Source organism: Curtobacterium sp. 18060 (assembly GCF_902706105.1).
Classification (GTDB): Bacteria; Actinomycetota; Actinomycetes; order Actinomycetales; family Microbacteriaceae; genus Curtobacterium.
In genome coordinates this window covers 1-191521 of the sequence record NZ_CACSJV010000003.1, presented here as the reverse complement: position 1 = coordinate 191521, position 191521 = coordinate 1, and the positions used below count along the sequence as shown (strand labels likewise).

Annotated in this window: 164 protein-coding genes, 2 tRNA genes and 1 pseudogene; 36 read left to right on the top strand and 131 right to left on the bottom strand. The window is 70.9% G+C overall.

The window, feature by feature from the left end:
* Positions 1 to 13 precede the first annotated feature (13 nt).
* Together GVL05_RS03365 and GVL05_RS03360 are read right to left on the bottom strand one after the other, a co-directional pair.
* Positions 14 to 1087: a glycosyltransferase gene (locus GVL05_RS03365; protein WP_159571301.1), complete on the bottom strand. Its 1074-nt coding sequence runs from the start codon at positions 1085 to 1087 to the stop codon at positions 14 to 16.
* 5 nt (positions 1088 to 1092) lie between these two features.
* Positions 1093 to 2100, bottom strand: coding sequence for an alpha/beta fold hydrolase (locus GVL05_RS03360; protein WP_235035821.1), 1008 nt, complete (start codon positions 2098 to 2100; stop codon positions 1093 to 1095).
* Positions 2101 to 2213: 113 nt separating this feature from the next.
* On the opposite strand from GVL05_RS03360, the gene treS reads away from it, so the two are divergent.
* Together treS and GVL05_RS03350 are read left to right on the top strand one after the other, a co-directional pair.
* Positions 2214 to 3923, top strand: a complete 1710-nt coding sequence (gene treS / locus GVL05_RS03355) for a maltose alpha-D-glucosyltransferase (protein WP_159571253.1) — start codon at positions 2214 to 2216, stop codon at positions 3921 to 3923.
* A 37-nt stretch (positions 3924 to 3960) separates the two neighbouring features.
* Entirely contained in the window at positions 3961 to 4725 is a 765-nt protein-coding gene (locus GVL05_RS03350; RefSeq protein WP_235035820.1) for a 3'-5' exonuclease, read from the top strand.
* Positions 4726 to 4801: 76 nt separating this feature from the next.
* Here GVL05_RS03350 and GVL05_RS03345 read toward each other — a convergent pair whose 3' ends face one another.
* The 3 genes from GVL05_RS03345 to glgA all read right to left on the bottom strand — a co-directional run bounded on the left by GVL05_RS03345 (position 4802) and on the right by glgA (position 7150).
* Entirely contained in the window at positions 4802 to 5050 is a 249-nt protein-coding gene (locus tag GVL05_RS03345; protein ID WP_017887280.1) for a type B 50S ribosomal protein L31, read from the bottom strand.
* Between the two features lie 108 nt (positions 5051 to 5158).
* The gene (locus tag GVL05_RS03340) at positions 5159 to 5941 is read right to left on the bottom strand and encodes an ABC transporter ATP-binding protein (RefSeq protein WP_111083979.1); all 783 of its coding nucleotides are present in this window, start codon (positions 5939 to 5941) and stop codon (positions 5159 to 5161) included.
* A 9-nt stretch (positions 5942 to 5950) separates the two neighbouring features.
* Positions 5951 to 7150, bottom strand: a complete 1200-nt coding sequence (glgA, locus tag GVL05_RS03335; protein ID WP_123339671.1) for a glycogen synthase — start codon at positions 7148 to 7150, stop codon at positions 5951 to 5953.
* A gap of 47 nt (positions 7151 to 7197) precedes the next feature.
* Here glgA and glgC point away from each other — a divergent pair, with 47 nt between their 5' ends.
* Both glgC and serB read left to right on the top strand, forming a co-directional pair.
* A complete protein-coding gene (gene glgC / locus GVL05_RS03330; protein WP_123294454.1) occupies positions 7198 to 8439 on the top strand; it encodes a glucose-1-phosphate adenylyltransferase in 1242 nt (413 codons plus the stop codon).
* 99 nt (positions 8440 to 8538) lie between these two features.
* Positions 8539 to 9177, top strand: a complete 639-nt coding sequence (gene serB, locus GVL05_RS03325; protein ID WP_111083977.1) for a phosphoserine phosphatase SerB — start codon at positions 8539 to 8541, stop codon at positions 9175 to 9177.
* A 127-nt stretch (positions 9178 to 9304) separates the two neighbouring features.
* Here the strand turns inward: serB and fabG are convergent, their stop codons facing one another.
* Positions 9305 to 10018, bottom strand: a complete 714-nt coding sequence (gene fabG / locus GVL05_RS03320) for a 3-oxoacyl-ACP reductase FabG (protein ID WP_159571250.1) — start codon at positions 10016 to 10018, stop codon at positions 9305 to 9307.
* Between the two features lie 165 nt (positions 10019 to 10183).
* Here fabG and GVL05_RS03315 point away from each other — a divergent pair, with 165 nt between their 5' ends.
* The 3 genes and pseudogenes from GVL05_RS03315 (at position 10184) to GVL05_RS03305 (ending at position 11891) form a co-directional block, all read left to right on the top strand.
* Positions 10184 to 10606 carry a DUF3099 domain-containing protein gene (locus GVL05_RS03315; RefSeq protein ID WP_123294380.1) on the top strand — a complete coding sequence of 141 codons (423 nt, stop codon included), beginning with the start codon at positions 10184 to 10186 and terminating at the stop codon, positions 10604 to 10606.
* A pseudogene (locus tag GVL05_RS03310) lies at positions 10606 to 10812 on the top strand (hypothetical protein); the annotation flags it as partial. The gene GVL05_RS03315 and the pseudogene GVL05_RS03310, both read left to right, overlap by 1 nt.
* A gap of 98 nt (positions 10813 to 10910) precedes the next feature.
* Positions 10911 to 11891: an SURF1 family protein gene (locus tag GVL05_RS03305; protein WP_131880192.1), complete on the top strand. Its 981-nt coding sequence runs from the start codon at positions 10911 to 10913 to the stop codon at positions 11889 to 11891.
* A 635-nt stretch (positions 11892 to 12526) separates the two neighbouring features.
* Here the strand turns inward: GVL05_RS03305 and GVL05_RS03300 are convergent.
* Positions 12527 to 14125, bottom strand: a complete 1599-nt coding sequence (locus GVL05_RS03300) for an ABC-F family ATP-binding cassette domain-containing protein (RefSeq protein WP_159571247.1) — start codon at positions 14123 to 14125, stop codon at positions 12527 to 12529.
* Between the two features lie 115 nt (positions 14126 to 14240).
* Between GVL05_RS03300 and GVL05_RS03295 the strand changes: the two genes are divergently transcribed.
* Positions 14241 to 14840 carry a biotin transporter BioY gene (locus GVL05_RS03295; protein ID WP_159571244.1) on the top strand — a complete coding sequence of 200 codons (600 nt, stop codon included), beginning with the start codon at positions 14241 to 14243 and terminating at the stop codon, positions 14838 to 14840.
* 271 nt (positions 14841 to 15111) lie between these two features.
* On the opposite strand, the gene GVL05_RS03290 is transcribed toward GVL05_RS03295, so the two are convergent.
* The 5 genes from GVL05_RS03290 to sufB form a co-directional block, all read right to left on the bottom strand.
* On the bottom strand, positions 15112 to 15441 hold the full coding sequence (locus GVL05_RS03290; protein ID WP_111083972.1) for a metal-sulfur cluster assembly factor: 330 nt from the start codon (positions 15439 to 15441) through the stop codon (positions 15112 to 15114).
* Positions 15441 to 16223, bottom strand: coding sequence for a Fe-S cluster assembly ATPase SufC (gene sufC, locus GVL05_RS03285; RefSeq protein WP_111083971.1), 783 nt, complete (start codon positions 16221 to 16223; stop codon positions 15441 to 15443). Before sufC ends, GVL05_RS03290 begins: the two co-directional genes overlap by 1 nt.
* Positions 16224 to 16294: 71 nt before the next feature.
* Positions 16295 to 16621, bottom strand: coding sequence for a non-heme iron oxygenase ferredoxin subunit (locus GVL05_RS03280; RefSeq protein ID WP_111083970.1), 327 nt, complete (start codon positions 16619 to 16621; stop codon positions 16295 to 16297).
* Positions 16621 to 17886, bottom strand: coding sequence for a Fe-S cluster assembly protein SufD (gene sufD / locus GVL05_RS03275; RefSeq protein ID WP_159571241.1), 1266 nt, complete (start codon positions 17884 to 17886; stop codon positions 16621 to 16623). The genes GVL05_RS03280 and sufD overlap by 1 nt, the downstream gene beginning before the upstream one ends.
* Positions 17887 to 19305 (bottom strand): Fe-S cluster assembly protein SufB, encoded by a 1419-nt coding sequence (gene sufB / locus GVL05_RS03270; RefSeq protein ID WP_111083968.1) that lies wholly within the window; start codon positions 19303 to 19305, stop codon positions 17887 to 17889.
* 252 nt (positions 19306 to 19557) lie between these two features.
* On the opposite strand from sufB, the gene GVL05_RS03265 reads away from it, so the two are divergent.
* A complete protein-coding gene (locus tag GVL05_RS03265; protein WP_159571238.1) occupies positions 19558 to 20535 on the top strand; it encodes a heme A synthase in 978 nt (325 codons plus the stop codon).
* Positions 20536 to 20946: 411 nt separating this feature from the next.
* Here the strand turns inward: GVL05_RS03265 and GVL05_RS03260 are convergent, their stop codons facing one another.
* Positions 20947 to 21873: a heme o synthase gene (locus tag GVL05_RS03260; protein ID WP_111083966.1), complete on the bottom strand. Its 927-nt coding sequence runs from the start codon at positions 21871 to 21873 to the stop codon at positions 20947 to 20949.
* A gap of 445 nt (positions 21874 to 22318) precedes the next feature.
* On the opposite strand from GVL05_RS03260, the gene tkt reads away from it, so the two are divergent.
* The 6 genes from tkt (at position 22319) to pgl (ending at position 30621) form a co-directional block, all read left to right on the top strand.
* Positions 22319 to 24412 carry a transketolase gene (tkt, locus tag GVL05_RS03255; protein WP_123671736.1) on the top strand — a complete coding sequence of 698 codons (2094 nt, stop codon included), beginning with the start codon at positions 22319 to 22321 and terminating at the stop codon, positions 24410 to 24412.
* 127 nt (positions 24413 to 24539) lie between these two features.
* Positions 24540 to 25652, top strand: coding sequence for a transaldolase (tal, locus tag GVL05_RS03250; protein ID WP_132100325.1), 1113 nt, complete (start codon positions 24540 to 24542; stop codon positions 25650 to 25652).
* Positions 25652 to 27250 (top strand): glucose-6-phosphate isomerase, encoded by a 1599-nt coding sequence (locus GVL05_RS03245; RefSeq protein ID WP_159571235.1) that lies wholly within the window; start codon positions 25652 to 25654, stop codon positions 27248 to 27250. The genes tal and GVL05_RS03245 overlap by 1 nt, the downstream gene beginning before the upstream one ends.
* Before the next feature lie 22 nt (positions 27251 to 27272).
* The gene (zwf, locus tag GVL05_RS03240; protein ID WP_132100323.1) at positions 27273 to 28811 is read left to right on the top strand and encodes a glucose-6-phosphate dehydrogenase; all 1539 of its coding nucleotides are present in this window, start codon (positions 27273 to 27275) and stop codon (positions 28809 to 28811) included.
* Complete coding sequence (locus GVL05_RS03235) at positions 28808 to 29752, top strand: glucose-6-phosphate dehydrogenase assembly protein OpcA (RefSeq protein ID WP_111083961.1); 945 nt, start codon at positions 28808 to 28810, stop codon at positions 29750 to 29752. Before zwf ends, GVL05_RS03235 begins: the two co-directional genes overlap by 4 nt.
* A gap of 98 nt (positions 29753 to 29850) precedes the next feature.
* Positions 29851 to 30621: a 6-phosphogluconolactonase gene (gene pgl / locus GVL05_RS03230; RefSeq protein ID WP_111083960.1), complete on the top strand. Its 771-nt coding sequence runs from the start codon at positions 29851 to 29853 to the stop codon at positions 30619 to 30621.
* 453 nt (positions 30622 to 31074) lie between these two features.
* Here the strand turns inward: pgl and GVL05_RS03225 are convergent, their stop codons facing one another.
* The 11 genes from GVL05_RS03225 to uvrB all read right to left on the bottom strand — a co-directional run bounded on the left by GVL05_RS03225 (position 31075) and on the right by uvrB (position 45317).
* Entirely contained in the window at positions 31075 to 31443 is a 369-nt protein-coding gene (locus GVL05_RS03225; protein WP_027465686.1) for an RNA polymerase-binding protein RbpA, read from the bottom strand.
* 3 nt (positions 31444 to 31446) lie between these two features.
* Complete coding sequence (secG, locus tag GVL05_RS03220) at positions 31447 to 31698, bottom strand: preprotein translocase subunit SecG (protein ID WP_017887256.1); 252 nt, start codon at positions 31696 to 31698, stop codon at positions 31447 to 31449.
* A gap of 108 nt (positions 31699 to 31806) precedes the next feature.
* The gene (gene tpiA / locus GVL05_RS03215; protein WP_111084168.1) at positions 31807 to 32586 is read right to left on the bottom strand and encodes a triose-phosphate isomerase; all 780 of its coding nucleotides are present in this window, start codon (positions 32584 to 32586) and stop codon (positions 31807 to 31809) included.
* Entirely contained in the window at positions 32583 to 33800 is a 1218-nt protein-coding gene (gene pgk / locus GVL05_RS03210) for a phosphoglycerate kinase (protein ID WP_131920119.1), read from the bottom strand. Before pgk ends, tpiA begins: the two co-directional genes overlap by 4 nt.
* Positions 33801 to 33803: 3 nt before the next feature.
* Positions 33804 to 34808, bottom strand: a complete 1005-nt coding sequence (gene gap, locus GVL05_RS03205; protein WP_111083958.1) for a type I glyceraldehyde-3-phosphate dehydrogenase — start codon at positions 34806 to 34808, stop codon at positions 33804 to 33806.
* 291 nt (positions 34809 to 35099) lie between these two features.
* Entirely contained in the window at positions 35100 to 36080 is a 981-nt protein-coding gene (gene whiA, locus GVL05_RS03200) for a DNA-binding protein WhiA (RefSeq protein ID WP_111083957.1), read from the bottom strand.
* Between the two features lie 75 nt (positions 36081 to 36155).
* Positions 36156 to 37055: an RNase adapter RapZ gene (gene rapZ, locus GVL05_RS03195; protein WP_111083956.1), complete on the bottom strand. Its 900-nt coding sequence runs from the start codon at positions 37053 to 37055 to the stop codon at positions 36156 to 36158.
* 103 nt (positions 37056 to 37158) lie between these two features.
* Positions 37159 to 39261 (bottom strand): excinuclease ABC subunit UvrC, encoded by a 2103-nt coding sequence (uvrC, locus tag GVL05_RS03190; RefSeq protein WP_159571232.1) that lies wholly within the window; start codon positions 39259 to 39261, stop codon positions 37159 to 37161.
* Positions 39262 to 42288 (bottom strand): excinuclease ABC subunit UvrA, encoded by a 3027-nt coding sequence (gene uvrA, locus GVL05_RS03185; RefSeq protein ID WP_235035819.1) that lies wholly within the window; start codon positions 42286 to 42288, stop codon positions 39262 to 39264.
* A gap of 49 nt (positions 42289 to 42337) precedes the next feature.
* Positions 42338 to 43255 carry an SDR family NAD(P)-dependent oxidoreductase gene (locus GVL05_RS03180; protein ID WP_134193795.1) on the bottom strand — a complete coding sequence of 306 codons (918 nt, stop codon included), beginning with the start codon at positions 43253 to 43255 and terminating at the stop codon, positions 42338 to 42340.
* The gene (uvrB, locus tag GVL05_RS03175; RefSeq protein ID WP_111084166.1) at positions 43245 to 45317 is read right to left on the bottom strand and encodes an excinuclease ABC subunit UvrB; all 2073 of its coding nucleotides are present in this window, start codon (positions 45315 to 45317) and stop codon (positions 43245 to 43247) included. The genes GVL05_RS03180 and uvrB overlap by 11 nt, the downstream gene beginning before the upstream one ends.
* A 193-nt stretch (positions 45318 to 45510) precedes the next feature.
* On the opposite strand from uvrB, the gene GVL05_RS03170 reads away from it, so the two are divergent.
* Complete coding sequence (locus tag GVL05_RS03170) at positions 45511 to 46839, top strand: MFS transporter (protein ID WP_159571229.1); 1329 nt, start codon at positions 45511 to 45513, stop codon at positions 46837 to 46839.
* A gap of 290 nt (positions 46840 to 47129) precedes the next feature.
* On the opposite strand, the gene GVL05_RS03165 is transcribed toward GVL05_RS03170, so the two are convergent.
* The 6 genes from GVL05_RS03165 to GVL05_RS03140 form a co-directional block, all read right to left on the bottom strand.
* Positions 47130 to 48341, bottom strand: coding sequence for an acyltransferase (locus GVL05_RS03165; RefSeq protein WP_159571226.1), 1212 nt, complete (start codon positions 48339 to 48341; stop codon positions 47130 to 47132).
* The gene (locus GVL05_RS03160) at positions 48338 to 49849 is read right to left on the bottom strand and encodes a class I adenylate-forming enzyme family protein (protein WP_159571223.1); all 1512 of its coding nucleotides are present in this window, start codon (positions 49847 to 49849) and stop codon (positions 48338 to 48340) included. The genes GVL05_RS03165 and GVL05_RS03160 overlap by 4 nt, the downstream gene beginning before the upstream one ends.
* 22 nt (positions 49850 to 49871) lie before the next feature.
* Positions 49872 to 50915, bottom strand: a complete 1044-nt coding sequence (locus GVL05_RS03155; protein WP_159571220.1) for a hypothetical protein — start codon at positions 50913 to 50915, stop codon at positions 49872 to 49874.
* Positions 50912 to 51514, bottom strand: a complete 603-nt coding sequence (coaE, locus tag GVL05_RS03150) for a dephospho-CoA kinase (protein WP_159571217.1) — start codon at positions 51512 to 51514, stop codon at positions 50912 to 50914. Before coaE ends, GVL05_RS03155 begins: the two co-directional genes overlap by 4 nt.
* A gap of 91 nt (positions 51515 to 51605) precedes the next feature.
* Positions 51606 to 53084, bottom strand: a complete 1479-nt coding sequence (gene rpsA, locus GVL05_RS03145) for a 30S ribosomal protein S1 (protein ID WP_111083948.1) — start codon at positions 53082 to 53084, stop codon at positions 51606 to 51608.
* Between the two features lie 160 nt (positions 53085 to 53244).
* Positions 53245 to 54924 (bottom strand): DUF885 domain-containing protein, encoded by a 1680-nt coding sequence (locus tag GVL05_RS03140; protein WP_159571214.1) that lies wholly within the window; start codon positions 54922 to 54924, stop codon positions 53245 to 53247.
* 89 nt (positions 54925 to 55013) lie between these two features.
* Between GVL05_RS03140 and GVL05_RS03135 the strand changes: the two genes are divergently transcribed.
* A complete protein-coding gene (locus tag GVL05_RS03135; RefSeq protein WP_159571211.1) occupies positions 55014 to 55799 on the top strand; it encodes a VOC family protein in 786 nt (261 codons plus the stop codon).
* An 85-nt stretch (positions 55800 to 55884) separates the two neighbouring features.
* Here GVL05_RS03135 and polA read toward each other — a convergent pair whose 3' ends face one another.
* The gene (gene polA / locus GVL05_RS03130) at positions 55885 to 58527 is read right to left on the bottom strand and encodes a DNA polymerase I (RefSeq protein WP_235035818.1); all 2643 of its coding nucleotides are present in this window, start codon (positions 58525 to 58527) and stop codon (positions 55885 to 55887) included.
* A gap of 127 nt (positions 58528 to 58654) precedes the next feature.
* Between polA and GVL05_RS03125 the strand changes: the two genes are divergently transcribed.
* Both GVL05_RS03125 and GVL05_RS03120 read left to right on the top strand, forming a co-directional pair.
* Positions 58655 to 59023: a PaaI family thioesterase gene (locus GVL05_RS03125; RefSeq protein WP_159571289.1), complete on the top strand. Its 369-nt coding sequence runs from the start codon at positions 58655 to 58657 to the stop codon at positions 59021 to 59023.
* 46 nt (positions 59024 to 59069) lie between these two features.
* A complete protein-coding gene (locus GVL05_RS03120; RefSeq protein ID WP_159571206.1) occupies positions 59070 to 59444 on the top strand; it encodes a VOC family protein in 375 nt (124 codons plus the stop codon).
* Between the two features lie 12 nt (positions 59445 to 59456).
* On the opposite strand, the gene GVL05_RS03115 is transcribed toward GVL05_RS03120, so the two are convergent.
* The 6 genes from GVL05_RS03115 to GVL05_RS03090 form a co-directional block, all read right to left on the bottom strand.
* Positions 59457 to 59927 (bottom strand): GNAT family N-acetyltransferase, encoded by a 471-nt coding sequence (locus tag GVL05_RS03115; RefSeq protein ID WP_159571203.1) that lies wholly within the window; start codon positions 59925 to 59927, stop codon positions 59457 to 59459.
* Positions 59928 to 60132: 205 nt separating this feature from the next.
* On the bottom strand, positions 60133 to 60738 hold the full coding sequence (locus GVL05_RS03110; RefSeq protein WP_071291723.1) for an ANTAR domain-containing response regulator: 606 nt from the start codon (positions 60736 to 60738) through the stop codon (positions 60133 to 60135).
* A gap of 35 nt (positions 60739 to 60773) precedes the next feature.
* Positions 60774 to 60855, bottom strand: a tRNA-Leu gene (locus GVL05_RS03105).
* A gap of 53 nt (positions 60856 to 60908) precedes the next feature.
* Positions 60909 to 62087, bottom strand: coding sequence for a GAF domain-containing protein (locus tag GVL05_RS03100; RefSeq protein ID WP_159571200.1), 1179 nt, complete (start codon positions 62085 to 62087; stop codon positions 60909 to 60911).
* Between the two features lie 52 nt (positions 62088 to 62139).
* Positions 62140 to 62538, bottom strand: coding sequence for a DUF779 domain-containing protein (locus tag GVL05_RS03095; protein ID WP_131920090.1), 399 nt, complete (start codon positions 62536 to 62538; stop codon positions 62140 to 62142).
* Positions 62538 to 64079, bottom strand: coding sequence for an aldehyde dehydrogenase family protein (locus GVL05_RS03090; RefSeq protein WP_159571197.1), 1542 nt, complete (start codon positions 64077 to 64079; stop codon positions 62538 to 62540). Before GVL05_RS03090 ends, GVL05_RS03095 begins: the two co-directional genes overlap by 1 nt.
* A gap of 170 nt (positions 64080 to 64249) precedes the next feature.
* On the opposite strand from GVL05_RS03090, the gene GVL05_RS03085 reads away from it, so the two are divergent.
* Positions 64250 to 64789: an HdeD family acid-resistance protein gene (locus tag GVL05_RS03085; protein ID WP_159571194.1), complete on the top strand. Its 540-nt coding sequence runs from the start codon at positions 64250 to 64252 to the stop codon at positions 64787 to 64789.
* 18 nt (positions 64790 to 64807) lie between these two features.
* On the opposite strand, the gene GVL05_RS03080 is transcribed toward GVL05_RS03085, so the two are convergent.
* From GVL05_RS03080 to GVL05_RS03000, 17 genes are all read right to left on the bottom strand, one after another.
* Positions 64808 to 65902: a VIT1/CCC1 transporter family protein gene (locus tag GVL05_RS03080; protein WP_159571191.1), complete on the bottom strand. Its 1095-nt coding sequence runs from the start codon at positions 65900 to 65902 to the stop codon at positions 64808 to 64810.
* Positions 65903 to 66377: 475 nt separating this feature from the next.
* Positions 66378 to 67823 carry a pyruvate kinase gene (pyk, locus tag GVL05_RS03075; protein ID WP_123294333.1) on the bottom strand — a complete coding sequence of 482 codons (1446 nt, stop codon included), beginning with the start codon at positions 67821 to 67823 and terminating at the stop codon, positions 66378 to 66380.
* Positions 67824 to 67980: 157 nt separating this feature from the next.
* Positions 67981 to 69438, bottom strand: coding sequence for a glutamate synthase subunit beta (locus tag GVL05_RS03070; protein ID WP_131846522.1), 1458 nt, complete (start codon positions 69436 to 69438; stop codon positions 67981 to 67983).
* A 53-nt stretch (positions 69439 to 69491) separates the two neighbouring features.
* Positions 69492 to 74009, bottom strand: coding sequence for a glutamate synthase large subunit (gltB, locus tag GVL05_RS03065; RefSeq protein ID WP_159571286.1), 4518 nt, complete (start codon positions 74007 to 74009; stop codon positions 69492 to 69494).
* Positions 74010 to 74211: 202 nt separating this feature from the next.
* The gene (gene lgt / locus GVL05_RS03060; protein ID WP_123294331.1) at positions 74212 to 75210 is read right to left on the bottom strand and encodes a prolipoprotein diacylglyceryl transferase; all 999 of its coding nucleotides are present in this window, start codon (positions 75208 to 75210) and stop codon (positions 74212 to 74214) included.
* A 98-nt stretch (positions 75211 to 75308) separates the two neighbouring features.
* Positions 75309 to 76103, bottom strand: coding sequence for a tryptophan synthase subunit alpha (gene trpA / locus GVL05_RS03055; RefSeq protein ID WP_123294330.1), 795 nt, complete (start codon positions 76101 to 76103; stop codon positions 75309 to 75311).
* A complete protein-coding gene (gene trpB / locus GVL05_RS03050; RefSeq protein WP_123294329.1) occupies positions 76100 to 77314 on the bottom strand; it encodes a tryptophan synthase subunit beta in 1215 nt (404 codons plus the stop codon). Before trpB ends, trpA begins: the two co-directional genes overlap by 4 nt.
* Positions 77315 to 77378: 64 nt before the next feature.
* Entirely contained in the window at positions 77379 to 78164 is a 786-nt protein-coding gene (gene trpC / locus GVL05_RS03045; protein WP_123294446.1) for an indole-3-glycerol phosphate synthase TrpC, read from the bottom strand.
* Between the two features lie 16 nt (positions 78165 to 78180).
* Positions 78181 to 78420, bottom strand: coding sequence for an HGxxPAAW family protein (locus tag GVL05_RS03040; RefSeq protein WP_159571188.1), 240 nt, complete (start codon positions 78418 to 78420; stop codon positions 78181 to 78183).
* Entirely contained in the window at positions 78417 to 79082 is a 666-nt protein-coding gene (locus GVL05_RS03035; protein ID WP_123339700.1) for a Trp biosynthesis-associated membrane protein, read from the bottom strand. Before GVL05_RS03035 ends, GVL05_RS03040 begins: the two co-directional genes overlap by 4 nt.
* On the bottom strand, positions 79079 to 80623 hold the full coding sequence (locus tag GVL05_RS03030) for an anthranilate synthase component I (RefSeq protein WP_123294327.1): 1545 nt from the start codon (positions 80621 to 80623) through the stop codon (positions 79079 to 79081). The genes GVL05_RS03035 and GVL05_RS03030 overlap by 4 nt, the downstream gene beginning before the upstream one ends.
* Positions 80620 to 81018: a phosphoribosyl-AMP cyclohydrolase gene (gene hisI, locus GVL05_RS03025; protein ID WP_134193827.1), complete on the bottom strand. Its 399-nt coding sequence runs from the start codon at positions 81016 to 81018 to the stop codon at positions 80620 to 80622. The genes GVL05_RS03030 and hisI overlap by 4 nt, the downstream gene beginning before the upstream one ends.
* A gap of 43 nt (positions 81019 to 81061) precedes the next feature.
* Complete coding sequence (gene hisF / locus GVL05_RS03020) at positions 81062 to 81847, bottom strand: imidazole glycerol phosphate synthase subunit HisF (protein WP_235035817.1); 786 nt, start codon at positions 81845 to 81847, stop codon at positions 81062 to 81064.
* On the bottom strand, positions 81844 to 82683 hold the full coding sequence (gene hisG / locus GVL05_RS03015) for an ATP phosphoribosyltransferase (RefSeq protein ID WP_111083926.1): 840 nt from the start codon (positions 82681 to 82683) through the stop codon (positions 81844 to 81846). Before hisG ends, hisF begins: the two co-directional genes overlap by 4 nt.
* Before the next feature lie 69 nt (positions 82684 to 82752).
* Positions 82753 to 83016, bottom strand: coding sequence for a phosphoribosyl-ATP diphosphatase (locus tag GVL05_RS03010; protein WP_111084162.1), 264 nt, complete (start codon positions 83014 to 83016; stop codon positions 82753 to 82755).
* Between the two features lie 59 nt (positions 83017 to 83075).
* Positions 83076 to 83735: a ribulose-phosphate 3-epimerase gene (gene rpe, locus GVL05_RS03005; RefSeq protein ID WP_159571172.1), complete on the bottom strand. Its 660-nt coding sequence runs from the start codon at positions 83733 to 83735 to the stop codon at positions 83076 to 83078.
* Between the two features lie 47 nt (positions 83736 to 83782).
* The gene (locus GVL05_RS03000; protein WP_159571169.1) at positions 83783 to 84385 is read right to left on the bottom strand and encodes a TetR/AcrR family transcriptional regulator; all 603 of its coding nucleotides are present in this window, start codon (positions 84383 to 84385) and stop codon (positions 83783 to 83785) included.
* Between the two features lie 62 nt (positions 84386 to 84447).
* Between GVL05_RS03000 and GVL05_RS02995 the strand changes: the two genes are divergently transcribed.
* The gene (locus GVL05_RS02995; RefSeq protein WP_131846512.1) at positions 84448 to 85101 is read left to right on the top strand and encodes an NAD(P)-dependent oxidoreductase; all 654 of its coding nucleotides are present in this window, start codon (positions 84448 to 84450) and stop codon (positions 85099 to 85101) included.
* A 16-nt stretch (positions 85102 to 85117) separates the two neighbouring features.
* Here GVL05_RS02995 and GVL05_RS02990 read toward each other — a convergent pair whose 3' ends face one another.
* Entirely contained in the window at positions 85118 to 86710 is a 1593-nt protein-coding gene (locus GVL05_RS02990; RefSeq protein ID WP_235035816.1) for an RsmB/NOP family class I SAM-dependent RNA methyltransferase, read from the bottom strand.
* The gene (locus GVL05_RS02985) at positions 86707 to 87642 is read right to left on the bottom strand and encodes a methionyl-tRNA formyltransferase (protein ID WP_159571166.1); all 936 of its coding nucleotides are present in this window, start codon (positions 87640 to 87642) and stop codon (positions 86707 to 86709) included. Before GVL05_RS02985 ends, GVL05_RS02990 begins: the two co-directional genes overlap by 4 nt.
* A 96-nt stretch (positions 87643 to 87738) precedes the next feature.
* Between GVL05_RS02985 and GVL05_RS02980 the strand changes: the two genes are divergently transcribed.
* Positions 87739 to 88194, top strand: a complete 456-nt coding sequence (locus GVL05_RS02980) for a DUF4383 domain-containing protein (RefSeq protein WP_159571163.1) — start codon at positions 87739 to 87741, stop codon at positions 88192 to 88194.
* 209 nt (positions 88195 to 88403) lie between these two features.
* Here GVL05_RS02980 and GVL05_RS02975 read toward each other — a convergent pair whose 3' ends face one another.
* The 14 genes from GVL05_RS02975 to GVL05_RS02910 form a co-directional block, all read right to left on the bottom strand.
* Positions 88404 to 90410 (bottom strand): primosomal protein N', encoded by a 2007-nt coding sequence (locus tag GVL05_RS02975; protein WP_159571160.1) that lies wholly within the window; start codon positions 90408 to 90410, stop codon positions 88404 to 88406.
* An 8-nt stretch (positions 90411 to 90418) separates the two neighbouring features.
* Positions 90419 to 91630, bottom strand: a complete 1212-nt coding sequence (metK, locus tag GVL05_RS02970) for a methionine adenosyltransferase (RefSeq protein WP_159571157.1) — start codon at positions 91628 to 91630, stop codon at positions 90419 to 90421.
* A 5-nt stretch (positions 91631 to 91635) separates the two neighbouring features.
* Positions 91636 to 91899, bottom strand: a complete 264-nt coding sequence (gene rpoZ / locus GVL05_RS02965; RefSeq protein WP_114849971.1) for a DNA-directed RNA polymerase subunit omega — start codon at positions 91897 to 91899, stop codon at positions 91636 to 91638.
* A 27-nt stretch (positions 91900 to 91926) separates the two neighbouring features.
* Positions 91927 to 92829 carry a guanylate kinase gene (gene gmk, locus GVL05_RS02960; protein ID WP_111084160.1) on the bottom strand — a complete coding sequence of 301 codons (903 nt, stop codon included), beginning with the start codon at positions 92827 to 92829 and terminating at the stop codon, positions 91927 to 91929.
* Between the two features lie 77 nt (positions 92830 to 92906).
* Positions 92907 to 93791 (bottom strand): orotidine-5'-phosphate decarboxylase, encoded by an 885-nt coding sequence (gene pyrF, locus GVL05_RS02955; RefSeq protein WP_327785629.1) that lies wholly within the window; start codon positions 93789 to 93791, stop codon positions 92907 to 92909.
* Positions 93788 to 97081 (bottom strand): carbamoyl-phosphate synthase large subunit, encoded by a 3294-nt coding sequence (gene carB / locus GVL05_RS02950; protein ID WP_159571154.1) that lies wholly within the window; start codon positions 97079 to 97081, stop codon positions 93788 to 93790. The genes pyrF and carB overlap by 4 nt, the downstream gene beginning before the upstream one ends.
* Positions 97081 to 98280 (bottom strand): glutamine-hydrolyzing carbamoyl-phosphate synthase small subunit, encoded by a 1200-nt coding sequence (gene carA, locus GVL05_RS02945; protein WP_123671707.1) that lies wholly within the window; start codon positions 98278 to 98280, stop codon positions 97081 to 97083. The genes carB and carA overlap by 1 nt, the downstream gene beginning before the upstream one ends.
* A complete protein-coding gene (locus tag GVL05_RS02940) occupies positions 98277 to 98840 on the bottom strand; it encodes a hypothetical protein (RefSeq protein WP_123294318.1) in 564 nt (187 codons plus the stop codon). The genes carA and GVL05_RS02940 overlap by 4 nt, the downstream gene beginning before the upstream one ends.
* Positions 98837 to 100195, bottom strand: coding sequence for a dihydroorotase (locus GVL05_RS02935; protein ID WP_159571151.1), 1359 nt, complete (start codon positions 100193 to 100195; stop codon positions 98837 to 98839). Before GVL05_RS02935 ends, GVL05_RS02940 begins: the two co-directional genes overlap by 4 nt.
* The gene (locus GVL05_RS02930; protein WP_111083912.1) at positions 100192 to 101151 is read right to left on the bottom strand and encodes an aspartate carbamoyltransferase catalytic subunit; all 960 of its coding nucleotides are present in this window, start codon (positions 101149 to 101151) and stop codon (positions 100192 to 100194) included. The genes GVL05_RS02935 and GVL05_RS02930 overlap by 4 nt, the downstream gene beginning before the upstream one ends.
* Positions 101151 to 101750: a bifunctional pyr operon transcriptional regulator/uracil phosphoribosyltransferase PyrR gene (gene pyrR, locus GVL05_RS02925; protein ID WP_111083911.1), complete on the bottom strand. Its 600-nt coding sequence runs from the start codon at positions 101748 to 101750 to the stop codon at positions 101151 to 101153. The genes GVL05_RS02930 and pyrR overlap by 1 nt, the downstream gene beginning before the upstream one ends.
* A 24-nt stretch (positions 101751 to 101774) precedes the next feature.
* Positions 101775 to 102227, bottom strand: coding sequence for a transcription antitermination factor NusB (nusB, locus tag GVL05_RS02920; protein ID WP_123294314.1), 453 nt, complete (start codon positions 102225 to 102227; stop codon positions 101775 to 101777).
* Between the two features lie 11 nt (positions 102228 to 102238).
* A complete protein-coding gene (efp, locus tag GVL05_RS02915) occupies positions 102239 to 102802 on the bottom strand; it encodes an elongation factor P (protein WP_111083909.1) in 564 nt (187 codons plus the stop codon).
* Positions 102803 to 102892: 90 nt separating this feature from the next.
* Positions 102893 to 104584 carry an AarF/ABC1/UbiB kinase family protein gene (locus tag GVL05_RS02910; protein ID WP_159571148.1) on the bottom strand — a complete coding sequence of 564 codons (1692 nt, stop codon included), beginning with the start codon at positions 104582 to 104584 and terminating at the stop codon, positions 102893 to 102895.
* Between the two features lie 135 nt (positions 104585 to 104719).
* Between GVL05_RS02910 and GVL05_RS02905 the strand changes: the two genes are divergently transcribed.
* The gene (locus tag GVL05_RS02905; protein WP_131846504.1) at positions 104720 to 105022 is read left to right on the top strand and encodes a hypothetical protein; all 303 of its coding nucleotides are present in this window, start codon (positions 104720 to 104722) and stop codon (positions 105020 to 105022) included.
* On the top strand, positions 105022 to 105201 hold the full coding sequence (locus tag GVL05_RS02900; protein ID WP_123937793.1) for a hypothetical protein: 180 nt from the start codon (positions 105022 to 105024) through the stop codon (positions 105199 to 105201). The genes GVL05_RS02905 and GVL05_RS02900 overlap by 1 nt, the downstream gene beginning before the upstream one ends.
* A 7-nt stretch (positions 105202 to 105208) precedes the next feature.
* Here the strand turns inward: GVL05_RS02900 and GVL05_RS02895 are convergent, their stop codons facing one another.
* Positions 105209 to 105823 carry a deaminase gene (locus GVL05_RS02895; RefSeq protein ID WP_131920070.1) on the bottom strand — a complete coding sequence of 205 codons (615 nt, stop codon included), beginning with the start codon at positions 105821 to 105823 and terminating at the stop codon, positions 105209 to 105211.
* A gap of 403 nt (positions 105824 to 106226) precedes the next feature.
* Between GVL05_RS02895 and GVL05_RS02890 the strand changes: the two genes are divergently transcribed.
* The gene (locus GVL05_RS02890) at positions 106227 to 107540 is read left to right on the top strand and encodes an LLM class flavin-dependent oxidoreductase (protein ID WP_200849142.1); all 1314 of its coding nucleotides are present in this window, start codon (positions 106227 to 106229) and stop codon (positions 107538 to 107540) included.
* Here GVL05_RS02890 and aroB read toward each other — a convergent pair.
* From aroB to GVL05_RS02845, 9 genes are all read right to left on the bottom strand, one after another.
* Entirely contained in the window at positions 107537 to 108634 is a 1098-nt protein-coding gene (aroB, locus tag GVL05_RS02885) for a 3-dehydroquinate synthase (RefSeq protein WP_200849141.1), read from the bottom strand. The two genes, GVL05_RS02890 and aroB, sit on opposite strands and share 4 nt — an antisense overlap.
* Positions 108631 to 109158, bottom strand: a complete 528-nt coding sequence (locus GVL05_RS02880; protein ID WP_327785630.1) for a shikimate kinase — start codon at positions 109156 to 109158, stop codon at positions 108631 to 108633. Before GVL05_RS02880 ends, aroB begins: the two co-directional genes overlap by 4 nt.
* 59 nt (positions 109159 to 109217) lie before the next feature.
* Entirely contained in the window at positions 109218 to 110438 is a 1221-nt protein-coding gene (gene aroC, locus GVL05_RS02875; RefSeq protein ID WP_123294309.1) for a chorismate synthase, read from the bottom strand.
* 43 nt (positions 110439 to 110481) lie between these two features.
* Entirely contained in the window at positions 110482 to 112056 is a 1575-nt protein-coding gene (gene mltG / locus GVL05_RS02870) for an endolytic transglycosylase MltG (protein WP_235035814.1), read from the bottom strand.
* A gap of 89 nt (positions 112057 to 112145) precedes the next feature.
* Positions 112146 to 112589: a Holliday junction resolvase RuvX gene (ruvX, locus tag GVL05_RS02865; RefSeq protein ID WP_173168791.1), complete on the bottom strand. Its 444-nt coding sequence runs from the start codon at positions 112587 to 112589 to the stop codon at positions 112146 to 112148.
* 8 nt (positions 112590 to 112597) lie between these two features.
* Positions 112598 to 115255 (bottom strand): alanine--tRNA ligase, encoded by a 2658-nt coding sequence (alaS, locus tag GVL05_RS02860; RefSeq protein ID WP_159571144.1) that lies wholly within the window; start codon positions 115253 to 115255, stop codon positions 112598 to 112600.
* A gap of 80 nt (positions 115256 to 115335) precedes the next feature.
* Positions 115336 to 115518, bottom strand: coding sequence for a hypothetical protein (locus GVL05_RS02855; protein WP_111083901.1), 183 nt, complete (start codon positions 115516 to 115518; stop codon positions 115336 to 115338).
* Between the two features lie 132 nt (positions 115519 to 115650).
* Positions 115651 to 116280, bottom strand: a complete 630-nt coding sequence (gene rpsD / locus GVL05_RS02850; RefSeq protein ID WP_111083900.1) for a 30S ribosomal protein S4 — start codon at positions 116278 to 116280, stop codon at positions 115651 to 115653.
* A gap of 223 nt (positions 116281 to 116503) precedes the next feature.
* Complete coding sequence (locus tag GVL05_RS02845; RefSeq protein ID WP_111084157.1) at positions 116504 to 117856, bottom strand: replication-associated recombination protein A; 1353 nt, start codon at positions 117854 to 117856, stop codon at positions 116504 to 116506.
* A 129-nt stretch (positions 117857 to 117985) separates the two neighbouring features.
* Between GVL05_RS02845 and GVL05_RS02840 the strand changes: the two genes are divergently transcribed.
* On the top strand, positions 117986 to 118798 hold the full coding sequence (locus GVL05_RS02840) for a peptidylprolyl isomerase (protein WP_133937021.1): 813 nt from the start codon (positions 117986 to 117988) through the stop codon (positions 118796 to 118798).
* A gap of 113 nt (positions 118799 to 118911) precedes the next feature.
* Positions 118912 to 120144, top strand: a complete 1233-nt coding sequence (locus GVL05_RS02835) for a DUF349 domain-containing protein (RefSeq protein ID WP_173168634.1) — start codon at positions 118912 to 118914, stop codon at positions 120142 to 120144.
* Between the two features lie 99 nt (positions 120145 to 120243).
* Here GVL05_RS02835 and GVL05_RS02830 read toward each other — a convergent pair whose 3' ends face one another.
* The 5 genes from GVL05_RS02830 to GVL05_RS02810 are packed head-to-tail and all read right to left on the bottom strand — an operon-like array spanning position 120244 to position 123497.
* Positions 120244 to 121206, bottom strand: coding sequence for a bifunctional riboflavin kinase/FAD synthetase (locus tag GVL05_RS02830; RefSeq protein ID WP_123937788.1), 963 nt, complete (start codon positions 121204 to 121206; stop codon positions 120244 to 120246).
* Between the two features lie 8 nt (positions 121207 to 121214).
* Positions 121215 to 121661 (bottom strand): hypothetical protein, encoded by a 447-nt coding sequence (locus GVL05_RS02825; protein ID WP_123339724.1) that lies wholly within the window; start codon positions 121659 to 121661, stop codon positions 121215 to 121217.
* Between the two features lie 45 nt (positions 121662 to 121706).
* On the bottom strand, positions 121707 to 122072 hold the full coding sequence (locus tag GVL05_RS02820; protein ID WP_123937787.1) for a hypothetical protein: 366 nt from the start codon (positions 122070 to 122072) through the stop codon (positions 121707 to 121709).
* Positions 122069 to 123028 carry a tRNA pseudouridine(55) synthase TruB gene (gene truB, locus GVL05_RS02815; RefSeq protein WP_131920066.1) on the bottom strand — a complete coding sequence of 320 codons (960 nt, stop codon included), beginning with the start codon at positions 123026 to 123028 and terminating at the stop codon, positions 122069 to 122071. The genes GVL05_RS02820 and truB overlap by 4 nt, the downstream gene beginning before the upstream one ends.
* Positions 123029 to 123050: 22 nt before the next feature.
* Complete coding sequence (locus GVL05_RS02810; protein WP_159571142.1) at positions 123051 to 123497, bottom strand: hypothetical protein; 447 nt, start codon at positions 123495 to 123497, stop codon at positions 123051 to 123053.
* Between the two features lie 88 nt (positions 123498 to 123585).
* On the opposite strand from GVL05_RS02810, the gene GVL05_RS02805 reads away from it, so the two are divergent.
* A complete protein-coding gene (locus GVL05_RS02805; protein ID WP_194672624.1) occupies positions 123586 to 124440 on the top strand; it encodes an A/G-specific adenine glycosylase in 855 nt (284 codons plus the stop codon).
* A gap of 72 nt (positions 124441 to 124512) precedes the next feature.
* Here the strand turns inward: GVL05_RS02805 and rbfA are convergent, their stop codons facing one another.
* The 12 genes from rbfA to GVL05_RS02745 form a co-directional block, all read right to left on the bottom strand.
* Positions 124513 to 124977 carry a 30S ribosome-binding factor RbfA gene (rbfA, locus tag GVL05_RS02800; RefSeq protein WP_123294301.1) on the bottom strand — a complete coding sequence of 155 codons (465 nt, stop codon included), beginning with the start codon at positions 124975 to 124977 and terminating at the stop codon, positions 124513 to 124515.
* A gap of 111 nt (positions 124978 to 125088) precedes the next feature.
* Positions 125089 to 127941 carry a translation initiation factor IF-2 gene (gene infB, locus GVL05_RS02795; RefSeq protein ID WP_159571140.1) on the bottom strand — a complete coding sequence of 951 codons (2853 nt, stop codon included), beginning with the start codon at positions 127939 to 127941 and terminating at the stop codon, positions 125089 to 125091.
* A 73-nt stretch (positions 127942 to 128014) separates the two neighbouring features.
* A complete protein-coding gene (locus GVL05_RS02790) occupies positions 128015 to 128326 on the bottom strand; it encodes a YlxR family protein (protein ID WP_111083891.1) in 312 nt (103 codons plus the stop codon).
* Between the two features lie 66 nt (positions 128327 to 128392).
* The gene (gene nusA, locus GVL05_RS02785) at positions 128393 to 129388 is read right to left on the bottom strand and encodes a transcription termination factor NusA (RefSeq protein WP_159571138.1); all 996 of its coding nucleotides are present in this window, start codon (positions 129386 to 129388) and stop codon (positions 128393 to 128395) included.
* Positions 129389 to 129547: 159 nt separating this feature from the next.
* On the bottom strand, positions 129548 to 131299 hold the full coding sequence (locus tag GVL05_RS02780) for a proline--tRNA ligase (RefSeq protein ID WP_123937785.1): 1752 nt from the start codon (positions 131297 to 131299) through the stop codon (positions 129548 to 129550).
* 393 nt (positions 131300 to 131692) lie between these two features.
* Positions 131693 to 132826 carry a flavodoxin-dependent (E)-4-hydroxy-3-methylbut-2-enyl-diphosphate synthase gene (gene ispG / locus GVL05_RS02775; protein WP_123938104.1) on the bottom strand — a complete coding sequence of 378 codons (1134 nt, stop codon included), beginning with the start codon at positions 132824 to 132826 and terminating at the stop codon, positions 131693 to 131695.
* 74 nt (positions 132827 to 132900) lie between these two features.
* The gene (locus GVL05_RS02770; RefSeq protein WP_159571136.1) at positions 132901 to 133461 is read right to left on the bottom strand and encodes a cysteine hydrolase family protein; all 561 of its coding nucleotides are present in this window, start codon (positions 133459 to 133461) and stop codon (positions 132901 to 132903) included.
* Complete coding sequence (locus tag GVL05_RS02765) at positions 133458 to 134930, bottom strand: cytosine permease (protein WP_123339730.1); 1473 nt, start codon at positions 134928 to 134930, stop codon at positions 133458 to 133460. Before GVL05_RS02765 ends, GVL05_RS02770 begins: the two co-directional genes overlap by 4 nt.
* Positions 134931 to 134954: 24 nt before the next feature.
* Positions 134955 to 136289 (bottom strand): RIP metalloprotease, encoded by a 1335-nt coding sequence (locus GVL05_RS02760; protein ID WP_200849140.1) that lies wholly within the window; start codon positions 136287 to 136289, stop codon positions 134955 to 134957.
* A 174-nt stretch (positions 136290 to 136463) separates the two neighbouring features.
* Positions 136464 to 137546 (bottom strand): 1-deoxy-D-xylulose-5-phosphate reductoisomerase, encoded by a 1083-nt coding sequence (dxr, locus tag GVL05_RS02755; RefSeq protein ID WP_159571132.1) that lies wholly within the window; start codon positions 137544 to 137546, stop codon positions 136464 to 136466.
* A gap of 2 nt (positions 137547 to 137548) precedes the next feature.
* Entirely contained in the window at positions 137549 to 138520 is a 972-nt protein-coding gene (locus tag GVL05_RS02750) for an FKBP-type peptidyl-prolyl cis-trans isomerase (RefSeq protein ID WP_159571130.1), read from the bottom strand.
* A gap of 6 nt (positions 138521 to 138526) precedes the next feature.
* Positions 138527 to 139036 carry an OsmC family protein gene (locus GVL05_RS02745; protein ID WP_159571128.1) on the bottom strand — a complete coding sequence of 170 codons (510 nt, stop codon included), beginning with the start codon at positions 139034 to 139036 and terminating at the stop codon, positions 138527 to 138529.
* 58 nt (positions 139037 to 139094) lie between these two features.
* Between GVL05_RS02745 and GVL05_RS02740 the strand changes: the two genes are divergently transcribed.
* Complete coding sequence (locus tag GVL05_RS02740; protein ID WP_159571126.1) at positions 139095 to 140087, top strand: asparaginase; 993 nt, start codon at positions 139095 to 139097, stop codon at positions 140085 to 140087.
* Positions 140088 to 140092: 5 nt separating this feature from the next.
* Here GVL05_RS02740 and GVL05_RS02735 read toward each other — a convergent pair whose 3' ends face one another.
* The 22 genes from GVL05_RS02735 to GVL05_RS02635 all read right to left on the bottom strand — a co-directional run bounded on the left by GVL05_RS02735 (position 140093) and on the right by GVL05_RS02635 (position 167415).
* Positions 140093 to 140770 carry a hypothetical protein gene (locus tag GVL05_RS02735; RefSeq protein WP_159571123.1) on the bottom strand — a complete coding sequence of 226 codons (678 nt, stop codon included), beginning with the start codon at positions 140768 to 140770 and terminating at the stop codon, positions 140093 to 140095.
* A gap of 71 nt (positions 140771 to 140841) precedes the next feature.
* Positions 140842 to 142533: an FHA domain-containing protein gene (locus tag GVL05_RS02730; RefSeq protein WP_159571120.1), complete on the bottom strand. Its 1692-nt coding sequence runs from the start codon at positions 142531 to 142533 to the stop codon at positions 140842 to 140844.
* 188 nt (positions 142534 to 142721) lie between these two features.
* On the bottom strand, positions 142722 to 145187 hold the full coding sequence (locus GVL05_RS02725) for a DUF3488 domain-containing protein (RefSeq protein WP_159571117.1): 2466 nt from the start codon (positions 145185 to 145187) through the stop codon (positions 142722 to 142724).
* Positions 145184 to 146596: a DUF58 domain-containing protein gene (locus GVL05_RS02720; RefSeq protein ID WP_123339739.1), complete on the bottom strand. Its 1413-nt coding sequence runs from the start codon at positions 146594 to 146596 to the stop codon at positions 145184 to 145186. The genes GVL05_RS02725 and GVL05_RS02720 overlap by 4 nt, the downstream gene beginning before the upstream one ends.
* Complete coding sequence (locus tag GVL05_RS02715) at positions 146593 to 147564, bottom strand: MoxR family ATPase (protein ID WP_123294288.1); 972 nt, start codon at positions 147562 to 147564, stop codon at positions 146593 to 146595. The genes GVL05_RS02720 and GVL05_RS02715 overlap by 4 nt, the downstream gene beginning before the upstream one ends.
* A gap of 28 nt (positions 147565 to 147592) precedes the next feature.
* Positions 147593 to 153394 (bottom strand): Ig-like domain-containing protein, encoded by a 5802-nt coding sequence (locus tag GVL05_RS02710; RefSeq protein ID WP_159571114.1) that lies wholly within the window; start codon positions 153392 to 153394, stop codon positions 147593 to 147595.
* A complete protein-coding gene (locus GVL05_RS02705) occupies positions 153391 to 154803 on the bottom strand; it encodes a serine/threonine-protein kinase (protein WP_159571111.1) in 1413 nt (470 codons plus the stop codon). Before GVL05_RS02705 ends, GVL05_RS02710 begins: the two co-directional genes overlap by 4 nt.
* A gap of 140 nt (positions 154804 to 154943) precedes the next feature.
* On the bottom strand, positions 154944 to 155765 hold the full coding sequence (locus tag GVL05_RS02700; protein ID WP_123294286.1) for a PP2C family serine/threonine-protein phosphatase: 822 nt from the start codon (positions 155763 to 155765) through the stop codon (positions 154944 to 154946).
* Between the two features lie 3 nt (positions 155766 to 155768).
* Positions 155769 to 156494: an FHA domain-containing protein gene (locus GVL05_RS20080; protein WP_235035813.1), complete on the bottom strand. Its 726-nt coding sequence runs from the start codon at positions 156492 to 156494 to the stop codon at positions 155769 to 155771.
* A 52-nt stretch (positions 156495 to 156546) separates the two neighbouring features.
* Entirely contained in the window at positions 156547 to 157125 is a 579-nt protein-coding gene (locus GVL05_RS20075) for a hypothetical protein (protein WP_228505237.1), read from the bottom strand.
* A gap of 104 nt (positions 157126 to 157229) precedes the next feature.
* Positions 157230 to 157991, bottom strand: a complete 762-nt coding sequence (locus GVL05_RS02690) for a YaaA family protein (RefSeq protein WP_159571259.1) — start codon at positions 157989 to 157991, stop codon at positions 157230 to 157232.
* Between the two features lie 5 nt (positions 157992 to 157996).
* On the bottom strand, positions 157997 to 158260 hold the full coding sequence (locus GVL05_RS02685) for a F0F1 ATP synthase subunit epsilon (protein WP_027465776.1): 264 nt from the start codon (positions 158258 to 158260) through the stop codon (positions 157997 to 157999).
* 1 nt (position 158261) lies between these two features.
* Positions 158262 to 159716: a F0F1 ATP synthase subunit beta gene (gene atpD / locus GVL05_RS02680; RefSeq protein ID WP_065959250.1), complete on the bottom strand. Its 1455-nt coding sequence runs from the start codon at positions 159714 to 159716 to the stop codon at positions 158262 to 158264.
* A gap of 47 nt (positions 159717 to 159763) precedes the next feature.
* On the bottom strand, positions 159764 to 160666 hold the full coding sequence (locus GVL05_RS02675) for a F0F1 ATP synthase subunit gamma (RefSeq protein WP_123339744.1): 903 nt from the start codon (positions 160664 to 160666) through the stop codon (positions 159764 to 159766).
* Positions 160667 to 162295 (bottom strand): F0F1 ATP synthase subunit alpha, encoded by a 1629-nt coding sequence (gene atpA / locus GVL05_RS02670; RefSeq protein WP_123294282.1) that lies wholly within the window; start codon positions 162293 to 162295, stop codon positions 160667 to 160669.
* Positions 162296 to 162402: 107 nt separating this feature from the next.
* The gene (locus GVL05_RS02665) at positions 162403 to 163197 is read right to left on the bottom strand and encodes a F0F1 ATP synthase subunit delta (RefSeq protein WP_123937769.1); all 795 of its coding nucleotides are present in this window, start codon (positions 163195 to 163197) and stop codon (positions 162403 to 162405) included.
* 2 nt (positions 163198 to 163199) lie between these two features.
* Positions 163200 to 163754 carry a F0F1 ATP synthase subunit B gene (locus tag GVL05_RS02660; protein WP_123937768.1) on the bottom strand — a complete coding sequence of 185 codons (555 nt, stop codon included), beginning with the start codon at positions 163752 to 163754 and terminating at the stop codon, positions 163200 to 163202.
* A 9-nt stretch (positions 163755 to 163763) separates the two neighbouring features.
* The gene (gene atpE, locus GVL05_RS02655) at positions 163764 to 164000 is read right to left on the bottom strand and encodes an ATP synthase F0 subunit C (RefSeq protein ID WP_027465781.1); all 237 of its coding nucleotides are present in this window, start codon (positions 163998 to 164000) and stop codon (positions 163764 to 163766) included.
* Between the two features lie 61 nt (positions 164001 to 164061).
* Entirely contained in the window at positions 164062 to 164874 is an 813-nt protein-coding gene (atpB, locus tag GVL05_RS02650) for a F0F1 ATP synthase subunit A (protein ID WP_111084153.1), read from the bottom strand.
* Between the two features lie 155 nt (positions 164875 to 165029).
* Positions 165030 to 165521, bottom strand: a complete 492-nt coding sequence (locus tag GVL05_RS02645) for a hypothetical protein (protein ID WP_123294279.1) — start codon at positions 165519 to 165521, stop codon at positions 165030 to 165032.
* Positions 165518 to 166744 carry an MraY family glycosyltransferase gene (locus GVL05_RS02640; RefSeq protein WP_111083866.1) on the bottom strand — a complete coding sequence of 409 codons (1227 nt, stop codon included), beginning with the start codon at positions 166742 to 166744 and terminating at the stop codon, positions 165518 to 165520. Before GVL05_RS02640 ends, GVL05_RS02645 begins: the two co-directional genes overlap by 4 nt.
* Entirely contained in the window at positions 166741 to 167415 is a 675-nt protein-coding gene (locus GVL05_RS02635) for an L-threonylcarbamoyladenylate synthase (protein WP_123294277.1), read from the bottom strand. The genes GVL05_RS02640 and GVL05_RS02635 overlap by 4 nt, the downstream gene beginning before the upstream one ends.
* Positions 167416 to 167452: 37 nt before the next feature.
* On the opposite strand from GVL05_RS02635, the gene GVL05_RS02630 reads away from it, so the two are divergent.
* Positions 167453 to 168103, top strand: a complete 651-nt coding sequence (locus GVL05_RS02630) for an HAD family phosphatase (RefSeq protein WP_159571108.1) — start codon at positions 167453 to 167455, stop codon at positions 168101 to 168103.
* A gap of 170 nt (positions 168104 to 168273) precedes the next feature.
* Here the strand turns inward: GVL05_RS02630 and prmC are convergent, their stop codons facing one another.
* From prmC to argS, 9 genes are all read right to left on the bottom strand, one after another.
* The gene (gene prmC, locus GVL05_RS02625) at positions 168274 to 169110 is read right to left on the bottom strand and encodes a peptide chain release factor N(5)-glutamine methyltransferase (protein ID WP_194672626.1); all 837 of its coding nucleotides are present in this window, start codon (positions 169108 to 169110) and stop codon (positions 168274 to 168276) included.
* A 64-nt stretch (positions 169111 to 169174) separates the two neighbouring features.
* A complete protein-coding gene (prfA, locus tag GVL05_RS02620; protein WP_123294274.1) occupies positions 169175 to 170257 on the bottom strand; it encodes a peptide chain release factor 1 in 1083 nt (360 codons plus the stop codon).
* Between the two features lie 3 nt (positions 170258 to 170260).
* Entirely contained in the window at positions 170261 to 172558 is a 2298-nt protein-coding gene (rho, locus tag GVL05_RS02615) for a transcription termination factor Rho (protein ID WP_159571105.1), read from the bottom strand.
* A 182-nt stretch (positions 172559 to 172740) separates the two neighbouring features.
* Positions 172741 to 173682: a homoserine kinase gene (thrB, locus tag GVL05_RS02610; RefSeq protein ID WP_123294435.1), complete on the bottom strand. Its 942-nt coding sequence runs from the start codon at positions 173680 to 173682 to the stop codon at positions 172741 to 172743.
* Between the two features lie 101 nt (positions 173683 to 173783).
* Complete coding sequence (thrC, locus tag GVL05_RS02605; RefSeq protein WP_111083860.1) at positions 173784 to 174863, bottom strand: threonine synthase; 1080 nt, start codon at positions 174861 to 174863, stop codon at positions 173784 to 173786.
* Between the two features lie 70 nt (positions 174864 to 174933).
* Entirely contained in the window at positions 174934 to 176241 is a 1308-nt protein-coding gene (locus GVL05_RS02600; protein WP_123339754.1) for a homoserine dehydrogenase, read from the bottom strand.
* A 25-nt stretch (positions 176242 to 176266) separates the two neighbouring features.
* Positions 176267 to 177694, bottom strand: coding sequence for a diaminopimelate decarboxylase (gene lysA, locus GVL05_RS02595; RefSeq protein ID WP_159571102.1), 1428 nt, complete (start codon positions 177692 to 177694; stop codon positions 176267 to 176269).
* A gap of 58 nt (positions 177695 to 177752) precedes the next feature.
* Positions 177753 to 178508 carry a DUF2993 domain-containing protein gene (locus GVL05_RS02590; protein ID WP_123294269.1) on the bottom strand — a complete coding sequence of 252 codons (756 nt, stop codon included), beginning with the start codon at positions 178506 to 178508 and terminating at the stop codon, positions 177753 to 177755.
* Positions 178509 to 178683: 175 nt separating this feature from the next.
* On the bottom strand, positions 178684 to 180354 hold the full coding sequence (gene argS, locus GVL05_RS02585; RefSeq protein WP_159571099.1) for an arginine--tRNA ligase: 1671 nt from the start codon (positions 180352 to 180354) through the stop codon (positions 178684 to 178686).
* A 59-nt stretch (positions 180355 to 180413) separates the two neighbouring features.
* Here argS and GVL05_RS02580 point away from each other — a divergent pair, with 59 nt between their 5' ends.
* From GVL05_RS02580 to GVL05_RS02565, 4 genes are all read left to right on the top strand, one after another.
* A complete protein-coding gene (locus GVL05_RS02580) occupies positions 180414 to 180983 on the top strand; it encodes a hypothetical protein (protein WP_159571096.1) in 570 nt (189 codons plus the stop codon).
* Positions 180984 to 181896: 913 nt separating this feature from the next.
* Positions 181897 to 181968 (top strand) — tRNA-Arg (locus GVL05_RS02575).
* Positions 181969 to 182278: 310 nt separating this feature from the next.
* A complete protein-coding gene (locus GVL05_RS02570) occupies positions 182279 to 186163 on the top strand; it encodes a Pls/PosA family non-ribosomal peptide synthetase (RefSeq protein WP_159571093.1) in 3885 nt (1294 codons plus the stop codon).
* 26 nt (positions 186164 to 186189) lie between these two features.
* Entirely contained in the window at positions 186190 to 187518 is a 1329-nt protein-coding gene (locus GVL05_RS02565; protein ID WP_235035812.1) for a M1 family metallopeptidase, read from the top strand.
* Here the strand turns inward: GVL05_RS02565 and GVL05_RS02560 are convergent.
* The gene (locus tag GVL05_RS02560) at positions 187515 to 187784 is read right to left on the bottom strand and encodes a helix-turn-helix domain-containing protein (protein WP_132100267.1); all 270 of its coding nucleotides are present in this window, start codon (positions 187782 to 187784) and stop codon (positions 187515 to 187517) included. The two genes, GVL05_RS02565 and GVL05_RS02560, sit on opposite strands and share 4 nt — an antisense overlap.
* A 32-nt stretch (positions 187785 to 187816) precedes the next feature.
* On the opposite strand from GVL05_RS02560, the gene map reads away from it, so the two are divergent.
* Positions 187817 to 188584, top strand: coding sequence for a type I methionyl aminopeptidase (gene map, locus GVL05_RS02555; RefSeq protein ID WP_132100266.1), 768 nt, complete (start codon positions 187817 to 187819; stop codon positions 188582 to 188584).
* On the opposite strand, the gene GVL05_RS02550 is transcribed toward map, so the two are convergent.
* Positions 188568 to 189152 carry a 4'-phosphopantetheinyl transferase superfamily protein gene (locus GVL05_RS02550; protein WP_159571090.1) on the bottom strand — a complete coding sequence of 195 codons (585 nt, stop codon included), beginning with the start codon at positions 189150 to 189152 and terminating at the stop codon, positions 188568 to 188570. The two genes, map and GVL05_RS02550, sit on opposite strands and share 17 nt — an antisense overlap.
* A 46-nt stretch (positions 189153 to 189198) precedes the next feature.
* Positions 189199 to 189402, bottom strand: a complete 204-nt coding sequence (locus GVL05_RS02545; RefSeq protein ID WP_071255966.1) for a hypothetical protein — start codon at positions 189400 to 189402, stop codon at positions 189199 to 189201.
* 302 nt (positions 189403 to 189704) lie between these two features.
* Between GVL05_RS02545 and GVL05_RS02540 the strand changes: the two genes are divergently transcribed.
* The coding region (locus tag GVL05_RS02540; protein ID WP_235035822.1) for a YgcG family protein at positions 189705 to 191521 on the top strand (1817 nt) is incomplete at its 3' end.

Below are 191521 nucleotides of genomic sequence, written 5' to 3'. Positions count from 1 at the left end.
CGCCCCGCCCCCGCTACCGCGCGCGCCGGTCGGCCACGGCCCGCTCGACCGCCCGCACGACCTGCTCCGCCGAGTCCTGCCACCGGAACCGCGCGGCCCGCTCGACCGACTGCGCCGAGGCCTCGTCCCACCGCTCCTCGACCCGCCGCACCGCAGCCGCCACCGCCGACGGCGACGCCGGGTCGAAGTACTCGGCCGCATCGCCCCCGATCTCGCGGAAGATCGGGATGTCGCTCACGACGACCGGGGTCCCGACGCCCATCGCCTCGACCAGCGGGATGCCGAAGCCCTCGTCGTACGACGCCGTCGCCAGGGCCGTGGCGGATCGGAGCACCGACAGGTACTCCTCGTCGGTCGCACCGTCGTGGAACACGATCGAGCCGGTCGGCGCGAGCCCCTCGATCCGTGCGCGGTCGGCGTCGGACACCCGCGACATGCAGTGCAGGGTCCAGTCCGCTCCGAGCAGCGGCAGCGCGGCCGCCAGCGTCTCGACGTTCTTGTACGGCATGAACGACCCCATGTAGACGAGCGAGCGCTCCCGCGGCGCACCCGCCGCACGCGGAGCCGCCGGGTCGGCAGCGTTGTACGCCACCGTCACCGGACGCTTCGTCAGCCGGTGCTCGGCGATGAGCCCCGCGGTGGTCTCGGACACCGTGACCACCCCGTCGGCGCCGTTCAGCAGGACGCGCTGCGGCACCCACGACAGGTGGAACGCGCGCCACCCGAGCCGGAGCGGCCACGAGAACTCGCGCGGAGGCGTCCGGTTCCGGTAGTAGATCAGGTCGTGCAGGGTGAGCACGAGTGCGTAGTCGCGCCCCCGCGAACCCATCGTCTGCATCGGCGAGAACACGGCGTCGAGGCCGAGCCGGTTCACCCGTCGTGCGACGAGCGGCTCCCCCGCGTCGGTGGGTGCCGGCAGCAGCTCCCACGGCAGGTCGCGCGGCAGTGACTCGAGCTGGCGCTCGTCGTGGACGAGCAGCACGACGTCGTGCCGGTCGGGCAGGTTCCAGGCCACTCCGGCGGTGAAGCGGCTGATGCCGTCGTGCCGGCCGATCCGCACGTACCGGCAGTCGATGCCGATCCGCAGGCGCGTCACGCGTCGGACTCCTTCGCGTCGCTCGCCGTCGCCTTCGTCGCGGTCGTCCGGGAGGCCCGTCCCGCGCCCGACGGTCGGCCTGCCTTGGTGCCGCGGCCCCGTCCAGGGCGCGCGGCCGTGTCCGCCATCCGGCGCAGCACCGCGGCGGCGGCCGGAGCCGGTGTCTCGTAGTGCACCAGGTGGCCGACCCCGGGGATGACCACGAGTTCGGCATCGCGCAGGCGGGCGGCCAGGGCACGCTGCTCGGGGACGGCCGTGATGTCGTCGTGCTCGGCAGCGATCATCAGCACCGGCACGTCGATGCGGTCCGCGTACTCGGACACGTCGTGGGTGACCGAGGTGCGGAACACCTCGAGCACGCTCGTGCGGTTCGCGAAGGCCGAGAAGTACCGGTCGTGCTGGTCGTGCACCCAGCGGCGCATCCCGCCATCGTGCGACTTGAGCATCGCGATGCTCATCACCCGCACGATGGCGGCGTTCCGCAGGATCCCGAGCCCGATCGGCTTCGGCAGCACCGCGCCGGCCTTGTAGTAGCCGATCGCGATCCCGGTGCCCACCGCGCGGGGCCCCTGCAGCGCCGGGGCGGCGATCGGGTTCACGAGGACGAGCAGCCGGGTGTCGAGCCCGGCGGCGACGGTGGCGGACACCACGATCGACCCGAACGAGTGGCCGAGGACGACGGCGTCGCGGCCGAGCCCGAGCGCCTCGTGGAACGCGCGCAACCAGCCGACGTACGACTCGATGTCCGACACCGGCAACGGGTCGGACACGCCGAAGCCGGGCAGGTCGGGCACGATCACGCGGACGTCCTGCAGGTGCGCGGCGATCGTCTCGAGGCCGTGGTGGTCGCCGCGGAACCCGTGCACCGCCAGGACGGTCTGCGTCGCGTCGGACGGCCCGTACTCCCAGTAGTGCGTGGTTCGGCCGTCGACCTGCACGGACCGGTGGACCACCGGAGTGGCGGCCATGAGCGACTGGTACGGGGAGAGCACGGGCGGTTGCATCGGTGCCAGTCTACGAAGACAACCGCACGAAACCCCGGACACCCGCAGCATCGCGCGCCTATCGTGTCCGGGGCGGGCCGTCGACGGGCCCGTCGATGACGACGAGGAGCACGGTGACCTTCACAGCCCCGATCCAGCTGCCCGGCCTGACGCTCGACCCGCAGTGGTACAAGCGCTCGGTCTTCTACGAGTGCATGATCCGCTCGTTCGTCGATTCGAACGGCGACGGGATCGGTGACCTGCAGGGCGTGATCGGCAAGCTCGACTACCTGCAGTGGCTCGGCGTCGACGCCCTGTGGCTGCCGCCGTTCTTCCAGTCGCCGATGCGCGACGGCGGGTACGACATCGCCGACTACAAGGCGATCCTGCCGGAGTTCGGCACGCTCGACGACTTCCGCGAGCTCGTCACGAAGTCGCACGAGCGCAACATGCGCATCGTCATCGACATGGTGATCAACCACACCAGCGACCAGCACGAGTGGTTCCAGCAGTCCCGCGAGGACCCCGACGGCCCCTTCGGTGACTTCTACGTCTGGCGGGACACCGACGAGGAGTACCCGAACATCCGGGTGATCTTCGTCGACACCGAGGAGTCGAACTGGACGTTCGACCCGGTCCGGCGGCAGTTCTTCTTCCACCGGTTCTTCTCGCACCAGCCCGACCTGAACTTCGAGAACCCCGCCGTGGTCGAGGCCGTGTACGACGTCGTGCGGCACTGGCTCGACCTCGGTGTCGACGGTCTGCGGCTCGACGCGATCCCGTACCTGTTCGAGTCCGAAGAGGGCAACGGCGAGGGCGAACCGGAGACCCATGAGTTCATCAAGAAGATGCGCGCGATGGTGGACGACGAGTACCCCGGCCGTGTCCTGCTCGCCGAGGCGAACCAGTGGCCGCGCGAGACCGCCGCCTTCTTCGGCACCGACGAGGAGCCCGAGTGCCACATGGCGTTCGACTTCCCGGTGATGCCCCGCATCTTCTACTCGCTCCGTGCCCAGCACGCCAAGGAGCTGTCGGCGATCCTGTCGGAGACGCTCGACGTGCCGTCCGCTGCGGCCTGGGGCGTGTTCCTCCGCAACCACGACGAGCTCACGCTCGAGATGGTCAGCGAGGAGTACCGGCAGGCCATGTACGGCTGGTACGGCTACGACCCCCGGATGCGCTCGAACATCGGCATCCGGCGCCGGCTCGCTCCCCTGCTCGACAACTCGCGTGCCGAACTCGAACTCATCCACGCGCTGCTGTTCTCGCTGCCGGGCTCGCCGTTCCTGTACTACGGCGACGAGATCGGGATGGGCGACAACATCTGGCTGCCCGACCGCGACTCGTCCCGCACGCCGATGCAGTGGACCCCCGACCGCAACGCCGGGTTCTCCACGGCAGATCCGGGCAAGCTCTACCTGCCCGTGGTGCAGTCGCTCGTGTACAACTACGCGCAGGTCAACGTCGAGGCGCAGCTCGCCCAGTCCCGCTCCCTGCTGCACTGGGTGCGCAACGTCATCCACGTGCGGAAGGCCCACCCGGTGTTCGGGCTCGGGGCCCTGCACGTGCAGGAGACCTCGAACGAGTCGGTGCTCGCGTTCGTGCGCTCGTGGGAGGGATCCGGCCAGCAGTTCGGGCCGTCGGCGGAGGACGTGCTGTGCGTGTTCTCGTTCGCCACGAACCCGACGTCGGTCACCGTGTCGGCTCCCGAGTTCGCCGGTCGGCCGCTCTACGACCTGTTCGGCGGCGGTTCGTTCCCCGCGTTCGACGAGGACGGCACCGTCACGCTGACCCTCGGGACGCAGTCGTTCTACTGGCTGCACGTCGGCGCGCCGGTCGGGTAGCACCGGTCGTGTCGGTGCGTCCCGTTAGCCTGACCGCGTGACGTTCCCCACAGCACAGCTGGATCCGACAGCACAGCTCGACACGCCCGCCCCGGCGCAGGACCTCTCCGGACGCCCCTGGTGGCACGCCCTCGGCGTCTTCGACCTCGAGACCACCGGTGTCGACGTCGAGACGGCGCGGATCGTCACGGCGCACGTCGGCCTCATCGACATGACGGGTGCCTCCATCGCCGAGGGTGCGTGGATCGCCGACCCGGGCATCGCGATCCCCGAGGGCGCCGCGGCCGTGCACGGCTACACCACCGAGCGTGCCCAGGCCGAAGGGCGTCCCGCGGCCGAGGTCGTCGCCGAGATCATCGCCGCGATCGAGGCGGTGTTCGCCCGCGGCATCCCGCTGGTGATCTACAACGCCCCGTACGACCTGACGGTCCTCGACCGCGAGGCAAAGCGGCACGGGTTCGCCTCCCCCGTCATCGGCAACGTCGTCGATCCGCTCGTGATCGACAAGGCCCTCGACACCTTCCGGAAGGGCAAGCGCACGCTCGAGGCGGCGTCCGAGCTGTACGGCGTCACCCTCGACGACGCACACGACGCCGGCGCCGACGCCATCGCCGCAGGTCGGGTCGCCCAGGCCATCGCCGCCAAGTACCAGGACGAGCTCGGCATCTCGGCAGAGGAACTCCACCGCAAGCAGGTCGGGTGGTGCGCCGAGCAGGCGACCTCGTTCCAGGAGTACATGCGCAAGAAGCGCGACCCGTCCTTCACCGCCGACGGTCGCTGGCCGCACCGCAACGGCGCCTGACCCGTGCACCGGCCGCACGACGCAGAACGGGCGGTCCTCCCGAAGGAGGACCGCCCGTTCTGCTGTTGCCGAAGGACTACTTGGAGAAGCCCTTGAAGCGCTGGTTGAACTTCTCGACGCGACCGGCCGAGTCGAGGATGCGCTGCTTGCCCGTGTAGAACGGGTGCGAAGCGGACGAGATCTCGACGTCGATCACCGGGTAGGTGGCACCGTCGAGCTCGATCGTCTTGTCGCTGTTCGCGGTCGAACGCGTCAGGAAGGTCTCACCGGAGGCCAGGTCACGGAAGACGATGGCGCGGTACTCGGGGTGGGTGTCGGTCTTCATGGAGTTTCCTCGATAGCGGTAGCGGTGGTGGGATTGCGCGAGATGCGCGGGAAGTCATCGGCTTGCGCCAGCCGTCAACGTTACCAGACGGACGGCGCGATCGCAGCGCTAGGACGCGCGCGCCGTGTACCGACCGGCGTCCTTCGTGACGGACAGCGCGATGCCGAACGCTTCGGTCAGGGTCTGGTCGGTCAGGACCTCGTCGATGGGCCCGGCGGCCTGCACGTGGCCGTCGGCGAGCACCAGCGCGTGGGTGAACCCGGCGGGGATCTCCTCGACGTGGTGGGTGACGATCACGATGGCCGGCGAGTCGGCGCTCTGGGCGTAGCCGCCGAGGGTGCGGACGAGGCTCTCACGGGCACCGAGGTCGAGCGAGGCGGCCGGTTCGTCCAGGAACAGGATCTCCGGGTCGGTCATGACGGCACGGGCGATCTGGACGCGCTTCTGCTCGCCGTCGCTCAGCTCGCCGAAGGTGCGGTCGGTGAACGACCCCAGGCCCCACTCCTCGAGCACGCGCTGGGCACGGCGGACGTCGAGCTCCTCGTACTCCTCGTTCCAGCGACCCGTGACCGAGTACGCGGCCGTCAGCACGACGTCGATGACCTTCTCGGTCACCGGGATGCGACGGGCCAGGGCGGTCGACGCGAAGCCGATGCGCGGGCGGAGCTCGAACAGGTCGGCGCCGCCCAGCTCGGTGCCGAGCACCTCGACGTCACCCGAGGTCGGGAACGTCTGGGCACCGGCGACCTGCAGCAGCGTGGTCTTGCCGGCGCCGTTCGCACCGAGCACGACCCAGCGTTCGTCGTCCTGCACCCCCCACGAGATCGAGTCGAGGATGGTGGCCCCGTTGCGGACCACGGAGACGTCTGACAAGCGCACGACCGAGGGCATGCGACCAGCCTACGGGTTCCGGCCGAGCACCTCGTCGTAGACCTGCCGTGTCCTCGTGGCGATCGCGTCCCAGGTGAACTCGGACTCGACGCGCAGGCGTCCGGCGCGGCCCATGAGCTTCGCGAGCCCCTCGTCGGCGAGTACCTCGTTGAGGGTCGCGGCCAGGTCCGCCACGTACTTGTCGGGGTCGGTCGGGGTGCCCGTGCCGTCCTGCGCCTGGTCGATCGGCACGATGCGACCGGTGAAGCCGTCCGCGACGACCTCGGGGATGCCCCCGGTGCCGGTGCCGACGACGGGGATGCCGCACGCCATGGCCTCGAGGTTCACGATGCCGAGCGGTTCGTAGATCGACGGGCACACGAACACGGTGCCCGAGGACAGCACGTTCACGATCTCCTCGTGCGCGAGCATCCGGTCGATCCAGACGACGCCCTCGCGCTGCTCGCGCAGGCCCTCGACCAGCCCGGTGACCTCGGCGAGGATCTCCGGGGTGTCCGGGGCACCGGCGCACAGCACGATCTGGACGTCCTCGGGGAGCGACGCCACGGCACGGAGCAGGTAGGGCAGGCCCTTCTGCCGGGTGATGCGACCGACGAAGACGACGCTGGGGCGCGACGGGTCGATGCCGAGGGCGCGGACGGCGTCCTCGTCGACCTGCGGCTTCCAGGCGTCGATGTCGATGCCGTTGTAGACGACGTGCACCTTCGCCGGGTCGATCGACGGGTACGAGCGCAGGATGTCGGCGCGCATGGCCTTCGACACCGCGATGACGCCGTCGGCGTTCTCGAACGCCTCGCGCTCCATCCAGCTCGACAGGCGGTAGCCGCCGCCGAGCTGCTCGGCCTTCCACGGGCGGAGCGGCTCGAGGCTGTGCGCCGTGACGACGTGGGGGATCCCGTAGGTCAACTGCGCGATCCGGCCCGCCGAGTTCGCGTACCAGGTGTGCGAGTGCACGAGGTCGGCGCCCTCGACGTCGGCGGCGATGGCCACGTCGGTACCGAGCGCCTGCAGCGCGCCGTTCGCCTGCTCGAGGCCGGCCGGCGTGCGGTACCCCCAGACGTCGGCTTCGTCGCGGAAGGCCCCGAACGCCCGGACACGGACGTCGGTGTCCGTCCCCGACCGCAGCGCAGCGGTGAGTTCGGACACGTGGACACCCGCACCGCCGTAGACCTCCGGCGGATACTCCCTGGTCAGCAGATCGACTCGCACTGGATCAACGTAACCGGTTCCCAGTGCTGACGCCTACTGTGAGCGGCATGGCACCAAAGAAGGTCTTCGGCATCGTGCTCGCTGGCGGCGAGGGGAAACGGCTCATGCCACTCACGGCCGACCGGGCGAAGCCCGCAGTCCCGTTCGGCGGGAACTTCCGTCTCATCGACTTCGCGCTGTCGAACCTGGTGAACTCCGGTCTGCAGAAGATCGTCGTCCTCACCCAGTACAAGTCGCACAGTCTCGACCGGCACGTCGCCGAGACCTGGCGCATGGAGGGCCTGCTCGGGTCCTACGTGGCGTCGGTCCCCGCGCAGCAGCGACTCGGCAAGCGCTGGTTCGCCGGTTCGGCCGACGCGATCCTGCAGTCGCTCAACCTGCTCCGCGACGAGCGTCCCGACATCGTCGTCGTGGTCGGCGCCGATCACGTGTACCGGATGGACTTCCACCAGATGGTCGAGGCGCACATCGCCTCGGGTCGCAGCGCCACCGTCGCGGCGATCCGTCAGCCCATCGAGCTCGCCGACCAGTTCGGCGTCATCCAGGTGGACGCCGACGACCCGACGAAGATCGACGCCTTCCTCGAGAAGCCGAAGAACCCGGTCGGGCTCGCTGACTCCCCCGGCGAGGTCCTCGCCTCGATGGGCAACTACGTGTTCAACGCGGACGCCCTCGTCGACGCGGTGCTCCGCGACGGCCAGGTCGAGTCGTCCGCGCACGACATGGGCGGCGACATCGTCCCCGACTTCGTGGACCGCGGCGACGCCGGGGTCTACGACCTGCAGCGCAACGAGGTCCCCGGGTCCACCGACCGTGACAAGTACTACTGGCGCGACGTGGGGACGATCGACTCGTTCTTCGACGCGCACATGGACCTCATCGCCCCGGTACCGGTCTTCAACCTGTACAACCAGGACTGGCCGATCTTCAACCAGCAGACGAACCTGCCGCCGGCGAAGTTCGTGCGGGACGCCAACGGCAACACCGGTTCGACGGTCGACTCGCTCGTGTCGCTCGGCTGCCTGGTGTCGGGCGCACAGGTCGAACGCAGCATGATCGGCCCGTGGTGCGGGATCGACTCCGGCGCGAAGGTCCTCGACTCGATCGTCTTCGAGCGGGCGACGATCGGCGCCGGTTCGGTCGTGAACCGGGCGATCCTGGACAAGGACGTCGTCATCGCGCCAGGAGCGCAGGTCGGCATCGACCGTGAGGCCGACGAGGCCCGCGGCTTCACCGTGACCGAGTCGGGCATCACCGTGGTCGGCAAGGGCGTCCGCGTCGACGCGTAGCGTCGGCCGGTCGCGTCGACACCGACGAACGGACGGACAGGAGGCACGGCTCGCGTCACGGCCGCGGGCCGTGCCTCCGTCTGTCGGTACCGTTGGTCCGTGCCCCGCTTCCTCGTCGTCCTCGATGCCGATTCCACCCTCCTCGAGGACGAGGTGATCGAACTCCTCGCTGACACCGCCGGGACCCGGCCACAGGTCGCGGCGATCACGGAGCGCGCCATGCGCGGGGAGATCGACTTCGCCGAGAGCCTCCGGGAGCGTGTCGCGACCCTTGCGGGCCTCCCGGTCGACGTCTTCCGACGCGCACAGCAGGCGGTCCGCGTGACGCGGGGTGCCGACCAACTCGTCCGCGGCGTGCACGCCGCCGGTGGGACCGTCGGTGTCGTGTCCGGCGGCTTCCACGAGGTCCTCGACCCGTTCGCCGAGCAGCTCGGTCTCGACCACTGCCGGGCGAACCGACTCGAGGTGGCCGACGGCGTGCTGACCGGACGTGTGCTCGGCGACGTCGTGGACGCGCACGCCAAGGCCGTCGCCCTGCGCGAGTGGGCCGAGGCCGACGGCGTGGACGCGGTCCGCACCGTCGCGATCGGCGACGGGGCGAACGACCTCGAGATGATGCGCGTCGCCGCCCTGTCGGTGGCGTTCGACGCGAAGCCGCGCGTGCGGGAGCAGGCGGACGTCGCCGTCGTGGACCGCGACCTGTCCGCCGTGCTCGCGACGCTCGGCCTGCGCGGCTGACGCTCCGCCGCTCCTCGCAGCCGAGCCTCGCGCACGGCGACACTGCTCGGCCCGCGCGGCCCGAGCAGTGTCGCTCAGCCCGAGACTCGGGCCTGGCAGGCCGAGCCGGGCGCGCCGGGCGGGCTGGCTAGTGGCCCATGCCGAGGCCGCCGTCGACCGGGATGATCGCGCCGGAGACGTAGCCGGCCCCGTCGCTCGCCAGGAACAGCGTGGCGTCGGCGACGTCGTCGACCGTGCCGTACCGGGCCGCCGGGATCGCGTTCTTGAACTCGGCCTGCAGCTCGTCGGACAGCGCGGCCGTCATGTCGGTCTGGATGAACCCGGGCGCGACGACGTTGGCGGTGATGCCACGCGAGCCGAGCTCACGGGTGATCGACCGGGCCATGCCGACCAGGGCGGCCTTCGACGACGCGTAGTTGACCTGGCCGATCTGGCCGTAGGCGCCGACAACGCTCGACATGAGCACGATGCGACCGAACTTCGCCTTCATCATGCCCTTGGTCGCGCGCTTCACGACCCGGAACGTGCCGGTCAGGTTGGTGTCGACGACGCTCGTGAAGTCGTCCTCGGACATGCGGAGCAGCAGCTGGTCGTTCGTGATGCCGGCGTTGGCCACGAGCACCTCGATCGGTCCGAGCTCGGCCTCGACCTGCGTGAAGGCGGCGTCCACCGAGGCCGTGTCGGTGATGTCGGCCTGCACGGTGAGGGCCCCTTCGGGTCCGCCCTGTCCGCTGCGCGACGTGACCGCGACGCGGTGCCCGGCGGCGACGAAACGCTCGGCGAGGGCGTGGCCGATGCCGCGGTTGCCGCCGGTGATCAGGACGGTACGGGGGGTGCTCATGGTCGCTCCGTTCGGTGGTGGTGTGCGGTCGTGTCGTGCCGACGGGTCGGCGGACACGCCCGGACGAGCGTAGCGGAGCCAGCACCGCAGCCCGTTCGCGCGCGGCGCACCCACGATCGGCCCCGGAGGCTTAGGCTGGACCACGGGTAGACGGAGACCATCTGTATGAAGAGCACGCACACCAGCATCACCACGCTCCCGGATTCGCCGGAGCTGGACCGGGCGCACCGCCTGTCCCGCTACGTGTGGCAGATGGCCATCCGCGTCGTCCTCTTCGTCGTGGCCGTGCTCGTCTACTCCATCTGGCACTCCTGGATCGCCGTCGTGCCGATCGTCCTCGCCGCCGTGATCCCCTGGGTCGCCGTGATCGTCGCGAACGCCGGCAGCCGGACCGAGAGCGACATGATCTCGCCCGCGGGTGCGATGCAGCTCTACGACGCGGTCGATCCGGGCCTCCGCGAGCAGCAGGAAGAGGACCGGGCCCAGGCCTACCGCGACGAGCAGGACCGCCTCCGGCAGCAGGCCCAGCACGCGCAGGACGAGTGGCAGCGCAACGGCGACCGCTCGAAGATGTGGGGACCCCGCTGATGGGCGCGACCTTCGACCTGCACACCGAGCCGGGTTCGACCCCCGTCTGCTCCCGAGCCGGCTGCTCCAACACAGCAGCGTGGCGGGTGAACTGGCGCAACCCCCGGATCCACTCCGCCGACCGCGTGAAGATCTGGGCCGCGTGCGAGGAGCACCGCGACTTCCTCGCCGACTACCTGCGGTCCCGCACCTTCCCGGTGCGCGTCACCGGCATGCACGAGGACGTCGACCGGCTCGACGACGAACGCGACCCGGCCGCGTCGCCGAAGAACGACGTCGGGGTGCGCTCCACCGGCACCGGTCGATGACCGACGACTTCGACCCGCACTCCCGGTACGGCCGGAAGCACGCTGCCAAGCTGCAACGCGCCGCCGACCACGCCCGTCGCTCAGTGCCGGACGACGAACGCCCCACCCAGGACCCGGACGAGCCCTTCGTCGGCTGGCACTTCGTCCGCAGTCGCCGCTGGCTCGGGTACTTCGCGATCGCCGTCGCCTTCGCGATCGTCTGCGCCCTGTTCGGCATGTGGCAGTGGGACCGCCGCAACGAAGCGGTGCGCCAGAACGAGCAGGTCGCCCAGAACTACGACCACACGCCGGTCCCCCTCGACCAGGCGCTGCCGACGGCGTCGAGCTGGCAGGACGAGCAGGAGTGGCTCCGCGTCTCCGTGACCGGCCGCTACGACATCGACGCGCAGCTGCTCGTCCGCAACCGCGTGCACAACGGCCAGCCTGGCTTCGAGGTCCTGACCCCCCTGGTCACCGACGACGGCCGCGCGTTCATCGTCGACCGCGGCTGGGTCCCCACCGGCAACGCGCAGGACGCCCCCGACCACGTTCCCGCTCCACCGTCGGGCGAGGTCACGGCGATCGTCCGGCTACAGCAGAGCGAGCCCCGGATCCCCGGCCGTACCGACCCCGCGCACACGGACCAGGTGCAGTCGGTGACCCTGGCCGACGTCGCGAAGAAGGTCGACACCCCGATCTGGACGGGTGCGTACGGCGAGCTCGCCTCCGAGTCCCCCGCACCGACCGAGGCGCGCCCACTCGGCTGGGAGCGTCCCACCGCCGACACCGGCCTGCACCTGAGCTACTTCATCCAGTGGTTCCTGTTCGCGGCCGGCGGCTTCGGGTTCCTGGCGTACGTGATGGTGCAGGAGTACCGGAACCTCAACCAGGACGACCCGGAGGAACGCGAGCGCGCCCAGGAGCGGCAGCGCCGCAAGGACGCCAAGCCGAAGACCGACGCCGAGATCGAGGACGACCTGATCGCGTCCCGCCGCTGACGCGCGCGCTTGTGTGCGCGCGTCGGCGCACCGTGCGCACCTCGCAACCCCGTGCGCGCTTCCGCGCACCGTGCCCCACTGCAAGCGCGCACCCAGCCCACAACGCCGCACCGGACGGCGAACCCGGCACCGTGCGGACGGGAGGCACGGTGCACGACCGGCACCGCGCCTCCAGGCCGCACCGTGCGCACCTCGCAACCCCGTGCGCGCTTCCGCGCACCGTGCCCCACTGCAAGCGCGCACCCAGCCCACAACGCCGCACCGGACGGCGAACCCGGCACCGTGCGGACGGGAGGCCCGGCGCACGACCGGCACCGCGCCTCCAGGCCGCACCGTGCGCACCTCGTGACCCCGTGCGCGCTTCCGCGCACCGTGCCCCACTGCAAGCGCGCACCCAGCGCGCAACGCCGCACCGGATGGCGAACCCGGCACCGTGCGGACGGGAGGCCCGGCGCACGACCGGCACCGCGCCTCCAGGCCGCACCGTGCGCACCTCGCAGCCCCGTGAGCGCTTCCCCGCACCGTGCCCCACTGGAAGCGCGCACCCAGCCCACAACGCCGCACCGGACGACGAACCCGGCACCGTGCGGACAGGCTCCGCCTGGCCGCCCGGCTGCCCTGCCGGCCGACCGGCGTCAGGCGAGCTCGATGAGCTCCGCGTAGTCCTTGTTCCAGTGGTCCTCGGTGCCGTCCGGCAGGAGCAGCACGCGCTCGGGGTTGAGCGCCTCGACGGCACCGGCGTCGTGCGACACCAGGACGACGGCGCCCTCGAACCCAGCGAGGGCGTTGAGGATCTCCTCACGCGACGCCGGGTCGAGGTTGTTCGTCGGTTCGTCGAGCAGCAGCACGTTCGCGCCCGAGACGACGATCATCGCGAGCGACAGTCGGGTCTTCTCGCCACCGGACAGGACCCCGGCCTTCTTGTAGCCGTCGTCCCCGGTGAACAGGAACGACCCGAGCACGCGACGGGCCTCGGTCTCGTTGAGGTCGGTCGACGCCGACACCATGTTCTCGATCACGGTGCGGTTGATGTCGATGTTCTCGTGCTCCTGCGCGTAGTACCCGATGCGCAGGCCGTGGCCGGGCTGGATCTCACCGGTGTCGGGCAGGTCGGCACCCGCGAGGATGCGGAGCAGCGTCGTCTTGCCAGCACCGTTGAACCCGAGGATGACGACGCGCGAACCGCGGTCGATCGCCAGGTCGACGCCCGCGAAGATCTCGAGCGACCCGTAGGACTTCGACAGCCCCTCGGCCATGAGCGGCGTGCGGCCGCACGGGGCCGGCGTGGGGAAGCGGATCTTGGCGACCCGGTCGGCGACGCGCTCGTCCTCGAGACCCGCGAGCAGCTTGTCGGCACGCGCGACCATCTGGTGAGCCGCGGCGGCCTTCGAGGCCTTCGCACCGAACCGAGCGGCCTGGTCCTTCAACGTCGCGGCCTTCTTCTCGGCGCCGGCGCGCTCCTTGCGGCGACGCTCCTCGTCGGCGACGCGCTGCCGCTGGTAGAGCTTCCAGCCCATGTTGTAGATGTCGATCGTCTGGCGGTTGGCGTCGAGGTAGAACACGCGGTTGACGACCTCTTCCACGAGTTCGACGTCGTGGGAGATGATGATGACGCCACCGGGGTAGGTCTTCAGGTGCTCGCGCAGCCACACGACCGAGTCGGCGTCGAGGTGGTTCGTGGGCTCGTCGAGGATCATCGTCTCGGCATCCGAGAACAGGATGCGCGCGAGCTCGATGCGACGACGCTGACCACCGGACAGGGTCTTGAGCTGCTGGTCGAGGATGCGGTCCGGCAGCTTGAGGTTCGATGCGATCGACGCCGCCTCGGCCTCGGCCGCGTAGCCGCCGAGCGCGTTGAACTGGTCGTCGAGCCGGCTGTACCGGCGCATCGCCTTCTCGGCGACGGCGGTGTCCTCGCTCGCCATGTCGAGCGTGGCGAGGCGGATGCCCTCCACGAGCTCACCGAGCCCGCGGGCGTCGAGGATGCGCTTGCGCGCGGTCTCCTCCGGGTCGCCGGAGCGCGGGTCCTGCGGCAGGTAGCCGATCTCACCACCGCGATCGATCGTGCCGCCATTTGGCTGCGTCTCGCCCGCGAGGGCCTTGGTCATCGTCGTCTTCCCCGCGCCGTTGCGGCCGACGAGTCCGATCTTGTCACCCTTCTCGACACGGAAGGACACGTCTTCCATGAGGAGACGAGCTCCGACGCGGATCTCGAGTTCGTGCACGGCAAGCACAGTGGACGTCCAATCAGTTGGTGGGTTTGCACAACGACGTGTGCGTGAGGTGCACCGCTACGCTGACGGGACCGATGGTTCCGAACGGGACCAGCAGTCCATTCTAGGAGAATCCATGACGAACGCCACCGGGTTCGCTCCCCGCGCAGTCCTCGCCGACCGTCTGCGGACGCACGGGCTGGCCACGAACGCCGCCCTCGTCGCCGGCGGAGCCCTGTTCACCGCTGCAATGGCACAGCTCGAGGTCCCGATGTGGCCGGTCCCGATCACCGGGCAGACGCTCGCCGTCGTGCTCGTCGGCGCGACCCTGGGTGCCCGACGCGGCATGCTCTCGCTGCTCGTCTACGCCGTCGCCGGCCTGGCGGGCGCACCGTTCTTCGCCGACATGACCGGCGGCCTGCAGGCCCTGGCCGTGCCGAGCTTCGGCTACGTCATCGGGTTCATCCCCGCCGCGGGCGTCGTCGGTTGGCTGGCCCGCCGCAACTGGGACCGTCACTTCGGGCGCGCAGCCGTCGCGATGCTGCTCGCGAGCGCCATCCCGTTCGTGACCGGACTGCCGTACCTGGCGGTCGTGCTCGGGCAGCTCGGCGCACCGGACGACCTGCAGTCGGTGCTCGCCGCCGGCCTGTACCCGTTCATCGTCGGTGGGATCGCGAAGGCGCTCATCGCCGCGGGCATCGTGCCGCTCGCGTGGAAGGCGCTCGGCCGCCGCTGACGCTGCGCACGACAACGGCCCCGCACCGATCGGTGCGGGGCCGTTGTGCGTCCGCTGCGTGCGGGGCGGCGGGCCGTGGGTCGGTCACGACTCCCCGCCAGCCGGACGCCGAGTGGTCACCTTCCGTCGCCCGGAGCGCGGTCGGCCGACAGAACGTGACCACTCGGCGAACGTGAGCGGCGTGTCGCGCCCCGCGCGTGTCGCGACCACGGACAGACGGGAGGCCCGGTGCCAGCTGGCACCGGGCCTCCCGTCTGCGGTGTGGTCGCGACTAGATCGCGAACCCGAGCGCGCGCATCATCTCGCGCCCGTCGTCGGTGATCCGCTCCGGACCCCACGGCGGCATCCAGACCCAGTTGATGCGGAAGGCGTCCACGATGCCGTCGAGGGCGTTCGCGGTGTCACCCTCGATGACGTCGGTCAGCGGGCAGCCGGCACTCGTCAGCGTCATGCTGATCACGAGCGCCGAGGCCTCGTCGTCCCAGGCCAGGTCGTAGATCAGGCCGAGGTCGACGATGTTGACGCCGAGCTCCGGGTCCTGGACCTCCTTCAGGCCCTCGACGACCTCGTCGAACTTCTCCGGGGCGAGTGCCGCGATCATCAGGCCTGCGCCTCTGCGGCGGACGCCGCCGCGGCCTGCACGTAGCGGTCGTAGCCCTCGTTCTCGAGGCGGTCGGCGAGCTCCGGGCCACCCTGCTCGGCGACCTTGCCCGCGACGAACACGTGGACGAAGTCCGGCTTGATGTAGCGGAGGATGCGCGTGTAGTGCGTGATGAGCAGCACGCCCAGGCCGGTCGCGGCCTTGGCGCGGTTCACGCCCTCGGACACGATCTTCAGCGCGTCGACGTCGAGGCCGGAGTCGGTCTCGTCGAGCACGGCGAAGCGGGGCTTGAGGAGCTCGAGCTGCATGATCTCGTGGCGCTTCTTCTCGCCACCGGAGAAGCCCTCGTTGACGTTGCGCTCGGCGAACGACGAGTCCATCTTGAGGTCGGCCATCGACTGGCGGAGTTCCTTGATCCAGCCGCGCAGGGCCGGGGCCTCGCCGTCGATCGCCGTCTTGGCGGTGCGGAGGAAGTTCGACACCGTCACGCCGGGGATCTCGACCGGGTACTGCATCGCCAGGAACATGCCGGCACGGGCGCGCTCGTCGACGCTCATCGCGAGGACGTCCTCGCCATCGAGGGTGATCGAGCCACCGACGACGTTGTACCGGGGGTGCCCGGCGATCGTGTACGCCAGCGTGGACTTGCCGGAGCCGTTCGGCCCCATGATCGCGTGGATCTCGCCCTCGTTGATCGTGAGGTCGACACCCTTGAGGATCTCCTTGGTGCCCTGATCGGTGTCGATCGAGACCTGGAGGTCGCGGATTTCCAGAGTGGACATTGCTTGGGTTCCTTCGGTTTTCTGTCGTGTCGCGGACGGGCCGCGGAAAGTGTGGGGGCCGGGAGGCGGTGTCAGTCGACGGGCACGGGGTCGTGCACGTCGACGTAGACGTCGCCCTCGCGCACCTCGACCCGGAACACCGGGACGGGCTCGTACGCCGGGAAGTTCTGCGGCTTCCCCGTGGCGAGCGAGAAGCGGGAGCCGTGGGCCCAGCACTCGAGCGTGTCGCCCTCGATGAACCCCTCGGCCAGCGAGATGTCCCCGTGGGTGCACGTGTCGCCGATGGCGTGCACGGTGCCGGACGAGTCCTTCACGATGGCCACCGCGGTGCCGTCGACGACGGCGCGCATGGGGCTGTCCACCGCGATCTCGGACTCCGCGCAGACCTTCGTGGGCATCAGGCGTCGGCCTCCGCCGGCGCGACGACCGCCGAGCGACCGTCGGCGAGCTCCTGCTCGACCGCGGCGATGAGTCGTTCCTCGAGCTCGGGCGCACCGATCTTCTGGATGACCTCGACCAGGAAGCCGAGCACGACGAGACGACGCGCTTCTTCCTCGGGGATGCCGCGGGCCTGCAGGTAGAACAGCTGCTCGTCGTCGAAGCGACCGGTCGCACTCGCGTGGCCGGCGCCCTCGATGTTGCCCGTCTCGATCTCGAGGTTCGGGATGCTGTCGGCACGGGTGCCGTCGGTCAGCACGAGGTTGCGGTTCTGCTCGTACGAGTCGGTGCCGTCACCGGCGCTACCGATGAGCACGTCACCGATCCACACGGTGTGCGCGCCCTTGCCCTGCAGCGCGCCCTTGTAGTTGACCCGACCGCGCGTGTTCGGCGCATCGTGGTTCACGTAGACCTGCTGCTCGATGTACTGACCGGCGTCGGCGAAGTACACGCCGTACATCTCGGTGTCGGCGCCCTGCGCACCGAGGTGCGTCGAGGGGTTGACCCGGATGACGTCGCCGCCGAGGGAGACCACGACGTGCTTCAGGAAGGCGTCGCGGCCGACCTCGGCGAAGTGCGTCGAGACGTGCACCGCGTCGTCGTCCCAGTCCTGCAGGCTGACGACGGTCAGGCGTGCGCCGTCCTGCACGACGATCTCGATGTTCTCGCTGAGCAGTGCGCTGCCGCGGTTGTCGAGCACGACGATGCCCTGGGCGTGCGGCTCGGCCGTGATGACCGTGTGCGCCGCTCGGGGCTGCGTGCCGAAGTCGGAACGCGTGATGGTGATGAACTCGTGCGCCTCGGTTGCCTTGACGGTGACGGCGAGGACGGCGTCGCGCGCGGTCCACGCAGCGGCCGCTGCACGGTCCTCGGGCAGACCGGCGGTCCCGACGCGGGGGTCGTCGCTGCGACCCCACTCGACGTCGGCACCGTCGGACTGGCGGGCGAGGAACCGGTAGGCGGATCCGTCGAGACCACCGTCGAGGAGCGGCTGGAGCTTCGCCAGGGGCGCGAACTTCCAGTTCACCTCGCGGCCGGTGACGGTCGGGAACGCCTCGAGGTCGCCGGACTGGAACCGCTCGGAGCGGGTCTGGACCGGGATCTTCTTGTCCGGGGCGTCCCAGCCGCCGTCGGAGTGGGCTCCGGCGCCGTGCTGTTCGGCACCCTGGGCGGGTGCCGCGGGCTCGATCGGCTGGTCGATGTGGGGAGGGGTGGTGCTGGACATCTAGCCGACGGATCCTTCCATGCTCATCTCGATGAGCTTGTTGAGTTCGAGCGCGTACTCCATCGGGAGCTCGCGGGCGATCGGCTCGATGAAGCCACGGACGATCATCGCCATCGCTTCGTCCTCGGCCATGCCGCGGGACATCAGGTAGAAGAGCTGCTCCTCGCTCACGCGCGAGACCGTGGCCTCGTGCCCGAGCTGGACGTCGTCGACGCGGATGTCGATCGCCGGGTACGTGTCGCTCCGGCTGATCGTGTCGACGAGCAGCGCGTCACACCGCACGGTGTTCGCCGCGTGGTGCGCCGCCGGGTCCACCCGGACCTCGCCGCGGTACCCCGCGCGACCGCCGCCACGGGCGATCGACTTCGAGACGATCGACGACGTCGTGTACGGCGCCATGTGGATCATCTTCGCGCCGGCGTCCTGGTGCTGGCCGGGGCCGGCGAACGCGACGGACAGGGTCTCGCCCTTGGCGTGCTCACCGGCGAGGTAGATCGACGGGTACTTCATCGTCACCTTGGAGCCGATGTTGCCGTCGATCCACTCCATCGTGGCGCCCTCGTGCGCGATCGCACGCTTGGTCACGAGGTTGTAGACGTTGTTCGACCAGTTCTGGATCGTCGTGTACCGAACGCGGGCGTTCTTCTTCACGATGATCTCGACGACGGCCGAGTGCAGCGAGTCCGACTTGTAGATCGGGGCGGTGCAGCCCTCGATGTAGTGGACGTAGGAGTCCTCGTCCGCGATGATCAGCGTCCGCTCGAACTGGCCCATGTTCTCGGTGTTGATCCGGAAGTAGGCCTGGAGCGGGATCTCGACGTGGACGCCCTTGGGGACGTAGACGAACGAGCCGCCGGACCACACGGCCGTGTTCAGCGCGGCGAACTTGTTGTCGCCGGCCGGGATCACGGTGCCGAAGTACTCCTGGAAGAGCTCGGGGTGCTCGCGGAGCGCGGTGTCGGTGTCCATGAAGATGACACCCTGCTGCTCCAGGTCCTCGCGGATCTGGTGGTACACGACCTCGGACTCGTACTGCGCGGCGACACCGGCGACGAGGCGCTGGCGCTCGGCCTCGGGGATGCCGAGCTTCTCGTAGGTCGCGCGGATGTCCTCGGGGAGGTCCTCCCACGACTGCGCCTGCTTCTCGGTGGAGCGCACGAAGTACTTGATGTTGTCGAAGTCGATGCCCGTCAGGTCGGCACCCCACGTCGGCATCGGCTTGCGGCCGAAGAGCTGCAGGCCCTTGAGCCGGTTCTTGAGCATCCACTCGGGCTCGTGCTTGAGGTTCGAGATGTCGGTGACGACCTCGTCCGAGACCCCACGGCGGGCCGAGGCCCCGGCCGAGTCGGAGTCGGACCAGCCGAACTCGTATTGCCCGAGCCCTTCGAGCTCGGGACGGTCGATGAGCACGTCGGACATGGTCTCCTCGTTTCCTTCTCGCGGGGCAGCGTCTTCAGGTGTCAACCCGTGGCGTCTGGACGCCATTCCACCGCAGACCGCCGACAGGCGGACACGGTGCTGCTCCCTCGCAACGACAATGGTTCCACGCAGTCCCTGGATCGATCGGCGATCTCGGCCCATTCGGAGCCGGCGCCTGCCTAGACTTGACTGCTGCTGAACCCTCGAATCCTACAGGTTCACTGCACGGAACAACAGGAAGGCACCACCCTCGTGACTCGCGTCGGACCCCCCGTCGACCAGGATCTCCGGACCGCACGGTGGTGGTCGCTCCCCCGGGTCGTCGACCGCCGGGTCATCGCGCTGGCGTGGGCCTCGTTCGTGGTCGAGGTCGTGTTGATCGGCACCGGCGGCCTCGTCCGCCTGACCGCGTCGGGCCTCGGATGCCCCACCTGGCCCAAGTGCACGGCCGATTCGCTCGTCTCAACGCCCGAGATGGGCATCCACGGGATCATCGAGTTCGGCAACCGACTGCTCACCTTCGTGCTCGTCATCGTGGCGATCGCGATGTTCTTGGCGGTCGTCCGGATGCTCCGCACGCGCCCCGAACTGTTCTGGCTCGCGTTCGCTCAGGGCGTCGCGATCCCGGTCCAGGCCGTCATCGGCGGGCTCAGCGTGCTCACGAACCTCAACCCGTTCGTCGTCGGGCTGCACTTCGTGGTGTCCGCCGCCCTGACCTCGGTCACCGCGGCCCTGGTCTACCGGACGATGCACGGCCCCCGCACCAGCCACCGCCTCGTTCCCGGCTGGTACACCGGCGTCGTCCGCGGCACGGTCGCCGCCGTCGTGGTCACCGTGCTCGTCGGCATCCTGACGACCGGCAGCGGCCCCCACGCCGGTGCCGACGAGGCCGTCGACGGCGGAATGCTGCACCGCACGGGCTTCGACCCCGCGGTCATGGAGCACGTGCACGCCTGGCCCGCGTACGCCCTGTTCGCGCTGACCCTCGTGCTCGTCGTCGGCGCCGTCCGGCTCCGGATCTCGAGCAAGTGGGCGCTGTTGCTGCTCGTCGTCGAGTTCCTGCAGATCGCCGTCGGTCTGACCCAGGCCCGCACCGGCCTGCCCGTCGGGCTGGTGGGCACGCACATGGTGCTCGCCGGGCTGCTCGTCGGAGCCACCACGGCGGTCGTGCTCGCCACGCGCGCCAGCGCCGGTCGCGAGACCGTGCGCGAACCACTCGACGCCGCCTGACGCCCGGGCGCGTCGCACGCGCCACACCCGATCTGCGACACCCCACGAGTCGATCGACTCGTGGGGTGTCGTTCGTTGCACACGCATCGGGTACGTGCGCATGGTCCGTCAGTCCACGCGACGATCGACCGGTGGATCGTCGCAGAACGCGTGCGCCCCGCGCCCACGTACGCACGGGGCGGCCGGGAGGCCCGTGGCGGCCCCGCCCCGCGCCTCCCGGCTGCCCTGTGGGCACGTCCACGGCCGCGCCAGGTCCCGTACTGACCCGCAACGACGTCCTCGACGTCGTACGACGTCGAGGACGTCGCATCCCCGCGCGCGCAACCGTCGCGCACGCGCACCAACGACGAAGGCGACGCCGTACGACATCGAGTTCGTCGTACGACGTCGCCCAGTGGCGGCCCGCAGTGACTAGAAGGTGAAGACCTGCGGCAGCAGCGGGTCGATGCCCACGGCGATGAAGAGCAGCGTCAGGTACGTGATCGAGCTGTGGAACACACGCATCGGCTGCACGTGCTCGACGTGCTGGATCGCCCGCGAGTACAGCCGGTGCGACTCGACGACGAACCAGATGCCACCGGCCAGTGCGACCACGGTGTACAGCGGCCCCATGTGCGCAACGGGGATGAGCAGGAGCGAGCAGACGAGCGTCGCCCAGGCGTACAGCACGACCTGCAGGCCGACGACGGTGCGACCGCGGACCACGGCGAGCATCGGGACGTCGGCGGCGTCGTAGTCGTCCCGGTACTTCATCGACAGCGGCCAGTAGTGCGGCGGCGTCCAGAGGAAGATGACCATGAAGAGGATGACCGGGGCCCAGGTGAGGGAGCCGGTGACGCCCGCCCACCCGATGAGCACGGGCATGCAGCCGGCCGAGCCGCCCCACACGATGTTCTGCGGGGTGCGGCGCTTGAGCCACAGCGTGTAGACGAACACGTAGATGAGGATCGCGATGACGCTCAGGGCCGCGGCGAGCCAGTTCACCAGGAACCCGAGCACCGCCGTCGACAGGACGCCGAGGATCCACGAGAACACGAGGGCTTCGCGGTCCGAGAGCTCACCGGTCACCAGCGGGCGGGTGCTCGTCCGCTTCATCAGGCGGTCGATGTCACGGTCGATGTAGCAGTTGAAGGCCGACGCCGAACCGGCGGACATCGCCCCGCCGAGCATCGTCCAGAACACGAGCCAGAGGTCCGGCACGCCACGCTCGGCCAGGAACATGGTCGGCGCGGTGGTCACGAGCAGCAGCTCCATGACCCGCGGCTTGGTCAACGAGACGTACGCACGGACCTTGCGGGACAGCGTCGATCGGGGTCGATCGGTGTCGGGCCTGGTCACGGTGGCAGTCGGCAAGGGAACCTCAGTCTGTTCGCATCAGCTCGCACACTCGGTGGACGACTGCGGCGGCGTCCGGGCATGCGCTGACCCGGAATGTCCACGGGTCGTCGACAGTTTACGTGATGGAAGCGCCGCGATGACGCCCCGCTCCCCCATCCCGTGCAGACATCCCGTGCAGAACGACGGGCCGCGGAGCACGACACGCCCGGCGGACGAGGGCCCGGGTGACCCGACTCGTGAACATCGGGCGTCACCTGAACCCCTTCTGAGTGGCTGGTCACTATGCTGGACCTGCCCTCCCGCAGTGCGCGCCCCGATGACGTCGGCCGCGATGAGCCGGTCGGCCGCCGCTAGACGGCGACACGACTCGGCCCCGGGATGGCCACATGTCCGTGCGATGGCACGAGCCCTCGCACATGTCGCATCAAGAAGGGTCAACATCCAAGTGGCTGAATTCACCTGGGACGCCATCGACCGGAAGGCCGTCGACACGGCCCGCGTTCTCGCCGCCGACTCGGTCGAGGCCGCCGGCAACGGTCACCCCGGCACCGCGATGAGCCTCGCGCCGCTCGCACACCTGCTCTTCCAGAAGGTGATGCGTCGCGACCCGAGCGACTCCACCTGGATCGGCCGCGACCGCTTCATCCTCTCCGCCGGTCACGCCTCGATCCTGCAGTACGTGCAGTTCTACCTGCACGGCTACGGCCTCGAGCTCGACGACCTGCAGCACCTGCGCAAGTGGGGCTCGAAGACCCCGGGTCACCCGGAGTACGGCCACACCGACGGTGTCGAGATCACCACCGGCCCGCTCGGCCAGGGCCTCGCGTCCTCGGTCGGCTTCGCCTACGCCCAGCGCTTCGAGCGCGGCCTGTTCGACCCGGAGACCCCGGCCGGCCAGTCGCCGTTCGACCACTTCACCTACGTGATCGCCGGTGACGGCGACATGCAGGAGGGCGTGACGAACGAGGCGGGCTCGCTCGCCGGCCGTCAGCAGCTCGGCAACCTGATCGCGTTCTACGACTCGAACCAGATCTCGATCGAGGACAACACCGACATCGCGTTCTCGGAGAGCGTCCCCGAGCGCTACGAGGCGCTCGGCTGGCACGTCCAGATCGTCGACTGGAAGAAGACCGGCGAGTACTCCGAGGACGCCGTGGAGCTCCACGCCGCGATCGAGGCCGCCCAGCAGGTCACCGACAAGCCGTCGCTCATCGTCCTCAAGACGATCATCGGCTGGCCGTCGCCGACCAAGCAGAACTCCGGCAAGATCCACGGTTCGGCGCTCGGTGCCGACGAGATCAAGGGCCTCAAGGAGGTCCTCGGCTTCGACACCGCGAAGACCTTCGAGGTCGCCCCCGAGGTCCTCGAGTACACCCGCGGCGCCGTCGCCAAGGGCCAGGCGCAGCACGCCGAGTGGCAGAAGACCTTCGACGCGTGGGCTGCTGCCAACGCCGACAAGAAGGCGCTGTTCGACCGCGTCAACGCCAAGGAACTCCCCGCGGACCTCGAGGCAGCACTGCCGGTCTTCCCGACCGACAAGGCCGTCTCGACCCGTGCCGCCTCCGGCAAGGTCATCAACGCCATCGCGCCGCTGATGCCCGAGTTCTGGGGTGGCTCGGCCGACCTCGCCGAGTCGAACCTCACCACGATCGAGGGCGCCAAGTCCTTCGGTCCGGCCGAGGCCTCGACGTCGACGTGGAGCACCGACCCGTACGGCCGCGTGCTGCACTTCGGCATCCGCGAGCACGCCATGGGCTCGATCCTCAACGGCATCGTCCTGCACGGGAACACCCGCCCCTTCGGCGGCACGTTCCTGATCTTCAGCGACTACATGCGTCCGGCGGTCCGTCTCGCCGCGCTCATGGGCGCGCCGGCGATCTACGTCTGGACCCACGACTCCGTCGCCCTCGGCGAGGACGGCCCGACGCACCAGCCGATCGAGCAGGTCTCGTCGCTCCGTGCGATCCCGGGTCTCGACGTGGTCCGCCCCGCCGACGCCAACGAGGTCGCGTACGCCTGGCTCGAGATGCTCAAGCACACCGACCGCCCGGCCGGCATCGCGCTGAGCCGTCAGAACCTGCCGGTGTTCGAGCGTGGCGAGGGCGACGCCTCCGGTGAGGTCTTCGCTTCGGCGAAGAACGTCGCCAAGGGTGCGTACATCCTGGCCGAGGCGCCGAACGGCACCCCGGACGTGATCCTCATCGCGACCGGGTCCGAGGTCCAGATCGCCGTCGAGGCCCGTGAGCAGCTCAAGGGCGAGGGCATCAACGCCCGCGTCGTGAGCGCACCGTCCATCGAGTGGTTCCGCGCCCAGTCCGAGAACTACCAGGACCAGGTGCTCCCGAAGGACGTCACCGCTCGCGTGTCGGTCGAGGCCGGCATCGCCATGAGCTGGCGCGACATCGTCGGCGACAAGGGCCGCAGCGTCTCGATCGAGCACTTCGGTGCCTCGGCCGACTACCAGACGCTCTTCAAGGAGTTCGGCTTCACGACGGAACACGTCGTGGCCGCCGCGAAGGAATCCATCGCGGCTTCCTGACCCGCAGGGGCCGGGTCCGGTTCGCCGGATCCGGCCCTTCTGCCGGGAGGCGCGGTTCGGCTCCGCCACGCGCCCCCGGTCCCCCAGACCCCGGCCATCAGGCCGATGAAGGAAAGAAGAGAAACACATGGCTGAGAACACCCCCACTGCCGCCCTCTCCGCGGTCGGCGTGAGCATCTGGCTCGACGACCTGTCCCGCGAGCTCCTCGAGACCGGCAAGCTCACCGACCTCATCGCGCAGAAGAACGTCGTCGGCGTGACCACCAACCCGACGATCTTCGCGTCGGCCCTCGCCAAGGGCGAGCGCTACGACGCTCAGGTCAAGGAGCTGGCCGCTGCCGGTACCGATGTGACCGAGGCGATCTTCGAGATCACCACGCAGGACGTCGCCAACGCGTCCGACGTCTTCAAGCCGATCTACGACGAGACCAAGGGCTTCGACGGCCGCGTCTCGATCGAGGTCGAGCCGGGCCTCGCCCACGAGACCGCCAAGACCATCGAGCAGGCCAAGTTCCTGTTCGAGAAGGTCGGCCGCGAGAACGTCCTCATCAAGATCCCCGCAACGGTCGAGGGTCTCGAGGCCATCACCGAGGTCATCGGCGCCGGCATCTCCGTCAACGTCACCCTGATCTTCTCGCTCGAGCGCTACCGCGCCGTCATCGACGCCTACCTCGGTGGGCTCGAGAAGGCCAAGGCCGCCGGCCACGACCTGTCGAAGATCCACTCGGTCGCCTCGTTCTTCGTGTCGCGCGTCGACTCGGAGATCGACAAGCGCCTGGACGCCGTCGGCACCGACGAGGCCACGGCCCTGAAGTCGAAGGCCGGCATCGCCAACGCGCAGCTCGCCTACCAGGTCTGGACCGAGGCGTTCGCCTCCGAGCGCGCCCTCGGCCTGCTCGAGGCCGGTGCGAACACGCAGCGTCCGCTCTGGGCCTCGACCGGCGTCAAGGACCCGTCGCTGCCCGACACGCTCTACGTGACCGAGCTCGCCGCCCCGAACACCGTGAACACGATGCCGGGCAAGACGCTCGACGCCACGTTCGACCACGGTGAGATCCACGGCGACGCCATCGCCGGCACCTTCGACGCCGCGCAGCAGGTCCTCGACCAGCTCGCCGCGCAGGGCATCGACTACGACGACGTCGTGGCGCTGCTCGAGAAGGAGGGCGTGGACAAGTTCAACGTCTCGTGGGGCGAGCTCGTCGACACCGTGAAGACCGCGCTCGAGGGCGCCAAGTAGTGACGGTTTCCATCGCTGCCAGCGGCGATGCCGCGCGGGCCATCGACTCGGTGGTCCCGGGGCTCGTCGCTGACCTGGTGGCCTCGGGCATCACCGCCCAGGACCCCGAGCTGTGGGGACCGGATGCCGAGGCCGAGGCGTCCAAGCGCCTCGGCTGGGTGGAGGCCGTCTCGGTCTCCCGCCCGCTCGTCGCCCAGATCGCCGCGCTGCGCGAGTCGCTCCGTGCCGAAGGGGTCGACCACGTCGTCCTCGCCGGCATGGGCGGCTCGTCGCTCGCGCCGGAGGTCATCACGCGCACCGCCGGCGTCCCGCTGACGGTGCTCGACTCGACCGATCCCGCGCAGATCCGCGCCGCCGTCACGACGGACCTCGAGCGCACCGTGCTCGTCGTCTCGTCGAAGTCCGGCTCCACGCTCGAGACCGACTCCCAGCGCCGCGTCTACGAGCAGGCGTTCCGCGACGCGGGCATCGACCCCACCGGCCGCATCGTCGTCGTCACCGACCCGGGCTCCGCGCTCGAGGCCGCCGCGATCGACGCCGGCTACCGGGTCTTCACCGCCGACCCGACCGTCGGCGGCCGCTACTCGGCGCTCACCGCGTTCGGGCTGGTGCCCTCCGGTCTCGCCGGAGCGGACATCGCCGAGCTGCTGGACGAGGCCGACGCCATCTCCGCGCTGCTGTCGGTCGACCTCGACGAGAACCCCGGGCTCGTGCTCGGTGCGGTCCTCGCCGGCACCGACCCGCTGCGCGACAAGATCGCCATCGTGCCGGACGGCACCCACATCGTCGGGTTCGGCGACTGGGTGGAGCAGCTGATCGCGGAGTCGACCGGCAAGAGCGGACGTGGCCTGCTGCCCGTCGTGCTGCACGCCGACTCCCCCGAGGTCTCCGCAGCCCTGCCGGACGTCCAGGTCATCCGCCTGGTCGGTTCGCGCGAGGACGAGCGCCACGTCGCCGAGGGCGAGGTCGAGATCACCGGGACGCTCGGTGGTCAGATCCTCGTCTGGGAGTACGCCGTCGCCGTCGCCGGGCGGCTGCTCGGCATCGACCCGTTCGACCAGCCCGACGTCGAGGCCGCCAAGGTCGCGACCCGTGCGCTGCTCGACGACCGTCCCGCGCCTGCGGACCCCGCGTTCACCGAGGACGGCATCGCCGTCTCCGCGACGCCCGGACTGGCGGTCGGGACGACGCTCGCAGAAGCCGTGACGGGCCTCCTGTCCGAACTGGACGCCACCGGCTACGTGGCGGTGCAGGCGTACGTCGACCGCACCACGAACCGTGACCTCGAGACGCTCCGCGACGCCCTGGCGGCGCGCACGCGTCGGCCGGTCACCTTCGGGTACGGCCCGCGGTTCCTGCACTCGACCGGGCAGTACCACAAGGGCGGACCCGCCACGGGAGTGTTCCTGCAGATCGTGGCGGACGAACCGGACGACCTGGCGATCCCGGGCCGGCCGTTCACGTTCGGCCAGCTCCTCCAGGCCCAGGCAGCCGGTGACGCGAGTGTCCTCGCGCAGCACGGCCGCCCGGTCCTCACCCTCACGACGTCGGACGTGCGCGCCGCCACCGCGGCCATCGCCTCCGCCGTCTCCCACTGACTCGTAAGGAGTTCACCGACTCATGTCACCGGTGGCAATCACCCCGGAGCACAACCCGCTCCGGCTGCCGACGGATCGTCGACTGAACCGGATCGCGGGACCGAGCACGCTCATCATCTTCGGCGTGACGGGCGACCTGTCACGCAAGAAGCTGATGCCGGCGGTCTACGACCTGGCCAACCGGGGGCTCCTGCCCCCGGGGTTCGCGCTCGTCGGCTTCGCCCGTCGCGACTGGGAGGACCAAGACTTCTCCCAGCTCGTGCACGACGCCGTCAAGGAGCACTCCCGCACCCCGTTCGACGAGGACGTCTGGCGTCAGCTCGAACAGGGCATCCGCTTCGTCCAGGGCTCGTTCGACGACCCCGAGGCGTTCCTGCAGCTCAAGCAGACCGTCGACGACCTGGACACCGAGCGCGGAACGCTGGGCAACCACGCGTTCTACCTGTCCATCCCGCCGAAGATGTTCCCGGTGGTGACCGAGCAGCTGAAGCTGTCCGGCCTCACCGCGAAGCGCGAGGGCTCGTGGAGCCGCGTGGTCGTCGAGAAGCCGTTCGGCTCCGACCTCCGCACCGCGCGCGAGCTGAACGCGATCGTCGAGAGCGTCTTCGCGCCCGACGACGTGTTCCGCATCGACCACTACCTCGGCAAGGAGACCGTCCAGAACCTGCTGACGCTCCGGTTCGCGAACCAGATGTACGAACCCATCTGGAACTCGAACTACGTCGACCACGTGCAGATCACGATGGCCGAGGACATCGGCGTCGCGGGACGTGCCGCGTACTACGACGGCATCGGCGCGGCGCGCGACGTCATCCAGAACCACCTGCTGCAGCTCCTCGCGCTCACCGCGATGGAGGAGCCCGTCTCGTTCAAGGCCGCCGACCTGCGCGCCGAGAAGGAGAAGGTGCTGTCCGCCGTGCGGCTGCCCGAGGACCTGTCGACCGCCACGGCGCGTGGACAGTACGCCGGCGGCTGGCAGGGCGGCGAGAAGGTGCTCGGGTTCCTCGACGAGGCCGGGATGAACCCCGAGTCCGGCACCGAGACGTACGCGGCGATCAAGCTCGACATCGCGACCCGTCGCTGGCAGGGCGTCCCGTTCTACCTGCGCGCCGGTAAGCGGCTCGGGCGCCGTGTGACCGAGATCGCGATCGTCTTCAAGCGCGTCCCCGAGGACGTCTACGGCAACTCGCAGTCCCCCCTCGGGCAGAACGCGCTCGTGATCCGCGTCCAGCCGGACGAGGGCGTCACGCTCCGGTTCGGCTCGAAGGTCCCCGGCGTCGGCACCCAGGTGCGCGACGTGACGATGGACTTCGGCTACGGCCACGCCTTCACCGAGGCGTCCCCCGAGGCGTACGAGCGACTCATCCTCGACGTGCTGCTCGGTGACCCGCCGCTGTTCCCGCGGCACCAGGAGGTCGAGCTGTCCTGGAAGATCCTCGACCCGATCGAGGAGTTCTGGGCCACGCAGGGCCAGCCCGAGCAGTACCGTCCCGGCACGTGGGGTCCGGCGTCCGCCGATGCCCTGCTCGCCCGCGACGGCCGGACCTGGAGGCGTCCATGAAGATCGACCTGCCGAACACCACGGTCTCGAAGATCCAGAAGAAGCTCGTCCACATCCGCGAAGAGGGCGGCGCCGTCGCCCTCGGTCGTGTCCTGACGCTGATCATCTCGACGGCCCTCGGCCACGAGGAAGAGGCGATCGAGGCGGCGAACGAGGCGTCCCGCGAGCACCCGATGCGCGTGATCATCGTGTCGAAGAACGACGGCGACACGAAGTCGCCTGGCCGTCTCGACGCGCAGATCCGCGTGGGCAGCGACGCGGGCGCCAGTGAGGTCATCGTCCTCCGCGCCTACGGCGAGACCGCGACCGACGAGGAGAGCCTGGTCACGGGCCTGCTCCTGCCGGACGCCCCGGTCGTGGCCTGGTGGCCGCAGACCGCGCCGTCGCAGCCGTCGGCCTCGGCACTGGGCCGCATCGCCCAGCGCCGGATCACCGACGCCGCCGCGCAGAAGGACCCGAACGGCGCGATCGAGGCCCTCGGTGCCTCGTACGTTCCGGGCGACACCGACTTCGCGTGGACCCGACTGACCCTGTGGCGGAACCAGCTCGCCGCGGCGCTCGACCAGCCGCCGTACGAGCCCATCACGGGCGTCGAGGTGACGGGCGCGTCGGACAGCCCGTCGACGATCCTGCTCGCCGCGTGGCTGCAGCTCCAGCTCGAGGTGCCGGTGACGGTCACCACGTCGCCGCGTGCGACCGGCTCGAGCGGCATCCACGGCGTCAAGCTCGTGCGCGAGTCGGGCACCATCGACCTCGAGCGTTCCCTGGTGGACGTCGCGACGCTCTCGATGCCCGGTCAGCCCACGCACGACCTGTCGCTGCCACGCCGCAACCTGCGTGACTGCCTGGCCGAGGAACTCCGTAGACTCGACCCGGACGTCCTCTTCGGAGACGTCGTCAAGCACGGGGTTCCCCAGCTGCGCGAGACCATCGCCCGCTGAGCACCCCACAACGGTCGGGTCGTCTGTCTGGTGCAGGCGGCCCGACCGGACCGAAGGCGGTCGTACGACCGGTCGGCCGCCACGAACACGGGAGTCACGTGACCAACGAACGGCGGGTGCTCGTGCACCCGGACAAGCAGGCCCTCGGCGCTTCGGTCGCCGCACGCTTCATCACCAAGATCATCGACGTGCTCGACGAGCAGGAGCGTGCCGACATCGCGATCAGCGGTGGCTCGGTGTCGTCCCTCGTCCTCGCCGCCATCGGCCAGTCGCCGGCGCGCGAGAGCGTCGACTGGTCGAAGGTCCACGTCTGGTGGGTCGACGAGCGCTGGGTGCCGGCCGGTGACGCCGACCGCAACACCACGGGGACGCAGACCGACTTCTTCGACCACGTCGACATCCCGGAGTCGAACATCCACCCGATGCCCGCGTCCGACGCCGGCATCGACATCGAAGCGGCCGCGCTGCAGTACGAGCGCGAACTGCAGGACGCCGCGTACGAGGGTGCCGTCGCTCCGCGCTTCGACATCACGCTGCTCGGTGTCGGCCCCGACGGGCACACCGCGTCGCTCTTCCCCGAGTTCCCGCAGCTCACGGTGACCGACCGCGCCGTGGTGTCGGTCGACGACTCCCCCAAGCCGCCGCCGCAGCGGCTGACGGTCACCTACCCGGTGATCAACGCCTCGCAGCGCGTGTGGGTCATCCTGTCCGGCGCCGAGAAGGCGTCGGTCCTCGGGCTCGCCCTGGCGGGCGCCTCCGTCGAGGACGTCCCCGTCGGCGGCGTCCAGGGTCGCAAGCGCACCGTGTTCTTCGTGGACCAGGACGCCGCGCGCGACGTCCCCGAGAACCTCATCGCGTCGACGTACTAGACGCGCGTCCTGCCTGACGGGAGGCCCGGTGCCAGCTGGCACCGGGCCTCCCGTCCGTCTGTGGTCGCTTTCACCGCTCCCACCGCCGCCCCACACCCGCTCGCCGGCGCCGAGCGGTCAAGAAGTGTCGCCTGAACGCGGGCCCGGGCGACAGAACCCGCCGCCGCAGCGAACCGCACGCGGCATGTCGTGACCACTCGGCGAGCCGGCTCTCCGCGCGGCACCCGGCAACCGAACGATTGCGACACCCCGCCGACACGACGCCGAGCGGTCAAGAGCTGTCGGCTGCGGGCGTCGCAGGCGACAGAACGTGCCACCACCGCGAGCCGCGCACGGCGCGTCGTGACCACTCGGCGAGTAAGCCCCCGCGCGGTGAGCACTGCCACCCGCGCCCGCGACTCACGAAGGCCCCCACACCATCGCGGTGCGGGGGCCTTCGTCAGTGTGTGTGCGCTACGCCTTCTTGGCCGCGGTACCGCGACGCTCGCGGAGCTGCTGGAGCGCGTCCTCGAGGAGCTGCGCTGCCTCTTCCTCAGTCCGACGCTCCTTCACGTACGCGAGGTGCGTCTTGTATGGCTCCGTCTTGGAGACCACGGGAGGGTTCTCCTTGTCGCGCCCGGCGGGGAGCCCGCTCGACGGCGAATCGACCGTCTCGGGGATCTCTTCGTCCGGGAGGTTGGCGGCGAAGTACCGCACGACCTCGTTGCCGAGGGCGTCCCAGTACGAGATCGCCACACGCTCGGCCTGGACCCCACGGTCCTGTTCGCCCATCGGTCCGGCGCCGACGCGGGACCCTCGGATTGCACTGCCTCCGCTAGCCATGGATCAGACCCCCGCCGTGAACTTGTTGATGAGACCGAGCACGATGATGGAGACGATCCAGACCAGACCGAGGATCACCGTGATGCGGTTGAGGTTGCGCTCGGCGACGCCGGACGCCCCGAGGTTGCTCGTCACGCCGCCACCGAACATGTCGGAGAGGCCGCCACCGCGGCCCTTGTGCAGGAGGATGAGGAGCGTGAGCAGGAGGCTCGTGATTGCGAGCAGGACCTGCAGCACGACGGAGAGTATCGCCACGACGTACCTTTCGTGTCAGTCAGCCGTACCAGTGTACCGGCCGCGCGGGGCACGGCCGGTACACGGACGGGAGTGGTGCGGACTACAGCCCGACGCCAGCCGGTGTGGCTACAGCCCGACGTGCTGGCGGAACCGGGCGATCGCCGCGAACTCCTGCACGTCGAGGGATGCGCCGCCGACGAGGGCGCCGTCGATGTCGGGCTCACGGAGGAACCCGGCGATGTTGCCGGACTTTACCGAACCGCCGTACAGGACGCGCGTGTCGGCAGCGGCCTGGTCGCCCCAGGCAGCAGCGATGCCGCGACGGATCGCGGCGCACTCGTCCTGCGCCTGCTCCGCGGTGGCCGCCTGGCCGGAACCGATCGCCCAGACGGGCTCGTAGGCGACGACGATGTCGGACGGCTGCACGGCGTCGAGCACGACGCGGAGCTGCTCGACCGGCACGACGCCGGCGCCGCGCTGTTCGCGCTGCTCACCGGTCTCGCCGACGCAGACGACCGGCACGAGGCCGTGCTTGACGGCCGCGGCGGTCTTGGCCGCGACGACCTCGTCGGTCTCACCGTGCAGCGTGCGCCGCTCGGAGTGTCCGACGATGACGTACTGCGCGTCGAGCGCCGACAGGAACGCGCCGGAGACGTCGCCGGTGTAGGCACCGGAGTCGTACTGCGACAGGTCCTGCGCACCGAAGTGGATCGGCAGCTTGTCGGCCGAGATGAGCGTCTGCACGCTCCGCAAGTCGGTGAAGGGCGGGAACACCGCGACCTCGACGTCGTCGAAGTCGTGGCGGGCGTCCTTCAGGGTCCACGCGAGCTTCTGGACCGTGGCGATGGCCTGGAGGTGGTCCAGGTTCATCTTCCAGTTGCCGGCGATCAACGGCGTGCGGGTCATGCGGACCACCCCAGTGCTTCGAGACCGGGAAGCGACTTGCCCTCGAGGAACTCGAGGCTCGCACCGCCACCGGTCGAGATGTGCCCGAACTGGTCGTCCGAGAAGCCGAGCGAGCGGACCGCAGCGGCGGAGTCGCCACCGCCGACGACACCGAGGCCGTCGACCTCGGTCAGGGCCTTGGCGACGGTCTTCGTGCCGGCGGCGAAGGCCGGGAACTCGAACACGCCCATCGGACCGTTCCAGAACACCGTCTTCGAACCGGACACCGCCGACGCGAACCGCGCCGCCGTCTCCGGGCCGATGTCGAGGCCGATGCCGTCAGTGCCGAACGACGACGACTCGATCGCGTCGGCCGCCACCGTCTCGTGCGCCGCGTCGGCGGAGAACCCGGAGGCCACCACGACGTCGGTCGGCAGGTCGATCGTCACGCCGAGCTCCTTCGCCCGCGAGAGGTACTCGCGGACGACGTCGAGCTGTTCGGCTTCGAGCAGCGACTTCGCCACTCCGTGGCCCTGGGCCGCGAGGAAGGTGAAGAGCATGCCGCCGCCGATGCACAGCGTGTCGACCTTGGGCAGGATGTGGTCGATGACGCCGAGCTTGTCGCTGACCTTCGAGCCACCGAGCACGACCGTGTACGGCCGTTCTGGCGAGGAGGTCAGGCGCTCGAGCACCCGCAGTTCGGTCTCGATGAGCGAACCGGCTGCGCTGGGCAGCGCGGACGCGAGTTCGTAGACCGAGGCCTGCTTGCGGTGCACGACACCGAAGCCGTCGGAGACGAAGGCGTCACCGAGTGCCGCGATGCGGTCCGCGAACGCGGAGCGCGCGGCAGCGTCCTTCGAGGTCTCCTCCGGGTTGAACCGGAGGTTCTCGAGCAGCAGGACGTCGCCGTCCTCGAGGGCCCCGGCGGCTGCGGTCGCCTCGTCGCCGACGGTCTCGCCGACGAACGTGACCTCTTTGCCGAGCAGCTCGGAGAGCCGCTGGCCGACCGGCGCGAGCGAGAACTCCGGCTTGGGTTCCCCGTCGGGGCGGCCCAGGTGGGAGATCACGATGACGCGCGCGCCGGCGGTGATGAGGGTGTTGAGGGTCGTCAGGGACGCCCGCACGCGGCCGTCGTCCGTGATGGTGCCGTCCTTGAGCGGGACGTTCAGGTCACAACGGACGACGACGCGCTTGCCGGCGAGGTCGCCGAGGTCCTCGAGGGTGCGGAGGGCCATGTGTTACAGACGCTCGCCGACGTACTCGGTCAGGTCGACGAGACGGTTCGAGTAGCCCCACTCGTTGTCGTACCACGAGGTGATCTTCACGAGACCGCCGATGACCTTGGTCAGGCCGGAGTCGTAGATCGAGGAGTGCGGGTCCGTCGTGATGTCGGTCGACACCAGCGGGTCCTCGCTGTAGAGCAGGATGCCCTTGAGCGGGCCCTCTGCGGCCTCCTTGTACGCGGCGTTGATCTCGTCGACGGTGACCTCGGACTTGGTCTCGAGGGTGAGGTCGGTGATCGAGCCGGTCGGGACCGGGACGCGGAGCGCGAAGCCGTCGAGCTTGCCGGCGAGCTCCGGCATGACCTGGCCGATGGCCTTGGCGGCACCGGTCGAGGTCGGGACGATGTTCAGCGCGGCCGCACGGGCACGACGGGGGTCCTTGTGCGGGCCGTCCTGCAGGTTCTGGTCGGCGGTGTAGGCGTGGATCGTGGTCATGAGGCCACGCTCGATCCCGAACTTGTCGTTGAACACCTTGGCGAGCGGCGCGAGGCTGTTCGTGGTGCACGACGCGTTCGAGATGATGTTGTGGTTCGCCGGGTCGTACTGGTCCTCGTTCACGCCGAGGACGATGGTGACGTCGTCACCGGTGGCCGGGGCGGAGATGATGACCTTCTTGGCGCCCGCGTCGATGTGCTTCTGCGCATCGGCGGCCTTGGTGAAGAAGCCGGTCGACTCGATGACGATGTCGACGCCCAGCTCGCCCCAGGGGAGGTTGGCGGGGTCGCGCTCCGCGAGGACCTTGATGGCCTTGCCGTCGACGACGATGTTGTCGCCGTCGAGCTCGACGGAGACGCCGAGACGACCCGTGATGGAGTCGAACTTCAGCAGGTTCGCCAGCGCGGCGTTGTCGGTGAGGTCGTTCACCGCCACGATCTCGAGGTCGGAGCCCTTCGCGAGGGCGGCCCGGAAGAAGTTGCGGCCGATACGGCCGAAGCCGTTGATACCGATCTTGACGGTCAATGGATCTCCTGGTGGGTGTGGAGCGCCCGAGGGGCGCTGCTTTCGGAGGGCGCTGGCCCTGTCGGGCCCGCGTGTGGTGGACGATACGCCCCGTAACGTCGCCGTAACGTCGCCGTAACGACCCTAGCAGTCGGACCCTGCCAGGCAGTGCGGTGTGACGGTCCGTCCGGACGGTCGTCCGCAACGTCCGGAACGACGTCGGTGCGGCCCGTGAGCGCCCCCACAGAACGGACGGGAGGCGCGGTGCCAGCTGGCACCGCGCCTCCCGTCATGCAGGTCGGACGACCCGTCTCAGACGCCCTCGAGCTCCTCGGGGACGCTCGCTTCCGTCCCGGGGATGCCGAGGTCGGACGCGCGCTTGTCGGCCATGGCGAGGAGTCGGCGGATGCGACCGGCGATGGCGTCCTTCGTCATGGGCGGGTCGGCGTGCTGGCCGAGCTCGTCGAGCGACGCGTCGCGGTGCTGCAGGCGCAGCGCGCCGGCGTACTGCAGGTGGTCGGGGACCTCGTCGCCGAGGATCTCGAGCGCGCGCTCGACGCGGGCGCAGGCGGCGACGGCGGCCTGCGCCGAACGGCGGAGGTTGGCGTCGTCGAAGTTGACGAGGCGGTTCGCGGTCGCACGGACCTCGCGACGCTGCCGCATCTCCTCCCAGTCGGCGGTGGTGCGGGCGGCGCCCATCACCGTGAGCATCTGGCCGATGGCCTCGCCGTCGCGGATGACGACGCGGTGGACGCCACGGACCTCGCGGCCCTTCGCGGCGACGCCGAGACGCGACGCGGCGCCGACGAGGGCCATGGCGGCCTCGTTGCCGGGGCACGTGACCTCGAGCGCTGCGGCCCGGCCCGGGTCGGTCAGGGTGCCGGAGGCGAGGAACGCACCGCGCCAGATCGCGGCGAGGTCCTCGCGGTTGCCCGTGGTGAGCCGGTTCGGCAGCCCGCGGACGGGGCGACGACGGGCGTCCATCAGACCGGTCTGGCGTGCGAGGGTCTCCCCCGCCTCGAGCACGCGGACCAGGTAGCGGGTGCCACGACGGGACGACGCGGACGAGCCCACCGACGCCTCGCTGCGGACGCCGTACAGCTCGGCGAGGTCCTTGCGGACCCGGTGCACGATGATCCGGGTGTCGAGCTCCACCTCGACCGCGATGCGGCCCGAGATGACGTGCAGGCCACCCGCGAACCGGAGGATCGTGGCCAGTTCGGCGGCGCGGACCGTGTTGCGGTTCACGGCGACCCTGGCCAGTTCGTCCTTGACCTCGGCAGTCAACGGCACAGCATCATTCCTAACGTTCATCTGGTGGTCCCGCGATTCCGGCGGCACGTACGTGGGGAGCGGCCGGAGGGACGGTCACTCCCGGCCGAGATCTCGGTTCTTCACACGCACGGCGACGCCAGGCATCCCGCGGAGGAGGTTCGCCAACTCGGCGACGATGGCGACCGAGCGGTGCTTCCCGCCGGTACAGCCGATGGCGATCGTAGCGTGTCTTTTGTTCTCGCGCTGGTACCCCTCGAGCACCGGCTCGAGCACGGAGACGTACCGATCGACGAACGGACGGGCTCCGGCCTGGGCCAGGACGTAGTCCGAGACGGGCTGGTCGAGGCCCGTGTGGGCCCGGAGTTCCGGGACCCAGTAGGGGTTCGGCAGGAACCGGACGTCGGCCACCATGTCGGCGTCGGCGGGCAGTCCGTACTTGAACCCGAAGCTCATGAGCGTCACCTGAACACCCACGAAGTGATCGTCGGCGAACTGCTCGGTGACGGTGTTCGCGAGCTGGTGGATGTTGAGGTCCGAGGTGTCGATCACCATGTCGGATGCCTCGCGCAGACCAGCCAACCGTGTCCGCTCGCGCGCGATGCCGTCGAGCAGGGTGTCCTCGCCCTGGAGCGGGTGGGGTCGTCGGACCTGCTCGAAGCGCCGCACCAGGACGGCGTCGGTGGCTTCGAGGAACAGCACCCGGACCCGTGCGGACGTGGTCGACCGCACCTGTTCGACCGCGTGCTCCGGGTCCGTGAAGAACCGTCCGCCGCGGACGTCGACGACCGTGGCGATCTTCGGGATCTTCTCGCCGGCGCGGTCGGCCAGCTCGGTGAGCGGTGCCAGCATCTGCGTCGGCAGGTTGTCGACGACGTACCAGCCGAGGTCTTCGAGGGCCTTGCCGACCGTCGAACGCCCGGCCCCGGACATGCCGGTGACGATGAGGATGTCGTGCTGCGACGCGTGCGCGGTCGCTGTGGCGCTGTCGGTCATCTGGGAGTGGGCTCCGTCGTGGCGGCCCGGGCGCGTCGCCCGGGGAGGTCTCGGCTGCGGGACCAGGGTATCGCCCGACAGGTGTCGGGAGGCACGGGATGCGTCACGTGGGCAGCTGCGGACCGTCGTGGGTCACGTCTGGGACCCGCACCGGGCCTCCTCGGAGTGGAGCTGCGTCCGCAGCCTCCGCGATGTCCGCGATGTCCGCGATGTCCGCGGTGTCCGTCGGGTCCGTCTCGGCGTCCGGCGCGCTCGTCGGGCTCGCCGTGCTGGTGGCCGGCGCGCTCGTCGGGGTCTGCTGCAGCTTCGTGACGACCGCCGCGGCGGTCGCCGGACCGACACCGTTGACCTCGCTGATCTCGTCGGCCGTGGCCTCGCGCAGCCGTGCCACGGATCCGAAGTGCTTGAGCAGCGCATTCACCCGCGACGGCCCGAGCCCGGGGATCTCCGACAGCCGGGACCGCACGTCGCGCTTGCGGCGGGTGCGCTGGTGCGTGATCGCGAACCGGTGCGCCTCGTCGCGGATGCGCTGGATGAGGAAGAGCGCCTCGGAGTTGCGCGGCATGATCACCGGGAAGTCGTCGTCGGGCAGCCAGAGCTCCTCGAGACGCTTCGCGATGCCGACCAGCGCGATGTCCTGCACCCCGGCTTCGTCCAGCGCGCGCTTGGCGGCCTGCACCTGGGGTTGTCCACCGTCGACGATGAGCAGTTGCGGCCGGTAGGCGAACCGCTTCGAGGGCTTGGAGCCCTCGACCACCTCGGCGCTCGTCACGTCGGGGACGTCCGGCAGGTCGGCGTCCTCGTCGAGGCGCGCCAGGCGCCGGGTGAGCACCTGGTACATGCTGTCGGTGTCGTCGGTGGTCTCGGCGATCGTGTAGCGGCGGTACTGGTCCTTGCGGGGCAGGCCGTCCTCGAACACCACCATCGACGCCACGACGTTCGTGCCCTGCAGGTGCGAGATGTCGTAGCACTCCATGCGGAGCGGGGCCTCGGTCATGCCGAGGGCGTCCTGGATGTCGGCGAGGGCCGCGGAGCGCGTCGTGTAGTCGGCCGACCGCTTCGTCTTGTAGAGCATCAGCGCCTGGGCGGCGTTCTGCGCGGCCGTGCGGGCCAGGCCGGCACGGTCACCGCGTTGCGCCGTGCTGAGCTTCGTGCCGCGGCCGCCCCGTCGTTCGCTGAGCCACTGCTGCAGCGCGTCGGCGTCCTCGGGCAGGGTCGGCACCACGACCTCGCGCGGGGGTTCCTCGGCGACGGCGGCCGGCGTGAGCTCGTTGTCGGCGTAGACGCCCTGCACGATCTGCTCGACCAGGTCACCGGTCGAGATGTCGAGTTCCTTGTCGACGACCCACCCGCGGACACCGCGGATGCGCCCGCCACGGACCGAGAACAGCTGGACGGCGGCGGCGAGTTCGTCCTCGGCGATGCCGAACAGGTCGAGGTCCACCGAGTCGCGGAGCACCACGGCGGACTTCTCGAGCACGGCCTCGAGCGCCTCGACCTGGTCGCGGAACTTCGCGGCCTGTTCGTACTGCATTGCATCGGCCGATGCGCCCATGCGCTGGCGCAGCTCGGTGATCACCCGGCGGTCGTAGCTGTTCATGAACCGCACGAACTCCTCGACGAGCGCACGGTGCTCCTCGATGGTGACGCGCTGCGAGCAGGGACCGCCGCACTTGCCGATCTGCCCGGGGAAGCAGGGCTTGCCCGTCTGCATCGCGCGCTTGTACGACGAGTCCGAGCAGGTGCGGATCGGGAACACCTTGATCATCAGGTCGATGGTGTCGTGCACCGCCCAGATCTTCGGGTACGGCCCGAAGTACTTCGCACCCTTGATCTTCCGGTTCCGCGTGACCATCACCCGTGGGGCCTCGTCCGCCATGGTGATCGCCATGTACGGGTACGACTTGTCGTCACGGAACTTGACGTTGAACGGCGGGTCGAACTCCTTGATCCAGGTGTACTCGAGCTGCAGTGCCTCGATCTCGGAGCCGACCGTCGTCCACTCCACGCTGCGGGCCGTCAGCACCATGCGCCGGGTGCGTTCGTGCAGCGTCGGCAGCGGTGCGAAGTAGTTGCTCAGCCGGGCGCGGAGGTTCTTCGCCTTGCCGACGTAGAGCACCCGGCCGGCCTCGTCACGCCAGCGGTAGACGCCCGGGTCGGTCGGGATCTCCCCCGCCTTCGGGCGCCACGGGACGGTGTCCGCCACCTACCGTGCACCCGCCTTCTGCTTGGTCGACTTGCCCGGTCGGCTCGCCGTGCGGGCCTCCACCGCCTGCTGCTTGCCGACCCGGGCGTCCTGTGCGTCGAAGATCTCCCGCAGGAAGACGCCCGTGAAGCTCTCCGGCACGTCGGCCACGTGCTCAGGGGTGCCGGTCGCGAGCACCGTACCGCCGCCGGCGCCACCCTCTGGGCCCATGTCGATGACCCAGTCGGCCGACTTGATCACGTCGAGGTTGTGCTCGATCGTGATGACGGTGTTGCCCTTGTCGACCAGGCTCTGCAGCACGATGAGCAGCTTGCGGACGTCCTCGAAGTGCAGACCCGTCGTCGGCTCGTCGAGCACGTAGACGGTCCGGCCGTTCGAGCGGCGCTGCAGCTCGGTGGCGAGCTTGACGCGCTGTGCCTCGCCGCCGGAGAGCGTGGTCGCGCTCTGGCCGAGACGGACGTACCCGAGGCCCACGTCGACGAGCGTCGCCATGTACCGGTGGATCGCGGAGATCGGTTCGAAGAACTCGGCCGCCTCGCTGATCGGCATGTCCAGGACCTCGGAGATGCTCTTGCCCTTGTAGTGGACCTGGAGCGTCTCGCGGTTGTAGCGCGCGCCGCCGCAGACCTCGCACGCGACGTAGACGTCGGGCAGGAAGTTCATCTCGATCTTGATCGTGCCGTCGCCGGAGCAGTTCTCGCACCGGCCGCCCTTGACGTTGAAGCTGAACCGACCGGGCTGGTAGCCACGGGTCTTCGCCTCGGGTGTCTCGGCGAACAGCTGACGGATCCGGTCGAACACGCCCGTGTAGGTCGCCGGGTTCGACCGCGGCGTGCGGCCGATCGGGGCCTGGTCGACGTGCACGACCTTGTCCAGCTGGTCGAGGCCCTTGACGCGGGTGTGCTTGCCGGCGATGTGCCGGGCGCCGTTGAGCTGGTTCGCGAGCACCTTGTACAAGATGTCGTTGACCAGGGTGGACTTGCCCGACCCGCTCACGCCGGTGACCGCGGTGAACACCCCGAGCGGGAAGTCGGCGTCGATCGTCTTGAGGTTGTTCGCCCGTGCGCCCTGCACGCTGATGGTGCGCTTCAGGTTGACCTTGCGACGCTCGGCGGGGACGTCGATCGCACGACGGCCGGCGAGGTAGTCCCCCGTCACCGACTCGCGGTTCGCGATGATGCCCTCGTACGAGCCCGAGTGCACGACGTTGCCGCCGTTGACGCCGGCCCCGGGGCCGATGTCGACGACCCAGTCGGCCGTGCGGATGGTGTCCTCGTCGTGCTCGACGACGATCAGGGTGTTGCCGAGGTCCTTGAGCTTGACCAGGGTGTCGATGAGGCGGCGGTTGTCGCGCTGGTGCAGCCCGATGCTCGGCTCGTCGAGCACGTACAGCACCCCGGTCAGGCCGGAGCCGATCTGCGTCGCGAGACGGATGCGCTGTGCTTCGCCACCGGAGAGCCCGCCGGCGCCGCGCGCCAGGGTCAGGTAGTTCAGCCCGACCTCGAGCAGGAACTCGAGGCGCGCCCGGATCTCGCGCAGGACCGCCGCGGCGATGTGCGCTTCGCGGTCGGTGAGCGTCAGGGTGTCCATGAACGCGTACGCGTTGTCGAGGGACATGTCGGTGACGTCGGCGATGCTGCGGCCGTCGACCGTGACCGCCAGGACCTCGGGCTTGAGGCGTGTTCCCTCGCACACCGGGCACGGGACCTCGCGCAGGTAGCCCTGGAAGCGCTGGCGCTGCGAGTCCGACTCGGCCTCGGCGAACTTGCGCTCGATGTAGGGCATGACGCCCTCGAACCCGCTGGTGTAGCGCATCTCGCGGCCGAACCGGTTGCGCCAGGACACCGACACCTGGAAGTCCTTGCCCGTCAAGATCGCGGCCTGCACCGAGGCGTCGAGCTGGCTCCACGGGGTGTCGAGCGTGAACCCGAGGTCCTTGCCGAGGCCGGCGAGGAGCTTCTCGAAGTACGAGTACAGCCCGCTCGCGCCGGTCCAGGGCAGCAGGACGCCGTCGCGCAGCGAGGCATCGGGGTCGCCGAGCACCAGGTCCGGGTCCACCGACATGCGCGTGCCGAGCCCGGAGCACTCCGGGCAGGCGCCGAACGGCGCGTTGAACGAGAACGTGCGGGGCTCGATCTCGGTCAGCGCGAGCGGGTGGTTGTTCGGGCACGACAGGTTCTCGGAGTAGGTGCGCACCGCACCGGGACCGTCGTGGTCGACCAGGTCGATGCCGACCGTGCCACCGGTCAGGCGCAGTGCCGTCTCGAGTGAGTCGGTGAGCCGACCGAGGATGTCCTCGTTCGACACGAGACGATCGACGATCACCGAGATGTCGTGCTTGACCTGCTTCTTGAGCTTCGGCGGGTCGCTGAGCTGGATGCGCTCACCGTCGACGATCGCGCGGGCGTAGCCGGACGCCGCGAGTTCCTGGAAGAGGTCGACGAACTCGCCCTTCTTCTTGGAGATGACCGGGGCGAGCACCTGGAAGCGCGTGCCGGACTCGAACTCCATGAGCTGGTCGGCGATCTGCTGCACGGTCTGCTTGCTGATGACCTCGCCGCACGTCGGGCAGTGCGGCACCCCGATGCGCGCCCAGAGCAGACGCATGTAGTCGTAGACCTCGGTGATCGTGCCCACCGTCGACCGCGGGTTGCGGTTCGTCGACTTCTGGTCGATCGACACCGCGGGCGACAGCCCTTCGATGAAGTCGACGTCGGGCCGGTCGACCTGGCCGAGGAACTGCCTGGCGTACGCGGACAGGGACTCGACGTAGCGTCGCTGGCCCTCGGCGAAGATCGTGTCGAAGGCCAGCGACGACTTGCCGGATCCGGACAGGCCGGTGAACACCACGAGGGAGTCACGGGGGATCTCGAGGTCGACGTTCCGGAGGTTGTGCACCCGGGCCCCGCGGACGCTGAGCGTCGAGGAGCCGGTCGGGACGGTCACGCCGGGGAGGTGGGGGTCGGTCGGCTCGCCGAAGGCGTTCCGGCCCGAGGTCGCGGTGCCGCGGTCAGAGGTGATTGTCATCGCCGTCGATTCTACGAAAGGGGTCCGACATCCGCCCGCGAGTCGGTGGTCAGACGAGTGCGTCGAGAGCGAACGCGACCCCGGAACGACGCTCGCTGGCCGTCCAGAGCCGAGCGGCGGCGGTCCGGTCGTGGGCGCGCGGCTCGGCACGGACCACGGCTGCGGGTCCGCGCAGCTGCATCCACCCGGCCGGGCCCCAGTACTCCCCCGAGCGCACGTCCGCGGCGACCGCAGCGTGCACGAGGGGTTCGGCACCGGCGTCCTTGCCCTGGGCGTACAGACGCTGCGCCGGCCGGGTCCACGCGGGTTCCGGGCGTGACGGTGCGACGTCCGGGCGCTCCGGCGAGAGCGCGTCGAGCGACAACCCGGGGTGCGCGACCACGCTGGCGACGGACGAGCCCGCATCCGCCAACCGCTGGGCAAGTTCGAAGCCGAACAGCATCACCGCGAGCTTGCTGCGGCCGTACTGCCGGTAGCTGGAGTAGTGGCCGACGCGGAACGGGTCGCCCGTGTCGAGGCTGGCCCACCGGTGTGCGATCGACCCGAGGTGCACGACGCGACCGCCACGCTGTTCGAGCAGCGGCATCGTCAGCGCCGTCCAGGCGAAGTGCCCCAGGTGGTTCGTGCCGATCTGCAGCTCGGTGCCCTGTGCGGTGGTGCTCGGGGTCGAGGCCCCGACGACGCCGGCGTTGTTCACGATCGCGTCGACGCCGTCCGGTTCGAGGGCCGCGAGCTCGTCAGCGGCGGCACGGACGGAGTCGAGGTCGGCGAGGTCGAGGTGCACGTGCGCCAACGACGCTCCGTCCACGTGCCGCCGGATGCTCTGTTCCGCTGCTGCTGCGCGACCGCGGTCGCGGGTGGCGAGCACGACCCGGTGCCCCGACGCGGCGAGCTGCTCGGCCGCGTGGTACCCGAGGCCCGCGCTCGCCCCGGTGACGACGACCGTGCGGCGATCTTCAGCTGACATGCCCGGCCGACTCCATCTGCCGCAGCGCCTTCTTCAGGTCCTGCACCTCGTCGCGGAGTCGCGCGGCGAGTTCGAACTTCAGCTCCGCTGCCGCCTGCAGCATCTGGTCGTTGAGGTCGCCGATCGTCGCCTCGAGCTGGGTCGCGCCCTCGCCCGCGATGCCGCCGCGCTTCAGGTTGGGCGTGGGCGAGCGGCGACCGTCGGCGCCGGGACGACCCTGCAGCAGCGCCTTGGTGTCGTCGTTCTCGCGCTGCAGCACCTCGGTGATGTCGGCGATCTTCTTGCGGAGCGGCTGCGGGTCGATGCCGCGCTCCAGGTTGTACGCGACCTGCTTCTCGCGACGACGATCGGTCTCCTCGATCGCGGTCTTCATCGAGTCGGTCATCTTGTCGGCGTACATGAGCACCTGGCCCGACACGTTGCGGGCCGCGCGACCGATCGTCTGGATGAGCGACGTGGACGACCGCAGGAAGCCTTCCTTGTCGGCGTCGAGGATGGCCACCAGGGACACCTCGGGCAGGTCGAGGCCTTCTCGAAGCAGGTTGATGCCGACGAGCACGTCGTAGACGCCCTGTCGCAGTTCGGTCAGGAGCTCGACGCGCTTGAGCGTGTCGACGTCGGAGTGCAGGTACCGCACCCGCACACCGGCGTTGCCGAGGAAGTCGGTCAGCTCTTCCGCCATGCGCTTCGTCAGGGTCGTGACGAGCACGCGCTCGTCCTTGTCGACGCGCTGCTTGATCTCCTCGAGCAGGTCGTCGATCTGGCCGTCGCTCGGCTTCACGACGATCTCGGGATCGACGAGGCCGGTCGGGCGGATGATCTGCTCGACGACGCTGTCCGTGATGCCGAGCTCGTACCGACCGGGCGTCGCCGACAGGAAGACCTTCTGCCCGACGCGGTCGAGGAACTCCTCGAACCGCAGCGGACGGTTGTCGAGCGCGCTCGGCAGCCGGAACCCGTGGTCGACGAGGGTGCGCTTGCGCGAGGCGTCGCCTTCGTACATCGCGCCGATCTGCGGCACGGTGACGTGCGACTCGTCGATGACGATGAGGAAGTCGTCGGGGAAGTAGTCGATGAGGCAGTGCGGTGCCTCGCCCGCGACGCGGCCGTCCATGTGCCGCGAGTAGTTCTCGATGCCCGAGCAGAAGCCGATCTGCTCCATCATCTCGATGTCGAACGTGGTGCGCATGCGGAGCCGCTGGGCCTCGAGCAGCTTGCCCTGTCCCTCGAGCTCGGCCAGGCGCTCGGCGAGCTCCGCCTTGATGTCGACGATGGCGCGGTGCATGACGTCGGTGTCGGCGACGTAGTGCGACGCCGGGAAGATCGACACGGCGGGCAGGTCGTTGATCACGTTGCCGGTCAGCGGGTGCAGGGAGGAGAGCGCTTCGACCTCGTCGCCGAACATCTCGATCCGGATGGCGTGCTCTTCGTACATCGGGATGATCTCGATGGTGTCGCCGCGCACGCGGAAGGTACCGCGAGCGAAGTCGACGTCGTTGCGCTGGTACTGCATCGAGACGAACTTGCGCACGAGCTGGTCGCGCGAGATCGTCTGCCCGACGTGCAGTGCCACCGAGGCGTTCATGTACTGCTCGGGTGTGCCGAGGCCGTAGATGCAGGACACCGTCGACACCACGACGACGTCGCGCCGGCTGAGCAGCGAGTTGGTCGTCGAGTGCCGGAGCCGCTCGACCTCGGCGTTGACCGAGGAGTCCTTCTCGATGAAGGTGTCCGTCTGCGGGACGTACGCCTCGGGCTGGTAGTAGTCGTAGTACGACACGAAGTACTCGACCGCGTTGTTCGGCATCAGACTGCGGAACTCGTTCGCCAACTGGGCGGCGAGGGTCTTGTTGTGCGCGAGCACGAGCGTCGGCCGCTGCACCTGCTCGATGAGCCACGCGGTCGTCGCCGACTTGCCCGTACCGGTCGCACCGAGCAGCACGACGTCGGTCTCACCGGCGTTGATGCGCCCGGCGAGCTCGGCGATGGCCGCGGGCTGGTCGCCACTCGGCGTGTACTCGCTGATGACCTCGAACGGACGTACCGCTCGGGTCGGTTCGATCGCAACACCCATGCCCGCAACGGTAGTCGGCACCCCTGACACCGGCGCCCCTGCTCGCCCTGGGCGTATCGTCCTCGCCAAGCAGCCTCCAAGTCCGCTGATAACCAGCGGGCATAGCGTCCGGTCCGTTCAGCAACCCGATCGCTCCGCACGTCCCCGACGAGCCAGCACGAGCCACACCCGAAGAGGCCCCATGACGACGGCGACCCCCGCCGCACCGACGAAGGGCACCCCGTTCCGCGGACGCATCCGCGGACGAGTGCTCCTCCTGCTCTGCTGCATGTACGCGATCTCGTACATCGACCGGACGAACATCTCGACGGCGCTGCCGCACATCACCGAGGAGTTCGGCTTCAACGAGGCCACCGCGGGCCTGATCGTGTCCGCGTTCTCACTGCCCTACGCGCTGCTGCAGGTCTTCGGCGGCACGATCAGCGAGAAGTTCGGACCGCGGAAGGCCCTCTTCGTCATCACCGTGGTGTGGGGCGTCGCGACACTGTGGACCGGCTTCGCGGTCGGCTTCTGGACCCTGTTCGCGGCCCGGGCGCTCCTCGGGCTCAGCGAGGCCGCGGCGTTCCCGACCGCGACCCAGGCCATGACCCGCTGGATCCCCCGCGACCGCAACGGCTTCGCGCAGGGCGTCGTGCACTCCGCGGCCCGGCTCGGCAACGCGCTGGCCCCGCTGCTCGTCGCCTGGGTGATCGGTTCGACGGGCAGCTGGCGGTGGGCGTTCTTCGCCACAGCGGTCCTGTCCTTCGCCTGGGGCATCGTCTGGTTCGTCTGGTTCCGCGACAAGCCCGAGTCCACGAAGGGCATCACGCAGGTCGAGATCGACGAGCTCCCGCCCGTCGAGACGCGTGCGACCCGTCCGCCGGTGCCGTGGCGGCAGATGGCGCGGCAGATCCTGCCGGTGACCTTCGTCGACTTCGGCTACGGCTGGACCCTCTGGGTGTTCCTCACGTGGCTGCCGACGTTCCTCAGCTCGACCTACGGGCTCGAGATCGGCGACTTCGCGCTGTTCACCACGCTCATCCTGCTCGCCGGCGTCGTCGGGGACACGGTCGGCGGCATGCTCAGCGACCGGATCATCCACCGCGGCGGCAACACCCGGAACGCCCGACGGACCGTCCTGGTGATCGGACTCGGCGGGTCGCTCGTCTGCCTCATCCCGCTCGTCATCGGGCAGGGCCTGCTCGTCGCGACGATCTCGCTCGCGCTGTCGTTCTTCTTCCTGGAGCTCTGCAACGCGAACCTCTGGGCGATCCCGATGGACGTCGCCCCGCAGTGGTCCGGCACCGCGTCCGGCTTCATGAACACCGGCTTCGGCATCGCCGGCGTGGTCTCCCCCATTGTCTTCGGGCTGCTCATCGACGCGTCCGGCTGGCAGCTGCCGTTCGCCCTGTCGTGCGTGCTACTCGGCGCCGCGGCGGTCGTCGCGTGGTTCATGAAGCCGCAGCGGCTCACGTCGACGAACGGCGTCCTCGAGGTCGGCACCCCCGCCGCCGAGCAGCGCGCCCCCTGACCCGCGACGCGCACTGTCAGCGGCACGCCGTGCCGAATCGGGCGTACCTGGTCGAAAGGAACGACCAGGTACGCCCGATTCCGCTGGCCGCAACGGGACCCGCCGGGCGCGTGCGCGGCCCTGGTGGTCCCCGACCGCCGGACGGGAGGCCCGGGTCCGGCCCGACCCGCGCCTCCCGTCCGCCGCGCAGCGCGTCCACCGCCGCGCAGCGCTTCCGCCGCCGCGCACAGCGAGCAGGAACGGGCGTACCTGGTCGGAAGAACCGACCAGGGACGCCCGGAACGGACAGGTCAGCGCTGCGGACTGCGCGCCCGACGCTGGGCTCGGGACGCGAGCGACGGGCGGCCGGTGAGCGGCACGCTCAGCGGGGTCCACCGGAACGCCTCGGTGACCGCCACGGACAGCGCCACCACGAGCAGGTACGTGACGAGCGTCAGCCACGGCCGCGGCACCACGGCCTCGAGCCAGCTGTCGCCGTACAGCAGGATCCAGATGAGGAACGGGTGGCTCAGGAAGATCCCGAACGACCGGTCCGAGGCGTAGTCGACGAAGCGCGCGACCGGGCTGCCGGGACGCCGACGATCCGCCCAGCGCGCACCGATCGCCAGGAAGCCGACGAAGACCGCGGTGCTCCACACGGCCTCGATCGGTTGCAGCGGAGTCCCGGCAGCGTAGAGCGACTGGCCGAGGGCGACCTGGAGCGCCCAGACGCCGAGCGTCAGTGCGCCGACGCCGGCGAAGGCCCAGAGCACGGCCCGGCGGTGCACCCGGATGAACCGGAGGAACGCGTCGGCGTGGTCGGCGGCGATCGCCCCGGAGACGATGAAGAACACGTACGAGAAGAAGAACTGCTTCTGGTAGCCGTGCAGCCAGGCGTCGCTCGCCGGGAAGTACTTGTACCCGGCGAACACGACGAGCTGCACCACCAGCGCCACGACGAGCGTCGTGACGTGGTGCCCGCGGGTCTTCCGGACCAGCCACACGATGACCGGCAACAACAGGTACACCTGCATGGTCACGAGCAGGAAGTACAGGTGGTACCAGGACGAGCCGGTGACGATGCCCTCGGCGAGGGTGCGCACCAGGTCGGGCACGTCGCCCCGACGGGTGCTGCTGAGGAGCCAGCTCGAGCCGACGTACACGAACGACCACGCCAGGTACGGCACCCCGACGAGCAGGAACCGCTTCGGCCAGAACTGCGCCATCGGCCGCGGTCGCAGCGTGTAGCTGTAGACGAGCACGAACGCCGTCAGCGAGAAGAAGACGAGCCGGGTGAAGTGCAGCAGGGCGAGCAGCGCGTTCAGGCCGACGTCGTCGGAGGCGGCGGTGTGGCTGGTGGTGTGCACGCCGATGACGCAGGCGAAGGTCAGGATCCGGAGGACGTCGACCTCGTACAGGTGGCGAGGCTTGCCCGCCGCGGTGCGGGTCGGGGTCTGGACCTGTGGCTGTGGCTGCGGCTGGGCCTGCGGCTGCGACTGCGACTGCGGCTGGGCGCCGGTCACGACGGCTGCGCCATCGTCCGCACCTTCGCCCGCTGCACCTTGCCGGTGGGCGCGCGCGGCAGGTCGGGGACCACGATGATCTCGACGGGGCGGCGGAAGCGGGTCAGGTGGGCCTCGGCGCGCGCGGTCAGGTCGGCGACGAGCACGGCGGCGTCGGCTTCGTCGGCTTCGTCGGCTTCGCCCTGCTGCAGGATCACGTACGCCACCGGGACGGCCCCGAGCACGTCGTCCGGCCGCCCGACCACGACGGCCTCGAGCACCCGGGGATCGCCGAGCAGGACGTCCTCGACCTCGGAGGGGTAGACCTTCTCGCCGCCACGGTTGATGACGTCGTCTGAGCGTCCGGCGAGCGAGACCCAGCCGTCCGCAGCGACGGACCCCACATCTCCCGTGCTCAGCCAGCCGTCGGCGTCGAAGCGGTCGGGAGCGCGCCCGAACAGGTAGCGCCCGACGATCCCCGGGCCGCGCACCCACAGCGCACCGACCTCGTCGGCGGGCAGGGCTGCGCCGTCCTCGTCGCGTGCCTGCACCTCGGACCCGACGGGCACGCCGACGGTCCCGGGGCGAGCAGGCGCGTCCAGCGGTGTCGCGGTGATCTGCGACGCACCTTCGGTCATCCCCCAGCTCAGGACGAGCGGGACGTCACCGAGTGCCGTGCGCACCGGGTCCGGCAGCGGTGCCGAAGCGCTCCGGACGAACCGGAGGCCCTCCGGGAAGTCCAACGGCCCGGTCTTCGCGAGCACGGCGAGGATCGCCGGCACCGCGTTCAGCCAGGTGATGCGCCGCTCGGCGAGCAGTTCCCAGAACCCGGTCCGCCGGAAGCGCACGTCGAGCACGAGCGTCGCCCCGGCGACGAGCGTCGCCAGCAGGCCGACGACCTCGGCGTTGACGTGGAACAGCGGCAGCGAGTTGAACCCGCGGTCGCGGCCGGTCAACCCGTTGTGCCGCGCGACCGCCCGCGCGACGAACAGCAGCTGCGACTCCGGCAGCTCGACGCCCTTCGGAGCGCCGGTCGACCCGGAGGTGAAGAGCACCACGGACCCCTCGCCCGGTGCGTCCGGGCTCTGCGTGGGCACGTCACCGTCACGGACGGCGGCCGGGAGGAACGTGGCCGCGTCGATCCCGCTGGCGGGCACTCCGGGGACGGTCCCGTCCACGGCGCGGTCCGACACCACGATCGAGGCCCCGCCGATCAGGTCTGCGAGACGGCCCGGCTCGGTCGCCGGCTGTCCGGTGTCCACCGGGACGGCACGGCGCCCGGTCGCCACGGCGGTCAGGTGCACCACGGCGAACGCGAGGGGATCGCCGACGTCGACGAGGACGGCTCCGGAGGCGGGTACGCCGATCGCGTCGAACGTCGCGGACCAGGCGGTCACGGCGTCCTCGAGCGCTCGGTAGGTCAGGACGCGCGCGGAACGGGCGTCCTCCAGGTAGGGGCGCTCGGGGCTCTCCACCGCGCGGTCGCGGATGAGCGAGCGCAGGTCGGGTTCTCCGTCGACGGGCTGCACCAGCAGAGGCTAGTGCGCGAGCCTATGAGCCGTCAGAGGGGAACCGGTGCAGCATCCACTGCCAGAGCGCGGTCATCCGGGGTTCCCCGTCCGGTCCGAGCGGCGTGGAGTCCTTGATGATGAACGAGTGCGCCTTCCCCCGGCCCCGGACGTCGGTCAGGATCGCGTGTGGGTCCGCGCCGGCGAGCGGCGGATCGGTGTCCGTGCGGAAGGGGCCGTCGACGCCGTCGAGTCCGAGGACCCGCCACGACCCGGTGATCCGCGGGCCGAAGGTGTCGCGGACGTCGTCGACGGCGTACATCCGGGCGACGGGGGTCTTGCCGGGACGTTCCATCCAGGCCGCGTGCGACGGACCCCGCGACTCGACGGGCGACGAGAACATCAGCGCGCCGCGCACCGACCGGATGTGCGCGATGTACGCCGCCTCGCCGCCGCCTTGGGAGTGCCCGGCCACGACGATGTCCTGCCAGGCGATGTCGTCGTCGCCCTGCACGAAGCGGCCCCACCCGCCGTCGGGGTCGTGGTCGTCGAGGTAGGCCACCGCGTCACGGAAGCGCGACACGATCGACCCGGCGGGCGTCACCGAACTGAACTCGGACTGACGGGTGCCGTCGAACCGGTTGCGCTGCACCATGCCGTAGCAGCGGGCGTCGGCCTCGCACGTGCCGGACAGGGTGCGACCGAGGTTCCAGTAGTCCAGCCCGAGCACGTGGTACCCGTCCGCCACGGCCTGCCCGAGGAACCGCTGGTACTCCGCCGGGCGGGACCTCGTCGCGGGCAGGAACAGCAGCAGGGGGCCGTCCGCCGAGGTGCGGGCGGCGAAGTCGTCGCGGTTCGGGGTGAGCCGCTCGCCGCCCACGGTACCGAGCCGGAATCGGTGGAACTCCCCCTCGGGTCCGCGCTCGTCGCCCGACGGTGGCTCGTCGGCGTGCGAGCGATCGATCGTGGGGACGCGGCCCTCGTCCTCGATGCGCTGCGCACCGAGCAGGTTCGCGGCCACCAGCGCACCGCCGCCGATCGCGACGAGGACGATCGCGGCGAGGACGAGCAGCAGACGGTGCTTCACGAGGTGATCCGCGACCACACTTCGTCGGCCGATCGGATCGTCTGGTCGAGTGTGCCCGTCGCGTCGACGACGTGGTCGGCGAGTGCGAGTCGGTCGGCGTCGCTCGCCTGTACGGCCACTCGCCGCTCGGCCTCGTCGCGGGCCATGGCACGGTGCTCCACCAGCCGCTCGATGCGCTGCGCAGCGGGGGCGTCGACGACCACGACCGCATCGAACCGGAGCGGGCGGGATCCGCGGGCCTCGGCGAGCAGGGGTACGTCGTACACGACGACGGCGTCCGGGTCGGCGGCCTCGGCCGCGTCGAAGGCACGCTGGGCGAGCCGCCAGACCTCGGGGTGGGTGATCGCCTCGAGGTCCTTGCGTGCCGCCGGGTCGGAGAACACGATCGCTCCGAGCGCGGGACGGTCGAGCGAGCCGTCGGCCGCGATCACCGAGGGACCGAACCGCTCGGCGACCTGCGCGAGCCCGGGGCTGCCGGGTGCGACGGCGTCCCGTGCCAGCCGGTCGGCATCGACGACGATGCCGCCGTGCTCCGCCCACCGCTTGGAGACCGTCGACTTGCCCGCGGCGATGCCGCCCGTGAGACCGATGATGCGCACTGCGACAGGCTAACGACCCGCAGCGTGGAAACGCCGGAAGCCCGGCACCCCCTGGGGGATGCCGGGCTTCCGGTCAGTGCGACTCGCTCGATCAGTTGGTCGAGCTGAGCTTCTCGCGGAGCGCCGCCAGCGAAGCGTCGTCGGCGAGGGGGCTTGCACCACCGGTCTCGCTCGAGAACGACGACGAAGAGGAAGCGGACGACGTCGATGCGCCGGCCGGGAGGTCGAAGCCACCCTTTTCCTCGTCGGCGATGGTCTTCGCGACCTGCGCCTTGTGGGCTTCCCAACGACCCTGGGCGGCCGCGTACTGGCCCTCCCACTCGGTGCGCTGGGTGTCGTAGCCCTCGAGCCACTCGTTCGTCTCCGGGTCGAAGCCGTCCGGGTACTTGTAGTCACCCTTGTCGTCGTACTCGGTCGGCATGCCGTAGAGCGCCGGGTCGAACTCGGTGCCCTCGGGGTCCACGCCCTCGTTCGCCTGCTTGAGGCTGAGCGAGATGCGGCGACGGTCGAGGTCGATGTCGATGATCTTGACGAAGACCTCGTCGTTGACCGAGACGACCTGCTCGGCGAGCTCGACGTGCTTGTTCGAGAGCTCGGAGATGTGCACCAGGCCCTCGATGCCGTCGGCAACGCGGACGAAGGCACCGAACGGGACGAGCTTCGTGACCTTGCCCGGTGCGATCTGACCGATCGCGTGGGTGCGGGCGAAGACCTGCCACGGGTCCTCCTGCGTCGCCTTGAGCGAGAGCGACACGCGCTCACGGTCCAGGTCGACCTCGAGGATCTCGACGGTGACTTCCTGACCGACCTCGACGACCTCGCTGGCGTGCTCGATGTGCTTCCAGCTGAGCTCGGAGACGTGGACGAGACCGTCGACGCCGCCGAGGTCCACGAACGCACCGAAGTTGACGATCGAGGACACGATGCCCTTGCGGACCTGGCCCTTGTGCAGGTTGTTGAGGAACGTGGTCCGGGACTCGGACTGCGTCTGCTCGAGGAGCGCACGGCGCGACAGGACCACGTTGTTGCGGTTCTTGTCGAGCTCGAGGATCTTCGCCTCGATCTCCTGGCCGAGGTACGGCGTGAGGTCGCGGACGCGACGGAGCTCGATGAGCGAGGCGGGGAGGAAGCCGCGGAGACCGATGTCGACGATCAGGCCACCCTTGACGACCTCGATGACCGTGCCGGTCACGACGCCGTCGGACTCCTTGATCTTCTCGACGTCGCCCCATGCGCGCTCGTACTGCGCACGCTTCTTGGACAGGATGAGGCGGCCTTCCTTGTCCTCCTTCTGGAGGACCAGGGCCTCGACCTCGTCGCCGACCTTGACGACCTCGTTGGGGTCGACGTCGTGCTTGATCGAGAGCTCGCGCGAGGGAATGACGCCCTCGGTCTTGTAACCGACGTCGAGGAGGACCTCGTCGCGGTCGATCTTCACGACGGTGCCGGAGATGAGATCACCGTCGTTGAAGAACTTCAGGGTCTTCTCGACCTCGGCCAGGAAGTCATCAGCCGAACCGATGTCGTTGATGGCGACCTGCTTAGGAGCCTTGGTCGTAGTGGTTGTCATGTAGAGATTGCTCCGAACGGACATGAGTCGGGCCGTGGCGTGCGGGGAGTCGAGACCCCCGTGGTGCTCCGCCGTGGCGATTGATTGAGTGGCGCGGATTGCGCCGCACAAGTCTAACCGCACCGGCGGAGCCCCCACAACCGGGCGTGTCACCCGCGCGTCAGCCGAGCAGCGCGCTCCGCAGCGTGTCGAGACCGATGCTGCCGAGGGCGAGCGCACGACGGTGGAACGACTTCAGGTCGAAGTCGGCGCCTTCGCGGGCGGCGACCTCGTCGCGGATCGACTCCCACACACGCTGGCCCACCTTGTACGACGGCGCCTGTCCGGGCCACCCGAAGTACCGCGCGACCTCGAACTGCACGAACGCGTCGTCCATGTTCACGTTCTCGCGCATGAAGTCGAGGGCGTACTCCCACGTCCAGCCGCCGCCGTCCGGGTTGGTCTTCTGCAGGTGCACGCCGATGTCGAGCACCACGCGGGCGGCACGCATGCGCTGGCCGTCGAGCATGCCCAGCCGGTCGCCGTCGTCGTCGAGGAACCCGAGCTGCTCCATCAGGCGCTCGGCGTAGAGCGCCCAGCCCTCGACGTGTCCGGACGAGCCGGACAGCTGGCGACGCCACGTGTTCAGCTCACCGCGGTTGTAGACGCCCTGGCTGATCTGCAGGTGGTGGCCGGGGACGCCCTCGTGGTAGACCGTCGTCTTCTCGCGCCAGGTGCCGAACTCGGTGACGCCCTCGGGCACCGACCACCACATCCGGCCCGCGCGCGAGAAGTCGTCGGACGGCCCGCTGTAGTAGATGCCGCCCTCCTGCGTCGGGGCGATGCGGCACTCCAGCCGGCGGATCGGGGCCGGGATGTCGAAGTACGTGCCGGCCATCGCCGCGACGGAGGCGTCGCTCGTCTCCTGCATCCAGCGCTGCAGGGCGTCCGTGCCGTGCAGAATCCGCGACGGGTCGGTGTCGAGCACCTCGATCGCCCGGGCCACGCTCGCACCCGGTTCGATCCGGTCCGCGATCCGCTCCTGCTCGTCACGCATGCGGGCGAGTTCCTCGAGGCCCCACTCGTACGTCTCGTCCAGGTCGACGACGGCACCGAGGAACCGGCGGGAGTGCAGCTCGTAGGCCTCGCGCCCGACGGCGTCGACCGGGGTGGCGAGCGGCAGCAGCTCGTGCTCGAGGAACTGCCCGAGGCTCCGGTACGCGGCCGACGCGACCTCGGCCCCGCGGGTCAGCTCGGCACGGAGCGAGTCGGGCACGGGAGAGCCGTCGTCGAACGCCGCACCCTCGGCGAGCCGGCGGAAGAAGCCGTCCTCGGCACCGTTGCGAGCGGCCTGCTCCGCGACCAGGGCGACCTGCCGCTTCGCCGGGGTGACGTCCTCGCGCGTGCCCTCGAGCAGGGTCTCGCGGATGCCCTCGAGCGCGCCCGGCAGCGCGTGCAGTCGGCTGGCGACGTCGTGCCAGTCCGACTCGGTCGCCGTGGGCATCAGGTCGATGATCTCGCGGACCGACTGGGCCGGGCTCGCGATCACGTTGAGGTCGCGGAGGTGCAGTTTCCGCGCGTACGACTCCTGCACCAGGTCGAGTTCGGCGCCGAGGTCCGCCTTCGTGACCTCGTCGACGGGGTCCACCACGGCCGCGGCGTCGAGCGTGCGCTTCGCGGCCCGTGCCGCGTCGGCCAGGGCGGCCGCGCCGGCGGGCGAGGTGTCGCCGTACTCCCCGGTGCGACCCGGCACACCGATGTACGTGGCCGTCGTCGGGTCGAGGTCGACGAGGGTGGCGACCCATCCCTCGGCCACGTGGTCGACGGCGGTCTGCTGGCGGACGGGACGCTCTTCGCTCATGCTTCGACCCTACCGACCGGCTCGGACGGCGGACAGCGGTCCTAGGATCGTGGCCACCGGGACCGTCCGGTCAGAGGAAAGGATGTTGCATGTCCGAACACGATGGTCGCTGGACCGAGGGCACGCCCTGCTGGTCCGACCTGGGTGTGCCCGACGTGGATGCGGCCCGCACCTTCTACACCGAGGTGTTCGGGTGGCACGTCGAGGACGGCCCCGCTGAGGCCGGTGGGTACGTCACGGCGCTCCTCGGTGGCCGCCCGGTGGCCGGGATCGGTCCGCTCACGGGCGAGGGACAGCCGCCGAGTTGGACGGCGTACCTCGCCACCGACGACGTCGATGCCATCACCGCTCGCGTCACCACCGCAGGCGGCAGCGTCCTGACACCCGCGTTCGACGTGCTCGATGCCGGTCGGATGGCGATCGCCGCAGACCCGACGGGTGCGGTCGTGGGACTCTGGCAGGCAGGGGCGCACGACGGCTCCGGTCGGGTCAACGAGCCCGGTGCTCCGTGCTGGGCCGAGGTACACACGCGCGACGCCGAGGCGGCGAAGGCCTTCTACACGGCCCTGTTCGGCTGGTCGTACGACGTGTTCGGCGATCCGTCGGAGCCCTACGCCTCGGCGAAGCTGCCCGGCGCCACTGCGGACGCTGACCCGGTCGCTGGCGTCTTCGCGCCACCAGGCGGACTGCCGGAGGGCGTCCCGGCGTACTGGTTGACGTGGTTCGGCTCGGACGACACCGACGCGACCGTCGAGGCGGCCGTCCAGCGGGGTGGGACCGCCCTGATGGAGCCGTTCGACAGCCCGTTCGGGCGCTCGGCGATCGTGCTCGGCCCCCAGGGCGAGCTGTTCGGCGTCGTCGCGATGCCGGCCTGAGGGCCCGGCCACGAACGGACGGGAGGCCCGGTGCCAGCTGGCACCGGGCCTCCCGTCCGTTCTGTGGTCGCGTCGCGACCCGCGGTCAGTGCGCCGCGCTCTCCCAGTTCGCGCCGAGACCGACCGAGACGTCGAGCGGCACGGTGAGTTCGGCGGCGTTGCCCATCCGGGTACGGAGGATCTCCTCGACGCGGTCCTGTTCGCCGGGCGCGACCTCGAGGATGAGCTCGTCGTGCACCTGGAGCAGCAGGTGCGACTCGAGTCCGCCGTCGCGCAGGTCCTGGTCGACGCCGAGCATCGCGATCTTCATGATGTCGGCCGCCGAGCCCTGGATCGGCGCGTTCAGCGCAGCGCGCTCGGCGTTCTCGCGCAGCACGCGGTTCGGGCTCTTCAGGTCCGGGAACGGCCGGCGACGACCGAAGATCGTCTCGGTGTAGCCGTCCTCGCGCGCCTGCTCGACGACGTTGCGCAGGTAGTCGCGCACGGCGCCGAACCGAGCGAAGTACTCGGTCATGAGCGTCCGGGCCTCGGACTGCTCGATGCGGAGCTGCTTCGACAGCCCGAACGCGCTCAACCCGTAGGCCAGGCCGTACGACATCGCCTTGACCTTGGTGCGCATCTCGGCGGAGACCTCGGCCGGCTCGACGCCGAACACCCGGGCGCCGACGAAGCGGTGCAGGTCCTCGCCCTCGTTGAAGGCCTGGATGAGACCGGGGTCACCGGACAGGTGCGCCATGATGCGCATCTCGATCTGCGAGTAGTCGGCCGTGATGAGCGTCGTGTAGGGCTCCGCCACGGCGAACGCCGACCGGACCCGGCGTCCGACCGCGGTCTTCACCGGGATGTTCTGCAGGTTCGGGTCGGTCGACGAGATGCGGCCGGTGCTGCTGCCGGTCTGCTCGTACCGGGTGTGGATGCGCCCGTCGACGATCGCCGCGTCGAGCGTGTCGACGATCTGGCGGAGCTTCGTGGCGTCGCGGTGCTGCAGCAGCAGGCCGAGGAACGGGTGCGGGTGCTGCTCCTGCAGGTCGGCCAGGCTCGCGGCGTCGGTCGAGAACCCGGTCTTCGTCTTGCGGGTCTTGGGCATCGCGAGCTCGGTGAACAGGACTTCCTGCAGCTGCTTCGGGGAACCGAGGTTCACCTCGTGCCCGATCTCGGCGAACGCGTGCTGCGCCAGGTCGGCGGCACGCTCCCCCAGTTCCTTCGACAGCCCCGTGAGCACCGGGCGATCGATGCCGACACCGATCGTCTCCATGCTCGCGAGCACCGACACCAGCGGGAGCTCGATGTCGTCGAGGACCTTGAGCGACGACTCATCGATCCGGGCACGGAGCGCCGTGGTGACCCGGAGGACGAACCAGGCGTGCACGCCGACGTTCACCGGGTCGGTCTCCGGCACGAGCTGGTTCGGGTCGGCGGTGGGGAGCTCCTCGCCGAGCTCCTGGTAGACGAGGTCGGCCAGCGGCTGGCCCTGCTTGCCGGGCTGGGCGAGCCACCCCGTGATGCGGGCGTCGCCGGCGATGCCGTTCACGACGAAGCCCGCGGTCGCGAGCACCTTGATCGCGGTCTTGGCGTCGTGGAAGTGCTTCGGGGCGTCGGAGGCGAACCACGCCGACAGCTGCTCGTAGTCCTTCGCGCCGCTGCCACCGGGCACCTGGACGGCGTCGTCGTGGGTGGCGATGCCGATGGTGCTGAGTCGGCCGTCGATGACCTCGACCGCGACGCCGTAGCCGTTCGCCGCCTCGGACGCGTTGCGGCGCTCGAGCCAGTACCCGAGTTCCTCGTCGATCAGGGTCTTCACCGACGGCGGAGTCGCGGCGCCGTCGGTCACCCCGCCCTCGGCCGGCTGCTCGGACGGTTCACCGGAGCCGGCGACCTTGAAGACGCGGTCGAGCAGGGTGCGGAACTGCAGCTTGGCGAACAGCTCACGCACGGCGGTCTCGTCGGGGGGACGGAGCGCGACGTCGGCCGGACCGACGGGCAGTTCGACGTCGGTGACCAGGCGGTTCAGCCGGCGGTTGCGGACGGCACGGTCCTGCTGCTCGCGCAGGTTGTTGCCGACGACGCCCTTGATCTCGTCCGCGTGTTCGAGGACCCCCTCGAGCGAGCCGTACTGCGTGACCCACTTCACCGCCGTCTTCTCGCCGACCTTGTCGATGCCGATCAGGTTGTCGCTGGTCTCGCCGACGAGCGCGGCGATGTCCGGGTACTGGTGCGGCTCGATGCCGTAGCGCTCGTACACCTTGTCGCGGTCGTACCGGGTGAGCTCGGAGACGCCACGGACCGACGGGTACAGCAGTGTCACGTCGTCGTTGACGAGCTGGATGGCGTCGCGGTCGCCGGAGACGACGTACACCTGGTACCCCTGCGCAGCACCCTGGGACGACAGGGTCGCGAGGATGTCGTCGGCCTCGTAGTCCTCCTTCGTCACGGTGGTGATGCCCATCGCCTCGAGCGCCTGCTGCAGCAGCGGGATCTGCCCCTTGAACTCGGCCGGGGTCTCGGAGCGGGTGCCCTTGTACGCCTCGTACTCACGGGTGCGGAACGAGAACCGGGAGATGTCGAACGCCACCGCCAGGTGCGTCGGCTTCTCGCGCTGCAGGAGCATGAGCAGCATCGAGATGAAGCCGTGGATGGCGTTCGTGTGCTGCCCGTCGCGGTTCACGAAACTGTCGACCGGCAGCGCGTAGAAGGCCCGGAAGGCGAGAGAGTGGCCGTCGATGACCATGAGGGTAGGCTTTGCGGAGTCCGACACCCGGACAGCCTACCGACGCCATCCGACACGGGAGTTCGAGCGCGTGACCGACGAAGCCACCATCACCGGGAACGTCGACGAGCGCCTCGCGGCCCGCGGGATGGGCGAGCTCGCCGACAAGATGGGCATGGTCATCACCGAGATGTCGGCCGACCGCGCCGTCGGCAGCATCCCGGTCGAGGGCAACCGCCAGCCGGTCGGCCTGCTGCACGGGGGCGCCTACGTCGTCCTCGCCGAGAGCCTCGGTTCGATGGCCGCCAACGTGCACGCCGGCGAGGGCCGCTACGCCGTCGGCATCGAGCTGAACGCCTCGCACACCCGGAGCGCCACGTCCGGCACCGTCACCGGTGTCTGCACCGCGATCCACCTCGGCAACACGCTCACCACGCACGAGATCGTGCTCACGGACGACCAGGGGCGCCGCTGCTCCACCGTCCGCATCACCAACCTCGTCCGCGAGGCACGCTGAACTGCGAACAGCGCTGAACCCCTCGCACGCACGCAGGGAGTCCGTCATGGACTGGAAGATCGAACTCGTCATGGTCCCCGTCAGCGACGTCGACCGGGCCCGCGAGTTCTACGAACGCATCGGCTTCACGATCGACCACGACCAGCGCGTGTCCGGCGACGTACGGTTCGTGCAGGCCACCCCGCCCGGGTCGGCGTGCTCGATCGCGTTCGGCGAGGGCATCATGTCCCCGGACGTCCAGCCCGGGTCGCTGAAGTCCGTCCAGGTGGTGATCCCCGACGCCGACGAGGCCCTCGCCCACCTGCAGGGACTCGGCGTCGACGCGATCGGTGTCGACGAACTGGCCTGGGGTCGCTTCGTCTTCTTCACCGACCCGGACGGCAACGCCTGGACGCTCCAGCAGCTCCCCGCGCGCGGCTGAGGCACCGGGCGCTCAGTCCTCGGGCGGACGCTGCAGCAGCAGCCGTGCATCGCCGAAGCCGAGCCGCCGGTAGAGCCGCTCCCCGTCGACGCTCGAGTGCACCGAGGTCCGCTCGACGCCGAGGTCGTCCGCGATGTCGAGCAGCGCGGTGACGAGTCGTCCGGCGACGCCGAGCCCGCGCAGGTCGGGGTGCACGTAGACGGTCTGCACGTCGGCGGTCAGGCGTCGCCCCGGCCGATCCGGGGTCGGCGGCCGGGCGACGAGTCCGAGCCACGCCATGCCGAGCACCGCACCGTCGCGCTCTGCGACGACACACCGGTGCGTGTCCGGGTGTTCGCGGGCGAAGGCCGTCATGGCCGCGCGGTAGTCGTCCGGCGTCGCGGCCGGCTCGGCGCCGCCCTCGCCGACACTCCACCGCCACCGCAGGTCGGCCACCGCCGGCATGTCGTCAGGCCGGGAGGCCCGGATCACCACGTCGTCCACGGCTCCAGCCTGCCAGGTGGTCGGCTCCACTGCCCCGCGCGCCCGTGGCCGCGAGTGCATGCGTCCGCACACTCCGACAGAACACGCGTCGATCGACCGGTGTCGTGTCGGAACATTCACACGCACAGAGCGCCCCACGCGCCCGGGAACGCAGCAGCGCCGCCGGACCGGGGTCCGACGGCGCTGGTGTGAGCGACGGGTGGTGCTACTTCTTGGCGCTGAGCTGCTCGATGATCGCCTTGGCGACGTCGTGCATCGTCAGGCGGCGGTCCATCGAGGCCTTCTGGATCCAGCGGAACGCCTCGGGCTCGGTGAGGCCCATCTTCTCGTTGAGCAGGCCCTTGGCGCGGTCGACGAGCTTGCGGGTCTCGAAGCGCTCGACCAGGTCGGCGACCTCGGCCTCGAGCGTGATGATCTGCTGGTACCGAGAGAGGGCGATCTCGATCGCGGGGAGCAGGTCGTTCGGGGTGAACGGCTTGACCACGTAGGCCAGCGCGCCGGCTTCGGTCGCACGCTCGACGAGGTCCTTCTGGCTGAACGCCGTGAGGAGGACTACCGGAGCGATGTGGTTCTTGGACAGCTTCTCGGCTGCGGAGATGCCGTCGAGCTGGGGCATCTTGACGTCCATCACGACGAGGTCGGGACGAAGGTCGGTGGCGAGCTGCACGGCGGTCTCGCCGTCGCCGGCCTCGCCGACCACGTCGAACCCGTTGTCGCGGAGGATCTCGACGATGTCGAGGCGGATGAGCGACTCGTCCTCGGCGACGACGACGCGACGGGGTGCTGTTGCAGTTGCTTCTGTGTCACTCACAGCCGCAAGCCTACTAGACGCCGGATGTTGCGTTGTACGAGTGGCGGGACTTGAACCCGCACGCCGTGAGGCAGAGCATTTTGAGTGCCCCGTGTCTGCCGATTCCACCACACTCGCGAGGAGGCCAACACTACCAGCCCGCCCCGCGCCTCCCGGCCCCGCCGACCGACTCAGGGACCCTCGAGCGCCTCGATCGCCGCCACGAGACCGGCTCGTCGCGGCGACCGCCGCGGCAGGACCGCGAGCAGCGCGCGGAGCACGCGCGCGTCCGCCGCCCCGTCCGGCGTCCGCGCCCACGCGAGCAGCGCCTCGACGCTGCCGTCCGCGACGACCGACTCGCGGAACCGACCGCGCACCAGGTCGCGCACGGCGTCCACGCCCGGCGCAGCCGACCCCGGCAGGACCGGTCCGGTGTACCGGTCGACGGCCTGGAGGCGCGCCCCGCGGTCGAGCGCGGACAGCACGGTGTCGACGTCGGTCGCCATCCCGGTCACCCGGTACGGTCGCGACGTCACGGTCACGCCCGACGCGTGCTCCGCGAGGACCCGTCGGAGCCGCACCACCTCGGCGCGCAGCGTCACGACGGCGCCGGCGTCGCCGTACACGGCGTCCGCGAGGTCGGCGGCCGCCAACCCGTCGGGGTGGGCGGCGAGGACGACCAGGAGCTCGGAGTGCCGCGCGGACAGGTGGACCCGGCGGTCGTGGACGCGCAGGACGGCGGTGTCGGTGCCGAGGACCGTCAGCTCTGCGCCGGGGGCGCGCGGCGTCGACGCGGCGGACGCCGGGAACCGGCTCGCGGCCAGGACGAGCTGTGCCTCGGCGGCCGCGACCGTGGCCGCGAGGAGCGAGAGGGTGTGCCGTTCGACGGCCCGGTCGTCGCCCGTCAGGTCGAGCACGCCGACGGTGGCCCCGTGGGCGTCGTGCACGGGCACGGCGGTGCACGACCACGGCTTGACGGCGTTGGCGTAGTGCTCGTCGGAGCGGATCTGCACCGGTCGATCCAGCCGCAGTGCGGTGCCGGGCGCGCTCGTACCGACGCGGTCCTCGGCCCAGTCGGCCCCGGGGACGAAGCCCATGTCCTCCGCAGCACGCCGGGCCGTACGCGCGCCGTCGACCCACACGAGCCGACCGGAGGCGTCGCCGACGGCGAGGACGCAGCCGGCGGACCGGGTGTCGTCGAGCAGCAGGTGCCGGACCACGGGCAGCAGGGTGGCGAGGGGGCCGTCCCGGCGGGCGGCGTCGAGCTCGTCGTCACCGAGTGCGAGCGCAGGGACCCCGTCCGGGTCGACCGCCGCAGACCGTCGCCAGGACGCGGCGACGAGCGGGCGGAGCCGGTCGGGTGCGCGCATGCGTCCTCCGATCGACCCCACCCGCCGCACCGTCGCGACGAGTACGGCCAGCCTACGTCCGCTGCGCGACCGGGACCAGGCCGAGATCCGCCAGCTCGGCGTCGTCGAACATCCGCGACCGGGTCAGGAACCGCTTGCCCTCGGGGCTCTCGACCGAGAACCCGCCGCCCCGCCCGTCGACGACGTCGATCGTCAGGTGCGTGTACTTCCAGTACTCGAACTGCGACACCGACATGTACACCTCGACGGGGTCGATGCCGTCGACCTCGAGCGCCCCGAGCAGCACGTCGCCGGAACCGGTCCGGAACATGCCGACGGGGTAGCACATCGGGCTCGAGCCGTCGCAGCAGCCGCCCGACTGGTGGAACATCAGCGGGCCGTGCCGGGCGGCGAGGGTGCGCAGGAGCTCCCCCGCCGCCGGCGTGACCGCCACGCGTGCGGTGTCGGGCATCAGAAGAAGCCCATCGGACCATCGGCGTAGGACACGAGCAGGTTCTTCGTCTGCTGGTAGTGGTCGAGCATCATCTTGTGGTTCTCGCGCCCGATGCCGGACTGCTTGTACCCACCGAACGCCGCACCGGCCGGGTACTGGTGGTACGTGTTCGACCACACCCGTCCGGCCTGGATGTCACGGCCGGCGCGGTACAGCGTGGTGGCCTCGCGGCTCCACACCCCGGCACCGAGTCCGTAGAGGGTGTCGTTGGCCGTGGCGATCGCGTCGTCGTAGCCGCTGAAGGACGTCAGCGCGAGGACCGGACCGAAGATCTCCTCCTGGAAGATCCGCATCGAGTTGACGCCCTCGAACACCGTCGGCGTGACGTAGTACCCGCCGGAGAGCTCCCCGCCGAGGTCCGCGCGCTCCCCGCCGGTGAGCAGCTTCGCGCCCTCCTGCTTGCCGATGTCGATGTAGCTCAGGATCTTCTCGAGCTGGTCGTTCGACGCCTGGGCGCCGATCATCGTGGACAGGTCGAGCGGGTGGCCCTGCTTGACGGCGCGCACCCGGTCGAGGCCGTCGGCGACGAACCCGTCGTAGATCTCCTTCGCCACGAGCGCCCGGGACGGACACGTGCAGACCTCGCCCTGGTTGAGGTTGAAGAAAGTGAAGCCCTCGAGCGCCTTGTCGTAGAACGAGTCCTTCTCGGCGGCGACGTCCGGGAAGAAGACGTTCGGGCTCTTGCCGCCGAGCTCGAGCGTCACCGGGATGAGGCTCTGCGAGGCGTACTGCATGATCAGCCGACCGGTGGTGGTCTCGCCGGTGAACGCGATCTTCCGGATGTCCGGGTGCTGGGCGAGTGGTGCGCCGACCTCGATGCCGAAGCCGTTGACGACGTTGAGCACGCCGGCGGGCACGAGGTCGCGGATGAGCTCGACGAGCACGTGGATCGACGCCGGGGTCTGCTCGGCGGGCTTCAGCACGACGCAGTTGCCCGCAGCCAGGGCCGGCGCGAGCTTCCACACCGCCATCAGGATCGGGAAGTTCCACGGGATGATCTGTCCGACGACGCCGAGCGGTTCGTGGAAGTGGTACGCCACGGTGTCGTGGTCGATCTCGCCGGCCGAGCCCTCCTGCGCGCGGATCGCTCCGGCGAAGTAGCGGAAGTGGTCGATCGCGAGCGGGATGTCGGCGCCGAGGGTCTCGCGGATCGGCTTGCCGTTCTCCCACGTCTCGGCGACGGCGAGCATCTCGAGGTGCTCCTCCATGCGGTCGGCGATCTTGTTGAGGATGACCGCGCGCTCGGCGGCGCTCGTCCGCCCCCAGGTCGGGAACGCCTTCCAGCCAGCCGCCACCGCACGGTCGACGTCGGTGGAGTCACCGCGCGCGACCTCGGTGAAGACCTTGCCGGTGACGGGGGTGGGGTTCTCGAAGTACTGCCCGCTCGCCGACGGGACGTACTCGCCGCCGATGAAGTGGTCGTACCGCGATCGGTACTGCACGAGGGAGCCTGGTTCGCCGGGTGCGGCGTAGCTGGTGGGCGATGGTGCGATGGTCATGGTGGTGGCCTTTCGACGACGCTGTCGGGGCACGCACGGTTCGCGTGCTGCTCGCATCGTACGACCGCGGGGGTTGCATCCGGTTGCACCCGCTCGACCGAGGACCGCACGGGCTCGCCGTCGGCCGGGTAGCGTTCGGGACTCCAGCGGTCCGATCAGGAGGAGTGTCCGTGGATTCTCGTGCCGTCCGCACGTTCCGGGTGTTCGTCGTCGTCACGGCCATCGTCGCGATCGCCCTGGGGATCGTCGCCATCGTGTGGCCCCGGCCGTCGCTCGTCCTCGTGGCGCTGCTGTTCGGCGTGTACCTCGTCGTCGCCGGCGCCCTGCGGGTCGTGGCTGCGGCGCGCGGGCACGGGACGCCGACGGTGTGGCGGTGGACCTCCGGGATCGTCGGTGCGCTCGTCGCGGTCGCCGGACTCGTCGCGCTGCTCGACCCCGCGATCCCCCTGGTCGTCTACGCCGTGCTCGCCGGGGTCGGCTTCGTGGTCGAGGGCATCGTGTCGATCGTGGGCGGCTTCGTCGGCCACCCCGGGTCGTCCCGGGTGCCGACGCTGGTGAGCGGCGTGCTGTCGATCCTCGGCGGTGTCGTCGTGCTCGTCGCGCCCGGCCTCGCGCTCACGGTGTTCATGGTCTTCGCGGGCATCGCCCTCATCGTCGTCGGTGCCGCGGCCCTGCTGCTGCTCCCGCCGCGAGCCGCCGTCCGCCGGTAGGCGGTGCCCCGTCCGCCGCTACGCGGTGCCCGTCCCGAACAGCAGCCCGAGCGCGTAGGTCACGACCGCGGCGCCGAACCCGATCGCCAGCTGCCGGAACGCCCGCTTGCCCGGCGACGCACCGCTCAGCACGCCGACGACCGCACCGGTGCCGAGCAGGGCGAGTCCGACGAGCGTGCCGGCGACCGCGATGGCCGCCCACCCCTGCATGCCGAACAGGAACGGCAGCACCGGGATGATCGCGCCCGACGCGAAGAACAGGAAGCTCGACACCGCGGCGCTCAGGCCGTTGCCCACCGCCTCGTGGTCGTCGGTGACGGTGCCCGGACCGGTCGACGGGTGTCGCTCACCGATGCCGGACAGCACGTGCGCTGCGTGCTCGGTCGCCTCAGCCTCGGCCATCCCGCGGGCGCGGTACACCAAGGCCAGCTCGTTCGCGTCGACGTCGAGGTCCGCCACGGCGCGGCCGGCCTCGGGGTGCGGTGCGGACGCCTCGAGCAGTTCGCGCTGCGACCGGACCGACACGTACTCCCCCGCACCCATCGACAGGGCTCCGGCGAGCAGGCCCGCGATGCCGCTCAGCAGCACGAAGTGCCGGTCGGCGCCCGACGCGCTGATGCCGATGATGAGGGCCAGGTTCGACACGAGTCCGTCGTTGGCGCCGAAGACCGCCGCACGGAAGGTGCCCGACAACCGCATCCGACCGCGGTTCGCGAGCCCGCGCACCACTTCGCCGTGGATGCGCTCGTCGGCGGCCATGCTCGCGGTCGCGTCGTCGTCGTCGGCGTACGGCGAGCGGTCCTCGGCGCGCTGCATCAACGCGAGGACGAACACCGACCCGAACCGCTTCGCCAGCGTCGCGAGGACCCGGGTGCGCAGACTGCCCCGCTGCGGACGTCCGACGTCGTCACCGAGCAGGTCGAGCCAGTGCTGCTCGTGCCGTCCCTCGGCCTCGGCCAGCGCGGCGAGGATCTCGCGTTCCTCGCCGGACCGCCGCGCGGCCAGGTTGCGGTACACGGCGCCCTCGGCGCGTTCGTCGGCCAGGTAGCGGCGCCAGCGGCGGACGTCGGCGCGCGGCGTCGGGTGTTCGGTCTGGAGGCTCACAGCAGCCATCCTGCCGCCTGCGGTCGTCCCGTGGTCACCACCAGGGCCGTGGAGACGCGGCAGGGCGCGGACCGGAGGCGACGCGTGTTCGTGCGCCGTGCCTCCTGTCCGCGCCCCGCGGACGCCGTCGCGCCCCGATGTGTGGGGGCGCGACGACCACGGCGGGGCGCACCACGGGTACGTTGGCGGCGGGACGCGACAGGGCGCGGACCGGAGGCTGCGCGCACCACGTGCCCCGTGCCTTCCGTCCGCGCCCGGATGGGACGCGACGGGCGTCGGTGTCGGGCCGGGCTGTCGCGCCCCGCAGACGCCGTCGCGCCCCGGTGTGCGGGGGCGCGACGACCACGGCGGGGCGCAGCCGCGGCGCGTCCAGCGTCCGGCGTCCGGCGTCCGGGCGGAACGCGGCAGGGCGCGGACCGGAGGCGACGCGTGTTCGTGCGCCGGGCCTCCTGTCCGCGCCCTGTCGGCGTCGGGATCCTGCGGATCAGTCCCGCACGTAGGCCGGAGCGGCCTCGGCGTGGGCGTCGCCCACCCGGTGCACGCGCAGGTCGTTCGTCGAGCCTTCGATCCCGGGAGGCGAACCGGCCGTCACGATGACGCGGTCGCCGGGGGCGGCCAGGCCGTTCTCGAGCAGGACGTCGTCCACCTGCGAGAAGAGCTCGTCGGTGTGGGTCTTGCGCTCGACCAGGAACGACCGGACGCCCCAGGTGAGCGCCATGCGGCGACGCGTGGCCTCGTTCGGGGTGAAGGCGATGATCGGCAGGCCGTGGCGCAGACGCGACATGCGGCGCGCCGAGTCGCCGGACTCGGTGAACACGCAGAGGTACGAGGCCTCGGTGAACTCCGCGATCTCGACCGCGGCGAGGGTGATCGCCCCGCCGAGGGTGCGCGGCTTCGTGCCGAGCGGCGCGATGCGCTCGAGGCCGTGGTCCTCGGTCGACTCGACGATGCGGGCCATCGTGCGGACGGTCTGCACCGGGTACTCGCCGACGCTGGTCTCGCCCGAGAGCATGACCGCGTCCGCACCGTCGAGGACGGCGTTCGCGACGTCGGAGGTCTCGGCGCGGGTCGGGATCGGCGACGAGATCATCGACTCGAGCATCTGGGTCGCGACGATGACCGGCTTCGCCATGCGGCGGGCGAGCTCGACGGCCCGCTTCTGCACGATCGGGACAGCCTCGAGCGGCAGCTCGACGCCGAGGTCACCGCGGGCGACCATGATGCTGTCGAAGGCGTCGATGATCTCCTCGAGCGCGTCGACGGCCTGCGGCTTCTCGATCTTCGCGATGACGGGGAGGCGCTTGCCCTCTTCGTCCATGATCTCGTGCGCGCGGACGACGTCCGAGGCGTTGCGGACGAAGGAGAGCGCGATGAGGTCGGCGCCCTGGCGGATGCCCCAGCGGAGGTCGGCCTCGTCCTTCTCGCTCAGCGCGGGGACGTTCACTGCGACGCCGGGCAGGTTGATGCCCTTGTTGTTCGACACCGTGCCGCCGACGACGACCTCGGTACGGACACGCACGCCGTCGGTGTCGAGCACGCGCAGGCGGACCCGACCGTCGTCGATGAGCAGCGGGTCGCCGGGCTTGACGTCCTGGGGCAGACCCTTGAACGTCGTGCCGCAGATCTCCTTGGAACCGGGGACGTCCTCGGTCGTGATCGTGAACACGTCGCCGACCGCCAGGTCGTGCGGGCCGTCGGCGAACTTGGCCAGACGGATCTTCGGACCCTGCAGGTCGACGAGGATCGCGACCGGCTTGCCGAGCTCCTCGGCAGCGCGACGGACGTTCACGTAGTTGGCCTCGTGGACGCTGTAGTCACCGTGGCTGAGGTTGAGTCGGGCGACGTCGACGCCCGCTTCGATGATCTCCTTGACGGTCTCGTAGTCCGACGTTGCCGGTCCGAGCGTCGAAACGATCTTTGCGCGTCTCAATGGATTCCTTCGTGGTGGTGGGTGATGCTCTGGTTTCCGCGCTGTGGGGCCGCGCGGAACGAAGCGAGGCCACCAGCACCTTATCGAGTGCTGGTGGCCCCTCGCTCACCGGAGGGTGAGCATCTGGTGGTGGTTGGTCATGCGGCGATCCGTCATCTCAGACCGACATCGCGCGGTCGGTCGCCTTCACCGGCGCCGGCAGGATCGTCGAGCCCTCGAGGTACTCGTCGACCTTCGCCGCCGCGGCACGGCCCTCGGCGATCGCCCAGACGATCAGGGACTGCCCGCGGCCGGCGTCACCGGCGACGAACACGCCCGCCTCGTTCGTCGTGTAGTCGGCGCGGCGGTCGAGCGCACCGGACACCGTCGTCGGCAGACCGAGCTGCGGCTCGATCGTGTCGGATTCCGGACCCGTGAAGCCCATCGCGACGAGGACGAGGTCTGCGGGGATCTCACGCTCGGAGCCGGCCTTCGGCACGCGACGGCCGTCGAGGTACTCGGTCTCGGCGACCCGGAGCGCCCGGACCTCGCCGGCCTCGTTCGCCAGGAACTCGACGGTCGAGGCGAGGAAGTGCCGCTCGCCGCCCTCTTCGTGGGCGCTCGTCACCTCGAAGACGGTCGGGAACATCGGCCACGGCTGCTCGGACGGACGCTCCAGCGGCGGCTGCTTGCCGATCGCCAGGTTCGTCACGCTCAGGGCACCCTGCCGGTGCGCGGTCCCGATGCAGTCCGCACCGGTGTCACCGCCGCCGATCACGACGACGTGCTTGCCCTCGGCGGTCAGCTGGTTGTCGACCCGGGTGCCGGCGTTCGCCTTGTTCTGCTGGACCAGGTAGTCCATCGCGAAGTGCACGCCCTCGAGGTCGCGCCCCGGGATCGGCAGGTCGCGCGGCACCGTCGCGCCGGTGGCGACGACGACCGCGTCGTAGCGCGACTTCAGGTCGTCCCAGGTGATGTCGCGGCCGATCTCGACGCCCGCACGGAAGCGGGTGCCCTCGGCCTGCATCTGGGACAGGCGCGCGTCGATCTGGCGCTTCTCCATCTTGAAGTCCGGGATCCCGTAGCGGAGCAGCCCGCCGATGCGGTCGTCGCGCTCGTAGACGGCGACGGTGTGCCCGGCGCGCGTGAGCTGCTGCGCGGCGGCCAGCCCGGCGGGGCCGGAACCCACGACGGCGACGGTCTTGCCCGTCAGGCGCTCCGGCGGGTGCGGGGTGACCCAGCCGTTCTGGAACGCCTCGTCGATGATCGAGACCTCGACCTGCTTGATCGTCACGGGCGGCTGGTTGATGCCGAGCACGCACGACGACTCGCACGGAGCGGGGCACAGCCGGCCCGTGAACTCCGGGAAGTTGTTCGTCGCGTGCAGTCGCTCGATCGCCTGACGGCCCTCACCGCGCCACGTCAGGTCGTTCCACTCCGGGATCAGGTTGCCGAGAGGGCAGCCCTGGTGGCAGAACGGCACGCCGCAGTCCATGCAGCGGCCGGCCTGGCGCTTGAGGGCACCGGACTCCTGCTGCTCGTAGACCTCTTTCCAGTCCATGAGCCGGACGGGCACGGGGCGCCGTGCGGGCAGTTCGCGTTCCTGGACCTTGAGGAATCCCTTGGGGTCAGCCACCGGTCACCTCCGTGGTCGTGTCGGGCGCTGCCGGTTCCAGACGTGCGTGACGCTCAGCCACCGGTCACCTCCATGATTCGGTTCCAGACGACGTCGCCGTCGGGGTCGAGCCCCTCGTCGACGGCGCGCTGACGGGTCTCGAGCACCGCCGCGTAGTCACGCGGCAGCACCTTGACGAAGTCGCTCAGGTCGCCGGACTCGAGCAGGTCGGACGCGAGCGTCGAACCGGTCTCCTCGGCGTGCCGGGTGAGCAGGTCGGTGACGATCTCGACGTCGGCGCTGTCGAGCGCCTCGAGTCGGAGTTCACCGGTCGCGAGGGCGTCGGTGTTGACGTGCTCCTCGCGCAGACCACGGACGTACGCGGTGCCGCCCGACATGCCGGCCCCGAGGTTCCGACCGGTCTCGCCCAGGATGAGCGCGAGCCCGCCCGTCATGTACTCGAGCGCGTGGTCGCCCACGCCCTCGACCACCGCGGTCGCCCCCGAGTTGCGCACCAGGAAGCGCTCGCCCACGATGCCACGGATGAACATGCTGCCCTGGGTCGCGCCGTACCCGATCACGTTGCCGGCGATGACGTTCTCCGCCGGGTCGAAGCCCGAACCGGCGTCCGGCCGCACGATGATCTCGCCACCGGACAGGCCCTTGCCGACGTAGTCGTTGCTGTCGCCGATGAGGCGCAGGGTGATGCCGGCGGGCATGAACGCGCCGAGCGACTGTCCGGCGGAGCCGCGCAGCGTGACGTCGATCGAGCCGCTGGGCAGCCCGTGCTCGCCGTGCCGTTTGGTGACCTCGTGGCCGAGCATCGTGCCGACCGCGCGTTCGGTGTTGCGGATGGGCAGGTCGAGCGCGATCGAGCCGCCGTGGTCGAGCACGTCGGCGGTCTGCTGGATCAGCCCCACGTCGAAGTGCTGCTCGAGCTCGTGGTCCTGCTCGCGCTGGTGGCGACGCGGCTCGGCGTCCTCGAAGTGCGGACCCGTGAGGACCGGTGCGAGGTCGAGCCCTGACGCCTTCCAGTGCTCGAGGGCACGGTCGACGTCGAGGGCGTCGGACCGGCCGATCGCCTCGTCGAGGGTGCGGAAGCCGAGCTCGGCGAGGAGCTCGCGCACTTCCTGCGCGATGAACTCGAAGAAGTTCACGACGAACTCGGGCTTGCCGGAGAAGCGCTTGCGGAGCTCGGGGTTCTGCGTCGCGACCCCCACCGGACACGTGTCGAGGTGGCACACGCGCATCAGGATGCAGCCCTCGACGACGAGCGGAGCGGTGGCGAAGCCGTACTCCTCGGCGCCGAGCAGGGCTGCCACGACGACGTCGCGCCCGGTCTTCATCTGACCGTCGACCTGCACGACGACGCGGTCGCGCATGCCGTTCAGCATGAGCGTCTGCTGCGTCTCGGCGAGGCCGATCTCCCACGGGGTGCCGGCGTGCTTGAGCGAGTTGAGCGGGGACGCACCCGTGCCACCGTCGTGTCCGGACACGAGCACGACGTCGGCCAGGGCCTTCGTCACACCGGCCGCGACCGCGCCGATGCCGGACTGGCTCACGAGCTTCACGTGGACGCGTGCGGCCGGGTTGGCGCGCTTCACGTCGAAGATCAGCTGTTTGAGGTCCTCGATCGAGTAGATGTCGTGGTGCGGCGGCGGCGAGATGAGGCCCACGCCGGCGGTGGCGTGCCGGGTGCGGGCGACCCACGGGTACACCTTCTGCGGGGGCAGCTGGCCGCCCTCGCCGGGCTTCGCACCCTGCGCCATCTTCAGCTGGATGTCGGTGGCGTGGGTGAGGTACATGCTCGTCACGCCGAACCGCCCGGAGGCGACCTGCTTGATCGCGCTGCGGCGCTCGGGGTCGAGCAGCCGGTCGACGTCCTCGCCGCCCTCGCCCGTGTTCGAGCGACCACCGAGGCGGTTCATCGCGATCGCGAGCGTCTCGTGGGCTTCCTTCGAGATGGAGCCGTACGACATCGCGCCGGTGTTGAAGCGCTTGACGATCGACTCGATCGACTCGACCTCGTCGAGCGCGACGGGCTTCCGCGCCCCGTGCTTGAAGCGGAACAGCCCACGGAGCGTCATGAGCTCCTCGGACTGGTCGTCCACGGCGCTCGAGTACTCACGGAAGATGTCGTACCGGCGGGCACGGGTGGCGTGCTGCAGCCGGAAAACGGTGTCCGGGTTGAACAGGTGCGGGGGGCCTTCGCGACGCCACTGGTACTCGCCGCCGGTCTGCAGTCGCTCGTGCGACAGGACCGCGCCGTCCTGCGGGTACGCCTGGGCGTGCCGCTCGGCGTTCTCCTTCGCGATGACGTCGATGTCGACCCCGCCGAGGATCGACGACGTGCCGGTGAAGTACTTGTCGACGAACTCCTGGCTGAGCCCCACGGCTTCGAACGCCTGGGCACCGGCGTAGCTCGAGACCGTCGAGATGCCCATCTTCGACATGATCTTCAGGACGCCCTTGCCGAGCGCCTTGATCACGTTCTTGACGGCCTGCTCCGGGGTGATCCCGGTGATCATGCCGGCACGGACCAGGTTCTCGCAGGTCTCCATCGCGAGGTACGGGTTGATCGCCGACGCGCCGTACCCGATGAGGGACGCCACGTGGTGGACCTCGCGCACGTCGCCGGCCTCGACGATCAGGCCGACCTTCATGCGCTGCTCGGTGCGGATCAGGTGGTGGTGCACGGCGGCGAGCAGCAACAGGCTCGGCACGGGCGCCTGCTCGGCGTTGCCGTCGCGGTCCGACAGCACGATGAACTGCTTGCCCGACTCGATCGCGGCGTCGACCTCGTCGCACACGGCGGCGATGCGCTTCTGCATCGCCTTCTTGCCGGCGTCGACGCGGTACAGGCCCTTGATCGTGACCGTCAGGTGCCGACCCGACTCCGTCTCGAAGTGCTGCACCTTGGCGAGCTGGTCGTTGTCGATCACCGGGAAGTCGAGCGTGATCTGCTTCGCGTGCTCGGGACCGGCCGACAGCAGGTTCCGCTCCGGACCGAGGCCCATGCCCATCGAGGTGATGACCTGCTCGCGGATCGAGTCGAGCGGCGGGTTCGTCACCTGGGCGAACTGCTGGGTGAAGTAGTCGAACAGCAGCCGGGGGCGCTGCGAGAGCACCGCGATCGGGGTGTCGGACCCCATCGCACCGAGGGGCTCCGCGCCCACCTGCGCCATCGGGCGGAGCAGGATGCGGACTTCCTCCTCGGTGTAGCCGAACGCACGCTGGCGGCGGGTGACCGATGCCGGGGTGTGCACGATGTGCTCGCGGTCGGGCAGGTCGTTGAGGTTGATGCGCCCCTCGTCGAGCCATTCGCCCCAGGGGCCGGAGGACGCCAGGCCCTGCTTGACCTCGTCGTCCTCGATGATGCGGCCGGCCTCGGTGTCCACCAGGAACATCCGGCCGGGGCGCAGACGGCCCTTGCGGACGACCTTCGCGGCGGGCACGTCGATGACACCGGTCTCCGACCCCATGACGATGAGCCCGTCGTCGGTGACGAGGAAGCGCCCGGGACGCAGCCCGTTGCGGTCGAGGGTCGCGCCGACGAGCGAGCCGTCGGTGAAGGTGATGGCGGCCGGACCGTCCCACGGCTCCATGAGCATCGAGTGGTACTCGTAGAACGCCCGCAGCTCCGGGTCCATCCCGACCTGGTTCTCCCAGGCCTCCGGCACCATCATCGACACCGCGTGCGGCAGCGTCCGGCCGGTCAGGGTCAGGAGCTCGAGCACCTCGTCGAACGACGCCGAGTCGCTCGCACCGGGGCTGACGATCGGCAGCAGCGGCGCGACGTCGCCGAGCAGTTCGCTCTCGAGCTGCGACTGGCGTGCGCGCATCCAGTTGCGGTTGCCGCGCACCGTGTTGATCTCACCGTTGTGCGCGATCGTCCGGAAGGGCTGCGCGAGCGGCCACGACGGGAACGTGTTGGTCGAGTAGCGCGAGTGCACGATCGCGAGCTTCGACGCGAAGCGCTCGTCGCTGAGGTCCGGGTAGAACGGCTCGAGCTGCAGCGTCGTGACCATGCCCTTGTAGACCATGGTGCGGCTCGACAGCGACATGAAGTACAGGTCGTTCGCGTGCTCGGCGCGCTTGCGCAGCCGGTAGGTCTGGCGGTCCAGGGCGATGCCGCTCCAGGACGCGCCGTGCACGTCGTGGCGCACCGAGGCGACGAACAGCTGCTCGAATGCGGGCATGGCCGCACGCGCCAGGGTGCCGAGCACCTCGGGGCGCACTGGGACCTCGCGCCAGCCGAGGACCTTGAGGCCCTCTTCGCGCGCCAGTCGTTCGACGGCGCCCTTGACGGCGTGCCGGTCGCCCTCGTCGGTCGGCAGGTAGGCCGTGCCGACCGCGTACTCCCCCGCCGCCGGCAGGTCGAACGGCACCACGGCGCGCAGGAACTCGTCCGGCACTTGGCACAGGATGCCCGCGCCGTCGCCCGTGCCGGCGTCCGAACCGACGGCGCCGCGGTGCTCGAGGTTGCGGAGGGCACCGAGTGCAGCGTCGACGATGTCGTGGCCGGGCGTCCCGCGCAGCGTCGCGACCATCGCGAGACCGCAGGCGTCCTTCTCGTTCGCCGGGTCGTACATGCCGGTGGCGTCGGGGACCGCCGAGAACCGACGGTGCGGCGGCACGAGGGACTTCGGTGCCGAGGGCTGGAGTGGCTGGAGCGCCATGGGGGAACCGTCCTCACGAGGAAGTGGAACAGGGACAGCGGTGGCCCGGTGGTGCGTTCCGCCCAGACGGGCGGGACTGGTGCCCGTGCCCCGCTTGTGGCGGGGAGGAGTGCTCCTAGGCGCGGTCAGTGGGAGTCGTGACCGCTCCGGAGCCCTGGGCGACGAGGCGTTCGTCGTCGTCCTCGTGCTCCGAGAAGGTGTCGTCGGAGTCTACATCGGACTTCGGACGCGGCTCGCGACCGGGCAGGTACGGGCTCGGCTCCTTGCCGGTGTGCCGACGGGTCTGCACGATGAAGATGACGATCCCGAGCAGGATGGCCGCGAACGACATCCAGACGTTCGTGCGGATGCCCGCGAAGGTCTCGCTGGTGTCGACGCGGATCGACTCGAGGAAGGACCGGCCGACGCCGTACCAGATCAGGTACAGGGCGAGGACCTTGCCCCACTGGAGCGTGAACTTGCGGTCGAGCAGCAGGATGACGACGACGCCCAGGACGTTCCAGATGATCTCGTAGAGGAACGTCGGGTGGAAGAGCGTGCCCTCGGGCAGGCCCTTCGGGAACGCGGCGTTCGTCGACTCGATCTGCAGGCCCCACGGCAGGCTGGTCGGCATGCCGAAGAGCTCGTGGTTGAAGTAGTTGCCGAGCCGACCGAACGCCTGTGCGAGCAGCACCCCGGGCACCACCGCATCGATGAACGACGTGAACCGCAGGCCGACCTGGCGGCAGCCGATCCAGGCGCCGACGGACCCGAGGATCAGGGCGCCGAAGATGGCGAGCCCGCCCTCCCAGATGTACAGGAAGGACAGCGGGTCGATGCCGGGGCCGAAGTAGTCCGACACGTGCGTGAACACGTGGAAGAGCCGGCCGCCGATGATGCCGGCAGGCACCGCCCAGATCGCGATGTCGATGATGATCCAACGCTCGACGCCGCGCGCGTTGAGGCGGCGGTTCGCGAGCAGGACCGCGGCGACGATCCCGAGCAGGATGCAGATCGCGTACGCGTGGATGCGGAAGTCGAGCGGCAGCGACCAACCGAACACGTCGCGCAGCCAGGCGGTCAGGTCGAAGTACTGCCAGGCGGTGCTCGGGCTCGGGATGCTCAGGAGGGGCATGGAGGAACGGTCGCCTTTCGGAACTGACGGGGCGCGGTGTCGACGTGTCGTCGGCCCCGCTCACTGTAGCGCGGGTCGTGGGCCCGCCAGGAACTGGACTAGGAGCGGCGGGCGCCGGTGGTGAGGTCGGCCGCGCGGTCGGCGACCCCCTGCACCCCGAGGTCGGCCAGTGCGCGGACGAACGCCGAGCCGACGATCGCGCCGTCGGCGTACTCCAGGACCTCGGCGACCTGCTCGGCCGTCGAGATGCCGAGGCCCACGCAGGTGCGCGCGACGCCAGCGTCACGGAGCCGCGACACCACGGTGCGTGCAGCGACGTCGACGCCGGCCCGTGCTCCGGTGACGCCCATCGTCGAGACGGCGTAGACGAACCCGCGGCTCGCCTGCACCGCCTGCTGCATCCGGGAGTCGGACGAGGACGGTGCCGCGAGGAACACGCGGTCCAGGCCGGTCCGCTCCGACGAGGCCATCCACTCGGCGGCTTCGTCCGGGATCAGGTCGGGCGTGATGAGGCCCGCGGCTCCGGCGGCGACGAGGTCGTCGGCGAAGCGGTCCACGCCGTAGCGGAGGACCGGGTTCCAGTACGTCATCACGAGCACCGGCACGTCGGCGCGCTCCGTGATCTGGTGCACGGCATCGAAGACCTGCGCGACCCGGAAGCCGTTGGCCAGGCTCTCCTCGGCCGCACGCTGGATGACCGGGCCGTCCATGACGGGGTCGGAGTACGGCAGGCCGAGCTCGATGACGTCCACGCCGTTCTCGGCGAGGGCGACGGCAGCGTCGACGCTGGTCTGCACGTCGGGGTACCCGGCGGGCAGGTAGCCGACGACGGCCCCGGCACGCTCGGCGTTGGCGGTGTCGATCGTCGTGGCGACGGTCTGGTTCGTGGTCACAGCTGCACCGCGTTCTCGTCGAGGATGCCGAAGTAGCGACTGGCGGACGCCACGTCCTTGTCACCACGGCCGGACAGGTTCACGAGCACGACCCCCTCGGGGCCGAGCTCCTTGCCGAGCTTCATCGCACCCGCGAGCGCGTGCGCCGACTCGATCGCCGGGATGATGCCCTCGGTCTGGCTGAGCAGCCGGAACGCCTCCATCGCCTCGGTGTCGGTGATCGGCGCGTACTGTGCGCGACCGATCGACGCCAGGTAGGCGTGCTCCGGCCCGACGCTCGGGTAGTCGAGCCCGGCGGAGATGCTGTGGCTCTCGATGGTCTGGCCGTCCTCGTCCTGCATCAGGTAGGACTTCGCGCCCTGCAGGACGCCCTCGCGACCGAGCGTGATGCTCGCAGCGTGCCGACCGGTCTCGACGCCGTCGCCACCGGCCTCGAAGCCGTGCAGCGCGACGGACTCGTCGTCGAGGAACGCCTCGAAGATGCCCATCGCGTTCGAGCCGCCACCGACGCACGCGGCGACGGCGTCGGGGAGACGCCCGACGCGGTCGAGGACCTGCTGGCGGGCCTCTTCACCGATCACCTTGTGGAACTCGCGCACCATCTCGGGGAACGGGTGCGGGCCGGCGACCGTGCCGAGCAGGTAGTGGGTCGAGTCGACGTTCGCCACCCAGTCACGCAGGGCCTCGTTGATGGCGTCCTTCAGCGTGCGCGACCCGGTCTCGACCGGGATCACCTCGGCGCCGAGCAGGCGCATCCGGGCGACGTTGAGCGCCTGCCGCTCGGTGTCGACGGCGCCCATGTACACGACGCAGTCCATGCCGAACAGCGCCGCGGCGGTCGCCGTGGCCACGCCGTGCTGGCCGGCACCGGTCTCCGCGATGAGGCGGGTCTTGCCGAGCCGACGGGCCACGAGCGCCTGACCGAGCACGTTGTTGATCTTGTGCGACCCGGTGTGGTTCAGGTCCTCGCGCTTCAGGATCACGCGGGCACCACCGGCGTGCTTCGCGAACCGCGGCACCTCGGTGATGATCGACGGACGACCGGTGTAGTCGCGCTGGAGCTCGTCGAGCTCGGCACGGAAGGCCGGGTCCGCCCAGGCCGTGCGGAAGGCTGCCTCGAGCTCGTCGAGCGCCAGGACGAGCGACTCGGGGACGAAGCGTCCGCCGAAGTCACCGAAGTACGGGCCGTGCAGGTCGCGGAGTGAGGTCACGATGGGTCTTCCCGGGACGAGTCCGACGCGACCGGCGGTGCCGATGGTCGGACGGGTGGAACGTTCAGCCGCGGTCGGCGGCCTCGATGAACGACGCGAGGGTGGTGGCGGGGTCGGCACCCGTGACGAGCGCTTCCCCGACCAGGACGACGTCGGCACCCGCTGCGCGGTAGTGGGCGACGTCGGCGGGACCTGCGACGGCGGACTCGGCGACGCGCACGACCCCGTCGGGGATGCGGTCGGCGAGCGACCCGAAGAGGTCGCGATCGAGCGAGAAGTCGGTGAGGTCGCGCGCGTTGACGCCGAGGATCCGCGCACCGGCGTCGAGGCCACGGGAGACCTCGTCGGCGGAGTGCGCCTCGACCAGCACGCGCATGCCGAGCTCTTCGGCCAGCGTGTGGAGCTCGACCAGCTGCTGCTGCTCGAGCGCGGCCACGATGAGCAGCACGACGTCGGCGCCGGCAGCTCGGGCCTCGACGACCTGGTACGGGTCGGCGATGAAGTCCTTGCGCAGCACGGGGATGCCCACGCGGGCCTTGACGGCTTCGAGGTCGGCGAGACTGCCGAGGAACTTGCGCCCCTCGGTCAGGACGCTGATCGTCGACGCGCCACCGCGCTCGTAGTCGGCAGCGAGGGCGGCCGGGTCCTCGATGGGGGCCATCGAGCCACGGGACGGGCTGGCGCGCTTGACCTCGGCGAGGATCTTCACCCGGTCGCCCGGGGCGAGGAACGCGAGGGCGTCGAGCGGCGACGCCACCCGGTCGAGGTCGCGTTCGACGTCCGAGTACGGGCGGTCGACACGACGGGCGGCGGCGTCCTCGAGCGCGCCCGCGACGAGGGTCTCGAGCACGTTCGGCATGCGAGTCCTACTCGGCGTGGTGCTTGGCGACGTACTTCGGGCCGTTCACGCCGTAGCCGGCCTTGGCCATGACCGCGCCGATGACCAGACCGATGACGACGACGGCAGCGGAGACCCAGACGCCCCACGGCTGGTCGAACCAGAAGAACAGCGTGCCTGCCGCGAATCCGATCAGCATGATCACGACGGCGGTCCAGGCGGCCGGCGAGTGGCCTTCGCCGAGTTCTGCGGGCTCAGTGTTGCTCACGGTGCTCCTCGTTCTGCTCCGGCGTCGTCGGTCGACCGACGCCCATCCGATCCTACCGTGCCGTCGGTCGGGTCGACCCCAGCACTGAGGTCGTCCCAGTCCACGACGGCGTCGCGCACGACCGGGGCTGCGGCGCGGGCGTCGGCGGCGGCTCCCGCGGTCGCCGCGCCGTACTTCCGGCTCGGACCGGGCCACGCACGCTGCACCACGATGACGACGACACCGAGCAGGACGGCCAGGACCCCACCGGCGATGCCGACGGCCGGCCAGAGCGACACGTCGACGCCGGACACGACGCGGCGCACGGCGGTCAGGTCGCTGACCCCGGCCACCGCGCCGACGGCACCCTTCGCCGCGGCGACCGGGTCACCGAGTGCGGTGATGCCGCTGACCACGACGCCGAGTCCGAGCAGGATCTCGACGCACGCGAGCACGATGCGCAGCACCCGGCCGGCGATGGTCATCGCGAGGAACAGGGCCAGGCTCGCGATCGCCAGGGCGGTGTACTGCGGCACGACCGCGGCCCCGTCGGCGTCGACCGTCGAGGTGACTGCCGCACCGGCGTGCAGGTCCACGGTGAACCAGGTCTGCGTCCACGCGAGCATGATGATGCCGGCGACGAGCAGTCCGGCGACGACGACGATCGGGCGCGAGCGCTTCACGAGCGCACCTCGCGCATCCGGTTCGCCGTGGCCACGGCCCGCAGGGGTGCCGCCGCCTTGTTGATGGTCTCCTCGTGCTCGGTGGCCGGGTCGGAGTCCGCCACCAGGCCGGCACCGGCCTGCACCCGTGCCACGCCGTCCTTGATCAGGGCGGTGCGGATCGCGATCGCGATGTCCGCGTCACCGGCGAAGTCGAAGTAGCCGACGACACCGGCGTAGGCACCGCGCTTCGCCGGCTCGAGCTCGTCGATGATCTCCAGCGCGCGGGGCTTCGGCGCACCGGACAGGGTGCCGGCCGGGAACGTCGCCCGGAACACGTCGATGGCGGACATCCCCGGACGCACCGCACCCTCGACGCTCGACACCAGGTGCATGATGTGACTGAAGCGCTCGACCGTCATGAACTCGGTGACCGCGACGGTACCGGGCTCGCAGACCTTCTGCAGGTCGTTGCGGGCCAGGTCGACGAGCATCAGGTGCTCGGCGCGTTCCTTCGGGTCGTCGAGCAGGTCGTCGCCGAAGCGGACGTCCTCTTCCGGGGTCGCACCACGTGGACGCGACCCGGCGATCGGGTGCGTGATGGCGCGGCCGGACTGCACCTTCACCAGGGCCTCCGGCGAGGCGCCGACGATCCAGTACCGCTCGTCGGCGGTGTCCGCCAGGGCCAGGAAGTACATGTACGGACTCGGGTTCAACGTCCGGAGGACCCGGTACACGTCGAGCGGGTCGGCGGTCACCTCGTGGTCGAAGCGCTGCGAGATCACGACCTGGAACACGTCGCCGTCGCGGATGAACTCCTTCGAGCGCTCCACCGCGGCCATGTACTCGTCCGGCGTGGAACGGTGCGTCGGCGTCGGCTCGGCGATCTCGAACGCCTCGGCGACGGTCGCGACGCTCGGCTGGACGAGGTCGGCCTGCAGGCGGTCGAGGCGGCGCTGCGCGTCGGACCAGAGCGTGTCGGCGTCGTCGGTGCCGTCGTTCAGCACGCTCGCGACGAGCAGGACGAGCCCCGTGCGGTGGTCGAGCGCGACGAGCTCGGAGACGAAGGACAGTGCCTGTCCGGGCACGTCGAAGTCGGCCGGCGGCACGTTCGGCAGGTGCTCGAGCTGGCGCACGGCCTCCCACCCGATGAACCCGACCGTCCCGCCGACGAGCGGCGGGGAGCCGGGCACCCGCGGGGTGGCCCAGCGCTCGTGCAGGCGTGCCAGGACCTCGAGCGGTTCGCCGTCGAGCGAACCGACCGCACGTTCGGCGTCGATGCCGGTGTCGATCCAGGCGGCACGGTCGCCCTCCTGCGTGAGGACGCCGAAGCTGCGCACACCGACGAACGACCAGCGCGACCAGAGGCCGCCCTGGCCCGCGGACTCCAGCAGGAACGACCCGGGCCGGCCGTCGGCGAGCTTCCGGTAGACACCCACCGGCGTCTCGCTGTCGGCGTAGAGCGCGCGCACCACCGGGACGACGCGGTGGTCGCTCAGCAGGGCGTCGAACTCCGGCCGGGAGGTCGTGTGCGGCGCATCGGAGATCGTCGCGGTCGTCATCGGGTCGCCTCCACTGCCGTGTCGGCCGGGGCAGACATGGTCACGGGCGCGAGCGGATCGACGTCGAAGCAGCGGTGCGCTCCGGTGTGGCACGCGGCCCCGACCTGCTGCACGGTGACGAGCAGGGTGTCGGCGTCGCAGTCGAACGCCGCGTCGCGCACGTACTGCGCGTGCCCCGACGTGTCGCCCTTCCGCCAGTACTCGTTCCGCGACCGCGACCAGAAGGTCACGCGCCCCTCGGTGAGGGTGCGGCGGAGCGCTTCCCGGTCCATGTACCCGAGCATGAGGACGTCCTTCGACGACTCCTCTTGCACGATGGCGGGGAGCAGCCCGTCCGCACCGAAACGTGCGCGGTCGAGGACCGCGTCGGTGTCGGTGCTGGTGCTGTCGGTCATGAGACTCCTAGCCTACGGCGGCGGATCAGCGGGCGGCGGCGGTTCAGCGGACGGCGTGGCCGGTCGCGCGCAGCGCGGCCTTGACGTCGCCCACCGTCATCTCGCCGCGGTGGAAGACGGACGCGGCGAGGAGGGCATCCGCACCCGCGTCGACGGCGGGGGCGAAGTGCTCGACCCGACCCGCGCCTCCCGAGGCGATGACCGGGACCCGCGCGACCGACCGCACCGCGGCGACGAGTTCGAGGTCGAACCCGTTCTTCGTGCCGTCCGCGTCGATGGAGTTGACGAGCAGCTCCCCCGCGCCCCGCTCGACGGCGTCGCGCGCCCAGGCGATCGCGTCGATGTCGGTCTCGGTGCGGCCGCCGTGCGTGGTGACCACGAAGCCGGACGCAGTCCGGTCGGAACGCTTGACGTCGAGCGACAGCACCACGGCCTGCGCGCCGAACCGGTCGGCGATCTCGCCGACGAGGTCGGGCCGGGCGATCGCGGCGCTGTTCACGCCGATCTTGTCCGCGCCGCACTGCTGCAGGCGGGACACGTCGTCGACGGAACGGACGCCGCCACCGACCGTGAGCGGGATGAAGACCTGCTCGGCGGCGCGGGTGACCGTGTCGTACATCGTGGCGCGGTTCTCGACCGTGGCACCGACGTCGAGGAAGGTCAGCTCGTCGGCGCCCTGCTCGTAGTAACGCGCGGCGAGCTCGACCGGGTCACCGGCGTCCTGCAGGTCGAGGAAGTTCACGCCCTTGACGACCCGGCCGCCCTTGACGTCGAGGCACGGGATGACGCGGACGGCCACGCCGCCCGGCGCCGTGGCTGCCGCGGTCAAAGTCGTGCCGCGTGGATCGGGCTGACGAGGATGGCGCGGGCACCGAGGTCGTACAGGGCGTCCATGATGAGGTTCGCGTCGTCGCGCGGGATCATCACGCGCACCGCGGACCAGTCGCGGCCGTGCAGCGGCGAGACCGTCGGCGACTCGATGCCGGACGCGACGGCCGTCGCCTGCTCGAGCAGCGCGGTGGGGATGTCGTAGTCGAGCATGACGTAGCCGCGGGCGACGAGCACGCCCTGCAGTCGACGGCGGAGCACGTCGATGCCCGGGATCGTCTCGTCGGTCGACACCAGCAGCGCGGTCGACTCGAGGATGACCGGACCGAAGATCTCGAGGCCGGCCTGCCGCAGCGTGCTGCCCGTCGACACCACGTCGGCCACGGCGTCGGCGACACCGAGACGCACCGCGCTCTCGACCGCCCCGTCGAGCTTGACGAGCGTCGCCGTCACCCCGTGGCGGGCGAGGAAGTCGCCGACCAGGCCCGGGTAGCTCGTGGCGACGCGGACGCCGTCGAGGTCCTGCAGGGTGCTGTACCTGCCGGGCGTGCCGGCGAAGCGGAAGGTGGAGTCGGCGAAGCCGAGCGCATCGACCTCGTGCGCCTCGGAACCGGAGTCGAGCAGCAGGTCACGGCCGGTGATCCCGACGTCGAGTGCGCCGGAGCCGACGTAGGTCGCGATGTCCCGCGGGCGCAGGAAGAAGAACTCGACGCCGTTGCGCTCGTCGAGCAGGTGCAGCGCCTTCGGGTCGCGGCGACCGGCGTACCCGGCCTCGCGCAGCATGTCGGACGCGGTCTCGGACAGGGAGCCCTTGTTGGGCACGGCGATGCGGAGCATCAGGGGGTCTGCTTTCTGGTCGGGGTCGTGGCGGATCGAGGTCGGTGCACGGGCGGGCCCGAGCGCGTCCTACAGATGTCGCCAGATGTCCGCCGGGGACAGCCCCTTCGCGACCATGAGGACCTGCAGGTGGTACACGAGCTGCGAGATCTCCTCCGAGGTGCGCTCGTCGCCCTCGTACTCGGCCGCCATCCAGACCTCGGCCGCTTCTTCCACGATCTTCTTGCCGATCTGGTGCACGCCGGCGTCCAGTTCGGCGACGGTGCCGGAGCCCTCGGGGCGCGTGCGCGCCTTCTCGGTGAGCTCCTGGAACAGGTCGTCGAACGTCTTCACGCGGTCCAGGCTACCGGTCTCCGCTGACGCTGCCGACGTACCGTCCGGACGGGTCGCGCTCATGCCCGCGCCCGTGCGGCCGCTTCGCGCAGGTCCGTGATCCGCGCGGCGGGCTCACCGCCGTACACGGCCGACCCGGCGACGAGCGTGTCGGCGCCGCTGCGCACGGCCTCGGGGACGGTGTCCACCGAGATGCCGCCGTCGACCTCGAGCCACACGTCGAGGCCCGAGGCGTCGACCGCCGCACGGGCGTCGGCGAGCTTCGGCATCACGGAGGGCATGAACGACTGCCCGCCGAAGCCGGGCTCGACGGTCATGAGCAGGATCATGTCGTAGGCGTCGAGGTGGTGCAGCACCCGCGTGATCGGGGTGCCGGGCTTCACCGCGACGGCGGCACGGGCCCCGTTCGAGCGGATCGCGGCGGCCGTGGCCACGGGGTCGTCCGCAGCCTCGAAGTGGAACGTCACGCTCGACGCACCGGTCTCGGCGTACTTCGGTGCGTTGACGTCGGCGTCGGTGATCATGAGGTGCACGTCGAGCGGCACCGGGGAGACCTGCTGCAGGCGCTCGACGATCGGCAGCCCGAGCGTCAGGTTCGGCACGAAGTGGTTGTCCATCACGTCGACGTGCACCAGGTCGGCGGTCTCGATGCGGTGGAGTTCACGCTCGAGGTTCGCGAAGTCGGCGGACAGGATGCTCGGCGAGATGCGGATCGTCACCGGGCAAGCCTACCGGCGCGAGCCTGCCGGGCCGCTCCGCGGCGACGTCAGCGCCCGCCGACCACCCGGGTGCCGAGCTCCGAGCCGAGCATCGTCTCGAGCGCGGCGTCGACGAGCCGTTCGCCCTGCGCCCGGTCGATCCGGTGCGAGACGACCAGGGTGGCGATCCCCTGCATGGTCGCCGCGAACAGGAGCTTGAAGAGGAGTCGGGCGTCCGCACCGTCGTCCCCTGCCGCCGCGGTTCCCACGGCACTCTCGAGCACGGCGAACAACGACTCCGCAGCAGCCTGCACGGGGCCCGTCCGGCTGGTCGTCTTCGCCTGGAACATGAGGTCCATCAGCGCCGCGTCGTCGATCGCGAAGTCCACGTACGCCAGGGCGACCCGGCGGAACCGGTCCTCCAGCCCGTCGGCACCCGACAGTGCCCGGCGCACGGCAGCGGTCAGCCGGTCGAAGCCGAGTTCGGCGAGGGCGTCGAGGAGCGCCTGCCGATCGACGAAGTGGCTCCGGGGGGCGCCGTGGCTGACCCCGGCGCGACGGGCGAGGTCGCGGAGCGAGAGTCCGTCGGCCCCGGACTCCCGCAGCACCGCGACGGCCTCGTCGAGCAGCACTGCCCGCAGGTTCCCGTGGTGGAAGGGCCGCTCGGTCATGAGGACATCCTAGACCCGAACTAGGCATTGACTATTTTCTAGGCATCGCCTAGTTTGGCCAGATGCCTGCAGATCAGACCCTCCTCGTGTTCGGCGCGACCGGCCAGACCGGCCAGCACTTCACCCGACTCGCGCTCGACGCCGGTCACCGAGTCCGAGCAGTCGCACGGACGCCGTCGAAGCTGGCCGTCCAGCACGACGACCTGCAGGTCGTGCGCGGCTCGGTCACCGACGACCTCGACCTCGACGCGCTGCTCGACGGCGTGACCGGCGTGGTCGTGATGCTCGGGGACGTCACCGCGCAACGCGAGCGCCCCGTCAACACGCAGTTCGTCCGCGCCCTCGTCCCCGCCATGCGCCGGAACGGCACCCGGCGCCTGCTGTACCAGGCCGGCGGGCTGAGCGCCCCTCCCGGCAAGCGGCTCGCCCCCGTGCTCCGCGTCGTCCGGTCGACGATCGCGCGGGACTACCGCGGCCAGCACGCGGACAACGAGGCGGTGATGCGCTACCTCGACGCCGACGCGCAGGACATCGCCTGGACCGTCCACCGGGCCGGCATCGGCTCGGACGGTCCCACGAAGGGCGAGCTCCGCCGGTCGGCGCGGTGGATCAGCATCGGCACGTTCCGGGACTGCGCCGCGTACAACCTGCGGGCGCTGTTCGACGACACGGCCGTGCACACCTGCGACGGCAGCGCCTACCGGCGAGCGGCCTAAACGCCGGGCGACGCGCTCAGCCCACGCGACGGAACAGCGCGATGAACATCGCGTCGGTGCCGACCCGGTGCGGCCAGAGCTGCGCCGTGTTGCCGTCCGCGATCTCCGGGTCGCGCGCGGCGACCCCCCGGACGATCGTCGCGGTGTCGAGCTGCTCGAGGACTCCCCCGTGCCGCCCCATCAGCGCGTCGACCTGGCCACGCGTCTCGGCCAGGTGCGGCGAACACGTCACGTACGCGAGCGTCCCACCCGGTGCGAGCACCCGGACCGCGGCGTCGAGCAGCTCGGTCTGCAGCACCGCGAGTTCCTGGACGTCCTCGGGGGTCTTCCGCCAGCGCGCTTCCGGACGCCGACGCAGGGCGCCGAGGCCGGTGCACGGCGCGTCGAGCAGGATGCGGTCGAAGGTCATCCCGGTGCCGTCGCGGCCGTAGCGCCGGGCGTCGCCCTCGACGACGCGGACGTGGTCACCGAACACCCCGAGGGCGTTCCGCACGAGTCCGGCACGTGCAGGCACGAGTTCGTTCGCGACGAGGGTCGCGCCGCCCTGCTGCGCCTCGGCGGCGAGCAGCGCGGCCTTACCGCCGGGGCCTGCGCACATGTCGAGCCAGCGCTCGCCCTCGCGCACCGCGGACGACCGGCTCAGCGCGAGGGCGGCGAGCTGCGAACCCTCGTCCTGCACGCGCAGGCGCCCGGCAGCGACGCCCGGCACGCGCGCGGGGTCACCGGAGATGCCGCGGATCCCGACGGGCGAGACCGGCAGGGCATCAGCGGCCGGCACGGGGTCGGCGGTCCGGACGGGAGGCACGGTGCCGGTCGCGCCGTCGGCCTCCGGTTCGTCGTCGGCGGGCACCAGGGCCGCTGGCACGTCGGCCGCGCCGGTCGCGTCGGCGAACGCGGCATCGGCGTCGTCGTCGGCGTCGGCGTCGTCGTCCTCGTCGGGCACCGTGCGCGCGGTCGCGGTGGCGATGTCCTCGTCGGTGGCGAGCCCGGGCAGCGCCGCGAGCTGCACCCGGGGCGCGGCGTTGTCGGCGGCGAGCAGGGCGGCGAGCTCGTCGCGGGAGCGTTCGGCGGCGAGGGCGTCGCGCAGTGCCGAGACGACCCAGACCGGGTGCGACCACCGCGTGGCGAGCAGGGCGTCGCCGCCACGGCCCTCGGTGATCTGCGCGTCCCACTCGTCGTCGGTACGCGCGGCGATCTTGCGCATCACGGCGTTGACGAAGCCGGTGGCACGGCGGGCACCGACCTCGCGGGCGAGCTCGACCGTGGCGTCGACCGCGGCGTGCGTCGGGGTGCGCATGGCGAGCAGCTGGTGGGCGCCGAGCCGCATCACGTCGAGGACGTCGGCCTCGATGTTCTCCGGCCGACGACCCGACGCCAGCGCGATGATGACGTCGTAGCGACCGAGCATCCGGATCGAGCCGTAGGTGAGCTCGGTGGCGAACGCGGCGTCGCGCGCGGTGAGGCCGGCACGACGGATGCGTGTCGGCAGCAGCAGGTTCGCGTACGCGTCGTCGACCTGCACGGCGCGGAGCACGTCGAACGCGACACGACGGGCGTTCGCGGGGCGGGGACCGCGGCGGGCGCCCCGGGTGTTCGTCGGCTGGCTCATGCGAGGACCTTCCCGTCCAGTTCGCCCAGGCCACGGGCCCAGGCAGCGGCGTCCATCGCCTTCTTGCCGGCCGGCTGCACCTCGAGCAGCGCCAGCGGAGTGTCACCGGTCCCGATCAGCAGCCGACCGCCGTGGAGTGCCAGCGCACCGGGCGCGAGCTGCGGGGCGGGGTCCGCGGGGCCTCCTGTCAGGCGGTTGCTGCGGAGCAGCTTCACGCGGGTCTCGCCGAGGTGGGCGTACGCGCCGGGCTCGGGGGTGACGCCGCGCAGACGGGCGTGCACGACCGTCGCCGGAGCACCGAAGTCGATGCGCCCGTCGTCGATGGTCGTCTTCGGCGCGAGCGTCGGCTCGCCGGTCTGTTCGGTCGCGACGGCCGTGCCGGCGGCGATGGCGTCGACCACCCGGGCGACGGTCTCGGCGCCGGACTCCGCCATGGCGGCGAGGACCTCGCCGGCGGTCGCCTCCGGGTCGATCTCGAACGGGTCCGCCGCGAACACCGGGCCGGCGTCGAGCGCCTCGACGAGCTGGAAGACCGACGCGGCGGTGCGGGTGTCCCCCGCCATCACGGCCCGCTGGACCGGCGCCGCGCCGCGGTACGCCGGCAGGTCGGAGAAGTGCAGGTTGACCCAGCCGAGGCGCGGGGCGTCGAGCGCGGGACGGCGGAGCAACGCGCCGTAGGCGACGATGACACCGAGGTCGACGTCGAGCGCAGCGATGCGCGCGGTGACGTCGTCGTCGACGCGGCTCGCCTCGATGACGGGCAGTCCGAGCTCCGCGGCGACCTGCGCGACCGGTGTCGGCGTCAGGACGCGCTTCCGGCCCTGCGGTGTCGGCGGACGCGTGAGGACCGCGGCGATCTCGTGGTCGGACGCCGCCAGACGGCGGAGGGTGGGGACGGCCGCAGCGGGGCTGCCGGCGACGACGAGACGCATGGGTTCGATCCTCCCACGCGCGCGCTCGGTGGACTGACCCGAACCGGGCCCGCGCCGGGTGGGTACGGTCTGCGGCACAGTACGAGAGGGGTTCCCATGTCCGACGTCACCACGTCCACCGACCGCTTCGCAGGGTCCAGCATCCAGAAGGTCGCGCTGCTCGTCGGCGTCGTGTTCCTGCTCGTCGGCATCGCCGGGTTCGTGCCCGGGCTGACGTCCGGCTCGCTCGCGGGTGCCGGCCACGGGTCGATGGCGATGCTGCTCGGGGTCTTCCAGGTGTCGGTGCTGCACAACGTCGTGCACCTGCTGTTCGGGGTCGTCGGGGTGCTCGCGGCGGGGTACGCCACCGGGTCGCGGATGTACCTGGTGCTCGGCGGGGTCGTCTACTTCGTGCTCTGGGTCTACGGGCTGTTCACCGCGGGGCACTCCTTCGGCGCGAACTTCGTGCCGCTGAACTGGGCGGACAACTGGCTGCACCTCGTGCTCGCGGTCGGGATGGTCGCACTCGGCGTGGCGTTGCCGCGCGTCGGTGGGCGGGCCGTGCGCGCCTGACGCTGCGGCGCGGCGGACTCGTTTCGCGACGAACCACTCGTCGATCGACGCGTGGATCGTCGGAAGGTGCACACGCATCGGGTGCGTGCGCATCGGCCGACAGAACACGAGGTGATCGACGCGTGGAACGTCGCAAGATGCGAACGCACACGGCCCGGGAGGCGCGGCGCAGCTCCGCCACGGAAGCCCCGCCCCGCCGGCCGGTGCGGTCAGACCTCGCTGAAGGGTTCGGCGTCGTCGAGCCGGACCCGCAGCGTCGGTGCCGCCCGACGCCGGTTGCCGCCCTTCAGCACCCGCCGGGTCGACGACCGCCGGATGACCTCGGCCTTCAGGGTCGCCGCGACCTCGGCACCGTGGGCGTACGGGAACCGCACGATCGCCCGGACCGTGCCCGGCAGGGCGTCGTCCTCGACGGGGACCGGGCCGAGCACCGGGCCCGCGGTCGCCCCCTCGAGGGCCTCGACCGCGGCGGTCACGGCCTCGTCGGTGCCGGTCATCGTCGCCACGCGGACCGCCGGCGGGAAGTGCAGCTCACGCCGGTCGGTGAGTTCGTCGTGCGCGGGACCGTCGAGCCGCCAGAGCGCCATCGCGGTCGCGAGCTTGCCGCCGATGCCGACCAGGTACGCCTCGGCCCCGGGAGCGCCCTTCGCGGCGGCGTTCGTCCAGAACCGGAGCACGTCCTCCTGCACGCGCAGTCCTTCGCGCGCGAGCATCCTCTCGCCGTCGAGCAGCAGGACGCACGCGTAGCCCCCGGGCACGCTCGGCTCGGCGCCACGGGTCGCGACGACGACGGAGGGCCGCGCGGGGACCTCGTCGAGCGGGCGTGAGCCGTCGGCCACCACGATCCGGGTGCCGGGGAACGCCCGCCCGAGTTCGTCCGCGGTGCGTTGGGCGCCCTGTCCCACGGGCTTCACGGTGCCGTTGCCGCACGTCGGGCAGCGGAACCCCACCGCGAGGGCACCGCAGAACCGGCACTGCGGCGTGGCACCGCGGTGCGGACTGCCGAGCGGACCGCCGCAGATCCGGCAGTGCGCCCGCTCACCGCACTCCGCGCAGACGAGTCCGGTGCCGAACCCGGGGCTCGCGACCTGCACGAGCACCGGGCCGTGCTGGCTGGCCTCGCGCGCGGCACGCCAGGCAGAGCTCGGGATGCGTGCCTGCGCGGCGTACCCCTCGGCCGAGGTCTGCTGCACGGTCGGGATGACCTTCGGGGTCTTCACCCGGAACGGCGTGACGTCCTGCAGCCAGTGCAGTTCGACGAGCCGCTGCACGTCGGTGCTGCGGGCGTGCGAGACGAACAGCAGTGCGGCGCCCGACTGCGCCGCCCGCACGAGGGCGACGTCACGCGTGTGCACGTACGGCGCGCGCTGCTCGATGAACGAGGCGTCGCCGTCGTCCCACATCGCGATGAGCCCGAGATCCGTGGCCGGTGCGTACACCGCCGTCCGGTTGCCGATCGCGACGACGGGGTGCGTCCGCGCCTGCAGGAGCGCCTTGGCCCGCTGCCCGTTCGTCTGCTTGGCGTCGAAGCGCACGACCCGTTCCGGCGGCAGCACTGCAAGCAGCGCGCGCTCGAGGTCGATCACGTCGCGGAAGTCGGGGACGGCGATGACGGCGGACTGCTCACTCGCCAGCGTGTGTGCGGCGGCCTGGGCGAGGGTGGCGGCCCAGCCGGGCACCCAGATCGGATCGGAGTCGCCGTCGCCCTCGTCGCTGGTGGGCCCGGCCAGCGCCACCGGGTGGGGAACGGCCGCGACCGCAGCGCGATCGTGCTCGGCGATCACGCCTTCGAGCATGCCCGGGGTGTAGCCGGTCACCGGCGGTGCGGACACCGGGGGCGGCGACCACGAGGTGTCCCGCGCGAGCCAGGCCTTCTCGGCGCGGACCTGGCGGGTCGACACGGCCAGACGGAGGACGTCGGACGCCACACCGGCGGCACGGTCGGCCACGGCGCGGGCGAGCTTCCAGATCTCCGGCGCCAGGACCGGGACAGGTGACACCAGGGTCTCGATCGCGCTGAGCTCACCCGGGTAGTCGCCCTCGTCGACGATCTCGACGACGTAGCCGTCGGACATCCGGGCCCCGGTGCGGAGCGGGACCTTCACCCGGACGCCCGGCACGCAGTCGTCCTCGAGCTCGGCCGGCACCCGGTAGTCGAACAGACGGTCCAACTGCGGGAGCGGCGAGTCGAGGACGACGCGCGCGACGGTGGTCACGCGGTGCCTCAGACGGCGGCGGTGACGAGCCCTGCGGCGGCGCGGAGTTCCTCGACGCGGTCGAGTTGCTCCCAGGTGAACCCGGGGAGCTCGCGGCCGAAGTGTCCGTACGTCGCGGTGTGCGCGTAGATCGGACGGAGCAGGTCGAGGTCGCGGATGATCGCGGCCGGACGCAGGTCGAAGACCTGGCGGATCGCGGCTTCGATGGTGGCGTCGTCGACGTGTCCGGTGCCGAAGGTCTCGACGTAGAGCCCGACGGGCTTCGCGCGGCCGATCGCGTAGGCGACCTGCACCTCGATCCGGTCGGCGAGGCCCGCGGCGACCGCGTTCTTCGCGACCCAGCGCAGCGCGTACGCCGCCGAGCGGTCGACCTTCGACGGGTCCTTGCCGCTGAACGCGCCGCCACCGTGACGGGAGGCCCCGCCGTACGTGTCGACGATGACCTTGCGGCCGGTGAGTCCGGCGTCGCCCTGGGGGCCACCGATCTCGAAGCGACCCGTCGGGTTGACGATGACGTCGACGTGCGAGGAGTCGAGGTCGACGAGGTCGAGCACCGGACGGATCACGTGCTCGGTGATCTCGGCGGTGAGCTGCTCCAGCGTGACGCTCGGCGAGTGCTGCGTCGACAGGACGACGGTCTCGACGGTCTTCGGCACGACGCCGTCGTAACCGACGGTGACCTGCGTCTTGCCGTCCGGGCGCAGGAACGCCAGCTCGCCGGACTTGCGCACGGCGGCCAGACGCTCGGCCAGGCGGTGCGCCAGCCAGATCGCGACCGGCATGTACTCGGGGGTCTCGTTCGTCGCGAAGCCGAACATGATGCCCTGGTCGCCGGCACCCTGACGGTCGAGCGGGTCGACCGCGCCGGTGCGGGAGTCGAGCGACTCGTCGACGCCCTGCGCGATGTCCGGCGACTGCGCACCGATCGACACCTCGACGCCGCACGTGGCGCCGTCGAAGGAGACGTCCGACGAGTTGTAGCCGATGCCCGTGATGACGTCACGGACGAGCTTGGGGATCTCGACGTAGCCCGAGGTCGTGACCTCGCCGGCGACGTGCACGAGGCCGGTCGTCACCATCGTCTCGACGGCGACCCGAGCGTGCGGGTCCACCGTGAGCAGTGCGTCGAGGATGCTGTCCGAGATCTGGTCGCAGATCTTGTCGGGGTGCCCCTCGGTCACCGACTCGGACGTGAAGAGGCGCAGAGCAGCTGCAGTCACCGGGATCAGTCGGAGGGCTGCTGCTGCTTGGTGACGGTGAGCTTGTCCTCGTTGATCTCGTGGAGAGCCACGGACAGCGGCTTGTCGTCGATCGTCGAGTCGACGAGCGGGCCGACGTTGTCGAAGAGCGAGCCCTCGTGCAGGTCGGCGTAGTAGTCGTTGATCTGACGCGCGCGCTTGGAAGCGAAGATGACGAGCGCGTACTTCGACTCGACCTTGCTGAGCAGGTCGTCGATGGGCGGGTCGATGATGCCCTGGGGGTTGGCCATGGAGTCTCCTCGTCGTCGGTGCACCCGTCAGGGCGCAGAGAACAAGTCTACGACCTGTCGTGCCGCGGTGCCGACATCGGAGTTCACGATGCGGACGTCGAACTCGTCCTGGGCGGCCAGTTCGACCTTCGCGGTGTCGAGTCGACGCGCCTGTTCCTCGGGCGACTCGGTGCCGCGGCCGATGAGTCGACGCACCAGTTCTTCCCACGTCGGGGGCAGCAGGAACACGAGCACGGCCTCGGGCATGGCGTCACGGACCTGGCGAGCACCCTGCAGGTCGATCTCGAGCATGACCCGCTCGCCGGCGTCGAGCGCTCGGTCGATCGGCGGCCGCGGGGTGCCGTACCGGTACGAGTTGTGCACCGTGGCCCACTCGAGCAGTTCGCGCTCGCGGATCATCCGGTCGAACTCGGCGTCGTCCACGAAGTAGTAGTGCACGCCGTCGACCTCGCCCGGGCGGGGCTTCCGGGTCGTGGCGGAGACGCTGAGGTTCACGTCCGGGTACTGCTCGCGGATGTACGCGCTCACCGTTCCCTTGCCGACGGCGGTCGGCCCGGCGAGGACGACGAGCTTCGAGGCACCGCGCTTGCGACCGCGCGCGGCGAGCCAGTCGGCCAGGGCCGTGCGCTGCCGGGTGCCGAGGCCCCCGAGGCGCTTCGACGGCGCGATGCGCAGGGTGCCCATGATCGACTCGGCACGCGCCGGACCGATGCCGGACAGGCTGACGAGCAGGTCGCGCACCCGGAGCGAGCGCTCCGCCGAGGTCGTGTCGACGAGGGCGTCGTCCCATGCCGATCGAGCGACCTCGAGTGCCGAGCGCTCCCCCGACGCGACCTGGGACTTCACCGCGGCCCGGGCGCGTCGCGCGGCGACCGCTGCCTGGGCCGCCGCGACGCGGTCGACCTCCGGTGGCGTGCGGTGGGCCGGCAGTTCGGTGCCGTCGGTGCGGTCGCCTTCGGTGCGGTCGCCTTCGGTGCGGTCGCCGTCGGTGCGGTCACCGTCGGCGGTCATGCTGCGGCCCCGAGTGCCGCGCGGATCCGGTCGGCGCGGTCGGACACGAGTGCCGCGACCCCGTCCGGACCGTCGGTCAGCAGACCGCGCGACTCGCTCACGAGCACCTGCTCGGCGCGCGCACCGTACAGCGCACGGAGGTCCTCGATCCGGGCGCCCTGGGCACCGAAGCCCGGGGCGAGCACCGGCGCGGTGCCGATCGCGTCCGCGTCGATGCCGAAGTCGTCGAGGTGAAGGGTCGCGCCGAGCACGAGCCCGACGTCGCCGAGGGCCTGGTCGCCCGCGGCCCGGTTGTCGTCTGCCACGTCCAAGACGATACCGGCAGCCACGGACCGCCCGGCACGCGGGCCCTCCGCCAGGACCGCGGTCTGCAGCACCCGCGCCTCCGGGTTGCTCGTCGCGGCGAGCACGAAGACCCCGGCACCGTTCCGCCGAGCGACGTCGACCGTCCCGCTGAGCGAGCCGTAGCCCAGGTACGGCGACACCGTCATCGCGTCGGCCGCGAACGGCCCGTCACGGTCGAGCCACGCGAGTGCGTAGTCGTCACCGGTCGACCCGATGTCGCCCCGCTTCACGTCGGCGACGACCAGGAGGCCCGCATCACGTGCACGACGGATCGTCGCGTCGAGCGCGCGGTAGCCCGCCACCCCCGCCGCCTCGAAGAACGCGATCTGCGGCTTCACGATCGCCGCGCGGCCGGCGGCCGCGTCGACCAGGGCCGCGCCGAAGGCGGCCAGTCCCTGCTCGTCGCGACCGAGCCCCCACGCCGCCAGGGTGGTGGCGTGGGGGTCGATGCCGACGCAGAGCGGTGAACGCTCGCGCATCGCGGACGCGAGCCGATCACCGAAGGAGGCCGGGCCTCCCGTACGCCCCTCGCTCACCAGGTGGCGCGCTCCCGCGCGTAGTCCTGCAGGCTCCGGACGTTGAGCGGCGTGCCGATCGTCTCGATCGCCGCGACCGCCGCACCGATCTGCGCGATCGTCGTGAACAGCGGCTTGTCCGCTGCGACCGTGGCCGCACGGATCTCGTACCCGTCCGCACGACCGGCGGCACCCGACGGCGTGTTGATGACGATGTCGACCTCGTTGCGCGTCAGCAGGTCGACGACGCTCTCGCCGCCCTGGCTGTACTTGCCAACGATGCCGACCTCGATGCCGTTGCGGCGGAGGATCTCCGCCGTACCCTCGGTCGCGATGATCGTGAAGCCCAGCTGCTGCAGGCGGTGCACCGGCAGCACGATGGCGCGCTTGTCGGTGTCCGCGACGCTCACGAAGACCGTGCCGCTGGTCGGCAGGCCGCCGTACGCGGCGTCCTGCGACTTGAGGAACGCCCGTGGGAAGTCGCGGTCGATGCCCATGACCTCGCCGGTGGAGCGCATCTCGGGGCTGAGCACCGAGTCGACGACCTGGCCCTCGCGGGTGCGGAAGCGGCGGAAGGGCAGGACGGCCTCCTTGACGGCGACCGGGGCCTCCATCGGGACGAACGCCCCGTCGCGGGCCGGCAGCATGCCCTCGGCGACGAGCTCGTCGACGCTCGTGCCGGTCATGATGCGCGACGCGGCCTTGGCCAGCGCGATGCCGAGCGCCTTCGAGACGAACGGGACCGTGCGGCTGGCGCGCGGGTTCGCCTCGAGGACGTAGAGCACGCCGGCGCCGATGGCGAACTGGACGTTGAGCAGGCCCTGCACGCCGATGCCGCGGGCGATCTTCTCGGTCGCGTCGACGACGCCCTGGATCTCGGCGCGGCCGAGTCCGACCGGGGGCAGGGTGCACGCGGAGTCACCGGAGTGGATGCCGGCCTCTTCCAGGTGCTCCATGATGCCGCCGATGTAGAGCCGCTCACCGTCGAAGAGCGCGTCGACGTCGATCTCCACCGCGTCGTCCAGGAACCGGTCGACGAGCAGCGGGAGCTCCGGGCCGATGATCGCCTGGTCGGCCATCCGGTCGAAGTAGTCGGCGAGCGACGGGGAGTCGTACAGGATCTCCATGCCGCGGCCGCCGAGCACGAAGGACGGGCGGACGAGCACCGGGTAGCCGATCTCCTCGGCCACGGCGGTCGCGCTCGCCAGGTCGTGGGCGGTGCCGTTGCGCGGCGCGAGCAGCCCCGCGGCGTCGAGGATGGCGGAGAACTGGCCGCGCTCCTCGGCGGAGTCGATCGCCGTCGGGCTGGTGCCGAGGATCGGGATCCCCGCCGCCTCGAGCGGCTTCGCCAGGCCCAGGGCGGTCTGCCCGCCGAGCTGCACGACGACGCCGACGAGCTCACCCGACGCCGCCTCGGCCTCGATGACCTCGAGGACGTCCTCGGCCGTGAGCGGCTCGAAGTACAGGCGGTCCGAGGTGTCGTAGTCGGTGGAGACCGTCTCGGGGTTGCAGTTGATCATGATCGTCTCGAACCCGGCGTCGCTCAGCGCGAAGGACGCGTGCACGCAGGAGTAGTCGAACTCGACGCCCTGGCCGATGCGGTTCGGGCCGGAGCCCAGGATGACGACCTTCTTGCGGTCGCTCGCGACCACCTCGGTCTCGGCGTCGTACGACGAGTAGTGGTACGGCGTCAGGGCCGGGAACTCGCCGGCGCAGGTGTCGACGGTCTTGAAGACGGGGCGGATGCCGAGGGCGTGCCGGTGGTCGCGGACCTGCTGCTCGCTGACCGGGTGCTCCGGGGTGCTGCGCAGCGCCGCGATCTGGGTGTCGCTGAAGCCGTGCTCCTTGGCCCAGCGGATGGTGTCCGCGTCGAGCTCGTCGGCGGCCGCGACCTCGGCGGCGACCTCGTTGATGAGCACGATCTGGTCGATGAACCACGGGTCGATCTTCGTGGCTTCGAAGACCTCGGCGGCGGTGGCGCCGGCGACCAGGGCCTGCTGCACCGTGACGATCCGGCCGTCGGTGGGGATGGACGACTTCGCGAGCAGGGCGTCCTTGTCGAGCTCCGACGCCGGGGTGTCCCAGTGGAAGCTCGAGCCGCGCTTCTCGAGCGAGCGCAGCGACTTCTGCAGCGCCGTCGCGTAGTTGCGGCCGATGGCCATCGCCTCGCCGACGCTCTTCATCGTCGTGGTGAGCGTGGCGTCCGCCGCGGGGAACTTCTCGAACGCGAAGCGCGGGGTCTTCACGACCACGTAGTCGAGCGTCGGCTCGAAGCTGGCCGGGGTCACCTTCGTGATGTCGTTCTGGATCTCGTCCAGGCGGTACCCGATGGCGAGCTTCGCGGCGATCTTCGCGATCGGGAAGCCCGTGGCCTTCGAGGCCAGCGCCGACGAGCGGGAGACGCGCGGGTTCATCTCGATGACGATCAGGCGGCCGTTCGACGGGTCGACGGCGAACTGGATGTTGCAACCACCGGTGTCGACACCGACGCGACGGATGATGTCGATGCCGATGTTGCGCATGTTCTGGTACTCGCGGTCGGTGAGCGTGAGCGCCGGGGCGACGGTGATCGAGTCGCCGGTGTGCACGCCGACCGGGTCGACGTTCTCGATGGAGCAGATGACGACGGTGTTGTCGTAGTTGTCGCGCATCAGCTCGAGCTCGTACTCCTTCCAGCCGAGGATCGATTCCTCGAGCAGGACCTCGGTCGTCGGGCTGGACTGCAGCCCGTCGCCGACGAAGCGGACGAGCTCGGCTTCGTCGTACGCGAAGCCCGAACCGAGACCACCCATGGTGAAGGACGGGCGGACGACGAGCGGGTAGCCGAGGTCCTTCGCGAACTCCTTCGCCTCTTCCAGCGTGTGGGCGATGTGGCTCCGGGCCACGTCGGCGCCGGACTCGAGCACGAGCTCCTTGAAGAGCTGGCGGTCCTCACCGCGCTGGATGGCGTCCACCTTGGCACCGATGAGCTCGACGCCGTGCTTCTCGAGGATGCCGGCCTCGTCGAGCGCGATCGCCGCGTTCAGGGCGGTCTGGCCGCCCAGCGTCGGCAGGACGGCGTCCGGCTTCTCGATGCGGATGATCTCCTCGAGGCACGCGTTCGTGATCGGCTCGATGTAGGTCGCGTCGGCGAAGTCGGGGTCGGTCATGATCGTCGCCGGGTTCGGGTTGACGAGGATGACCCGGACGCCCTCGGCGCGGAGGACACGGCACGCCTGGGTGCCGGAGTAGTCGAACTCGGCGGCCTGACCGATGACGATCGGGCCGGAACCGATGACGAGGACGGAGTTGATGTCTGCGCGCTTGGGCATCAGTTCGCTTCCTTGGTGATGTCTGCTGCGGGAGTGGTCGCGTCGGCGGTGGCCGCGTCGAGCGGCTCCCCGTCACGTCGCGCGCGCACCAGGTCCGCGAACCGGTCGAAGAGGTACATGCTGTCGTGCGGACCAGCGGCGGCCTCGGGGTGGTACTGCACGCTGAACGCGGGCACGTCGAGCGCCCGCAGGCCCTCGACCACGTCGTCGTTCAGCGAGTAGTGCGAGACCTCGACGCGGCCGAACCCGGCCGGCGACTCGAGGACCTGCCCCAGGGGAGCGTCGACCGCGAAGCCGTGGTTCTGGCTCGTGATCTCGACCTTGCCCGTGGTGGTGTCGAGCACCGGCTGGTTGATGCCGCGGTGCCCGAAGGGCAGCTTGTAGGTGCCGAAGCCGAGCGCGCGGCCGAGCAGCTGGTTGCCGAAGCAGATGCCGAAGAACGGGCGCCCGGTCCGCAGGCTGCCCTGCAGCAGTTCGACCTGGGCGTCCGACGCGGCGGGGTCGCCGGGGCCGTTCGAGTAGAACAGGGCGTCCGGTGCGAGCTCCTCGAGCGCCGCCGCGGAGATGTCCTGCGGGACGACGTGCACCTCGAACCCGCGCTGGGCGAGGTAGCGGGTGGTCGACGCCTTCACGCCCAGGTCGAGCACGGCCAGCCGGCCGATCTGCTCGCCCTCGGCGGGCACCACGTAGGTCTCCGGGGTGGACACGATCGCCGAGAAGCTCGCGCCGGCCATCGTGGCCTGCGACCGGACGGCGTCCAGCTGCTCCGACTCCGACAGCTGCGCATCGGCGCCGCTGAACACGCCGCCCTTCATGGCGCCGGCGTCGCGGATCCGGCGCGTGAGGGCGCGGGTGTCGATGCCGGAGATCCCGACGATGCCGTCGCGCACCAGGTGGTCGTCGAGCGACGCATTCGCGCGGTGGTTCGACACCACGCGGCTGGGGTCGCGCACCACGTACCCGGCAACCCAGATGCGACGGGACTCGGGGTCCTCGTCGTTGACCCCGGTGTTGCCGATGTGCGGCGCGGTCTGCACCACGATCTGGCCGGCGTAGGACGGATCGGTCAGCGTCTCCTGGTAGCCGGTCATGCCGGTCGCGAAGACCACCTCGCCGAGCGTGCGCCCGCGGGCGCCGTAGGCCCAGCCGTCGTACCGGGTGCCGTCTTCGAGGACCAGGACGGCCCGTTCGCGTGTCATGCTTTCTTCCCTTCGCCCGCGGTTCGCGGGGCATCGGCCGCAGTCGCCTGCGGCCCGGTCTCGGTCAGTCCCTGCAGGGCGAGCAGCGCGGCTGCGTCGCCCTCCGGGAACCGGAAGTACGTGTCGAGGTCCGTCGCACCTGCGGCGCCGGTCGCCGTCCATCGCAGACGGACCAGTCCCCCGGGCTCGACCACCCGGTCGATCGCCCACGTCGAGCGGTCGGCCCCGCGGACCGCAGCACGTGCGATCCAGCGGTCGTCCGCGCCGGCGAGTCGCAGGACCACACCGGTCGCGTGGACGCGCACGCCGCCGCGACCCCGGAACCCGAGTCCGCCGGCGGTGATGCGTTCCAGCGGCTGGTCGGCACGGGTCGTCGCGACGGAGAAACCGTCCCAGGACCCGACTTCCGGTCCGATCGTGGTGGGGACGGGGACGGGAGGCACGGATTCCGCCTGCTTCCTGGTCCGCGTCCGCCAGGTGCGCGCCATGGCGACGAACAGCGCGGCCACCGCGAGCAGGATCACCCCGCCGAGCAACCAGCGCGCGGCGTCGCCGCTCATGCGCGCGCCCCCGTCCGGAGCGCCGCGGCGTGCGCGGCGACGGTGTCGGCGTCGACGAGGCGGGCGTCGAGCACCGTCGGCGCGCCCAGGTGGAACGTGGCGACGACCCGGCCGGGCAGCGTCATGCCGAGGTACGGCGAGTTCTGCGACTGTCCGGCGAGGTCGGCGACCGCGAACTCGCGGCTGGCCGTGGGGTCGTAGAGCGTGATCTCGGCGGGCGCGCCCTCGGTGATGCGCTGACCGTGGCCCTCGACCTGACCGATGCGTGCCGGCGCCTCGGACAGGACCCGGGCGACGTCGGCCCAGTCGAGCTGCCCCGACGCGACGACGGCGGACTGCACGACGCTCAGCGCCGACTCGAGGCCGACCATGCCGTTCGCCGCCGCCGGCCACTCGCAGCACTTCGCCTCGGCGGTGTGCGGTGCGTGGTCGGTCGCGACGATGTCGATGGTGCCGTCGGCCAGGGCGGCGCGGAGGGCGTCGACGTCCTCGCGGGCCCGGAGCGGCGGGTTCACCTTGTAGCGGGCGTCGTACCCGGGGGCGCCGTCGTGCCCGGCGATGAGGTCCTCGGTGAGCACGAGGTGGTGCGGGGTGACCTCGGCGGTGACGTCGATGCCGCGGGACTTGGCCCAGCGGATCACCTCGACGCTGCCGGCGGTCGACACGTGGCAGACGTGCAGCCGCGCGCCCACGTGGTCGGCGAGCAGGACGTCGCGGGCGATGATCGCCTCTTCCGCCACGGCCGGCCAGCCCGCCAGCCCGAGCTCCGACGACAGGCGGCCCTCGTTCATCTGCGCGCCGATGGTGAGTCGGGGTTCCTGCGCGTGCTGCGCGAGCACCCCGCCGAAGCCCTTGATGTACTCGAGTGCGCGGCGCATGAGGAGCGGGTCGGACACGCACGAGCCGTCGTCCGAGAAGACCCGGACCTTCGCCCTGCTCGTCGCCATGGCACCGATCTCGGACAGGTGCGTGCCCTGCAGCCCCTGCGACACCGCTCCGATCGGGCGGACCGTGACGTAGCCGGCGTCGTCGCCGAGTGCCTGCACCTGCTCGACGACCCCGGCGGTGTCGGCGACCGGGCTCGAGTTCGCCATCGCGTTGACGGCGGTGAAGCCTCCCGCCGCCGCGGCGCGCGAGCCGGTGAGGACCGTCTCGGATTCCTCGTGACCGGGCTCGCGCAGGTGGGTGTGCAGGTCGACGAGACCCGGCAGGGCGATGAGCCCGTCGGCGTCGACGACCGTGGCACCGCTCGCGTCCACACCGGACCCGATCGCCGTGATGCGGCCGTCCTGCAGTCGGATGTCGGCGCGCGAGCCGTCGACCAGCTGCGCGCCGCGGATCAGGTGAGCGGTCATGCTGCGGACTCCTTCGGTTCGGTGCCGGTCAGGGCCAGGTAGAGGACCGCCATGCGGACCGAGACGCCGTTCTCGACCTGCTCGACCACGGTGGAACGGGGGTCGTCGGCAGCGACGCCGGCGATCTCCAGCCCGCGGTTCATCGGACCGGGGTGCATGATCAGTGTGCGCTCGGACAGTCGCGCGAACCGCGCAGCCGTCAGGCCCCAGTGCCGCGTGTACTCGCGCGGGTTCGGGAAGAACGCGTCGTCCATCCGCTCCTGCTGGATCCGGAGCGTCATGACGACGTCCGGGTCCTCGGCCAGGGCGGCGTCGAGGTCGTGGTGCACCGCGGCCCCGAACGGGGTCGTGGTGGCGGGCAGGAGCGTCGGCGGTGCGGCGAAGGTCACGCTCGCGCCGAGGGTCCGGAGCAGCCACGCGTTCGACCGGGCGACGCGGCTGTGCAGCACGTCGCCGACGATCAGTACCCTGACACCGTCGAGGCCCTGTCCACGTGAGCCGGCACCGTGCAGGCGACGGCGCATGGTGAAGGCGTCGAGCAGCGCCTGCGTCGGGTGCTCGTGCGTGCCGTCGCCGGCGTTCACCACGGGGACGTCGATCCAGTCGGCGTCGGCGAGCACGCGCGGCGCACCGGACGCGCCGTGCCGCATCACGATGCCGTCGATGCCCATCGCGCCGAGGGTCTGCACGGTGTCCTTGAGGGACTCACCCTTGGAGACGCTCGAGCCCTTGGCCGCGAAGTTGATGACGTCGGCCGACAGGCGCTTCGCCGCGGCCTCGAACGAGATGCGCGTGCGGGTCGAGTCCTCGAAGAACAGGTTCACGACGGTCTTGCCGCGCAGGGCCGGGAGCTTCCGGACCTCGCGCGTGTTGACCTCGGCCATCTCCTCGGCGACGTCGAGGATGTGCACGGCCTGGTCGCGCGACAGGTCGGCGGTGGAGAGCAGGTGCCGCATCACGCCACCCCCTGCTCGATGAACACGGTGTCGTCGCCGTCGGTCTCGGACAGGTGCAGGGTGACCCGCTCGTCCGAGGCGGTCGGCAGGTTCTTGCCCACGTGGTCCGCGCGGATCGGCAGCTCGCGGTGGCCGCGGTCGACGAGCACGGCGAGCCGGACGGCGCGCGGCCGGCCGATCCCCTGCAGGGCGTCGAGCGCTGCCCGGACCGTGCGACCGGAGTACAGGACGTCGTCGACGAGCACGACGACCTTGCCGTCGATGCCGCCGGCGGGGATCACCGTGCGGTGCGGGGCACGACCGATGCCGTGCCCGAGGTCGTCCCGGTGCATGGTCACGTCGAGCGTGCCGACCCGTTCGGATCCGATGCCGGCCCGCGCGGACTGCCACTCGGGCTCGATGTCCGCCAGGACGCGGCCCAGCCGTTCGGCGAGCACGGCGCCCCGGGTCGGGATGCCCAGGAGGACGAGGTCCGAGCCGCCGTGGTTGGCCTCGAGGATCTCGTGTGCGATGCGCGTCAGAGCGCGCGTGATGTCGGGTTGCTGCAGGACCGTTCTGGTACCCACGTCGACCCCCTTCCCCGCCTCACTGGACGGCATTAAAGGATGCTGACGTGCACAAGCCTAGCGGGACTCCTGGTCCCCTGCGACCGTCCGACCGGACGGTGCACGACCGCCGGCGACGGCTCCGAGGACACCGTTCACGAAGCCCGCGGAGTCCTCGGTCGAGAGCGACTGGGCGAGCTCGACGGCCTCGGCGATCGCGACGGCGTCCGGCACCTCCGGGTTGAACCGGAGCTCCCAGACGGCCATCCGCAGGATGCAGCGGTCGAGGACCGGCATCCGGGCGATCGACCACCCCTGGGCGTGGTCGATGATGACGGAGTCGATCTCGTGGCGGGCGTCGTCGACGCCCGTCACGATCTGCCGTGCGTAGTCCCAGCTCGAGGCACGCTCGGGCTGGTCCAGGTGACGGACGGTCTCGGTCGCCAGGACGTCCGTGATCGGGAGCTCACGCACCTCGGCCACGTACAGCATGTCGAGGGCGCGCTTGCGGGCCTTCGAACGAGCACTCATACGGACGTCGCCTAGGAGTTGACGCGGCCGAGGAAGCTGCCGTCGCGCGTGTCGATCTTCACCGTGGTGCCGCTCTCGAGGTAGAGCGGGACCTGGATGCGGTGGCCGGTCGCGATGATGGTCGCGTCCTTGGTGCCACCGGAGGAGCGGTCGCCCTGCAGGCCCGGCTCGGTCTCGACCTCGGTCACGATCGACGTCGGGAGCTCGACGTAGAGCGGGTTGCCCTCGTTCATCGCGATGGTGACCATCGCGGACTCGAGCAGGTAGTTCTTCGCGTCGCCGACGACCGTCGCCGAGACCGGGATCTGGTCGTAGGTGTCGGTGTCCATGAACACGTACGAGTCGCCGTCCTCGTAGAGGAACTGGTAGTCACGGCGGTCGACCACGGCGGTGTCGATCTTCGCGCCGGCGTTGAAGGTGCGGTCGACGACCTTGCCGGAGACGACGTTCTTCAGCTTGGTGCGGACGAACGCGCCACCCTTGCCGGGCTTGACGTGCTGGAACTCCACGACCGACCACAGCTGGCCGTCGATGATGAGAACGGCGCCGTTCTTGATGTCAGTGGTACTGGCCATGAGTCTTCGGTGTCCCGTTCGGTCGTGTTGTGAAAGGTCTTCGGGCCGCGCTGGCCCCGGACGAGTGTAGCGGACGCCCGCCCGTCGCCATCAGCGCCGTCGCCGGGCGCGCCAGGAGTCGATCGCCGCCCAGCCGAGCAGCACCACGGCCGCTCCCCCGAGCAGTACCCCGGCCACCGCGGTCGAGATCGCCGCGTCCGGTCGGGCGGGCAGTGCCAGGTAGACGATCGCCAGGATCCCGGCACCGGCGCCGAGCAGCACGAGCAGGATGCGCCGGATCATGCCGGACACGAGCTCGCGGTCGCGGCGGTCCGCGAAGAGCCGGATGTTGACGGTGAACTTGCCCGTCTCGATCGCCTCGCCGATCCGGTCGACCCGGCGGGGCAGTCGTCGGGCCGCGGAGACGACGCCGATCAGCTCCTTCGCCGCCAGGTCGCGCAGCTTGCCGGGGCGCAGCTGGTCGGTGATCTGCTCACGGGCGAGCCCGCGGGACTCCTCGAGCAGGTCGAACGACGGCGCGAGCGTGCGGAGCGTGCCCTCGAAGATCGCCAGCGCCCGCGCGGCCGCGACGAAGTCCGGCGGCGCCTTGAGCCGGTACCGCCCGAACACCTCGACGGCGTCGTCGACCGTCTCGACGCCGATGCGCGCGCCCGGTCCGAGCTCGTCCGCGACGAAGCGCGCGATGTCCCGACGGAAGTCGGGCTCGTCGTGCGCGTCGCGCACCGGTGCCATCCGCAGGACCGCATCGGCGATCCGCGAGGTGTCGTCCTGCAGGTAGGCGACCAGCAGGTCCTGGACCGTGTCCCGGAGGGTCGGGTCGAGCCTCCCGACCGATCCGAAGTCGATCAACGCGGGCCGCCCGTCGGGCAGCACCAGGACGTTCCCGGGGTGCAGGTCGGCGTGGTACAAGCCGTCGAAGACGACCTGTCGCAGGAACGCGCGGAGGATCGCGCGCATCGGGCCGTCGAGGTCGCGGTCCGCGCGCTCGGCGCGGATCGCGCTGAGCGTGTCGCCCTCCAGGAACTCCATCACGAGCACGCGGCGCCCGGACAGGTCCGGGTACGGGTCCGGGAACCGGACCTCGTCCGGACGGGCACTGCGGGCCTGTGCGGCACGCAGGGCGGTGAGGTTCCGCAGCTCGGAGACGAAGTCGACCTGGCGGACCAGGTCGTCGGCGTACTGCGCGGCCACGTCCTGCACGCCGACCTGCCGGGCCTCGGTCGACCATCGCGCCATGAATCGGACGACACGGAGCGCGATGTCGACGTCGCGGCGGACGGCGGCGTCGATGCCGGGACGCTGCACCTTGACCGCGACCGCGGTGCCGTCGGGCAGGCCGGCGCGGTGGACCTGGGCGATCGAGGCCGCGGCGACGGGCACCGGGTCGAAGGACGCGAAGACCTGGTCGACCGGTGCGCCGAGTTCCTGTTCGAGCAGGGCGAGCACCTGGTCGGCGGGGGCGGCGGTGACGTTGCGCTGCAGGTGGGCGAGTCCCTCGGTCCACTCCTCCGGTAGCAGGTCGTCGCGGGTGGAGAGCAGCTGGCCCATCTTCACGAACCCGCCGCCCGCTTCCTCGAGCGCACGGCGCAGGTGCTCGGCCTGGCTGCGGCGCAGGTCGGAGGTGGCCGGGTCGTGCGAGAAGTCGAGGCGACGGAACGGGACGAGGCGGTGGCGTCTCGCGATCGACAGCAGTTCGGTGAACCGGCGGCCACGGGACCGGAGGGTGCCGGTGTCGGCCTCCTGCGATCCGGACAGGTCGCTCAGTCGGGGTGGGTTGGGCACGTCGTCAGTCTGCTCCCCGCTGCTGGGTCCGCCGGGTGCGCCGGTTGTCGTGCACAGGCCGGGAGGCGCGGTCCGGCATCCACAGGTCGGCTCGCGTGTCGCGTCGGGTCGCGCGCACTGCCGCAGGCTTGCCCCATGGAGACAGCACTGGTCGCGGCGTGCATCGCCGCCGGCGCGGCGATCGTGGCGGCGGTCGTCAGCTGGTTCGGGGCGTTCCAGAGCCGGCGGACGACCGATCGAGAACACGCCTGGAAGCGGTTCACCTGGTCGCTCGCCCAGCCACGAGGCGGCGGTGCATACGACATTTCGAGAACTGTGCTCCGGGAACTCGAGACCGTACGGTGGTGGTCGAAGGCGGACCGACGGCTCGCCACTCGTGCACTCCGGAGGCGAACCGCCGCCGATCACGTCCACCCTGAGGAAGAGGAGTCCACCTGATGCCGATCTTGCGACCCTTGCCGGATGCGCCCGACGTGGACGCGGACGACGACGTGCTCTTCGCGTGGGACAACGGAGCCACCGTCGCGGAGTTCCGGGAATGGCAGCGGACCGGCGTCCTCACCGTGTCGATGCAGGTCAAGTGGTGGTGGCGACGGACGCGGCGGGTGTTGCGCTGACGCCGGGTCAGGCGCCGCTGCCGTTGTAGCGCGCGGTGGCACCGGACTCGACCAGGTCGCGGTAGCGCTCGAGCGCCGTCTCGGCACCGGTGCTGTGCTCCTGGTGCACGTCGATCCCCCGAGCAACGAGCTGCTCGCGCCAGTCACCCGGCACCGGGCCCTCGTCGAAGCCCGTGATCCGCTCGACCGTGGCTCCGTCGGCGGCGAACTCCAGCGCGGAGACCCCCGACCACAGCAGGGCCCCGAGGCACATCACGCACGGTTGGGCGTTCACCACGAGCACACGCCGGTGGCCGACGTCACGGCCGAGGTTCCAGGCCCCCGTCCGAGCCTGTGCGAGTCCGAGGGTGACGACCTCGGCGTGCATCGACGACAGGTTGGTGTGCAGCACCAGGTTCACCCCGAGGGCGACGACCGCGCCGGTGTCCTCGTCGACGACGGCCGCCGCGAACGGACCGCCGGTGCCCTCCTCGACGTTCCGTTCGGCGAGGGCGTTCACGAGCGCGAACCGCTCCGCACGGGTGCCGAGGTGTTCCGGAGCAGCGGCCTGCGCGTCGCGGAGCCAGTCGGGGACGCCGACGCGGAGCTCGGTCGGGAACGGGGCGAGGGCTGCTGCAGACATGCGGCGACGCTAACGGCGCATCGTTTCGACGGTGTTTCCCGATCGAAACGATGCCGAAACACCGCGCCCGTAGCGTCGTCCACCACCGGCTCGAGCCGGTGGGAGAACGCGACACGAGCACGAGCGACAGGGGGGGGGCGACGATGACGGCACACCACGCGACCGCCGCGTCCCGCTGCTGGCCCCGCGGCGCCATCGCGCACGGACACTGACGTCCGTCCGTCCGTCCGTCCGACCGTTCGTCCGTCTGACCGCCGCGCGCCGATCCCCCGGGCGGTCCACGTGCTCTGGAGCGCGCCGTCCCACCGAGCCGCGCCGAGCCGCGCACCCTGCTCCGTGCCTCCCGGCCGCCCGCCGGAGGCACCCACCCGCCTACTGCACCGTCCCCTCCGAGAGGACCCCCGTGACCACGATCCACCTCGCAATGTTCCTGTTCCCCGGCTACCACCTCGGCGCCTGGCGCCTGCCGGACGCCGTCCCCGAGCTCGACCTCGGCATCGACCACTACGTCCGCGCCGCCGAACTGGCCGAGGCGGCGAAGCTCGACGCCCTGTTCTTCGAGGACCAGGCCGCAGTCCGGCGCAGCAACGACATCCTGGCCGGCGACACCTACGGTGCCGCGAACCCCCGCTCGATCCACTTCGACCCGACGATGCTCCTGCCCGCCCTGGCGATGCGGACCACGCACCTGGGTCTCGCAGCGACGTCGACCACGACCTTCAACGACCCCTACAACCTCGCGCGGCGGTTCTCGACCCTCGACCACATCAGCAAGGGCCGCGCGGGGTGGAACCTCGTGACGTCCTTCAACGAGGACGAAGCCCAGAACTTCGGACTCGACGCCCACGTGCAGCACGCCGCCCGGTACGAGCGGGCGAGCGAGTTCGTCGACGTCGTCACCGGGCTCTGGGACTCGTGGGACCCGGACGCGATCGTGCGCGACAAGGAGTCCGGCACTTACTTCGACATCGAGAAGATGCGGTTCCTGCAGCACGACGGCGAGCACTTCCGCGTGCGAGGACCGCTGACGACGGGTCGGAGTCCGCAGGGACGGCCCGTCGTGTTCCAGGCGGGTGCGTCGGAGCCGGGCCGCGCACTCGCGGCGCGCACCGCCGACGTCGTGTTCACCCTGCAGTCCGACCCGGACGAGAGTCGTGCGTTCCGCGACGACATCCGAGCGCGCGCCGAACGGTTCGGCCGCGACCCCGACCACGTCAAGGTGCTCGTCGGGATGACCCCGATCGTCGGCGACACCGACCAGGACGCCCGCGACCTCGCCGACCGGATGATGGCGTTGATCCCGGACGACCTGGCACTGAGCAACCTGAAGCCCCTCGCCGGTGGCGTCGACTTCCGGCAGTTCGACCTCGACGCGCCCGTGCCGGAGCTGCCCGAGTCGAACGCCGGCAAGTCGCACCGGGCAGCGATCATGGCGGTGTCACGGCAACAGGGGCTGTCCGTCATCGAGACCGCCCGGTACTTCGCCGAGGGCAGCTACCGGAAGATGATCGGGTCGCCGTCGACGATCGCCGACACGATGCAGGCGTGGTCGGAGGCCGGGGCGTGCGACGGGTTCCTGGCGGTGCCGACGCACTTCCCGGCCGGGATCGAGGACTTCACCCAGAAGGTCGTGCCGGAGCTGCAGCGCCGCGGACTGCACCGGACCGAGTACACCGGACCGCACCTGCGCGACCACCTGGGCGTGCAGAAGTACTAGACGCCGACCTCTTGGTAGGCGGTGAACAGCAGGTGGTCTTCGGGGCCCTCGAGGATGACCGGCTTGCCGACACCGTCGAGGATGATGAAGCGGAGCATGCCGGCCCGGGCCTTCTTGTCGCGACGCATCGCGGCGAGGAGGCCCTGCCACCGGCCGAGACCGTACGACGTCGGCAGGTCCAGGGAGTCCAGGATCGCCCGGTGCCGGTCCACGGTCGCGTCGTCGAGGTGGCCCGTCAGGCGTGCGAGCTCGGCGGCGAACACCATGCCGACCGACACCGCAGCACCGTGCCGCCACTGGTACCGCTCCGCGTGCTCGATGGCGTGCCCGAGCGTGTGACCGTAGTTCAGGATCTCGCGTCGTCCCTGCTCGGTGAAGTCGTCGGACACGACCTCGGCCTTCAGGGCGATGGCGAGCTCGACCACGCGGCGGAACTCCGGCGACGTCGGGTCGGTGACGCGGGTGACGTCGGCCTCGATGATGTCCAGGATCTCCGGCACGGCGATGAACCCGGCCTTCACGATCTCGGCGAAGCCGGTGAGGATCTCGTTGCGCGGCAGGGTGCGGACGAGGTCGAGGTCGGCGACCACCGCGCGGGGGGCGGAGAAGGAACCGACCAGGTTCTTGCCCTCGTTCGTGTTGATGCCGGTCTTCCCGCCCACGCTGGCGTCCACCATGCCGAGCACGCTCGTCGGCACCGACACGTACGGCACCCCGCGCAGCCACGTCGCCGCGACGAAGCCCGCCAGGTCGGTGACGGCACCGCCGCCGAGGCCGATGACGGCGTCGGTGCGGGTGAAGTCGGACTGGCCCATGATCTGCCAGCAGAACGACGCGACCTCGATGCGCTTGGCGGCCTCGGCGTCGGGCACCTCGGCGATGAGGGCTTCGAGGCCGGCGTCGACGAGCAGGTCGCGCAGGTCGTTCGCCCGCGCACCGAGGGTCGGGGCGTGCACGATGAGGACCTTGGCGACGCGGGGGCCGAGGATCGCGGGCAGCGAGCCGAGCAGGCCCGAGCCGACCGCCACCACGTAGCCGTCGTCACCGCCGACGCGGATCTCGGTGGTGCCTGCGGGCAGGATCGGGTCGGTCACGGTGCTCCTTCGGTGGTGGGGGCGCTGCTGTCGCTCCGCAGCCAGGTGACGACCTCGTCGACCACCCGGGACATCGGACGGCGCGAGGTGTCGACGACGACGTGCGCGAGCTCGGCGTAGGTCGCCGCACGCTCGTCCATGATCGTCTGCCAGGCGTCGATGCCGCCGTCCGCGAGCAGGGGCCGGTCCGAGCCGGCGATCCGCTCGGCGACGGCCTCGGGCGAGACGGTGAGCAGGACGATGCGGGCGCCGGACAGTGCCTCGCGGGTGGCGGCGTGCGTCACCGCTCCGCCGCCGACGGCGATGACGCCCCCGGTGCCGAGGGCGGTCCGGACGGCGTCGGCCTCGAGGGCACGGAAGGCCGGCTCACCACGGTCGGCGAAGATGCCGGGGATCGGTCCGTGCTCGCGGACGATGACCCGGTCGGTATCGGTGAACGGCACACCCAGCGCCTTCGCGACGCGCTTGCCGACGCTGGACTTGCCGGCGCCCATCGGGCCGATCACGACGACGGGCGCAGCCAGACCTCGCGCGGCGCCGCCGGACGGGAGGTCGCCGGACGCGGCGCCGCCGCCGTTCGTGCTCACGACGCGTCGGCCGGTGCCGCCGGCTCCGTCCGACGGGTGCGGAGCGTCTCCGGGATCGACGCGAGGTAGGCGTCGAGGTTGCGCTTGGTCTCGACGACGTTGTCGCCGCCGAACTTCTCGAGCACGGCGTCGGCGAGCACGAGCGCCACCATCGCCTCGGCCACGACGCCGGCGGCCGGGACCGCGCAGACGTCGGACCGCTGGTGGTGCGCCGAGGCGTCCTCACCCGAGACGACGTCGACGGTGTGCAACGCGTGCGGCACGGTCGCGATCGGCTTCATGCCGGCACGGACGCGCAGGACGGTGCCCGTGGACATGCCGCCTTCGGTGCCACCGGCACGGTCGCTCGTGCGGTAGATCTCGCCGTCCTCGCGGTAGAGCTCGTCATGGGCCGCGGAGCCGCGACGACCAGCGGTCGCGAAGCCGTCGCCGACCTCGACGCCCTTGATCGCCTGGATGCCCATGATCGCCGCGGCCAGACGGGCGTCGAGCCGACGGTCCCACTGCACGTGCGAGCCGAGCCCCGGCGGGACGCCGTAGAACAACACCTCGACGACGCCACCAAGGGTGTCGCCGTCCTTCTTCGCGGCCTCGACCTCGGTCACCATGCGCGCGGAGGTGTCGGCGTCGAAGCAGCGCAACTGGTCGTCGTCGAGACGGTCGACGTCGTCGGGCAGCGGCAGGTCGGTGCCGTCCGGCACACGGACCGTGCCCACCTGCAGGGTGTGCGCGACCGACCGCATGCCGAGTTCGGCGAGGAAGGACTTCGCGACGGCGCCGAGCGCGACGCGGGCCGCGGTCTCACGGGCGCTCGCACGCTCGAGGATCGGGCGGGCCTCGTCGAAGCCGTACTTCTGCATGCCGACCAGGTCGGCGTGGCCCGGACGCGGGCGGGTCAGCGGGGCGCTGCGGCCACGCGACATCTCGGTGGACTCGACCGGCTCGGGGTTCATGACCTCGACCCACTTCGGCCACTCGGTGTTGCCGATCCGGATCGCGATCGGGCTGCCGAGCGAGAACCCGTGCCGGACACCGCCGGACACGTGCAGCTCGTCCTGTTCGAACTTCATGCGCGAGCCGCGACCGTAGCCGAGCTTCCGGCGCGCGAGATCGGTACGGATGGACTCGAACGACACCGGGACACCCGCGGGCAGGCCCTCGAGCATCGCGATCAGTTCGGGTCCGTGGGACTCACCAGCAGTCAACCAACGAAGCATGCTGCAATCCTCCCACAGCGCACCGCTGTGCGACGTCGTCGCCCTACTGGTAGTCGGGGTGCGCCCGGAGCCACGCCTGGAACTGCTTCACGGCGACGAGGTGCTCGTCGTAGGTGTTCGAGAACACCGTCTCGCCGGTCTCCAGGTTCACCGTCACGAAGTACAGCCACTTGCCCGGGGCCTCGTTCGTCACGGCCTTGATGGCGATGTCCCCGGGGTTCGAGATCGGTGCCGGCGGCAGCCCCTCGTGCACGTACGTGTTGTACGCGTTCGACTCGTCGGCGCGTTCTGCGTCGGTCGTCGTGACGGTGTGGGTGTTGCCGGTGCCGTAGGCGACGGTGGCGTCGGACTGCAGGCGCATGCCCTGGTCGAGCCGGTTCTGGAACACCCGCGCGACCTTCGGGTAGTCGGCGGCGAGGCCGGCTTCCTTCTGCACGAGCGACGCGAACACGATGACGTGCTCCTGGTCGGCCTCCTTGACGCCGGCGGCGGCCAGGTGCTCCTTCATCGTGTCGACCATCGACCCGAAGTACTGCTCCGCGGTCCACCCCGGGTTGATCGGGTACGTCGCGGGGAACAGCCAGCCCTCGAGCGTGGTGACGCCGGACGGCAGGTCGTACGCGGACACGTCCTTCGCGGCCTTGGCGACCTCGGTCTTGGTGAGCCCGGCCTTGGAGACCATGCCGGCCTCGATGTCCGCCAGCGCGGTACCCTCGGGGATCACGATCGAGGCCTGCACGCGGTTCTTCTCGTCCTGCAGCGCGGCCAGGGCCGACTTCGAGCTCATCTGCTTCTTCAGCGAGTACGAACCCGGCTGGAACTGCACGTCGGGCGACGCCAGCAGCAGCTTGTAGAAGACCTTCGAGTCCTTCACGACCCCGCTGCGCTGCAGCGTCGCGGCGACGTTCTCGCCGATGTCGCCCTGCTTGATCGTGATGGTGACCTTGGCCTTGCCGGAGCCGGTGTAGTCGTCCGGTTCGGTCGAGCCGCTGACCGCGGCGACGATCTGCTGGATCTTCGGGGCGGCGAACGCGTACGCGCTCACCCCGCCGGCCACGACCACGGCGACGATCACGATGCCGGCGATGAGCGGCCCGCGACGGCGCTTCGGGCGCGGTTCGCGCGGCGGCCTGGAGGCTCCCCCGCGTCCGCCACGGCCACCACGTCCGCCGCCTCCCGCGGCTCCACCGCCACCGGTGCGCCCGGCGTCGTCGGTACCGTCGGACCCGGCTCCGCCGGCGGCGGGCGCCGAAGGCACCTCGCCGGTCAGCAGCGCGGCGACCTCGGGATGGAGTTCGGGGGCCGCCTGCTGCGGTCGCACGGGCTCCGGTGCCGGCTGCTCGCGCGGAGCGGTCGAGTCGGGGTCCATGCGGTCGGCAGCGGCGGCGGCCTCCTCGGGTGCCGGCTCGGAGTCGGGCCCGGGGGCGGCGTCGCGACGAGCGCGTTCCGCTTCGTGCGCCCGAGCCTCGCGGCGGGACATCGGACGGTCCGGCTGCGGGGTCACCCGCGCGGAGTCGTCACGGTCATCGGTACCTGCTGCGCGGTCGGAAGTGGTCTTCCGCCGCTCGGCTTCGTTGCCGGGCGCGATGATCGCGTTCCAGTCCAGATCGTCTGCCAACGGTTCTCGGTCTCTCGGTCGGGAACTCCGCCTGGGCACCGTCGTCCTCGGGTGACGGAAGGGCAGCCGGGTCGCGGTGGGTTGCCCTGTCAGGGAAGCGTGGTGCCCGGAGGGGCACCGGCACTGCGTTCGTGGTCGAGCGCGTGTTGCAGAATGATAACAGCGGCCGCTTGGTCGATCACGGACCGCGACTTCTTCGTGTTCTTGCCGGCCTGGTGCAGTCCGCGTTGCGCGGTCACCGTGGACAGTCGTTCGTCGACCAGCCGGACCGGGCGGCGCTCGGCGATCCGGGCCGCGAACGCCCGCGCGTCGTCCGTCGACGGAGTGTCGCCGCCGGACATCGACAGGGGCAGTCCGACGACGAGCTCGAGCACGTCGTACTCGTCCGCGATCTCGAGGATCCGACGCAGGTCGGTCGAGTCGTCGCGGCGCACGGTCTCGACCGGCGTCGCCAGCAACCCGTCGCGGTCGCACACGGCGATCCCGATCCGGGCACGGCCGACGTCCACGCCGAGCCGCCGCCCGGACCGGATCGCCACGATCAGCCCGCGATCCGAGCGGTCACGGCGCGGAGCGCAGCCGGGAGCGCAGCCGCGTCGGTGCCGCCGCCCTGGGCCAGGTCCGGCTTGCCGCCGCCGCCGCCACCGAGCACCCCGGCGGCCTCCTTGGCGAGCGGACCCGCCTGGACGCCCGCGGAGCGCGCCGCGTCGTTCGTCGCGACGATCACGATCGGCTTCCCGCTCACCACGGCACCGAGCACGACGACGGCAGCGCCGTCACCGAGCTGTGCGCGGACCCCGGTGGCCAGCGAGCGCAGGTCGTCGCCGGACTGCAGGCCGTCGACGGTCTCGGCCACGACGGTGGTCGTGCCGACGGTCGTCGCGGTCCGTGCGATCGACGGGACCCGCTGCTGCAGGTTCGCCGACTCGAACTCGGCGATCCGCTTCTGCGCGGTGCGGAGGTCCTCCATGAGCGACTGCACACGCGTGGGCAGGTCGGCACGGGGGGCCTTCAGCGCGCTGGAGAGCTGCGAGACGATCGTCCGCTCGACCGCGAGGTCACGGAAGCCCTCGAGCCCGACGAGCGCTTCGACACGACGGTTCGTCGACCCGACGCTCGACTCCCCCACCAGGTTGACGAGTCCGATCTGGGCACTCGAGGCGACGTGCGTCCCACCGCAGAGCTCGCGCGACCACGGACCACCGATGTCGACCATGCGGACCTCGGCGCCGTACTTCTCACCGAAGAGCGCCTGCGCACCGAGCGCCTTGGCCTCGTCGATGGGCATGATGCGGGTCGAGACCTCGAGGTCGGTGCGGATCGCGGTGTTGACGACCTCCTCGATCTCGGAACGGGTCGCGAGCGAGATCGGCTGCGACCACGAGAAGTCGAGGCGCATGTAGCCGGACTTGTTGTACGAACCCGCCTGCAGCGCCTCCGGGCCGAGGATGTCGCGGAGCGCGGCGTTCACCAGGTGCGTCGCGGAGTGCGCCTGCGTGGCGCCGCGACGGTACTCGGCGTCGACCACGGTGCTCGCCGCGTCGCCCACGCCGACCTCGCCCGAGCGGACCTGGACGGTGTGGCTCCAGAGGCCGGCGACGGGACGCTGGACGTCGAGGACCTCGAGGTCGAAGCCGTTGCCGACGATCGATCCCTGGTCGGCATCCTGGCCACCCGACTCGGCGTACAGCGACGTCTCGCCGAGGACGACCTCGGCGATGTCGCCCGCCACGGCCCGGTCGACGCTGACGCCGTCGACGATGATGCCGAGCACGTTCGTCTCGGCCTCGAGCGCGTCGTAGCCGAGGAAGACGGTCTCGCCCTTCGCCCGGAACGCGCTGTACACGCTCAGGTCGGCGATCGCGGTCTTCTTGCTCTTCGCGTCGGCCTTCGCCCGGGCACGCTGCTCGGACATCAGGGTCTCGAACGCGGTCCGGTCGACGTGGACCCCGGCCTCTTCGGCCATCTCCATCGTCAGGTCGATCGGGAACCCGAAGGTGTCGTGCAGCAGGAACGCGGTGTCCCCGCCGATGGACGGAGCACCGTCCTGCTTCGCGCGCTCGACAGCGACGTCGAGGATCGTCGTGCCCTGCGCGAGCGTGCGGAGGAACGTCTCCTCTTCCGCATAGGCGATCCGCGCGATGCGGTCGTAGTCGGAGGCGACCTCGGGGTAGGCGTCGCGCATCGCGTCGCGGGACGCCGGGAACAGCTCCGGGAACGTCGCGGTCTCGACCCCGAGCAGGCGCATCGCACGGACCGTGCGGCGCAGCAGACGACGCAGGATGTACCCGCGGCCCTCGTTCGACGGGCTCACGCCGTCGGCGATGAGCATGAGCGCGGAGCGCACGTGGTCCGCGATGACCCGCATGCGGACGTCGTCCTCGTGCACGGCGCCGTAGCGGCGGCCGGAGATCTCGGACGCGCGGTCGAGGACCGGGCGGACCTGGTCGATCTCGTACATGTTGTCGACGCCCTGCTTGATGAAGGCGACGCGCTCGAGCCCCATGCCGGTGTCGATGTTCTTGTTCGGCAGCTCGCCGGTGATCTCGAAGTCGTACTTCGAGCGGACGTCGGCGATCTGGTACTGCATGAACACGAGGTTCCAGATCTCGACGTACCGGTCGTCGTCGGTGGCCGGGCCGCCGTCGATGCCGTACTCGGGCCCGCGGTCGAAGAAGATCTCGGAGCAGGGACCGGCGGGTCCGGGCTGGCCGGTGGACCAGTAGTTCGTGTCCTTGCCGAGTCGCTGGATGCGCTCCTCGGGCAGGGAGGAGTGCTGCTTCCAGAACGCGATCGCCTCGTCGTCGTCCTCGTAGACCGTCACCCAGAGGTCGTCGGGCGAGAAGCCGAGCCCGCCGTCGGACTCCGCGTTCGTCAGGAACTCCCAGGCGAACTGGATCGCCTGCTCCTTGAAGTAGTCGCCGAACGAGAAGTTGCCGTTCATCTGGAAGAACGTGCCGTGGCGAGGGGTCTTGCCGACCTCTTCGATGTCGTTCGTGCGGATGCACTTCTGCACGCTCGTGGCACGGGGGTACGGCGCGGGGACGAGCCCGGTCAGGTACGGGATGAACGGCACCATGCCCGCGACCGTGAAGAGGAGCGACGGGTCGTCGGAGACGAGGGACGCGGACGGGACGACGGTGTGGCCGCGGTCACCGAAGTACTGGAGCCAACGGCGGCGGATCTCTGCGGTCTGCATGGTGCTTCCTGGGTTCAGGTCGGGGGTGGGAGGTGGAGGCGGGACGACGGTGCGGCCGGCCCGCGGTGGAGCTCGACGACTCAGACGTCGGTGCGGAGCTCGGCCCCGCGGGACCGGTACCCGTCGGCGACCGCGCCCGTGAAGGCCTTCGTGCTCGCGTCGACGACGGCGAAGAGCCGTGCGCCTCCGGGCGTCCTGGCGACCTGGTGCGCCACGGCGAACCCGATGACGACGCCGACCGCGACGAAGAACAGCTGCTTCACGGTGCCTCTCCCTCTGTGCACCCTGGCGGTGCATGCCCGGACAAGCTTAGCCGCCGGGCACTTCGGGGCCGGAACGCCGAACGGCGGGCCGTCCTCGAGAGGACGACCCGCCGTTCGGGTGTGATCAGTGGATCAGCGAGCTGCGTAGTACTCGACGACGAGCTGCACTTCACAGGTCACGGGGACCTCGGCGCGCTTCGGGCGACGCACGAGGCGGGCCTGGAGCTTGTCGATCTCGACCTCGAGGTAACCCGGGACCTTCGGCAGGACTTCCTGGTGGCCACCGGCAGCGGCGACCTGGAAGGGCTCCATCGACTCGGACTTCGGCTTGACGTGGATCAGCTGGCCCTCCTTGACGCGGAAGGAGGGGCGGTCCACGAGCTTGCCGTCGACCAGGAGGTGACGGTGCACGATCAGCTGACGGGCCTGCGCGGTGGTGCGGGCGAAGCCGGCACGGACCACGAGGGCGTCGAGGCGCTGCTCGAGGAGCTCGACCAGGTTCTCACCGGTCAGGCCCTTCGTCTTGCGGGCCTCTTCGAAGACGATGCGGAGCTGCTTCTCGCGGATGCCGTACTGGGCGCGCAGACGCTGCTTCTCACGGAGGCGGACGGCGTAGTCGCTGTCCGCACGACGGCGCGTACGGCCGTGCTCACCGGGGCCGTAGGGGCGCTTCTCGAGGTAACGGGCCGCCTTCGGCGTCAGCGGGATGCCGAGTGCGCGCGACAGGCGGGTCTTGCTGCGGGTACGTGACTTGGTAGACACAGGGTCCTTTTCTCTGTTCGAACTGAATACTCACCGGAGGCCGGGCACGCGAGTGCCCGTGGCCCCGACGACGGGATCCAGAGGGATGAGCCTGTGGGATCGGACGGCTACAGTCCGAACCTCTGCCCCCGTACCACCGGAGTGGCACTCTGTCCTCAACGCAGCCGTGCTCGAGGACCAGGACGTAGGCCCGGCAATGCTAGCAGGAAGTCGACGTGCCGTCCTACTGCCCGCGGGTGATCTTCCGGAGTCGTTCGAGCCGCGGACCGACCTCGCGCTCGTAGCCGTTCGCCGTCGGGGTGTAGTACTCGGTGCCCTCGAGCGCATCGGGCAGGTACTGCTGCTCGGCGACCCCGTGCTCGGCGTCGTGCGAGTAGACGTAGCCCTTGCCGTGGCCGAGTCGCTTCGCCCCGGCGTAGTGCGCGTCGCGCAGGTGCATCGGCACGGTGCCCATCCGGCCGGCCTTGACGTCCGCCATCGCCGCGTTCACACCGTTGTAGGCGGCGTTCGACTTCGGCGCGGTCGCCAGGTACACGACGGCTTCGGCCAGGGGGATGCGGCCCTCGGGCATGCCGATGAGCTGCACGGCCTGGGCCGCCGCGACGGCGATGGGCAGCGCCTGCGGGTCCGCCATGCCGATGTCCTCGGACGCCGAGATGATGATCCGGCGCGCGATGAACCGGGAGTCCTCGCCCGCCTCGATCATCCGCGCGAGGTAGTGCAGCGCGGCGTCGACGTCGCTCCCCCGCACCGACTTGATGAAGGCGCTGATGACGTCGTAGTGCTCGTCGCCCTGCCGGTCGTACCGCAGGAGTGCACGGTCGACGGCCGCGGCGACGGTGTCCGCGTCGACCACCGGCACGGTGTCGTCGTCGTCGTCCTGGGCCGCGGTGGCCGAGGCCGCAGCGGCCTCGAGCGCCGTGAGGGCGCGTCGGGCGTCACCCGAGGCCAACCGGACGATGGCCCCACGTGCCTCGTCACCGAGGACGACCGCGCCACCGAGGCCGCGGGGGTCCTCCACCGCCCGGTCGACGAGCATGCCGAGGTCGGCGTCGGTGAGCGGCTTGAGCGTCAGGAGCAGGGACCGGGACAGCAGCGGGGAGATGACCGAGAACGACGGGTTCTCGGTGGTGGCCGCGATGAGGATCACCCACCCGTTCTCGACACCGGGCAGCAGGGCGTCCTGCTGGGCCTTGCTGAACCGGTGGATCTCGTCGAGGAACAGCACGGTCGTGGACCCGTACAGGTCGCGGTGGGTGAGGGCCTTCTCCATGACCTCGCGCACGTCCTTGACGCCGGCGGTCACCGCGGAGAGCTCGACGAACTCGCGCCCGGACTGCCGCGCGATGGCCTGCGCCAACGTGGTCTTGCCGGTGCCGGGAGGACCCCAGAGGATGACCGACACACCGCCCGGGTTGTCGCGGGTACCGGTGGCGAGCTGCACGAGCGGCGACCCGCGGCCGAGCAGGTGCTGCTGGCCGGCGACCTCGTCGAGGCTGGTCGGGCGCATCCGGACCGCGAGCGGGACGGAACCCTGCGCGAGACCGGCGCGACCGCCCGTCGTGGGCGCACGCATGCTCGAACGGTCCGCTGCCATGCACCAATCGTAGGCCGACCCACTGACAGCCCCGCGCCTCCCAGGCCGTTGATGGTGACGACTCGGATACGCTCGTTCCACACTGCGACGAGAGGGCAGAACAGCACCGTGGCACCGAAGAACCCAGCGCGCGACAACCGCGAGGCGCGCGAGCGCCTCCGTCTCTACCAGGCCCGCCAGGGACTCCACGACCGGCAGCGCCGCCGGCGGGTGCGCGACAACCTGGTCGGCGCCGGTGTCCTCGTGCTGGTCGCCGCCCTGGCCACCGGGTCGCAGCTCGCCTTCGCGGGCTCGCAGGGGAACGGGTCGGCGGACGCCAGCGCGAGCGCCACCGCCACACCGACGCCCTCGGCGAGTGCCACGGCGGCGAACACGGGCGACGTGCCGAGCAAGGAGATCGCGAAGGGCGCGACCTGGACGGGCTCGCTGACGCTCAACAAGTCGATCGACCTCGGCATCGAACTGGACGGCGAGAAGGCCCCGCAGGCCGCGAGCGTCGAGATCTCGTTGATCAAGGAGCAGTTCTACAACGGCACCACCTGCCACCGGCTGGCCGACAGCGACGGGCTGAAGTTCCTGCAGTGCGGTTCGGCGAACGGCGACGGCACGGGCGACGCCGGGTTCGAGTACGGCCCGCTCGAGAACGTCCCGAGCGACGGCGTCTACGACGAGGGCACCATCGCGATCGCGCGGTCGACGTCGCCGTACTCGCAGTCGACCCAGTTCTTCATCGTCTACGGCGACACCACGCTCGACGGCTCCACGGGCGGCTACACGGTCGTCGGGAAGGTCACGAGCGGCCTGTCCGAACTCGAGTCGAAGATCGCCGCGAAGGGCATCTCGTCACCCGGTGACGACGGCACCGGTGAGCCGAAGGTGGCGACGACGATCACCGCCGCGACCATCGCCCAGGAGAAGTAGTCCACAAGCCGTTGCGTCCGGCGGGCCGCGGAGCCCGTCCGTGCAATAGGCTGACGACCTGACCGTGCCGACGGTGACGTCGGCGATGCACGACCACGATCGAGGCGAGACCTGTGGGATCTGACGAAGCAACGACCTGGGGGCGGGTCGACGAGAACGGGACCGTGTACGTCCGGTACGAAGAGACCGAACGTGCTGTCGGTGAGTACCCGGACGCCACCCCCGAAGAAGCCCTCGCCTACTTCGCGCGGAAGTACGCCGACCTCGAGGGGCAGGTGAAGATCGCCGAGCAGCGCGTCCAGCGTGGTGCGTCGGCGAACGACGTCGCCCGGACGGTCGAGCACCTGACGACCCTGGTGGCCGAAGCCCGCGTGGTCGGTGACATCAAGTCGCTCGAGACCCGAGTGGGCGCGCTCACCGAGCAGCTCGGCTCGCTCACCAAGGAGCAGGCCGAGCAGGCGCAGCAGGCACTGAACGACGCCCTGGCGCACCGTGCGGCCCTGGTCGAAGAGGCCGAGGCACTCGCGGCGGTCGACCCGGCACGCGCGCAGTGGAAGCAGATCACCGCGCAGCTCGACGACGTGTTCGCCCGCTGGCAGCAGCACCAGCACGACGGCCCGCGCATCCCCAAGAACGAGGCCAACGAGCTCTGGAAGCGGTTCCGCGCAGCGCGGTCCACCGTCGACCAGCACCGTCGCGCGTTCTACTCCGAGCTCGACGCGCAGCACCGCGACGCCCGCACCCGCAAGCAGGAACTCGTGACCCAGGCCGAGGCACTCGCCTCGCGCGGGTCCGACGCGATCCCGGACTACCGCCAGCTGCTCGACGACTGGAAGAACGCCGGGCGCGCCGGCAAGCGCCACGACGATGCCCTCTGGGCGCGGTTCAAGGCCGCCGGTGACGTGCTGTTCGAGCAGCGCCACGCCGAGAGCGCGGCCGAGGACGAGGAGTTCTCCGGCAATCTCGAGGCCAAGCAGGCGCTGCTCACCGAGGCCGAGCCGCTGCTCAAGGCGACCGACCGGGTGGCGGCGCGCAAGACCCTGACCGGCATCCAGCGCCGCTGGGACGAGGTCGGCAAGGTCCCCCGCGCGGATGTCCGTCGCATCGAGGACCGCCTGCGTGCGATCGAGGACCACGTGCGTGGGCTCGAGGACGCGCACTGGAAGGAGTCCAACCCGGAGCGCAAGGCCCGGCAGACCGGACTCGCCAGCCAGCTCGAGGACGCCATCGGCAAGCTCGAGTCCGAGCTCGCCGACGCGCAGGCCTCCGGCGACGCCCGCAAGATCAAGGACGCCCAGGAAGCGCTCGACGCCCGCAAGATCTGGCTCGACGCCCTCGGCAGCTAGTCACCACACGACGACGCCCCCGTGACCGATCGGTCGCGGGGGCGTCGTCGTGTGGTGCCGTGTGGCGCCGTCTGCTGGCGTCCGGTGTGGCGCCGCCGTTCAGACCGGCGTGGGCAGGCCCAGCAGCAACCGGATGTCGAGGTCGTCCTGCCGCATCTGCGTGGCGAGCTCGTCCATCGAGTCGAACTTCACCATGCCGCGGACGTACGAGACGAACAGCACCGAGATGCGGTCGCCGTACAGGTCGAGGTCGACGTCGAGCAGGTGCGCCTCGATCTGCTTGGCGGGCACGCCCTCGAACGTCGGGTTGTTGCCGACCGAGACGGCCGCCGGGTACACCGTGCCGTCGTGCAGCACGCGCGCGGCGTAGACGCCGTCGGCCGGTGCGAACCCCTCGAACGCCGGGTCGAGGTTCGCCGTCGGGTACCCCATGGCGCGCCCGCGCTGGTTGCCGTGCACGACCGTGCTGCGGACCGCGTGCTCACGCCCGAGCAGCCGGGCGGCCTCGGCCACCCGGCCGTCGCCGAGCAGTTCGCGGATCCAGGTCGACGAGACGCGTCGCTCGCCGTCGGGGCGGACGTCGTCCACCAGGTCGACGTCGTCGATGAGCTCGACCGTGAAGCCGTGCTGCTCCCCCAGGGTGCGGAGCAGGGCGACGTCGCCGGCACCCTTCGCCCCGAAGCGGAAGTCGCTGCCGACGAAGACGAGCCGGGCGTGCAGGGTGTCGACGAGGATCTCGGACACGAACGCCTCGGGCGACTTCGACTGCAGTTCCTCGTCGAAGCGGAGCAGCAGGGTGGCGTCGACCCCGGCGTCGTCGAGGAGCTCGCGCCGCTGCGCCGTGCTCGTGAGTGCCGGCGGGACGTGCTGCGGGTCGATGACGTTGAGGGGGTGCCGGTCGAACGTCACCACGGTGGCGACCAGGCCCTGTTCGTGGGCGGCGCGCTCCAGGTGCGCGATCACCGCGCGGTGTCCGACGTGCACGCCGTCGAACTTGCCGATCGTGACGGCGCTCGGACCGAAGCCCTCGGCCACGTCGGCGATGTCGTCGTAGAACTGCACGGCTGCTCCTACTCGCCCACGGGGGCGGTGGTCGATGCGGGCACCGGTTCGACCGTCGCGGTGCGGTGGTGCTTGCGGAGCCACCAGAGTCCGGCGATCGGCAGCACCAGCGGCGCGAAGGCGTACCCCATGCCGTAGTACGACCAGATCGTGTCGTCGGGGAAGAGCTGCCGGTCGAACAGCGAGAGCGTGCCGATGACGAGCACACCGGTCATCTCGAACACGATCGTGACGCACGCGACGCGGTACCAGAAGCGTCCGGGCACGATCAGGGCGATCATCGCCACGATGTACACGACGGCGGCGATGGCGCTCACCGTGTACGCGAACGGCGCGAAGGAGAACTTCTCGATGATCTGCACGACGCTCCGGCCCGTCGCCGCCAGGGCGAGGATGCCGTACACGGCGATGAGGACGCGGCCGATGCCGGTCGCGAGTGAGGATCTGGTCGCCATTGCACCGATTCTACCGACGTGCGCGGACCACCATGACGCTCGGCGTCAGTTCAGGGCGAACCAGATCTGGTACATCCGGTAGATCATGACCGCGACGGTGAAGGCGCCGGCGCCGAGGACGACGGTGCTCCACTTCGTGCGGTCCACGAGCGCCCAGACGATGGTCGCCGGCGGCACCAGGAGCACCGACACGGCGTAGACCCCGAACTCGAGGGCGTTGCCGTCCGGCGGGCTGCCCGTCGCGGGCAGCACGATCGAGATGACGCCCTGCACCAGGAGCAGGACCTCGATGAGCGCGAGGGACCCCACGGTGTAGTCGTTCGGCTTCCAGCCGATGAAGCCGACCACGACGGCGAACAGCCCGGCCAGGACCGCGACGACGAGCTGGACCCACATGAACCACTCGATCACGCGTGCGCCCCGTTCTGCGACGCCGGAGCAGCCGGCGCCGGGAAGTTCGTGATGACCCGGAGCAGTCCGCGCCGGACCGAGACCAGGCCGACGAGGCGGTCGTCGTCGACGGCCACGGCAGCCACCGGTTCGTCCGAGTCGGGGTGGTCGGCTGCGACGCGCTTGCCGTCGGTCAGGTCCTTCGCCGCGGCCGCGTCGAGCGACACCGACGAGAACAACCGGCGTGCCACGTCAGCGGGACGAGCGAGCGCCGCGCGGACGTCGACGGCGTCGTCCTCGAGGTCGATCGCGTCGGCCACGTCGAACGGACCGACCTGGGTGCGGCGGAGCGCGGTGAGGTGCGCGCCGGTGCCGAGGGCAGCGCCGACGTCGCGTGCGAGAGCCCGGACGTACGTGCCGGACGAGCAGGTCACGACGACGTCGAGGTCGACGACCGCCACCTCGGCACCGTCGACCGTGACGGTGCGGTCGTTCCGGCCGGTGACGTCGAACCGCGAGACGGTGACCGTGCGGGACTTCAGCTCGACGGTCTCACCCTTGCGCGCCAGGTCGTACGCGCGGCGCCCGTCGACCTTGATCGCGCTGACGGTGGACGGGACCTGGTCGATCGTGCCGCGCTGCAGGGCGACGGCACGTTCGACGGACTCGTCCGAGACGTCCGCTGCGGCGATGCCGGTCGCGGCGGTCGGGGTGCCGTCGGCGTCGTCGGAGTCCGTGGACACGCCGAGCCGGATGGTGGCGGTGTAGGTCTTGCCGAGGCCCACCAGGTGGGTGAGCAACCGGGTGGAGTGCCCGATCCCCAGGAGCAGCAGCCCGGTCGCCATCGGGTCGAGGGTCCCCGCGTGGCCGACCTTCTTCAGACCGAGGCGGCGGCGGGCGATCGACACGACGCGGTGGCTGGAGATCCCCTGCGGTTTGTCGACGAGGAGGATGCCGTCCGGCACGGTTTCGAGCACCAGAGGAGATTACCAGCGCCGGTCAGCAGGCGTCGTTCCACTCGCGACGAGGGTGCTCGGGATCGGTGACGTCGAGGACGGCGGAGGCGGCGATCTTGACGTCCGCCCGACGTTCGAGCCGGCCGGCTTCCTGCTCGACCCACAGCGACCAGCGCCAGAGCCCACGGACACCCGGAGCCAGCAGCCCGTGCCCGTGCACGACCAACACGCCGTCACCGGCGCCGGTGGTGCGGAACGGCGCGACCACTTCGTCGCGCAGCGTGTCGGGATCGGTGGACGGCGCCGTCGCGGCCATCGCGGACACCCCGTGCTGCTCGAAGCCGGCCACCAGCGTGGCGGCGACGTGTTCGAGATCGGTGCCGTCCTGCCCGTCGATGCCGATCACGGTCCGGTTCGTGCCGACCTGCGCGATCACCTCAGCAGCGATCGCGGCCATCGTGTCGGTCTCTTCGGGTGCCCAGCGTGCCATGCGTCCACCGTAGGCTGTCGTGGTGAACGCGAGCAGTGCCTCCCAGCCGGATGTGGAGAACGCGAGCGTCCCCGACATCGCGACCCCGTTGACCACCTGGTTCCGACAGGAGGCCCGCGACCTGCCGTGGCGTCGCCCCGGCTTCCCCGCGTGGGGCACCCTGGTCAGCGAGATCATGCTGCAGCAGACGCAGGTCTCGCGCGTGATCCCCCGACTGGAGGCGTGGCTCACCCGGTGGCCGACGCCTGCGGACCTGGCGGCGTCGCCCCCGGCGGACGCGGTGCGTGCCTGGGACCGGCTCGGCTACCCGAGACGCGCGCTCGCGCTGCACGCGGCGGCCACGGTGATCGCCACCGAGCACGGCAACGTCGTCCCACGGGACGTCGAGGCGCTGCTCGCGCTGCCGGGGATCGGCGACTACACGGCACGGGCCGTCGCCGTGTTCGCGTACGGCGACCGGCACCCGGTCGTCGACGTCAACGTGCGGCGGGTCCTGAAGCGCGCGCTCCTCGGCCAGGGCGAGCCCGGGCCGGCGAAGGCCAAGGACGACCTGCCCCTGATGGAGTCCGTGCTGCCAGCCGACCGCGACGACGCCGCTGCGACGAACGCGGCGGTGATGGAGCTCGGAGCGCTCGTGTGCGTCGCCCGCTCCCCCGCGTGCGACGCGTGCCCGATCGCGGACCGCTGCGCCTGGCGTGCGGCCGGGTACCCCGAACACGACGGGCCACGCGCCCCGAAGCAGGCGAAGTTCGCCGGCAGCGACCGGCAGGTGCGCGGGCTGATCATGGCCGAGCTGCGCGCGAGCGACGTGCCGGTCGCCCGGTCGGAGATCGAACCGGTCTGGCCGGACGCCGAGCAGCGGGACCGAGCACTCGCGTCGCTCCTGCGCGACGGGCTGGCCGTCGGCGACGACACCACCGGGTACCGGCTGCCGGACGCCTGACGTCTCCGCCAGGCACGACGCACGAGCGCCCCGCCGCACACGGTGCAGCGGGGCGCTCGGACGCTCGTCGGGCTACGCCCGCGCCACGTCCTGCTCGTCGTCGGACTCGTCGTCCTCGTCCTCGTCGTGCTTGTACGGGTCGGCGTCGCCGGCGAACGTCGCACCGACCGACGCAGCTCGCACCTGCTCGTCACGCACCTGGGCCTGCACGAGCAGGTCCTCCATGTGCGCCGAGGTCTCCGGCAGTGCGTCGGCGATGAACTCGAGCGACGGGGTGAGCCGCGCCGTGATGTTCTTGCCGACCTCGGAGCGGAGCATGCCGGTCGCGGCCTTGAGTGCCGCGGCGGAGTCGGCGCGCTCCTCGTCGGTGCCGTACACGGTGTAGAAGACCGATGCGTGCTGCAGGTCTCCGGTCACGCGGACGTCGGTGATCGTCACGAACCCGAGACGCGGGTCGCGCAGACCCTTGTCGAGACGGCGTGCGACGACTTCCTTGATGCGGTCCGCCATCTTGCGTGCGCGCTGCGGATCGGCCATGGGTGCCTCCTGAGGCAGTGGCGGGACGTTTCCCGCCGGTGGTTCTGCGTGGAAAGGGGTCGGGCCCCGACCTCCCGCGAAGGGAGGCCGGGGCCCAGGGTAGTCACACGATCAGTCGCGCGGCTTCTCGACGAGCTCGGTGGTCTCGATCTCGTCACCGATCTGGAGATCGTTGAACTTGCCGAGACCGATACCGGCCTCGAAGTCCGTGCGGACCTCGGTGACGTCGTCCTTGAAGCGACGGAGCGACTCGATCGCCAGTCCGTCGGCCAGGACCACACCGTCACGGATGACGCGCGCCTTGGCGTTGCGCGTGATCGTGCCGGAGCGGACGATGACACCCGCGATGTTGCCGAACTTCGAGGAGCTGAAGACCTCGCGGATCTCGGCGACACCGGACTGGACCTCTTCGTACTCGGGCTTGAGCATGCCCTTGAGGGACTGCTCGATGTCGTCGAGTGCGTTGTAGATGACCGAGTAGAAGCGCACGTCGATGCCTTCGCGCGCCGCACGCTCGCGGGCCTTGACGTCCGGACGGACGTTGAAGCCGACCACGATGGCGTTGTCGATCGTGGCGAGGTCGATGTCCGACTCCGTGATCGCACCGACACCGCGGTGGAGGATGCGGAGCTGGACGCTGTCGTCGACCTCGATGTCCAGGAGCGACTGCTCGAGTGCCTCGACGGCACCGGAGACGTCACCCTTGATGATGAGGTTGAGCGAGTCGACCTTGCCCTCTTCGAGTGCACGGGTGAAGTCCTCGAGCGAGATGCGCTTGCGGGCCTTGGCCAGCTGGGCGTTGCGCTCGGCGGCTTCACGCTTCTCGGCGATCTGACGTGCCGTGCGGTCCTCTTCGGTGACGAGGAACGTGTCACCGGCGCGGGGCACCGAGGACAGACCCTGCACCTGGACCGGGCGGCTCGGCGTGGCGGCCTTGACCGCGACACCGTTCTCGTCGGTCATCGCACGGACGCGGCCGTAGGCCGTGCCCGCCACGATGGCGTCGCCGACGTGCAGCGTTCCGGACTGGATGAGGACGGTCGCCACCGCACCACGGCCCTTGTCGAGCCGTGCTTCGATCGCGACGCCGCGGGCGTCCTTGTCGGGGTTCGCACGCAGGTCGAGCCCGGCGTCAGCGGTGAGCAGCACGGCGTCCAGGAGGTCCTGGATGCCGATGTTCTGCCGAGCCGAGACGTCGACGAACATGACGTCTCCGCCGTACTCCTCCGCCACCAGGTTGTACTCGGTGAGCTGCTGGCGGACCTTGGCCGGGTTCGCGCCTTCCTTGTCGATCTTGTTCACCGCGACCACGATCGGCACGTTGGCCGACTGCGCGTGGTTCAGCGCCTCGATCGTCTGGGGCATGATGCCGTCGTCCGCCGCGACCACGAGGATCGCGATGTCGGTGACCTGCGCACCACGAGCACGCATGGCCGTGAAGGCCTCGTGACCCGGGGTGTCGATGAACGTGATCGGACGCTCGATGCCCTCGTGCTCGGTGACGATCTGGTACGCACCGATGTGCTGGGTGATGCCACCGGCTTCACCCTCGACGACCTTCGAGTTCCGGATCGCGTCGAGCAGTCGCGTCTTACCGTGGTCGACGTGACCCATGACGGTCACGACGGGGGGACGGACCTGCAGGACGGAGTCGTCCTCGTCGGCGTACTCGGCATCGATGTCGATGTCGAAGCCCTCGAGGAGCTCCTTGTCCTCGTCCTCGGGCGAGACGATCTGGATCTTGTAGCCCAGCTCGTCACCGAGGACCTCGAACGTGGCCTCGTCCAGCGACTCGGTCGCGGTCGCCATCTCACCGAGGTGGAACAGCACCGTGACCAGGTTGCCGGGCATGGCGTCGATCTTGTCCGCGAAGTCCGAGATGCTCGCACCGCGACGGAGTCGGACGACCGTGTTGCCGTCGCCACGAGGGACCTGCACACCGCCGAGCGACGGGGCCTGACGCATCTCGTACTCGGCGCGCTTCGTCCGCTTCGACTTGCGGGCACGGCTCTTGCCGCCACCGCGACCGAACGCACCGGCGGTACCACCACCGGGGCCACGACCACGGCCACCGCCACCGGCGGGACGCGGGCCGCTGAAGGCCGGACGCGGGAAGCCGCCACCGGCACCGCCGCCGGCACCCGGACGGGCGCCACCGGGGCCGCCACGACCGCCACCCTGGCCCGGGCGCTGCCCGAAGCCGTTGGGACGGTTCGCCTGACCGGGTCCACCCGGACGCGGTGCACCCGGACGCGGGACGCCGGGACGCGGGGGCTGCGGACGCGGGATGCCCGCTCCACCGGCACCAGCGGCGGGGCGCTGGCCCATGCCCTGGTTCGAGGCGAAGGGGTTGTTGCCGGGGCGCGGCGGGCGCGAGCCCATGCCCTGGTTCGACGCGTAGGGGTTGTTGCCCGGACGTGCGCCGGGCTTCGGGCCACCGGGCTTCGGGCCGGCAGCGGCGGGCTTGGCACTCGAGCCAGGCTTCACCGCGTCGGTCTTCGGCTCGTCACCGGTCGAGTCGGCCGGCTGCGTGGCAGCCTGCTGCTCGGCGGCGGCCTTCTCGGCACGGGCCTTCTGTGCGGCCTCGGCCTCGGCCTGTCGCTGGGCGACGGACTTCGGTGCGGCCGGCGCCGGGACGTCCTCGGCAGCAGGTGCTGCCGGGACCTCGGGCTCCGGTGCGGGTGCCGGACGGACCGGGCCGGGGCGCGGGCCACCGGGCTTCGGCGCGCCGGACGCGGGCGTGCTGCTCTTGGCCGGCGTGCTCGGCGCGGGGGCCGAGGCTGCGGGCTTGGATGCCGGGACACCGTCCGCCTGCAGGGCGGCACGGAGCTTCCGGGCAACGGGGGGCTCGATGCTCGAGCTGGCACCCCGGACGAACTCGCCGAGCTCCTTGAGCTTCTCGAGTGCGGTCTTGCTGTCGACGCCGAGTTCGCTTGCGATCTCGTGTACGCGTGGTTTAGCCACTGTTCTCCTTCACGGGTCCCACCCCGTAAAGGGCAGGACTCAATGGATGACGGGTCTCATTTCGAGCCGCTCATCAGTTGTCCATAAGCCGTTCAGCCTGTTCTGTCATGTCCGGGCGCTCGGTCGACGCTCGTGAGAGGCCGACGATGTGGTCGAGCACCGCGGACGTGTCGGGATCGCGATCCAACCGGAGCGCACGGCGGAAAGCCCTGCGCTTGACGGCCAGATCGTAGGCATCGACGGTCGGTGTGAGCCATGCTCCCCGGCCCGGCATGACTGCCTTCGGATCCGCCACGACGCGGCCATCGCTCAGGGCGACGACTCGGAGGAGTGAGGATCGGGAAGCGCGACGACGACTGCCGATGCACGTTCTGACGGGAACCACTCTACTCCTTGCCTCGGACGTCCGCGATCCGGCGCGCCCTTCTGGGCACGCCGGCGGCGAAATCGCCTAGTCGTCGCCGTCCAGGATGGAGTCCGGCTGGATGTCGATCCGGGCCCCGGTGAGCTTGGCAGCCAGTCGGGCGTTCTGCCCTTCCTTGCCGATCGCGAGCGACAGCTGGTAGTCCGGCACGAGTGCGCGGACGGCCTTGGTCGACGCGTCGAGCACGAAGGCGCTGGTCACCTTGGCCGGCGACAGGGCGCTCGCGACGAACGCCGACAGGTCCGGGGACCAGTCCACGATGTCGACCTTCTCGGCACCCAGCTCGTTGGTGACCGCACGCACGCGCGCGCCCAGCTCGCCGATGCAGGCACCCTTCGCGTTGACGCCGGGCTCGTTCGCCTTGACCGCGATCTTCGTGCGGTGACCGGCTTCGCGCGCGAGCGACGTGATCTCGACGACGCCCAAGGCGATCTCCGGCACCTCGAGGGCGAAGAGCTTCCGGACCAGGCCCGGGTGCGTGCGCGACACCGTGATCTGCGGACCCTTGTTGCCGCGGGCGACGCTCGTCACGTACACGCGGATGCGCGAACCGTGCGCGTAGGACTCGCCCGGCACCTGCTCCTCGGGCGGCAGGATCGCCTCGACCGTGCCGAGGTCGACCATCACCATGCGCGGGTTCGGGCCCTGCTGGACCACACCGGCGACGATGTCGCCTTCCTTGCCGCGGAACTCGCCGAGGATCTTGTCGTCACCGATGTCGCGCAGGCGCTGGTTGATGACCTGCTTCGCCGCGAAGGCCGCGATGCGACCGAAGTCGCTCGGCTGGTCGACGGCTTCACCGATGACGGTGCCCTCGTCGTCGAGCTCGGGGACGTAGACACTGACCTCGCCGGACTTGCGGTCGAGCTCGACACGCGACTGCGCGTGGGCCGGCTCGCCGTTCTCTTCGGCGTGCTTCTGGTAGGCGGTCAGGATGGCAGATTCGATGATCTGGACCAGTTCGTCGAACGGGATCTCCCGCTCGCGCTCCATGAGTCGCAGGACTGCGAGATCGATCTTCACCGAGGTGCCTCCGTATTCAGATGAGTCGCTCCTGCGGATGGAACCGTCGCAGAAGTCGGCCACAAGCGTACCGCACTGCGGCTCGCGGACCCGAGTCGAGACGGACGGGAGGCCCGGTGCCAGCTGGCACCGGGCCTCCCGTCCGTCTCCTGGTGGCGTCTAGATCGCGCGGACCGCGTCGAGCAGCTCGGCGACCGGCACGTCGCGGCGTTCGCCGCTGGCACGGTTCCACAGCTCGACGACGCCGTCGGCGGCGCCGCGGCCGGCGACGACCACGATCGGCATGCCGAGCAGCTCGGCGTCGCGGAGCTTGACGCCGGGCGACACCTTCGGACGGTCGTCGTAGAGCACGTCGAACCGCTCACCCTCGAGCTCGGCGACGATCGACGTCGCCAGCTCGTAGGCGACCTGGTCACGGCCGGTGGCGACGATGTGCACGTCGAACGGTGCGACGTTCTTCGGCCAGGCCAGGCCCTTGTCGTCGTTGTGCGCCTCGGCCAGGATCGCCAGGATGCGCGTCACGCCGATGCCGTACGAGCCCATCGTGACGGTCGCGAGCTTGCCGTTCTCGTCCTGCACCTTGAGGCCCAGGGCCTCGGCGTACTTGCGGCCGAGCTGGAAGACGTGCCCGATCTCCATGCCGCGGGCGGTCTCGAGCGGACCCGAGCCGTCGGGCGACGGGTCCCCCGCGCGGACGTCCGAGACCTCGGCGACACCGTCGGCCACGAAGTCACGGCCGGCGACCAGGCCGGAGACGTGCACGCCGCGCTCGTTGGCGCCGGTGACCCAGGCGGTGCCGTCGACCACGCGCGGGTCGACGAAGTACCGGATGCCCGTGGCGCTCTCTGCGCCGAGGACCTGCGGACCGATGTAGCCCTTGACCAGGCCCTTGTGCTTCTTGAAGTCGTCGTCGCCTGCGGCTTCGACCTCGGCCGGGGCGAACGCCACCTCGGCGCGCTTCAGGTCGACGTCGCGGTCACCGGGGAGCCCGACGACCACGACCTCGCGCGTGCCGTCCAGGTGCGTGAGGGCGAGAACGACGTTCTTCAGCGTGTCCGCGGCGGTCCACGGCGCGCCGTCGCGCGGGGCGACCTCGTTCGCGTGGGCGACGAGCGTGTCGATCGTCGGGGTGTCCGACGACGGCAGGAGCACCGCGTCGGGCTGGCCCTCGATCGGCAGGGACGCGGGCACGGGCGTGACGTAGGCCTCGACGTTCGCCGCGTAGCCGTTGGCGCTGCGGACGAAGGTGTCCTCGCCCACGGCGATCGGGTGCAGGAACTCCTCCGACTTGGAGCCGCCCATCGCGCCGGCGTCCGCCTTGACGATGACGTACTCGAGGCCGAGGCGGGCGAAGATCTTCTCGTACGCGTCGCGCATGACCTGGTAGCTGCGCTCGAGGCCCTCGTCGGTGAGGTCGAACGAGTACGCGTCCTTCATGGTGAACTCGCGACCGCGCAGCAGACCCGCGCGCGGGCGTGCTTCGTCGCGGTACTTGTCCTGGATCTGGAACAGCGTGACGGGGAGGTCCTTGTACGACGAGTACAGGTCCTTCACCAGCAGCGCGAACATCTCTTCGTGCGTGGGGGCGAGCAGGTAGTCGGAGCCCTTGCGGTCCTGCAGGCGGAACATGCCGTCGCCGTACTCGGTCCAGCGGTTCGTCGCCTCGTACGGCTCGCGCGGCAGCAGCGCCGGCAGCAGCACTTCCTGCGCACCGGCAGCGACCATCTCGTCGCGGATGATCCCCTCGATCTTGGCGCGCACCCGGAGACCGAGCGGCAGCCAGGCGAAGATCCCCGGGGACTGGCGACGGACGTACCCGGCGCGGACGAGCAGCTTGTGGCTCGTCACCTCGGCGTCGGAGGGGTCGTCGCGGAGCGTACGGAGGAACAGATGCGAAAGCCGTGTGACCACGGGGCCAGCCTAGCGGCGTGCGCCGACGGCGCGGCACGGGAGGGGGCACACCGTGCGAGGTTCGCCGCACGGTGCGAGGTCAGGGCGGGCGCGCACCGTGCGCGGTTCGCCGCACGGTGCGGCGCAGGCCGCATCGTGCGGTGTCACAAGCGCGCACCGGACTGCTTTCCCGTCACGGGTTCGCGAAGTCCGCACAGTGCGGACGGGACGCTCGCTGCGAGGCCGCCACGGGCCTCCCGTCCGGCACGCCGCGATGCTCGTCGTGCGCGGACGCGCACCGTGCGAGGTTCGCCGACCGGTGCGGCCTCAGCCGCACCGTGCCGCCCGCTGACCCCGCACCGAGCCGTCAACCCGGCACACAGTGGCGGAATCCGCACCGTGCCGGAGCGCGCGCTACGGGGTGGTGATGACCTCGGGGGTGCCGAGCGCGGCCTCCGGCCCCATCTCGTCGGCGATGCGGTTCGCCTCGGCGATGAGGGTCTGCACGATCTCGTGCTCCGGCACCGTCTTGACGACCTTGCCCTTGACGAAGATCTGGCCCTTGCCGTTGCCCGACGCCACGCCGAGGTCGGCCTCGCGGGCTTCGCCGGGGCCGTTCACGACGCAGCCCATGACGGCGACGCGCAGGGGGACGGACATGCCCTCGAGGCCCTTGGTGACGTCGTTCGCCAGCTGGTAGACGTCGACCTGGGCCCGGCCGCAGCTCGGGCACGAGACGATCTCGAGCTTGCGTTCGCGCAGGTTGAGCGACTGCAGGATCTGCAGGCCGACCTTGACCTCTTGCGCGGGCGGCGCGGACAGGGACACGCGGATGGTGTCGCCGATCCCCTCGGCCAGCAGGATGCCGAACGCGGTGGCGCTCTTGATGGTGCCCTGGAACTCGGGGCCAGCCTCGGTCACGCCGAGGTGCAGCGGCCAGTCACCGGCGGCGGCGAGCTGGCGGTAGGCCTTGACCATGACGATCGGGTCGTTGTGCTTGACCGAGATCTTGAAGTCGTGGAAGTCGTGCTCCTCGAACAGGCTGGCTTCCCACACGGCGGACTCGACGAGCGCCTCGGGTGTGGCCTTGCCGTACTTCTGCAGCAGGCTCGGCTCGAGCGACCCGGCGTTGACGCCGATGCGGAGCGACACGCCTGCGGCCTTCGCCGCGGCGGCGATCGCACCGACCTGGTCGTCGAACTTGCGGATGTTGCCCGGGTTCACGCGGACCGCGGCGCAGCCGGCGTCGATCGCCTGGAACACGTACTTCGGCTGGAAGTGGATGTCGGCGATGACCGGGATCTGCGACTTCTTCGCGATGATCGGCAGCGCGTCGGCGTCTTCCTGCGTCGGCACGGCAACCCGGACGATGTCGCAGCCCGAGGCCGTGAGCTCGGCGATCTGCTGCAGCGTCGCGTTGATGTTCGTCGTCGGGGTCGTGGTCATCGACTGCACGGACACCGGAGCGTCGCCGCCCACGAGCACCTTGCCGACCCGGATCTGGCGCGACTTGCGTCGGGGGGCGAGGGTTTCGGGCGACTTGGGCATACCGAGGTTCACAGCGGGCACGTGAGCACTCTACGCGCTCGCTCCGAGCGTCCCGGCCCGGTCACACCGGACGCTCAGAGCCGAGCGGCGCTGTCCACCACGGTGATGAGCGGCGCGTACAGCCGCATCGCGTCGAGCGCCCGCTCGTGGTCCGCGTCGCTCGCCCCGGCGCAGGCGTCCGCGACGACCGTCACGGTCGCTCCGGCGTCCGCCGCCGCCAGGGCGGTCGACAGCACGCAGCAGTCGGTCGACACGCCCGTGAGCACCAGGTGCGGGTGGCCGCCGACGACGGCCTGGAGGCCCGTCCCCCACTTGCCGAACGTCGGCTCGGTCACGACGGGGTCGTTGCGGTCCCCTGCCGCACTCGCGAAGGGCTCGGTCAGCGCGTACAGCGGGGCGGCGTCCGGCACGAGGGCGAAGGGCCACTCGCGGTAGTACGGCACCCAGGCGCCCTGCGGGCGCTGGGGCGCGACGAACCGGGTGAACACCGTGCGTCCGGTGAACCGGGGCAGCAGACGCTCGATGCCGACTCCGGCGTGGTCGTACCGCGGCGCCGCCCACGGGGACTCCCCCGTGAAGACCTGCTGCATGTCGATGACGACGAGCCAGGCGTCGTCGGGGACGCCCGTGCTCACCGCTGTGCTTCCTGGCGCCGGACGGAGCCCCGGGCGAACAGCAGGGTGCCGAGGAACCCGACGACGAGCGCGACCAGCACGCCGAGGTTCGCGTAGGCCCAGGCGCCGTCGCGTCCGCCGAGGCCGAACGGCCCGAGCAGGTAGCCCTGCCACGACAGCCACGCCGGTGACGCCAGCGTGACGAGGCCCCACCCGAGCGCCGTGCCGACCGCGACCAGGGCGATCGCGCCCCACCGGACGTCGCCGTAGCGGCCGCGACGGTCGTCGAGTTCGGATTCCGCGTAGGCCGTGCGCCGCAGCAGGACGTCGGCGACGAAGATGCCGGCCCAGGCGGCGATCGGGACGCCGAGGGTGATGAGGAACGCCTGGAACGGGCCGACGAAGTCCGTCGCGAAGAAGGCGATGTAGATCGCACCCGCCACCATGAACACGCCGTCCACCCCGGCGGCGACCGGCCGTGGGATCTTCACGCCGACGCTCAGCAGCGCGAGGCCCGACGAGTAGATGTCGAGCACCGCGCCGCCGACGAGCCCGAGGATCGCGACGAGGGCGAACGGGATGAGGAACCACACCGGCAGGATCGACGTGAGGGCACCGATCGGGTCGGCACCGATCGCGGCGTTCAGGTCCGGCGACGAACCGGCGAGCAGGACACCGAAGACCACGAGGACGGCCGGTGCGAGCGCCCCGCCGAAGGTCGTCCACCCGACGACTCCCCCGGTGGACGACGACCGCGGCAGGTACCGCGAGTAGTCGGCAGCGGCGTTCACCCAGCCGAGGCCGAACCCGGTCATCACCAGCACGAGCGCACCGATGAACTGCTGGCTGCTGCCCGTCGGCAGCGCCGCGATCGCGCCGAAGTCGATGGACGGCACCGCGAGCACCACGTAGACGACCGTCAGCACAGCGGTGATCACCGTGATCCAGGTCTGCAGGCGCATGATGACGTCGAAGCCCGCGACGCCGGCCCCGACCACGAGCGCGGCGACCACGACGAGGGCGACGACCTTCGTCAGCACCCCGCCGTCCCAGCCGAGCTCGGTGAAGACCGTCGAGGTCGCGAGGACCGCCAGCGCGGCGAGGGCGGTCTCCCACCCGACGGTGAGGATCCAGCTGAGGAACGAGGGCACCCGGTTGCCGCGGACCCCGAAGGCCGCACGGCTCAGCACCATCGTCGGCGCCGACCCGCGTTTGCCGGCGATCGCGACGACGCCGCACAGCAGGAACGAGAACACCACCCCGACGACCGAGACGATGGTGGCCTGCCAGAAGGAGATCCCGAACCCGACGACGAACGATCCGTAGGCGATGCCGAGGACGGAGATGTTCGCCGCGAACCACGGCCAGAACAGTCCCCGCGGGGTGCCCTTGCGGTCGGACTCGGCAATGACGTCGAGACCCTGCCGCTCGACGGTGCGGACCTCGGGCGCGGCGGTGGTGGGCCCGGAGTTCGTGGGCGCTGTGCTCATCCGCTGAGCGTAGCGCCGCAGCGACTACCCGAACAGGTTCACGGGCCGCACGATGTCGGCGTAGATCAGCAGCGCGCTCATCCCCGCCAACAGCACCACGACGACCATCGTGAGCGGCATCGTCTTCGCCAGGTCGATGGGGCCCGGGTCCGCCTTGCCGACGAGCTTGAAGGCCCGTCGCTTGATCGCCTCCCACAGGGCGCCGGCGATGTGCCCGCCGTCGAGCGGCAGCAGCGGCACCATGTTCAGCACGAACAGGCCGATGTTCAGCGAGGCCAGCAGCCCCAGGATCGTGTACGCCTTGTCGACCACCGGCACGCCGCTCATCGACGAGACCTCGCCGATCGCTCGGCCGACACCGACGACCGACACGGGGCTGTCCTGCGACCGCTCCTGCGCGCCGAACGCCGCGTTCCAGACGGCGACCAGCCGCTGCGGCAGATCGATGATCAGGTGCGCCGACGCGGAGATCTGCGCACCCGTCGCGGGCAGCACCTCGGCCGGCGACTGCCGCACGAGCGACTGCCCGATGCTGACGCCCACCACACCGACCCGCTGGGTCTTCGTCGTGCCGTCGTCGTTCGTGACGACCTTGCCCTCGGCGTCGTAGACGTCGCGGGTGGCGGTCGTCGGGGTGATCTCGAGCGTCTTCCGGGCACCGTCACGCTCGACGACGACCGTCACCTGCTCGCCGGCCGACTTCTGGAAGACCTCGGAGACGCGCGCGATGGTCGGGTCCTGCTCACCGTTCACCGAGAGCACGACGTCGCCCGACGCGATGCCGGCCTGCTTCGCCGGCGACTCCGCATCGCCCGAGGTGCACTCGGTCGTCTGGCTGGTCGGCAGGACGCAGTCGACGCTCGACGTGAACGTCGTGGTCGGCGACCCGAAGCCACACAACAGCACGCCGAACAGGACGATCCCGATCACCAGGTTCATCGCGGGGCCAGCGACCATCACGATGATGCGCTTCCACGGGGTCAGCCGGTAGAAGGCGCGGGAGTCGTCGCCGCCGGAGTCCGCGATCTGCTCCGCGCTGGCCTGACGGGCGTCCTGCACGAACGCGCCGTACATGCCGGTGTTCGTGATCGCACTCGGGCGGCCGGAGGCGCGCGGCTTGAGCATGCCGACCATCGAGATGTAGCCGCCGAGCAGGATCGGGCGGATGCCGTACTCGGTCTCACCCCGCTTGAACGACCACATGGCCTTGCCGAACCCCAGCGAGTACTGCGTCACCTTGACGTTGAACAGCTTCGCGAAGGACAGGTGCCCCAGCTCGTGGAGTCCGATCGAGACCAGCAGGCCGATGATGAAGACGACCACGCCGAGGACGAAGAGCAGGACGGATTCGACGGTCACCGGGAAAGGGTACGGGACGCTTGCCATGACGGAGCCGAGCGCCGTCTGGGAGGTGATCTGAGCTTCTCCCCACCGGCACGGCCGTCCCGCCGCTGGCGCGTCGCGCCGGAACCGGCGGTGTGGGCCCCGTCCGTCACGTGGTGACCATGCGACCGACGGGAGGCGCGGATCGCGTCAGCGGGTCAGCGCGCGGTCCGCCGCGGCGCGGGCCCAGTGCTCCGCAGCGAGCACGCCGTCGAGTGACGGCTCCCCCGCGGTGTGCTCCTCGACGACGCGCTCGACCGTGTCGACGATGTCGAGGAAGCCGATGGCGCCCGCGTGGAACGCGGCCACGGCCTGCTCGTTCGCCGCGTTGAACACGGCCGGGAAGGTCCCGCCGAGTTCACCGACACGCTTCGCGAGGGCGACGGCGCCGAACGCGTCGGCGTCGAGCGGCTCGAAGGTCCAGGTGCTCGCCGTGGTCCAGTCGAGCGGCACGCCGACCCCGGGCACGCGGTCCGGCCACGCCAGGCCGAGCGCGATCGGCAGACGCATGTCCGGCGGCGAGGCCTGCGCGATGGTGGAGCCGTCGACGAACTCGACCATCGAGTGCACGATCGACTGCGCGTGCACCGTGACCTCGATGCGGTCGTACGGCACGCCGAAGAGCAGGTGCGCCTCGATGACCTCGAGTCCCTTGTTGACGAGCGTGGCGGAGTTCGTCGTGACGACGAGGCCCATGTCCCACGTGGGGTGCGCCAGCGCCTGCGCCGGGGTGACGTCGCGGAGCTGCTCGCGGGTGCGGCCGCGGAACGGACCGCCGCTCGCCGTCAGCACGAGCCGCTGCACCTCGGTGTCGGCACCGGAGCGGAGCGCCTGCGCGATCGCCGAGTGCTCGCTGTCCACCGGGACGATCTGGCCCGGTGCAGCAGCCCGCTGCACCAGGGAGCCGCCCACGATGAGGCTCTCCTTGTTGGCGAGCGCCAGGGTGGCACCGGTCTCGAGCACCGCGAGCGTCGGCCCGAGGCCGACCGACCCCGTGATGCCGTTCAGGACGACGTCCGCCTCGACGTTGCGGACGAGCCGTTCGGAGTCCTGCGCCCCGAACGCCGTGTCGCGGACGCCGAACCGGGCAGCCTGTTCGACGACGAGGTCACGGTTGCTGCCGGCGGTCAGACCGACGACCTCGAACCGGTCCGGGTTGCGGGCGACGACGTCGAGCGCCTGCGTGCCGATCGAGCCGGTGCTGCCGAGGACGACGATGCGGCGCCGGGCCACGGTCAGCCCTTCGCGAGGATGTCGACCACGAAGACCAGGGTGGCGTTCTTCGGGATGCCCGAGCCCTCCTGCGGGTTCGCGCCGTAGGCGTCCTCCGGCGTCGCGACGATCAGCACCTGGGAGCCGACCTTCTGGCCGACGAGCCCGGTGACGAAGCCCTTGATGAGTGCGCTCTCGGAGACCGTGAAGGTCGTCGGGGCGCCCTTCGACCACGAGGAGTCGAACTCCTTGCCGGTGTCGTAGACGACGCCCTTGTACTGCACGAGGGCGGTGTCGCCGTCGGCGATGGCGGCGCCGTTGCCCTGCTTGAGGACCTCGACCGTCGTCTTCGTCGGGGCCTTCACGCCGTCGGGGATCGTGATCTCCGGCTCGCCGCTCGACTTGTCCGTGACCGTCGGCAGTGCCGGGTCCTGGTCCTTCGGGGTGCCGTTCGCCTTGGTGGGGGTCTGCGCGACGACGTCGGCGACGACCACGATCTCGCCACCGGTGTTGAAGCCGAGTGCCGACGACTGGCCCACGGCGGCCACACGGTCGCCGACCTTCGAGCACGCGAGCAGGGCTCCGAAGCCCGAGCCGCCGACGGACAGGACCTGCGGGTTGCCCTCGTCGAAGCCGACGGTGCCGAGCTTCTTGGCGTCCTTGGCCTCGTAGACCGTGTACGACACCTGGGCGTAGTCGCCCTCGTCGAGCGACGCGCCCTTGCCGGACACGAGCTTCGTGGCCTGCGGCTTCTTCGCCGAGAGGCCGGCCGTGAACTTCACCGTCGGGGCCTTCGTACCGCCGAACGAGCCGATCGCGCGGATCGCGTCGGAGGACTTGCCGGGGTCCGGGCAGGACGTGATCGCCGAGGCGGTCGCGCTGGCGGTCGGGGTCGGCGAGGCCGTGGACCCGTCCGAGCCGGAGCCGGAGCAGGCGGCGAGTCCCAGCACGACGGCGGGGACGAGGGCGATCGGGAGCAGGCGCAGACGCTTCACGGGAACCTAGTCTGCCCCACCCGTTGAAGAGTCCCCTGCCAATGTCGCAGCACGGACGACGGTCTCGGCCTCGTGGTGCACCGGGAACGACACCGACCGGGCGATGAAGCACAGCTGGTTGGCCGTGGCGTGGGCGGCTTCGGCGTCGGCGACCCGGTCCGCCTCGAGGATCGTCACGACCGGGTGCAGCGTCGCCCCGGTGAGCTCGCCCGAGCCGTCGCGGTTCAGGTTCAGCGATGCCGTGGCCGTGTCGCGGTAGTCGACGACGGTGAAGCCCTGGGTCACCGCGACGTGCAGGTAGCTGAGCATGTGGCACTGGGCCAACGCGGCGACGACGAGTTCCTCCGGGTTCCAGCGGTCGCGGTCACCGCGGAACGTGGGGTCGGCCGAGCCGGCCACGTCGGGCTTGCCGACCGCCGAGACCACGTGCTCGCGCCCGTAGTCGCGGTAGCCGGAGGTACCGGTGCCTCGGTCTCCCGTCCAGCTGACGGAGACCTCGTAGGTGTGGTCCTGCACGGGTGCTGCCCCTTCGTCGGCGTCACTGGCGGTCGTCCGCCCTGGCTAGCATGGCGGCATGACGGTGAGCCACGAAGTCCGCACTGATCGCCATCCTCTCACCGCCGACGGGTCGGTCGAACTCGCGGTCCTCGACCGGTCGGGGTTCGACGAGAGCCGGCACATCGGCGCCGGGGTCGTGGTCGACTCCGCAGGTGCCGTGGTCGACTCGGTCGGCGACGTCGCCGCCAGCATCTACCCGCGCTCGACGATGAAGCCGTTCCAGGCCCTGGCCGTCCGCCGAGCCGGTGCCCGGTTCTCCGACGAGGAACTCGTCCTGACCACCGCGAGCCACGCCGGCACCCCCGCGCACCAGGCCCTCGCGCTGCACATGCTCGAGTCGTTCGACCACGTCGAAGCCGACCTCGGGTGCCCGCCGGACATGCCCTTCGACCGAGCCACCGGAAGGACGATGGACGGCCCCCGGCGCCTGGCGATGAACTGCTCGGGCAAGCACGCCGGCATGCTCGCCGCCTGCCGCGTCAACGGGTGGGACGAGGCGACGTACCTGGACATCGAGCACCCGATGCAGCAGCGGGTCCGCTCGGTGGTCGAGGAGTACACGCACGAGACGGTCGACCTGGTCGGCACCGACGGCTGCGGCGCCCCTGTGTTCCCGCTCACACTGACCGGACTGGCACGCGGGTTCGCCGGTGTCGTCGCTCGGGCCGACGACGACTCCGCGGCACTGACCGACGCCGTCCTGGCGCACCCGTGGGCGATCGACGGGGTCGGTCGGGCCAACACCGTCACGATCGAGCGGTTGCAGGTCCTGGCGAAGCTCGGTGCCGAGGGCGTCATGGTGATGGGGCTGCCCGGTGGGGCCGCGGTCGCGGTGAAGGTGCTGGACGGGTCGCAGCGTGCAGGCACCCTCGCAGCGCTGACCCTGCTGCAGCGGAACGGGCTGGTGGGTGCCGACGGCGTGGCCGATGTCCTGGCGGCGACGGGTGAGCAGGTGCTCGGCGGTGGCGTGCCGGTCGGCGCGGTCCGCGTCGGCTCCGGCCTGCGCTGAGGCCGTCACCCGACGAGCTCCGGGAGCTCCGGTGTGAGCATGACACCGCGTCGGTCGGGTGGGCGACGCACGGTGCAGCCGTAGCGGGTGACCTCGACCGCTGTGTCCCACGACCGCGGCATCGTGCCGAGACCCGGGACGAGCACGACCGTGCCGCTCGGACGTCCGGAGCGGTCGAGGCGAGCGAGCACCGCTGTGCCGTCGGGTAGGGCCCTAGCGTCGGGTAGGGCCGCGCCGGTGGGCAGCGCCGCGGCGTCCCCAGCGACAGTTCCGAGTCTGCCGGCTGCGCGGAGGTCGTCCCACGGATCGGCGGTGGCGCGGAGCTGATCGGCGATCGCCTGGAACACCGCGGCGGCGAGTGCCCCGGTGCCGACGACCACGACGTGACCGGCCGCGTGGGTCTCCCACGGGACACCGTCCGGGCCGTGGCCGAGCAGGAGCCGTCCGGGTGCGCTCGGACAGAGGGGCTCGATCGCCGCTGCGGATTCGTCGCCGGACAGCGACTCCGGTTCGCGGGGCCCGCCAGCGCCGGACCGGTGCAGCAGGACGTCGAGCACCGCGCAGCACACGGCGGCTGCGAACACCACCGCACGCGAAGCGCCGTCGATGGGCGCGATCACCCCGGCGAGGACGAGCACGACGGAGGTCCCGACCAGGACGCACCGAGCAGCGAAGGGTGTCATGGCTCCATCGCAACAGGCCGGCGGCGCCGCCGAGGGCGCCGACGGCCGATCTGTGGAGAAGTCCGGCAGCGCTACTGCACGAGGAAGAACTGCTCGCCGATGTCCACCCGTGCACCGCGCTCCACGCGGTACCGACGCCCGGGCTCGCACCGACGGATCGAACCGTCGATGTGGCGGACGACGGTGCCGTTGCCGGAGAACCGGTCGGACACCCACAGGTCGTCTCCGTCACGGCCGAGCTCGAGGTGGGTCTTCGACACCGACTTGCCCGGGTCGTGCACGGTCAGCAGGTCGTCGTAGCGCTCCCCCGGCTGCGGACGAGGCAGACGACCGAGCAGGCCGGTGCCGTGCACCCCGAACCGCTCACCCGTGCTGAAGTGCAGCAGGAACGGCGCGCGCGTCGGGGTCTTCGAGACGATGCGGGTCTCGTCGACGTCCTCGTCGAGCTCGTCGGCGTCCGCACTGGCCGAGGGACGGTCCGACGGCGGGAGCGGGAGCTCGGGTGCCGTCGCCCCGGGGACCGGAGGCAGGGGCGCGGCGAGCGGGGCCTGCGCCGGCGGGGCCCAGGACCGTTCAGGGTCCTGGGGTTCAACGTGCGGTGCCGCGTCCCCGGGCTCGGACGGCTCGGTCACCGGCGCCGCGTGTGCGCCGCGGGGACGCCCACCCGGGCGCGAGGCCTCGCTGTCCGGCAGGGCCGACTCGTCATCGGCGGCGGTGTCGTCCGCCGCGGTCTCGTCGCTCGTGATCCGGTCGTCCGCGGGCGCATCGACCGGGATCTCGTCGTCCGGCGTGTCGGTCGACGACGACCCGCCGGCGCCGGCCGACTCCACACCGGAGTGCTCGGTCGCCCAGTCCGGACGCGCCATCGGCAGCGGCACGACCGGTCCGGTGAACGCTGCGGTCACGGCGGGACGGACTGCCCCGCACTCGCCGCAGAAGATGTCGTCGGGCTCGAGGCGGTTGCCGCAGACGTGGCAGATGGTCGTGGCGTGCATGCCCGGCGTGACGAGCGGCGCGGGCCGAGGCGGTCGGCGGTCGATCAGGGGCTCGACGACGGCGGTGTCCCCCGGCTGCGGCGGCGACACGACGGGCGCGGCGGCGGTCGGTTGGTCGAGCGCACCGTCCTGGACGGGTTCGCCGGAGCGGGTGGACGACGTGTCGTCGGCGTCGTCGGACTCGACGTGCACGGGCGAGTCGTCCGTCGCGTGCGGGGATGCCGCGGTGCCGTCGGGCGTGTCGTGGGACGTGTCGTGGGACGTCTCGTCAGCGGCGGCCGGTGCACTCGGGACCGGCGGGACGACAGGAGCGGACTCGGCTCCGGACGCGGGCGGTGCGGCCTCGGTGGTGGCACCGCGGCCGACCCACCAGGACGGTCCGGCCGGCGCCGCGGTCGGGGCCGGAGCGACCGGCGGCGCCCACACGGGTGCCGGCGCCTCGTCAGTACCAGGCGGGGTCGCGGGACGGTCCTCGACAGGAGCCAGCCGGGTCCGCTCGGGGTCGTCGGCGAGGACGTCTGCGGGCTCGGAGCGGTAGGCGTCCGGGTCCAGTGGCGGTTCGTCCGGAGCAGGGACGGCGTCGGGCTGCGCGGCCGCGTTCGACCAGTTGCCGAGGCCGGAGCCCGCACCGTGCACGTGCGACGGCGCCTCGCGCGGGGCGAGGTCGTCGGGGCGTTGGACCGGCACCGCGGCCGGCGGTTCGCTGCTGCGGCGGTCGGCACCGGTCAGCCAGGCGCGGGTGGCTGGGTCGAGGGTGGACTCGGGCAACCATGCGTCAGCCGCAGGGTCGGAGCGACGTCCGTGGGAGTCGGGCTGCTGCAGGGGCGGTGGCGGCGCCTGCTCGACGGGGGTCGGAGCGACCGGCCGGCGGCTCGCTCCGGCGGTCACCGCGCGTCCGCACTCACCGCAGAAGATCGCCCCCTCCGGGAGCATCGATCCACAGTGTTCGCATCTGATCACGGTCTGCCTCTGTCCTCACTCGGCCGTCCACGACGCTCGTCAGGCCTCCGGCCATCGTAGTCACCGCGTCTCGCCGAGCCCTGACCGGTGGTCGCGCGCGGCCGTTCGGGTCCGCGCAGGGACCGGAGCGACACGGCGGTGCGGAACCGCTCACGACGCGTCCGACCGGCGCGCAGGGTCCCCACCGCGTCGTCCGTCGCCGACCACATCCGGTCGGCAGCGGCCTGGTCGACGTCGCTCGGTCCGAACACCGCCCGGTCGGCGAGGGCGGCCAGTCCGGTCCCGCCCTCACCCGGAGCACCGGCGACGGTCTCGCGTCGCGTGGCCGATCCGGCCACGTCGTGTCCACGGTCGAGGAGCGCATCGCGGTACTCGTCCCAGGCCCCCACGATGCGACCGCGCGGCGTCGGAGCACGACGCCGCCGTCGGCGGCGGACCCGCTTCAACAGGACGATCACCCCGAACGGCAGGAGCACGAGGGCGATCAGCCCCAGTGCACCGAGCACCCACGGCAGCGCTGCGAGCAGGATCTGCAACCACAGCGGCTGCACAGGCGGCGTGTTCCGATCGCTCTGCGGCGGCGCCTGCTGGTCCTGGTCCTGCTGGTCGACGGGAGGCGGCGGCACGACGGTTTCGGGACGGGTCACCGGCTGCGGCGTCTGCTGCTGCTCGTTCGGGATCTCGCGGACACTCGGGTTCGGGTTGAGCATCACCCACCCCCACTGCGCGGTGTCGACCTCGATGCGCGCGGTGACGTCCGAGCCGCGGAACGTCGTGGTGCCCCCGCTCACCGACGCCCCGCCGGACCCCGAGTCGCCGCCCGCAGTGAAGCCCATGACCACCCGTGCCGGGAACCCGAGCTCGTCGGCCATCAGCGCAGCGGCCGCGGCGTACTGCTCCTGGTCGCCGATCATCAGCGGCGACGTCAGGAGCTCCTGGATGCGGTCGGCGCCGTGCCCCGAACGGCTCATCCGGTCGTCGCCCACGCCGTGGCTGACGTACCCGTTGCGCTTGAGCGCCTGGATCACCGCGACGAGCTTCGCACCAGACGTCGCATCGGCATCGGTCGTCGCCTCGACCGTCTCGCGGACGGCGTCCGGCACCTCGCGCGCCGTGGGGACCGCGGCGCTGCCCGGGCGGGCCGCCGCGAGCTGCTCGTCCGTCGGCTGGTCGGGGACCACGGCGGTCAGGTCGTAGGAAGTGCCTTCGCGGACACCGCCGACCACGGCGCCCGTCTGCGTCGAGCCGTTGTAGAAGAAGGACCCGCGCTCGTCGTCGGCGTCGGTCCCGGTGAAGTCGACGCGCTCCAGGTCCCCCACCGTCGGCAGCCAGACCCCGTTGTAGCCGTCGACGGTCACCCCGACGCGCACCGTGGTGCCGTCCACGCCACGGACGTCGACCGACGTCGGCACCCGCTCGAACGTCCCCGACGACGAGGAGCCGTCCGACCCGCCGACGCGGTAGACCACGCCGTCGTAGGTGTCGAGCGTCGCGATGCGCACGAACCCGTTCTCCGGCAGTCCGGTGACCCGGAGCTGTGCGGTGTCCGCCGCGCTCTGTTCCTCGTACGCGCGGAAGCCGCTCAGCGGGCTGACGTAGTCGCGGGGGTCGAACGGCTTCACGACGTCCGTCCGGGCCACGGTGCGCTCGTTCGCCGGCGGTGCGACCAGCCCGAGCCCCGTCGCGACGACGGCCGCCGCCACGATCGTCCCCGTGCCGACGAGCGCCGGGCGGACGACCGACCGGGCGATCGGTACCGACGACCCGATCGTGGTCGCCACGGCGACCGCGCGACGGGCGTGCCGCACCGTCAGCGCCCACACGAGCGCGACCGCGACCGCGACGAGCACGACGGCCGTCACGATCGACGTGTCCAGCCGGCTCGGCCCGACGACCACCCCGATCGCGAACAGCACCAGCGCCGGGATGCTCGCGAGTTCTTGCCTGGAGGCCCGGGTCGCCACGCTCACGGCCGTCACCGTGGCGACGAGGAGCGTCACGAAGTACGGCACGAGGAGCGCCTCGTACGAGCCGACCGGCAGGCTGATGGTCACCAGCTGCTTCCACCCCAGCGCGACGCCGGCGAACAGCGCGAGCAGGCCAGGGCCCGTCGGCAGGACCCCGTTGGCCTGACCAGGCACGGCGGCGGGTACACCGGCGAGCGTGAACGCCGCCACCGTCGCGATCGCCACCACGACCAGCGGCAGCCGCAGGACCGCGCCGACGAGGGCGACGAGGGTGCCGAAGACGATCGCGGTCACCGCAGCGACGATCATCGAGTCATCACGGTAGACCGGCCACCACGACACACTCGCGACCGCGAGCAGGAGCCACACGACGAGGGTCCCGCCGGCCAGACGGAACGGCACGAGCCGCCGGGCATCGCGGCGATCGGAACGCCGGGTCGACCGACGGGCACGCTCCGCGGGCGGCGTCGGCGCGGCCACCGGAGGGGCGCTCACGCGGCGGCCGATCGGTGCAGGGCGTGCCGGAGGTCGTCCAGGTAGCCGATGGTCATCACGGTCAGGCCCGCGACCCGCAGGAACCGTGGCTGTGCTTCGGGCTCGCAGATCACCGCGACGACCTCGACCCCGACGGGGAAGCGGGTCGCCGCGAGCCGGAGCGCCGGCAGCCCGATCGTCGAACCGACGACCAGGAACGCCACCGAGATGCCTTCGGTGTCGCTGCCGACGATCCGGGAGACCTCGGCGATGGGCAGGCAGGCATCGGCGAGTCCGACCGAGGCGAAGTCGTCGAGCAGTCGCGTCGGGGTGACCGTCGGCAGGGTCCGCACCGCGTAGACGGCACGCTTCGCGAACTCCGGGGTGCGTTCCGACACCACGACCGAGACCTCTCGGCCGTCGCGGATCGCACGAGCACCGAGCGAGGCCGCAGCGCTCACCGCGAGCTCGAACTCCTCGTCGTCCCCGAACTCCGACCTGGCGATGCCCAGCGCCACGACCAGGTGCGAGCGGCGCGTGTCCTCGAACTGGCGCACCATCAGCGCGCCCGACTTCGCCGTCGATTTCCAGTGGATGGTGCGGGGATCGTCACCCGGCATGTACTCGCGGATGGCGTGGAACGCGATGTCCGCCGGCGACAGATCGGTGGTCGCCTGCCCCTCGAGGTCACGCACCAGGCCGGTGCTCGTCGACGGGATCGCGATCGTGCGCGGGTGCACGATGACCTGTTCGCGTGCGGTCCAGACGACCTCGCGACGGACGAGACCGACGGGGTCGGCGCGGACACCGGTGACCGGCCCCACATCGAGCACGCCGCGGCGCACGGTCGGCACGGGTACCAGTTGCTCGAACGTGCCGTGCGCGCCGATCGCCGGGATCGCGACGTCGACGAGACCCGGGCCGACCGGCACCTCGACCGTCGTCGGCACCGAGGGCAGACGCGTCGGGTTCTCCGCCGTGACCACCACACCGGCCTCGTCGCCGACCGCCACACGGTGCTGCGGCAGGCGCATCCGGATCACCAGCCGCGTGCGACCAATGAGCGCGATCGCGGCGACGACGACGAGCACCGCTCCCGCGAACCCGACGACGACGATCTCCCGCAGGCCGAACCGGTAGCCGGCCACGAACGCGACGAGCGTGAGGGCCGCGACCGTCCACCCGAGCCCGGTGACGACGGACGAGACCTCGCCCCAGGAACGCTTGACGAGCCTCCAGGCCGTTGCCCAGACCCGGACGATCCCGACGACCGCATCCGCTGCGACGCCTTCGCGGTCACCGACGATCCGTGAGCGGACGTTGGTCAGGCCGGCGACCGTCCCCGTGCGCTCGTACGCCGTCGACCCGCGACGCGACCGCGTCGAGGACGGACGGCGTGAGCGCGTGGAGACGGGCCGGCGGTCCGTCACGTCGTGACTCGGTCGGCCGGCGGCGGCGTCTCCACCAGCAGCTGTGCGATGACGCTCGGCGCGCTGACACCGTCGAACTCCGCCTCGGCGTCGAGCACCAGGCGGTGCGCGAGCACCGGGACGGCGAGGGCCTTGACGTCGTCCGGCGTGACGTAGTGGCGGCCGCTCAGCGCGGCGAGCACGCGTGCCGAACGGATGAGGCCCATCGCGCCGCGGACGCTGACGCCCAGGCGGACCTCACTGGCCGAACGCGTCGCGTCGACCAACCGTGCGACGTAGTCGGCGATGACGGCGTCGACGTGCACCGTGCGGGCCAGCGCGGCCATCTCGGTGATCGTCGCCGCAGGCACGACGCTCGCGAGCGGAACCGATGCCGACGGAGCCGACGAGGTCTCGAGGATCTTCACGGTGGCGGCGTGGTCGGGGTAGCCGATCGAGGTCTTCATGAGGAACCGGTCGAGCTGCGCCTCGGGCAGACGGTACGTGCCGGCCTGCTCGATGGGGTTCTGCGTCGCGATGACCATGAAGGGGGCCGCCAGGCGGTGGTTCACGCCGTCGACCGTGATCGCCGACTCCTCCATCGCCTCCAGCAGGGCAGACTGCGTCTTCGGGCTCGCACGGTTGATCTCGTCGGCGAGGACGATGTTCGCGAAGACCGGGCCGCGGTGGAAGTCGAACTCCTGCGTGCGCTGGTCGTAGACGCTGATGCCGGTGATGTCGCCGGGCAGCAGGTCGGGGGTGAACTGGATGCGGTTCGTCGTCCCCTGCACGCTCTGCGCCATCGCCCGCGCCAGGCTCGTCTTGCCCGTGCCGGGGACGTCCTCGAGGAGCAGGTGGCCCTCGCTGAGCATCGCCGTCACCGCGAGGCGGATCACGAACGTCTTCCCGAGGAGCACCTGCTCGACGTTGGTCACGATGCGGCCTGCGACGTCGGCGAACCAGGTGGCCTGCTCCGGGGTCATGCTCATGCGGGGTGGTCCTCGTCCTTCTGGATGGTCAGTTGCCGGCGGCGGGGGTGATGATGAACGTGTCCGGGCTCGGGTCGGGCGTGCCGTTGACGGTTGCGGTGACACGGATCGCATCGAACCCGACCGGCACGTTGTCGCTCAGCGCGTACTTCCCCGCACCGTCGGGCTTGTCCTCGGTGCAGTTGTAGCTTCCCAGAAGCCCGTCGGTGCAGTACTCCACCTTGTACGTGGGGATCAGAGCCGCGTTGTTGCTGTTGTCGGGTGGGTTCACGACCGGCGCCTGGCCGACCACGGCGCTCACCACCGAGGCGCGGGTGGTGTACGCGGTGCCCTTCGACTCGCTGCTCGATGCGCAGTAGTCACCATCGGTCGCACACGCGGTGAAGACCACCCTCGACTCGATCCCGTTCCCGGCGCCGGCACCGAGCGAAGCGCTGCCGTTGAACCGAACCCGGGGACCGTCGTTCACCGAGTAGTACAGGTAACGGGTCGTCCCGCTCGCAGCGATGTCGACGACGTGGTTCTGTGGGTTCCGGACGTCGGTTCCGATGCTGACGCTGCCGGTGGGCGCGTCCGGCGTCTGGTAGCCCTCGACGCCGGCGGGCTGGGAGGGCGCGCAGAACAGGCCGTTGTCGGCGTACGCGACGTAGCGGTACTGGCTCGTGATCGTGTCGCTGGCGCTGCTGCTCGACCAGGTCCTCTCCGCGCCGTCGGTCGAACACCCGGCCGGGATCGGAGTGTTGGCGGCGTACTTCGCGATCGTCCATCCCGGTGCTCCACCGGCCCAGTTCGACTCGGTCGCGTTCAACGCGACAGCAGTGGTCGAGCCCTGGCGGTTCCCCGTCGCGCTCAGGGAGGGGGTTCCGGGTCGACCGATTGCCGAGCCCGTCGCCGACGCCGAGTTCCACTGCACCACCGTGCCGTTGCGATCAGCGCTGTTCCGAGCCGACACGGTCACCGTGTACTGCGCCGCGCTCTGGGCACCGGCGAACGAGGTGTTCGTCGCAGTGCCGGTGTTGCGGGTGTCGGACAGCCCCGGACCCTCGATGGTCACGACGTAGTTGTCGACCGAGCTGCCCCGGTTCGGAGTGGCGACGGCGTTCCACTTCACGTCGAGCTGGTTCGGCGTCGACCCGTTCGGCGTGACGGTGATGCCCTTCGGCGGCGCCGGCACGAAGTCTGCACTGATCGGAGCGGAGCTGCCCGACGGCTTCGAGTCGCCGATCGCGTTGGTGGCGATGACCTGGAACCGGTAGGACGCCTTCGGGTCGAGCCCGGTCAGCGTGCAGACGGTCGCGGTGCCGCAGTTCTTCGAGACACCGTTCGTGCCCGTCACGCGGTACCCGGTGATCGGCGAGTTGTTCCCCTGCGGCGTCGACCAGGTCAGCGTGGCCTGACCGCCGTCGTACGAGCCGGTGCGGGTCGGCGTGCCCGGGGCGTCGGGGACGTCCTGCACGGAGACGGTCACGTCGCCCCACACGTACCGGTCCGGGTCGTTCGTGGCGTCCGCGACCTGGTACTGCAGGTGGGCGTCGACGGGCTTCGCGGTGTCGGAGACCCGGACCTGCAGGCGGGAGCGATCGGCGCTCGGCGTCACCGAGACACCGCTCGGCAGGCCGCCGGAGAGCCCGCGGATGTTCACGACGCGCAGCCTCTCACCGGGGAACGGATTGGTCGGCTGGTCGTTCGTCAGCACGTCGATGGTCGTGGTCGCACCACGCTTGGTGATCGACCTGTCGGCGCCGGGTTGCACGAGCGGTCGGGTGGACGCCACCACGCCGACGGTCACGGTGCCGGCACGTCCGGCGTTGGCGTCGTCCTGCACGCCGATGCCGATCGACGCCGTCGTGTTCTTCTTCGCGGTGTCCGGCACGGCGATGGTCAGCTGCTGGCCCGAGATCGTCGCGGTGGCACCGCTGGTCGGCTTGCTCACCACGGAGTACCGCAACTCCGGCAGGTCCTTCGGGTACGGGTAGTCGGTGAGCTTGGTCAGGTCGACGGTGCGGGTCTCGCCCGGCTGCATCTCGACCGCCGATCCGGTGAACGCCGGCGGCTGATTCGACCGCGGCGTCACGGTGACCGGGAGCACGAGGGTCGCGACCCGGCCCTCCCCGCCGTTGGCCGCGGAACCGTCGGTGACCTCGAACGAGATGGACGCGTTGCCGTAGTAGAGCTTCGACGAGGTGAACTGCAGCGTCGACGAGTCCACGACCAGGCTCTGGCCGTTCGCGTGCGTCGCCTTCACCGTCCCGCGGTCCGTGATCTTCGCCGTCTGACCGTTCGCGGTCACGACGTAGTCCTCGAGCGGGATCCGGACCGTCGCCTCGCTCTTCACGGTGACGGCACCGGCCGAGCGGTTGATCTGCGGCAGGGCGTCGTCGAACCCGGGGACGTTGATGAAGCCGTAGGACACGATGTCGGGGTGGTCGACCCGCGCGACCGAGAACGGGATGACCTGGGACTCGTCGGTGAGCCGGACCGTGATCCGTCCGTCGTCGGTGAGCCGTGCGGTGTCGCCGTAGCCGTCGACGATCCCGACCTGCAGGTCGGCAGCGGTGCCCTCGGCGAAGAAGACGTTCTCGAGCACGTCGACGGTCACGCTCTCGCGCCGCAGGATGTCCTGCAGGTCGAGGGTGGTGTCGTCGACCTCGGGGCGGAGGGGCTGCGCGTCCGGGTCGACCGTGACGGTGAGGAACGCGGTGCTCGATCCCCCGCTCGCGTTCGCGACGGTGTAGAGCACGGCGTAGTCGCCCGACTTCGCGGTCTTCGGGGGTGTGACCCGGATCTGCTGCTTCCGCAGGATCTTCGCCGACACGTCGTCGGCGGTGGGCTCGGCCGCCGACACGGTGAGCTGGCCACCCTCGGGGTCGGAGTCGTTCTGCAGCACCCGGACGGTCACCGACCCGCCGGGGCGGATCGTCACGTGGTCGGCCTCGGCGACGGGGTTCGACGCCTGTTCGGCCCGGGGCGCGATGCCCACGCGGACGGTACCGGTGGCACGCGCCCCCAGGGCGTCGACCACGGTGTAGGTGAACTCGTCGGTGCCGGCCGAGTAGTCGCCCGCCTCATAGGTCAGGGCGTCGGACGCGACGTCGGTGACGGAGCCCTTGTCCGGGTTCGAGCCGACGCCGACGAGCTGCACGGAGTCACCGTCCGGGTCGATCCCGTTCAGCGGCACCGAGATCCGCACCGACGAACCGGCCACGACGCGGGCGGTGACGGTCTGCGGCACCGGCGGGTTGTTCGTCGCGGCGTCCCGCTCGCGCACCGAGATCGAGACGGCGGCGTCGGCGTACTGGCCGTCCGGACCCGCGACCCGGTAGACGGCGGTGTAGTTGCCGGGGGTCTTCGGCGCGAGGTAGCGCAGGTGGTCACCCGAGGCGAACAGCAGACCGCCGTCGCCGGGCACGTTCTGCACGAGCTCGGGCTCAAGGGTCAGGGGTTCACCCTCGGGCTGGGTGTCGTTGTCGAGCACGTCGATGTTCGCGACGTCGCCGACCCGGACGGTCGCACTGTCGGGCTGGGCGACGGGCGGCTGGATCCGGTCGGGCTTGGGGATCTCGACGACGGTGATCGTGCCGGTAGACGACGCGAGGCCGTTCGTCTCGGTGTAGCCGAACGACACCGGCCCGTCGAGCGGTGCGGTCAGCGTGACGCGCACGGTGTGCTGGTCGAGGATGCTCGCCTGGACGCCGCTGCCCCGCTCGGGTCCGTCGAGGGCGGTGACGAGCAGCACCCCGCCCGCGGGGTCGATGTCGGTCGCGGTGACGTCGGTGTCCTTGCTCGAGAGCGTGTTGACGAAGACCGTCTTCGGGGTCGTGATGGGCGCGGTCGAGGCGTCCGGTGGTGCGAGGATCGTGACGCGCACGATGCCGCTCGACGTCTTCACACCGTCGGTGACGGTGTACTCGAGTTGGTGGTCGCCGGCACTCGCACCCTGCACCCGGAAGGTACCGGCGTCGTAGCTCGGGGTGACCGTCAGCCCGGCCGACGACGACACGCTCGTGAGGGTCACGGTGCCGTTGCCGCCCCGGACGTGGTCGAGCGGTTCGACCGTGAGCGCCTTGCCTGCGTAGCCCTGCACCGGGAACGGGTCGGCACGCAGCGGCACACTCCCCTGCTTCGCCACGCGCACGGTCACCGAGCCGCGGCCGTCGGCGCGTCCGTCGCTCACGACGAGCTGCACGGCACGGTCGCCCGTCCGGCCGCTGTCCGCGCGGAAGTCGAGCAGGCCGTCCGGGGTGGTCGACACCCGGTCGCCGTCCGAGGCGGTCGCGGACTTCAGGTACACCGGGTCGCCGTCCGGGTCGACCCAGTCGCCGAGCACGCTGCTGACGACGTGTCCGTTCTGCACCACGTCCGTCGAGGTGTCACGCACCTGCCGTGGGGCCTCGTTCTGCGATTCCGGCCGCACCGTGACACGGACGGTCCCGGTGTCCGACCCGCCATTGCCGTCGGTGATCGTGTACGGGAAGGTCACGGTGCCGGTCGCGCGCGACGACAGCGTCACCTGCAGCCGCTGGCCGTCGGCGACGATGGCGACCCGGCCGGTGGACTCCGAGATGGACCCGACCTCGCTCACGATGATCGGGTCACCGTTCGGGTCGTAGTCGTTGAGCAGGACCGGGAGGCTCGTGGTGCGTCCCGGACGAGCGCCCAGGTCGTCGTCCACCGCCACCGGCGGCTTCTGGTCCTTGTCGACCTCGGGATCGTCGTCGGAGACCTGCTCCTGCTGCTGCTCGTCGTCCTGCTTGATGAGGTCGGCCCAGTTGTCGATGAGCTGGCCACTGCGGTCGATCGCCCACGAACGACCGCTCAAGGGGTCGTTGGCGACGACGGTCTGCCCGTTGTGCAGGATCTGCATCGTGCTGGTCCCACCGGTGCTCGCGAGCCGCTGGAGCGCGTTGCCGTCACAGGTGTCGATCGCCTGACCCCCGGCCCACGCCGCGTAGGTGCAGGACACGTCGACGTAGGGGCGCGCCGCGCGTCCGGACACCTGGAGCGCGGTGGCGTCGACGGACCCCGAGGCGCTGACCCGGACGAGTCCAGCGGTGCCCGCGACGGTGACGTCCGACGAGGTGTCGGAAGACCGTTGGAGCGCGGGTGCCGCCCCGACCCGGTCCCCCAGCTCCACGGTGCGACCGTCGACCGACAGGGCGCCGCTGGTGCGGTCGAGCACGGCCAGGTGGCCGTCGAAGGTCGCGACCTGGAAGTCGTCGGTGCGGTCCATGTCGACCCTCCACCGTTGGTCGACGGACAACGTCGACCCGACGTCGACGAGCGATGCCGTGCCGGTCTTCGCCGAGTACACCGCGACGTGTCCGTCCGAGGCGTCGAAGACGGTGTCCGCCCCGAGCGTCAGGTCGGCCTTGGTCGAGGCGTCGAACTCGGCGAGGTCGGCCGCGGGCGTCGCCCACAGCTCGCCGGTGTCCTGGTTGCCGATCACCGCGGTGTCTCCCGCGAAGAAGACCTGCGGTGTCCCCGCGGGCAGGGTCACGGCATCGCCGACGGTGGCGTCGGCGACGTCGACCTTGGCCACGGTCCCCTTGGTCTGGTCGACGCTGTAGACCATGGACCCGCGCTGCAGCACGGACAGGTCGTCGCTCGCGGTCTCGACGGCGGTGTTCAGCTGGAGGACCCCGGTGTTGGCCCGACCGACCGCTCCGTACTCGGCGGAGGGCACCCACACCGTGCCGTCCCCGAGGTCGACGCGCTGCGTGTGGTACCCCGTCGAGACGATCGCGGTCGTCGCGACGACCGCAGCGACCAGGACGGAGACCCCGGTGGTGACGGCGGCGGATCGGTGCCTCGCGACGAGCGCGCGGATCACCCGGCGCTCCCGACGGTCGCGCACTTCTGCGCGCTCGCTGCACCGGTCTTGCCGTCGCGGTTGACCGCGACCGAGATGCACTCCTCGTCGCCGCGCTGCCCGGAGACGACGAACGTGGTGCCGGTCTGCTGACTGGATGCGCCGTTCGACGAGATGACGTAGGTGTCGCCGCTCTGCAGACCCGGGTCCGCCCACGAGAACGACACCGCCTGCGCCGAGGGCTGTGCGCGGACGTCCGCCACCACGGGGATCGCCCCGGCGCCGAGCCGCCCGACGACGACCACGGTCGCGATGGCGAGGGCGGCGACCACGACGACGGCGAGGGACGTCGCCCAGACGAGCGTCGACCGGGTGCGTCGACGCGCACGGGTGACCGATCCGGTGCGGTGGACGGTGCCGACGCTCTGCGAACCACCGGCGACGACGCCGCCCTGGACCGCGCGACGGGTGCGGCGGCGGGCGCCGACCCGCGACGGCGGCTGGAGCTCACGGATCATGGTCCGGTCGCCCTCCGGGGTCGGGGTCGCGATGGCCCACGCCTCGACCGCGACGTCGGCCGCGGTCTGCGGGATCCCGAGCTCGGCCTCGACCTGCTGGAACCCGCGCACGAGTTCGAGCACGGTCGTCGGGCGCGACGGCACCTTGCGGGACAGCGCAGTGGCGAGCAGGCGCTCGAGCGACGGTGGGACGTCGGTGCGACCGGTGGGTTTGACGCCGCCCTTGTCGATCCGGCTCATCAGGTCGCTCGCACCGTTCTTGCCGCCCCGGACCTCGAACGGGCTGCGGCCGGCGAGCAGGGAGTAGACGGTGGCGGCGAGGGAGTACACCTCGGACTGGATCGTGCCGCGGGATTCGTCGATCAGGACCTCGGGTGCCGACCACGGGATCGACATGCCGATGGGCTCGTCCGGGTCGGTCCCGCCGATGGTCGCCGCGATGCCGAAGTCGGACAGCACGGGGTTGCCGTACGCCGTGAGCAGGATGTTCGACGGCTTGATGTCACGGTGGAGCACGCCTTCGCGGTGCGCGGTCTCGAGGGCGGAGCCGATCCGGACACCGATCGAGAGCACCTCGGACACCGGGATCGGCTCGCGCCGGTACCGCTCGCTGAGCGACGAGGAGCACAGCTCCATCACGAGGTACGGACGTCCGTCGGCCGCGACGCTCGCCTGGAACACCGTGAGGATCGACGGGTGGGTGCTGAGCCGCGCCATCAGGTTGGCCTCGGCCTGGAACATCTGCCGGACGCGGTCGTCGACGACCTCATCGAGCAGCACCTTCACCGCGACCTGACGACGCGGCATGTCCTGTTCGTACAGGAAGACGTCGGCGAAGCCGCCGGAACCGAGGACGTGCACGGGGCTGAAGCCGCCGATCACGGGCGGGTTAGACGGCAGGCGACGCGCCATCGCTATCTCCTCCCCGGCCGAGCGGCCAACTCTCTCGTCGTGGCACAGTCATTGTACGAAGCGCCGGTGACCGTCGATCCGCGCGCCGACCACCTGTGGACGGGCGCACTCCCCCAGTTCGGGGGGTCCTGTGCCGGCGGTCAGTGCCGCGGCAGGGTGTCCTCGAGGTCGCCGTCGTCCGGGGCGGCGTCGACCTGGAGCACCACGACGGTGACGTTGTCGCGGCCCCCCGCGACGACCGCGTCACCGACGAGGCGTTCGGCGAGTCCCTGCGCACCGGCTTCTCGCGCCGCGATGCGCGCGATGCCGGCGTCGCCGAGCTCCTTCGTCAGGCCGTCGGAGCAGACGATGTACCGGTCGCCCGCGCGGAGCGGCAGGGTCCACCAGTCGGGCGCCGGCGGTTCGCCGAACCCGACCGCGCGGGTGATGACGTTGCTGTCCGGGTGCTGTTCGGCGTCCTCGGCCCGCAGCAACCCGGCGTCGACCATCTCCTGCACCACGGAGTGGTCCACGGTGACGCGGCGCAGCACGCCGTCCTCGATCCGGTAGGTCCGGGAGTCGCCGACGTTGAAGACGAGGGCCGCCGGCTGCCCGAGTGACGCGACCAGCGCGATGCCGGTGACGGTCGTGCCCGCTCCGATCGCGTTGCCGCCGGCTGCGCGCTCGATGTCGGCCGTGGCGAGCAGCAGCGCCCGCTGGATGCCCTGCCGCGTGGTGAAGGGTTCCTGCGTCACCTGCTCGAGTCGACGCACGACGGCGTCGCTCGCGCGGTCGCCGGCGAGGTGTCCGCCCATGCCGTCGGCGACGACGAAGAACGGTGCCCCGACGATGTAGCTGTCCTCGTTGTGGTCACGGCGACGACCGACGTCGGTCGCGGCTCCCCACGAGAGCGTCAGGGTGGCGCCGTCGGCACCGGGGACGTCGATGGCGTGCGCAGTCGCTGCTCGGCCGAGTTCGGTCACGTTTCAGGATCGCTCTCTGGGGGTTCGGGGCGTGCCGTGTGCTGTCTGGTCGGTGGGCCACGGGGGAACCGGTGGGAACCCGTCCGCCGTCGGTGCGACCCGGAGGTACGGCGAGAGGACCTCGATGGCGTTGCCGTCACCGACCTCGACTACCGTACCCGTCAGCGCGACGATCGACGCACCTGATGCCATGCGGTACACCGGCGCGCCGGCCGGTCGGACGACGGTGCCGTTCGTGGACCGCAGGTCCTGCACCACCACGGCTTCGCCCTCGGCGTGGATGCGGACGTGCGAGGACGACACCTGCCCGTTGGCGGAGCGCACCGTCACGAGTTCCGGTTCGGGGCCGCTGGTGATCCGCGGCAGCGACGGACGCCGCCCGATGACGACCGGGTGGTCCAGACGGAAGGTGCGGTCGCCGATGCGGATCGACGGCACACGCGCCGCGGGCGCGGCAGGGACGGACGGGAGGCCCGTGGCGGCTCCGGCGGGCACGCGCGGTCCGGCGGCGCTCCGGACACGGGCGCGGACGACCGTGTCCTCCGGGTCGGCTCCGTCGTCGGCAGGGTCGCCGACCGGCTCGGATGGTTCCGTGCGCGGGCGGATGACGGTGTCGCCGAGCACGTCGTCGAAGCGATCGCCGCCGTCCGACCCGCGGGGTCGACGGATGACGGTGTCCTCGATGTCGTCGTCGCGCAACCGGAGCCCTTCGGGTGTGGTGTCCTCCACCGTAGACGATCCGGTCGACCCGTCACACCGCGCCGTCGGCGGTCGGCGCCGGTCACGATCGGTGCCGGTCACGACGGGGCCCGGCCCACGTCGGCGCGCTGCCGGCCAGGACCGACCGCAGGACCAGCCCGGCGAGCGGGTCGTCGGCCCGGGTCTCGAGGGCGTAGCGCGCCCGCGTCTCGGCGCGGGCCGACGACCCGAGCGCCCACGCGCACCAGGCCCCGAGTGCGAGCGCACCGGCGGCTCCGGCCGTGCTGTCCGCCTGACCGCCCTCGGCGCGCCAGACCCGCCAGGCCTCGGCACACCGGTCGCCAGCCGTGCGCAGCCGAGCACGGTCCGGTTCCGGTCCGAGGCCGTGCAACGCCGGCGGGGTGGGATCGCCGAACGGGTCGAACCCCCGGATGGCGCGCGGATCCGGCTGGTCTCGGGCGGCGAGGAACGGGATGAGCGCCATGCGGGTCGACAGCGCACCGCAGGCGGTGACGATCGCGATCGCGCCGACGCGGGAGCCAGCGCCGACGCCGGACGTGACCAGCGCTGCGGCCGCTGCTGGGAGGGTGACCGCCGCCGCGATCTCGCGAGGAAACCGGACTGCGGTGTGGTCAGGGGTGTGTGCCGTCAAGGGGATCATGCACGCCATCGAAGCGTGATCCGGGCCTCCAGTCAGGCACGAACCGACCACCTGTGGACAGCAACGCCCCGGCCCGCCCTGTGGAGGACGGACCGGGGCGATGGTCAGACGGTGACGGGTTCCAGGCTCTCGGCGACCAGGTCCCAGCCGGACTCGCTGCGTTCGACCACGACGCCGTTCGCGGCGGCCCAGTCGACCAGGTCGTCCATGGTCGCGACGACCGCTCCGGTGCGCGCGAGCAGCGCGACCAGTCGGCCCTTCGCCGTCTTGTTCCAGTGGTTCAACGCCCGCCGGCGACCGGAACCGTCGATGCTCACGATGCGCGGGGCGACCGCGTCCAGGACGGGACCGAGCTGCCGGTAGCCCTCGGACCGGAGGTCGAGGACCAGGCCGTCTGCCCGATCGGCCAAGACCCTGGACGAGGTCGCCGGCCAGTGCGACGCCAGCCGGATCGTCCCGAGCCGGGAGTCGTGCGACAGACGGTACGCCGGGATCGGGTCGCCAGCACCGATCGGTCCGAACATGGCCGACTGCACGACCACGTGGTCGTGCCACCACGCCCGCGTCGACGCGTCGGCGGTCTGCGCGCCCAGGGGGTCGTAGAGCACCCCTGTGTAGCGCTCGATCGCCGGCATCGTGCCCGACGTGTCGAGCTCGAGGTTGCGGAACCGTTCGGCGATCGACTTCGGGCCGAGCTTCAGAGCCGTCCTGGCCGAGGACTCCTCGGAACTGACAGAGCGGGCCGCGGTGATCACCGCGGCCCGCTCTTCGGCCAGTTCCGGGAACGAGAGTGCACGCAGATCGAGCGTGCGGCTCGTGTCCCCGCCCTCCCGCTTCGTCTCCGAAGGCGGGAGGAGGACGGTCAGTCCGGTCAGGACGCCAGCGCGGCCTGCCGCGCGACGATCGTCACCGTGTCGTGCTCCACCGACAGGAAGCCGTCTTCGGCGTCGACCGCGACGGTCGATCCATCGGCCCGCGTGATGCGGACCTGACCCTGCGCGAGGATCGCGAGCATCGGCTCGTGTCCTGCGAGGATGCCGATCTGGCCCTCCGTCGTGCGTGCGACGACCATGGTGGTGTCGCCCGACCAGACCTCACGGTCGGCCGAGACGACGCTCACGCTGAGACCCGCCATGTCAGCGGTTCTCCTTCTGGATCTGTGCCCACTTCTCTTCCACGTCGTTGATGCCACCGACGTTGAAGAACGCCTGCGTCGCAACGTGGTCGAACTCGCCGTCGGCGATGGCGCGGAAGGACTCGATGGTGTCCTTGAGCGGCACCGTGGAGCCCTCGACGCCCGTGAACTTCTTCGCCATGTACGTGTTCTGCGAGAGGAACTGCTGGATACGACGAGCGCGCTCGACCGTGATCTTGTCCTCTTCGGAGAGCTCGTCGACACCGAGGATGGCGATGATCTCCTGCAGTTCCTTGTTCTTCTGGAGGATCTGCTTGACGCGCGTGGCCGTCTCGTAGTGGTCAGCGCCCAGGTACCGCGGGTCCATGATCCGCGACGTCGAGGTCAGCGGGTCGATCGCGGGGTACAGACCCTGCGACGCGATCTCACGCGAGAGCTCGGTGGTCGCGTCGAGGTGCGCGAACGTGGTGGCCGGAGCCGGGTCGGTGTAGTCGTCAGCCGGCACGTAGATCGCCTGCAGCGAGGTGATCGAGTGACCACGCGTCGAGGTGATGCGCTCCTGGAGCACACCCATCTCGTCGGCGAGGTTGGGCTGGTAGCCCACGGCGGACGGCATGCGACCGAGCAGCGTCGAGACCTCGGAGCCGGCCTGCGTGAAGCGGAAGATGTTGTCGATGAAGAGGAGCACGTCCTGCTTCTGGACATCGCGGAAGTACTCCGCCATCGTCAGCGCCGACAGGGCCACGCGGAGACGCGTTCCCGGCGGCTCGTCCATCTGGCCGAACACGAGGGCCGTCTTGTCGAAGACCCCCGCCTCTTCCATCTCACCGATGAGGTCGTTGCCCTCACGGGTGCGCTCACCGACACCGGCGAACACCGACACACCGCCGTGGTCCTGCGCAACGCGCTGGATCATCTCCTGGATGAGGACCGTCTTGCCGACGCCCGCACCACCGAAGAGGCCGATCTTGCCACCCTGCACGTACGGGGTGAGGAGGTCGATGGACTTGATGCCGGTCTCGAACATCGAGGTCTTCGACTCGAGCTGGTCGAAGGCCGGGGCCTTGCGGTGGATCGGCCAGCGCTCGGTGATCTCGAGCTTCTCGTCCGTGTTGAGCACGTTCCCGAGGACGTCGAAGACCTTGCCCTTGGTGACGTCGCCGACGGGGACCGAGATCGGAGCGCCCGAGTCACGGACCTCCTGGCCACGGACCAGGCCGTCGGTCGGCTTCAGGGAGATGGCACGGACCAGGTCGTCGCCCAGGTGCTGGGCGACCTCGAGGCCGATCTCCTGCGACGAGTCACCGATGGTGATGGTCGTGAACAGGAGGTTGTACATCTCCGGGATTGCGTCGTGGGGGAACTCGATGTCGACGACGGGACCCGTGACACGGGCGATCCGGCCGACACCGGGCGCCGACGACGTCTCGACCGCGGTGGTTGCGGTGTCGGTCATGGCTGGTGCCTTCCTGAGGGTGGGTATCTGTCCGCGAACGACGCGGACTACTTCTTCTTCGACGAGAGGGCGTCGGCGCCGCCGACGATCTCGGAGATCTGCTGCGTGATCTCCGCCTGACGCGCGTTGTTCGCGAGTCGGGTGAAGTCACGGATCAGCGAGTCCGCGTTGTCGCTGGCCGCCTTCATCGCCTTCTGACGGGCGGCGTGCTCGGAAGCAGCCGACTGCAGCATGGCGTTGAAGATGCGGCTCTCGATGTAGACCGGGAGCAGCGAGTCGAGCACCGCATCGGCGTCCGGCTCGAACTCGTAGAGCGGCAGGGGCTCGTTGCCCTCGGGCTCCTCGACCCCTTCGACGACCTCGAGGGGCAGCAGGCGAACGACCTGCGGCTCCTGCGTCGCCATGCTGAGGAACCGGTTGAACACGATGTGGATCTCGTCCACGCCGCCCTCTGCGGTGTCCTGGAGGAACTTCGCCACGACGGCGTCGCCGATCTCCTTGGCCGTCGAGAACTCGGGCTGGTCGGTGTTGCCGACCCACTGCTGCTCGGACGCGCGCTCACGGAACGCGAAGTACCCGACGGACTTGCGGCCGACCAGGTAGTAGACGACGTCCTTGCCCTCGCTGCGGAGCAGGGAGGCGAGCTCCTCGCCCTGCTTGAGGACGTTCGTGCTGAACGCGCCGTTCAGGCCGCGGTCCGAGGTGAAGAGCACCACGGCCGCACGGGTCGAGGACTCCGGCTCGGTGGTCAGCACGTGGTCGACGTTCGAGAACGTCGCCACGGCCGACACCGCACGCGTCACGGCTCGCGAGTACGGGCCGGACGCAGCCATGCGGGCCTGCGCCTTCTGGATCCGCGACGCCGAGATCAGTTCCATCGCGCGAGTGACCTTCTTCGTGGTCTTCGCGGACTTGATTCGCTGTCGGTAGACCCGGACCTGCGCTGCCATCTAGCGACGACCCTTGACGATCTGCTCCTGGTCGACGTCCTCGGCGTCTGCCGCGTCGAACTGCTCGGAGCCGAGGGTCTTGCCGTCGCTCGTCTGGAAGCTCTTCGAGAACTCGTCGATCTGCTTCGACATCTCGGCGACGGTCTCGTCGCTGAGCTGGTTCGTCTCGCGCAGGGTCGTGAGCACCTCGGAGTTGCGACGCAGGTGGTCGAGCAGTTCGGACTCGAAGCGCAGCACGTCCGGCACCGGGACGGTGTCGAGCTTGCCGTTGGTGCCGGCCCAGATCGAGACGACCTGCTCCTCGACCGGGTACGGCGAGTACTGCGGCTGCTTGAGGAGCTCGGTCAGACGGGCACCACGGTCCAGCTGACGACGCGACGCCTGGTCGAGGTCGGACGCGAACATCGCGAACGCCTCGAGGGAGCGGTACTGCGCCAGCTCGAGCTTCAGCGTGCCGGAGACCTTCTTGATCGACTTCACCTGGGCGTCACCACCGACGCGGGACACCGAGATGCCCACGTCGACGGCCGGACGCTGGTTCGCGTTGAAGAGGTCCGACTGCAGGAAGATCTGGCCGTCGGTGATGGAGATGACGTTGGTCGGGATGTACGCCGAGACGTCGTTCGCCTTGGTCTCGATGATCGGGAGACCCGTCATCGAACCGGCGCCGAGCTCGTCGGACAGCTTCGCGCAACGCTCCAGCAGACGGGAGTGCAGGTAGAAGACGTCACCCGGGTACGCCTCGCGCCCCGGCGGACGACGCAGGAGGAGCGACACGGCGCGGTAGGCCTCGGCCTGCTTCGACAGGTCGTCGAAGATGATGAGGACGTGCTTGCCGGAGTACATCCAGTGCTGGCCGATGGCCGAGCCGGTGTACGGGGCGAGGTACTTGAAGCCGGCCGGGTCGGACGCGGGGGCGGCGACGATGGTGGTGTACTCCATCGCGCCGGCGTCCTCGAGCGCACCCTTGACGGAGGCGATCGTGGAACCCTTCTGACCGATGGCGACGTAGATGCAGCGGACCTGCTTGTCCTCGTCGCCGGACTCCCAGTTGGCCTTCTGGTTGATGATCGTGTCGATCGCGATGGCCGTCTTGCCGGTCTGGCGGTCGCCGATGATCAGCTGACGCTGACCACGGCCGACGGGGATCATCGCGTCGATGGCCTTGATGCCGGTCTGCAGCGGCTGGTGGACCGACTTGCGGGCCATGACGCCGGGAGCCTGGAGCTCGAGGGCGCGACGGCCCTCGGCAGCGATCTCGCCGAGACCGTCGATCGGGGCGCCGAGCGGGTCGACGACGCGACCGAGGAAGGCGTCGCCGACCGGGGCGGAGAGGACCTCACCCGTGCGGGTGACCTCCATGCCCTCTTCGATGCCGGCGAACTCGCCGAGCACGATGGCGCCGATCGAGTCTTCATCGAGGTTCTGCGCGAGGCCGAGCGTGCCGTCCGCGAAGCGGATGAGCTCGTTGGCCATGACGCCGGGGAGGCCCTCGACGTGCGCGATGCCGTCGCCGGCGTCGGTGACGTGCCCGACCTCGGCCGTGGAGGCCTTCGTCGGCTCGTAGTTCGAGACGAAGTCCTTCAGGGCATCACGGATCTCATCGGGGCTGATGGTGATGTCTGCCATGGGATTTTCCTTGTGGTTTTCCGGGGCCCTTCGGCTCCGAGAGGGTGACGCTGCCGGACTCGGCAGTTCCCGTTGTGGACTTGGGAGGAGCGGCTTCGACCGTACGCCTAGCCGGCGAGCTGGAGCCGGAGCTCCGAGAGCCGCGTGGACACGGTGCCGTCGATGACGTCGCCGCCGATCTGCACCCGGACCCCGCCGACGACCGTGGGGTCGACGACCTGGTTGATGCTGATGTCCTTGCCGTAGCGCTCGGCCAGCCCGCGTGCAACGCGTGCCGACTGGGCGGTCGTGAGTGCCGTGGCGGTGACCACGGTCGCGACGAGCTTGCCGTCCTGTTCGGCCACGATGCGCGAGGCATCGCGGACGAGTTCACCGATGCGGCGGCCGCGAGGCTGCTGCACGAGCGCGGAGACGATCGTCACGGTCTGCTGCGACGCCTTGGGGCCGAGGAGCCGCTCGACGAGCGCGCCCTTCTGCGCCGGGCTGCCGAGCTTCGTGCCGAGTGCCAGCTCGAGGCCGGCGTCCGAACGGACAGCGGTCTCGAAGGCGAACAGCTCGGACTCGATCGGCGAGTCGGTACCCGCGGTGGCGGCGACGGCGCGGATGCCCGCGTCCTCGATGCCGGCGAGCAGGTCCTGGTGCGAGGACCAGCGCGAGCCGGCCACCGCGGTCAGGACCGCACGAGTCGCGTGCGACTGACCGGCGAAGACGCGGTCGATGAGGACCTTCTTGCCGGCCGGGTCGGCCGTCGGGTCGGACAGCAGCCCGAGCAGCTGCGGCGCACCGGCGATCGCACGCCCGGAGGCGAGGATCTCGGCACCCACGGCCAGGTCGGCGCTCGAACCGAGGTCCGAGAGCACCGCCCTGGTGGACGCGAGTGCTTCTCTGGTAGCGCTGCGCATGCTCAGTGCTCCCCCGTCTTCGTGGCCTGCGAGGCCTCGAGGTCGGCGAGGAAGCGGTCGACGACTGCCGACGACTTGGCGTCGTCCTTGAGCGATTCGCCGATCACACCGGACGCGAGGTCGAGGGCAAGGGTGCCCACCTCGGACCGGAGGGACTGGACGGCGCTCTGACGCTCGGCTTCGATCTGCGCCTGGGCGTTGGCCGTGATGCGTGCTGCATCGGCCGCTGCCTGCTCGCGGACCTCGTTGCCGATCGCCGTTGCGTCGGCGCGGGCCTGCTCACGGATGCGGGACGCCTCGGAGCGGGCGTCGGCGAGCTGCTTGTTGTACTCGTCGAGCGCAGCAGCGGCCTGCTCCTGAGCAGCCTCTGCCTTCTTGATGCCACCCTCGATGGCCTCAGTGCGCTCATCGAGCATCTTCGTGATGCGCGGCGTGACGACACGCCACATCACCACGAGGATGATGAGGAAGGCCACCGCGGACCACACGATGTCGTACAGCGGCGGAATGAGGGGGTTGTGCGTCTCCTCCGCCGCGATGATGAGTGCGTTGTGCATCGAGGAACCTTAGTTCGTGAAGATGAAGTACGTGGCGATGCCGATGAAGGCCAGGGCCTCGGTGAAGGCGATACCGATGTACATGAGGGTCGTCAGGCGGCCCTGGAGCTCGGGCTGGCGGGCGACGGACTCGATCGTCTTGCCGACGACGATGCCGACACCGATGGCCGGGCCGATCGCAGCGAGGCCGTAGCCAACCGTCGCGATGTTGCCGTTGATCTCCGCGAGAACGGTCGTTGCGTCCACGTGTTTTCCTTTCGAGGTGCGGGTCCGACGGTTGCCGGTCCCGTAGGGGGTCAGTGAGGAATCAGTGCTCGTCAGCCAGCGCCAGCTGGATGTAGACGGCGGTGAGGAGCATGAAGACGTAGGCCTGCAGCAGCGCGACGAGGATCTCGAAGAAGCTGAACGCGATGCCGAACGCGAGGGTCCCGACGCCGAAGGCCTTGAAGCCGAGCGAAGCGTCGAAGAAGAAGAACTGCGTGGCCGAGAAGAACAGGACGAGCAGCAGGTGCCCGACGACCATGTTCATCAGGAGTCGCAGGGTGAGCGTCACCGGACGGAGCACGAAGGTCGAGACGAGCTCGATCGGCGTCACGATGATGTAGAGGAACCACGGCACCCCGGGCGGGAAGAGCGAGTTCCGGAGGAACGTGCCCGGGTGCTTGCGGAGGCCGGCGTAGATGAACGCGACGTAGGCGACGATCGCGAGGATCATCGGCATCGCGATGCGACTGGTGCCGGCGAGGTTCATGCCCGGGATCAGACCGGTCAGGTTCATGAACAGCACGCCGAAGAAGATCGTCGCCAGGAGCGGCAGGAATCGCTTGCCGTCCTTCTCTCCGAGGTTGTCGAAGGTGTTGCGACGAACGACGTCGAACGCGTACTCGATGAACGCCTGACCGCGGTTCGGGACGAGCTTCAGCGCGCGGGTTCCCACGAAGGCGAACACCAGGAGCACGGCGACGGCGAAGAAGCGGATGAGGACGACCCGATCGATCTCGAACGGCGTCCCTGCGAAGAAGATCGCATCCGGGAAGAACTCGTTGATCGACGGACCATGGAACTCGGCGGCCTTGCTGCTCCCCGCCGCAACGGTGTCAACCGCAGCAGAGAGGGACAGGGGAAGAGCGTGGGATAGCAGCGCTGTCTCCTGTGTCGGCGCGCGCACATCATGGCACGCGATGGTGGACGTTGTGGAGGCTTGCCCGCTCCGAGCGAAAGGCTCCGGTGGCGGACTCCGAGAAGCCTATCAGGTGCGAGAGGCTTCCCGGCTTCTCAGTTGCGGGGGGTCGGGTTCTCAGCGTCCGCGGAGCCACCGGACCCGTCCCCGGGCAGCTGCACGCCGATCGGGATGCGGGCCTTCGCCACCGCGACGACGTCGATGACCAGGGACCCGACGACCCCCGCGATGATCACGATCGCGAGCACCGGGAAGTCCACCCAGGTACGGTCCTTCAGCGCCACCAGCAGCACGATGAACACGATGAACTTGAGCAGCCAGGTGCCCATCACGATGCCGAAGAAGGCCCCGGAGATCATCTGCCCCTTGGACACGCGCAGCGCGACGAGGACACTGACCGCGGTGAGGCCGAGGAACACCACGCTGAGCACGGCTCCGAGCAGGCCGCCGACGAGCCCGGGAGTGTCGGCGACGAGCAGCCCCACGACTCCCCCGACGATCGCCAGGGCGACCGCGAGCACGGCGCCCCACGTGATGATGCGGCGGAACACCGGCCGGACGTGGTCGAGCGCGTTCGGTGCGGTCACGTGATGTCTCCTGGGATCGTGCGGTCGTTGGCGGCCCGGTCGAGCGGGTCGAGGCTGGCGTCCACCACGGCGGCGGAACGGTTGGCGGTCTGGGCGGCGATCTCGGTGCGCTTCCGGCCGAGCGGCGCGAACGTGGCGACGGCGCACACGGTGAAGCCGACCGCGACGAAGGCGACCACCCAGTACCAGTCCACGAACAGGAACAGCAGGCACCCGACCGCGACGGTGGCGGTCCACGCGTAGAAGATCAGGACGGCGTGGAAGTGCGAGTGCCCCATGTCGAGCAGACGGTGGTGCAGGTGCTTGCGGTCGGCCGAGAACGGTGACTTGCCGGCGCTGAGCCGACGGGTGACCGCCAGGCCGAAGTCCAGGATCGGCACGATCAGGATCGCGAAGGGCAGCAGGATCGGGATGAACGCCGGCAGCAGCGCCTGGCGTGTCTGCACCGCTGCGGGATCGATGTTGCCCGTGACCGACACGGCGCTGGTGGCCATCAGGAAGCCGACGAGCAGCGCTCCGGCGTCGCCCATGAACAGCTTCGCCGGGTGCCAGTTCAGGATGAGGAACCCGAAGCAGGAGCCGACGAGCACCGCGGTCAGCAGTGACGGCAGGTTGAAGAAGAACTCGGTCTGCACGACCACGCGGTTGATGAAGAACGTGTAGAGGAAGAACACCCCGCCGGCGATGATCGCGACCCCGGCGACCAGGCCGTCGAGTCCGTCGATGAAGTTCACCGCGTTCATCACGAGCACCACCGCCAGCACCGTGAAGATCAGGCTCATGTACGACGAGCCCACGCCCAGGGTGTTGCCGATCGGCAGCGACACGATCGCGACGCCCTGCCAGGCGAGGATGCCCGCGGCGATGATCTGCCCGGCGAGCTTCGTCATCCAGTCGAGGTCCCAGATGTCGTCCGCGACGCCCAGCACCACGATGATCGTCGCGCCCCCGAGCACCGCCAGCACGCGGCCCGGTTCGGAGAACACCAGCCGGAAGTAGTCGGTCCCCGCGATCGACGGGAACAGGAACCACGCCGCCAACAGCGACACGATGACGCCGATGTACATCGCGATCCCGCCGAGGCGCGGAGTCGGCGTGCGGTGCACGTCTCGCTCGCGCACCTGGGGGTACCACTTGTACTTGAGACCGAGCTTCCACACCAGCACGCTGACCAGGAAGCTCACGACCGCGGCGATCGCCCCCGCCAGCAGGTAGTACTTCATCCGACGAGGTCGGCTCCGACGACCCGGATGATCTCGTCGTCGGAGATCACCCCGTGCCGGACGATGCGGAGTTTCCCGCCGTCCGACAGCCCCGTCGCGTCGACGATCGTCGACCCGGTGGAGGCTTCGAAGCCCTCGTGCTCCCCGATCGCGCCGCCGTCCAGGTACACGGCGACGCTGTCGCCGAGCATCCGCTCAGCGGCGTCGACGTCCATCGCGGCCGGGTCGCCGGTCGAGTTCGCGGACGAGACCGCGAGCGGACCGACCTCTTGCAGGAGCTCGAGCGCGATCCGCGAGTCCGGCATCCGCAGGGCGACCGTGCCCCGCGTCTCGCCGAGGTCCCAGTCGAGCGACGGCTGCGCGCGCAGGATCACGGTGAGGCCGCCGGGCCAGAACTCGGCGACGAGGTCGCGCACCTGCTGCGGCACGTCGCTCGCGAGCGCGTCGAGCGTCGGCGGGCCGGGGATCAACACCGGCGGCGGCGACTGCCGCGTCCGGCCCTTCGCGTCGAGCAGCCGCTGGACGGCGGCCGCGTTGAAGGCGTCCGCGGCGAGGCCGTAGACGGTGTCGGTGGGGACGACGACGAGGTCTCCGCGCCCGAGGGCGGCACGTGCGAGCCGCATCCCGGTCAGGAGCCCGTCGGAGTCGGTGCAGTCGTATCGGGATGCCATGACTCGACGATGATAGTGCGACACAATGGAGGACATCGTGAACGAGACCCCTGCGCCCCACCTCCTGTTTCTCTTCGACATGGACGACGTCCTCGTCCGGTACGACTGGCAGGTGCGGATGGCCGCACTCTCCGAGTTCACCGGACACGAGTTCGAGGAGCTCCGACGCCGCTGGTGGGACTGCGGCCACGAGATGCGTGCCGAGGCCGGTGGCTTCGCCGACGGCGACGAGTACCTCGCCGCGTTCGAGCGGGCGATGGAGTGCGACGTCCCCGAGGCCGAGTGGGCGCGCATCCGCGGGTCCGCGATGACCGAGCTGCCGGAGCGCATCGAGGCCGTCCGGATCGCGAGCGAGCACGGGCGTGTCGGCCTGCTCACCAACAACGGGCCGCTCGCGGGTCGGTGGATCCACCAGTGGGCACCGTCACTGCCGGGGCTGTTCGGCGAGCACCTGGACACGTCGAGCAACTTCGGCGCCCGCAAGCCCGAGCCCGAGGTCTTTCTCCGCGCGATGGAGCACCACGGCGTGCCCGCCGAACGCACGTTCTTCGCCGACGACATGCCGGAGAACATCGCGGGTGCCCGGAGCGTCGGCATCCACTCGGTCCTGGTCGAGCGCGACACCGACCTGCGCGAGCACGTCCGCGCCTTCGTCGCGCAGCAGCGCGAGGCCTCCCCCGTCGCCTGATCCTTCCCATCACGTTCGCGATGGCAACAAGCAACGGGCGTACCTGGTCGTTCTGAACGGCCAGGTACGCCCGTTTCCGCTCGGTACGGCAACGCACGGCACGGCAGACAGCCCAGCACGGCAGACAGCTCGGCACGGCATACCCACCGGGAGGCCCGGGGTGCGTCCGCCTACCGGGTCGCGGTGGTCGTGCGGTCGCGACCCGTCAGGTCGACGTGCGTCTCCGGGGTCCGGAACCCCCGTCGCGCCAGGACCTCGCGGACGCCGGCGCCCTGCGGCTCGGCGTGCTCGATGACGAGCACCCCGCCGGGCACGAGCAACCGCCACGCCGTCTCGGCCAGGGCGCGCACGGCGTCGAGGCCGTCCGGTCCGCCGTACAGCGCCATCGCGGGATCGTGGTCGCGGACCTCGGGGTCGATCGGGATCGCGTCGTCCGGCACGTACGGCGGGTTCGACACCACGACGGACACGGTGCCGTCGAGTTCGGGCAGCGCGTCGGCGAGGTCGCCCTCGACGAGTCGCACCGTGCCGCCGTGGGCGTCGGTGTTCCGGCGAGTCCAGGGCAGGGCCTCGGGCGACCGTTCGACGGCGTACACGACGGCGTTCGGCACCTCGGTGTCCATGGCGATGGCGATCGCACCGCTGCCGGAGCCGAGGTCGACCGCGATCGGCGCCGGCACCGCGACGGCTCGGAGCGCGTCGATGCCGAACTGCACGACGCCCTCGGTCTCGGGACGGGGCACGAACACGCCGGGTCCGACCGCCAGGGTCAGCGCTCGGAAGTACGCCTGCCCGGTGATGTGCTGCAGCGGCTCGCGGGTGCTCCGTCGGGCGATCGCGTGCCGGAAGCGCTCGACGTGCTCCGGGGCGATCGCGCCGCCGGTCATCGCGCGAGCCTGCACGGCACCGCGCGAGGTGTCGGTCGCCCACGCGAGCAGCAGCTCGGCGTCGACCTGGGGCGTCGGGACGCCGGACGCGACGAGCGCCGCGGCCGCCTGCTCGAGCAGGCGATCCGCGGCGTACGTGAGGGGCGTGTCGGCGGTGATCCGGGCCTCCAGGCTGGGTGTGCGGTTACGCGTCCTGGTCGCCGATGGCGGCCAGACGTGCCTCTTCGTCCGCCTGGATGGCGGACTGGACGACGGGCTCGAGCGCACCGTTCATGACGCGGTCCAGGTCGTACGCCTTGTAGCCGGTGCGGTGGTCCGCGATCCGGTTCTCCGGGAAGTTGTACGTCCGGATGCGCTCCGAACGGTCCATCCCACGGATCTGCGACTTGCGCGCATCCGAGGCGATCGCGTCGAGCTCCTCCTGCTGCCGCGCGAGGATGCGTGCACGGAGCACGCGCATGCCGGCCTCACGGTTCTGGAGCTGCGACTTCTCGTTCTGCATCGCCACCGTGATGCCCGTGGGCAGGTGGGTGATGCGGACCGCGGAGTCCGTCGTGTTGACGGACTGCCCGCCGGGACCGGAGGACCGGTACACGTCGATCTTCAGGTCGTTCTGGTTGATCGCGACCTCTTCGGGCTCGTCGACCTCGGGGAACACCAGCACGCCGGTCGTCGAGGTGTGGATGCGCCCCTGCGACTCGGTCTGCGGCACACGCTGCACACGGTGCACGCCGCCCTCGTACTTCAGGTGCGCCCAGACACCCTGCGACGGGTCGGTCGTGTTCGACTTGATCGCGACCTGGACGTCCTTGTAGCCACCCAGGTCGGACTCGGTGCGCTCGAGGAGCTCGACCTTCCAGCCCTTGGTCTCGGCGTAGTGCGAGTACATGCGCAGGAGGTCGGCCGCGAACAGCGCCGATTCCTCGCCGCCCTCGCCACCCTTGATCTCCATGATCACGTCGCGCCCGTCGTCGGGGTCGCGCGGGATGAGCAGCCGGCGGAGACGCTCCTGGCGCTCCGCCAACTGCTCCTCGAGCTCGGGGACCTCGTCCGCGAACGCCGAGTCCTCACGCGCGAGCTCCTGGGCGGCGGCGAGGTCGTCCCCCGCCGCCTGCCAGGACTCGTACGCGGACTTGATCTGGTTGAGCTCGGCGTAGCGCCGGTTCACCTTCTTCGCCCGGGCCGCATCGGCGTGGAGCGCGGGGTCCGACAGCTGCTGCGTCAGGTCCTCGTGTTCCGCCAGCAGCCCTGCCACCGACTCGAACACGCGTTACTCCTGGTGACCGTTGTGGTGAGCGCCGCCGGTCGTCGGGACCGACTTCTGCACCTGCACCAGGAACTCGACGTTCGACTGCGTCTCCTTGAGGTTCCGCAGCACGATCTCGAGGGCCTGCTGCGGGTCGAGCCCGGCGAGGGCTCGGCGCAGACGCCAGGTGATCTTGACCTCGTCGGCGGAGAGCAGCTGCTCCTCGCGACGGGTACCGGAGGCGTTGACGTCGACGGCCGGGAAGATCCGCTTGTCCGCCAGGTGACGGTTCAGGCGGAGCTCCATGTTGCCGGTGCCCTTGAACTCCTCGAAGATGACCTCGTCCATCTTGGAACCGGTCTCGACGAGCGCGGTGGCGAGGATGGTCAGCGAGCCGCCGTCCTCGATGTTGCGCGCCGCACCGAAGAAGCGCTTCGGCGGGTAGAGCGCCGCCGAGTCGACGCCACCGGAGAGCACGCGGCCCGACGCCGGGGTCGACAGGTTGTAGGCACGGCCCAGACGGGTGATCGAGTCGAGCAGCAGCACGACGTCGTGGCCCAGCTCCACCAGGCGCTTCGCACGCTCGATGGCGAGCTCGGCGACCGTGGTGTGGTCCTCGGCCGGACGGTCGAAGGTCGAGGCGATGACCTCACCCTTCACCGTGCGCTGCATGTCGGTGACCTCTTCGGGCCGCTCGTCGACGAGGACGACCATGAGGTGCGCCTCGGGGTTGTTCTTCGCGACGGCGTTCGCGATGGCCTGCAGCACCACGGTCTTGCCGGCCTTGGGCGGCGAGACGATGAGGCCGCGCTGGCCCTTGCCGATCGGCGACACGAGGTCGATGATGCGGGTGCTCAGCTTGCCCGGCTCCGTCTCGAGACGCAGGCGCTCGTTCGGGTACAGCGGGGTGAGGTCCGAGAAGTCGACACGGGCCGCTGCTTCTTCGGCGGTCTGGCCGTTGACCGAGTCGACGGTCACGAGCGCGTTGTACTTCTGACGGCTTTGCTGCTCGTTGTCACGGGGCTGCTTGATCGAACCGACGACGGCGTCGCCCTTGCGCAGGTGGTACTTCTTCACCTGGCCGAGGGAGACGTAGACGTCGTTCGGTCCGGGCAGGTAGCCGGTGGTGCGGACGAACGCGTAGTTGTCGAGGACGTCGAGGATGCCCGCGATCGGGATCAGGACGTCGTCCTCGGTGACCTCGGGCTCGAAGTCGTCGTTCTGGCCGCCACGGCCGCGCTTGCGGTCACGCTGGCGACGGCTGCGGCCACCCTCGGTGTCGTCGGCGTTCTGCTGGACCTGCTGGCCCTGCTTCTGCTGACCGTTCTGCTTCTGCTGGTTCGCCGCCTGCTGCTTCTGCTCGGCGCGGTCGTCCTGCTTCGCGTCGCGCTGCTTGGCGTCGCTCTGCTTCGGGTCGGCCTGCTTGGCGTCGGCCTGCTTCTGCTGGTCGCCGCCGTTCTGCTTCTGCTGGCCGCCCTGCTGGTGCTGCTGGCCGTCCTGCTGCTCGCCGTTCTGCTCGCCGTTCTCGGCGTTCTGCCCACGGCCACGACCGCGACCACGGCTGCGACGGCCGCGACGCGAACCACCCTCACCGTTCTGGTCGTTCTGGTCGTGCTGCTCGCCGGAGTCGGCGGCACCGGACTGGTCCTGCGACTCGCCGTCGGTGCTCTGCTGCTCGGTCCGCGCCTGCTGCTCGGTCCGCGCCTGCTGGTCGGTGCGGGCCTGCTGGTCGGTCTGGGCGGGTGCCGAGGTCGGCGTCTGCTGGTCGGCCGACTCGTTCGGCTGCTGGGCCTGCTGGTCGGCACCGCGCTGGCCGCGGCCGCGACGCTGCCCACCGGTCTGCGTCTGGGCGGCTTCCTGGGCGTCCTTCTCGGCACGCACCTGGTCGAGGCCCGCGAGCAGGTCCTCGGTACCGGTGTGGCCGGCGTTGGTGTGCTCGGCGGCCGAGGTCGGGCCGGCGTTCACGGTGCCACCGGAGGACGCACGGCGCGAACGGCGGGCACGCGACGGCGCGGCCGGCTCGGACTCGACGGCGGGTGCCTCGGGGTCGGCGACCGGAGCGGTCGGTGCCTCGGCGGCGGGCTCCGGCAGCGTCGGCTGCTCGGTCACCGGCGCCGCGGCGGGGGTCGTGGCGGGCGCTGCCGCGGCGGGGACGTCGTCCGTGACGGGGCGCTTGTCCTCGATGGAGGCGATGAGGTCGCCCTTGCGGAGCTTCGAGAGCCCGGTGATGCCGAGCGAGGAGGCGATGCGCTGGAGTTCCGGCAGGCGGAGGGCGCGCAGGTCGCTGGGGATCTCCACCGGGGTGGAGTTGTTGTCGGTCAAGGTCGGTGTTTCCTTTCGAACCGCAGAACGCGGAGAGTTTCCACCGTCCCGGATGCACGGGTATGCATCGACCGCCGTTCAGACGACGGACCGGGATTCGGTGATCAGAAAGAGATGCACACCCGCGCGCCGGACCCTGCGACGTCGCAGGCGCTGTCCTTGAGGACGGGCATACCGTGCGGTTACGCGGGTTCGGCTTCGAGCGCCGAGTGCGCCACCACTGTAGCACCACCGAGATCGACGGCCAGCATGAGCGCGCGCCAGTCGGATTCCCCGTGTCGGGCGACGAGATCCGCGGCCGTGAGCCGTTGTGCCGGGTCGCTGCCGAGGACGAGCAGGCTCGGTCCCGCCCCCGACACGACGGCCGCGAGGCCGTGCTGCCGGAGCAGTCCGATCAGTGCGTCGGTCTCCGGCATCGCGCTGGCACGGTACGCCTGGTGCAGGCGGTCCTCGGTCGCGGCGAGCAGTAGCTCGGGGCTCTGGATGAGCGCGGCGACGAGCAGCGCGGAACGGGAGACGTTGAACGCGGCGTCGGCGTGCGGGACGTTCTCGGGCTGCAGGGAGCGGGCGAGCTTCGTCGACAGCGTGGACGTCGGCACGAACACGACCGGCGCGACGCCGCGGTGCACCAGGAGCCGCTTGTACGCGGGTCCCTCGGCCGTCATCCACGCGATGGTGAGCCCACCGAAGAGTGCGGGGGCGACGTTGTCCGGGTGCCCCTCCATCTCGGTGGCCAGGCTGAGCAGGGTCGAGGCGTCCAGGTCGACGATGCCCTCGAGCAGCCCGCGGGCCGCCATCAGGCCGGCGACGATCGCGGCCGCCGAGGAACCGAGCCCGCGGCCGTGCGGGATCGCGTTCGTGGCGTGCAGCTCGAGGCCGGGCTGGTCGACGCCGGCGTGCTCGAGGCCGCGGCGGACGGCGCGCACGACCAGGTTCGTGTCGTCGGTGGCGACCTCGCCGGCACCGACGCCCTGCACCGTGACGGTGGCGCCGGCTTCCGGTCGGACCCGGACGACGACCTCGTCGTACAGCGAGAGCGCGAGACCGAGCGAGTCGAACCCCGGCCCGAGGTTGGCGGACGTCGCCGGCACGCGGACGCGCACGGCCCGTCCGGCGGGCAACACGTGGGCCGCCCGCCCGGCGGGCACAGCGTGGACCGCCCGTCCGGCCGGTACAGCACTGTGGGCGGTGACGCCCTCCCCCGGTCCGGACGAGCGGTCGGGGCTCACTGCGCCGCGACCAGTCCGAGCACGTCCGCGATCGACTTGGTGTCGACCGGCACGCTCGTCGGGGTGACCTCGCTGCCGTCCTCGGTGCGCAGAGCCCACTGCGGGTCCTTCAGGCCGTGGCCGGTGACGGTGATGACGACCTTCGCGCCCTTCGGCACGATGCCGGCATCGGCGCGCTCGAGCAGCCCGGCGACACCGATGGCCGAAGCGGGCTCGACGAAGACGCCGACCTCGGCCGACAGGATGTGGTGCGCGGCGAGGATCGCCTCGTCCGAGATCGCGCCGAAGTAGCCGTCGGTCTCGTCGCGGGCCTCGAGGGCGAACTGCCACGAGGCCGGGTTGCCGATGCGGATCGCGGAGGCGATGGTGTCGGGGTTCTTGACGACCTCGCCACGGACGATCGGTGCGGAACCGGCGGCCTGGAACCCGAACATGCGCGGGAGCTTCGTCGTGCGACCGGCGGCCACGTCCTCGCGGTAGCCACGGGAGTACGCGGTGTAGTTGCCCGCGTTGCCGACCGGCAGGAAGTGGAAGTCCGGGGCGTCGCCGAGGACGTCGACGACCTCGAACGCAGCGGTCTTCTGGCCCTCGATGCGGTCGTTGTTGACCGAGTTGACGAGGTGCACCGGGTAGTTCGCCGCCAGGTCGCGGGCGATGTCGAGGCAGTCGTCGAAGTTGCCCTGGACCTGCAGCAGCTGGGCGTCGTGCGCGACGGCCTGGCTGAGCTTGCCCATGGCGATCTTGCCCTCGGGCACGAGCACCGCGGCGGTGATGCCGGCGTGCGTGGCGTACGCGGCGGCCGAGGCGCTGGTGTTGCCGGTCGAGGCGCAGATGACGGCCTTCGCGCCGTGCTCGACGGCCTTCGAGATCGCCATCGTCATGCCGCGGTCCTTGAAGGACCCGGTCGGGTTCATGCCCTCGAACTTGACGTAGACCTCGGCGCCGGTGCGCTCGGAGAGCCGACGAGCCGGGATGAGGGGCGTGCCGCCCTCGCCGAGCGTGACGATCGGCGTCGCCTCGGTCACGTCGAGTCGGTCGGCGTACTCGCGCAGGACTCCCTGCCACTGGTGGGCCATCAGGCTTCTCTCTCTGTCCGGTGGGTCGGTCTGGTGGTGGTTCGCGGTCGGCCTGGAGGCCCGTGGTGCGTCAGGCGCCGACGAAGCGCAGGACGCTGGTCACGTCCAGGACCACGTCTTCGCCGCGGAGCGTGCGGACGGTGTCCGCCAGGTCGGCTTCGCGCGCCAGGTGCGTGCCGATGACGAGCGCTGCCGTCCCCTCGGAGGCACCCGTGGTGGTCTGCTCGACGGTCTCGACGCTCACGCCGTGCTTCGCGAGCACGCCGGCGACCGTCGACAGCACGCCGGGGGCGTCCGTGACGTGCAGGGTGATCTGGTAGCGCGTGCGCACGGTGCCGATCGGGAAGACGGGCAGGTCCGACTGGGTCGACTCCGCGACACCCGGGCCGCCGATGACGTGCCGACGTGCGGCGGACACCAGGTCGCCGAGGACGGCGGACGCGGTCTCGACACCACCGGCACCGGCGCCGTAGAACATGAGGTCGCCCGCGGCCTCGGCCTCGACGAACACGGCGTTCTTCGCGCCGTGCACGCTCGCCAGGGGGTGCGACTCCGGCACGAGGGCCGGGTAGACGCGGGCGCTGACGCCCTCGCGGCCGTCCTCGTCGGTCAGTCGCTCGGCGGTCGCCAGGATCTTCACGACGTAGCCGGCCTTGCGCGCGGCGCGGACCTGCTCGATGGTGACCGAGGTGATGCCCTCGCGGTGCACGGCAGCGAGCGGCACCGAGGTGTGGAACGCCAGCGAGGCCAGGATCGCGGCCTTCTGCGCGGCGTCGTAGCCCTCGATGTCGGCCGTCGGGTCGGCCTCGGCGTACCCGAGCTCGGTCGCGGTCGCCAGGGCGTCCTCGAACGTCGCGCCCTCGCGGTCCATCAGGTCGAGGATGAAGTTCGTGGTGCCGTTGACGATGCCCATGATCCGCTCGATGCGGTCCCCGGCGAGCGAGTCGTGCAGCGGTCGGATGATCGGGATCGCGCCGGCGACGGCGGCCTCGTAGTACAGCTGCGCACCGACCTGCTCGGCCACCGCGAAGAGCTCCGGACCGTGGGTCGCGAGGAGCGCCTTGTTGCCGGTCACGACGTCCGCGCCGGACTGCAGCGCCTGCAGCACGAGCGTGCGCGCGGGCTCGATGCCACCGATCAGCTCGACGACGATGTCGGCACCGAGGATGAGCGACTCGGCGTCGGTCGTGTAGAGGTCCTTCGGCAGGTCGACGTCGCGCGCGGCGTCGACGTCGCGCACGGCGATCCCGACGAGTTCGAGGCCGGCACCGGCGCGCGAGGCGAGTTCGTCGGCGTGCTCGAGCAGGAGCCGCGCGACCTGGGACCCGACCGAGCCGGCCCCGAGCAGCGCGACGCGGACGTTGCGGTATTCGATCATCTGGAGTTGGTTCCTGTTCGTCGGGTCAGCGACCGGTGCCGGCGTGGGGCACGGGGCGGACCCCGGTGTCGCGGGCGAGGAGGTCGTCGATCGACTCGCCCCGCACGAGGATACGGGTTGTGCCGTCCGCCACGGCGACGACCGGCGGGCGGCCCACGTGGTTGTAGTTGCTCGACAGCGCCCAGCAGTACGCCCCGGTGGCTGCGACGGCGAGCAGGTCCCCCCGCTGGACGTCACCCGGCAGGTACTCGTCGTTGACCACGATGTCCCCGCTCTCGCAGTGCTTCCCGACGACGCGGGTGAGGACGGCCGGCGCCTCGGACGTCCGGGCGAGGCGAGCGGTGTAGTCGGCGCCGTACAGGGCAGGACGGGCGTTGTCGCTCATGCCGCCGTCGACGGACACGTAGGTGCGGGTGGCGTGGCCGGTGTCCGCGTCGCCGGTCTCGAGGGTGACGGGCTTGATCGTGCCGACGCGGTAGAGCGTGACGCCCGCCGGGCCGACGATGTAGCGACCGGGCTCGACCGCGACCTCGGGCACCGGGATGTCCCGCTCGCCGCAGGCCTCGGCGATGATCGCGGCGAGGGCGTCGGCGACGTCCTCGGGAGCGAAGGCGGAGTCGGCCTCGGTGTAGTCGATGCCCCAGCCGCCGCCGAGGTTCAGCTCGGGCACCGGACCCGACTCGACGAGGGTGGCGTGCACGTCCATCAGGCGTCGAGCGGCCTCGCGGAACCCGGACTCGTCGAAGATCTGCGACCCGATGTGCGAGTGCAGCCCGACGAACACGAGCGACGACTCGGCGCGCACCGCCTCGGCCGCGGCGACGGCCTCGGTGAGCGGGATGCCGAACTTCTGGTCCTCGCGCGCGGTCGCGAGGTACTCGTGGGTCGATGCGTGCACACCGCTGTTGATGCGGATCCGGACGCGCTGCACGACCCCGGCGTCGGCAGCGGCACGGGCGACGCGCTGGACCTCCTCGTGGCTGTCGAGCACGATCGTGCCCACGCCGACCTCGACCGCGCGGGCGATCTCGGCGTCGGACTTGTCGTTGCCGTGGAAGCCGAGCATCGCCGGGTCGATGCCGGCGGCCAGGGCGACCGCGAGCTCCCCGCCGGTGCAGACGTCCACGCGCAGGTCGGCCTCGGCCATCCACGCCACGACCTGGGTCGTCAGGAACGCCTTGCCGGCGTAGTAGACGTGCGCCCGGGTGCCGATGCCCTCGAACGCCTCGGTGAACGCGTTCCGCACCCGGACCGCACGGGACTGCACGTCACGCTCGTCGACGACGTACAGCGGAGTGCCGTACTGCCGGACGAGGTCCGTCGCGGTGACACCGCCGACCGCCAGGTCGCCGTCGTCGGTCCGCGTCGCGGACGCGGGCCAGATCCGGTCCACCAGCTCGGAGGCGTCCGTCGGGAACCGCAGTCGCGGCGGTGCAAGGGGGTTCTCGCTCACGGGACCCGATCCTACCGACGCGGGGCGGGCCTCCCGTCCGTGTGACGCAGCCACGGGATCAGCCGCAGCTGCCGACAGTCTGCAGGCCCTGCTCGTTGAGCGGCAGCGCGTCCGCGGTGACGCGGACCGTCGCGTCGGCCTTCGAGACGTCGAGCGAGCGCACGCGGAGCGCCTCGGGCAGGAACTGCGCCGTGCACACCTGCACCGGCACGTTCGTGACGCCGGGGATCGAGTCCACCTTGAGACCGAGGTCGGAGTTCGTGATCCGCACGCTCTTCGGGGTGATCGTGATGCCGCGGCCGTCGTCCTGCGCGACCACGTCGCCCTTCGCCGCGTAGGTGATGTCGTAGCCGAGCACCGCCGTGGAACCGGACAGCTCGACGCCGCCGTCCACCAGGGACAACCGGTCGAACAGCGGGCTGTACTTCGACAGGTCCTTCACGCTCGACGACGCCAGCGTGACGGTGCCGTCGACGTCGTGCACGTCGCCCTTGCCGTCCACGGGGACGTCCTTCGCGGTGACGTCGGCGGCGAGCGGGATGCCGTCGACGGTGAGCTTCTCGGACGTGATCTCGACCTGGTCGAGGGTGCCGCCGATCAGCTGCGGGATGACGATGCCGTCGGCGTGCGCCTCGACCTGGCCCGTGGTGCCGTCGGGCAGCGACTGCTCGACCTGCTGGGCGATGATGCGGTCGACGACCCCGCGGAGCACGAACTCGGCGATCACGACGAGGGCGGCGAGCACGACGACGACCACGAGCAGGACGACGGGCCAGCGGCGGCGCTTGCGGGGGCGTTCGGTGGCGGCGGACATGCGTCCCACCCTGCCAGGTGGTCCCGTCAGCCTGCCTGGAGGCGCGGGGTGCGGGGGGCGGGCCCGCTCGATCGCGCCCCGCCACGGTCATCGCGCCCCCGCACACCGGGGCGCGATGACCGTCAGGGGGCGCGTCACGACAACGGCTCGGCCGTCTGCTCGTGACGCCGCTCCGCTACATGCGGGACGGAGCGCTCACGCCGAGCAGGCCGAGGCCGTTGCGGACGACCTGGCCGGTGGCGTCGTTCAGCCACAGGCGCGTGCGGTGCAGGTCGGTGACCGGCTCGTCGCCGAGCGGGGTCACGCGGCAGGCGTCGTACCAGCGGTGGTACAGGCCCGCGAGCTGCTCGATGTACCGGGCGATGCGGTGCGGCTCGCGGAGCTCCGCGGCGTGGCGCACCACGCGCGGGTACTCGGCGAGGGCACCGAGCAGCGCGCCCTCGGAGTCGTGCGTCAACAGCGAGGCGTCGAACGCGGACCGGTCGACCCCCGCGGCCTCGGCGTTGCGGGCCACCGACTGGGTGCGCGCGTGGGCGTACTGCACGTAGAAGACCGGGTTGTCGTTCGTCCGCTTCGTGAGCAGGTCGAGGTCGATGTCGATCGCGGTGTCGCTGGCGAACCGGACGAGCGAGTAGCGGCCGGCGTCGACGCCCACGGCGTCGACGAGGTCCTCCATCGTGACGATGGTGCCGTTGCGCTTCGACATGCGCATCGGCTCGCCGTCCTTGAGCAGGTTGACCATCTGCCCGATCAGGATCTCGAGGTTCGTGCCCGGCTCGTCCCCGAACGCGGCGCACATCGCCATCATCCGGCCGACGTAGCCGTGGTGGTCCGCACCGAGCATGATCAGGTTGCGCTCGAAGCCGCGCTCGCGCTTGTCGAGGTAGTACGCCAGGTCGCCGGCGATGTACGCGGGCTCGCCGTCGGACTTGATGACCACGCGGTCGCGGTCGTCGCCGAAGTCGGTCGTGCGGAGCCACTCGGCACCCTCGGCCTCGTACATCACGCCCGCCGAACGCAGCCGGGCGATGGCGCGCTCGACGGCCTTCGACTCGTGCAGGGCGTTCTCGTGGAAGTAGACGTCGAAGTCCACGCCGAAGTCGTGCAGCGACGACTTGATGTCCGCGAACATGAAGTCGACGCCCTCGCGCCGGAAGAGTTCCTGCGCCTCGTCGCGCGGCAGGTCCTTCACGTCGACCGAGGAGTCGAGCGTCGCGATGACGCGGGCCGCGATCTCGGCGATGTACGCACCGCCGTAGCCGTCCTCCGGCGTGGGCTCACCGAGCGCCGACGCGACGAGCGAGCGGGCGAAGCGGTCGATCTGCGCGCCGTGGTCGTTGAAGTAGTACTCGCGGGTGACGAGGCCGCCCTGCGCCTGGAACACGCGAGCCAGGCTGTCGCCGACCGCCGCCCAGCGCACGCCGCCCATGTGGATCGGGCCGGTCGGGTTCGCCGACACGAACTCCAGGTTGATCCGGACGCCGTCGTACAGGTCGCCGTGCCCGAAGGCGTCGCCGCCCTCGACGATCGTGCGGGCGATCTCACCGGCCGCTGCGGCCTCGAGAGTGATGTTGATGAACCCCGGGCCGGCGACGTCGACCGAGGCCACGCCGTCGAGCTCGGTCAGCTCGCCGGCGATCTCCGTCGCGAGCTCGCGCGGGTTCGTGCCGATGCGCTTCGCGAGCTGCATGGCGGCGTTCGAGGCCCAGTCGCCGTGCGCACGGTTCTTCGGACGCTCGAGCACCACGTGGGAGTCCCCGATCGTCACGGTCTCGGACGCGCCTCGTCGCTCGACGATCCCGGTCAGGATCGACAGGTACGCGGCGGAGAGTTCGGCAGGAGTCACGGCGGACGAGTCTACCGGGACACCCAGGTGCACGCCGGACGATGGGCCATCATGTCGGGATGACCACCCGAAGCCGTGCCCGGGCGTGCTCCGTCGCCGTCGTCACCGCCGCAGCAGCACTCGCGTTGTCGGCCTGCTCGGGCGGCGGGGACAGCGACCCGACGCCCAGCCCGACCCCGGTCGGCAAGACGGTGTCGCAGACCTGCGCCGAGCTCTTGCCGACCGAGGCCCTGTCCGTGTACGGGACGACCTTCGCGCTCGACGACTCCTTCACGCCGGCCAAGGGCTCCCCCGCCGCCACGATCGCGAAGCAGCGGGGCCGCGTCTGCCAGTTCGTCGCCACCGACGACGACACCGAGACGATCACCCTGGCCGTCGCGGACCTGCCTGAGAAGTCGCTCACGAACCTGAAGGACGCGCTGTACGACCGGGGCGGCTCGGTCCCCACCTACCGCGTCGAGGGCTACTTCGCCCTGAACGACGACATCGGCCGCGCAGACGCCTTCGCCGACCCGTACTGGATCACCACGCAGTCGACGCTGTTCACGGAGCCCGGCGGCGCACAGCCCGTCGTCGACGCAGTGCGCGCCGCGCTGCAGCCGTCGGCGTCGGAGACGCCCGCGGGCTGACGCGCCCGCGCCGGCACGGTGCCGGGTCCGCCGCCCGGTGCGAGGTTGCACGCTTGGTGCGCGCTTGTAGCGCCGCACGGAGCGCGCAACCTTGCACGGGCCCGCGACGCACGCACGGTGCGGACGGGGGGCCCGTGGCGGGCCCGCACCGTGCCTCCCGTCCGACGGCCACCACGCACAGTGCCGGGTCCGCCGCCTGGTGCGAGGTTGCACGCCTGGTGCACGCTTGCAGCGCCGCACGGAGCGCGCAACCTTGCACGGGCCCGCGACGCACGCACGGTGCGGACGGGAGGCCCGTGGCGGGCCCGTACCGCGCCTCCCATCCGACGGCGACCACGAACGGTGCCGGGTCCGCCGCCCGGTGCGAGGTTGCACGCCTGGTGCGCGCTTGCAGCGCCGCACGGAGCGCGCAACGCCCCACGGGCCCGCGACGCGCGCACGGTGCGGACGGGAGGTCCGTGGCGGCCCCGCACCGCGCCTCCCGTCCGACGGCGACGCCCGCGGGCTGAGGCGACCGCGCCAGCACGGTGCGGAGCCCCCCGCCCGGTGCGAGGTTGCACGCTTGGTGCGCGCTTGCAGCGCCGCACGGAGCGCGCAACCTTGCACGGGCCCGCGACGCACGCACGGTGCGGACGGGAGGCCCGTGGCGGGCCCGCACCGTGCCTCCCGTCCGACGGCCACCACGCACAGTGCCGGGTCCGCCGCCTGGTGCGAGGTTGCACGCTTGGTGCGCGCTTGCAGCGCCGCACGGAGGGCGCAACCTCGCAAGGGCCCGAGACGCGCGCACGGTGCGGACGGGAGGCCCGTGGCGGAACCGCACCGTGCCTCCCGTCCGCCCTGCAGTCGCGTCTCGTGCACGACACGCGCTGTCCAGGAGCCCGCGCCGGACCTGCTACGGTTATTCCACCCCTTGGCCCCCATAGCTCAGGGGATAGAGCACTGCCCTCCGGAGGCAGGGGCGGAGGTTCGAATCCTCCTGGGGGCACTGTGACATTCCCGCGCAAGCAGTTGTCTTCGCTGCGCTCAGTCAGCTGCGCGCGACATCGCCTGCGGCGACCTTCCCCCGTTGAGACTCTCCGGGATGGGTTGCGCATGTCGTGGCGGATGTTGACGTTCGCGCGGATGATGAGCAGGAATGGTCTGGTCGGGGGAAGCGACTCGACAGTTTCTGCTCACGAAGCGCCCGCGCGCTGCGCACCGTGCGCACCGCGCTACCCCGTGTTTCCGAGCGCGACACCTCGGTCCCCTAGGATCACGGGCCGGTCGTCCTGCACGCGACCGGGAAGAGGGAACCGATGACCACCGGCACCGGGAACGCGCAGCTCGAACTCGCCCGCGGCGGGCACGCCCCCGCACCACGGACCCTGTTCGACGTCCTCGCGGCGACCGCGGCCACCCACCCGACCGCGACCGCGCTCGAGGACCCCGCCGGCACCGTCGACTACGCTGCCCTGCTCGACCTGGTGCGCGCGCAGGCCGACGACCTCGCCCGCCGCGGAGTCCGACGGGGTGACCGGGTCGGGGTGCGGATCCCCTCCGGCGGGCGTGACCTGTACCTGTCGATCCTCGCGGTCCTCGCCGCCGGAGCCGCCTACGTGCCCGTCGACGCCGACGACCCCGAGGAACGCGCGACCCTCGTGTTCGGCGAGGCCGGCGTCGTCGGCGTCATCGGGGCCAGCGGCGTCCTGCGCGACCGCGACGGCGGCGAGCTGCCCGTGACGGACCCCACGGCGAGCGCCGCACTCCCCCACGAGGACGACGACGCGTGGATCATCTTCACCTCGGGGTCGACCGGGGTGCCGAAGGGCGTGGCGGTCACCCACCGCAGTGCTGCGGCGTTCGTGGACGCCGAGGCGCGGATGTTCCTGCAGGCGGCGCCGATCGGTCCCGGTGACCGGGTGCTGGCGGGGCTGAGTGTGGCGTTCGATGCGTCGTGCGAGGAGATGTGGCTGGCGTGGGGGCACGGTGCCGCGTTGGTGCCGGCGCCGCGGTCGTTGGTGCGGACGGGGGTGGACCTGGGGCCGTGGTTGATCGCGCACACGATCACGGTGGTGTCGACGGTGCCGACGCTCGCGGCGCTGTGGCCGGACGATGCGTTGGAGCAGGTGCGGCTGGTCATCTTCGGTGGTGAGGCGTGCCCGCCGGAGCTGGCGGCGCGCATCGCGAGCCGGGACCGTGAGGTGTGGAACACGTACGGTCCGACGGAGGCGACGGTGGTGGCGTGCGGGTCGCTGCTCGACGGGAGCCAGCCGATCCGGATCGGGCTGCCGCTGGACGGGTGGGACCTGGCGGTCGTGGACGGTGCCGGGCAGCGGGTGGAGCCGGGCGGGGTCGGTGAGCTCGTGATCGGTGGTGTCGGGTTGGGGCGGTACCTGGACCCGGCGAAGGACGCGGAGAAGTACGCGCCGTTCCCGGAGCTCGGGTGGGAGCGGGCGTACCGGAGTGGTGACCTGGTGCGCTACGACCCCGAGGGGCTCGTGTTCCAGGGGCGTGCGGACGACCAGGTGAAGCTCGGTGGTCGGCGCATCGAGCTCGGGGAGATCGACGCGGCGCTGCAGGCGCTCGACGACGTGGCCGGTGGTGCGGCCGTGGTGCAGCGGACGCCGGCGGGCAACCAGGTGCTGGTGGGGTACGTGGCGCCGGTGGCGGGTGCCACGGTGGACGTCGCGGCTGCGAACGCCCGGTTGCGGCAGGAGCTGCCCGCTGCGCTCGTCCCGCTCGTCGCCGTGGTGGACTCGTTGCCGACGCGGACGTCGGGCAAGGTCGACCGTGCGGCGCTGCCGTGGCCGTTGCCCGGGGCGACCGACGCAGCGATGCTGCCGGACACCGTGGCGTGGATCGCTGAGCGCTGGGCGGCGATCCTCGGGGTGCCGGTGTCGAGCGTCGACGACGACTTCTTCGCGCACGGTGGCGGGTCGCTGACGGCGGCGCAGCTGGTGTCCGCGATCCGCGAGCGGTTCCCGACGACGACCGTCGCCGACGTCTACGACCACCCGCGCATCGGCGCGCTGGCTGCCGCGTTGGACGAGTCCGGTCCGGTGGCGGCCGCATCGCGCGACGTGACGCCGGTCCCGCCGACGACGGGCCTCGCGATGACGCTGCTGGGCTTGCCGGTGCAGGTGCTGCGCGGGTTGCGGGTCCTGACGTGGACGGCGCTGGTCGCGGCGGTGCTGCACGCGACGACGCTGCCGTTCCTGCCGGTGCTCCCCTGGCCGGCGCTCGTCGTCGCGCTGCTGGTGTTCGTGACGCCGATCGGCAAGATGGCGCTCACGGTCGTGCTGGCCCGGCTGCTGCTCGTCGGCGTCCGGCCGGGCGACCACCCCCGGGGTGGCTCGGTGCACCTGCGGGTCTGGCTGGCGGAGCGGATCGCCGAGGCGGTCGACGGTCCCTCGACCGCCGGGGCGCCGTGGATCAGCTACTACGCCCGTGCGCTCGGGGCGCGGATCGGCGCGGACGTCGACCTGCACACGCTCCCGCCGGTCACCGGGATGCTCACGATCGGCAAGCGTGCGTCGATCGAGCCCGAGGTGGACCTCGCGGGGCACTGGGTGGACGGTGACGTGTTCCGGCTCGGCCGGGTCCGTGTCGACGACGACGCCGTCGTGCACAGCCGCACCACGCTGCTGCCCGGTGCGTACGTGGGCGCGGGTGCCGAGGTCGAGGCCGGCTCGGCCGTCGCCGGCCGGGTGCCCGCCGGTCAGCGCTGGGCGGGTTCGCCCGCCGAACGCGTCGGGTCGGCCAGGCACGGCCGGGAGGCCCGTCCCCCGTCGCGTCGACGCTGGCTGCTGGCGTACGGGGCCGGCTCCGTGGCCGTGGCCGGGTTGCCGGTGATCGGCGTCGCGGTCGGGCTGCTGGTCGCCGTCGCCCTGGTCGGGCGCGCGTCGACGCTCGGCGACGCGGTGCTGCGCGCCCTCGCGACCGTGCCGCTCGCGACCGTCGTCGCCGGGGCCGTGTACGCGCTGCTCGTGGTGGGGTCGGTGCGGCTGCTCGGCATCGGGCTGCACGAGGGGCGTCACCCCGTGCGGTCGCGGATCGGGTGGCAGGCGTGGTCGACGGAGCGGGTGCTGGACGCGGCGCGGACGCTGCTGTTCCCGCTGTACGCCTCGCTCGTGACGCCCGTGTGGTTACGGCTGCTCGGGGCGAAGGTCGGCCGGAACACGGAGATCTCGACGGTCCTGCTCATCCCCGCGCTGACGCAGATCGCGTCCGGCGCCTTCCTGGCCGACGACACCATGGTCGCCACGTACGAGCTCGGTGGTGGCCGGGTGCGGATCGGCCGGTCGAAGGTCGGGCGGCGGGCGTTCCTCGGCAACAGCGGGATGACGGGCGCCGGACGCTCGGTCCCGCGCGAGGCGCTGGTGGCGGTGCTGTCCGCCGTGCCGAAGAAGGCCAAGCGCGGGTCGTCGTGGCTCGGCTCACCCCCGGTGCGGCTGCGCCGTGCGGCGACGCAGTTCGACGAGGAGCGCACCTTCCGTCCGCCCGTGCGGCTCAAGGTCGCCCGCGGTTGCTGGGAGCTGCTGCGGCTCGTGGCCCCGATGGTGTCCGCTGCGATCGCCCTCGGGGTGGCGGGCACCCTGCTCGCCCTGTGGTCGGCGGTCGGCGTCGGGTGGACGGTGCTGCTCGCCGGACCGGTGCTCATCGTCGCCGGGGCCGTCGCCGCGGTGGTGTCGACGATCGCGAAGTGGGCGTTCGTCGGCCGGATCACCGCCCGGGAGCACCCGCTGTGGTCGTCGTTCGTGTGGCGCAACGAGGTGCAGGACACCTTCGTCGAGACGGTCGCCCGACCCTGGTTCGCCGAGCAGGCCACCGGCACCCCGGCCCTGGCGGCGTGGCTGCGGAGCCTCGGCGCGACGATCGGCCGCGGCACCTGGCTCGAGACCTACTGGCTGCCCGAGGCCGACCTCGTCACGATCGGGGCCGGCGCCTCGGTGGCGCGCGGGACCGTCGTGCAGACCCACCTGTTCCACGACCGGGTGATGCAGCTCGACACCGTGCGGCTCGACGCCGGCGCGACCCTCGGGCCGCACAGCGTCGTCCTGCCCGCCGCCGGCATCGGCACGGGCGCCACGGTGGGTCCGGCCTCGCTCGTGATGCGCGGCGAGCAGGTGCCCACCGGGTCCCGCTGGTCCGGCAACCCCATCGCTCCGTGGACAGCCGAACCGGCCACCGTGGCGGACTGACCGGCGCCATGGGGTTGACTGGGACCGTGCCGAACACCCCCGCTGCCGACCCGTACACCCCGCACAGCGGCGACCGACGCTGGAGCGCCGAGCACTACGACCTCCGCCTCGACTACCGCGTGGCCACGAACCGCCTCGACGGCACGGCGACGATCACCGCCCGAGCCCACGAACCCCTCGACCGGATCGTCATCGACCTGCACGGCCTGAGCGTCGAGCGCGCCGACGTCGACGGCACCCGCGCGAAGAAGGTGTCGAAGGCGGTGCACAAGGTCACCGTCACCCCGGCGTCGCCGATCGCTGCCGACACCACGTTCACCGTGCACCTGCGGTACCGCGGCAACCCGCGCCCCGTCCGCAGCGCCTGGGGCCAGGTCGGGTGGGAGGAACTCACCGACGGCGTCATCGTCGCGGCCCAGCCGACGGGGGCGCCCTCGTGGTTCCCGTGCAACGACCGACCGGACGACAAGGCGACCTACCGGTTCGAGATCGCCGCCGAGGCCGCGTACGACGTCCTGGCGAACGGTGCACTGCTCGGCAAGGAACGCGACCGCATCGGCACCAGGTGGACGTACGCGACCACCGAGCCGATGGCGACCTACCTGGCGACGGTGCAGATCGGGCGGTACCGCACGACGAGGCTCCGCGGCGCCGTCGTCCCCGTGACCCTGCACCACCCCGCCGACCTGGCGGCCGCCGCGAAGACCGACTTCGGGCAGGTGCCGGAGATGCTCGCGCTGTTCTCGGACCGCTTCGGCCCGTACCCGTTCGCGGCGTACGGCGTCGTGGTCACCGACGACGAGCTCGAGATCCCCCTCGAGGCCCACGGGCTCGCGGTGTTCGGCCGGAACCACGTCGACGGCGAGCACGGCACCGACCGGCTCATCGCGCACGAGCTCGCGCACCAGTGGTTCGGCAACTCGGTGACGGTCACCCGCTGGCAGGACATCTGGCTGCACGAGGGGTTCGCCTGCTACGCCGAGTGGTTGTGGTCCGAGCACCACGGCGGCGACACCGCCGACGTGCTCGCGGCGCAGTACCGGCAGGGGCTCCTCGACCAGCCTGAGGACCTCGTCGTCGGCGACCCCGGCGCGAAGGACATGTTCGACGACCGGGTCTACAAGCGCGGGGCCCTCGCACTGCACGCCGTCCGCCGCACGTTCGGCGACGACGCGTTCACCGCCGGGCTGCGCAGCATCACCGAACGGCACCGGCACGGTTCGGTGACGGTGCCCGACGTGCTCAGTGCGTTCGCCGACGCCGCCGGCCGTTCCGTCGCGGACGTCCGAGCGGTGACCGGGCCCTGGATCGACGAGGCGTCGGTACCGGCGCTGCCCGCGCCGCGCGTCGACTAGCCAGCCAGCTCGCCGTCGGCCGGGTCGCAGCTGACCTCGGACCAGACCGCGTCGAGCGACAGCCCGACCACGCCGGCGACGGCCGCGATGGTCGAGAACGCCGGGGTCGCGATCCGCCCGGTCTCGATCTTGCGGAGGGTCTCGGGCGAGATCCCGGCGGCGAGGGCGGTGTCGACGATCGACCGTGGGCCACGTGCGCGGCGGAGCAGGGCGCCGAGACGGCGACCGCGCGCGACCTCGTCGGGGCGGAGCGGGAGACGGACCATCCCCACATAGTAATACCGGTATGATCATCCGCGTGATCGAGATCCTGACGCCCGCCGAGGTCGAGAAGGCCCGTGCCACCGGAGCCCTCGTCGGCACCATCCTGCAGACCCTGCGCGAACGGACCCGCGTGGGCACCAACCTGCTCGAGATCGACCGGTGGGCGAAGCAGATGATCGAGGCCGCCGGCGCGGACTCCTGCTACGTCGACTACGCACCGTCGTTCGGCCGCGGTCCGTTCGGCCACCACATCTGCACCGCCGTGAACGACGCCGTGCTGCACGGGCTGCCGCACGACCGGGCGCTGGCCGACGGCGACCTGCTCACCCTCGACCTCGCGGTGTCGCTGGACGGCATCGCCGCGGACGCCGCTGTGAGCTTCGTCGTCGGCACCCCGCGCGCCGAGGACCTGGCCCTCATCGACGCGACCGAGCGCGCCCTGGCCGCCGGGATCGCCGCCGCCGGCCCCGGCGCCCGCATCGGCGATCTGTCGCACGCCATCGGGACCGTGCTCGAGGGTGCGGGCTACCCGGTCAACGTCGAGTTCGGCGGCCACGGCATCGGCTCGACCATGCACCAGGACCCGCACGTGTCGAACACGGGCCGCGCGGGCCGCGGCTACACGCTCCGGCCCGGCCTCCTGCTCGCGCTCGAGCCGTGGGTGATGGCGGACACCGACGTGCTCGTCACCGATGCCGACGGTTGGACGCTCCGCAGTGCCACGGGAGCCCGGACGGCCCACACCGAGCACACCATCGCGATCACCGAGGACGGCGCCGAGGTGCTCACACTCCCCCGCTGAGCGTCCCCTCGACCACGACGGGCAGCCCGCCGGCCGCGACGACGAGCACCAGGTCGGGCGCCGGCCGGTGGACCGTCACCGGGTGGTCTCGCCCCTCGAACCGCGCGGTGCCGGCAGCGACGTCCACGTCGACCGACAGCGGATCGACGCGCAGACCCCGACCGTCGCGCTTCAGCACGGCCTCCTTCGCCGCCCAGCAGGCCGCGAGCAAGCCGGCATCACCGGCCGAGCGCTCGCGTTCGCCGGGCGTGAAGACGTCGAGCGGTGCTGCGCCGACGCGGGACACCCGCTCGAGGTCGACGCCGACCGTGCCCTGCGCGACCGCGAGCGCGAGCACGCCGGTCGTGCGCGACAGACTGACGCCGAACGCCGTGCCGTGCACCGTGGCCCAAGGACGACCGTGGTCGGTCCCGGCACAGTGTGGGCAGACGCGCCCCGCGCGCACGGCTGGCGACTCGACTGCCGCAGCCGCCGCGACGGCGGCGACCAGGGCCTCCCGGTCGGCGGCACGGTCCGGACCCGGCGCGCACAACGTCACCACGACCGCCTGGAGGCCCGACTCACCCACGCACGCAGCCTACGGTGCGCGGACGGCCGGCCCAGGGCCGTGGTCGCTACGCGTGCGTGAGTGCGATCAGTGCGACGTTCATCGTGCTGTAGAGACCCTCGGATCGGGTCGCCTGGCGGACGCGTCCGCGCAGCACTTCGTAGCGGCCGTCGTGCTCGCGCACGAAGCCGATCACGCCGGTCGCCGGCGTCGAGACGCGGTGGTAGCCGTCCTCGAGCGGGACGACCTCGGTACTCGTGGTTCGCTCCATTGCTGTTCCCTTCCGTTCGTCGTCGAACAGTGGCGTCAGCCTACCCCGGTCCGGGGGACAAGACACCCATGGATCGGCTTGTCCACAGTGTTCGCCGAGAGTCCGTCCGTCGCTTGCGCGCCGTGGATAGACTCCGGGCGACGGCGCTCTCAGAGCGCCGTTCGGGACGGCGTCGACGGCGCCGACCGGTGACGGACGGAGGACGGATGCGAACGGTCCAGCGTGGATCGGGCACGGGCGGGTCGAGGACGGAACGGGGGACAGCGCGGCTCTGGGGTCGCGTCACGGCAGCGGCCGTGGCGATGCTGATCGTCCTGGCTCCGGCGGCGACCGCGCAGGCCACGGCACCCGTCGACCTGGGTGGGGCGTACGTCCTCGACGAAGCCGACGCCCTCAGCTCCTCGCAGCAGGCGCAGGTCGAACAGGCGGTGCAGGACCTGTACGCCGAGACCCAGACGCAGCTGTACGTCGTGTTCGTGCCGACGTTCACCGATCCGACGGACCACACCGCGTGGGGCTCCGCGGTCATGGAGCAGAACCAGATCGACACCGACGGCATCCTGCTGTCGGTCGCCGTCGACGACCGCAACTACGACGTGCAGCAGACGAACGAGACCGCCATCTCCGAGTCCGACGTGCAGAGCGCCGTGAACGACTCGCTGCTCCCCGAGCTGAAGCAGGGCGACTGGTCCGGCGCGGCCGTGGCGTTCGCGAACGGGCTGACGGACACCCAGGCGCCGCCGAACCTCACCTGGCTCTGGATCCTGTTGCTCGTCATCGTCGTCGGCCTGATCGTCGTCGTGCTCGTCATGCGCACCCGCAACAAGCGGAAGACCGCCGCGGCCACCCAGGCACAGCAGGAGTCCCTCGCCGACCTCGAACGCACCGCCGGCGGCGCGCTCGTGACGATCGACGACGAGCTCCGCACCGCCGAGCAAGAGGTCGGGTTCGCCACGGCCCAGTTCGGTCCCGACGCCGCGAAGCCCTTCGCCGACGCCGTCGCCGCCGCGCAGCAGGCCGTGCGCAAGGCCTTCACGTTCCGGCAGCAGCTCGACGACGAGATCCCGGACTCCCCCCAGCAGCGTGCCGACTGGGCGAACCAGATCATCGCGATCTGCCAGCAGGCGCACGCCTCGATCGAGGAACAGACCGAGTCGTTCGACAAGCTCCGGTCGCTCGAGGACGGCGTCGACGAAGCAGCTGTCGCGCTGGCCCAGGCCGTCGCGGAAGCACCGGCGTCGGTCGGCGCAGCAGCGGCCGCGCTCGACCGCGTGCGAGCGAACTACACCGGCCGCACCCTCGCGACCGTCGCCGACAACGTCGACCAGGCACACCAGGTGCTCGCCTACGCCACCGAGCGCTCGAACGCGGCCACCGCGGCGATCGCGGCCGGCGACAAGGGCGAAGCGGTGGTCGCCGTGCGCGACGCCCAGCACGCCCTGGCCCAGGTGCAGCAACTCACGAACAGCGCGGTCGCGGCCGAGGGCACCTTCACCGAGGCCACCGCACGCGCCGAGGCGATGCGCATCGACATCGAGGGCGACGTCGCCGCGGCCCGGACCCTCACCGTGGGCGGGCCCGACCTCGCCGCGGCCGTGACCCGGGCGCAGACCGTGCTGCGGCAGGGGTTCGACCCGAAGGACCCGATCACCGCGGTCGACGCCCTCACGAAGGCGAACACCGAGATCGACCAGGCCATCGCGGCCGCCCGGGGTGCCGAAGAGCAGCAGCGCCGGGCGTCCCGCGCCCTCGACGACGCCCTGCGCGACGCCCGGAACCGGATCAGCCAGGCGCGCGAGTACATCTCGCTGCACCGTGGCGGCATCGGACCGACCGCTCGCACCCGCCTGTCCGAGGCCGAACGCGCCCTCGACGACGCCGTGCAGCTCGCCACCACCGACCCCGGACAGGCACTGCAGGCAGCACGGGCGGCCGAGCAGTACGCCGCCGCGGCGATGGACTCGGCGAACGACGACATGGGCGGCTGGGGCGGCGGTGGCGGCGGCTTCGGTGGTGGCGGCGGCAACGGCGCCCAGCTCGGCGGCCTCGTCACCGGCATCGTGCTCGGCGGCCTGCTCGGCGGTCGCGGTGGCAGCTTCGGCGGCGGCTCCTTCGGGGG

Coding starts and splice junctions, on each gene's coding strand:
- GVL05_RS03360 (WP_235035821.1), bottom strand. CDS start 2,100: ATGCAACCGCCCGTGCTCTCCCCGTACCAGTCGCTCATGGCCGCCACT.
- GVL05_RS03345 (WP_017887280.1), bottom strand. CDS start 5,050: ATGAAGACCGACACCCACCCCGAGTACCGCGCCATCGTCTTCCGTGAC.
- GVL05_RS03340 (WP_111083979.1), bottom strand. CDS start 5,941: ATGCCCTCGGTCGTGCGCTTGTCAGACGTCTCCGTGGTCCGCAACGGG.
- glgC (WP_123294454.1), top strand. CDS start 7,198: ATGGCACCAAAGAAGGTCTTCGGCATCGTGCTCGCTGGCGGCGAGGGG.
- fabG (WP_159571250.1), bottom strand. CDS start 10,018: ATGAGCACCCCCCGTACCGTCCTGATCACCGGCGGCAACCGCGGCATC.
- GVL05_RS03315 (WP_123294380.1), top strand. CDS start 10,184: ATGAAGAGCACGCACACCAGCATCACCACGCTCCCGGATTCGCCGGAG.
- GVL05_RS03305 (WP_131880192.1), top strand. CDS start 10,911: ATGACCGACGACTTCGACCCGCACTCCCGGTACGGCCGGAAGCACGCT.
- GVL05_RS03295 (WP_159571244.1), top strand. CDS start 14,241: ATGACGAACGCCACCGGGTTCGCTCCCCGCGCAGTCCTCGCCGACCGT.
- GVL05_RS03290 (WP_111083972.1), bottom strand. CDS start 15,441: ATGATCGCGGCACTCGCCCCGGAGAAGTTCGACGAGGTCGTCGAGGGC.
- sufC (WP_111083971.1), bottom strand. CDS start 16,223: ATGTCCACTCTGGAAATCCGCGACCTCCAGGTCTCGATCGACACCGAT.
- GVL05_RS03280 (WP_111083970.1), bottom strand. CDS start 16,621: ATGCCCACGAAGGTCTGCGCGGAGTCCGAGATCGCGGTGGACAGCCCC.
- sufD (WP_159571241.1), bottom strand. CDS start 17,886: ATGTCCAGCACCACCCCTCCCCACATCGACCAGCCGATCGAGCCCGCG.
- sufB (WP_111083968.1), bottom strand. CDS start 19,305: ATGTCCGACGTGCTCATCGACCGTCCCGAGCTCGAAGGGCTCGGGCAA.
- tal (WP_132100325.1), top strand. CDS start 24,540: ATGGCTGAGAACACCCCCACTGCCGCCCTCTCCGCGGTCGGCGTGAGC.
- zwf (WP_132100323.1), top strand. CDS start 27,273: ATGTCACCGGTGGCAATCACCCCGGAGCACAACCCGCTCCGGCTGCCG.
- GVL05_RS03235 (WP_111083961.1), top strand. CDS start 28,808: ATGAAGATCGACCTGCCGAACACCACGGTCTCGAAGATCCAGAAGAAG.
- GVL05_RS03225 (WP_027465686.1), bottom strand. CDS start 31,443: ATGGCTAGCGGAGGCAGTGCAATCCGAGGGTCCCGCGTCGGCGCCGGA.
- tpiA (WP_111084168.1), bottom strand. CDS start 32,586: ATGACCCGCACGCCGTTGATCGCCGGCAACTGGAAGATGAACCTGGAC.
- pgk (WP_131920119.1), bottom strand. CDS start 33,800: ATGGCCCTCCGCACCCTCGAGGACCTCGGCGACCTCGCCGGCAAGCGC.
- rapZ (WP_111083956.1), bottom strand. CDS start 37,055: ATGACCGACAGCGCCACAGCGACCGCGCACGCGTCGCAGCACGACATC.
- uvrA (WP_235035819.1), bottom strand. CDS start 42,288: ATGACAATCACCTCTGACCGCGGCACCGCGACCTCGGGCCGGAACGCC.
- GVL05_RS03180 (WP_134193795.1), bottom strand. CDS start 43,255: ATGTCAGCTGAAGATCGCCGCACGGTCGTCGTCACCGGGGCGAGCGCG.
- GVL05_RS03170 (WP_159571229.1), top strand. CDS start 45,511: ATGACGACGGCGACCCCCGCCGCACCGACGAAGGGCACCCCGTTCCGC.
- rpsA (WP_111083948.1), bottom strand. CDS start 53,084: ATGACAACCACTACGACCAAGGCTCCTAAGCAGGTCGCCATCAACGAC.
- GVL05_RS03140 (WP_159571214.1), bottom strand. CDS start 54,924: ATGAGCGAAGAGCGTCCCGTCCGCCAGCAGACCGCCGTCGACCACGTG.
- GVL05_RS03135 (WP_159571211.1), top strand. CDS start 55,014: ATGTCCGAACACGATGGTCGCTGGACCGAGGGCACGCCCTGCTGGTCC.
- polA (WP_235035818.1), bottom strand. CDS start 58,527: ATGGTCATCGACGGCCACTCTCTCGCCTTCCGGGCCTTCTACGCGCTG.
- GVL05_RS03125 (WP_159571289.1), top strand. CDS start 58,655: ATGGGCGAGCTCGCCGACAAGATGGGCATGGTCATCACCGAGATGTCG.
- GVL05_RS03120 (WP_159571206.1), top strand. CDS start 59,070: ATGGACTGGAAGATCGAACTCGTCATGGTCCCCGTCAGCGACGTCGAC.
- GVL05_RS03100 (WP_159571200.1), bottom strand. CDS start 62,087: ATGCGCGCACCCGACCGGCTCCGCCCGCTCGTCGCCGCGTCCTGGCGA.
- GVL05_RS03095 (WP_131920090.1), bottom strand. CDS start 62,538: ATGCCCGACACCGCACGCGTGGCGGTCACGCCGGCGGCGGGGGAGCTC.
- GVL05_RS03090 (WP_159571197.1), bottom strand. CDS start 64,079: ATGACCATCGCACCATCGCCCACCAGCTACGCCGCACCCGGCGAACCA.
- GVL05_RS03080 (WP_159571191.1), bottom strand. CDS start 65,902: ATGGCTGCTGTGAGCCTCCAGACCGAACACCCGACGCCGCGCGCCGAC.
- gltB (WP_159571286.1), bottom strand. CDS start 74,009: ATGTACGACCCGGCGAACGAGAAGGACGCCTGCGGTCTCGCGATGGTC.
- lgt (WP_123294331.1), bottom strand. CDS start 75,210: ATGCCCCTCCTGAGCATCCCGAGCCCGAGCACCGCCTGGCAGTACTTC.
- GVL05_RS03030 (WP_123294327.1), bottom strand. CDS start 80,623: ATGACGACCGCGACGATCTCCGATGCGCCGCACACGACCTCCCGGCCG.
- hisI (WP_134193827.1), bottom strand. CDS start 81,018: ATGACCGACAGCACCAGCACCGACACCGACGCGGTCCTCGACCGCGCA.
- hisG (WP_111083926.1), bottom strand. CDS start 82,683: ATGCTCCGCATCGCCGTGCCCAACAAGGGCTCCCTGTCCGAGACCGCG.
- GVL05_RS03000 (WP_159571169.1), bottom strand. CDS start 84,385: ATGACCGAGCGGCCCTTCCACCACGGGAACCTGCGGGCAGTGCTGCTC.
- GVL05_RS02995 (WP_131846512.1), top strand. CDS start 84,448: ATGCCTGCAGATCAGACCCTCCTCGTGTTCGGCGCGACCGGCCAGACC.
- GVL05_RS02990 (WP_235035816.1), bottom strand. CDS start 86,710: ATGAGCCAGCCGACGAACACCCGGGGCGCCCGCCGCGGTCCCCGCCCC.
- GVL05_RS02985 (WP_159571166.1), bottom strand. CDS start 87,642: ATGCGTCTCGTCGTCGCCGGCAGCCCCGCTGCGGCCGTCCCCACCCTC.
- GVL05_RS02980 (WP_159571163.1), top strand. CDS start 87,739: ATGTCCGACGTCACCACGTCCACCGACCGCTTCGCAGGGTCCAGCATC.
- rpoZ (WP_114849971.1), bottom strand. CDS start 91,899: ATGGCCAACCCCCAGGGCATCATCGACCCGCCCATCGACGACCTGCTC.
- carB (WP_159571154.1), bottom strand. CDS start 97,081: ATGCCCAAGCGCGCAGACATCAACTCCGTCCTCGTCATCGGTTCCGGC.
- carA (WP_123671707.1), bottom strand. CDS start 98,280: ATGACACGCGAACGGGCCGTCCTGGTCCTCGAAGACGGCACCCGGTAC.
- GVL05_RS02940 (WP_123294318.1), bottom strand. CDS start 98,840: ATGAGCGGCGACGCCGCGCGCTGGTTGCTCGGCGGGGTGATCCTGCTC.
- GVL05_RS02935 (WP_159571151.1), bottom strand. CDS start 100,195: ATGACCGCTCACCTGATCCGCGGCGCGCAGCTGGTCGACGGCTCGCGC.
- GVL05_RS02930 (WP_111083912.1), bottom strand. CDS start 101,151: ATGCGGCACCTGCTCTCCACCGCCGACCTGTCGCGCGACCAGGCCGTG.
- pyrR (WP_111083911.1), bottom strand. CDS start 101,750: ATGCCGTCCAGTGAGGCGGGGAAGGGGGTCGACGTGGGTACCAGAACG.
- nusB (WP_123294314.1), bottom strand. CDS start 102,227: ATGAGTGCTCGTTCGAAGGCCCGCAAGCGCGCCCTCGACATGCTGTAC.
- efp (WP_111083909.1), bottom strand. CDS start 102,802: ATGGCCAGTACCACTGACATCAAGAACGGCGCCGTTCTCATCATCGAC.
- GVL05_RS02905 (WP_131846504.1), top strand. CDS start 104,720: ATGGAGACAGCACTGGTCGCGGCGTGCATCGCCGCCGGCGCGGCGATC.
- GVL05_RS02900 (WP_123937793.1), top strand. CDS start 105,022: ATGCCGATCTTGCGACCCTTGCCGGATGCGCCCGACGTGGACGCGGAC.
- GVL05_RS02895 (WP_131920070.1), bottom strand. CDS start 105,823: ATGTCTGCAGCAGCCCTCGCCCCGTTCCCGACCGAGCTCCGCGTCGGC.
- aroC (WP_123294309.1), bottom strand. CDS start 110,438: ATGCTTCGTTGGTTGACTGCTGGTGAGTCCCACGGACCCGAACTGATC.
- alaS (WP_159571144.1), bottom strand. CDS start 115,255: ATGCAGACCGCAGAGATCCGCCGCCGTTGGCTCCAGTACTTCGGTGAC.
- GVL05_RS02845 (WP_111084157.1), bottom strand. CDS start 117,856: ATGCGTGCGCCCACGACGGGCGGTCGCGCCGGTCTCGCGCAGGGTTCC.
- GVL05_RS02825 (WP_123339724.1), bottom strand. CDS start 121,661: ATGGCGACCAGATCCTCACTCGCGACCGGCATCGGCCGCGTCCTCATC.
- GVL05_RS02810 (WP_159571142.1), bottom strand. CDS start 123,497: ATGGCACGCTGGGCACCCGAAGAGACCGACACGATGGCCGCGATCGCT.
- rbfA (WP_123294301.1), bottom strand. CDS start 124,977: ATGGCCGATCCGCAGCGCGCACGCAAGATGGCGGACCGCATCAAGGAA.
- ispG (WP_123938104.1), bottom strand. CDS start 132,826: ATGCCCAAGTCGCCCGAAACCCTCGCCCCCCGACGCAAGTCGCGCCAG.
- GVL05_RS02765 (WP_123339730.1), bottom strand. CDS start 134,930: ATGAGCACAGCGCCCACGAACTCCGGGCCCACCACCGCCGCGCCCGAG.
- GVL05_RS02740 (WP_159571126.1), top strand. CDS start 139,095: ATGACGGTGAGCCACGAAGTCCGCACTGATCGCCATCCTCTCACCGCC.
- GVL05_RS02735 (WP_159571123.1), bottom strand. CDS start 140,770: ATGACACCCTTCGCTGCTCGGTGCGTCCTGGTCGGGACCTCCGTCGTG.
- GVL05_RS02715 (WP_123294288.1), bottom strand. CDS start 147,564: ATGAGCATGACCCCGGAGCAGGCCACCTGGTTCGCCGACGTCGCAGGC.
- GVL05_RS02705 (WP_159571111.1), bottom strand. CDS start 154,803: ATGGCGCGTCGCCTGCCGTCTAACCCGCCCGTGATCGGCGGCTTCAGC.
- GVL05_RS20075 (WP_228505237.1), bottom strand. CDS start 157,125: ATGATCCCCTTGACGGCACACACCCCTGACCACACCGCAGTCCGGTTT.
- GVL05_RS02685 (WP_027465776.1), bottom strand. CDS start 158,260: ATGGCGGGTCTCAGCGTGAGCGTCGTCTCGGCCGACCGTGAGGTCTGG.
- atpD (WP_065959250.1), bottom strand. CDS start 159,716: ATGACCGACACCGCAACCACCGCGGTCGAGACGTCGTCGGCGCCCGGT.
- GVL05_RS02675 (WP_123339744.1), bottom strand. CDS start 160,666: ATGGCAGCGCAGGTCCGGGTCTACCGACAGCGAATCAAGTCCGCGAAG.
- atpA (WP_123294282.1), bottom strand. CDS start 162,295: ATGGCAGACATCACCATCAGCCCCGATGAGATCCGTGATGCCCTGAAG.
- GVL05_RS02665 (WP_123937769.1), bottom strand. CDS start 163,197: ATGCGCAGCGCTACCAGAGAAGCACTCGCGTCCACCAGGGCGGTGCTC.
- GVL05_RS02660 (WP_123937768.1), bottom strand. CDS start 163,754: ATGCACAACGCACTCATCATCGCGGCGGAGGAGACGCACAACCCCCTC.
- GVL05_RS02640 (WP_111083866.1), bottom strand. CDS start 166,744: ATGAAGTACTACCTGCTGGCGGGGGCGATCGCCGCGGTCGTGAGCTTC.
- GVL05_RS02635 (WP_123294277.1), bottom strand. CDS start 167,415: ATGGCATCCCGATACGACTGCACCGACTCCGACGGGCTCCTGACCGGG.
- thrC (WP_111083860.1), bottom strand. CDS start 174,863: ATGGCCCACCAGTGGCAGGGAGTCCTGCGCGAGTACGCCGACCGACTC.
- GVL05_RS02600 (WP_123339754.1), bottom strand. CDS start 176,241: ATGATCGAATACCGCAACGTCCGCGTCGCGCTGCTCGGGGCCGGCTCG.
- GVL05_RS02590 (WP_123294269.1), bottom strand. CDS start 178,508: ATGTCCGCCGCCACCGAACGCCCCCGCAAGCGCCGCCGCTGGCCCGTC.
- GVL05_RS02580 (WP_159571096.1), top strand. CDS start 180,414: ATGACCACCCGAAGCCGTGCCCGGGCGTGCTCCGTCGCCGTCGTCACC.
- GVL05_RS02570 (WP_159571093.1), top strand. CDS start 182,279: ATGACCACCGGCACCGGGAACGCGCAGCTCGAACTCGCCCGCGGCGGG.
- GVL05_RS02560 (WP_132100267.1), bottom strand. CDS start 187,784: ATGGTCCGTCTCCCGCTCCGCCCCGACGAGGTCGCGCGCGGTCGCCGT.
- GVL05_RS02545 (WP_071255966.1), bottom strand. CDS start 189,402: ATGGAGCGAACCACGAGTACCGAGGTCGTCCCGCTCGAGGACGGCTAC.